This window comes from Neobacillus sp. MER 74, assembly GCF_023714155.1.
This window is the reverse complement of sequence record NZ_JAMAUV010000006.1, coordinates 115,343-277,951: the sequence shown is the minus strand read 5'-3', so window position 1 is coordinate 277,951 and position 162,609 is coordinate 115,343. Positions and strand designations below refer to the sequence as shown.

General features: G+C 41.7%; 166 protein-coding genes and 2 pseudogenes. 124 read left to right on the top strand and 44 right to left on the bottom strand.

Features of this window, described 5'->3' with window-relative positions; all coding sequences use genetic code 11:
• Positions 1-127 precede the first annotated feature (127 nt).
• The 6 genes and pseudogenes from M3610_RS13530 to M3610_RS13505 all read left to right on the top strand — a co-directional run.
• Positions 128-331: pseudogene (locus tag M3610_RS13530) on the top strand (JAB domain-containing protein); the annotation flags it as partial.
• A 14-nt stretch (positions 332-345) separates the two neighbouring features.
• The gene (locus tag M3610_RS13525; protein WP_251459725.1) at positions 346-852 is read left to right on the top strand and encodes a DUF1643 domain-containing protein; all 507 of its coding nucleotides are present in this window, start codon (positions 346-348) and stop codon (positions 850-852) included.
• Between the two features lie 38 nt (positions 853-890).
• The gene (locus tag M3610_RS13520) at positions 891-1,181 is read left to right on the top strand and encodes a hypothetical protein (RefSeq protein ID WP_251459723.1); all 291 of its coding nucleotides are present in this window, start codon (positions 891-893) and stop codon (positions 1,179-1,181) included.
• A gap of 315 nt (positions 1,182-1,496) precedes the next feature.
• Positions 1,497-1,862 (top strand): hypothetical protein, encoded by a 366-nt coding sequence (locus M3610_RS13515; RefSeq protein ID WP_251459721.1) that lies wholly within the window; start codon positions 1,497-1,499, stop codon positions 1,860-1,862.
• A 15-nt stretch (positions 1,863-1,877) separates the two neighbouring features.
• On the top strand, positions 1,878-2,177 hold the full coding sequence (locus M3610_RS13510) for a DUF960 family protein (RefSeq protein ID WP_251459719.1): 300 nt from the start codon (positions 1,878-1,880) through the stop codon (positions 2,175-2,177).
• 324 nt (positions 2,178-2,501) lie between these two features.
• Positions 2,502-2,948 (top strand): hypothetical protein, encoded by a 447-nt coding sequence (locus M3610_RS13505; RefSeq protein WP_251459717.1) that lies wholly within the window; start codon positions 2,502-2,504, stop codon positions 2,946-2,948.
• Between the two features lie 54 nt (positions 2,949-3,002).
• Here the strand turns inward: M3610_RS13505 and M3610_RS13500 are convergent, their stop codons facing one another.
• A complete protein-coding gene (locus tag M3610_RS13500; protein WP_251459715.1) occupies positions 3,003-3,479 on the bottom strand; it encodes an arginine repressor in 477 nt (158 codons plus the stop codon).
• A 307-nt stretch (positions 3,480-3,786) separates the two neighbouring features.
• On the opposite strand from M3610_RS13500, the gene M3610_RS13495 reads away from it, so the two are divergent.
• The 12 genes from M3610_RS13495 (at position 3,787) to M3610_RS13440 (ending at position 14,351) form a co-directional block, all read left to right on the top strand.
• Positions 3,787-4,227 (top strand): hypothetical protein, encoded by a 441-nt coding sequence (locus M3610_RS13495; protein WP_251459713.1) that lies wholly within the window; start codon positions 3,787-3,789, stop codon positions 4,225-4,227.
• Positions 4,228-4,306: 79 nt separating this feature from the next.
• On the top strand, positions 4,307-4,729 hold the full coding sequence (locus M3610_RS13490) for a hypothetical protein (protein WP_251459711.1): 423 nt from the start codon (positions 4,307-4,309) through the stop codon (positions 4,727-4,729).
• A gap of 95 nt (positions 4,730-4,824) precedes the next feature.
• Positions 4,825-6,744 (top strand): DUF927 domain-containing protein, encoded by a 1,920-nt coding sequence (locus M3610_RS13485; protein WP_251459709.1) that lies wholly within the window; start codon positions 4,825-4,827, stop codon positions 6,742-6,744.
• 20 nt (positions 6,745-6,764) lie between these two features.
• A complete protein-coding gene (locus M3610_RS13480) occupies positions 6,765-7,628 on the top strand; it encodes a tyrosine-type recombinase/integrase (protein ID WP_251459707.1) in 864 nt (287 codons plus the stop codon).
• Between the two features lie 234 nt (positions 7,629-7,862).
• Positions 7,863-8,021, top strand: coding sequence for a hypothetical protein (locus M3610_RS13475; RefSeq protein ID WP_251459705.1), 159 nt, complete (start codon positions 7,863-7,865; stop codon positions 8,019-8,021).
• Position 8,022: 1 nt separating this feature from the next.
• Complete coding sequence (locus M3610_RS13470; protein ID WP_251459704.1) at positions 8,023-8,196, top strand: hypothetical protein; 174 nt, start codon at positions 8,023-8,025, stop codon at positions 8,194-8,196.
• Position 8,197: 1 nt separating this feature from the next.
• Complete coding sequence (locus tag M3610_RS13465; protein ID WP_251459702.1) at positions 8,198-9,856, top strand: recombinase family protein; 1,659 nt, start codon at positions 8,198-8,200, stop codon at positions 9,854-9,856.
• 103 nt (positions 9,857-9,959) lie between these two features.
• Positions 9,960-10,445, top strand: coding sequence for a hypothetical protein (locus M3610_RS13460; RefSeq protein ID WP_251459700.1), 486 nt, complete (start codon positions 9,960-9,962; stop codon positions 10,443-10,445).
• A gap of 231 nt (positions 10,446-10,676) precedes the next feature.
• The gene (locus M3610_RS13455) at positions 10,677-11,159 is read left to right on the top strand and encodes a hypothetical protein (RefSeq protein ID WP_251459698.1); all 483 of its coding nucleotides are present in this window, start codon (positions 10,677-10,679) and stop codon (positions 11,157-11,159) included.
• Positions 11,160-11,323: 164 nt separating this feature from the next.
• The gene (locus tag M3610_RS13450) at positions 11,324-12,289 is read left to right on the top strand and encodes a hypothetical protein (RefSeq protein WP_251459696.1); all 966 of its coding nucleotides are present in this window, start codon (positions 11,324-11,326) and stop codon (positions 12,287-12,289) included.
• 212 nt (positions 12,290-12,501) lie between these two features.
• Positions 12,502-13,395 (top strand): hypothetical protein, encoded by an 894-nt coding sequence (locus M3610_RS13445; protein WP_251459694.1) that lies wholly within the window; start codon positions 12,502-12,504, stop codon positions 13,393-13,395.
• A gap of 113 nt (positions 13,396-13,508) precedes the next feature.
• A complete protein-coding gene (locus M3610_RS13440; RefSeq protein WP_251459692.1) occupies positions 13,509-14,351 on the top strand; it encodes a hypothetical protein in 843 nt (280 codons plus the stop codon).
• A 43-nt stretch (positions 14,352-14,394) separates the two neighbouring features.
• On the opposite strand, the gene M3610_RS13435 is transcribed toward M3610_RS13440, so the two are convergent.
• Both M3610_RS13435 and M3610_RS13430 read right to left on the bottom strand, forming a co-directional pair.
• Positions 14,395-14,886, bottom strand: coding sequence for a hypothetical protein (locus tag M3610_RS13435; RefSeq protein WP_251459690.1), 492 nt, complete (start codon positions 14,884-14,886; stop codon positions 14,395-14,397).
• A gap of 265 nt (positions 14,887-15,151) precedes the next feature.
• Complete coding sequence (locus M3610_RS13430; protein ID WP_098576975.1) at positions 15,152-15,364, bottom strand: hypothetical protein; 213 nt, start codon at positions 15,362-15,364, stop codon at positions 15,152-15,154.
• Between the two features lie 618 nt (positions 15,365-15,982).
• Between M3610_RS13430 and M3610_RS13425 the strand changes: the two genes are divergently transcribed.
• The 8 genes and pseudogenes from M3610_RS13425 (at position 15,983) to M3610_RS13390 (ending at position 24,212) form a co-directional block, all read left to right on the top strand.
• Positions 15,983-17,296, top strand: a complete 1,314-nt coding sequence (locus M3610_RS13425) for an MFS transporter (protein ID WP_098576972.1) — start codon at positions 15,983-15,985, stop codon at positions 17,294-17,296.
• A gap of 259 nt (positions 17,297-17,555) precedes the next feature.
• Positions 17,556-18,755 (top strand): CaiB/BaiF CoA transferase family protein, encoded by a 1,200-nt coding sequence (locus M3610_RS13420; protein ID WP_251459688.1) that lies wholly within the window; start codon positions 17,556-17,558, stop codon positions 18,753-18,755.
• Between the two features lie 18 nt (positions 18,756-18,773).
• Complete coding sequence (locus M3610_RS13415; RefSeq protein ID WP_098576967.1) at positions 18,774-20,048, top strand: 3-isopropylmalate dehydratase large subunit; 1,275 nt, start codon at positions 18,774-18,776, stop codon at positions 20,046-20,048.
• A complete protein-coding gene (locus tag M3610_RS13410; RefSeq protein WP_098576964.1) occupies positions 20,049-20,546 on the top strand; it encodes a LeuD/DmdB family oxidoreductase small subunit in 498 nt (165 codons plus the stop codon). It begins immediately after the preceding gene.
• Positions 20,547-20,573: 27 nt separating this feature from the next.
• Positions 20,574-21,461, top strand: a complete 888-nt coding sequence (locus M3610_RS13405) for a hydroxymethylglutaryl-CoA lyase (protein ID WP_251459686.1) — start codon at positions 20,574-20,576, stop codon at positions 21,459-21,461.
• Positions 21,462-21,500: 39 nt separating this feature from the next.
• Positions 21,501-22,256 carry a maleate cis-trans isomerase family protein gene (locus M3610_RS13400; RefSeq protein WP_098576958.1) on the top strand — a complete coding sequence of 252 codons (756 nt, stop codon included), beginning with the start codon at positions 21,501-21,503 and terminating at the stop codon, positions 22,254-22,256.
• A gap of 61 nt (positions 22,257-22,317) precedes the next feature.
• Positions 22,318-23,351: pseudogene (locus tag M3610_RS13395) on the top strand (isocitrate/isopropylmalate dehydrogenase family protein); the annotation flags it as partial.
• 207 nt (positions 23,352-23,558) lie between these two features.
• The gene (locus M3610_RS13390; protein ID WP_098576953.1) at positions 23,559-24,212 is read left to right on the top strand and encodes a GntR family transcriptional regulator; all 654 of its coding nucleotides are present in this window, start codon (positions 23,559-23,561) and stop codon (positions 24,210-24,212) included.
• Between the two features lie 760 nt (positions 24,213-24,972).
• Here M3610_RS13390 and M3610_RS13385 read toward each other — a convergent pair.
• A complete protein-coding gene (locus M3610_RS13385) occupies positions 24,973-25,728 on the bottom strand; it encodes an MBL fold metallo-hydrolase (RefSeq protein WP_251459685.1) in 756 nt (251 codons plus the stop codon).
• Between the two features lie 156 nt (positions 25,729-25,884).
• Between M3610_RS13385 and M3610_RS13380 the strand changes: the two genes are divergently transcribed.
• Complete coding sequence (locus M3610_RS13380) at positions 25,885-26,301, top strand: Lrp/AsnC family transcriptional regulator (protein WP_251459684.1); 417 nt, start codon at positions 25,885-25,887, stop codon at positions 26,299-26,301.
• Between the two features lie 238 nt (positions 26,302-26,539).
• Here M3610_RS13380 and M3610_RS13375 read toward each other — a convergent pair whose 3' ends face one another.
• The 3 genes from M3610_RS13375 to M3610_RS13365 all read right to left on the bottom strand — a co-directional run bounded on the left by M3610_RS13375 (position 26,540) and on the right by M3610_RS13365 (position 28,462).
• Positions 26,540-27,019, bottom strand: a complete 480-nt coding sequence (locus M3610_RS13375; RefSeq protein WP_098571637.1) for a PAS domain-containing protein — start codon at positions 27,017-27,019, stop codon at positions 26,540-26,542.
• A 252-nt stretch (positions 27,020-27,271) separates the two neighbouring features.
• Positions 27,272-27,889 (bottom strand): NAD(P)-dependent oxidoreductase, encoded by a 618-nt coding sequence (locus M3610_RS13370; protein ID WP_251459682.1) that lies wholly within the window; start codon positions 27,887-27,889, stop codon positions 27,272-27,274.
• 126 nt (positions 27,890-28,015) lie between these two features.
• A complete protein-coding gene (locus tag M3610_RS13365) occupies positions 28,016-28,462 on the bottom strand; it encodes a hypothetical protein (protein WP_251459680.1) in 447 nt (148 codons plus the stop codon).
• Here M3610_RS13365 and M3610_RS13360 point away from each other — a divergent pair.
• Positions 28,437-28,676: a TetR-like C-terminal domain-containing protein gene (locus tag M3610_RS13360; RefSeq protein ID WP_251459678.1), complete on the top strand. Its 240-nt coding sequence runs from the start codon at positions 28,437-28,439 to the stop codon at positions 28,674-28,676. The two genes, M3610_RS13365 and M3610_RS13360, sit on opposite strands and share 26 nt — an antisense overlap.
• Before the next feature lie 110 nt (positions 28,677-28,786).
• On the opposite strand, the gene M3610_RS13355 is transcribed toward M3610_RS13360, so the two are convergent.
• The 6 genes from M3610_RS13355 to M3610_RS13330 all read right to left on the bottom strand — a co-directional run bounded on the left by M3610_RS13355 (position 28,787) and on the right by M3610_RS13330 (position 34,614).
• Positions 28,787-29,098 (bottom strand): heme oxygenase, encoded by a 312-nt coding sequence (locus tag M3610_RS13355; RefSeq protein ID WP_251459676.1) that lies wholly within the window; start codon positions 29,096-29,098, stop codon positions 28,787-28,789.
• 12 nt (positions 29,099-29,110) lie between these two features.
• On the bottom strand, positions 29,111-29,815 hold the full coding sequence (locus M3610_RS13350; protein ID WP_251459674.1) for an ABC transporter ATP-binding protein: 705 nt from the start codon (positions 29,813-29,815) through the stop codon (positions 29,111-29,113).
• Entirely contained in the window at positions 29,815-30,936 is a 1,122-nt protein-coding gene (locus M3610_RS13345; protein ID WP_251459672.1) for an ABC transporter permease, read from the bottom strand. The genes M3610_RS13350 and M3610_RS13345 overlap by 1 nt, the downstream gene beginning before the upstream one ends.
• A 197-nt stretch (positions 30,937-31,133) precedes the next feature.
• Positions 31,134-31,655: a PadR family transcriptional regulator gene (locus tag M3610_RS13340; protein ID WP_098571631.1), complete on the bottom strand. Its 522-nt coding sequence runs from the start codon at positions 31,653-31,655 to the stop codon at positions 31,134-31,136.
• Positions 31,656-31,783: 128 nt separating this feature from the next.
• On the bottom strand, positions 31,784-33,199 hold the full coding sequence (locus M3610_RS13335) for an FMN-binding glutamate synthase family protein (RefSeq protein WP_251459670.1): 1,416 nt from the start codon (positions 33,197-33,199) through the stop codon (positions 31,784-31,786).
• Between the two features lie 2 nt (positions 33,200-33,201).
• Positions 33,202-34,614 carry an FMN-binding glutamate synthase family protein gene (locus tag M3610_RS13330; RefSeq protein WP_098571629.1) on the bottom strand — a complete coding sequence of 471 codons (1,413 nt, stop codon included), beginning with the start codon at positions 34,612-34,614 and terminating at the stop codon, positions 33,202-33,204.
• Positions 34,615-34,775: 161 nt separating this feature from the next.
• On the opposite strand from M3610_RS13330, the gene M3610_RS13325 reads away from it, so the two are divergent.
• Both M3610_RS13325 and M3610_RS13320 read left to right on the top strand, forming a co-directional pair.
• Positions 34,776-35,522, top strand: a complete 747-nt coding sequence (locus tag M3610_RS13325) for a YqjF family protein (protein ID WP_251459668.1) — start codon at positions 34,776-34,778, stop codon at positions 35,520-35,522.
• 114 nt (positions 35,523-35,636) lie between these two features.
• Positions 35,637-36,146: a hypothetical protein gene (locus tag M3610_RS13320; RefSeq protein ID WP_098571627.1), complete on the top strand. Its 510-nt coding sequence runs from the start codon at positions 35,637-35,639 to the stop codon at positions 36,144-36,146.
• A 61-nt stretch (positions 36,147-36,207) separates the two neighbouring features.
• Here the strand turns inward: M3610_RS13320 and M3610_RS13315 are convergent, their stop codons facing one another.
• Positions 36,208-36,366 carry a hypothetical protein gene (locus M3610_RS13315; protein ID WP_251459666.1) on the bottom strand — a complete coding sequence of 53 codons (159 nt, stop codon included), beginning with the start codon at positions 36,364-36,366 and terminating at the stop codon, positions 36,208-36,210.
• 374 nt (positions 36,367-36,740) lie between these two features.
• Between M3610_RS13315 and M3610_RS13310 the strand changes: the two genes are divergently transcribed.
• From M3610_RS13310 to M3610_RS13300, 3 genes are all read left to right on the top strand, one after another.
• Positions 36,741-37,928: an amidohydrolase gene (locus tag M3610_RS13310; RefSeq protein ID WP_251459664.1), complete on the top strand. Its 1,188-nt coding sequence runs from the start codon at positions 36,741-36,743 to the stop codon at positions 37,926-37,928.
• 122 nt (positions 37,929-38,050) lie between these two features.
• A complete protein-coding gene (gene hprK / locus M3610_RS13305; protein WP_098571625.1) occupies positions 38,051-38,986 on the top strand; it encodes an HPr(Ser) kinase/phosphatase in 936 nt (311 codons plus the stop codon).
• Positions 38,987-39,096: 110 nt separating this feature from the next.
• Positions 39,097-40,239, top strand: coding sequence for a glycerate kinase (locus M3610_RS13300; protein ID WP_251459662.1), 1,143 nt, complete (start codon positions 39,097-39,099; stop codon positions 40,237-40,239).
• Between the two features lie 130 nt (positions 40,240-40,369).
• On the opposite strand, the gene M3610_RS13295 is transcribed toward M3610_RS13300, so the two are convergent.
• From M3610_RS13295 to M3610_RS13285, 3 genes are all read right to left on the bottom strand, one after another.
• On the bottom strand, positions 40,370-41,161 hold the full coding sequence (locus tag M3610_RS13295; RefSeq protein WP_251459661.1) for a 3D domain-containing protein: 792 nt from the start codon (positions 41,159-41,161) through the stop codon (positions 40,370-40,372).
• Positions 41,162-41,377: 216 nt separating this feature from the next.
• Positions 41,378-41,968 carry a 3D domain-containing protein gene (locus tag M3610_RS13290; protein ID WP_251459659.1) on the bottom strand — a complete coding sequence of 197 codons (591 nt, stop codon included), beginning with the start codon at positions 41,966-41,968 and terminating at the stop codon, positions 41,378-41,380.
• A gap of 363 nt (positions 41,969-42,331) precedes the next feature.
• Positions 42,332-43,249, bottom strand: coding sequence for an aldo/keto reductase (locus tag M3610_RS13285; protein ID WP_251459743.1), 918 nt, complete (start codon positions 43,247-43,249; stop codon positions 42,332-42,334).
• A 323-nt stretch (positions 43,250-43,572) separates the two neighbouring features.
• Between M3610_RS13285 and M3610_RS13280 the strand changes: the two genes are divergently transcribed.
• Positions 43,573-45,117: a flavin monoamine oxidase family protein gene (locus M3610_RS13280; RefSeq protein WP_251459657.1), complete on the top strand. Its 1,545-nt coding sequence runs from the start codon at positions 43,573-43,575 to the stop codon at positions 45,115-45,117.
• Between the two features lie 81 nt (positions 45,118-45,198).
• Here the strand turns inward: M3610_RS13280 and M3610_RS13275 are convergent, their stop codons facing one another.
• A complete protein-coding gene (locus M3610_RS13275) occupies positions 45,199-45,738 on the bottom strand; it encodes a helix-turn-helix domain-containing protein (protein WP_251459655.1) in 540 nt (179 codons plus the stop codon).
• 32 nt (positions 45,739-45,770) lie between these two features.
• Positions 45,771-46,478, bottom strand: a complete 708-nt coding sequence (gene rluF / locus M3610_RS13270; protein ID WP_285851128.1) for a 23S rRNA pseudouridine(2604) synthase RluF — start codon at positions 46,476-46,478, stop codon at positions 45,771-45,773.
• A 264-nt stretch (positions 46,479-46,742) separates the two neighbouring features.
• Here rluF and M3610_RS13265 point away from each other — a divergent pair, with 264 nt between their 5' ends.
• The 4 genes from M3610_RS13265 (at position 46,743) to M3610_RS13250 (ending at position 51,148) form a co-directional block, all read left to right on the top strand.
• Positions 46,743-47,930, top strand: coding sequence for a L,D-transpeptidase family protein (locus tag M3610_RS13265; protein ID WP_251459651.1), 1,188 nt, complete (start codon positions 46,743-46,745; stop codon positions 47,928-47,930).
• 668 nt (positions 47,931-48,598) lie between these two features.
• Entirely contained in the window at positions 48,599-48,814 is a 216-nt protein-coding gene (locus M3610_RS13260; RefSeq protein ID WP_251459649.1) for a hypothetical protein, read from the top strand.
• A 535-nt stretch (positions 48,815-49,349) separates the two neighbouring features.
• A complete protein-coding gene (locus M3610_RS13255; RefSeq protein ID WP_251459647.1) occupies positions 49,350-50,531 on the top strand; it encodes a ParM/StbA family protein in 1,182 nt (393 codons plus the stop codon).
• Between the two features lie 11 nt (positions 50,532-50,542).
• Positions 50,543-51,148: a hypothetical protein gene (locus tag M3610_RS13250; protein WP_098571614.1), complete on the top strand. Its 606-nt coding sequence runs from the start codon at positions 50,543-50,545 to the stop codon at positions 51,146-51,148.
• 238 nt (positions 51,149-51,386) lie between these two features.
• On the opposite strand, the gene M3610_RS13245 is transcribed toward M3610_RS13250, so the two are convergent.
• Positions 51,387-51,512: a DUF4023 domain-containing protein gene (locus tag M3610_RS13245; protein WP_098571613.1), complete on the bottom strand. Its 126-nt coding sequence runs from the start codon at positions 51,510-51,512 to the stop codon at positions 51,387-51,389.
• Positions 51,513-51,670: 158 nt separating this feature from the next.
• Between M3610_RS13245 and M3610_RS13240 the strand changes: the two genes are divergently transcribed.
• Positions 51,671-52,612 (top strand): phosphotransferase, encoded by a 942-nt coding sequence (locus tag M3610_RS13240; RefSeq protein ID WP_251459645.1) that lies wholly within the window; start codon positions 51,671-51,673, stop codon positions 52,610-52,612.
• Positions 52,613-52,653: 41 nt separating this feature from the next.
• Here the strand turns inward: M3610_RS13240 and pepT are convergent, their stop codons facing one another.
• Both pepT and M3610_RS13230 read right to left on the bottom strand, forming a co-directional pair.
• Entirely contained in the window at positions 52,654-53,886 is a 1,233-nt protein-coding gene (gene pepT, locus M3610_RS13235; RefSeq protein WP_251459643.1) for a peptidase T, read from the bottom strand.
• Between the two features lie 270 nt (positions 53,887-54,156).
• A complete protein-coding gene (locus tag M3610_RS13230) occupies positions 54,157-55,143 on the bottom strand; it encodes a nuclease-related domain-containing protein (protein WP_251459641.1) in 987 nt (328 codons plus the stop codon).
• Positions 55,144-55,338: 195 nt separating this feature from the next.
• Here M3610_RS13230 and M3610_RS13225 point away from each other — a divergent pair, with 195 nt between their 5' ends.
• From M3610_RS13225 to M3610_RS13205, 5 genes are all read left to right on the top strand, one after another.
• Positions 55,339-55,965, top strand: coding sequence for a TetR/AcrR family transcriptional regulator (locus M3610_RS13225; RefSeq protein WP_251459639.1), 627 nt, complete (start codon positions 55,339-55,341; stop codon positions 55,963-55,965).
• A 12-nt stretch (positions 55,966-55,977) separates the two neighbouring features.
• Positions 55,978-56,853 (top strand): ABC transporter ATP-binding protein, encoded by an 876-nt coding sequence (locus M3610_RS13220; RefSeq protein WP_251459638.1) that lies wholly within the window; start codon positions 55,978-55,980, stop codon positions 56,851-56,853.
• Positions 56,854-56,868: 15 nt separating this feature from the next.
• Positions 56,869-57,666: an ABC transporter permease subunit gene (locus tag M3610_RS13215; protein ID WP_098571608.1), complete on the top strand. Its 798-nt coding sequence runs from the start codon at positions 56,869-56,871 to the stop codon at positions 57,664-57,666.
• 22 nt (positions 57,667-57,688) lie between these two features.
• Positions 57,689-58,489, top strand: coding sequence for an ABC transporter permease subunit (locus M3610_RS13210; protein ID WP_251459636.1), 801 nt, complete (start codon positions 57,689-57,691; stop codon positions 58,487-58,489).
• A 248-nt stretch (positions 58,490-58,737) separates the two neighbouring features.
• The gene (locus M3610_RS13205; protein ID WP_251459634.1) at positions 58,738-63,315 is read left to right on the top strand and encodes a S8 family serine peptidase; all 4,578 of its coding nucleotides are present in this window, start codon (positions 58,738-58,740) and stop codon (positions 63,313-63,315) included.
• Between the two features lie 55 nt (positions 63,316-63,370).
• On the opposite strand, the gene M3610_RS13200 is transcribed toward M3610_RS13205, so the two are convergent.
• The gene (locus M3610_RS13200) at positions 63,371-64,081 is read right to left on the bottom strand and encodes a hypothetical protein (protein WP_251459632.1); all 711 of its coding nucleotides are present in this window, start codon (positions 64,079-64,081) and stop codon (positions 63,371-63,373) included.
• Between the two features lie 125 nt (positions 64,082-64,206).
• Here M3610_RS13200 and M3610_RS13195 point away from each other — a divergent pair, with 125 nt between their 5' ends.
• From M3610_RS13195 to M3610_RS13175, 5 genes are all read left to right on the top strand, one after another.
• Positions 64,207-64,947, top strand: a complete 741-nt coding sequence (locus M3610_RS13195) for a gluconate 2-dehydrogenase subunit 3 family protein (RefSeq protein WP_251459630.1) — start codon at positions 64,207-64,209, stop codon at positions 64,945-64,947.
• Positions 64,948-65,022: 75 nt separating this feature from the next.
• Positions 65,023-66,738: a GMC family oxidoreductase gene (locus M3610_RS13190; protein WP_251459628.1), complete on the top strand. Its 1,716-nt coding sequence runs from the start codon at positions 65,023-65,025 to the stop codon at positions 66,736-66,738.
• Between the two features lie 76 nt (positions 66,739-66,814).
• A complete protein-coding gene (locus tag M3610_RS13185; protein ID WP_026568122.1) occupies positions 66,815-67,165 on the top strand; it encodes an ASCH domain-containing protein in 351 nt (116 codons plus the stop codon).
• A gap of 146 nt (positions 67,166-67,311) precedes the next feature.
• Positions 67,312-69,042, top strand: coding sequence for an ABC transporter ATP-binding protein (locus M3610_RS13180; protein WP_251459625.1), 1,731 nt, complete (start codon positions 67,312-67,314; stop codon positions 69,040-69,042).
• Positions 69,042-70,901 (top strand): ABC transporter ATP-binding protein, encoded by a 1,860-nt coding sequence (locus M3610_RS13175; RefSeq protein WP_251459623.1) that lies wholly within the window; start codon positions 69,042-69,044, stop codon positions 70,899-70,901. Before M3610_RS13180 ends, M3610_RS13175 begins: the two co-directional genes overlap by 1 nt.
• A 35-nt stretch (positions 70,902-70,936) precedes the next feature.
• Here M3610_RS13175 and M3610_RS13170 read toward each other — a convergent pair whose 3' ends face one another.
• Positions 70,937-71,419, bottom strand: coding sequence for a hypothetical protein (locus tag M3610_RS13170; RefSeq protein WP_251459621.1), 483 nt, complete (start codon positions 71,417-71,419; stop codon positions 70,937-70,939).
• 169 nt (positions 71,420-71,588) lie between these two features.
• On the opposite strand from M3610_RS13170, the gene M3610_RS13165 reads away from it, so the two are divergent.
• The 6 genes from M3610_RS13165 to M3610_RS13140 all read left to right on the top strand — a co-directional run bounded on the left by M3610_RS13165 (position 71,589) and on the right by M3610_RS13140 (position 77,817).
• Complete coding sequence (locus M3610_RS13165; protein WP_251459619.1) at positions 71,589-72,794, top strand: MFS transporter; 1,206 nt, start codon at positions 71,589-71,591, stop codon at positions 72,792-72,794.
• 317 nt (positions 72,795-73,111) lie between these two features.
• Positions 73,112-74,284 (top strand): ABC transporter substrate-binding protein, encoded by a 1,173-nt coding sequence (locus tag M3610_RS13160; protein WP_098571598.1) that lies wholly within the window; start codon positions 73,112-73,114, stop codon positions 74,282-74,284.
• A 203-nt stretch (positions 74,285-74,487) separates the two neighbouring features.
• Entirely contained in the window at positions 74,488-75,366 is an 879-nt protein-coding gene (locus M3610_RS13155; RefSeq protein ID WP_098571597.1) for a branched-chain amino acid ABC transporter permease, read from the top strand.
• A gap of 15 nt (positions 75,367-75,381) precedes the next feature.
• A complete protein-coding gene (locus M3610_RS13150) occupies positions 75,382-76,356 on the top strand; it encodes a branched-chain amino acid ABC transporter permease (RefSeq protein ID WP_098571596.1) in 975 nt (324 codons plus the stop codon).
• On the top strand, positions 76,331-77,110 hold the full coding sequence (locus M3610_RS13145) for an ABC transporter ATP-binding protein (RefSeq protein WP_098571595.1): 780 nt from the start codon (positions 76,331-76,333) through the stop codon (positions 77,108-77,110). The genes M3610_RS13150 and M3610_RS13145 overlap by 26 nt, the downstream gene beginning before the upstream one ends.
• On the top strand, positions 77,110-77,817 hold the full coding sequence (locus M3610_RS13140; RefSeq protein WP_098571594.1) for an ABC transporter ATP-binding protein: 708 nt from the start codon (positions 77,110-77,112) through the stop codon (positions 77,815-77,817). Before M3610_RS13145 ends, M3610_RS13140 begins: the two co-directional genes overlap by 1 nt.
• 45 nt (positions 77,818-77,862) lie before the next feature.
• Here M3610_RS13140 and M3610_RS13135 read toward each other — a convergent pair whose 3' ends face one another.
• Positions 77,863-79,671: a TIGR04190 family B12-binding domain/radical SAM domain protein gene (locus tag M3610_RS13135; protein ID WP_251459617.1), complete on the bottom strand. Its 1,809-nt coding sequence runs from the start codon at positions 79,669-79,671 to the stop codon at positions 77,863-77,865.
• A 273-nt stretch (positions 79,672-79,944) separates the two neighbouring features.
• Here M3610_RS13135 and ybaK point away from each other — a divergent pair, with 273 nt between their 5' ends.
• The 3 genes from ybaK to M3610_RS13120 all read left to right on the top strand — a co-directional run bounded on the left by ybaK (position 79,945) and on the right by M3610_RS13120 (position 82,358).
• Positions 79,945-80,421: a Cys-tRNA(Pro) deacylase gene (gene ybaK / locus M3610_RS13130; RefSeq protein WP_218936493.1), complete on the top strand. Its 477-nt coding sequence runs from the start codon at positions 79,945-79,947 to the stop codon at positions 80,419-80,421.
• A 94-nt stretch (positions 80,422-80,515) separates the two neighbouring features.
• A complete protein-coding gene (locus tag M3610_RS13125; RefSeq protein ID WP_251459615.1) occupies positions 80,516-81,619 on the top strand; it encodes a PRK06851 family protein in 1,104 nt (367 codons plus the stop codon).
• Between the two features lie 82 nt (positions 81,620-81,701).
• Entirely contained in the window at positions 81,702-82,358 is a 657-nt protein-coding gene (locus M3610_RS13120) for a proline-rich domain-containing protein (protein ID WP_251459613.1), read from the top strand.
• A gap of 75 nt (positions 82,359-82,433) precedes the next feature.
• On the opposite strand, the gene M3610_RS27990 is transcribed toward M3610_RS13120, so the two are convergent.
• A complete protein-coding gene (locus M3610_RS27990) occupies positions 82,434-82,562 on the bottom strand; it encodes a hypothetical protein (protein ID WP_285851160.1) in 129 nt (42 codons plus the stop codon).
• 119 nt (positions 82,563-82,681) lie between these two features.
• Between M3610_RS27990 and M3610_RS13115 the strand changes: the two genes are divergently transcribed.
• Both M3610_RS13115 and M3610_RS13110 read left to right on the top strand, forming a co-directional pair.
• On the top strand, positions 82,682-83,350 hold the full coding sequence (locus M3610_RS13115) for a DNA alkylation repair protein (protein WP_098571590.1): 669 nt from the start codon (positions 82,682-82,684) through the stop codon (positions 83,348-83,350).
• A gap of 71 nt (positions 83,351-83,421) precedes the next feature.
• Positions 83,422-84,276, top strand: a complete 855-nt coding sequence (locus tag M3610_RS13110; protein ID WP_098571589.1) for a Cof-type HAD-IIB family hydrolase — start codon at positions 83,422-83,424, stop codon at positions 84,274-84,276.
• A gap of 77 nt (positions 84,277-84,353) precedes the next feature.
• Here the strand turns inward: M3610_RS13110 and M3610_RS13105 are convergent, their stop codons facing one another.
• The 7 genes from M3610_RS13105 to M3610_RS13075 all read right to left on the bottom strand — a co-directional run bounded on the left by M3610_RS13105 (position 84,354) and on the right by M3610_RS13075 (position 91,027).
• Positions 84,354-85,256 carry a FixH family protein gene (locus tag M3610_RS13105; protein WP_098571588.1) on the bottom strand — a complete coding sequence of 301 codons (903 nt, stop codon included), beginning with the start codon at positions 85,254-85,256 and terminating at the stop codon, positions 84,354-84,356.
• Entirely contained in the window at positions 85,253-85,930 is a 678-nt protein-coding gene (locus M3610_RS13100; protein WP_251459611.1) for an ABC transporter ATP-binding protein, read from the bottom strand. Before M3610_RS13100 ends, M3610_RS13105 begins: the two co-directional genes overlap by 4 nt.
• Positions 85,927-86,724 carry an ABC transporter permease gene (locus tag M3610_RS13095; RefSeq protein WP_251459609.1) on the bottom strand — a complete coding sequence of 266 codons (798 nt, stop codon included), beginning with the start codon at positions 86,722-86,724 and terminating at the stop codon, positions 85,927-85,929. The genes M3610_RS13100 and M3610_RS13095 overlap by 4 nt, the downstream gene beginning before the upstream one ends.
• On the bottom strand, positions 86,688-88,028 hold the full coding sequence (nosD, locus tag M3610_RS13090) for a nitrous oxide reductase family maturation protein NosD (protein WP_098571585.1): 1,341 nt from the start codon (positions 88,026-88,028) through the stop codon (positions 86,688-86,690). Before nosD ends, M3610_RS13095 begins: the two co-directional genes overlap by 37 nt.
• Positions 88,029-88,598 carry a hypothetical protein gene (locus M3610_RS13085; protein WP_251459607.1) on the bottom strand — a complete coding sequence of 190 codons (570 nt, stop codon included), beginning with the start codon at positions 88,596-88,598 and terminating at the stop codon, positions 88,029-88,031.
• Between the two features lie 90 nt (positions 88,599-88,688).
• Positions 88,689-90,554 carry a Sec-dependent nitrous-oxide reductase gene (gene nosZ / locus M3610_RS13080; protein WP_251459606.1) on the bottom strand — a complete coding sequence of 622 codons (1,866 nt, stop codon included), beginning with the start codon at positions 90,552-90,554 and terminating at the stop codon, positions 88,689-88,691.
• 17 nt (positions 90,555-90,571) lie between these two features.
• Positions 90,572-91,027 (bottom strand): cytochrome C, encoded by a 456-nt coding sequence (locus M3610_RS13075; RefSeq protein WP_098571582.1) that lies wholly within the window; start codon positions 91,025-91,027, stop codon positions 90,572-90,574.
• A 240-nt stretch (positions 91,028-91,267) separates the two neighbouring features.
• Between M3610_RS13075 and M3610_RS13070 the strand changes: the two genes are divergently transcribed.
• Positions 91,268-92,011, top strand: coding sequence for a Crp/Fnr family transcriptional regulator (locus M3610_RS13070; RefSeq protein WP_251459605.1), 744 nt, complete (start codon positions 91,268-91,270; stop codon positions 92,009-92,011).
• 37 nt (positions 92,012-92,048) lie between these two features.
• On the opposite strand, the gene bshB2 is transcribed toward M3610_RS13070, so the two are convergent.
• The 3 genes from bshB2 to pdxK form a co-directional block, all read right to left on the bottom strand.
• Entirely contained in the window at positions 92,049-92,720 is a 672-nt protein-coding gene (gene bshB2 / locus M3610_RS13065) for a bacillithiol biosynthesis deacetylase BshB2 (RefSeq protein ID WP_098571659.1), read from the bottom strand.
• 29 nt (positions 92,721-92,749) lie between these two features.
• Positions 92,750-93,097 carry a YojF family protein gene (locus M3610_RS13060; protein ID WP_251459603.1) on the bottom strand — a complete coding sequence of 116 codons (348 nt, stop codon included), beginning with the start codon at positions 93,095-93,097 and terminating at the stop codon, positions 92,750-92,752.
• 174 nt (positions 93,098-93,271) lie between these two features.
• Complete coding sequence (pdxK, locus tag M3610_RS13055) at positions 93,272-94,117, bottom strand: pyridoxine/pyridoxal/pyridoxamine kinase (RefSeq protein WP_251459601.1); 846 nt, start codon at positions 94,115-94,117, stop codon at positions 93,272-93,274.
• A gap of 75 nt (positions 94,118-94,192) precedes the next feature.
• Between pdxK and M3610_RS27985 the strand changes: the two genes are divergently transcribed.
• The 7 genes from M3610_RS27985 to M3610_RS13025 all read left to right on the top strand — a co-directional run bounded on the left by M3610_RS27985 (position 94,193) and on the right by M3610_RS13025 (position 97,709).
• A complete protein-coding gene (locus tag M3610_RS27985) occupies positions 94,193-94,324 on the top strand; it encodes a hypothetical protein (RefSeq protein WP_285851125.1) in 132 nt (43 codons plus the stop codon).
• A gap of 6 nt (positions 94,325-94,330) precedes the next feature.
• Positions 94,331-94,996: a molybdenum cofactor guanylyltransferase gene (gene mobA, locus M3610_RS13050; protein ID WP_251459599.1), complete on the top strand. Its 666-nt coding sequence runs from the start codon at positions 94,331-94,333 to the stop codon at positions 94,994-94,996.
• A gap of 109 nt (positions 94,997-95,105) precedes the next feature.
• A complete protein-coding gene (locus M3610_RS13045; RefSeq protein ID WP_098571579.1) occupies positions 95,106-95,570 on the top strand; it encodes a molybdenum cofactor biosynthesis protein MoaE in 465 nt (154 codons plus the stop codon).
• The gene (moaD, locus tag M3610_RS13040; protein WP_098571578.1) at positions 95,563-95,799 is read left to right on the top strand and encodes a molybdopterin converting factor subunit 1; all 237 of its coding nucleotides are present in this window, start codon (positions 95,563-95,565) and stop codon (positions 95,797-95,799) included. Before M3610_RS13045 ends, moaD begins: the two co-directional genes overlap by 8 nt.
• Positions 95,800-95,804: 5 nt before the next feature.
• The gene (locus tag M3610_RS13035) at positions 95,805-96,824 is read left to right on the top strand and encodes a thiazole biosynthesis adenylyltransferase ThiF (RefSeq protein ID WP_098571577.1); all 1,020 of its coding nucleotides are present in this window, start codon (positions 95,805-95,807) and stop codon (positions 96,822-96,824) included.
• A gap of 172 nt (positions 96,825-96,996) precedes the next feature.
• Positions 96,997-97,317, top strand: coding sequence for a YwdI family protein (locus tag M3610_RS13030; RefSeq protein WP_251459597.1), 321 nt, complete (start codon positions 96,997-96,999; stop codon positions 97,315-97,317).
• A gap of 17 nt (positions 97,318-97,334) precedes the next feature.
• Complete coding sequence (locus M3610_RS13025; RefSeq protein WP_098571575.1) at positions 97,335-97,709, top strand: DUF423 domain-containing protein; 375 nt, start codon at positions 97,335-97,337, stop codon at positions 97,707-97,709.
• A 182-nt stretch (positions 97,710-97,891) separates the two neighbouring features.
• On the opposite strand, the gene gerQ is transcribed toward M3610_RS13025, so the two are convergent.
• Complete coding sequence (gene gerQ / locus M3610_RS13020; RefSeq protein ID WP_251459595.1) at positions 97,892-98,368, bottom strand: spore coat protein GerQ; 477 nt, start codon at positions 98,366-98,368, stop codon at positions 97,892-97,894.
• Between the two features lie 224 nt (positions 98,369-98,592).
• Positions 98,593-99,336, bottom strand: coding sequence for a hydrogen peroxide-dependent heme synthase (hemQ, locus tag M3610_RS13015; RefSeq protein ID WP_098571574.1), 744 nt, complete (start codon positions 99,334-99,336; stop codon positions 98,593-98,595).
• A gap of 259 nt (positions 99,337-99,595) precedes the next feature.
• Between hemQ and pta the strand changes: the two genes are divergently transcribed.
• Complete coding sequence (pta, locus tag M3610_RS13010) at positions 99,596-100,567, top strand: phosphate acetyltransferase (RefSeq protein ID WP_098571573.1); 972 nt, start codon at positions 99,596-99,598, stop codon at positions 100,565-100,567.
• Positions 100,568-100,772: 205 nt separating this feature from the next.
• Positions 100,773-101,603, top strand: coding sequence for an octanoyl-[GcvH]:protein N-octanoyltransferase (lipL, locus tag M3610_RS13005; protein ID WP_098571572.1), 831 nt, complete (start codon positions 100,773-100,775; stop codon positions 101,601-101,603).
• A gap of 81 nt (positions 101,604-101,684) precedes the next feature.
• Here lipL and M3610_RS13000 read toward each other — a convergent pair whose 3' ends face one another.
• Positions 101,685-102,476: an RsfA family transcriptional regulator gene (locus M3610_RS13000; protein WP_251459593.1), complete on the bottom strand. Its 792-nt coding sequence runs from the start codon at positions 102,474-102,476 to the stop codon at positions 101,685-101,687.
• Between the two features lie 282 nt (positions 102,477-102,758).
• On the opposite strand from M3610_RS13000, the gene M3610_RS12995 reads away from it, so the two are divergent.
• The 4 genes from M3610_RS12995 to M3610_RS12980 all read left to right on the top strand — a co-directional run bounded on the left by M3610_RS12995 (position 102,759) and on the right by M3610_RS12980 (position 105,435).
• Positions 102,759-102,980, top strand: coding sequence for a YuzB family protein (locus M3610_RS12995; RefSeq protein ID WP_144551753.1), 222 nt, complete (start codon positions 102,759-102,761; stop codon positions 102,978-102,980).
• A 170-nt stretch (positions 102,981-103,150) separates the two neighbouring features.
• A complete protein-coding gene (locus M3610_RS12990) occupies positions 103,151-104,449 on the top strand; it encodes an HD domain-containing protein (RefSeq protein WP_098571569.1) in 1,299 nt (432 codons plus the stop codon).
• Between the two features lie 73 nt (positions 104,450-104,522).
• Positions 104,523-105,026 (top strand): YwgA family protein, encoded by a 504-nt coding sequence (locus tag M3610_RS12985; RefSeq protein ID WP_251459591.1) that lies wholly within the window; start codon positions 104,523-104,525, stop codon positions 105,024-105,026.
• A 184-nt stretch (positions 105,027-105,210) separates the two neighbouring features.
• Complete coding sequence (locus M3610_RS12980; protein WP_251459590.1) at positions 105,211-105,435, top strand: hypothetical protein; 225 nt, start codon at positions 105,211-105,213, stop codon at positions 105,433-105,435.
• A gap of 71 nt (positions 105,436-105,506) precedes the next feature.
• Here the strand turns inward: M3610_RS12980 and M3610_RS12975 are convergent, their stop codons facing one another.
• Entirely contained in the window at positions 105,507-105,692 is a 186-nt protein-coding gene (locus tag M3610_RS12975; protein WP_026568172.1) for a 2-hydroxymuconate tautomerase, read from the bottom strand.
• Between the two features lie 266 nt (positions 105,693-105,958).
• Here M3610_RS12975 and M3610_RS12970 point away from each other — a divergent pair, with 266 nt between their 5' ends.
• Together M3610_RS12970 and M3610_RS12965 are read left to right on the top strand one after the other, a co-directional pair.
• Complete coding sequence (locus M3610_RS12970; protein WP_251459741.1) at positions 105,959-106,579, top strand: site-2 protease family protein; 621 nt, start codon at positions 105,959-105,961, stop codon at positions 106,577-106,579.
• Positions 106,580-106,595: 16 nt separating this feature from the next.
• On the top strand, positions 106,596-107,105 hold the full coding sequence (locus M3610_RS12965; RefSeq protein ID WP_251459588.1) for a YwhD family protein: 510 nt from the start codon (positions 106,596-106,598) through the stop codon (positions 107,103-107,105).
• A 124-nt stretch (positions 107,106-107,229) separates the two neighbouring features.
• Here the strand turns inward: M3610_RS12965 and M3610_RS12960 are convergent, their stop codons facing one another.
• On the bottom strand, positions 107,230-109,296 hold the full coding sequence (locus tag M3610_RS12960; RefSeq protein WP_251459739.1) for a transglycosylase domain-containing protein: 2,067 nt from the start codon (positions 109,294-109,296) through the stop codon (positions 107,230-107,232).
• Positions 109,297-109,539: 243 nt separating this feature from the next.
• Between M3610_RS12960 and speE the strand changes: the two genes are divergently transcribed.
• The 5 genes from speE to M3610_RS12935 all read left to right on the top strand — a co-directional run bounded on the left by speE (position 109,540) and on the right by M3610_RS12935 (position 114,126).
• Positions 109,540-110,367: a spermidine synthase gene (speE, locus tag M3610_RS12955; RefSeq protein ID WP_098571562.1), complete on the top strand. Its 828-nt coding sequence runs from the start codon at positions 109,540-109,542 to the stop codon at positions 110,365-110,367.
• Between the two features lie 157 nt (positions 110,368-110,524).
• Positions 110,525-111,397, top strand: coding sequence for an agmatinase (gene speB / locus M3610_RS12950; RefSeq protein WP_098571561.1), 873 nt, complete (start codon positions 110,525-110,527; stop codon positions 111,395-111,397).
• Positions 111,398-111,739: 342 nt separating this feature from the next.
• A complete protein-coding gene (locus M3610_RS12945) occupies positions 111,740-112,165 on the top strand; it encodes a YwiB family protein (protein ID WP_251459586.1) in 426 nt (141 codons plus the stop codon).
• Complete coding sequence (gene argS, locus M3610_RS12940; protein WP_251459585.1) at positions 112,152-113,822, top strand: arginine--tRNA ligase; 1,671 nt, start codon at positions 112,152-112,154, stop codon at positions 113,820-113,822. The genes M3610_RS12945 and argS overlap by 14 nt, the downstream gene beginning before the upstream one ends.
• A 124-nt stretch (positions 113,823-113,946) precedes the next feature.
• Positions 113,947-114,126: an H-type small acid-soluble spore protein gene (locus M3610_RS12935; RefSeq protein ID WP_251459583.1), complete on the top strand. Its 180-nt coding sequence runs from the start codon at positions 113,947-113,949 to the stop codon at positions 114,124-114,126.
• 47 nt (positions 114,127-114,173) lie between these two features.
• On the opposite strand, the gene uvsE is transcribed toward M3610_RS12935, so the two are convergent.
• Both uvsE and cls read right to left on the bottom strand, forming a co-directional pair.
• Positions 114,174-115,139, bottom strand: a complete 966-nt coding sequence (uvsE, locus tag M3610_RS12930; RefSeq protein WP_251459581.1) for a UV DNA damage repair endonuclease UvsE — start codon at positions 115,137-115,139, stop codon at positions 114,174-114,176.
• 77 nt (positions 115,140-115,216) lie between these two features.
• The gene (gene cls, locus M3610_RS12925) at positions 115,217-116,419 is read right to left on the bottom strand and encodes a cardiolipin synthase (RefSeq protein ID WP_251459579.1); all 1,203 of its coding nucleotides are present in this window, start codon (positions 116,417-116,419) and stop codon (positions 115,217-115,219) included.
• Between the two features lie 187 nt (positions 116,420-116,606).
• Between cls and M3610_RS12920 the strand changes: the two genes are divergently transcribed.
• From M3610_RS12920 to M3610_RS12875, 10 genes are all read left to right on the top strand, one after another.
• Positions 116,607-118,709: a 4Fe-4S dicluster domain-containing protein gene (locus M3610_RS12920; RefSeq protein WP_251459577.1), complete on the top strand. Its 2,103-nt coding sequence runs from the start codon at positions 116,607-116,609 to the stop codon at positions 118,707-118,709.
• Between the two features lie 247 nt (positions 118,710-118,956).
• Positions 118,957-120,144 (top strand): acetyl-CoA C-acetyltransferase, encoded by a 1,188-nt coding sequence (locus M3610_RS12915; protein WP_251459575.1) that lies wholly within the window; start codon positions 118,957-118,959, stop codon positions 120,142-120,144.
• Between the two features lie 81 nt (positions 120,145-120,225).
• Complete coding sequence (locus M3610_RS12910; protein ID WP_251459573.1) at positions 120,226-121,077, top strand: 3-hydroxybutyryl-CoA dehydrogenase; 852 nt, start codon at positions 120,226-120,228, stop codon at positions 121,075-121,077.
• Between the two features lie 78 nt (positions 121,078-121,155).
• Entirely contained in the window at positions 121,156-122,286 is a 1,131-nt protein-coding gene (locus M3610_RS12905) for an acyl-CoA dehydrogenase (protein WP_251459571.1), read from the top strand.
• Positions 122,287-122,340: 54 nt separating this feature from the next.
• On the top strand, positions 122,341-123,480 hold the full coding sequence (locus M3610_RS12900) for an acyl-CoA dehydrogenase (protein WP_251459569.1): 1,140 nt from the start codon (positions 122,341-122,343) through the stop codon (positions 123,478-123,480).
• A 16-nt stretch (positions 123,481-123,496) separates the two neighbouring features.
• The gene (locus M3610_RS12895) at positions 123,497-124,135 is read left to right on the top strand and encodes a TetR/AcrR family transcriptional regulator (protein ID WP_251459737.1); all 639 of its coding nucleotides are present in this window, start codon (positions 123,497-123,499) and stop codon (positions 124,133-124,135) included.
• Positions 124,136-124,214: 79 nt separating this feature from the next.
• Positions 124,215-127,460 (top strand): fused isobutyryl-CoA mutase/GTPase IcmF, encoded by a 3,246-nt coding sequence (icmF, locus tag M3610_RS12890; RefSeq protein WP_251459567.1) that lies wholly within the window; start codon positions 124,215-124,217, stop codon positions 127,458-127,460.
• Between the two features lie 195 nt (positions 127,461-127,655).
• A complete protein-coding gene (locus M3610_RS12885) occupies positions 127,656-127,841 on the top strand; it encodes a hypothetical protein (RefSeq protein WP_251459565.1) in 186 nt (61 codons plus the stop codon).
• 313 nt (positions 127,842-128,154) lie between these two features.
• Complete coding sequence (gene rpoE, locus M3610_RS12880; protein ID WP_251459563.1) at positions 128,155-128,730, top strand: DNA-directed RNA polymerase subunit delta; 576 nt, start codon at positions 128,155-128,157, stop codon at positions 128,728-128,730.
• 241 nt (positions 128,731-128,971) lie between these two features.
• Positions 128,972-130,567, top strand: coding sequence for a CTP synthase (locus M3610_RS12875; protein WP_251459561.1), 1,596 nt, complete (start codon positions 128,972-128,974; stop codon positions 130,565-130,567).
• A 267-nt stretch (positions 130,568-130,834) separates the two neighbouring features.
• Here M3610_RS12875 and M3610_RS12870 read toward each other — a convergent pair whose 3' ends face one another.
• Positions 130,835-131,356 (bottom strand): DUF2529 domain-containing protein, encoded by a 522-nt coding sequence (locus M3610_RS12870; protein ID WP_251459559.1) that lies wholly within the window; start codon positions 131,354-131,356, stop codon positions 130,835-130,837.
• A gap of 170 nt (positions 131,357-131,526) precedes the next feature.
• Between M3610_RS12870 and M3610_RS12865 the strand changes: the two genes are divergently transcribed.
• The 33 genes from M3610_RS12865 (at position 131,527) to M3610_RS12705 (ending at position 162,530) form a co-directional block, all read left to right on the top strand.
• Positions 131,527-131,898, top strand: coding sequence for a response regulator (locus tag M3610_RS12865; protein WP_026568193.1), 372 nt, complete (start codon positions 131,527-131,529; stop codon positions 131,896-131,898).
• A 247-nt stretch (positions 131,899-132,145) separates the two neighbouring features.
• Positions 132,146-133,003, top strand: coding sequence for a class II fructose-bisphosphate aldolase (locus M3610_RS12860; protein ID WP_098571546.1), 858 nt, complete (start codon positions 132,146-132,148; stop codon positions 133,001-133,003).
• Between the two features lie 143 nt (positions 133,004-133,146).
• Positions 133,147-133,797, top strand: coding sequence for a fructose-6-phosphate aldolase (fsa, locus tag M3610_RS12855; protein WP_251459557.1), 651 nt, complete (start codon positions 133,147-133,149; stop codon positions 133,795-133,797).
• 182 nt (positions 133,798-133,979) lie between these two features.
• Positions 133,980-135,266, top strand: a complete 1,287-nt coding sequence (locus M3610_RS12850; RefSeq protein WP_251459555.1) for a UDP-N-acetylglucosamine 1-carboxyvinyltransferase — start codon at positions 133,980-133,982, stop codon at positions 135,264-135,266.
• A gap of 88 nt (positions 135,267-135,354) precedes the next feature.
• Complete coding sequence (gene glpX, locus M3610_RS12845) at positions 135,355-136,317, top strand: class II fructose-bisphosphatase (RefSeq protein ID WP_251459553.1); 963 nt, start codon at positions 135,355-135,357, stop codon at positions 136,315-136,317.
• Between the two features lie 364 nt (positions 136,318-136,681).
• Complete coding sequence (rho, locus tag M3610_RS12840; RefSeq protein ID WP_251459551.1) at positions 136,682-137,947, top strand: transcription termination factor Rho; 1,266 nt, start codon at positions 136,682-136,684, stop codon at positions 137,945-137,947.
• 240 nt (positions 137,948-138,187) lie between these two features.
• Positions 138,188-138,403: a 50S ribosomal protein L31 gene (gene rpmE, locus M3610_RS12835; RefSeq protein WP_026568199.1), complete on the top strand. Its 216-nt coding sequence runs from the start codon at positions 138,188-138,190 to the stop codon at positions 138,401-138,403.
• 110 nt (positions 138,404-138,513) lie between these two features.
• The gene (locus M3610_RS12830; RefSeq protein ID WP_251459549.1) at positions 138,514-139,131 is read left to right on the top strand and encodes a thymidine kinase; all 618 of its coding nucleotides are present in this window, start codon (positions 138,514-138,516) and stop codon (positions 139,129-139,131) included.
• A gap of 366 nt (positions 139,132-139,497) precedes the next feature.
• The gene (locus M3610_RS12825; protein WP_251459547.1) at positions 139,498-140,007 is read left to right on the top strand and encodes a hypothetical protein; all 510 of its coding nucleotides are present in this window, start codon (positions 139,498-139,500) and stop codon (positions 140,005-140,007) included.
• A 129-nt stretch (positions 140,008-140,136) separates the two neighbouring features.
• Entirely contained in the window at positions 140,137-140,760 is a 624-nt protein-coding gene (locus M3610_RS12820) for a TetR/AcrR family transcriptional regulator (protein ID WP_251459545.1), read from the top strand.
• A gap of 20 nt (positions 140,761-140,780) precedes the next feature.
• Positions 140,781-142,295, top strand: coding sequence for a DHA2 family efflux MFS transporter permease subunit (locus tag M3610_RS12815; protein WP_251459543.1), 1,515 nt, complete (start codon positions 140,781-140,783; stop codon positions 142,293-142,295).
• Between the two features lie 165 nt (positions 142,296-142,460).
• Positions 142,461-143,534: a peptide chain release factor 1 gene (prfA, locus tag M3610_RS12810; RefSeq protein WP_098571537.1), complete on the top strand. Its 1,074-nt coding sequence runs from the start codon at positions 142,461-142,463 to the stop codon at positions 143,532-143,534.
• Entirely contained in the window at positions 143,527-144,492 is a 966-nt protein-coding gene (gene prmC, locus M3610_RS12805; RefSeq protein WP_251459541.1) for a peptide chain release factor N(5)-glutamine methyltransferase, read from the top strand. The genes prfA and prmC overlap by 8 nt, the downstream gene beginning before the upstream one ends.
• Before the next feature lie 119 nt (positions 144,493-144,611).
• Positions 144,612-145,580, top strand: a complete 969-nt coding sequence (gene spoIIR, locus M3610_RS12800; protein WP_311315824.1) for a stage II sporulation protein R — start codon at positions 144,612-144,614, stop codon at positions 145,578-145,580.
• A 131-nt stretch (positions 145,581-145,711) separates the two neighbouring features.
• On the top strand, positions 145,712-146,158 hold the full coding sequence (locus M3610_RS12795) for a GNAT family N-acetyltransferase (RefSeq protein ID WP_098571535.1): 447 nt from the start codon (positions 145,712-145,714) through the stop codon (positions 146,156-146,158).
• A gap of 184 nt (positions 146,159-146,342) precedes the next feature.
• Positions 146,343-147,386: an L-threonylcarbamoyladenylate synthase gene (locus M3610_RS12790; RefSeq protein WP_098571534.1), complete on the top strand. Its 1,044-nt coding sequence runs from the start codon at positions 146,343-146,345 to the stop codon at positions 147,384-147,386.
• A gap of 217 nt (positions 147,387-147,603) precedes the next feature.
• A complete protein-coding gene (locus tag M3610_RS12785) occupies positions 147,604-148,161 on the top strand; it encodes a manganese efflux pump MntP (RefSeq protein WP_098571533.1) in 558 nt (185 codons plus the stop codon).
• Between the two features lie 69 nt (positions 148,162-148,230).
• Positions 148,231-148,668: a low molecular weight protein arginine phosphatase gene (locus tag M3610_RS12780; protein WP_251459537.1), complete on the top strand. Its 438-nt coding sequence runs from the start codon at positions 148,231-148,233 to the stop codon at positions 148,666-148,668.
• A gap of 172 nt (positions 148,669-148,840) precedes the next feature.
• Positions 148,841-149,287, top strand: a complete 447-nt coding sequence (gene rpiB / locus M3610_RS12775; protein WP_098571531.1) for a ribose 5-phosphate isomerase B — start codon at positions 148,841-148,843, stop codon at positions 149,285-149,287.
• 49 nt (positions 149,288-149,336) lie between these two features.
• On the top strand, positions 149,337-149,903 hold the full coding sequence (locus M3610_RS12770) for a TIGR01440 family protein (protein WP_251459535.1): 567 nt from the start codon (positions 149,337-149,339) through the stop codon (positions 149,901-149,903).
• A gap of 283 nt (positions 149,904-150,186) precedes the next feature.
• Positions 150,187-151,428 carry a serine hydroxymethyltransferase gene (gene glyA, locus M3610_RS12765; RefSeq protein ID WP_251459533.1) on the top strand — a complete coding sequence of 414 codons (1,242 nt, stop codon included), beginning with the start codon at positions 150,187-150,189 and terminating at the stop codon, positions 151,426-151,428.
• 262 nt (positions 151,429-151,690) lie between these two features.
• Positions 151,691-152,320 (top strand): uracil phosphoribosyltransferase, encoded by a 630-nt coding sequence (gene upp / locus M3610_RS12760; protein WP_098571528.1) that lies wholly within the window; start codon positions 151,691-151,693, stop codon positions 152,318-152,320.
• A gap of 293 nt (positions 152,321-152,613) precedes the next feature.
• Positions 152,614-154,830, top strand: coding sequence for a S8 family serine peptidase (locus M3610_RS12755; protein ID WP_251459531.1), 2,217 nt, complete (start codon positions 152,614-152,616; stop codon positions 154,828-154,830).
• A 360-nt stretch (positions 154,831-155,190) separates the two neighbouring features.
• Complete coding sequence (locus tag M3610_RS12750; protein ID WP_251459529.1) at positions 155,191-155,415, top strand: AtpZ/AtpI family protein; 225 nt, start codon at positions 155,191-155,193, stop codon at positions 155,413-155,415.
• A 2-nt stretch (positions 155,416-155,417) separates the two neighbouring features.
• Complete coding sequence (locus tag M3610_RS12745; protein ID WP_098571525.1) at positions 155,418-155,792, top strand: ATP synthase subunit I; 375 nt, start codon at positions 155,418-155,420, stop codon at positions 155,790-155,792.
• 22 nt (positions 155,793-155,814) lie between these two features.
• A complete protein-coding gene (atpB, locus tag M3610_RS12740; RefSeq protein WP_098571524.1) occupies positions 155,815-156,528 on the top strand; it encodes a F0F1 ATP synthase subunit A in 714 nt (237 codons plus the stop codon).
• 74 nt (positions 156,529-156,602) lie between these two features.
• Positions 156,603-156,827 carry a F0F1 ATP synthase subunit C gene (gene atpE, locus M3610_RS12735; RefSeq protein WP_026568218.1) on the top strand — a complete coding sequence of 75 codons (225 nt, stop codon included), beginning with the start codon at positions 156,603-156,605 and terminating at the stop codon, positions 156,825-156,827.
• A gap of 99 nt (positions 156,828-156,926) precedes the next feature.
• Complete coding sequence (locus tag M3610_RS12730) at positions 156,927-157,457, top strand: F0F1 ATP synthase subunit B (protein WP_098571523.1); 531 nt, start codon at positions 156,927-156,929, stop codon at positions 157,455-157,457.
• Positions 157,454-157,990 (top strand): F0F1 ATP synthase subunit delta, encoded by a 537-nt coding sequence (locus M3610_RS12725; RefSeq protein WP_098571522.1) that lies wholly within the window; start codon positions 157,454-157,456, stop codon positions 157,988-157,990. Before M3610_RS12730 ends, M3610_RS12725 begins: the two co-directional genes overlap by 4 nt.
• Before the next feature lie 25 nt (positions 157,991-158,015).
• Positions 158,016-159,527 (top strand): F0F1 ATP synthase subunit alpha, encoded by a 1,512-nt coding sequence (atpA, locus tag M3610_RS12720; RefSeq protein ID WP_251459528.1) that lies wholly within the window; start codon positions 158,016-158,018, stop codon positions 159,525-159,527.
• Between the two features lie 101 nt (positions 159,528-159,628).
• Positions 159,629-160,486 carry an ATP synthase F1 subunit gamma gene (gene atpG, locus M3610_RS12715; RefSeq protein WP_098571520.1) on the top strand — a complete coding sequence of 286 codons (858 nt, stop codon included), beginning with the start codon at positions 159,629-159,631 and terminating at the stop codon, positions 160,484-160,486.
• A 196-nt stretch (positions 160,487-160,682) separates the two neighbouring features.
• Entirely contained in the window at positions 160,683-162,104 is a 1,422-nt protein-coding gene (atpD, locus tag M3610_RS12710; protein ID WP_098571519.1) for a F0F1 ATP synthase subunit beta, read from the top strand.
• Between the two features lie 21 nt (positions 162,105-162,125).
• Positions 162,126-162,530 (top strand): F0F1 ATP synthase subunit epsilon, encoded by a 405-nt coding sequence (locus M3610_RS12705; RefSeq protein ID WP_251459522.1) that lies wholly within the window; start codon positions 162,126-162,128, stop codon positions 162,528-162,530.
• The last annotated feature ends 79 nt before the right edge of the window (positions 162,531-162,609 follow it).

Sequence of the window (162,609 nt, the reverse complement as noted above, 5' to 3'; positions counted from 1 at the left end):
TTGCATAATGGGAAGTTAGATTGATAAATGGAAAGCCGTATACTCTGAGAGGAGTACGTACGGTTTGGGGGGGAGTTCTTGGAAACCTACTTAGGAAACTAAGCAAGGCGCCGGGTTCTTACCCTACATGAAATCTGCTATCCTATCAAATGCCGCTTCAATAATAGTAGGCCATAATCATCCATCGGGGAAAGTGGAGCCAAGTAAAGAAGACATTGAAGTGACTAAAAGATTAGTAGAAGCGGGAAAAATCATTGGCATAGACGTATTAGACCATATTATTGTCGGTGATGATACTTTCACGTCATTGAAAGAAAAAGGCTATATCTGAAAGGAGTAAAAATAGTGAAAACAACTGAAAGCTTGATAAAAACAGAAGTCACTTATGATGATGAAATGAAAAATAAGTATCTTATAAGGAAAGAGTGGGACAAGAACAAGAAAAAAGCACTTGTTATCATGAAAAACGCAGGTCAGGCAGATGAAATTGTGCAAGACCAAACGACGATGTATGTCATTAATAACCTTTCTAAATTGGAATACGGTGTTGTAAATATTGTAAATTTATTTCCATCTATAGAAGGAGAAGAAACTAAAGGATCTGTTATTGGTAATTTGAAATGTATTCAAGAAGTTATCGCAAGAGTAGATGATGTCATTATTGCGGTTGGAAAAGGAGTAGAGACAAACAAGAAAGCAGTTGAAAGGCTTAATATGATTTTAGCCATATTGCTAGATAAGAAAGCAAACATTCTACAAATAGAAGCGAATTTTGGTCGGAAAGGTTTCCATCCTCTTTATCCTGCTCTCAAACATCAGTGGAAATTAGTACCGTTTGACGCTGCCATGTAATGTGAACCAATAATCTTATACTTGAAAGGAGTCACGCCATGTTCGGTATCGAGCTATTGAAAGATTTTATGAAGGAGCAATTTGGTGTAGCAATTGACACAGTGAGATTAGCAGAAGAATCGGTCCAGCTTTATTTGGAAGAACTGGATAAGGAAATCGTTCCCCCTACTGTTCATGATTACCTACCCGACCTAGTTGTTTTTCAGACGTATTCATATTTTGATGATTCAGAGTGGATTATAGGTATTGTCTTAGAAGCAGAAACCAATAATCCACTCTTTTTAGTTTGCTTGAAAGATGGCCGCAGAATCTATCAACAATTACTCTAGTAAACTACTACACTATGCTACCGCCCTATAATGAAAGGAGGTGATGTATTGTGTGGGAAAAAATAATAATACCAGTAATAGTAACGGTTGCTACTGAAATAGTAAAGGAAGTAACAAAGAAAGATTAATAGAGGAGTGAGTTTTACTGAAAATTTATCCATGCCCATGTAATTGCCAATGTCCAAGCTGCACAATAAAAAAAGTCATTGAAATAATCAAAAATTAAGCCATTGGTGCGGTTAATGCATCAATGGCTTTTTTCATGTTAAGGAAAGGCAATAAGAAGCTTACTGATTTTAACTAGGAGATGGGATTGTGAAAATAATCAAAACAATAAACGACATTATTGAAATAAATTCAGATTATCCTTTTCATTTTATGGAGCACTTGAAAGAAGAATTCATGCTATTGTATGAAGCTCTTGGTGATGAGGAAAATCTTTTTGACTTTACTTTACCAGAAGATTTAGCATTTTGTGTGTTCCAGGAAGGTGACGGAGTAAAGAGCGTATGTATACGCCAGTTTGATTTAGAATTTGCAGAAAAGTTTCACGTGGAACAGGTCACATTTTATCGAATTGGAATCAGGTCTAATGATGAGGTGACTATTTACTATTCATTAAAAGGGATGGCTCCTGATGAAGATGAGAATTGGTTGGAAGAACAAGCGGAATTTCGTTAGGAGGACAATACTTTTATGTTTGGGAGAAACAAAAGAATTTTTATGACTCGTGCAGTTGCTAATGAAATGAGTCAAGGTCATCTGCAATTTATTATAGGTTTTATTTATGAACACCAAGAGCAACTGACTGACTACTTTCAGATTTTTGAATTTTACACTGAGAATGACCAACAATGGTTAATTCAACGTCAAGAGAAACCAGATCGAGAGACAACAATTTTTGTAAATTTGAATGACAGTAAGCCCATTACTAGGAAAGTATGGGTAATAGATCAAGTGGATCATATGAGGGTGCTGTTTCCGGAAGATTACTAAAGTTAAGCTCATTTGGGGGATGCAGCGACTCCTAAATGAGCTTTAACTGTAACAATAAATCGCCTTTTTTTCATGACTAAGTCCCCCAGCTCCCCCAACATTTTTTTTGAATGAGCACAGAAAGAAGGAAAATAGACTAATTCAAAACAAAAAAATTTTTTGTTCAAAGTTAAATTGTTTTCCAATGTCCAAAAAGGATCTCTTATTAATAAATTTCTGGGGGAACAGGGGGAAACGAAAATTCCCTTTTTTGACTACATATACGTAAACAAATAAATAAACGTTTACGTATATGTAAATGCAAACAGGAATGGAGTGGAAATTATGAAAAGTCCTAGGGAGCAACTTAAAGAAGCTATTAGAAGAAATGAACTAAAGCTTAAAGAAATGGAATTAAATCAAAAAGAGTCAGACCGAATGGTTAATCAAACTAATGACCAAAAGGTAAGTACCAGGAGAAAAATTATAATAAAAGAGGATTCTAATCTTACTAAAGCTATAATTAAGCAGCCTCTTCCCATACAGGAATCTAATGAACAGTTAATACTATCTGAGGATTTTTTGAGCAGTGCTAGAAAGCCGCCACAAAAGTCTCTTCGATTTGATGAGACCCACAAAAGATTTACAAATTACTTACAGAAAGATTTGTATTCAGCTATACAAAATTTACGAAAAAGCGGTGAAATTGACAGCTTAACTTCCCTAATCAATGATGCCATTTTTGAGTATTTAGCAAATTATTTCTCAAATGAACTGAATAAGAAACAATAATTTTAGCCTATTCTCAATTTCGAGAATAGGCTATTCTACTGACTTGATTTTTTCTTATTTATTGGTTAGTGGAATTTTCTTGATATGTTCCTCAACCCTCTTCAGATATTTAATAGGTGTTAAGATTTGTATCACTCCATTTATGCCAGGGAAAGCATAAATAGGAATTTCAATTAGGTTAAAATATTCTACAATTTCATTTGCTACCAAGTGGACGTACTTTTCATTAACCTTAATTAATATAGGGCTAAATTCATTTCCTATAACTTGCAATTCTGATCTTTCCAGTAAGGAAATAACTTTTTCTTTAGCGTTTTTTATAATAATGTCACTTTCAAATACTATTTTACCAGTACGTCTATCACTCCTTGCCCCTATCTCCTTTAAATCTTTGGAGATTGTGCTTTGCTTTACACTAATGCCATATTTTTTTTCAAGAACGTAAATCAGGTAATCCTGTGAGTCCACGTTTGGGTCCTCTGAAATAATTTCCCTAATAATTTCTTGCCTCTTACTCTTTTTTGTATCCATTTTCTTATCCACCTTTGATTTTTTTATTCCATTGTTTTTAATTGAAAATGATATTCCAAATCGGTTTTAGCTCCGATTTCCATGGGTTAAACGGTGGAATAAAGTTATTCCAATGAAGTTCCACTTTTAAAACCCTTAATGATATTTATTATATCTAACAAGAATTAAATTTGGAATTTATTGTGGAATTTATCACTTTGATTAGGAATATAAACCGTATTTATTTGGAATATAGTTATGGATTATTATGAATGTACAGCAACGAATTAATGCTAAACCATAATTCAAACTTAAGGAGGAAATAAAAATGGTAAATGACCTTACCGAACAAGAACCAATCACTTTAGAAGAGAACGTAATTGATCTTAATAGCTTTAGCTCCTCAAAAAGTAATGGAATTAATTCCAGATATGTTGGGGCAGGTGTTATTACAATTATCAATTCTGAAAGGAATGGAAAAAGAATTATCCTTTCCAAGGAATTGATGGAAGAACTTCTTGAACCAGAGCTCGTGCAAATAGCTTTTAGTAGTAATGAGATTGCTATTGGAGAAGAAATACCTAACAATGATCACCATTTTAATGTGAGAAAAAATGGTGCAAAAGGTGTTATCTATTCGGCTGGTCTTATTCAAGAGATAACAGGTTTGTTCAATTTAGATTTCAGCAATAAAGTATCCGTTACTTTCTATCAGGTAAGGTACTTTACCCAAGGAACGAGTAAAGTAGCAATTATTACCGTTCCTTAAAGCTTGGTTAGCAAATAGGACCTGAAAGTTATGGTCTATTGTAAAAAGATAGAATAATAAATTCTTAGGGGGAAATGAAATGGTTAAACCAACTAAAAGTAAAGAAATTCTTTCAACGACATTTGATCTTGGCTTTGTCTATGCGAACATGGCGGAAGGTGAAGAGCCTGGGGAAATTGTAGAATCTGGTTTTTCAAGAGAAATGAGGGAGAGTAAGAAAACAGGAAAGAGAGCAGAACTTGACATTTTTAATGTCAAAGTAAAGTTCTCTGACGGGAAAGCTAAATCAACGTACCTCATCCATAAGACTATTGTTTCAAGAGCGGAAAATAGCAGATTTATTCAGCTCTTGAAGGAGTTTGATGTTTCCTTTGAAGATGGAAAAATTGATGTTACCGGTATGGTAGGGGAAAAAGTTGTTGCTGTGATTAGAAACAATGAGGATGAGCAGGGATTAACCTACAGCAATATAGAGTCTATTAAGAAGGTAGTAGTTTTGTAGTAATCATTTTATTGTTGAGTTGAAAAATAAATTATATGTAATGAATAGTCCTATATCAAAGCGACTATTCATTACAAAATGGAGGGGAAAAGCTATTGGACCAATATGGTATTGATCAGTTATCTGAGGAACTTTTTGATGAAGATGAATTTGTTGAATTAACACTTAAATCAACTGCTACTCCCCAAGGCATCCAAAATGGAAATTACATTAAGTTGTATCCTTACACTGTTAGAGATAAAAAGATTTTTAGAGAAGTAAAAAATAAGGAAGGAAAAGTAAGTGAAGTTGAAGTTGGGGATGCTACATTAGTAGATTCTGTTGAGAGAGGCCTTGAAAATAGGTTCGTAAGCTTGGTGCTTAAGTTTTACTCATTTGACCGATGGGAATTCGCCACGATTGAAAGAGAAAAGTTCGTAAAATCCGAGCTGAAGTCATTCCTAAAATTAGGAATGGATATAATCGGGAAAAAGGCTGATGATGTTTTTGCCTTCATTGATAAACATGAAAAAGTAGCACCAGTAAGTTACAGCCATAATAAATTGGGATGGTTTATCCATGATGGGGAATTAATATTCCGTCTAAATCAAGCATATCGGAAAGATATCATCCCCATTTCAAAATATAAAGGTCCCCTTCTTATAGAACCTAAGGGGTCAATTACTGTATGGCTTGACGCAGTAAAAAATCATATTATTGGTCATACACCAATGGAGTTTATATTAGCTGCAAGTTTTGCTGCTCCAATTGTAGGACTATTAAATGTTACCGAAATATCAGAAGTTGATTCATTAATGATCAATATGGTGGGTAACACAACAACAGGTAAAACAACTGCAGCCGTAGTTGCAGCATCTCTTTATGGTAGTCCAAGTATTACGAATAACGGATTGATTCAATCCTTTAATGCTACACCAAACGCTTTGCAAAATATTATTTCAGGAAATATGGGAGTTGTTCTTATCTTTGATGAAACTTCAATGAACCCATTAGATAAAAAATCTTCTACATCTTTTATCTATAAGTTAGCACAGAATAAGGATAAAGCTCGCTTAAATCAGGAGGCTGAGTTAAAGAGTACGGCAAGATGGGCAACGGTCATTATGTTTACAGGTGAAGCATCCCTCCTCGAAAATGCCAATGCTAATGAAGGTTTATATGTTCGTCTCTTTGAGTTTAAGAAAGTTCAATGGACAAAAAGTGCGGAACATTCCGATTCATTAAAGGATATTATGTTGAACAACTATGGACACGCTGGAAATAAGTATGTTCAACACTTACTAACAAAAGAACCTGAAGAAATAAAAGGAATTTGGCAGGGCTTTAAAAAGGACCTTGAAAGGCAATTACCAGATTCAAATGTTGTAAGTAGAGTGGGAGGCAAATTTGCTCTTATTCTAACGGGGGCCTATCTAGCTAATGAAGCATTTGGAATTAATCTCTCCCTTGAAAATATTACTGAATTTTTAATTGCACAAGAAGAGGCTTCGATGGGTAAGCGAGGACTTGGAATCAAATTCTACCAGGCTCTATTAGAGTACATTATCCAGAATAAAAGAAACTTTAAATATAAGAATGAAGAGGCTAATCCTAATCAAAAGATATATGGGAAAATTGAAGTTAAAAACGGGAAGTCTCTTTGCTATATATTAAAGGATTCTCTTAAGGAAATTGCCAAGGAACTTGGATTTCCAGATCTTGAAGTATTGTTAGAAGAATTGAAGAAAGAAGGCTTCTTAAAACATGATAAAGACAAAAATCAGACTAAGAAGCAGGTCTTTAGTAAAAATGAAATGGACCTTCGTGAAAAGATACTTCCAAATAAAAAGCCTCCATTAAGAGGCGACTATACTAATTGTATTGTTTACGATGGTGACATTTTTGAGGGTTTTTACACAAGTGAGGAAGATAGAGATAGAAATCTAAAGGAATTTGATCCTAACAATGTTCCTAAGAATCGTAAGGTAAAGCCTAATACCCATAGCGGTAGTAGTATGTTATTTGATGAAGATTGATAGAAATGGAGGATGATACCATGAACTTGGAAATTGCAGTTCAGCATTTCCTTCAGGATCTTAGAAATAAAAATAAAAGCATGGGTACAGTAAATGAGTACCAGAAGGATTTGAATATGTTTTTGTCCTATCTTCAAAAAGAAGGTGTAAACCAAGTAAAAGAGGTTAAGGGAAGCCACATGGCTTCCTACCTTGAAAACTTAATCAAGGTAAGAAACTATAAGCCTTCAAGCCGAAATAGGCAAATGAATACTCTTCGTTCCTTTTTCAAGTTCTGCAAAAAGGCGGGAATTGTAGATGTCAACTATGCTGAGTACCTTGAAAGACTAGAGGAAGGAAAAGTGGACCGAGTGTTTCTAACATCTGAGGAGGTTAAAACCTTGATACAGGCCATTGAACATCCCCTCATAAAATTGGTCATTATTACTCTCTTTTTTACTGGGTCACGAATTAGTGAATGTCTCAATTTGGAATTGGGGGACATAGATTTTGAGCAAAAAATCCTTTTGATTAGGAAGGGTAAGGGTAACAAATCGAGGACACTCCCCTTGCACCCTGATTTAGAGTCTGCTTTAAAGGATTACATTAACCGCTGGAGAGTGGACTGTAATACAAACAAGTTGTTTTTGACAGAAAGATCGGGAAAGCTTTCTGACGTTTACGTCAATCGAGTCCTAAAGGAAACTGTTAAGAAATTGAAGTGGGACAAAAAAATAACCTGCCATGTTCTAAGGCATTCCTTTGCCTCCGCATTGGTTCAAAGAAGCGTTCACATAGTAGCGGTAAAGGAATTGCTTGGTCATGCAAGTTTAAAAACTACAAGCGGCTACGCACACATTCAAAGGGAAAGTGTTGAAGAAGCCATTCAAAGATTGGCACTCTAATTTGTCCCCCAGCTCCCCCACCATTCTGACGGTGAGGGACAGCTTTTTAAATAAATGGATGAAAAACAAACTGATTCTGAACAAGAAAATTTTTGGTTGAAAGTCAGGATGTTTTCCAACTCAAAATATTTCTTACTTCAAAAAAATATTGGGGGAACAGGGGGATTAATAAGAATTTGATTTATATATTATTATTTTGAAAATAAAGAACTTCATAGAGAGGGGAACTTTAAAGTGAATGCAAGTACAACATACAACAAGGACTATGATCTGTTAGTCAGTATCCTAGCAGAAATGGTCGTTTCATATTTTGCTAAAGCTTCTAATGAAGTTGTTGAAAGTGAGAGTAACAACAATGTTAAAGAACCATCAGCTTCAAAGGAGGAAAAGTAAAATGAAAAAAGAAGAACCACAACCAGTAGGAGCTTTGAAAGTCAAAAGATATATTAGGATATCTACAGCTGACGCAGCAAATGACGGTTACAGTATTGATGAACAATTAAAGCTATTAAATGAGTGGTATAAAGCAACCCCTTCTCAAAAGACGAATTCGAAGGGGGTTAATTAAAATGTCAGCTGAACCAATACATCCTTTGATGACTAAAAAAGTTGGTATATATGCTAGGGTGTCTACAACAGAACAAGCCGAAGAAGGTTACAGTATAGATGAACAGTTGAGATTATTGTATGAATGGTGTGAACGGCAGGGTTACGTAGTTCACAAAGAGTATGCCGACCGAGGTATTAGTGGTAAAAATATTGAAAGTCGTCCAGCTTTAAAGCAACTAATTTATGATGCAAAACAAAAAGAGTTTGATATTGTCCTAGTTTGGAAGATGAATAGGCTAGCTCGTGATATTCTTGATTTGTTAAATGTCGTTAAGATCTTTGAGCAAAAGGATATTGCGTTCCGTTCGTATTCTGAACAGTATGAAACAGAGACACCATCAGGGAAGCTACAATTTCACATGATGGCGGCAATAGCTGAATTTGAAAGAGCAAATATTGCTGAAAATGTAAAAATGGGAATGTTGGCTAGAGCTAGGGAAGGTTCCTGGAATGGCGGACAAGTATTAGGTTACGATGTCGTTGAAGTGCCAAACGAAAATAAAAAGCGTAAACCAACTAAGCTTGTAATTAATGAAAAAGAAGCTCAAACGGTTAGACGAATCTTTCACCTTTATTTAGAGGGAAATGGTTACAAATCTATTGCCAATAAACTTAATAAAGAAGGCCATCGAAGTAAAAAGAATAATTTATTTTCAATTAATGCTATAAAAACAATCCTTACCAACCCTGTTTATGCAGGGTATATCCGATACAATGTTCGACGGGATTGGACAGAAAAAAGGAGAAATAACATTAATCCTAATCCAGTAATGCAAAAAGGGCTGCATAAGCCCATTATTACAGAGGATACTTGGAACAAAGCAAAATCAATTTTAGAAAAAAGGAGTGGAAAACCAAATCGAGTGCATAGTGGCGAGTACCCATTAACTGGTCTTTTAAAATGTCCTTCATGTGGGGCGGGTATGGTTCTAGGAAGGACTACTAACCGCAACAAGGATGGCAGTAAAAGAGTTCTGGAATACTATGTTTGTGGTGCTTGGAAAAACAAAGGAACATCTGCCTGTAATTCTAATGGTATTAGAACAGAATATGCTGATTCATATGTATTGGGGCAAATCTCAAAATTTACATCATCTGATACTCTCATAAAGGATGTCGTAAAGAAAATTAATAATAGATATAAAAGCAATTTGGGGCCAATTCAAAAGGAATACCAAGCTCTTAAGAAATCAATTGCTGCTGTAGAAAATAAAAGGGATAGGGTTTTGAGCTTGTTTGAGGAAGGAGTATTGAATAAGGCTGAATTGGTTGACCGCTTATCCAAATTGAACGAAGAAAGGCAAGTTTTAGAAGATCGGATAACTCCATTAGAGAAGCAGCTAGACCAAGGAGGTCATAAAGAAATTTCTTTTAATATGGTAAAAGAAGTTATGACCAACTTTGAAATGAGTTATAAAGCAACAATAACAACGGAACAAAGAAAGCATTTATTGCAATTGCTAATTAGCAAAATCACCATTTCAGATAGGAGGAAAATTGATACAATCGAAATTCAGTTGAATAATCAAGTTGTAGAGCGGTTCACTAACAAAGGAGAAGAGAAATTGTCTGATGATGATTTCTCTTCTCCTTTTTGTATTTTTATTAATGTCAATTGAAAGGACAAAGGAAAACACCTTAAGTCCATAGAATTAATTAATCAATTAAAATAGAAAGTCCGTATAATAAGGCTTAAAATAAGCAATTTTTGGGGGAGAAATAATGTTATTTGGGGGATTAAGAAGAAGTTATTATACCTATAAAAATATAACTGAAACTAATCCTATTTTAAAGAAGGGTGCAGTTGTTTGGTGTGACCTTGGGTTTGGGGTCTGTGAACATACAGGAGTTTATTTAGGAAATGGATTGATTATGGAGTTTGCTGGATACAAAAAAGGTCTAATAAGACCAGTTGATTTTAAGGGTTTTACTAGGTATGGGCATTTCAGATCAGGTACGGCAATATATGCAATTACTGACAGCAAGGGTAATGTTCTAGCTGATGAGACATTTGCAGATAGGGCATGGAGAGAGTTATTATATCCCAGTAAAAATAGAAGGTACAATTTGTTAACAGAGAATTGCCATATGTTTACTGCTGGATGTATTACAGGAGATTTTGATAATGGATGCATAGGATTTACATTGGTAGAAATGGAAATGCAAACTTACTTTTCTACCCTCACCTCTTCAAGAAGAGTTTGGTAATGAGAGCAGGTTTATAATTACTCCCCTTAAACACTGATTAAAAGCAGCATGGTTTTCAAATTTTTAAGAATAAGAGAAGTCATTACTATTAGGTGATTTCTCTTATTCTTTTTTCATTTAATCAAAAGGTGTGAAAATTATGTAAAAAGTTGTAGGTAAAAAGAAGGAACTATTTGGTTTTTTGTCGAAATTTTGTAATTAACAAGAATTTACAACAGAGGAGAAAATAACATGATACCGAAGACAATTAGTGAGTTAGACCGTATTAGGGAAGAGTGTAAATCCATGGTCAATAAAAGAGCATCGGCATCTGCAGCTGCAGCGGTAGTACCTGTTCCTGGGGTTGATGTAGGGGCAGACGTAGCAATAATGATGGAGCTACTACCTGCAATAAATAGAAAATTTGGATTGTCTCCCGAACAAATCGATCAATTAGATTCAGCAATTAAGGGGCAAATTCTAGTGATTATTTCATCACTAGGTAGCAAGTTAGTAGGAAAATTTATTACAAAAGAGACGGTTGTACTTCTTTTAAAAAAGGTTGGTACTCGTGTAGCTGTTAAATCAGTAACAAAATTTATACCATTTGTTGGACAAGCGGTTTCAGCAGGTATTAGTTTTGGTGCTATGAAATATCTTGGAAATTCACACATAGATGAGTGTTATGAAGTATGCAAACGTATAATTCAAAGGAACCAACATGAATCAGCTTAAAAAGCCCTTAAATAATTCAAACTCTTAGGTTTGTTGGCTTAAGAGTTTTTTATATTAGTATTGTCTAATTGGTAAAATATCAAATCCCAAATTCTGATACTGGTATGATAATTATTCCAAGGAAGGCCTTTAATATTATATTGATGTAAAGAGGAGAAAAAGTAATGAAGAAATCGTATTTAACGTTAATCTTGATTTTATTAATAGGTATTTTAACAGCGTGTGGTAGTGATGAAACAGCAAAAGGATCAACTGCAAAGGATGCATCTAAAGCTCCTAAAAGTTTAGGGTTAGATCATGAAGAAAAATTAGTTGTCCAATATTATGAAGTTACATCATCTAAGGATGAAAAAAAGGTAGAAAACTTCCTTAATGAAAATATATTTAGTTCTTTCGCTCCTATTACCTTTAAGGCATGGAAGCAAAAGCTTAATTCTAATGAGATTAAAAAGCAAGATTCTGAAATTATAAAGAGTGCACAAATAGATGATTATAACGACGAATTCAAACAAGCAAAAGGTGTTATGGCTAATCTGAAATATGATAATGGACAATCGAAAGAGGTCATAATAGTTTTTGTTAAAGAAGATGATAAATATAAAATTTTACATGAACTTGAGGAAGGTAATGAGGATTTTAATAATTTATTACCTGCTTTTGGAGAAGAAAAAAGAGCTGTAAAAAATGAAGAAACAGGACAGCAGGATGCTTCAGGGTTAGCAGATGAATCTGGACAGAATGAAGCTAGCATGGATAAAGTATCTGACCAAGTAAAGTCAGGAGGTAATTCAAACACTTCTCAGCCGCCAGTATTCGTGGAGCAGGATCTAAGAGGAGCTTGGCACTGGCAGGATGGTGACGACTTCTACATGATAATCAGGGATGACCTCACCTACTCCTACATTGAGAAGGGATCGTCGTTTGTCTCTGAGGGAATGTACAGGGTAGAGAAACAAGGTGACAAATTTGAGGTTAGAGTCACCTATACAACTGGGGAGAATGACAGCATAATGATGCTCCAGCTAACTGACCAAAATCAATTGGTTGGTGAAGAGGACGGATACAGCTGGAGGGCTGAAAGAATGAGTCTTTCCGAAGCAGAAAGAGTTTTAGCTGGATTGATGGACTAAACTAATACCTTATAAAGGGGGAGACTTATCTCTCCCTTTATAAATGAAACTAAAAACCGCATTTACATGGGTACGTTTGAGCAGACCTAGAAATGATGGCTCACCCTCTTACATTTAGCTTAACCAAAGCAGAACCCTATAATTAATTAACATATTTCATAAGGTTCTTTATTACACTCTTTTTGAATGTATTAATTTAAAGGAGCAAATACATGATTAATTTGATAGAGCCTCTACCCCCTTTAAAGGTGGCTCGGGCAAAGTTTCTTTTAAAGAGAGCAATTCGTTATCAAGCAGAGTTATCTCAAACACCACTTGCACATGAAGTAATAGATAGAGCTACCCCTATTGTGTGGTTTGGAAATATTACACCTAATAATTGGGTTACAATTGCAACAAATCCCTCATCAAAGGAATTTCTTGATACAGATGGAACATTGTTATTAGGTAATAAATCACGCTTTTATGTGAGAGAAAAGGGAGTATCGTTAGAAGATTATGCAAAAGACGATAAACAATTAGAATCAACAATAGAAATGTATAATTCTTATTTTGAAAGAGATACAGCTTATCGTAGCTGGTTTGGTAAAAAAAATGGAGCTAAATTGGAAGGCTTTCTAAATGGAATGGGGGGTTCTTTATATTTAACTCATACCAGGAAAAGAGTTGTACATACGGATTTTTTCCCTATTCCTACTAGAAGTCAAATGAGTAGGTTAAGCTCAAAAAATAACCTTCTTGAATCGCAATTTGCAAATGATTTCATTCGAGAAACATTAGATTTTCTAAGTCCCTCATTGATTATTGTGTTAGGAAAAGAGCACTGTTCTAGGCTCTCATTAGAAAAGGAATATAGCTTTGAGAAGATAAAATCAATAAAAGACTATCCAGATGCTCAATATCAAATTGGTTTTTATCATAAAATAGGAGTCCCTGTTGTTGGTCTACACTTTAAACCATCGGAGCAATTTATTGGTCTAGGGGGAAACAAGGTTGATTCCAATGGAAAAGGTCATGGGGAGTATGCAAAAAGGCAATCATTAGTCCATATGGGTGAAGAAATTATGAAAGATTTAATAAAGCTATTTCCTTCTTCTTCATTTTAGTTGTTGAAATGTGATGTGTATAAATTCTCATCAAATTAGTGTTGCGGCAGTAAATTATATCAGCATTATATTACTGAAGTAACAATAAAACTACTATCTTAGGAGTGAAAGAATTGAACATCTTTCAGTATCAGGGCCAAGAGGAAGACCATTACACACACATTTTAATGTGCATCTTAGATTATAAAAGCCAATTAATTTTACCTCAGTTTATTGAGGGATTAATACCGCAGGAATCAAATGATTTCCAATACTCTTCATTGTCAATACACACAAGAGCGAAATTTTGTCCTCAATCACCTAAAAAATATGAATATGTTATTGGCATTGCCCCGTATAAAAGTGGTTTAACCCATTCGGAATTAGAGGATAATTCCGGCTCAATACCAGATGCATGGATTTGTGGGAAAAATTTCAATTTGCTTTTTGAGTTCAAAATAAGAGGAGTTTTGGATGAAGGACAGATTTCAGCACATAAAAGATTGGTAAATAAGGAAGATGTTCAAGTTATTCGCCTTACTTGGGATATTGTTATGGCTAGTTTAGCGGAAATTGAAACAGATGATGACGTTCTTAATTATTTATTACACAACTTTTTAATATTAAAAGATAAATTTAAGTCTAAGAGGCGTTCATCAGGAATGCCTAAAGAAATAATTAGTCATATAAATAAGAGTGATGAACTTCATTTTGTTATAACAGGTAGTAAAACAAATAAACCTTATAAAGTTGAGAAAATCTATGGAGATGAAATTGAGTTATTAAAAGATGGCTTAACGGGTATAACTGTTGCAAGGGAATTTATTGCTCAATATGTAAATCAAAATAAAGAAGCACTTCCTTTTGATTATATAGGTGATGCAACGGTGATAAATGATTTTTGTGTTGCTCCTGGTAGAGCTGAGAAAAAGAATATGTGGAATCAATGGAGATTGGGTTCCTTTTTAAATAAATAGTATTAGATGGGCGAAATGATTTCAAATATGCTACATAGCAGAATTAACGCCTTGGTCTCCTTCTTGAGTGACTTTTAACAGGGCGTCCATTACGAAAATGTCCTCTCACATGAACTGGACCACTATTTGTTGGACCTATGATAACTGCAAAAATTCCTGTAAAGATACAACCAATTAATAATAAAAGTAACAATATAAATAATATATCGTAAAGACATATGATGATATTTGTAAATAATAAAGTGACAAAAAGCATCAGGACAATCTGTGCAAAAATTGTATTTTGTTCAGGTAATATGTTGATTATCTTAATGGAAATAATTATTGAGGAGAATAGCCCAAAAAGAGTAACTACAATGGTGATTATTAAAAAATAAGATTCACTAGAACCAGTTGTTAAGATATCATAGGCATTTTTTAAAGTAGGCTCAATGTCAGAAAAATGTCTTATTTTAAATGGTGAAAGTAATTTTGTGCCAATATATGTACAAACTGTACTAAGAGTATACCAGAAAAAAAGATTTACAAAATTCAATTTTATCCCCCCTGCATTCAATATATTCAGGATTATGATAAAATTGTCCTACCTTTAAAATTAAACTAAAGAACCGAAAACCTCATTTAGATGCGTAACGGTGAACCGTATCATAAGTAAATGAGGTTTTGGTAAATTGGCAAAAAATAATCCAAGGATTCTATACCATTTCTTCTTTTTCCAACAGGGTTGGGTCATCGACAATCGCCCTTGATGACCTTTTCTTGTTTTTTTAATTGGTGCGAGAACTGTCACTGTGGTTTTTCTAAAGAAACAAGTTTGCATTAAATCGATCTTTTCGGTATGGGTCATAAAAACCATCTGTTAGGACCCAATCAGAAAAGTCGTCTTTTTTATACAAGTTATTTTCTGGCCTGTGTGAACGCATAGGGAGATCACCAATGAAGATAGCTTTTTTTGCTACGCGTTTTAATTCGCTGATTGCTTGTTGGGCGTATTCATCCGAATCAAAGTACATAAATACACCATAATAAATTATTTTATCAAAGCTTTTATCCTTGAAAATTATATAAATTAGTTTGAGGGTAACTTATGAAACGTTGGTAGAAAAGAGGAAAGTTCAAATAAAGCACAAGAATGAATAGTTTCGAAGAGGAAATCTAATATCTTAAAAAATTTAGAAAATACTCTATTTTTATTATGATGACTGTTGACCGTCGACAAAAAATGTATTATATTAAATTCAGTTAATTGAAATCGGTTTCAAATTGATTTTATAGAAAGGAGTCGTTTTGTGGTTATAATAGAACAAAATCCTGGATGCAACAAACGAAGCTAGGAGGTAAAAGGAGATTTGAAACAAAGAGTTTAATTGAACATTGATTTCGATGAGAGAGTACTTGATGCTTCCAACAATAGTCAACGAATCTCCTTAACTGGCATAATTAGCAGCGGGAAAGTTACTTACCTAAGGAATTGCGGATTTAAGGGGAATGTTCGAAAAGTAATTCTTATAAAAGAACCTCAACTATCTTTGATGCTTTAGCAGGGAAAAGGCAGAAAGAGAAACGCAAAATCATATTGAAAATGATTTACAAACACTCAAATCATTATTCAACACAGGGGGCAACATTTTATGGCAAAACCTTTACTGGCACAGTCCAATTCACAACCGGCTATTCAGCCACAAAAACCGCAGGGTGCATATAAAACATTATTTGGATCCTGGTTGGGATGGCTTTTTGATGCACTTGACGCAGGTATTTTTGGATTTGTTATTTTGGCAATTTCTGCATCATTTAAAGTAGATATTAGTGCTGTCGTTGGTACTGTTGCCTGGTTCCTTTTAGCGACAGGGATTGGCGGATACTTCCTAGGTAATATCTCTGACCATATTGGAAGAAAGAAAACGCTTTTGATTTCGGTTTTGGCTTACGGAATTGGAACATTCCTTTGTGGTTTAGCTGATAGCGTTGTACAGTTAAATATTTATCGTTTTATCGTTGGTATTGCTGTCGGTGGACTTTGGTCCGCAGCTGCAGCGCTGATTTCGGAGGTTTGGGCGCCTGAGAAACGTGCAAAGGCAATCTCCTTCATGCAAACGGGCTGGGCAGGTGGAAACCTTTTAGCCGCCATTTTCGCTTGGTCCATTTTAAATCCAACAGATCCTGAATCATGGAGAAATCTTTTCATGATTGCCAGTTTTCCGGCCTTTGCTACGGTATTGTATATTGCTTTCTTTGTAAAAGAATCTCCAGTTTGGATTGCAAACCGCGACTTTATCAAGAACAATGCAAATAAAGCCAGTCTCGGAACAATTTTTAAACCTGAATTCTTAAAAATTACTTTACTTGCACTTGCTGTTTCTGTTCTTGGAATGTTGGGATATTGGATTATTTTCACATTTGTCCCTACATATCTTCAAAAAGTGCTGGGTATTCGTATCGATATGGCTCCTGTTTTCCTGATTTGGACTGGTGTCGGGGCAATGATTGGGTATATTGTATACGGTTACATGGCTGATAAAATCGGCCGCAGGAAATCGTTTATGTTCTTTTTCCTGGGAATGACAGTAATCGTGCCAGTCTTCACGTATGTATCAAGCCACATGCCGTTAACTGATGGAAAGTTGATTTTAACTGGTTCAAACGTTATGATTCTGGGATTTATCTCAGCATTGCTTGGTTTCTTTACAGGCTACTTCAGCGGCTTTGGGGCTTGGTATTCTGAGTTATTCCCAACAAGTATTCGCTCAACCGCAGCAGGCTTCTGTTTTAACTTTGGACGAGTGGGAGCTATTGCGGGAATTGTGATTATTCCTAAGCTCCTTGCGGGGGGACTCTCCTATCCTGTTGTTATTACAACCGCAGCACTTTCTTACTTTGCCGCTGCCTTCCTTGTTTTGGCTATACCGGAAACAAAAGGTGTACAGCTGACAAGCGGAAATTAATAAAATTTGCAGTTGACAATACTTCTCTTCCTGAGCGAAAATGTACGAGGAGAAGTATTGTAAATTTAACCTCTTAAATGAGCTTAAAGATCTGCCTGTGGCAGTCAAAAAATCGGATGCACTGACATTTGTTGTGGGAATGTATCCGAAATTTTATTATCGTCGACGGTCGACAGTCAACGATGTACAACGGAAATTTGTTATGAAAGATGCTTTTGCATCTCTAATTTAAATACAACGAGTTTAGGAGATGACTGTGATGGGAAGAAGAGCACTTGAAGGATTAAAAGTGTTGGAAATGGGTCAGTTGATTGCGGGGCCATTTGCTTCTCGTTTATTAGCCGAGTTCGGCGCAGATGTAGTCAAGGTGGAGGCACCGGCAAAAGGAGATCCAATCCGTACATGGCGTGTCGTTGAAAACGGCACAAGCCTATGGTGGTATGTCCAATCCAGAAATAAAAAATCCATTACAATTGATCTTAGACAAGAGGAAGGGCAAGCACTTATTCGTAGCTTAGTAAAAGAGATTGATATTTTAATAGAAAACTTCCGTCCCGGAACAATGGAAAAATGGGGCCTGAGCTACGAGGAGTTAAAGGAAATTAATCCACGATTAATTATGATCCGGGTTTCCGGATATGGCCAGGATGGACCATATCGTGATAATCCGGGATTTGGTTCCATTGGGGAAGCGATGGGTGGACTCCGCTACATAACAGGTTATCCTGACCGCCCGCCAACCCGTGTTGGAATAAGTATTGGAGATTCATTATCTGCCCTTTACGCTGTAATCGGAGCATTAATGGCTGTTTATCACCGCGATGTAAATAGAACTAATGAAGGACAGGTGATTGATGTTGCCCTTTATGAATCTGTTTTCAGTTTAATGGAAAGTACCATTCCAGAATTTGATCGTGCAGGAGTCATTAGAGAAAGAACAGGAAGTACATTGCCTGGAATTACTCCATCCAACACCTATAAGTGTGCAGATGGAAAGTATGTGGTAATCGGCGCCAATGGTGATGCAATTTTTAAAAGATTGATGAATGCTTTGGGACGCGAAGATATTGCGGAAGATCCACGCTACGAAAATAATGCCAAGCGTTCGGAGCACGCGGAATACCTTGATGGAATTATTGAAGATTGGACAAAGTCCTTGCCATTTGAGGAAGTTTTCAAATTCCTGGATAACGCGAAGGTGCCGGCCGGATCAATTTACTCTGTTGAGGATATTTTGAATGACCCACACTACCAAGCTCGGCAAATGATTCAGGAAGTAGCCGTTGAGGGCCTGGGAAAATTAAAAATGCCAGGGATTGTTCCAAAAATGAGTGCTACCCCTGGGGAAATCGAATGGGCGGGTCCTAAGCTTGGGCAGCATACGGAGGATGTATTGAGAGGGAAACTCGGCTTAACAAAGGAGCAGATTCAAGGTCTAAAAGACAACGGGATTATTTAAAGAAAGGGCTGAATTGGGATGGGGATGACGATAGCTGAAAAAATACTTGCCAAAGCTTCTGGTCAGTCTGGTGTTAAGGCGGGGGATATTGTATGGGCACAGGTTGATATTGCCCTTATGCATGATTTATTGGGACCATGGCTCGTAGACGGCGGATTTAAGCGTTTGGGTGGAAAATTGCATGATAAAGAAAAGGTAGTCGTTGTATCCGATCATTGCACACCGCCGGCAACCGTCCAGCAGGCAAATATTTTAAAATACACCCGTGATTGGGCTCGGGAGCATGATCTTTCGTATTATTATGAGTTCGAAGGGCCATGTCATCAGGTTATTGCAGAACACGGACATGTCCGTCCCGGCAGAGTGATTTTAGGTACGGATTCCCATACTTGCATGGCTGGAGGTCTTGGAGCATTTGCAACTGGGATTGGTTCAACCGAAATGATCGGAGTTTTATTAACCGGGGAAACATGGTTAAAAGTTCCTGAAACCATCAAGATTGTATGGGACGGTGAGCTGCCTGAAGGTGTCTATGCCAAAGATATGGTTTTAAAAACAATAAAGGACCTTGGCCATGCGGGTGCTACCTATCAGGCTATTGAGTTTTCAGGTACCGCTATTCGAAATCTTTCCATTGATGAGCGTCTTGTATTATCCAATATGGCAGTGGAAGCTGGTGCAAAAGCAGGTTTAATTGAACCGGATGAAAAAGTGATCGAATACCTGAAATTAAAAGGTGTAACGGATGATATTGAACTGATTGCAAGTGACGAAGATGCGGAATATGTTCGTACGATCCATTACAATGCGTCAGAGTTGGAGCCGCAAGTTGCTTGCCCTCATGAAGTGGATAATGTTCATCCTATTAGCGCGGTTGAAGGAATTAAGGTTGACCAAGTCTATCTTGGTTCATGCACAAATGGAAGATTAAGTGATTTAAGAATTGCTGCTCAAATATTAAAAGGAAAAAAAATCGCTAAAGGGATCCGCTGTTTGGTTGTGCCGGCATCCCAATATATTTGGTCGCAGGCAAGCAAAGAGGGACTGTTGAATATTTTTTCCGAAGCGGGTTGTGTGGTTAATATGCCTTCATGTGGTGCATGTGGTGGATTTACCAGTGGTGTTATTGGAGATGGTGAAGTCGTCATGTCATCATCGAATCGAAACTTCAGGGGAAGAATGGGCAGTCCAAAAGGCGAGGTTTACCTGGGCTCTCCTGCATCCGTTGCAGCAACAGCGCTGGAGGGAAAAATAACAGATCCAAAAAAATATTTATTGAAGGGAGTCATGTAAATGTCTTTCATCATCAGAGGACGTGTATGGAAGTATGGTGACAATATTAACACAGACATCATCTCTCCTGGACAATATATGAGCCTGTCGGTCGAAAAGCAGGCTGAGCATGCCATGGAAGCGATCGACCCGACTTTCCATGAAAAGGTTCAGCCAGGTGATATTATAGTAGCGGGAAATAACTTTGGTTCCGGATCAAGCCGTGAAACCGCGCAAATGGTGTTAAAGCACCATCAGATCGGGGCCATTGTCGCGAACTCCTTTGCACGGATTTTTTACCGCAACTCCATTAATGTAGGTCTGCCTGTAGTGGAGATGTCCGATACCTCCATCATTCAGGAGGGTGACGAAATTGAGATTGATTTGCTTGCTGGCAAAATTATTAATTATACGCAGCAAGCTGAATATAAAGGAACAAAGCTGCCTGAGCATTTAATTGAGATGGTAAAGATTGGTGGATTGGAACCCTATTTAGCAAAGAAACTGGGAATCTCTTAATTTTTTAAATAAAGGAGGGCTATAAAAGTGAATCTTCCCAACAAAGTTGAAATAATCGAAGTAGGGCCAAGGGATGGAATTCAAAACGAATCCACTTTTATCTCTACTGAAAATAAGATTGAACTGATCAATGCCTTGAATAAAACAGGGATTAAAAGAATGGAAGCCACTTCTTTTGTTCATCCGAAATATGTTCCGCAAATGAAGGATGCAAAGGAAGTACTTGAGGGGATCGACCGGGACCCTTCCATTCAATATATGGCCCTGATTCCGAATGAAAAAGGTTGCGACCGGGCTATGGAAAGTGGAATCAAAGCACTTTCGCTTGTGGTAGGCGCCAGTGACAGCTTTAATTTAAAAAATGTAAAAATGACGAGAGAACAGTCAATCCAAAGTTTTGAAACTGTAATCAAAAAGGCAAAAGAACAAGATATCTTTATTCGATATAATATCGCCACCTCTTTTTGGTGTCCATTTGAAGGAAAAGTAGATTCAGATTTGGTCCTTGATCTTGTGGAAAAGGCAGAGAACCTCGGGGTGGATGAAATTGTTCTCTGTGATACGATTGGTCGAGCAAATCCGGCGCAGGTTTTTGATTTATTTGAAAAAGTTATGTCTTTACAAACAACAGCAATGATTACGGCTCATTTCCATGATACATATGGCATGGCCTTATCCAATGTAGTTGCTGCATTGCAAACGGGAGTAACCCGCTTTGACGCTTCAATCGGCGGTCTTGGGGGCTGTCCATTTGCACCTGGTGCAGCTGGAAATTCGTCGACTGAGGATATTGTTTTTATGCTTCATGAAATGGGAATTGAAACCGGAATTGATCTAAAACAGCTTCTGGCTTGTGTCGAAATGGTCAAGCCGTTAACCAATCGGAATTTAACAGGTCATCTTCATAAGGTTTAGGGATGCAAACTTTAATTTAACTACTAGGGGGAAACAACAATGTCAACAAATTATCGTGTAGGTTTAATCGTACCAAGTTCAAATACAACAATGGAAACTGAAATTCCAGCCATGCTTCAAGCAAGACAGCAGCTAAACCCTGAAGAAACATTTACTTTCCATTCTTCAAGAATGCGGATGATGCATGTGAACCCTGAAGAATTGAAAAAGATGGATGTGGATAGTGTACGTTGTGCCGTAGAGCTATCCGATGCTCGTTGTGATGTACTTGCTTACGCATGTTTAATTGCGATCATGTGTCAGGGCCCGGGCTACCACCAAATTTCAGAAGAAAAGCTTGGTAATGCAACGGACGAAAATGGAGCACGTACTCCAATTGTCAGCAGCGCAGGGGCTCTTATTGAAGGAATCCAAACAATAGGCGCAAAGAAGGTTTCCATTATTACGCCATACATGAAGCCTTTAACCAATATGGTGATTGAGTATTTGAATACAGCTGGCATTGAAGTCATTGATTCTATCAGTCTTGAAGTTCCGGATAACTTAGAGGTAGGAAGATTGAATCCAATGAACCTTATTGAGCATGCTGACCGCCTCAACATTGAAGGAGCAGATGCGGTTGTATTATCGGCATGTGTTCAAATGCCTTCACTTCCTGCCATTCAAAAGGTACAGGACCGCCTGGGGCTTCCAGTTCTATCGGCTGCCACTTCGACTGTTTATAAAATTTTGAAGGGATTAAACTTAAAAACAGAGGTGCCTAATGCTGGTCACTTACTGTCCGGTAAGTTTTAAGTCCAAGAATCGATCTGAAAAAAGGCGGCATAATCGAAGCCGCCTTTTTAATCTAAAAGATTTAACGGAAGGAATCAAGGTCCTGAACAAAGTGGCAGAATTAGATGGAGGCTTTGAGTTTGAATTTACCCATTTTCCATGGGGATGTGGGTATTATACCCAGTATGGGAAAATGATGGATGAGGACGGACTCGAGCAGTTAAAAGACTTTGATGCCATATACTTGGGAGCCGTAGGTTATCCTGGTGTACCGGACCATATCTCGTTATGGGATCTTTTATTAAAAATTCGCAAAGGCTTCGATCAGTATGTGAATCTTCGTCCAATTAAGCTGTTGAATGGTGCGCCTTGCCCACTCAAGGATGTTTCCCGTGATCAGATCGACATGCTGGTTATCAGGGAAAACAGCGAAGGTGAATATGCAGGTCAGGTGATTGGCTTTTTAAAGGGAAGCCCCATGAAGTGGTGTTGCAAACAGGTATTTTTTCCAGAAACGGTGTGGAGAGAATCATCCGTTATGCCTATGAAGAAGCGCGAAAGCAAGGCAAATCACTTACCAGTATCAGCAAAGGGAATGCGCTGAATTACTCCATGGTTTTTTGGGATCAGGTATTTGAAGAAGTGGGAGAAGAATATCCGGATGTTAAAACCTATTCTTACTTAGTGGACGCAGCGGCTATGTTTTTTGTTAAACAGCCATGGCGTTTTGAAATTGTGGTTACTTCCAATTTATTCGGGGATATTATTACCGACTTGGGAGCTGCTATTGCCGGAGGTCTAGGCCTGGCTGCCGGGGCAAATATTAATCCAACTTTGGAGTTTCCATCGATGTTTGAGCCCATTCACGGATCTGCACCTGATATTGCCGGAAAAAATATTGCAAATCCTTTGGCATCTATTTGGTCTGCAAGCCAAATACTGGATTTCTTTGGCCATGATGATTGGGGGAAAGAGGTTCTTAACTCGATTGAACAGGTTATGACAGAAGGCAAAGTCCTTACCCCCGATATGGGCGGTAATTCAACAACACAGGATGTAGGACAAGCAGTTGCAGGAAGTTTACGAAATCCGCAAGCTTTGAAAATCAACGAATAGAAGGGAATATCCGAACACTTTTTGGGATAAGGGAAATGATAAATTCTTAACCGGTTTTCGGAACAGGGAGTATCGAATGGCACTCCCTTTCGTTATTTTTAATGTTTAAAACGACCGTTTAAAAGTCGGTTGACTGTCTACATTGACTATGATACATTAAACTCAATTCGGGGATAAATTACGATAAGCTGGGAGGTGTGTGATACGATGATGCAGGTAATAAAAAGTGATCCGCTTCATCTCCAACTATATGCTGCTATTAAAAAGCGTTTGGTGCAAGGGGAATATGAACCAGGTGAGCGGATAGTGGAAACCAGGTTGGCAGAGAGCTTCCAAATCAGCCGTGCTCCAGTAAGGGAAGCGATTCGAATGCTGATACAAGATGGTTTATTAGAGCAAAGAGGAAAGAGTATCCGGGTTTATCAGCCAAACTATCAAGAAATTTTGAACTTGTTTCTCTGCAGACAAAATTTAGAGTCTTTAGCTGCACGTTTAGCCGCAGAGAGAGCAAGCGAAGAACAGAAAGAAGCTTTATTAGAAACCATTCGTCTTACACGCGATGCTTGGGCTAAACAAGATGAGGATGCTGTATTTGAGTTGAATACCAGGTTCCATCATATTATTGCCAAAGCAGCTGTAAATGATCCTTTGTTACATTTAATCAATACGATAGACGCAAAAGTGATGTATGCCAGAAATGTCATTTTTAAAGATTTAATTCAAAATATCCGTTTTATTGATCAGCATGAAAGCATTGTCAGGGCCATTATTCAACAGAATCCAAATCTGGCCGAAGCAGAAATGAAAAATCATCTGCAACATGATATCGAAGTGTATAAAAAAGCACATCCTCATATTTAAAAGAAAACCACGTCAGCGAATAATGGAAAAATAGGCCATGTACACTTTTTTATAAAAGGCTCTGTTGTAACTGAATGTTGATTTCACTGTATTTGTGAAAAATAAACAGTAAAATTCCGTTTAAATTGGGAAATATCCATATTTACTTAAAAATAAAGGAAGTTTTTCCGTTTATATTACCAATCTTTGGATTTTATCTTATTTAGAGCAGTTAATCGGAATATCTACGCGTATTCCTGCTTCTTAAGATTCCTCTTTATACATTAGCCGGAAATTCTCCGCCTATGAATTCTCATACCAACACGAAAATCAACAATGAATAATAACAGGACTTCTTATTTAAATGACGTGTCTTTTAAAGCATACTTTTTGTTATCTAACCTCATTCTGATGCATTACAGGGAACCTTATCATAAGTAAATGAGGTTTTTTGTTTTTTAAATTTTTGGTTGTTATTAAGATAAAGTTTCAACGTTATGGATAGCCTTTTGTAACAATAGAGGTGTTATCCTTAATTGAGTTACTAATGATTGTTAAAATAAGCGGAGGTTTTCCGGTTAAATGCAAAATAGAGCTCGTTCTTGAGCAAAATAAGCGGAAACTTTCCGGCTAAGCAAATCAAAATGACCGATTTTCACGTTTTTTGAGTCAATAAGCGGAATTTCTCCGTCTATTTTAGCCACTTTTAGCGCTATTTCATAATTAAGAGGAATTTCTCCGCTTATTTTTTAAACCATGCTGATTCCCTCATCTTTTACTATCAATTCCCTATTATTTCCCCATTTTCAGGTACTAAAATTTTATCCTCTAAGTGGTTCTGTCGTATATAGTCCCTTACCTCTTCTCGCTTTAATAAGCAATGATTCCAAGATTCCATATGGGAAATGATTAGACGAGTATGTGGTGATGCTTTTGTTATTTTTTCAATATCGGCAAGTCCCATTGTGATTGGCTGTCCTTCCAAGAAACGGGCTTCTCCCGCAAAAACAATTGCGGAATGAGGAGAAAAATGTTTAAAGTAGTGTTCAATATCCGAATTCCATACACTGTCTCCAATAATATATAAAGTTGGCTCATCCTTTGCCCTTAAAATAAATCCAGAAACGGGCCCCATTGCATCCGCAAGTTGATCATGGCCGTGTCTTCCTTCTGTTCGAATTAGCTCAATCCCCTGCCAAATCAATTCCTTACTTATTGCTATTGTCTGTTCAAATCCTTTTTCTTTCATTAATAGCTCATCTGCCGGCTGACAAAATAACGGTAAATTCTTAGGTAAATATGAAATAGCCCGGTCATCCAAATGATCACGGTGCGAGTGTGTAACAATAATAGCATCAATATCTACTAGTCTCTCGAGGTCAACTGGCAGTGAAGATAAAGGGTTGTTTAGATGCTGGTTAGGGGCATTAGGAACAGGTGCAAGTGTTCCTTGCTCGCTAAACATAGGGTCTAAAAGGAATTTTAGACCTTTATATGAAATAAGATGTGTTGCATGGCGTATTAATTGAATTTGCATAGATTTTTCCTCCTCGTAAGTTTGTTCTCTAAATTATTGTATTCCTTCCACAATCTTACTAACAGTATTTGGTGAAAGGGATAACTGAACTTTTATTTCAGCATGAAAAAGATTTAGCTATAATAAAATTGGGAATAAATACTCTTTTGAGGGGGAATGGGTATGGATGAAATCGACCTTCAAATTCTCAAATTATTAAAAGAAAACTCTCGTAGACAATGGAAGGAAATTGGAGAGTTGATACATATGACAGGCCAGGCGGTAGGCAATAGAATTCGCAGGATGGAAGAGGAAAGAATTATTGAGCAGTACACCATTTCAGTTAATGAATTAAAGATTGGAAAGAGTATTCAGGCATTTATAATGGTCTTTTTAAAATCCAACCGTCATCTTGAATTTCAAAATTACCTAAAGGAAAATTCAGATATAACAGAAGTCCACCGTATAAGTGGTGAAGGCTGCTATATGATTAAAGCAAGCATTTCAGATCAAGTGGCTTTAAATAAGACACTGGATGATATACTCAAATATGCTAACTACAGAATTAATATTTCTATTGGAAAAATAAAATAAAAGACGAATAGAGGAGTCTTTAATTCGCTCTGTATTTAAACAGTGGTTTAGGCCTATAGGTAAAAAACTGCCCCTTAAACAGGTGTGATGAACGGTATTAAATTGAGGAAAAAGTTGGAGGGGAATAATTGTTCTATTGTTTTACATAGGTAACACCCAAAACTTCTATCATAAAGAAAAACACATTGAATGGGGGATTCAATGTGTTTTTCAACAGCTTCTTAAATGAAAAAGTTTTTTACTCAGGCTTAACAGCTATAAATTCCTCAATAGTTTCAGGGGTGTTTTTCCCTTCTTTTCCTTGGAAAAGGTCGATATTAACGGTCACATCCATACAGCCAAGGTATGTTCCATCTTTATCACGTACCGCCATAAATTTTTGGTAAATTTGGCCCTTTTCTTCACCAGAGCGTTTTGGAAACCAAAATTCCCATTCGTCGCGTGCTCCTGAGCGAAAATCATTCAACAATTTTTCAACGTGATGATCCACTTTTGGGTGAAGCTCAAGCACAGGGCGACCAATTGCTTCTTTACGACGACCATGGACACGGTTTGGATTATTTGAATACCAGCGGAAAATATCGTTAGCATCGCAAAAACCCATTTCAAATGGTAAAAGGTTGATAATTGAATCCAGAGTGCTTGCTTTAATTGCACCAGTTTCAAAATTAATAACAGCTTCAGGACTAATTAATTCAGACAATTTATTTTCAGACATATAAAACCCTCCTATATACAATCTCCTGTTATGAGAAGAATAAAATAGTACAAATATTAGCGAGGGCAAGATCGGCTACTTCTAGGTGATTATTATCTAACCCCATTAATAATGATAGCATTATTAATGGGAGACAAATGTGATTTATTACACAGTGCCTGTCAACAACTGCAATTGTTCAATTAATTGACAATAATTGTGGGAACTTCGGACAAGGGAATTGATTAGCAAACAACTAGTGGAAGCTACACTTTATTTTGCTATACCGATAGATAAGTTTTCGTATTGTTTATCGCTTAATGCTTTCACAATAAAATGTGCTACATCAGCGCGTGGAATCGTTCTTGATTTAGCTGGTACGCCCGTTTCTGATTCCCTGTACTTTCCTGTTAAGGCATCATTCGTTAATCCCATTGGTCTAACGATTGTGAAATTCAATCCATGTGTTTTAATATAATCAACGGCATTGCGATGATCCGCCAGAGGATTTTTTAACATTTTCATAACTATTTTCCCGCTAATCCCTGGAATTTCTTTGTTAATTCCTGCAGAAGCTGTATAGACGATTCGTTTGATATTATGTGCCTGCATTCCAGCTACAATATTTTTCGTCATCTCTTCAAGCTCTGTTGATTTTTTCATCGCTTGATTTGAGCCTAAACATGACACGACGGCATCATGCCCTGCAATCGCTGCAGCGACTTCTTCTTTATTGAAGGCATCGCCCTGCACAATATGTAACTGCTCATGTGCCAATTCTATCTTTGATGGGGTGCGTACAAATGCAGTTACCTCACCCCCTTTTTCTAACGCTTGCTTCACGACATATTGGCCCACTCCGCCAGTTGCACCAAATACAATAATTTTCATAACGCTCCTCCTTTTTTCTACTTACAGTAAAACATCCACAAGGGGAAATTCTCTTTAGACCGTTACTCTTTATCTAACCAAAAGGTTACTTTGCAACTAAGGCAAAATAACCCTTTGTTTTTTTATTTAGCTTTCCTGCCCACGTACTGGTTTGAAAGTAGATAGCAGGTAAATAATTAAGCCTGCAATACCAATTCCTAAAATCGTGTTGAATGAACCACCAGTATAAAAGCCGCTGCCGAAGTAGAAAATTTCCCGTAACCCTTCAGATGCAAAGCGAAGGGGGACCCATGGACGAATAAAGTTTACGAAGAAGCTTGGAAGCATTTCTTGCGGTGTCATAAGAACACCCATACCTAATAGCATCACCACCATGAATAACGTAATGGCTGGTTTACCAATCCACGCTGTAATGGCTGATACCAATAAGAAGAAACAGAATGCAGCGAACGATACGAAGAAAGCCACTAGTAAATAACTTGGCATATTAATCCCAGCTAGTGAAGCAAGTGTTGCAACAGTAAAGCCTGAGAATAGTGCAATAATAATGCCGAATAATACTTGGCCGCCCATTAGAGATGCATTTACAGAAAAGGTGCGTGTTAATTTAGAGAAAAATGAGAACTTCGATGGAAAGTTAAAAGCCCCAATGGAATACTTTTTGTCCTTTATTACGTCTGCTTTTTTAGGATTAATTGAACAATGGATTCAAAATGGTTTAGATAAAACTCCTCAAGAAATGACCAGCCTATATATTGAAATTATTTCCTTTATTCAAAAGAGATAAAGTCGTAGAGGCTAAACAAGATATCTTTATAATAATCTTGTTTAGCCTGCTGATTTTATTTAGAGTTCAAGGTATTTGACTAGATAGTTACAAAAAATATGGTCAAGTAGTTATTCTAAAGTGGAGGCAACCTCAGAGGTAATGATGTCACTTCCCAAGATAGGCGAATCTTCAACAGCGTTAGAGGGACTTTTATGGGCTTCTTTGAAGGCATCGCTATTTTTCCATTGGGTAAAGTCTTCCATCGTGTTCCAATACATATTTACATTCAGCTCATCATATTCTGAAAGATTTTTAGTAATTAATACTTCGACTTTGACAAAACCCGGCATGGTTTGTAAGGCTCCTGGTCTTGTGAACATTGGAGCCATTTTTGCAGCAAAACCTAATTTTGTTTTAATTCTGTTTGTTACGATGATCATTTTTTATGCCTCCTATTTATCATTTGCAACTTTTTTTTGAAATTCGGACGGCATCAGTTTACCATCTTCCATTCGATACACTTTGTCACAGTATTCCAACATTCGTTCGTCATGAGTTACCATAATGGCGGCCTTATTTCTAGATTTGACCTCTCTTGAGATAAGCTGCACGACCTCATGGGCTCTTTGAGTATCAAGACTTGCTGTTGGTTCATCTGCCAAGATAATCGAAGGATCATTCATCAAGGCACGAGCAATAGCCGTTCGCTGACGTTCTCCACCGGATAAATGTTCTGGAAATTTCTTGATTTTCGATTCTAACCCCAGATGTTGAAGTAACTCTTTGGCATTTTCCTTATCTTTATTTGTCACTTTACCCGCCATTTTTTTTACAACCAGTAATTGGTCGAGAACATTTAAGTAGGGCACAAGATTGCTAGTTTGTAAGATGAATCCTATTTCTTCTAGGCGTACTTTTGATAAATCTTTCGCTTTTAAATCCCCGATTACTTTTCCATTTAGGGTTACCTCTCCTTCAGAGGCTTGCAGTAAGGCCCCTGCGATAGAGAGAAAGGTACTTTTCCCAGAGCCTGAGGGACCAACGACGGCAATAAATTCTCCTTGGCTGACGGAAAGGGAAACATCACTAAGCGCAACCACTTGATTTTCCCCTCGCTGATAAACCTTAGATACATGATTAAACGTTATTCCTGACATTACTCTATCCTCCCAATCGCTTGAAGTGGATCTATTTTTGTAATTTTACGGATGGAAATCAATGAACTTAATATGGATATCACGAGCAATAAAATAGCATAAATGACAACAAGCTTAATATCTAGTGTAAACGGCATTCCCTCTGGGAGAATGAGTGCGGTTCCATAGCTTAAGAGTATTCCAACAACGATACTAGTAAGTGAAAGTAAAAATACTTGTGACACGATCGCTTTTCCTAAGAATCCGTTACTTGCGCCAATTGCTTTTAAAATGCCAAATTGATTGGACTTCTGCAAGGTAAGTACATAAAAGAAGACAGCTAGTACAAAGGCAGAGATGGCTAAAAGGAAAGCGAGCATCATCATAATTGTCCCGTTTTCCTCTTTGTATCCAGGCATTCCTTGGATGGCGTCAGCCTTTGTGACGATTTCCGTGTTATCTAAATTATCATTTAGTTTCTGCGGATTAATATTTTCTCCCTGAAGCATAATCCCATTTACTGGATTCTTAATGCCATTATCAGCACCAGGTGCTGCAAATTGAATCGAGCGCCATTTATCTAGTGTGGTAAAAATAGCAGGTAAATGATTATACGTTTCATTTTCTACGAATCCGATAATTTCCATTTCCTCTAATGACCCTTCGATGGTGAGCGTATCCCCAATTTTAAATCCTTTGTCCTTTAGGGTGTCGTTAGCGATAACACCTAGGGATTTATCCTTATTAAGAGGATTTCCTTCAATTATAGTTGGTTCTAAAAAACTCCCAGGAGTGATGCCTAGTATCGTAATATCTACTTTTTCACTTTCATTGGAAGGAGTTGTTTTTAAAACGGTAGCCATTGTGGCCCCCATCGGCGCTGCTGATGTAACATGATCTTGCTTTTCTAGTTCGTCCACAAGGGATTCAGGTATTAGTGAACGGCTCATAGAGGATCTGGAACCTTCTTCAAAAGTAACGTAGTCAGCTTTCATATTTTTAAATGTGGCAGCACTAATTGTGGATAGTCCGTTTCCTAGACCTGAAAGAATAAAGACTAGCCAAGCGATAAGGACAGTAATGATTCCAATCATAAGAAAACGAAATTTTCCATGTTTTAATTCCTTTAAAGCAAGAAACAATGTAAGTCCTCCTTTAGATATATATGATTAGTCATATATGACTAATTTAATAGCATTATATTATTATATCGGTGATTAGTCAACTGTGACTAATAAGTCTGAAAGGAACCAATAAGTTGATTTGATCATGCATAAATAGGAAAAGGAAACCCCATAACAAGGTTTCCTTGGATGTAGCATTACTTATAGAGGGAGAATTATTCCAAATGAGTGGCAAGCTTTCCTATCGACTTTTCAAGGAAGGCAACCTCTGCTTCTAACATTGCCATTTTGTGTTCTACCGCAAGATTGACTCCCGATCTTTCTCCGTGAGATGGGGTTTGTTTGATGAGTTCTAATAACTTCTTATTATTGTTTAATCGTTCCTCCAACGCAGGTATTGTTTTTTCTAAAGGGAGAAAATCAATAAACATTAACCCAATATCTCCATGATAATTCACACTTTCGGCTGAAGATAAATTATTCAATAATAATTCGTAAAAATATTCTTTGCCACTATCATTGATAGAGTACACTTTTCGCGTCGGTCTGTTTCCTTCTTGCTCCAACTGAATGTCAATATATCCGTTATGACTGAGTTTATCTAAAGTGGCGTAAGCAGTAGGTTTTTTCATATCTGTAACTGCACTTAAGTTTCTCTCTATAAATTCATTGATTTGGTATCCATGTTGACTTTGGCTCATGAGCAATCCAAGCAAAATAAGCGTGCGTTGTTCCATTGAGATACCCCTTTCTGCTGTCATCTCTTGGAATATATTTTCTCGTATATTTTATTTATAGTCAATTGAGTGCTTACCAAAACTGTCCTCTTGAAACAAAACGATTTGCGCCTAGTCTTATTTCTCGTCTATTGCTCAAGTTGTGTGTCTTCCCATGGCCTAAAGGAAAAGGGAATTCCAACCATTCTGGCTGTTAATTCATCATAGGATACTAAGTCTTTTTTGGATAACTCTTTTAAGGATCGTTTTCCTATTGCTCTTAATGCCATTTTCATTTCTTCTACACTCGCGGTTAAGAATTTTTCCGCTGTTTTTTCCCCTTCCTCGGTTTTAAATTGATCCTTGAATTTGCCATCATACCATATAGCTTGTGTAGGGGGTTCAAATGGGAGGGCATTCAATACTTGATCATGAGCAAGAGCAAACAACATGGCAGAGCCTAAATATACAGCGTCAGCTCCGAGTGCAAGCACTTTTAAGAAATGACCGGGTACTAAAAGTCCTCCTGAAACGATTAAACTAATCTTTCCCTTCATTTTTCTTTTTTCTAGATGATTCACAGCTCTAACTACCGCATGTAAGGTCGGGATTCCAAAGTCATCAAATAATATAGGCGGTGCCCCATGCATGGCTGCTTGGCCGCCGTCAATGGCTATAAAATCAATTCCCATTAAGATTAAATGATCAATGTCTTCTTCGATTTTTCCACCTGCGCCAATTTTGACCCCTATCGGAACACCGCCTGATCTTACACGAAGCTCCTCCACAAGTAGCTTTATGTCTATTAACGTTTGATTTTCATAAAAGTTTTCATAAATGACCGCTTCCTCATTTTCCTTAAGTCCCATTACTTTGCGGGCACGACCTGTTAAATTTTGCGGAGCGATTTTCTTCCCCATTCCCGCTATTGCGCCTTGGCCTAATTTAATTTCTATCATGTCTGCCCGGTTAAATAAATGTTCTTCCTTTGCCCAGTCTGTTTTAGAAAATTGTAAAATATACTTTCCGGCAGCGTCTAATTCTTCGGGTAAGATTCCACCTTGCCCTGAATTGATCGCCGTTCCGGTCTTTTTAGCTGCCTTTGCTAAAGACAGCCTTGCCTGTTCAGTAAGTGAAACCCCGTAACCCATGCCACTAATCATAAGCGGAATTTTTATATCCATTGGCTTTTTTGCCTTTGGACCAATGGTAACAGATATATCTACATCTTCCTCACCATCAACCGGAAATGGTGAGGTCTGTGCAGGGATAAACGTAATAGGATCCAAATTTGGCCATTTCTTAGAAGAGCCGCCAAGAGGACGATCCAGGACAGTCCCTGTTTCTGCCCGCAGGCTATTTTCTATCATATTTTGAACGCCCATATGCCGAAGACCTGGCATCAACTCCATCACATTTTCTTGATAACTGTCAGATAAAATAATTTTTCCGGCCTTTTTCACCATGAGTTTCATGATCCAGCGCCAGCAGATGAGCATGAATATCAACACGACAAATAAAAGAGTAACCATTATAAAAGTCAGATAAAATAATAGGTTCGGCATAGTCATTTCTCCAATTGTTTGTCTTCCCATGGTTCAAAGGAAAATGGAATTCCAGCCATCTTGGCAGTCAATTCATCGTAAGAAACCAAATCCCTTCTCGATAACTCTTTTAATGAGCGTTTTCCCATTGCCCTTAATGCCATTTTTATTTCTTCAATACTTGCAGTTAGAAATTTCTCCGCCGACTTTACTCCTTCTTCAATCTTAAATTGATCCTTGAATTTCCCTTGATTCCAAACCACTTGTGTAGGCGGTTCAAACGGAAGTGCCTTTAATGATTGAGGGTGCGAGACGGTAAACAACATAGCTGATCCTACATAGACTGCATCGGCTCCGAGGGCGAGCACTTTTAAAAAATGGCCGGGTACTAGCAGCCCGCCAGAGGCAATTAAACTAATTTTTCCCTTCATGCCTCGCTTTTCTAAATGATTAGCAGCCCTGACAATTGCATGAAGTGTTGGAATTCCGACGTCATCAGATAAAATAGGAGCGGCGCCGAGTGTTGCTGCTTGTCCTCCATCAACCGCAATATAGTCAACACCAATGTAGATTAAATGATCAATATCTTCTTCAATTTTTCCGCCGGCCCCAATTTTTGCCCCAATGGGAACACCACCTGTAATGCTCCGAAGCTCATCAGCAAGTTCTTTCAAATCATCCAGCGTTTGGTCTTCAACAAAATTATCATAAATGACGGCATCTTCATTTTCCTTTAACCCCATCAGTTCACGGGCACGACCCGTTAAATTTTTCGGAGATATTTTCCCGCCTGTCCCCAATAGTGCCCCTTGTCCCAGCTTAATCTCAATCATATCGGCCCGCTTAAGTAGATCTTCTTCCTTTGCCCAATTTGTTTTGGAGAACTGTAAAACATATTTTCCGCCTATATTTATTTCCTCAGGCAGGACGGCCCCTTCACCGGAATTAATGGCGGTTCCAACATTATTCGCAGCATTAGCTAAGGAGAGTCTCACCTCTTCACTAAGTGCGATTCCATAGGCCATTCCGCTGATCATTAACGGGATTTTTATTTTCATTGGCTTTTTAGCCTGTGGCCCAATGGTTACTTGCACATCTACATCATCTTCACCGTCAATTGGAAATGGTGATGTTTGGGCAGGGATAAATGTAATTGGATCTAAATGCGGCCACTTTTTTGAGGACCCCATCGGGCGATGGAGGATATCGCCTGTTTCTGCCCGCAGACTATTTTCAAGCATATTTTGAATGCCCATATGTCTGAGTCCCGGCATCAACTCCATCACATTTTCTTGATAACTGTCAGATAAAATAATTTTTCCCATATGCTTCACCATCAGCTTCATGAACCAACGCCATCCAAAAAGCATGAATATAAAGGTGATAAAAATAATCGCTACCATTCCAAAAGTTAAGTAATAAAGGATAATCTCCATAGTTATTGCTCCATATTCCACAAAAGTTAATAATAAAACCAATTATTCTTAGTATAGTCAAAAAAAGGAAAATATTATAAATCAAGATAGTATTTTTAAAATCGTATGAAATTATCAAATTACTCCAAACTATATACATATAAAAACAGGGGGATTATTGGATGAATATAATGAATGATATTGGTCACCGAGCTTGGCCATTACCATCAAAAAACTGGATTATGCGACAAACTTGGAGAAATCTATTGTTTTTACATTGGCCAATTCCACTTCATTTACTACGGCCGCATATTCCTTCTTCTCTACAAATTGATACTTTTAATGGCTCCGCATGGATAGGTGTGATTGTATTTGTATTGGAGGGGATCTTTCCTCGTGGATTATCTTCTATTTCTCTTACGCCCAAATTTCCAGAAGTTAATGTAAGGACCTATGTTACATGCGATGGAAAACCTGGTATTTATTTTTTATCTATTGATGTTGAGAACTGGGCTTCATTAAAGATTGCAAAAAGGTGGTATCATTTACCTTATTATTCCGCACGAATTTCTCTTCGAAAAGAAGGACAATCCTTTCATTTTCATACCAGTCGGAATGGTAACGTTGATACTCCTATTTCATTTAAGGGGAAGTATGAACCGGTATCGGAGATTTATTCTCCAATGGAAGGAACGCTGGACCATTGGCTCACTGAGCGGTATTGTCTCTATAGTTCGAATAATGGAGTCAACGTTTATTGTGGTGAAATACACCATCTGCCTTGGCCTTTGCAAAAAGCAGAAATAGAGATAGTTGAGAATAGCCTTTTTTCTCCATTTCAGTTTGAACTTTCTCAAGTTCATCCGATCGCTCATTTCTCCACAGGGGTTGATTCGTTAGTGTGGAATATTAAGAAAAAACGAATCTAGTAAAACAAAACGCAAAAGGAAAAAATATTTAATTATGTATATTTTGGCCAATTGGGATAAATTATATATTTGTGGTAATTATTACTGAAAAGTATCAATTTGAGGGGGAACCCAATGGTTAAGCATAAAACAAAAGTTGCATTCTCTTTAGCCACATTAATACTTCCGTGGCTCACCGTTCCGTTTATGGGGAAAAGAAGTTTTTTTAGATTTTTACCTGTGGCAAGTTTTGTCAATTTAGTTATAAGTGCATTTAGTCTAATTTGTTATAGAAAAAAATGGTGGGTCACGAAAAATCCTATCTCTCCTGGTCCGATCGATTTCACCTATATATTGGGTCCTTATTTTGTAGCTACATTGTGGATTTTTAAATTAACATTCGGAAATTTCCCCAAGTACTTACTTACAAATATGGTATTGGATGTCATTAATGCTTTTCCTTTACCTTACATAGGGGGAAAGTTTGGAATTATCAAATTCATTAAGATGAAACATACTGCCTGGTATTTTATTTGTGTTTTCTTAGCGATCATTATTTATGGCTTTCAGTATATGGTAGAACAATCAATTAAGAAGGCGGGCATTTTTTCTGGAAGAAGGCATAGCGGTCTAGACAATAGATAAAAAAAGGACAAGTCGTTAGCAGGTCAATTGACAACTAACGGCTTGTCCATTTTTACATATGTTAAGCTACTCCCTGCTGGAAACAAGGATCATTGTAGTAAATTACTTCAGATAGAATTTTACTACCCTTCATATATTTGAGAGCCTCTCTTGCTGCCTCTTCCGTTTCATATTCAAACATGGAAATATTCGAGTCTAAGTAATGAGTGATGATCCACATAGTAATTCCTCCTATTTAATAAATAATTTCTGTCCAACAGACAGTTGTCTAAAACCTGGCTAAAGATATATAAGATATGTTTAACCTCAAGGATGATTTAGCATGATGAAATTAGCACTCTAAAATTTAATGAAGTAACTATTCCTTTCCTCACACCAATAATAAAGCAAAAGTATAAAAAAATAAAATGCTATAAAATTATAATAACAAATAAAAAAAACTTATATGGAAAAATATAGAAAATTGGTGCCTGGCACCTAATTGCAAACAAAGAGCCCTTCCATTTGTTGTATAAATTTCCTGAGTGAATCTTACCATAAAGAGAGGTAGTTTTACTTTGGTAGATAGGTCATAAGATGAGAAGGGAATATTTCATGAAGAAACAATTAATGGAGATGCTAGAAGCACGGAAAGATGAAATGATTCAAATTCGCCGTTATCTGCATGAAAATCCTGAAGTTTCATTTAAAGAAGAAAAAACGGCGCAATATATTTTAGACTTTTATAAGGGAAAGAATGTTGAATTTCAGTCCAATGTTGGGAATGGTCATGGGATTATCATCACAATTAAGGGTGTGAAGCCAGGGAAAACGATTGCCCTTCGTGCTGATTTTGATGCCCTTCCGATTCTAGAGGAAACAGGGCTGCCCTTCAAATCTAAGAATGAAGGTGTCATGCATGCCTGCGCACATGATGGGCATACCGCCTATTTAATGATTCTTGCGGATTGCCTTATTCAATTAAAAGATAAAATACCAGGCACCATCAAAATTATTCACCAGCACGCTGAGGAAGTGCCGCCGGGCGGTGCCAAAAGTATCGTTGATTCCGGAGGGCTTGCTGATGTTGAAAACATTTTTGGGATCCACTTACTTCCCATGGCTCCTGCTGGTCATGTAGGCTATCACAGTGGTTTTTCTATGGCGGGAAGATCCTATTTTAAACTGAAGATTCAAGGAGTTGGCGGCCACGGCTCTTCCCCACACGCAGCAAATGATGCTATCGTCGCTGGCGCTTATTTTGTTACGGCGGTGCAAACGATTATCAGCCGCCGCCTAAATCCATTTGATATGGGAGTTATTACCATTGGTTCCTTTGATGGAAAGGGTACCTTCAATGTCATAAGGGATTGTGTTGAATTAGAAGGTGATATCCGCTACATGACTGGGGAAACAAAGGAAATCATTGAGAAGGAATTACGCAGGATTGTTAAAGGAATTGAAACCGAATTTGGTGTACAATGCGAGTTAACCTATACCTCTGATTATCCGCCCCTTTATAATAGCCCAGAGGTAACTTCAGCAGTGAAAGAAAGCTTGGAAAATGCGAATGATCCCGATATTAAGCAAGTTGCCCCATTCCCTATGATGTCACCATCTGATGACTTCGCTTATTATTTAGAAAAAATCCCTGGATGTTATTTTTATATCGGATGTACGCCAAAAGGTGTGGAAAAGCCATATTTCAATCATAATCCAAAATTTGATATTGATGAAGATGCACTGATCGTAGCTGCTAAATCCGTAGGCTATGTAGTTTGCGGGTACTATGGGTTAGAATGATTTCCCTAGTGGAAGGTGTTGGATTTAATCCTGACTTTCAGGAATTCATTCATAAATGGATGACTGTTCTATTATTCTTCAGTATAATTCAACTATAGGAAGATATTAGGACGGTGAATAGGGTGAAAAAAATAACAGTTGAAAACTTGGTTCGGAAGTTTTCATTGAAAGTACTGGCCGGTGAAGATCAACTGCAAAAAATGATAACGCAATCACGGGTTCATCGCCCAGGCTTGGAATTTGTTGGCCATTTTGATTTTTTTCCAACAGAACGAGTTCAAATTTTAGGGAAAAAGGAAATTACTTATTTACATAAGTTAAGTAAAGAGGAACGTAGAATACGAATTGGAAATATTGTTCATTATCATCCACCATGTTTTATCGTTACAGCTGGCGAAGAAGGACTTACCTATTTAACCCATCATTGTGTTGAACAAGGTATTCCTTTGTTATTGACGAATAAACCAGAGATAACATCAGAATTTATTACCAAATTAGATGCATTTTTAGTAAAGGAATTAGCACCAGAAATCTCTGTGCATGGAGTTTGTATGAATGTGTCTGGTATTGGAATCTTACTTCGCGGAAATTCAGGGGTAGGAAAAAGTGAGACGGCCCACACGTTAATTCGCCGGGGACATCGGCTTGTTTCGGATGATATTATTGTCCTAAAGAAGCTTAGTCCGCAAACGATTCTGGGCACTCATGATGGGAAAACCAAGGAGTTTTTGGCTCTTCGAAGTATTGGCTTGTTAAATGTGGTTCGCCTATACGGCCGTAAGGCTTTTCAAGATGAAACCCGTATTGCTCTTGATATTCATTTAACTAAATGGGAAAAGGATGCCTTATATAATGATCTGGATCAGGAGTTCCACTTTACAGACTATATGGGTGTTAAGATTCCCTCAATGGAAATTCAGCTCCAGCCTGGACGTGATGTGGCGGGGTTAATTGAAGCAGCAGCAAATAACTGGTATTTGAAGCAGCAAGGTTACAGTGCAGCTGAAGAGTTCATGAGCAGGATTGAGGCCGATATTGTAAACTCTGGTATGGAATAACGATTGAAATATTAGTTTGATAGAGAACCGTTGTGTAAGAGAGTTGGTCATCATCGCCATGATGATGGCCAACTCTCTTACATCATATAAAACGTAAAGGACAGATTATTATGAAGTTTGTGTTAGCGCCCGATTCATTTAAAGAAAGCATGACGGCGAAAAAGGCTGCCCTTGCAATGGAAAAAGGAGTGAAAGCTGTTTTCCCTAACGCGGAATGCGTCATTGTACCCATGGCCGATGGCGGGGAAGGAACAGTAGAGGCCCTCGTAAGTATGACCAACGGAGAAATGATAAAGACAGAAGTCATTGGTCCATTAGGAGAAAAAGTGATTGCGGAATATGGCCTTTTAGGTGAAGGACAAACGGCCGTGATTGAGATGGCCAGTGCAAGTGGTCTTGAATTAATCAAACCAAAAGAAAGAAACCCGTTACTGACAACAACTTATGGAACAGGTCAATTAATCAAACATGCCTTAGACAAAGGTGTAAGGCGCTTCTTGATTGGAATTGGCGGGAGTGCCACCAATGATGGCGGAGCAGGAATGCTGCAAGCGCTGGGAGTTTCATTAAAGGATCAGGCTGGAAATGAACTGCCTTTTGGAGGGGGAGCATTACAGCAACTGCATTCCATTGATATGAGTGGATTAGATGAACGGATTAAAATGGTTCAAATCGATGTCGCTTGTGATGTCACCAATCCGCTAATTGGTGACAATGGCGCCTCAGCTATTTTTGGTCCTCAAAAAGGAGCAACTCCGGAAATGGTAAGAGTTCTTGACCAAAATTTAGCACATTTTGCTGACGTGATTAAAAAACAATTAGGTGAAGATATTGCCCATTTGGATGGTGCTGGAGCTGCAGGCGGACTTGGTGCGGGGCTATTGGCTTTTTTAAATGCCCAGCTAAAAAAAGGAATTGATCTGGTCATTGAATATACAGGCCTCGAGGAGCAAGTCAAGGGAGCAGACTATGTTTTTACAGGGGAAGGCAGCATTGATGGCCAGACCTTGTTTGGTAAAACACCTTATGGCGTGGCTGCAATCGCTGAAAAATATTCTGTTCCGGTGATTGCGTTTGCCGGCCGAATTGGCGATGGAGTAGAGTCCCTGTACGACAACGGGTTTACTGCCATTATTGGAATCTTAAAGGGTGTGACTACATTAGAGAAAGCACTCGAATGTGGGGAAGAAAACTTAGCTTTTGCGGCAGAAAATGTATGCAGGGTATTGAATACGTTCGGCATAAGGTTTTAAAAGAATATCCTGGTTTTAACAAAAGGAATAATAGGTGGATTTTAAATCATGGGGCTGGGCATCAAAAATTTGAAAATAAAAAAGTTGAACCGTTTTGATTAGGTTCAACTTTTTTTATTTTTTAGACAGATTAGTCTATAATAGTTACCTTTAATTGTTTTACACCAAACTCAACGGCATCTTGATGGGAAGGAATAAAGACATCAATTCTGTTTCCTTTAATTGCTCCGCCAGTATCTCCAGCGATTGCTTCACCATAGCCTTCTACATACACTTTACTGCCAAGTGGTATAACAGATGGGTCAACGGCAATCACTTTCTTATCTGGGTTTGCCTTTAGGTTAATTCCAGTAGCGGTAGTGCCAGAACATCCCTCACATGAAGCTGTGTAAGCTGTAGCTCTCACAGTTATTTCCTTTAAACTCTTATTTTCTGTTGACGCAGCTTCCACCTTAGGTTCACTTTCCTTTGGTGCCTGTGCAGTCGGCTTTGCAGATTCTTTTTGTACTGCTTCCTTGATTGGTTTTTCTGTTACAACCTTAGAAGAAGTTGTTGTAGTAGTATTTAAACCCTCATAGATTAATAGATTTAATCCAGGATGGATGAGATCGGTAGTTAATTTGTTCCATTCTTTAAGTTGCGGAACAGTTACTTGATAATCCATGGCGATGTCCCATAATGCATCACCTTTTTTAACAGTATAATGTTTTTCTGGAGCAATTGTTAATTGATCACCAGGGAAAATTAGGTCTGAGGTTAGATTATTCACCGTTTGGATATTTTCTAAAGATATATTATTTTCGCGTGAAAGATCCCAAAGGGTATCCCCTTTTTGTACAGTAATCGTTGCAGCTTGTACATTAGCACTTACAGTTACTGAGAGTACAGCAACTGCTAAAATTGATAGTATTCTTTTAAGCATTTCTTTTACCCTCCATGTTCTTTGGTTGCTAAGTTTTCTAAATAGTAACATAGAATTTTCTGAAACAAAGAACAGGGAGATGTTAAATCGTTTACATACATGGCATTTATATTGCAATAATATTTCTAAGGGCAAATAAAAAACACTGCTACACTATAGGAAAAAGTAGTGTCTGCAGTGTTTTGTCTGGATATTTGGACGGTTCTCTCTTTGGTGTTAATTTAAGATAGTCACCTTTAATTTTTTTACACCAAAATCAATCGCATCCTGTTCAGATGGAATAAACACGTCAATTCGATTTCCTTTGATTGCGCTGCCTGTATCTGCGGCAATCGCTTCACCAAAGCCTTCTACATAAACCTTACTGCCCAGAGGAATGACAGATGGGTCAACAGCGATGACCTTTTCATCTGGGTTATCTTTGATATTAATACCGGTCTTGGTAATTCCTGAACATCCTTCACATGAAGCTGTATAGGCAGTGGCCTTCACGGTAATTTCCTTTGCACTTTTACTTTTACTTTTACTGCTAGTTACTTTTATGACAGGTGTACTTTTCTTTTTTGCATGTGCAATAACGGGCTTTGCAGATACCGGGAATGGTTCAGTAACGGCTGGTGCCGCAGGATTCACAGGTATATCTGTTTCAAGCATATCCGCATCCTTTTGGATATTTTCTAAGGTTTGATTATATTGATCCCATCGGGTATTGTCTTGTTTTACAGTTATCGTTGCGGCTTTTACATTAGCACTGACAGTTACTGAGAGTACAGCAACGGCTATCAATGTTTTAAATGTTTTTAGCATTGTTTACCCTCCCTGTTCTTTTGGCAGCTAATTTTTCCTAATCGTAACATGGATGTTGCTGAAACAAAGAACAGGGAAATGTTAAAAGCTTTACATCTATGGCAATTATATTGCAATAATATTTCGCAGTTTACCTAATAATCTGAAAATAGGACTATTTTACTGCCTTTAAATGATAAAGGCCCAGTAGTGACAACCACTGAGCTTAATTTCCGTTTATTACAATTATGTTACAAATTACATAAGAATCATCATCTAACAACGGATAATGGGTATATTTACCTACGGAGTTTAGTCCGATTTCATTTCTCCGATGTTCTAATCAGCACATTAACGTCTCATGGTATTCGACAAAGCGTTACTTTACGGAAGAATATTGCCGGCGGCGCGATAAATACGATACCATTCCTCACGAGTTAATTGTATGTCACTTGCTTTGCAGCAGTCCTTTAATCGGTCGATATTCATTGTCCCGATGACTGGCTGCATATGGGCTGGATGGCGTAGTAGCCAGGCGATTGCGATGGTAGTGCTGCTGACTCCATATGTAGCGGCAATTTCATCAATCTGCTGATTCAATTCCGGAAACTTTTCGCTTCCAAGGAAAACGCCTTCAAAGAATCCATATTGGAATGGGGACCAGGGTTGGATGGTGATATCGTTCAAGCGGCAATAATCGAGAACGCTTCCATCCCGGTTTATCGCAGATTCATTCTCCATGTTGACATTAATTCCATTTGAGATCATTGTAGCGTTCGTAATACTTAATTGCAGCTGGTTAGCTACGAGTGGCTGCTTCACAAACTTTTTAAGCAATTTGATCTGCATTGGATTTTGGTTGGAAACGCCAAAATGACGGACCTTTCCAGAAGTTTCAAGGATATCGAAGGCCTCAGCCACTTCCTCAGGCTCGACAAGTGCATCCGGGCGATGCAAAAGTAGGACATCGAGATATTCAGTCCTCAATCGTTTTAATATCCCATCCACAGATTCCAAAATATATTCTTTAGAAAAATCAAACATGCCCTTACGGATCCCGCATTTAGATTGCAAAATAATGTTCTCGCGAATATCTGCATTCATGTGGATCGCATCTGCAAAAATTTCCTCACATACGCCGCCGCCATAAATGTCGGCATGATCAAAGAAGTTTGCCCCTTCTTCTAAGGCAGATTGAATAAAATGCTCTGACTCTTTCTTCTCTAGCGAGTTAATACGCATACACCCAACAGCTACGACGGGCACTTCTAAAGAACTGCTTCCGAGTTTCATGGTTCTCATCAACTATTTCCCTCCAATATGTGATTTTTGGTGAATGATGCCGATATGTAAATGGATTATTTAATTTTTGCTTCCGGCAACATTACCAGACCCATTCCCTCCTTATTTTGTCACACACGATGAATGTATAGCAATTTTTAACACAATAGGAGTTTCTATTTCTGTAGAAGCAACAGTTTTTTTCGGGAATAAAATTATTAAGGAACCGGCTACTTGTCTCAGGCAGATTAAAACGCCGTGCATATTTTATTGATAAGTACTATCCGGCGATAGTTAATCAATCATTTAGCAAGGCTTATTTTTGCAAAAGGGGCTGGTTTTTCTTGGCACGAACACCATTAGCAAGTATACTGCAGAAATCATTTGCGATGGCAGGTACTGAAATGGACAAACAATCTGGTACTGGACAAGCTTTTACACTAAAACATAATAATTCACAAGATACTTTTCTTACACACGATATGGTGCATAACGGTGTGCAATTGAATCAAAGGATTGTCATTGTGGGAGCAGGTTTGGCGGGTCTTACATGCGCGTACCGTCTAAAACAGGCGGGGATCATAGCAACAATTTATGAAGCGTCTGAACGTGTTGGCGGACGTTGTTGGACAAGGAGGAATTATTTCAAAGACAATCAAATGGTCGAGCGCGGGGGGGAATTGATAGATACGTGCCATACGGAGATCCAGGACCTTGCGAAAGAATTAGGCTTAAAATTAGACCATTTAATCATGTCAGAGGCCATTGGTACCAAGCCATTTTATTTTTTTGATCAACGTCCGTATTCCTTTCAGGAAGTAACCAATGATTTTATCAAAATCCTCCCCCAACTACAAAGGGATCTGAAAGAAGCGGGTGAAACGACTCTTTATAATTGTTATACGGAACGAGGATATGAGCTGGATCATCTGTCGATTGTTGACTATATCAATGAAACGGTACCTGGAGGCATCAGTTCTCGTTTTGGTAAGCTATTAGCCTTGGCCTATTCCGTTGAATTTGGAGCAGACGCCAGTGAGCAGAGCGCACTAAATCTTCTTTATATGTTAGGGGCTGTAGAAAAAGTGGACTTTCGTATGTACGGCGATTCAGACGAATGTTTTCATATTTGCGGTGGCAATGATCAAATTCCCTCCTTATTAGCAAAAAAGCTTCATGAACAAATCCATTTTAAAGCTGAACTAATCAAAATAGATCAACACAGTCATCATAATATAAAGCTCGTTTTTAAAAATAATGAAAAAGAATGGGAGGTCTTAGCGGATAAAGTAATTCTTGCTATCCCATTTAGTATTTTAAAAACGGTAGATTATCAGAATGCAAGATTTTGCCCATTAAAGGCGATGGCGATTGAAGAGCTTGGAATGGGCATCAATACAAAGCATCATGTTCAATTTACCAATCGATTTTGGAACGAACTTGGAAATAATGGCGAAACATTTGCGGATACAGGCTATCAGCAAACGTTTGAATCATCACGGGCTCAACCAGGTCAATCGGGGGTTCTTGTTAACTATACAGGAGGTGAAAATGCGGCTCAGCAATTTGCGGTCACAGATGAAAAGTTAACAGAGACGACGCGTAACTTTTTGGACAAACTAGAACCTGTATTGCCAGGCAGCGTTAATAATTGGAACGGGCTAGCAACCATCGACCATTGGCTTAGTAATCAATGGAGCAAAGGGGCCTATTCATATTGGAGGGTAGGGCAGTATACGAAATTTGCTGGTATTTTAGGGGAACGGGAAGGGAATATCCTTTTTGCCGGTGAGCACACATCAATCAAGTATCCAGGGTATTTGAATGGTGCAGTCGAGACGGGTGAGAGGGCTGCCCATGAGGTCATCCAAGATTTGAAAATACAGTAGGAATATAAATAAAAGGCTAACATATATGGAAGCTGCTTGTTCCTATTTGTCAGCCTTTTTCTGAATAGGGAGAGGGTGACATTAAAAAATGTCTCTTAGTTCACTATCAGAATAAATTGAAATGAGGACAACTGCTTTTCCATCACCAATATTTTTAACAAAATGGGGTACACTAGCGTTCCAGCTAAAGGAATCCCCTTCTTCAATGATCATGGAGTCCTCGCCTTGTTCTGCTAGGACTTTTCCCTCTAACACCAAATGACACTCTTCTCCTTCATGAGCATTTAATTCACCCATAGAAGCGCCCGGAGGAAATTCGACAAGCATCATTCTTAAGCCGCCTTTAGAGGTTAAATGTTCAATCTTTAAGTGGTTAAAAGTGGAGTGAGTCCGTTCATTTTTTCTAACAACCCGCATATGCTCTTTTTTTTCTAATAATAAATACGGTAAAGGAACCCCAAGAAAGGTTGCGATTGTTTGCAGCGTGCTAATAGATGGAGAGGTATTATTGTTTTCAACATTGCTGATAAATCCTTTAGACAGCCCTGTTCCTTCACACATTTGTGCAATGGTGATTCTCTTTCGATTTCGTATCGCACGAATTTTTGCTCCGATTTCCAAATGATTCACCTCTGGTGATCGTATATTCTAGCTTACCATTCTTTCGGCTGGTAATTTAAGTCAGAAAATAATTGATTCTTTTCTTTTTTCGATAAGTCACGCCATTGTCCAATTGGCAGGTTGCCTAAATGGATGTTCATGATCCTTGTCCGCTGTAAGCGGACAACCCCGTAGCCGAGCGCTGAGCACATCCGGCGGATTTGGCGATTTAACCCTTGTGTTAAGATGATTTGAAATACATATTTAGATAGTTGGGTTACTTTACATGGAAGTGTTTTTGTATCGAGAATTTCAACACCAGCTGCCATCTTCTTTAAAAATTCAGGAGTAATCGGTTTGTCGACGGTAACGATATATTCCTTTTCATGCCTATTTTCGGCACGTAAAATTTCATTAACAATATCACCATCGTTCGTTAGAAGGATGAGTCCGTCAGAATCCTTATCCAATCGTCCAATATGGAATATTCGTAAGGGATGGTTGACTAAATCAATGATATTTCCCTTGATATGCCTTTCCGTCGTACTCGTAATGCCGACAGGTTTATTTAAGGCGATATAGACATAATTATGGGCAACTTTAATCTGGCTCCCGTTGATTCGAACATCATCCCCCGGTTCCACTTGGCTGCCCATTACCGCCACTTGCCCATTAATCGTAACCTTTCCTTCACTAACTAACTTATCGGCCCCTCTTCTAGATGCCTTCCCAGACTCGCTAATAAACTTATTAATACGCATGATACACACCCTAAACGGAGAATTGTATTTTTACCATACCCAACTGCCATCGTTTTTTCAAGTCCTTCTGGTGCCTGACACCAGGTAGAGGAGATATTTATCTTTTAATGTAGAGAGAAGATTGTCGAATAGAGAGAGAATTTCCGATTAAATTTCTTAAAAAACAGGTAAGTAGGATTACTTTTCCTTTGATTTTTTGACAAAATATTCTGATTACGTATGTTACTTTTATTAGTAATAATGACATAAATTGGGGAGATTACGATGAAAAAACTTTCTATTATTTTTGTTTTGTTATTTAGTTTATTCCTATTTACGAGTCAAGCAGATGCTAGTGGCGGTTCACAGCTAATTATTATTAATAAGAAGACCAACACTCTTGCCTTTTATGATAGTGGAAAACTAGTTAAAACATTTAGAGTGGCTACAGGTCGAACCAGATCACTTACTCCGGAAGGCAAATTTCGAATTGTTACGAAAATCGTTAATCGGCCCTATTATAAATTGAAAATCCCAGGAGGAGATCCACGGAACCCTTTAGGTAACCGCTGGATGGGATTGGAGGCAAGAGGTACCTATGGGACAACCTATGCAATTCATGGGAACGCAAATGAAAATTCAATCGGTACCTATGCCAGCTCAGGCTGCATTCGGATGCACAATTCAGAAGTACGCTGGCTCTATAGTCACGTTAGTAAATTTACATCAGTTATCATCACCCATACTGATAGCAGCTTTGATTCTATTGCCAAAGCGAACGGATACGGGAACGGCTGGGCTGAACTAAGCGGGAACAAGTATTATTATGTTGATGGTGAAGTAAAAACCGGCTGGCAATCGATCAGTGGGGAAAGCTATTACTTTAATGATAAAGGGGTTATGCAGACTGGCTGGCTTACCCAGAATGGACAGAAATATTATCTCAATAAAAAAGGTGTCATGAAAACCGGCTGGCTCGAAAAAGACGGTAAGAAGTACTATCTCGACCAAACGGGTGTGATGAGAAAGGGCTGGATTGCTGACAACGGAAAGAATTATTATCTCGACAATAAAGGGGAGCTGCAAACCGGATGGTTATCGCTGGATGCGAATCGGTATTATCTTGATCAAAGCGGTGCAATGAAAACAGGCTGGCTTGCTGATAGGGGAGAATGGTACTATTTCGATGATTCAGGGCTAATGAAAACAGGTTGGATCAACTCTGAAGGCAGATGGTATTTCCTTAATGATCATGGTGTAATGAAAAATACACAGGAACTTGTTAACAATAGTCAGTGGGATTATCTCGACAAAAGTGAGAATACCGAATTGGAGGGGGCAAACGTTTTAGCAGAAAGGTACAAATTAACTAGCAATGAATCCGTCGTGACTGGCTGGTTGAATTACAAGGAGAAATGGTATTACCTTTATGTAAGTGAAGATATGGTTGCCAGTGCGATTAGTGAAGGGTGAATAGAGTTGATAGGATAAATTACCTTATAGATTAATAGACCTCTTAAAGCGCCTCCATGAGGTGCTTTTTTTTGTAATTTAGACCTAAAAAAGAAAGATAAATCGCTGGTTTACATTTTTGTCTACATGTTTACATTATGTATACTTCTCGTTTACAAAAGCGTAAACATGTAGACAAACTCGTACACATCAAGTAATAGCGCTGTGTATACAGATTTGCAATCTTTGTTTACAAATATCTTAATAACATTGGGACAATAAAATAACGTTAGTTTACTGATTACAAGGGGAAATGGTATTACCTCTATGTTCGTGGGAATTTGGATGCTGGCACTGTGAATGAAGGGTAGAGGACTATCCCCTTTTCCATCATCTAATGATTATGTTCAACTTCAAAGGAGTGTGTTTGTGTGAAGGAGTATGGATTAAATATCAAAAACTTGTGGTTTTTTAAGAAGTTATATGACTTGTATGCAAATTTGTAGACGTGTTTACCAATTTGCATACCTGTTTACGTTTTGTATACTTCGTGTTTACAAAAATGTTTTCAAGTAGACAAATTGGTATACACCGTATAACCAAACCATGTATATTTGGTTGTTATTATTGAATAGAGAAGTTTGATAACGTTATTGTGTGAATTCAAGTTGGATAGCGAGGTTAGAGGAATGTTATTCTTCCAATCCTACTATCATGAAAACGCTCAGGGCGGCTCTGAAGACAAATGGGAAAGTTGCTGCCTTCTACGTGTGAAAGAGGTAGAAAGAACATTCAGGCTCTCCTCAGCAAAAATCAGTGGGGATCATCTCAATAAAGACGACGGAAATGAATTCAAATGGGTCAGATTTATTAAGGAAAAGTACAAGGATGTTTTTGCGGGTTAAAGGTCGCTTTGTCACGATGTTGGTTGGAACGGTAATCCTTATATAAGGTTAATACAGCTTATAACTTAGTATGGATAGTTTGGTCTGCTTGGTCGATGAACTTAGGTCAGTACACTATGCCTCCTTTTCGTCCTCATTATCCTAGATCGGTAAGGCTCAACTTTGATGGTATGATTTTTTGTCTAGAACTATAATTAGTGAAATAGTGAATCAACCATGAGGAATTATGGTAAGTTTACATTATTGTCTACTTGTTTACAAAGTTGTATACTTAATGTTTACAATTATGTGCACATGTAAACAAACCAGTACACATATAGGTTTTGAGCTTTGTATACAGATTTGTCATTGGTGTTTACAAAAATGTATACAACGCACTAAAGTTTACATATTGTTTACATCATTACAGTTATATTTTTTTTTGCTAAGAAATCTTGAAGAATCTATTAATCTTCTATAACCTAAGAGAAGGAACTAGAATTACATACCCAGTATAAAAAATAATAAATCTATAAATTGAAAAGGAATGATATTAATGACTAAATCCAGAGTTGCAGCTATTGATGTAGGGAATGACTCTATTAAGGCTATTTTCGGAGAACTTGAATATGAATTAAATATTCCTAACATTATTGCTAGAGATACAGAAGATCGACCTGTTATTGGGATTGAAGAACTTGATAATAAAAATCCATTAGATGGCATTCACATCAAAGTCCACTCCCCTGCTTTAAAAGAGAACAACGGAATTTTCCGTATTGGTAATCTAGCTACTAAAAGTATTAATGCTACTGAATTAGACCCTGGCAGCAGCAAGTCAGAAGAAGATCAAACATTAATCATGCTATTTGCAACATTAGCTTTAGACGCAGTAAGGGAAAATAACTCAAATGCTTTCCCGCGCACTAAAAATATAATTGATGCCAATTATACGTTAGGAACAGGTCTTCCCCTTCGCGAAGTAAAAGAAGGAAAAGATGCAGGCTACCGCTCTAAACTAGTAGGTTCAGTCCATCAAGTTGAATTCCTTGTCACTCCAAAGTACCAAGGGTTAAAAGTTAATATTAAATTTGATGAAGTAAAAGTATATCCTGAAGGTTTCGCCGCATTTATCAATCTTGTTTTGGATAATAGCGGGAAAATCATCAATAAGGATCTAATTGATAAGCGCATCTTAATTCAAGATATCGGTGGATTATCAACAGATATCGCTGTCATCAAGAATCGTAATGTTGATGATGATAAAGCCCAAGGGTTTAATCTAGGGGTTTCAGAATCATTAGAAGCAATTCGCGAAGAGATTAGAACAAAGCATGGCGTTGAGCTCGATAGCCGCCGTGATGTAGTTGAGATTATTACGAAGAAAAGTGATCGCAATCATATTATGGTAAAAGGAAGCCGGACAAGCGTGCATGATATTACCGATCGCATCCTGCTTGATCTAGCTAAAAAGCAATATCGTTTGTTACGTAATGTTTGGCAGAGAAACTCCCAAACAGAAATTTGCTACTTTGTTGGCGGCGGAGCTAATGTCTTAAAGGAATATCTTAAAACGTTAAATAACAATTTAGACGGTTACAATATTGATTTCTTTGAAGATGAGAAAGAAAGTATTTGGATGATGGCTAACGCTTATTATAAACTCATCATCGACTTTGTTCGAAAGTCAGAAAGACAACAACCAGCGCCTAGAGTTGAACCTGTAAAAGCTAAATAAGGTGATTATATATGAAAAAGCCAGCCTCAAATGAGGTTCAGAGGGGTCAAGCCATATCCTTTCGCATCCCCTCTGATACACCTGACCATATCTTAAAGCATTTACAAAAGTTAAAGGATACAGAGCGAAGGAATTTTTCTAGTAAAATTGCCGAGTTTGTGATGCAAGGTGTGAGTGGTTCTGTTTCGCGGGAAAAGGAGACCATTACGATCCCCCTCCCCCATAAGTTAACGAAAGCCCAGCGGAATTGGTTGAAGCATGAGCATTCAGAAGCCTTGCTGGGAAGTATTCTTTATCAGCTGATTTCTGATCCAGTTCGTTCGACTGCACTGCTGGCATCATTAAACAGTCATTCAATCGATATCGATGAAGCTTTGTATCTTCAGGAAGAAGTATTTCCCGAGAAACTCCAAAAAGATGACAGTTATCTTCAGATTGCTGCCGGTAAGGAGGATCCGCCATCCCCTATCGACTTAAGTGATATGGATGATGACCTCAGCGATTTTGACTGGGAAGATGCAAAAGAAAAGCAGCCTTCACCTGAAGAAGAGGAAACTGAAGTCGAGCTGGATATTGACGACCTACTTGGTGGTTTTCTTGCAAATATGAATAAGTAATTTAAAAGGGCCAGCCTCACCGTATCTCGTGAGGCCGGCCCTTTTCTTATTATGAGAAAAGTATAAGTTTTTGAACTTAGATTACTGTCTAGCTCCAGCGCCCTAGCGGCTAGTGTCCTTCGCTCTCCGCCCTACGATAAGTCAACATCGAATCGCCTCCGGCTCTTCGTGTTTCCTTTATCTCAGTTGGAGCGCTCCAGGCCATACGCCGCTGACCAGGGCGCTTGCGCTTTTCCCATTAATGCTGTTTATTCGGCATTCTCTGGCTTTTTTGACTCGTTGCTTGACGTTGTTTATTTTTTTGATCTTTTGCCTGCTTTTCATGCAGCTGTTCTACAAACTCATGTGTGCTACGGTTATCCATTCTGCCTAACCTCCTTGAAAAAATCGAACCAGTGTTATTTTGACCAAGCTGTTTGAAAATATTCAGTAATGCATTTCACTTGTTTTGCATAAAGATTACCAATATATTTTTAGTAAAAATAACTCTATTAAACTATTAATAGATTTGGTGGTGTGTTAATGGAGCTGCCTAACAATATTGTTGAGGCCAACGGGGGTTTAAATGAGAAGTTAATTTTGAAAAAGGAAATCCTTTATAAAGGAATGAATGGGAGATTTGTCGAAAGATTTTATCTGACCCAGGATTCAAGCTATATTTTTAAACCACTAACAAATAATGGTCAATTAGGCAAAGAGGTCTGGGTTTATGAACATATCCTTCCCCATTTCCCAGCCATTTTTCCAAGAATTATTTCTTACTCCATAAATGACTGCACCGAACTGAACTGGATGATTCTTGAGGACCTCGGCCAGCTCTCGCATGAATTTAATGAGGAGATAGTATTAGATGTTATAAAGTGGACTGCATGGTGGCATTCTCTCCCGGTTGAACAATTGGGGAATGTACCACTTAATGGACTGAAGCCAAGAATAGAGGAAATTATAGCTGAGGTCTTTGGTAAGAAGAATGAAGTATATCGTTTAATGTCTGATTTGACCATGAAGCAGGAACTCGTCGATGCTATTTTTGAGAAACTAAGTGATTGGCAGTTGTCAAAGCTTCAAGTGTTGACCCACGGCGATTTACATACCGGAAATTTTGCGGTTGCTGGTACCGAATTGAAGATCTTAGACTGGGAGCACGCCCATCTTAATTCTCCACACTGGGACCTGTACCACCTGATTGATATGTCCCATCCTCTTTTTCCGAAAAGAGTAATAAGTCCATTGCGGGAAAGAATCTTGAGAACGTATCTTGATCTGGTTACATATGAGCATGACCGGGAATGTTTTTTTACGGAGTATTATTTAGTGGCAACTGTGTTTTCGATTTGGATGCTGTTATTGATACAAAAGGATCTAAAGGGAAATGGCGGGAAATGGTCTGTTGAGCAGCTAAATAATCAGTTTGAAGAAACGGTGTCAAGTCTTCGACAATGTGCCGCAGCACTGCTTTTATGAAAGAAAGCTCACTTTGAGTTAGTCAAAGCGAGCTTTTTTAGTTATGCTTTTTGTTCCGTTAATTTGATGATTTCAATGACAGTGTTAGTCGCTTTAATCATATTATCCACGGAAATGAATTCAAATTTACCGTGGAAATTTTCCCCGCCAGTGAAAATATTCGGTGTCGGCAGACCCATATAGGAAAGCTGTGAGCCATCGGTGCCGCCGCGGATTGGTTTAACAATTGGCGTAATGCCAAGGCTCACCATCGCTTCATGAGCAATATCAACAATTTCCATCACCGGTTTAATTTTTTCACCCATGTTGTAATATTGATCATTGAGTTCGAGTTGAATGGAGTCGCTGCCGTATTTGGACTTTAGTTCACTCACGATGCTTTCCATTAATGTCTTACGAGCCTTGAAGCTGTCCATATCATGGTCTCTGATAATGTAGTGGAGCTTGGTCAGTTCTACATCACCATTGAATGCTAATAGATGGAAGAAGCCCTCGTATCCTTCGGTATGTTCTGGTACTTCCTGGGTTGGGAGCTTGCTATGTAATTCCATCGCAATTTTCATCGAGTTGACCATTTTGTCTTTTGCGGATCCTGGGTGAATGTTGTTTCCTTTGATCGTTACTTTTGCCGCCGCTGCGTTGAAACTCTCGTATTCTAATTCTCCGAGCGGGCCGCCATCAACGGTATAAGCATGCTTGGCATTGAACGCCGCAACGTCAAACTTATGTGGTCCCCTGCCGATTTCTTCATCTGGGGTGAACGCAACGCGGACCTTACCGTGTTTAATTTCTGGATGATTCAACAGATAAGCCATGGCGGTCATGATTTCAGTGATGCCGGCTTTGTTGTCTGCCCCTAGCAACGTTGTGCCGTCTGTTGTGATCAGGGTGTGACCTTTATAGTCAGGAAGACTTGGGAAATCCTTCGGTGACATCACGACTTTAAGGGCCTCGTTTAAGACGATTTCGTTCCCATCATAGTTTTCAACGATTTGCGGGTTCACGTTTTTCCCAGTAAAATCTGTTGCTGTATCAACATGGGCGAGGAAGCCAATCGTTGGGACTTCTTTATCTGTGTTCGACGGTAAGGTCGCCATCACATAAGCATTTTCATCAATTGTGACTTCTTGCATCCCAATCGCTTGTAATTCTTCAACAAGCATGCGCGCCAGTGTCCACTGACCTTCGGTGGATGGACAAGTTTCGTTGTTTTCATTGGACTGGGTGTCAACTTTAACATAGGAAGTAAATCTTTCAATCAGTTCGTTCTTCAATTCCACTACACTCCTCTAAATTGAGTTGAATTCATGACTATCATATCACTATGGGAGAGCGGTTACACGTTTTATAGTGAGTGGCGGGCGGGTTAGTGGCGGATGACGGGACTTTACTGGCTGATAGCGGTAACTTACTGGCGGATAAGCTCTATTTACTGGCGGATAAGCCCACATTACTGGCGAGAGCGCAAATAACTGGCGGATAGGCACCAAATACTGGCGGATAAGCCTCTGTAACTGGCGCATAGAAATCATTTACTGGCGACATTACGGAACAATAATCGTCTCCCGATCATTGGTTTGGTTAGTAGATCTTAAATCCATAAAATAGTACCGATCTCGATAGGTTCCCTCACTTTGCATATCCATACTCAGCAAAATACGCTTGGCTGCATGAATATCATCCACCCCCAAAAACTCCCGGCACTCTCGATTTGTGATTGTTCGCTTAAATATCAAAAACCACTCGCGTAATGTCCTTTGGTGGGCAATGTGGTCGACCGCACCGCAATGCGGACAGCACCATGTCCGGGGCTGCTTAATCATGCCAAATCTCCCGCAGGTCACACACCTTACACCAGGCTGAAAATCACCGAAAGGAATACCATAAGTTTCACATATTGGTTTAGGAATAAAAGGTCGATGACTTTTCAAAAGTTCTGCAGATAGCCAGTTAAAGGTTTCGTGGTCCAACTTATTTCCATGTTGTGGGATACTTTTCAAAAAAGAGGGAATCAAACTGGGGAATAGGATGTTTGTATTCTTAGGGGGAGCGGCCACAATTTGTTTAGGATAGGCCAATACAACGGCACCGAATATCGGGATATCAATGTTTCGACCCCATAGCCAATCACTAATTAGTTCGCGATTGCGCTCCAATTGGACAACCGGGCTCTCATACCCATCCTGGTGTCCATCCTCCTTTGTGCGGATCAATTGGGGCGGTTTATCCTTGAATTCCAGAACCCCGCCAATATTCTTCACTTCTAAAACTGTACCAAACCAAGGAGTCAGCACAAAGGAATCCATTTGGAAATGCTCGCGCCATGCAGGAGATAAATCATGGAAAATATGGTGTTCATCAGAAAACGGGTGCTTCCGGAAGACATCAGCAACCCTCTCCTCTCCGCCAATCCCCGCCTCGACAGAGCCTCGCTTTGCCGCCAAAACCGACTGTAGCGAATGGTCAACGGCTAACCGCTGCTGCGCGGCAATTAATCCTTCCAACGTCAATGATGCATCTCGGTCTTTCATTAAATTGTCCATCACCTCACAAAACAGTACCTTCACCCTGCATCGTAGCACATCCCCACAGGCCATACTATACATCAACTGACCATTTCATAATTTTGTAAAAAATATAGCTTGACCACTATTGACCAGTTGAGTCAACGGGAGTACAATGTGATTGACTGATGTGGTCAATGCAAAAAAAGGAGGGCCGCAACCATGTTTTCGAAGTTTCTCAACTTAGATAAAGAAAAACAAGATCGAATAATAAATGCAGCCATTAAGGAATTTGCCGGGAAAGGATATGACCGGGCATCGACGAATGAAATTGTCAAAGAAGCAGGTATTTCCAAGGGATTGCTGTTTCATTATTTTCAAAACAAGAAGCAATTGTTCCTTTATGTCTTTGATTACTGCTACGAACTGATCATCGACGAATTTTACAAAAAAATTAATCTTCAAGAGACGGATTTCTTTATCCGAATGCGTCAAGCCATCATCGTTAAAATGGAAATGCTCTCAACTTATCCAGATATCTTGAAGTTCATGCAAGAGGTATTTATGGACGAATCGGCTGAAATAAAGGCTGAGTTTGATAAAAAAAAGTCAGAACTGACGCATATCAATATTGAAAAGGCGTATGAGGGGATTGATTATTCGAAATTTAGGGAGGATGTCGATCTCAAGAAAATCATAAAAATGATCAGTTGGACATTTGAAAAAATGAGTGATGAAGCGATAGAAAAAGCAAAGTTAACCCCCGGCCACGAGATCGATTATCACAAAATCCAAGCCGAAGCAGAAGAGTATTTTGAGGTCATGATTAAATGTTTTTATAAACAGTAGGAGGCTGTCACAATGAATGTTATTGAAATTAACCATCTTACCAAGACCTATGGGAAATCAAGAGGGATTACTGACATTAGCTTTCATGTGGAAGAAGGCGAGATTTTTGGATTCATTGGCCCAAACGGTGCAGGTAAATCAACCACCATTCGGACCCTCCTGTCGCTGATTTACCCAACCAGCGGCAGTGCTGCCATCTTTGGTAAAGACACCGTTCAATTTGCGCCTGAAATTAAAAAAGAAATTGGTTATTTGCCTTCTGAAGTTTTTTACTATGACAATATGAAGGTTAAGGACCTATTAAAATATTCAGCTAGTTTTTATAAAAAAGATTGCAGTAAAAGAATCAAAGAATTAGCTGCGATTATGGACTTGGATCTTAATAAGAAAATTGATGATCTTTCCTTAGGAAATAAAAAGAAGGTTGGCATTGTTCAAGGGCTGCTCCATGAGCCAAAGTTGATTATTCTCGACGAACCAACTAGCGGCCTTGACCCGCTTATGCAGCAGAAATTCTTTGAGCTCTTAGAAGAAGAAAATAAAAAAGGGGCTACCATTCTTTTTTCATCACACATCCTCAGCGAAGTGCAGCGTTTATGTAACCGGGTGGCGATCATTAAAGAAGGTAAGATTGTAACCGTTGAAAAGATTAGTACCTTACAAGAAAACAATTATAAGAAGTTTAAAGTGGAAACGAAAGTGCCGCTCGATATGGACCCTTTCAATATCAGTGGCGTCAACAATTTAGAAGTCAAAGGCAACATCATCAGCTTTTTATTTAAAGGGAATATTAATGCCATCATGAAAAAACTTGCCGATATTGAACTCGTGAATTTATGGATAGAAGAGCCAGACCTTGAGGAGATCTTTATGCATTATTATGAGTAGGAGGCCTAGAAAACTATGAATATATTTTTTCATGAGTTGAAGGCGTACCGGAAATCAACGATCATCTGGACTGCTTCCTTAGTGCTGATCATTGCTCTGTTTATGTCATTTTATCCTGCCTTTGCAAAGGATGCAGATGATTTTAAAAAGATCATGGAAGGATATCCTGAGGCGATTAGAAATGCGATCGGTTTTAACCTCGGCAATTTCTTTACGATTTTAGGCTTCTATTGTTTTCCATTATCGTTCATTACCTTGTGCGGGGCGATTCAGGGGATGAACCTGGGCACAAGCATTGTCAGCAAGGAAGTCCGCGAGAAAACGGCTGATTTTCTATTAACCAAGCCGGTTACGAGGACAGCGGTATTGACATCGAAACTGCTTGCAGCTTTTTCCTCAATTGTCATCACAAATGTCATTTACCTGGTGGTTACAATTATTGTGACATTTCAAGTCAAGACAGACGCTTTCAGTGTAAAAATATTAATCATGCTTTCACTTACCATGTTTTTTATTCAGTTGATGTTCCTTGCGTTAGGAATAATGATTTCAGTCATTGTTCCAAAGATTAAATCTGTCCTTTCCGTTTCACTTACAACCGTATTCGCGTTTTACTTTTTGGGGATGTTTAGCAGCACGAATGGTGAGGAATCGAAACGCTATATTTCGCCATTTAAATACTTTGACACCGCCTATATCATCAAACATTCTGGCTATGAAGTGTCCTTTTTAGCGGCTGGTGCCGTGGTTATCATTTTGGCAGTCGCTGTGAGTTATTTCGTTTATTTAAAAAAGGATATCCATGCTGTATAGCTGTGAAAAGGAGGATTAGGTTATGAATATATTTGTAAAGGAACTGAAATCGTACCGAAAATCGCTGATTTTTTGGAGCATTGGTGTCTTGCTTATGGTAGCTTCAGGAATGGCTAAATACGCTGCCTATTCCTCATCGGGCCAATCCATCAATGATCTTATTGCTGATTTGCCTAAATCGCTAAAGGCGGTCATGGGGTTTGGTGTGGTCGATTTATCGAAGATTAGCGGGTATTATTCATTACTGTATATATATTTGTTATTAATGGCGACCATTCATGCGGCGATGCTTGGGGCTTCGATTATTGCGAAAGAAGAGCGTGACAAAACAGCGGAGTTTTTATTCGTGAAACCCGTTTCTAGAACGAAGATTATTACGGCAAAACTATTAGCTGCGTTCACGAATATCGTTATTTTTAATCTGGTTACCTTGATCTCAGCCATAACCCTTATTGAAAAATACAACAGCGCGGGTGAAGCCGTTAATGGTGAAATTGTCCTCACCCAGGTGGGCATGTTTATTTTACAAGTCTTGTTCTTGGTTATTGGCAGTTCGCTGGCAGCCGTAAAAAAGAAACCGAAAACATCCCCATCGCTGGCAACGGGAATCTTGCTGCTAACGTACATGTTATCGATTGTGATTGATTTGAACGAGAACATGGAAGGCATGAAATATTTTACCCCGTTTAAATATTTCGAAGCTAAGAATCTAATGTTAGGCAGTGGGCTTGAACCTTTATATATTGTTATATCAGTAATCGTAGCTGCCCTATTATTAGCGGTTACCTTCACTTTTTATAAAAAGAGAGATTTGAATGCATAGCGAATAGACCGATTTTCGGTCTTTTTTTAATATGAAAAGCGAGTAAAAAAACAATATGTAAAAAGACTCACCATATTCCAAAAAATAGGTGAATAAATATTTGAAATTTATTGACTATTTTATTAATTATAAATAAACTTAATTATGCAAGAGAATAGGACAAATAGGGGGGATAAGGTTATTTTGCTTATCACTTTATTCTAGTAGAGTGATAAATTACTAGAAAAATAATAAAGGGGGAAAAGTGGTTGAAAATCAGAAGAGTTTTACCGTTACTTTTGGTCTTTTTAATGGTCTTTTCGAGCTTTGCATCGGCAGCAGCACCTTCACTGCCAAAGACTAGCAAGGCAAGTAAGACAACAGCAGCAGCTAAAGTTAGTACCTCGAAAAAACTTCCAAAATCAGTAAAAGTAAAAGAGACAGGAAAAAATTACCGAAAATCAGATAAAGTTCGTGTAATTGTTGAAGTTGATGGTGACCCTGCGATTACATATGCAACAAAGCAAGGGAAAAAATATAGCGAGCTATCAAAATCAGTCAAAGCACAACTCCAAAATAAATTACTAGATGCCCAGCAGGCTGTAAAAGGCCAGTTTGCCAAAAAGGCGATCAAAATGCAGTTCAAACAAAACTTTACGACTACATTTAATGGATTCAGTGGTGTGGTCGAATATGGTCAAATCGCTGCCATTAAAACAGTAGATGGGGTTGCAAATGTGTCGATTGCAACTGAATATCAACGTCCCGAAATTGAGCCAAACATGTTATATAGTAAAGAAATTGTAGAGGCTCAAAAAGCTTGGGAAGACTTCGGTAAAAAAGGTGAAGGAATGGTCGTTGGTATTATCGATACCGGGATTGACCCGAGCCACAAAGATTTTATTTTAACAGATGGTTCCAAAGCGGCACTTACCAAAGGAGAAGTGGATGCTGCGGTTGCCGAAAAGGGCTTGCAAGGTAAGTTTTACACTGAAAAAGTTCCTTACGGTTATAACTATTATGATGAAAATGCACAAATTCTTGATCTAGGTCCTGATGCTTCCATGCATGGTATGCACGTTGCTGGAACGGTTGCAGCAAACGGGGATGAAAGCAAAGGTGGCATTAAAGGGGTTGCACCAGAAGCTCAAGTGCTTGCCCTGAAAATTTTCGGTAATGATCCAGAAATGCCTTCTACATGGGGCGATATTGAAATCAAAGCGATCGACGATGCGATTAAGTTAGGCGCAGATGTCATCAACATGAGCTTAGGTTCGACAGCTGGTTTCGTTCAGCCGAATGCACCAGAGCAAGAAGCTGTCCAAAGAGCAGTGGATAATGGTGTGTTAATGTCCATTTCCGCTGGTAACTCTAACCACTTGGGAGATGGCTATAGCAATCCGTTAGCTGAAAATCCTGATTATGGTGTAGTTGGTACACCTGGTAGTTCAAACAGCTCATTACAGGTTGCGTCCCTCGAGAATAACTATCTCGATCTTTATGCTGCTACTTATTCATTTGACGGTACGGAAGCTGGGAAGGCTCCATATCTTTCTTCAAGCAGCGTAGATCCAAATAAATTAGAGCAAAAGAAATTTGATATTCTTGATGCGGGAATTGGACAGCCCTCTGATTTTGCAGGTAAAGATTTCACTGGGAAATACGCATTAGTTAAACGTGGAACCCTTACATTTGTTGAAAAAACGATGAATGCCCAAACGGCAGGTGCGGCAGGAATTATTGTTTATAACAACACAAGTGGTTTACTCAGCATGGCTACATCTCCAGAAATCAAGATCCCACAGCTATTTGCTTTAAAATCTGATGGGGATGCAATGAAGGCAGCATTAGATGCGGGCAAGAAAGTATCGATTGAATTCCAAGGAGATAAGAAAATAACACAAAATCCATCTGCTGGACAAATGTCTACGTTCACTTCTTGGGGCGTGACATCTAATTTAGATTTCAAACCTGAAATCACTGCTCCAGGTGGAAATATCTATTCCACGCTTAATAACAACTCTTATGGTGTGATGAGTGGGACATCGATGGCGGCCCCGCACGTTTCTGGTGGATCTGCACTTGTTCTTGAACGGGTGAAGGAGGACTTTGCTGATCTTTCAGGTGCAGCAAAAGTGGGCATGGCCAAAAACATTTTAATGAACACAAGCAAGGTAATTGATGATAAGGGCACATATAATGCGGCGTATACGCAAAATCCTTATTCACCACGTCGTCAAGGTGCGGGTGTGATGCAATTACATGCTGCATTAAGTACACCAATCGTGGTAACCAACGCTGCCACAAATGAAGCAAAAGTTGCACTAAAAGAAATCAAAGGGAACAAAGCAACATTTACCCTTAAAGCACAAAACTTCTCCGACAAAGCTGTTACGTATAAAGTGGACGGAAGTGTGTTAACAGATTTAGTGCTAGAGGATGATAATGGCTACCTTGTAGATCAATTGGAGTCTCAAGGAATTTATAAAAACGGAACAGTAGCAGAAGCAGCGCCATGGAAGGGTGAATTCCCTATTTCGTTCAGCCAAGATGAGCTGACGATCCCTGCGAAAGACAGTGTGACATTAGATGTAACTGTTGATTTAACAGATACTGTTGACTGGGCTTATAACGTCCCGTTAGATGTCCTTTTTGCTAATGGTTATTTCGTGGAAGGATATGTTACGTTAACAGATGTTAACGATATAAATCCGACGGTTTCTGTACCATATGTAGGATTCAATGGTGATTGGAATAAGTCACCAATTATTGATTCAATGATTTACGATGATAAATTTGCTGATTCCTTCTATGGCTGGACTGGTATGCTGACAGCAACTGGCACGGACGAAGATGGTAATCAGAACTATAACTATTTAGGTGTCAATCCTGCAGATGATTCAGCAAAGGCTGATAAAATTGCTATTTCGCCAAATGGTGATGGCCAGAATGATAATGCCATTCCAATCCTGTCTTTCTTGCGTAATGCTAAATCAGTAGAATACAAGATTGTTGATAAAGATGGTAATGTTCTTCGCAAACTTAAATCTGATAATCTTGTCTCTAAAAACTTTAACGATGGCGGAAGAGGAGCTCAATACTACTTAAATCCTGCCAATGCTTGGGACGGAAAAATAAAGAACAAGCTAGTTGCAGATGGTGAATATTTCTACGAAGTAGATGCAACTATTGATTATGCTGGTAAAGATGCACAAAAAGTGACATTCCCTGTCCTAGTTGACACAGTTGCACCTACTGTAACAGCAAGCGTAAATGGCAACCAACTAACCGTTGCGTCGACAGACAAAACTGGTTCGGGTGTGGCTTATTACGATATTACGGTAAATGGTAAATCTGTATATGGTAATGACGAACTCCCATTAGCGGGCAATAAAACAGAGTATACATTAAAAGAAACTCCAGCAGCTGGTGCGTTAGTAGAAGTCGCTGCCTATGACTTTGCAGGTAACTCTAGTATGGCCGAAGCTACCGTAACAAATGGTGCAAATGATGGTACAATTCCATTTATTCATGTTACCTCCATTGGTGCAACAGGAGTCTACAATTCTCATAAATTGCCTGTTGAGGGATATCTAACAGATGATTCAAAAATTCGTGAATTAACTGTTGAAGGGAAGCCTGTAAAGTTAACATTTAATGCTGAGGAAGCACGTTATGAATTCAGCACAACTGTCACTGTTGCATCAGATGGTGTTCATAATATTAAAATTTCTGGTACAGATGTGGCCGGAAATAAGATTTCCTACCTAGTCCGAGATCTGATTGTTGATACAACAGCACCAAAAATCAGCGTGGATGTTCCGTCAAAAGTAAAACCAAATGTAAGCTCTGTTGACCTTAAAGCAACGATTTCTGATAACTTTGACAAGATTCGCTACTTTGTTGATGGAAGCGAAGAATTCTTTAATGATACTAATCCAGATCATTTTGAGATGAAGGGTATTAGCAAAGAAGTCTCTACCAAGCTTGATCTAGCCCCTGGTAAAAATACCTTTACTCTTGAACTTGTTGATATTGCAGGCAATAAGACAATCAAAGAGGTAAATATCTTCCAAGGCTATCAAGTAAAATTCTACAACGGAAGCACTCTTGTTAAGCAAACGGACGTAGTTAAGAATTCAAAGGCAGCAGCTCCAGCAGCTCCAACTAAATCAGGTTATACCTTCTTCGGCTGGTATAAAGATGCAAGCTTTAAAACCAAGTTTGACTTTAACGCGCCGATTGTGGCAGACACTAACGTATATGCACGTTTTGTTAAAAATCCTTCTACACCAACATCTGTAAAAGCTGCTTCTTCTGACTACAATAAATTAACCGTCAGCTGGGCAAAGGTAACTGGTGTAAGTGGTTATGAAGTATACCGTGCCACATCTAAAACCGGTTCCTATAGCAAAGTAGCAACCGTCAGCGGAAGCACAGCTAGCTATGCTAATAGCAGCTTGACTACAGGTAAAACCTATTACTATAAGGTTGTTGCATATACAACTATTGAAGGTAAAAAACTGGTAAGTCCAAGCTCAAGCATTGTAAGTGCGAAGCCAAGCCTTAAAACACCTACAAGTGTGAAGGCTGCGAAAGCAAGCAGTACGTCTATTAAAGTTTCTTGGGCTAAAGTAAGTGGTGCAAGCGGTTATGAACTGTACCGAGCCACTTCAAAATCAGGCAGCTACAAAAAAGTAAAATCGACCACTTCTTCAAGCTACAAGAATACGAAATTAACCAAGGGCAAGACTTACTACTATAAAGTAAGAGCTTATCGTACGGTAAATGGTTCTAAGGTTTACAGTTCCTATTCTAGTGTGGTATCCAAAGGGTTAAGTAAATAATAAGAACAAAAAGGAACGCTCGGATCACTTTTGATTCGAGCGTTCCTTTTTGTGTTTACTTTTCACTAGACATTTTCACAAGGGTAATAATATCACTTGAAAGCTTGCTGTAGGATGGATTTTTCGCCTTGATATTGGCTTTGATTCCATCAATCAGCGTCAATGCTTTAGGGTTTGTAATCGTTAAAACCTGAACATTACCGTTAAAAGCCTTATCAATCACTTCTTTTGCTCGATCCAGATTATCGTCATTATTTAACTTATCTGGGTCCACTCCGTCAAGATTCCCCTTTCCTGAGGAGCCGGAGGTGCTTTTTAACACCTTATTTTGAAGTTCATCATAACGAGTTGAAGTGGTTTCATGTTTGGCACGAGCCAAAATAACAGTATCATCTAGGACAAATACTTTGATCCCAGGGATGCCCTCCCCAGATAGGCGTGATTCCAAATGAGAGGATATCCCGCCGTCATGAAGGCTGGAACTGCCAATCAAACTATAAACATTTGTGCCTACCCCTTCGGTTGTTTGGCTGTTCCGATTGGTTGTACTTTTCTTGGCTCTGTCGACACTTGGAATCACATTAACACTATTTGGGTTTTGGACATGTCCATTTCCTTTGTTGTTCACTGACTGATCATGATAATTGATATTTTCTGCAGCCCCTACTTCATTTTCCTTTATTCCGTTTTGACTTGCACAAGCTGTTAGCATCATTACCGCACCAAAGAACGGGAAGCCCCAGATTTTCCATTTTCGTTTCAACATAAAAATGCCTCCTTTTTTTAAAATTATTCTCTCCGCTGCTATTTCTAAGTATTAGTGGATTATTTTGGGAACATATTAAAATTAGTTGATTGAGAATAATGTCGAAAAATCATGGAGGTTTAAAAATGGCTGAAGAACACAAACAGAATCCTGAAACTTTATCAAGAAGGAAGTTTTTACGTAATACAGGCTTCACTGTTGGCGGTCTAGCTGTTGGTGGTGTATTGGGCAGTCTCATCCCTCGAAATAATGATAAACAACAGAAAGCACCACCGCCTGAGGCAGAAAATTTCAATCAGGCACTGATGTATTTTACACCTGAACAATATCAACTAACCGAGGCTGCAACGGAACGGATTTTTCCTGAGGATGAGTCCGGACCGGGTGCGAAAGCCCTTGGGGTAGCTTTTTTCATTGACCACCAGTTAGCTGGTGATTGGGGCTTTAATGCTCGGGAATATATGCAGGCTCCTTTTTATAAAGGAGAAAAAGTCCAAGGATATCAAGGCCGCTTAAGGCGCAGGGATATTTTTGATATTGGACTAAGAGAACTTCAAAATCACAGTATGGTAGTCCATAAGAAAAAATTCACGGAACTAAAAGGGGAAGAACAGGACGCCATTCTGAGTGATTTTGAACAAGATAAGGTGAATTTGACCACTATTTCTCCAAGTGGATTCTTCCAATTACTTAGGAGCGCAACACTTGAAGGAGCCTATAGTGACCCGCTCTATGGAGGAAATAAAAATATGAATGGCTGGAAAATGCGAAACTATCCAGGCAGCCAAATGGCTTACACAGATATTATTGAAAAAGACTTCAAAAAAATAAATCCACAAAGCTTAAAAAATCATTTAAATCACTAAGAAAAGCGGAAGCGCACGTTTAGAGCTAGACACTAAGAAAAGCAGAAGCGAACTAAGAAGAGGCAGGTGGCAGCGATGGCAAGGAAATTACCGAAAGTGGATGTAGTGATTGTTGGTGTAGGTTGGGCAGGTGGGATCATTGCTTCTGAACTGACCAAAAAGGGACTGAAAGTCGTTGGTTTGGAAAGAGGTAAGGAACGCAAAACAGAAGATTACTTTATGGTTCATGACGAACTTCGTTATGCATTACGATATGGAATGATGCAAGATCTATCGAAAGAAACGATTACTTTCCGAGGAAATGAAAGAATTCGTGCCTTGCCGATGCGGCAGTACGGTTCGTTTTTGCTTGGCGATGGTCTAGGAGGTTCGGGAGTCCACTGGAACGGACAGACTTTCCGCTTCTTGCCCTACGATTTTGAAATCTATAGCAAAACAATCGAAAGGTATGGGAAAAATAAAATTCCAGCCGGGATGACCATCCAGGATTGGGGCATTACCTATGATGAACTAGAACCCTATTATGATAAATTTGAAAAACTGACTGGTATTTCCGGGGAAGAGAATCCGCTTGCTGGTAAACGGTCGGATAAGTATCCTACGCCGCCAATGAAAAAGTCGCCGCCGCTGAAGATGTTTGAGGAAGCGGCGAAAAAGTTGAAGTTGCACCCGTATATGATGCCGTCTGCGAATCTTTCAGAATCCTACAAAAATCCAGATGGAGTGTCTCGGGCAGCCTGTCAATATTGCGGGTACTGCGAGCGCTTTGGATGCGAATATGGAGCAAAGGCAGATCCGGTGGTGACCGTTATTCCGGTCGCCCACAAAACAGGCAATTTTGAAATAAGAACCCATTCCAATGTCAGAAGAATCCTAAAAAAGGGCGATAAAGTAACCGGGGTTTTGTACACGGATGTGACCACCGGTGAGGAAATTGAGCAGCCGGCTGATATTGTCGTCATGACTAGTTATGTGTTTAATAATATCCGTCTATTATTAATGTCGGATGTAGGTAAAGCTTATGATCCACAAACGGGCAAAGGTGTCATTGGGAAAAATTATGCGTATCAAGTTATCAAAGGAAATGCGGTTGGCTTTTTTGATGATAAGGAGTTTAATACCTTTGCAGGGGCAGGATCGCTTGGCATGGTTTTGGATGACTATAATGGGGATAATTTTGACCACTCTAAGGTTAATTTTATCCATGGCGGAATGGTATCACTCAGCCAAACGGGCATGAGACCGATTCAAAATAACCCGGTTCCTGGCGGCAAACCAACCTGGGGAAAAGAATTCAAGGAGAAGTCGGTCAAATATGCGAACCGCTTTTTATCCGTAGGTGCCCAAGGTTCCTCCATGCCTTTTCAACACCATTACCTGGACCTTGACCCAACCTATAAAGATGCTTATGGAGATCCATTAATTCGCATCACCTTTGATTTTGAAGATCAAGATCGAAATCTGGCCAAGTTCCTTGCCTCGAAATGTGCAGATGTCCTCAAAGAAATGGGAGCAGATCATATTGATACAATGAAGGATTTAGGTCCATATGATATCACGACCTATCAATCCACTCACAATACTGGCGGGGTCATCATGGGGGCTGATCCTGCAACCTCGGCAGTAAATAAGTATTTGCAAATGTGGGATTATGATAACTTGTTTGTTGTAGGGGCAACTGCGTTTCCGCACAATTCCGGTTATAATCCTACCGATACAGTCGGAGCATTAGCCTACCGTGCGGCTGAAGGCATTCTTAAATATCGTGATAAAGGCGGGCAAGTGGTTTAAATTCTTTTCAAAATTGGATTTAATCATCTCAATAGTGTTAATATAGAAAAATGAATTGGAAATAGGAGGAGAAAAAATGACAACTGTAAACGATAACAATACCCTGCCGCCAAAAACTTGCTCGGTCGATCGCTTAGTAACGATGGAAGCCGATGTGAAGAAAGTTCTTGCGGGTGAAAAAACAGCGACACGCCGTAATGGCCGCTATGCAGACCCTGGTGAAATCATGACACTAGAAGGCCGTGATTTTGTGGTCGATCGCGTTTATTCCCAAGCATTAGGTGAACTAACAGATGACGATGCCCGCCGCGAGGGCTTTGAGACGGTTGAAGAGTATAAACAGTCGATCCTAAGCTATCACCCTGGCATGCCTTGGCTGCCGCAAATGCGAGTTTGGGTGCATGAGTTCAGCCCTGTTCAAAAGTAGATAAATCAGACAAGTGGTCCATTCATCAATGGACCGCTTTTTTTATGGGCATACCAAGAAAATAGCAGGTCAATTAGTTGGTTAATCATGGGAAAAAAATTTATAATATTTCTAGAGAGGGATTTCCGACAGGCTGGAGTGATAGGATGGGATTTTTATCAAAATACATAAAGACATACTGGAAATCTTTTAGCATAGCGGTTCTATTTCTTACGTTGGAGGCCCTAAGTGATTTATTGCAGCCCACCATTATGGCGAAAATTATTGATGAAGGGGTAACTAACAGGGATATTCATTATGTGTTGAAAATGGGTGGTGTGATGCTGCTCATTACAGCCGGCGGCGCTGTGGCTGCTTCGACTAGAAGCGTGGTGGCTAGTATTGTTTCTCAAAACTTTGGGACCCAGTTAAGATCGGACCTATTTAAAAAAATTCAAATGCTTTCATTTAAAAATATTGATAAATTTGACCGCGCCTCATTGGTGACAAGGCTGACCAATGATGTAACTCAGGTTCAGGTGTTTGTCAACGGGTTAATGAGAATTTTCGTGAAAGCTCCGTTACTCGCAATCGGCGGGTTGATTATGGCGACGCGGTTAAACTTGCAGCTCTCGGTTGTTCTGGCTGTAGTGGTCCCGATTGTTGCCTTGTTAATTATTTTTAACCTGCGATTAGGCTTTCCCCGCTTTTCTCGCGTCCAAAAAGCGCTGGACCGGGTGAACAGTGTGATGCGAGAGTACTTATCCGGTGTCAGGGTGGTGAAAGCCTTCAATCGGTTTGATGTCGAGGTTGACAAGTTTAAAGTGGTGAATGACGACTATAAATGGCAATCAATCGCAGCAAACCGCTTGATGGCCACCTTTAGTCCGCTGATTATGTTAACGGTCAATCTTGGTATTGTTGCTGTCCTTTGGATCGGCGGAAACGGCGTAGATACTGGTGAGATTCAAGTCGGACATATTATTGCCTTTATCAACTATATGACACAAATCTTATTTTCACTGATGATGATTTCCATGGTTTTTAATATGTTTGTTAGAGCCAAAGCCTCCGCTGGGAGAATCAATGAAATATTTTTGCAAGAGGAGCACTCAACTTGGAAGGAATGGGCAGACGAACCTTTTACGGAAAAGGGACGAATCGAATTTGAGGATGTTTCTTTTTCTTATGAAGGCGGTGTGGGCGATCCTGTCTTAAAAAATATTAATCTCACTATTCTTCCCGGAGAAACGGTTGGCATCATTGGTTCAACCGGATCGGGGAAAAGTACGCTCGTCGGACTGATCCCCCGCTTTTATGATATTGTGAGCGGTACGATTAAGGTCAATGGTGTGGATAGTAAACGGGTGGACCCAAAGATTTTACGAGAGAAAATTGCAATGGTGCCGCAAAAGAATATTTTATTTACGGGCAGTGTCGCAGAAAATATTCGCTGGGGGAAAGAAGACGCAACCGATGCGGAAGTGATAGCTGCCGCGACCATCGCAGGGGCCCATGATTTTATCGAGGAATCTCCGGAAGGTTACCAAACGAGAATTGGTCAAGGCGGCGTTAATTTTTCAGGCGGACAAAAGCAGCGGATTTCGATTGCCCGGGCGTTAGTGAAAAAACCAGAAATATTGATACTTGATGATAGTACAAGTGCGGTGGACGTCGCGACAGAAGCAAAAATCAAGGAAGCCCTGAAGAAATATGCGAAGGGGCTCACATGCTTGTTGATTGCGCAGCGGATCACTTCGATTATCGATGCCGATAAAATCGTTGTCCTCGACCATGGCAAGCTAGTTGGCGTGGGAACCCATCAGGATCTATTGAAGGATTGCCGCGTCTACAAGGAAATCTATCAATCACAAGTCGGCAAGGAGGTGTCGCCTTAATGTCAAAGGAAAACGTACAGGCCGCCTCCACCCCGCCGCCGATAAGACCAGGAGGATTTGGCGGTGCCCATCGCCGTGGACCCGGCCCTGTTGTGAAGCCGAAGAACTTCAAAGGCACACTTAAAAGGCTGTGGGAATATTTCGGTGAAGAACGAAAAATGCTTTCGGTCATTTTTATTTTTATCGTGGTCGATTCCGCATTGATGCTGCTCGCCCCCTTCCTGATTGGAAAAGCAATTGATGCAATGAGCAGTCAGGGCGGCAAAGTTGATTTTAGCTTTCTTGAGGTGATGATTGTCATTTTGATCGCTGTCTATGTGATCGACAGTCTGCTTACTTTTTTACAAGGCTGGCTGATGGCAGGTGTATCGCAGCGGATTGTCAAACGCTTAAGAGATGCTCTTTTTAAAAAGTTACAAAGATTGCCGGTATCATTTTTCGATGCTCGTTCACACGGAGAGTTAATGAGTAGGCTTTCCAACGATGTGGATAATGTGAGTAACACCATCTCTCAATCGACGACGCAATTAATGTCAGGATTGGTCATCATTACTGGGTCATTAATATTGATGCTCTTTATTAGTCCGTTATTAACGCTGGCCAGCTTAATCACTGTACCACTTGTCTTTTTATTGACCAGGACAATTGCGAAACGGACCAGTGTCTTTTTTAAAGATCAGCAGGTCCAGCTGGGAAAATTAAATGGACATATTGAGGAAACCATTTCTGGAATTGAAATTGTTAAAGCTTTTAATCATGAGGGAAAAGTCATCGAAGAGTTTGAGTTGGTCAATACGAAACTGCGTGAGGTCGGCCTTAAGGCGCAAATCTGGTCTGGGTTTTTGATGCCAATTATGAACGTAATTAATAACCTAGGCTTTGCCGTTGTCGCTGTGGTAGGCGGAATCCTAGCGGTAAAAAGCATCATCACGATTGGGGCGATTGCCAGCTTCATAACCTACTCGAGGCAATTTGTCCGACCGTTAAATGATTTGGCGAATATTTTCAACATCCTTCAGTCCGGTGTTGCCGGGGCAGAGCGTGTCTTTGAAATCATTGATGAACAAGAGGAACCGCTCGACCATCCACAGGCCATTCGTTTGGAAAATCCAAGAGGCCATGTTGTTTTTGAAAATGTTAGTTTTGGGTATCGGCCGGATGTTCCCATTTTAAAAAATGTCAGCTTTGAAGCGGATATCGGCAGCAGTACCGCCCTCGTTGGTCCAACTGGTGCGGGAAAAACAACGATCGTAAACCTGCTGACGAGATTTTATGATGTGACCGGCGGCCGCATTCTGCTTGATGGTCATGATATTCGTGAGTACACTCGTGATAGTTTACGGAGATGCTTTGGATTTGTTCTCCAGGATACGTATTTATTCTCAGGAACTATCAAGGAAAACATCAAATATGGAAATGCCCAGGCCACTGACGATGAGGTCGAGCGTGCGGCGATGATGGCCAATGCTGACACGTTTATTAAGCGGCTGCCCAATCAATATGAAACGGTCTTAACCGAAAATGGCGGTAATTTAAGTCAAGGGCAGCGGCAGCTGTTAGCGATAGCAAGAGTAATCCTGGCGAAGCCTGCTTTGCTTATCTTGGATGAGGCAACGAGCAGCATTGATACGCGAACCGAGTTACATATTCAAGAGGCCTTGCTATCCTTGATGGAGAACCGGACCAGTTTCATCATTGCCCACCGCCTCAACACGATTCAAGGTGCTGATACCATCATGGTCATCGACCACGGGGAAATCATCGAGAACGGTAATCACGAGGAATTAATAAGCCAAAAAGGTAAATATTATAGTATGTTTTATAATCAATTCAAAAATGTGGAAGCGGATTTAGAATGAGGTGGAGACTGGGGAACCAGTCTCTTTTTTGTACTCTATATAGCTTTCATTGCCGAAGTGTGCGTATTTTTGGTTGATGCGGTAAATGAAGCTGCCCTTGATTGCCCATAGAGGTGATTTTTTGCTGGCAGCGGTAAATGAAGCTGCCCTTGATTGCCCATGGAGGTGATTTTTGACTTGCAGCGGTAAATGAAGCTGCCCTTGATTGCCCATGGAGGTAATCTTTTGCTTGATGCGGTAAATGAAGCAGCCTTTGATTGCCCATGGAGGTAATTTTTTGCTTGATGCGGTAAATGAAGCAGCCTTTGATTGCCCATGGAGGTGATTTTTGACTTGCAGCGGTAAATGAAGCTGCCCTTGATTGCCCATTGAGGTGATTTTTGACTTGCAGCGGTAAATGAAGCTACCCTTGATTGCCCAATGAGGCGATTTTTGACTTGTAACGGTAAATGAACCATCCTTTCATTGCCTGTAGAGACTGTTTTTTCAAAAAAATGGTCAATGCCCCCCCATTTCATGTCCCTTCCTAATAAAATCCCAAAACCCTCTATCAAAAAACGACACTAAATAATGACAACTGTAAAGACACCTGATAGAATACTAATGATTAATAGAATTATTCTGTACCTAATCTTAAGAAATATAGGGAATAATGTTAAAAATAGCTACGAATTTAGGGGGATCGACATGAACAACAAAAAGGAAATATCGGGCCGGAAATTGCTAGGTATCGCCGGGATGGGCTGGATGTTCGATGCCATGGACGTCGGCATGCTTTCATTCATCATCGCAGCCTTAAAAGTAGAATGGAATCTAACGCCTGGACAGATGGGCTGGATTGGAAGTATCAATTCAATCGGGATGGCCGTTGGTGCCCTTGTTTTTGGCCTAATGGCAGATAAAATTGGCCGAAAAAATGTATTTATCATCACCTTATTATTATTTTCAATCGGGAGCGGTCTTTCCGCCCTTACAACCACACTAGGAGCCTTTTTAGCACTAAGATTTTTCATTGGCGCAGGTCTTGGGGGGGAACTACCGGTTGCCTCGACCTTGGTATCAGAAAGTGTCCCTGCTGAAAAACGCGGCAGAGTGGTTGTCCTGCTGGAGAGTTTTTGGGCAGGAGGATGGTTAGTATCCGCCCTTATTTCCTACTTTATCATCCCCAAATATGGATGGCAGATTGCTTTAATTATCAGTGCTATCCCTGCTTTGTATGCCTTATATTTACGAATGGGATTACCTGACTCGCCACGCTTTACGGCATTAAAGAAGAGCGAAAGAATCTCAGCATTTCAAAGCTTTGCAAAATTATGGTCGAAGGAGTATCGCCGTCAGACTGCGATGCTGTGGATTGTCTGGTTTTGCGTCGTCTTTTCCTATTATGGGATGTTCCTATGGCTCCCAAGTGTGATGGGGATGAAGGGCTTTAGCTTAGTAAAAAGCTTTGAATATGTGTTAATAATGACCTTGGCACAGCTGCCAGGTTACTTCACGGCCGCATGGTTTATCGAAAAATTGGGGCGGAAATTTGTCTTAGTCGTTTATTTACTCGGAACAGCAGTCAGCGCCTATTTTTTTGGAACGGCAGATTCCACCACCCAATTGCTGACAGCAGGAATCCTGTTATCATTCTTTAATCTTGGAGCCTGGGGCGGACTTTATGCCTATTCACCAGAACAGTACCCAACGATCATTCGTGGAACGGGTACAGGGATGGCTGCTTCGTTTGGTCGGATTGGCGGGGTTCTAGGGCCATTATTGGTTGGGTCGCTGGTGACAAAAAACGTGTCGATATCAACCATCTTCACGATTTTCTGTATCGCCGTCCTTATTGGTGCTCTTTCGGTCCTCTTTTTGGGAAAAGAAACGAAAAGAAAAGAATTAGTATAATAATTTTAGCTATAGAGATTCCTTAATTTGGAGTCTCTTTCTTTTATTGTAAATAGGGAAACGTATTCAACTAAAATATTTGAAAAACAGTACTTTTCCACTGAATAAAAGCAAATCCTTTTCGACTTTAGTGAAATAAAGAGTTTGTTCAGATAAAACAGTATTTTTACCATATTGCAAATTATTTTAAAATAATGTACAATACCACTAGACGAACCCCTAAATATTTTGTACAATGTTTTCAGAATATTATCTTTTTTTAAAACAGTTAGACAAAAGTAGTTGGGAAAATTTCCAAGAGAATTAGGGGGAAAGTCATGAGGAAGAGAAAATTAGCTGGTGTATTTATGTCTTTTATGGTAGCAGCAGGGGTGTTGGCAGGATGTAACTCAAGTACTAGTGGTGATGGGGAAAAAGGCGGAGATATTAAAATTGGTGCCAACCTCGAACTATCTGGCGGAGTAGCTTCGTATGGTCAGTCAGCAAAAGAAGGTATTGAATTAGCCATCGAAGAAATCAACAAAGAAGGTATTAATGGCAAAAAGTTAAAATTAGTGACAGTCGACAATAAGTCGGATGCTGCTGAGGCAACAAATGGTGCACTAAAACTTGCCACCCAAGATAAAGTAGTGGCAATGATTGGTGCAGCAACAAGTACAAACACACTTGCTCAAGTACAGATTGCTCAAGATAACAAAATTCCATTAATCACACCAACTGCAACAAACGCTACGATCACAAGTAAAGACGGAAAGCTAAATGACTTTGTCTTCCGTACATGCTTTATCGACCCATTCCAAGGGACAGTTGCCGCGAACTTTGCAACCAATGATTTAAAGGTTAAAAGTGCAGCTGTTTTAATTGACAGCTCAAGTGACTACTCTAAAGGTCTTGCAGCTTCTTTCAAAAAGAATTTTGAAGCCAATGGCGGGAAAATTGTTAAAGAAGAAGCATATGTGGCAAAAGATACAGATTTCCGTGCTACTTTAACAAATATTAAAGCGGCAAATCCAGAATATATCTTTGTTCCTGGTTTCTATGAAGAAGTTGGGTTAATTATCAAACAAGCTCGTGAGCTTGGCTTAAATGTACCAATCATGGGTGGTGACGGCTGGGATTCTCCTAAACTAGTAGAAATCGCTGGGGCACCAACACTTAATAACACATTTATTACCAACCACTACTCTTCAGGTGATAGTGATAAGAAGGTTCAAGAATTCGTTGCTGCATTCAAAGCAAAATACGATGGTAAATCACCGGATGCCTTTACAGCTCTAGGTTATGACACAGTATACTTCCTTGCCGATGCGATTAAGCGTGCTGGAAGCAGTGAATCTAGTAAAATTCAAAAGGCACTTGAAGAAACTGATGGATTAGAGCTTGTATCAGGGAAAGTGAAGCTTGATAAAAACCATGACCCAATCAAAGCCGCTGTTATCCTTGAGTATAAGAACGGTGAACAACAATTTAAGACAAAGATCAACCCTTAATAGAAAAGCGGAAGCGCCTTAGAGCTGACGCTAGCTCAATTGTATCTGCTAGACAAATTTTCATAGTTTGCCAAAGGGATAGGGAGCGTAACGTCTCCCTATTCCACTTTCTAAAAGAAATGTAAGTTTCCCACTATGCAAACGTTGTTTAATTGTATTTAAAAAAAGATTCGTTGAAGTCGGTCCAGAGGAGTGTAAGACATATGGAATTAATACAGCAGCTTGTCAATGGAATTTCCTTGGGCAGTATTTATGCACTAATCGCCCTAGGGTACACAATGGTATACGGTATTGTAAAACTAATTAACTTTGCCCATGGGGATGTCTTCATGGTTGGTGCATTTATAGGTTTTTATTCCATTACTATTCTTGATTTAGGATTTTTCCCAGCATTACTTATTTCAATGGTTGCCTGTGCAATCTTCGGTGTATTAATTGAGAGGATCGCCTATAAACCTCTCCGAAATGCAACCAGAATCGCTGCCCTTATTACAGCGATTGGGGTTTCGTTGTTTATCGAGTACGGAACCATTTATATTCGCGGTGCTCAGCCGGAAGCTTATCCAGATGGAATCGTTCCACTAAAAACCCTTGAGATTTTAGGGGTAAAAATCAGCGGTCAGTCCATCCTTATTTTAGGAACATCCGTCATCTTAATGATTTTGCTTCAATTTATCGTGCATAAAACAAAAATTGGTAAAGCCATGCGTGCTGTATCACATGATATGGATGCCGCAAGACTAATGGGAATCAATGTAAATAACACGATTTCAGCAACTTTTGCAATCGGATCTGCCCTAGCAGGAGCGGCGGGCGTCGTCTTTGGGGTATACTATACAAAAATTGAGCCGTTAATGGGAATTATCCCTGGCCTTAAAGCGTTTGTTGCCGCTGTTTTAGGCGGAATTGGAATTATTCCTGGCGCGATGACCGGTGGTTTATTGTTAGGTGTCATTGAGTCACTTGTAAGTGCTGCTGGTTACTCCCTATGGCGTGATGGTGTAGCATTTGTTGTGCTAATCTTAATTTTAATTTTCAAACCAGCTGGTTTATTTGGTAAAAATATCAGGGAAAAGGTGTAAGGAGGTCTTTTAGCAATGGCAATTTTAAAACAAGCAAAATTTTTCTGGACCTCGATCGTTTTAGCCGTTATATTTTCGGTCGTCATGCAATTTTTAATTAATGGTGGTTCATTGAATCAGTTTTATGTAAATACGCTATTTTTTATTGGTATTAATATTATTCTTGCAGTAAGTCTTCATTTAATTATTGGTATTACCGGTCAGTTTTCGATTGGACATGCCGGGTTCCTTGCCGTTGGTGCCTATGCCTCAGCTATTATGACAATGAAATTAAGTCTCCCATTTCCAGTGGCCCTTCTTGTTGGTGGTGTAGCTGCAGCAGTAGCCGGTCTCATTATTGGGATTCCCTCCCTTCGATTAAAAGGTGATTATCTAGCGATTGCTACACTTGGATTCGGAGAGATTGTAAGAATTGTCTTCTTAAATATTGATTATGTCGGTGGAGCAAGTGGAATGACAGTCTCCCACTTTACCACATGGCCATGGTTGATCGGTTGTGTTATTTTAACAATTGTAGTGATTGCGAACTTTACAAATTCGACTCATGGTCGAGCATGTATATCGATCAGAGAAAATGAAATTGCTGCCGATGCGATGGGGATTAATACAACCTATTATAAGGTAACAGCTTTTGCCATCGGTGCGTTTTTTGCCGGAATTGCCGGTGCATTATATGCGCATAACTTTTATATTATCCAGCCAACAAACTTTGGCTTTTTGAAATCATTTGATATTTTAATATTCGTTGTTCTAGGCGGGCTAGGTAGTATGTCAGGAGCAGTGATTGCTGCGATCCTGTTAACGATCATTTCAACTTACCTATCTAGCTATCCAGAGGTTCGGATGGTTATATACAGTCTTGTCCTAATCGTGATGATGCTTTTCCGTCCGCAAGGCCTGCTCGGCACAAAAGAAATTACCTCATTCTTTAAAGTTGGTAAGGCAGCTAAAGGAGGAGTACAGCATGACAACAAAAAAACAGTTGCTTAAAGTTGAAAATGTCGGGATCCGTTTCGGCGGTTTAAAAGCTGTATCAGATGTAAACGTGGTATTAAATCAGGGTGAACTCGTCGGTTTAATTGGCCCCAATGGTGCAGGGAAAACCACATTTTTTAACTTGCTGACAGGTGTCTATGTTCCAACGGAGGGAACCATCTCGTTAACAGGCGATAAACTTAATGGCTTAGCACCGTATAAAATCACCAAAAAGGGAATCAGCCGGACATTCCAAAACATCCGCTTGTTTAGTGATCTGTCTGTTCTCGATAATGTAAAAGTTGCTTATCATTCGCTGGCAAAGCATTCGATGGTAAGCTCGATCTTCCGCTTTCCAACTCACTTTGCTGGTGAGAGGGAAATGGAAGAAAAGGCCATTGAGTTCTTGAAAATCTTTAAGTTGGAAAATGTGATGCATGAAAAGGCGAAGAACTTACCGTACGGCCAGCAGCGCCGCCTTGAAATTGCCCGGGCATTGGCAGCCGGCCCCAAATTATTGCTGCTTGATGAACCTGCTGCCGGAATGAATCCACAGGAAACAGAAGAACTAATGAACTTAATTGCGTTAATTCGTGAGAAGTTTTCATTAACAATCCTCTTAATTGAGCATGATATGGGCCTTGTAATGGGTGTGTGTGAGCGCATATATGTGCTTGATCATGGTCAATTAATTGCGGATGGGACACCAGAACAAATCAGAAATAATCCAAAAGTCATCGAAGCCTATCTTGGAGAGGAGGTCTCCTAATGCTAAAAGTGAATGATATAAATGTTTATTATGGTAATATCCACGCGTTGAAGGGTGTTTCCCTCGAGATCAATCAAGGAGAAATTGTTACATTGATTGGTGCCAATGGTGCGGGGAAAAGTACGCTTTTACAAACCATATCCGGACTATTGAAGCCAAAAAGTGGTGAAGTATTGTTTGAGAGTGAACATGTAGCCGGTAAGGTCCCGCAATCAATTGTAAAACGGGGAATTTCACAAGTACCGGAAGGCCGCCGCGTGTTCGCGAACATGTCAGTGGAGGAGAACCTTGAATTAGGTGCGTACTTAAGGAAAGATAAAAAGGGAATTCAAGAAGATTTTGAAAAAGTTTATCAGCTGTTCCCACGGTTATTAGAGCGTAAAAAGCAGCAATCTGGGACCCTTTCAGGCGGGGAGCAGCAAATGCTAGCGATGGGACGAGCATTAATGGCTAGGCCGCGTTTATTATTGTTAGATGAGCCGTCCATGGGTCTTGCGCCGCTATTAGTAAAAACGATTTTCAAGATTATTGAGGAAATCAATAAAACGGGCACAACAATTCTATTAGTAGAGCAAAACGCCAATATGGCCCTCTCGATTGCCGACCGTGCTTATGTTATTGAAACAGGAAAAATTGTCGCTTCTGGTACAGCTGCAGAGCTTAACTCAAGCGACCAAATTAGAAACGCTTATCTTGGCGGACACTAGTTCGATCAAAAAGGAGTTGAGGATTCCCCTCAACTCCTTTTGTGATTAAATCTTTATTTTCCGTTGTTCAGGATCTAGCCGGAATTGCTGACGCCGTTTCGGCTGCAGTAAATGTCTAATCTTGTTCGCATAATCCTCATATAGCTGTTCAAGGCCAACTAATGTTAGTGAAAAGAAGTTAGCATAATTCTTTTGGACTTCCCACTTTAACTCGTTCTTTCCACAAATACTATATTTATTTAGCTCTTCTATTTCTACCCGAATCTTCGCCAATTCAATTCCTTGCTGCTCTTTAGGAAGCGAGAGAACATGGTCTATCTTTTCAATATAATGAATCGATTTCTCAATCTTCCAATTAATTTCACGATACCCTTCTACATCAATCAGCCCATATTTTAATTTAAATTCATTTAGTAGTTTAGCAGATTCATAGGTCGAATTCACAATATCATCACGGGTCATATCCTTCGTTTCATAGCTGAGCATATGCTTCCAAGAAGGTTGAATGATCGCCTTGCGGTGGTCCTCAAGGGTATGGCAGAACTTTTTATAGCCGTGCAGTTCTGGATGTTCAAAGGCTGGGCTGGCAGGGTCAAGGAACGGTGCAAGCGGTGCGACAAAATAGAAAATCCGTTTGTCCTGATGACAGGCAAGATGAATCTTTTCACAGAAATCAATGTTTTCTAAGGCGCTGTCATACGTTTGTCCTGGAATTCCAACCATGAAGAATAAATCGATTTTTTTGCAGCCGTGCTTTAAGGCAAACAGGAGCGTATCGATGACTTTGGAGTTGGTACAATTAAATTTCCCATTATAGTGTCTAATCTTTTCATCATGGGTTTCAAGCGTGATCTCAATACTATATTTTGGAACACTTTCATTCATTTGCTTAAAGAACTCTTCATCCGCATACTGGAATAATTCAAACACGACTTCATTTTTAAGATTGAGTTCTTTCAGGCGGCTAAAGAACTCTTTGACATATTCACGTCCACCCTGGCGCAAATCATGGAGGATAAAAATGGGTGCCCGGCTAAACCGGGAGATGAATTTAATATCTTCAATGAGCTTTTCAGGTGACCGTAAGGCGAGCGCACCACGGTTGCAGTTCTGATTATAAGCATCCTTCGAACCACCGCATATCAGGCAGTTTTGTGAGCAGCCCCGCGCCGTCAATAAGGCGGTATTCGGGTACTGCAGCCAGCCATTGTAGGGCAGCGGGTCAAGGAAGTTCCGATATTTAAAGACCGAGCGTATCGCATAGCGATATCCTGGCACATCCAGATCATCTAAATCCTTTGGTACATAGGTAAGCGGATTGCAGCCAATATCGCGGCCCTTTTTCCACGTTAAATTGGGGATGTCAGCATAGTGGGTATTTCCTTGTTCGATTTTATTCATCAATAGCAACATCAGTTTTTCGGTGGAATCGCCGCGCATTACAAAATCGATACAGGGATATTCTATCAATTCCTTATGATAATAGGTCGAAGACAGGCCGCCAAAGATCACGGGGATATCAGGATGCAGCCTTTTAACCACTTTGGCTAATTCGATACTGCCGTGTGCATGTGGAAGCCAGTGTAGGTCAATCCCGAAGGCCCTTGTTTGGACGTTCTTTAACTTTGCCTCGACATCAAATTTGTCACTCATGAGCATTCGATTGGCAATATTAATGATTTTTACTCGAAGACCGTACCTTTCCAGGTATTCCGCGATACTGGTAATACCAATTGGGTACATCTCAAATACGGGTGATGAGGGAACTACATCACTGATGGGGCCGGCAAGCAGGGAGTTTTTTCGAAAATCATAAACGCTTGGTGCATGCAAAAGGACTAAATCGTATTTCATTTATTTCACCTCATGGAAAATAGGATAGAAACATCATCTTTCATAGGCTTAAAAAGATCGTATGTGAAGTATGGAATATACGATTTTTTTAAAGAAGATATTATCTATTTTGGAAATGAAAGTAATTTATTATTGTTGATTTTAGTGTACTATAATAATTGTTTATTAGAGTGACAAATGGGTGACAGATTTTGGGTGATTTTGTGTAAATCCTGCTAAACCTGTATGCTTGAAACTAGTTTAGAGTCTTCAAAGTCAGGGAGGAATGATAACGTGGCACAAGCAAAAACGAATGCGATGCGCATTTTAGATGCAAAAAAGGTCAGCTATGACATGCTTACCTATGATCATAAAGACGGAAAAATTGACGGTGTCTCTGTTGCCGAAAAAGTAGGCAGGGATCCTAAGGAAGTCTATAAGACGCTCGTGGCACAGGGCGCCAGCAAGAATATTTATGTCTTTGTTATTCCGGTTGCTGAAGAATTGGATTTAAAAAGGGCGGCAAAGGCAGCTGGTGAAAAGAATATAGAAATGCTCCCCGTCAAGGATATTCAGAAATGGACAGGATATATCCGCGGCGGCTGTTCACCAATTGGTATGAAAAAGGAGTATAAGACATTTATAGATGAACAAGCAAGGGATCTGGATACCATCATTGTCAGTGCCGGGAAAATTGGTGTCCAAATTGCGTTAGCCCCTGCCCGCTTGCAAGAGGTCACAAAAGCTGACATTGTCCCAATCATTAAGTAAGATTTTTTTCCTAGGCACTCACCTATAGGTGGCAATCGCATAAGATAGGGTGAAATTATCTTACGAGTGTCACGATAAAAGGGAGTGTTGCTCAGTGACAGGAAAAATTAAAAATTACTTTGCTGGCGGTAATACAGCTAGAGGTTTCCATAATTTATATGATTCCAATCTTCAAGATCTAGACCGGTTATTTATTCTAAAAGGCGGACCAGGAACAGGTAAATCCTCACTCATGAAAAAGATCGGCAATGAGTGGCTTGAAAAGGGCTATGATGTTGAATTCTTACATTGTTCTTCTGATAATAATTCCATTGATGGCGTGTTAATCCCGGCGTTAAAGGTGGGAATTGTCGATGGAACTGCCCCGCATGTGATTGAACCCAAAGCACCAGGTGCAGTGGATGAGTATATTAACCTCGGCACAGCTTGGAATGCTCGTGCCTTAGCGACCCATAAAAGTACCATCTTGAAGTTAACCAATCAAATCAGCCAGTCCTTTCATAAGGCATATGATACGTTTAAGGAAGCATTGGATATACATGATGATTGGGAAAAGATCTATATTAACAGCATGGATTTTAAGAAAGCTGATCAATTAACGACCAAATTAATTGATTCCTTTTTTGGAAAAATGAAGCTTAGTAAGAAATCAGATATTCGTCATCGCTTTTTAGGAGCAGCAACGCCTAAGGGAGCGGTCGATTATGTTCCGAATTTAACCGAAGAGATTCCAAAACGTTATTTCATTAAAGGGCGCCCGGGCTCTGGTAAATCCACGATGCTGAAGAAGCTTGCGGCAGCGGCTGAAGTCAGAGGGGTGGATGTTGAAGTTTACCATTGCGGCTTTGACCCGCACAGCCTTGATATGGTTATTTTCAGGGAGCTTGGAATTGCGATTTTTGATAGTACGGCACCACATGAGTACTTCCCAAGCCGAGACGGCGATGAAATCATCGATATGTATGAATTACTAATCGCTCCAGGGACAGATGAAATTTTTGAAGAGATCATTACTAAAATCTCAACCAATTATAAAAATAAGATGAACGAGGCAATCTCTTATTTAGCGCGGGCAAAGGAACTTCATGATGAGCTGGAGGAAATCTATATTGCGGCGATGGACTTTTCCGTTGTTGAAGGAATCCAGAACAAAATAGCCGAGGAAATCAGGGAGTTAGCGGCGAGTAAAGTAGAGTAACAAAACTTTCAATGATACTTCTCACCAAATTAGGCACGGCGCATACCTTAAAGGGAAAATTAAATAAAAGGGGCTAATAACCTTGGATCATTTCAATTACCCTCAGGGTCATGGAAGAATGCCTAATTCTCCTTATGAACACACCCTCCGGCAACAAACACAAGCGCCGCCGCATGGAGGAGGTCACCAACCGCCGCCGCATGGAGGAGGCCATCAGCCGCCGCCGCATGGAGGAGGCCATCAGCCGCCGCCACATGGGGGAGGTCATCAGCCGCCGCCGCATGGAGGAGGTCATCAGCCGCCGCCACATGGGGGAGGCCACCAGCCGCCGCCGCACGGGGGAGGTCATCAGCCGCCGCCGCACGGAGGAGGTCATCAGCCGCCGCCGCACGGAGGAGGCCATCAGCCGCCGCCACATGGGGGAGGTCATCAGCCGCCGCCGCATGGAGGAGGATATCAACCGCCATATGGAGGCGGTCCACATTATGGCAGTGCCCCGACTGCACCACCGCCAGCCTTTATTCCACAAGAATCAGTTGGCTTATATGCGGTTGACCCAGGAGGAATTAGGCACTGCCTGTACCGTTATACCTATATTTGGTTAAGAAATGGAAGTAGCTTCTGGTATTATCCAACCTACGTGGGCAGAAACTCAATCGGCGGGTATCGCTGGAGTGGAAACCACTGGGTATATTATGGAACGGACTTAAATAGAATCCGTTCATTTAGTTGCCACTAATAAATAGGAACTGCCCTGAAAAAATGGGCAGTTCTTATTTTCATTCTAAGAATGTGGATTTGTTTTGCTGCTTTGTCACTTGTTGCGTTTATTACCTTTGCTGTTATCACCGCTGACAAATTCGCTGGAAAATTCAGCTTCCGACTGTCCTGCTTGCGGGGAGTTTTGATTCTTGCTGCCTTTGTTGTATTTCTTCGTCATCATTGATCCCTCCTTTTCACTATGGTTTAGTTTGCTTTCGAGTATGTTGTTTATTCAGGTAAAATAAAGGTAATAGTTGAATGATGAGATAGCTGGTGGGAATTTTTTGAAAGGGTGATTGAATGCAGTCAAAGATCGATTTGTTAACACAACTATTTGAAAAGAATCGCAACGAAGCCAATGCTGGACCGATGAAGAAATACATGAAAGACCACTTTCCTTTCCTTGGCATCAAGAAGCCGGATCGGAGTGTGCTGGAGAAGCAATTTTTTCAAGAAACAGGATTATTAAAGGAGCCGTTTAACCAAGCATTTATTCGCGAACTTTGGGCGAAGGATGAACGTGAGTACCAATATACAGGATTGGTTTATATGGAAAAATCGCTGAAAAAGCTAGAGAAGAGTGATTTACCCTTTATGGAGGAATTGATTCAAACGAAATCGTGGTGGGATACGGTTGATGCAATTGCTCCCAAACCGGTTGGGGAAATTGCCAAAAGGTTTCCTGAGGTCGTGGCAGAAACGATTGATAGCTGGGCGACCCATGATTACCTTTGGCTGCGCAGGGCGGCACTTCTTTTTCAATTAAAGTATAAAGAGAACACGAATGAAGAGCTTCTTTATCAATACATACGTCTGAATGCAGACAGTAAGGAATTTTTTATCCAAAAGGCCATTGGCTGGGCATTACGGGAATATTCAAAGTCCAATCCTGCTTCCGTGAAAAAATTTATCGAAGCGACGAAGCTAGCACCGTTAAGTGTTCGGGAAGGAAGTAAGTATTTAGGTTGAGCATCTGGGAGATAATGTATTAGATTATCTGTTAAAATAGCAATAATGAAAAGGGATAGAGGGTGAACAGCATGATTAAATGTATTGCAACAGATATGGATGGGACATTATTGAATTCAGTTCAACAAATCAGCTCAGCAAATAAAGATGCTATCTTAAAAGCGCAGTCACAAGGCGTTGAAGTGGTGGTCGCGACAGGCCGGTCGTATCAAGAGGCTACTTACGTACTTTCTGAGGCGGGCTTAACCTGCCCGGTTATTTGTGTGAATGGCGCGGAAGTACGTTCCGAAGAGGGGGATATCCTTTCAGCGACGCCGATTGGGAAACAATTAGCTCGAGAGGTTGCTGCAAGACTTGCAGAAAAGGACGTGTATTTCGAAGTTTACACAAATCAGGGTGCCTTCACGATTGATCCCGACAAGGCCGTTTCCATTCTTGTTGATATCGTGATGAGTGCGAACCCAGAAGCCAATCAAGCTGAGATCACTGAAGCAGCAGGGGCAAGAATCCGTGATGGCTTAGTCCAAACAATTGAAGATTATGAACAGCTGTTTGCGAATGATCAGTATCAAATCTATAAATTTCTTGTCTTCTCGTTTGATGGGGAAAAATTAGAAGCGGCAAATCAAGCATTAGCAGACTTAGAAGAACTTGCTATCGCTTCTTCCGGTCATGAAAACCTCGAAATCACGAATCGTGAGGCTCAAAAGGGAATTGCACTTGAATCGTTTGTAAAAGCAAGAGGAATTGATTTAGCGGAAACGATGGCGATTGGTGATAATTATAATGACGTATCGATGTTTGAAAAAGCAGGCAGATCTGTGGCGATGGGAAATGCCAATTACGAAATCAAATCTCTTTGTGATGTAATTACAGACACCAATGTTGAAAGCGGCGTAGCAAAGGCGATACATGAAGTAATATAAGTTGTAAGTTGTAAGTAAGGGTGTCAGGCACCATGTGAATATTTCACATGGTGCCTGACACCCTTTAGGTTTTGTTTTTACATAATCTCAATTTTTAATGAATTCACCTGTGAAACTAGGAGTTCTTCGTAATCTTTTTGGGCTTGGTAGTAGATTTCTTGTTCGCCGGCTTTAGGGTTTTCTTTTTTGGCCTTGGTAATTAAGTCTTTTTGGATCTTCTGGGACATGACAATCATTTGATACTGCTGCTTTTCTGTTGCCCAAAATTTTTCTTCTCCGTACTCGTTGATCAGCTTTTTAGCGGACTCAAATTGATTATATTGTCCGCGTGCTTTGCTAAGGGCTGCATCTACTTCCGTCTCCGTTGCTTTATGACCCTTTTCATCCGCGAGTAGAGCCATCGCCCGGAGGCGGATGATTTGTGTTAATAGCTGATTTTTATCTTCAAGTGTTTTTTCCTGTGCCTCTAAATAAGTTAGTTCTTCCTCTAACTGCTCGCCCTTATATTGTTTCTGTGCGCTCTCACGGTTGATGGCCAGCTGCAATTGATTAATGAACTTATAAAAGCTGACATCCTCATCAGTGATCCACTCGCCATTCACCTTGGCAACCCCTTTTGGCTTGGTTACGTTCATTTCAATGACTTTCTCGGTCTTTTTCCCATCCTTTTTAAGCGTAAATACGGCCTCATATTTACCGCCCATCGGCAAATTCACTTTGCCAGTATAGGTGCCATTTTTCCCTTCCTCCAGCTTGACATCATAACTGCCATGATCCATTTCCGTCATTGCTAGGTGGGCAGATACATCTAGCCCTTTTACGGCTTTCTTATTTTCGGTTACTTTTACTTCAAACGGCATGGCTGTATCCTTAACGAAATAAAGATCCTTCGTGACGTCCACTTTATAGTCAGGGTCTGAACTGCATCCTGCTATCACGGCAACCAGAAGAAGGATGGCGAATATTATCCGTATCTTCATGAGCTGATTCCTCCTAAATTATGAGTTTGTAAAAACTCGTCTACTTTATATTTCCTCATTTTTCCATTTTCCAAATATGCTACATGGGTACAAATCTGTTTGATTTCGTCCAGATGGTGCGAAGACAGCAGAATCGTCTTATCCTGAAGGGAATGGAGTACATCTAAAATTTCTTTTCTTCCGAGCGGGTCTATTCCGCTCGTCGGTTCATCAAGAATCAGCAGGCTGGAATCTTGATAAAGGGTGATCGCTAAACCAAGACGCTGCAGCATTCCTTTCGAGTACTTCTTGACTTGTTCATGGCGGTCGTCCCACAGGCTGACCGAGCGAAGTACCTGCTCAATTCGTTCCCGGTTGGCGGTCTTCGTTACCGCCTCGGCAAAGAACGTCATATTTTCCAATCCGGTCAGCATCGGATAAAGCATAAATTTTTCCGGCAGATAGGCGATTGCTCGTTTCCACTCCTCATTTTTCTTGTTCACGGCAATCCCATTTATTAAAATTTCTCCTTGTTTGACTGGCAGTAATCCAAGCAAACTATTGATAAATGTCGATTTCCCGGCACCGTTTCGGCCAACCAGGGCACAAATTTCATTCCGGTGAATGTCTAGATTGATTGAATCCAAGACTGTTTTTTTTCCGAATGATTGGTTTAAATTCTTGACGTTGATCATTCGTATCCCTCCTTACGATTGAATACAATCGCTGTGGAAAATGAAGCGATGAGCCAGAACAATAGATTTCCAAGCAGGAAGAAGGCCGGCTTCGTCCACATAAACGCTTGTAAGAGTCTCGACATATGGCCGAAGGAATATACCCCCGTGCCTGTTTCTAAAAACATTCGAACAGCCTGAAGCGGATTTAAAAAGTAGACGGAAGAAAATAGTTTTACATTTTCATGGGTCACATTCGGTAAGAACGACAGCAAGATAAAATCGTGCAAGAAGAAAAAGTAGAACCAGACGAAGATCGTAAACCCTAATATCTGCATCCTCGAGCGACTGATACTGCCGATGGCGGCACCCATTTGCAAGAACACAAGGCCCATGCAAACAATCGCTGCCACAAAGATGAAATAACTTTTCATATCAAGTTGAAAGTTAAATTTTAATAGTAACAAATAGACGAAAAACCAAGTGATCAGCGGGACAAGGACAACGGTATAGAGTCCCAGGCTTTTTTTGATTAGGAAGCTTCCGAAATGGTCTGTCTTTGTCAGCAGCATAATCAAAGTCTTTTGTTCTTTTTCTTGAAAGATCGAGAATGCCCCGATAAATAAGCATAGAATTGGAATAAAATAGATAATCGTATCAAACAGGTTGATTAAGAGCACATAAAAGCCTTTATCAAATGAAAGGGCTGAGGAACGAAATAAAATTGCAATTGAAATCAGAACAATAATACTTAAACTTAGCCAAAGTCCTTTTCCTCTTATATTTTCCTTCCATTCCTTCCAAATGTAATGCATAGTAGGTGTCTCCCCTTTAGTAAAATCCCCACGATAAGCAAGGTGGCAATAAGGATAATTGCTTTCGAATGTGTTCCTTTTGACGCTGATAGCGGGTGTGGGTCATGGAACATGATGGCTTCCTTTGACAGAGTCGCGTTCATTTTTTCATAAATCTTCAATGCAGGACTTTTTAAAAATAAATAGGATAATTCTTGGTCTTCAATTAATTGGTATAAAGAAGAACGATAGGTTATTGGAAAATCCCCAATGTGGTCTTGGTCTAAATCGGTTATTGGGAACGCGCTGCCCCAGTCATTCCCTTTGCCATCCTTGCTCCAGGAATTATTCTCACTATTGCCGCCAAGAGTTACAGCAGGAATCGTATTTTCGGTAATTTGGTTTAAGGTAAATACTTGTTCGTTGGAACTCGACCACAGTTCAATTCCGATTTGGTTTTGAACGATTTTGTTGTGGCGAAATTCATTTCTGGTTGCTTGATCAATATACATACCGCGTTGGTTCATATAAAAGGTATTATCGGCAATATCATTGTCATTGGCTTGGAGTAATAGTAATCCAAAGGATTGATTGCCGTAGTTCACGAGAAATTGATTATCCTCGAGTTTCAAATGGTTTGAGTTCATAATCGCGGCCCCGCCGGTATTCATCGTGAATATATTTTTCTTGAAAATGTTCTCGTCGGAATACATGTAATGCAAGCCATATCTTGTGTGGCTAATATTATTTTCATAGCTTTTATTGTTGTTGGCATATTCAAAGAACATCCCGTCCCGGGTGCCTTCAATCGTATTTTTTTCAAGCAGATTATCATTGGCATAATAAACGTGAATCCCATTTCCCTGGGCTGCAATTTCGCCTTTGCCCAGGCCCTTAATCTGGTTGGAACGAATGGTATTATGGTGCGCCTGGCTTAAATAGATGCCGTGAAAGGAGTCGCGGATGCTGATGTGTTCAACGACATTGTTGTTTGTGTAAATCTTAATGGCCGCGTACTCCTCAGCAGAGTTCCGGTTCATCCCTCCATGCATGACGGTTAGATGGCTCAGTTTCACATCAGGGGCTTTTATGGAAATGACATTGCCCGATCCGTCTCCTTTAATCACCGTCTTTTTTGAGCCAATGATCGTTATCGGTTTGTTGATGACAATATTGCCCTGGTACGTTTTATTTTCAAGCTGGAGGACCGCCCCTTCTTTCAGGCTGTCGATAGTTGCTTGTAATGGTTCGGCTGCCAGCTTTTTCTCAGGGCTCATGACTAGCAATAGAGAAAAAATGAAAGATACGAGCGCAAGTTTTTTCATTTACTTTCGATCCTTCCATAACGGAATGAGTAAGAGAATAAACGCAGAGATCACCAAATATGTTCCGAGGCCAAGCAGGCTGTTGGTTTGGAAATTCGCCACCGTATTATGACCTAAAATAGGCGGAACAAACGGATCCATTTTGATCGGAGCTTCAGGACTTAGATTGGTGCCAAACTTTTTCAATGCATGGTGAAGATCATATACACCGAGTCCGCCGCCAATCACAAATAGGCCAATCAATCCGTAAAGAACGGATTTTTTTCGGAGCAGGGCGGTTAAAAGCGTAAGAGCCGCTAATCCTCCAACTAAATAAGGTAAATACGCTAATTCAGGGAAGTTTTTTTCACTGAAGTTGGCCATCCCAATATAGTGGTTAAGCCCATTCACGATATCAATTTCCCCTGCGAGCTTATTCGGATACACAATGATATTTAACCCTTCTGGATATTGCGGAGCAACAAAGACCATTTTCCACCATGGGAAAAATAGTGAGATGACTATTAAAATAGTTGAAGTAACAAGTAATAATGAAGAAACTACTGATAATTTTTTGGTTTTACCCTTCATGTTAACATCGCCTTTTTAATGAAATCGGTAGTAAACGGAGAAGGGTATCAATCTTTTTCATTGATACCCATCACCAACATATTGCTTAAATTACTGTTTTGGTTTGACAAGGAAGTAACCGGTCATTTCTTGGTGCAGCGCAGAACAGAAGTTTGTGCAATAAAGTGGGTAGGTTCCTGCTTTATTCGCGACAAATTCCATTGTGTTGGTTTGTCCCGGCTGGACTTCCATGTTTAAGTTATAGCTGTTGATGGCAAATCCGTGGGTAATATCTTCATCGAAATCAATATTTGTCAGATGAATCGTCACATGATCTCCTTCATTTACTTCGATCACATCAGGACGTTTTGCTTTGGCATCAAAGATAAATTTCGAACGCATCGCGATACCATATACATCGACTTTGTTACCATTACGAACGATTTTTGTATCGCTCTGCTTGTAAACAGCTTCCTTATTCTTTGTGTCCTTCGGATAGACTTCAATGGTTTTGATTTTATCCGCTTTAATCATTTGGGCATAGTGTGGTTCTGGGTTAACGGGTGCTGATTGGATGATCTTCATCTTGCCGCTGATATCAATTAACTGCATCGATTCAGGATGAGAAGGTCCAACGGATAAATAGCTGTCTTTCGCAATCTTATTTAAGGCAATGATATATTTTCCGTCAGGTGCAACCGTGTCACCTTCTGCGGCAACAGAGTGTCCTGGAGAATATTGGACAGGGACACGATCTAATGTTTCACCTGTTTTTGGATCCCATTTCACAATTTCCGAAGAAATAAACATCGTTGTGTAGGCCATGCCTTTGTCATCAAATTGCGTGTGCAGTGGTCCTAAGGCATTTTCAGGGTTAACTTCTCTTTCCATCACGGATTTGTAATTAAGGACTGGAATACCATTGCGTTCACCAGCGAAGTCTTTGTTTGCGACAGCTTTAAAAGCTTTTTCAAAAGAGAAGACGGTCATGGTTGGTGCTAATTTTCCAGAGGCAATGAAGTGTTTGCCATCTGGTGTTACGTCGACACCATGTGGTGATTTTGCGACTGGAATTAAATAAATGCCGCCTTTTTGCTTCTCAGGGAAGATCATTTTCTGACCGCCCACATTTTCGTACTTGCCTTCCTTGACCATTTTCTCAAGCTCTTTCCAGTTGAAAAGAACAATATAGTCACGGTCAGCTTGTGAAGCGTTAATTTCAAGGTTTGTTGTTGATTCTTCGGTATTATAAGTCGTCATAACCGCCCAATCCGCTGATTCTTTTTTACCTGCATCAGAAAGGTCATAGGACCATGGTGGAAGGGCGACTTGGTAACCAATATTTAGCTTTTGTTTGTTTTGATCAAATGTGACAGCAGACATCACGCCGCGATATTTTGTACTGTAATCATCTAGTGATTCGTATTTGTGCTGCAGCGGCACGGCGAAGCGAGTCGGCAGGAACATATACTCGGTATTTTCCGTAACGAAGGCCGCACAGTGTGGTCCGCTTGTATTTGGAACGTTAATGATGTCTTTCACGGTGAATGTTTTTAAGTCCATCGCGGCTGCACGGCTGTTACCAACATCGGTCGCGAACATGTATTTCCCGTCATAGTCACCTTTTGTTTCAGAGAAGGCCGGGTGATGTAGGTCTCCCCATGTATAACCGCCCATTAATTTCTTCGAGTGTTCATCGAATCCGTACCCTGTAGCCGAATCCTGCGAGAAGACCGGAACCGTTCGAATATGACGCATGGATGGCACACCATAAATAAACATTTGACCGGAGTGGCCGCCGGAAGCAAATAGATAGTAATCATCTTTTTGGCCGAATGGGACATATACCTTTTCGGCATCGCTCTTTGTGCTTGACGCTGCTTGCGTGTCTGTCTTAGCTGAGAAATCTGCAAACGTAATCGTTGCTGCGACAAACCCGGCTAAGAGACCCGATGCAATCGGAATCCATTTTTTCATTATGTACACCACCTTTTTTATTTTTCAGAGGCTTGTTTCAGTAGGTCTAATACTTGCTTACGTTCCTCGTCAGATAATGGATTTTTCCCAATCACACCTGACATGACAGCAGAAGTAGGCGCTTTTAAAAATTCTTCAATCGGCTTGCCATGCTTGCCTTCTACGTTTACAAACGCTTGGGAAAGATCTGGGCCAACTGCTCCACCCGTAATTTTTAGAGATTCAACACTGTGGCAGCCGAGGCAGCCTTTCTTGTTAAGGATGTTATCCTCATTGGCAGAAACCGTTGTTGCTTCTTTTGAGTCGGTCGTTGTTTCTTCTTTAGCAGCAGAAGTTTCTGTCGTCTCTTTCGTTTCTGTTTGTGCCACTTGAGGCTGTTTTGCGGAATCCCCCATGATCACGCCAAACACTAAGTAACCTAATCCAAAGCCGAGTAATGTACAAATAACAAAACTGATAATGGCTTTATTCATCTTTTTCCCTCCTTTTTTCTCAAATGAACATCTTCATCCTAAACACTTCCATGTCAGAAAAATGTGACCTACCGCACACCTTTGTTATAGTTTTTGAACGTTTTGTGAAAGGGCTTAATATCACGTGATTTGAAAAGATGAACGTTTTGTGAAATTCGTCACTACATCAAGTGACGCAGTTCTTTACAATAAAAGTAAGTGATCATCAAAAGGGGATTTTTAATAAGGGTGGTGAAAAGGATGATTCAAGTCGATTGTTTAAAAGAGCCGAATCTAGCAATCTATCAACAGGTTGCCCAAATGGATTTACTTCGGAAAATTGTTATCTTTAAGGATTTATCGGAGAAGTCGCTAGCGATTATTGAAAAAAGGATTCAAACACTCGAGTTGAAAAAAGGGGAAAGGATCATTTCGGAAGCGGAAGTGGCCAAGGGGATTTATTTTGTTCATACCGGTGCAGTGAAGTTAACGAAGCAGGATGAACAGGGAAATGAAATTATTGTCTGTGTGAAGCAACAAGGGGATGTGTTTGCAGAAGCCTGTTTGTTTACAAAAAGGACAGAGTACTACCCGGCAACTGCGACCATGCTTCAGGACGGGAAAGTCTTATTTTTAGATAAATTGGAACTTGAACGGGATTTGTTCAACCATCCGGAATTATCGATTCAAATGATTAGTTATATGAGTGATGTGCTCCGGGAAATGACCTCGCAATTACGAGACGTGGCTTTGCTCGATGTGTATGCGAAGACTGTTAAGACATTAGAGCGCCTCGGTAATAAATTTAATAATGGCCTGAACAGATGGGAAATAGAGATTCCCTTGACCATTCAGGAATTTGCCACCGTGGTCGGAACAACCCGGGAAAGTGTCAGCCGCGTCTTCTCCAAGTTAAAAAAAGATGGCATCATCGAAATGAAATCACGGAAGATTATTATTCGCGATTGGTGTACGCTGTGCACGTTGCTGCATCGGGAATATTGACATAGAAAAAAGCCCTTCACTATGAGGGGCTTTCCGTTTACTTAGTAAATTTATACGTCCAAAACCGTTCATTATTAATCCACTTCATCACTTGCGGGTCTTGTTTTTTTAATTTCTCTTCCATTCCGATAAACATTTGCTCGGTTTGCGAACGGTGCGCCTGGATGGCTGCCATTTTTGTTTTGGCAACAGGGCTGATGTCATTGAGAATATCTGGTTCCCCGAGCTCATCAACACAATTGTTTGAGAAGGCAACACAGTGTAAGGTTGGCCGTGCGGCTGGGCTCATTTTTTCAACCGCGCGAACGACCGCCGCACCAGTGGCATCATGGTCCGGGTGGACAGAGTAGCCTGGATAAAACGTAATAATAAGAGAAGGATTAACTTCCTCAATCAAGGCTAACATTTGATTGGCAAGTTTCTCTTCATCTTCAAATTCAATCGTTTTATCGCGGAATCCGAGCATGCGCAAGTCTTGAATGCCCAGTACCCGTGCCGCTTCCTTCAATTCTTCTCTTCTAATCTTCGGCAAGTTTTCACGATTGGTAAACAGAGGATTTCCCATGTTGCGTCCCATTTCACCTAACGTTAAACAGGCATAGGTAACAGGGGTTCCGTTCTGCACATGGGTGGCAATGGTGCCTGACACCCCAAATGCCTCATCATCAGGGTGAGGGAAAACAACCAATACTTGGCGTTCTTTTTCCATAAATTCTTCTCCTTTCGGGCCTTGCATTCTTATTCAAAAGGGGTGCTGGAAATCTCCAAGGCAACCGCTAGTTTTCCATCATGGTCGTGACCGGCTAATAAGAGACGATTGTCCTCATCAATTTCGTAATGAGTGATCCCTTCTGCGTAAATCCAGCCAAGCTGAATCTTTAACCCAACCCGAAACGGGCCATTCCCTGTTATTTTCCCTAATTCATAACGGACAAGGGCATTGCGGATGAATGCACCGGCTGAAAAGAAGCTTTGATCGTTATGTGAAGCATAGGCACCGTTGGTCGTTTCAAGGTGAATGTAGACATCTTTATTAGCAAAGCTGTTAATAGCATCTTGTGCACCTTTTACATCAATAAGTTCCAAAATGAAGCCTCCTTTCCCATCATTAATTTTGAGATTATGTCTAATGTCTATTTTAGTTAATAATGTAACTATCATACTAAAATCAGGTAAAAAATGCGAAACTGGTGCCTGACACCAACAAATGACCTCAAAAAAGAAGAGTCGATCAAGCGATCGGCTCTTCTTGACTCTTTCTTATTCCACACAATCTTCGCAGTACTCGGTAACAGCTTTCGCTCCACTGCGGTAAGCCCCATGCCAGGTTGGTCCAACGTATTCGTTGAGACGGAAACCTTGCTGGATGGCTGCTGTGATAAATTCCTTTGCGACATCGACCGCATCATAAACGGATTTTCCTTTTGCTAATTCCGCTGTAATTGCTGATGAGTAGGTGCAGCCCGCCCCATGAGTGTAGGTCGTTTCAAATTTTTCCGACTCATAAAGCATAAATTCTTTTCCATCATAAAGCAGGTCAACGGCTTTTTCTTCTGATTCAAGCTTGCTGCCGCCCTTAATCAGCACGAATTTGGCCCCTTGTTCGTGGATTTTTTCAGCTGCTTCCTTCATTTCCGCCACAGTACGCGGGGTTTTCATGCCAGCCAGCTGTCCTGCTTCAAATAAATTAGGAGTCACGACTAAGGCGCGTGGTAATAGAAACTCACGCATTGCATCGGTAGTTTCTGGATTTAGGACCTCATCTTCACCTTTACAAACCATAACAGGGTCAATCACGACACGTTCAAGTTTGTTTTCATCGATTTTCCGAGCCGCTAATTCAATAATCTCTACAGTCCCAAGCATGCCGGTTTTCATCGCATCGATCCCAACGGAAAGAATGGTTTCAAGCTGAGTCTCAAGCGTATCAACAGCAATGGGGAAAACATTGTGGTGCCAATGGTTTTTGGGGTCCATTGTCACGATGGATGTCACTGCAGTCATTCCATAAACGCCAAGTTCCTGAAAAGTCTTTAAGTCCGCTTGTAGGCCAGCGCCGCCGCTTGTATCAGAACCAGCGATTGTCATCACTTTGTTGATGGTCATATGTATGTACTCCTCCTTAAATTTTTACTCTTAATTATTATAGAACATTTTTCAAAAATTAACAGGAGTCACAAAATGCTCGATCTATATGGTCAGTTTGAAATTCAAGTTTGCGAAGGTTGTAATGGCTATATTAAAATTATTGTTACACGCCAATATATTGAAAAGCCATCAGCTGCCTTACTGGATTTAAACTCGATTCATTAGGATTATGTGGCACAGGATAATGGCTATCAAGCTGTGGGCGTGGATATTGATGTAAATGAAGAGGGTGCAGGGTTGATGAAGGCTGGGGCAATTATTTTATCAGGTGGAAAATCAAGCAGGATGGGCACCAATAAGGCCCTTCTAAAAATAAACGAGAAAACGAACATTGAGAGAATGGCAGATGCACTAAACCTATCGTTTATTGATATAATTCTTGTAACCAATCATCCTGAAGACTACCAATTTTTAGAAGTGAAGATGGTCTCAGATCTGTATCCTGGTCAGGGCCCCCTTGCAGGAGTACATGCAGGACTGCTGGCATCTCCATTTGAAACGAATTTTGTCGTAGCTTGTGATATGCCGTTTGCTTCCGCGGAACTTGCCGAACTGCTTGTCAAAAAAAGCAGCGGTTTTGATGCCGTCATCCCAATCATTAATGGAGTCCAGCACCCATTGTTTGCCGTCTTTCAAAAAAGGGCAGCGGACGTGGCAGCACAAATGATTGAAGCGGGACAACTTCGGATGAAACATTTGCTTGAACGCTTAAATGTCCTGTATGTAACAGAAAAAGACCTTCAGGCATACAGCAGCATCGATTTAGAGCGGGTCTTTTTTAATATGAATCACCCAAGTGAGTACGAAGATGCTAAAAAGTGGGCGGAAGATAGATAAGGTGGAAAAAGGGGACCGACTACACGGTTCACATAATTGGTGAAATTGGTGGATACCAAGTGATCAAAAAATGCAGAGCCTAAGTGCTTAGGGGTAGGGGTGTAAACCGATGATGTACGAAATTTCAAAAGAACCAATCGATATTCAAGCGGTCATAGATAAGGTTGTCCAGCGTAATGCCGGTGCGATTACCACGTTTATCGGCACGGTTCGGGAATTAACCAAAGGTAAAAAAACATTATTTTTAATTTATGAAGCGTACGAAGCGATGGCGGTTAAGAAGTTGGCGCAAATCGGCAAGGAAATTGAACAACGCTGGGAAGGTGCGTGCGTGGCTATCACCCACCGCGTCGGCCGTTTAGATATTACCGATGTGGCAGTGGTTATTGCCGTCTCGACGCCGCACCGTGCTGATGCCTATGAGGCGAACCGCTATGCGATTGAACGGATTAAAGAAATTGTTCCAATTTGGAAGAAAGAACACTGGGAGGAAGGCGAAGCATGGATGGGAAATCAGCTCGAAACAGTTGCCTATCCGAGCGGTAAGCCAGAGGAGAGTGACTTAAATGAATAAGGTGTTATTTTTTGCTCATTTACGTGATGCGGTCGGCGGTGCAGAGTTCCTATCTGTCGATGCCGGTGGTAAAACGGTGGCGGAGTTAAAGGCAGAGTTAGCGGCTAAGTATGATCTGCCAAAGATGGATACGGTGATGACGGCCATCAATGAAGAGTTTGCCGCAAACGATGAAGTGATTCAAGCGGGGGATGAAATTGCCTTTATTCCGCCTGTAAGCGGGGGCTGACCAGCATGGACGAACGGTATTCACGGCAGGTCCTCTTTGCGGGGATCGGCAAAGAAGGACAAGCAAAGATCCGCAGCAAGCATGTGCTGATTATCGGGGCAGGGGCCTTAGGATCCGGAAGTGCGGAGGTGCTGACGCGGGCAGGTGTCGGCAAGATTACGATTATTGATCGCGATTATGTGGAAGCCAGCAACCTGCAGCGCCAACAGCTTTATACGGAAGAAGATGTCGCTGAGAAACTTCCCAAGGCTGCCGCGGCGGAGAAACGTCTGCGTGCGATTAACTCAGATGTGGAAGTGGTCTCGATGATCGGTGATGCTACCCCTGAGTTATTAGAAGAGCTTGTTGTGGACGTTGATGTGATGATGGATGCGACTGATAATTTCGAAACGCGAATGGCGATGAATGATGTCTCGCAAAAATACAAGGTTCCATGGATTTACGGGGCCTGTGTCGGCAGCTTTGGGATGACATTTTCGATGATTCCTGGGAAAACCCCGTGTTTGAATTGTTTGTTGCGCTCTATTCCGCTCCAGGGGATGACCTGTGATACAGGAGGAATCATTTCTCCAGCTGTCCAAATGGTCATTGCTCATCAGACTGCGGAAGCGCTGAAGATGTTGGTGGAGGATTGGGACGCGGTCCGGACTTCCTTTGTCAGCTTTGATTTATGGAGAAATCAGTATACAAGCTTGAAGATGTCGAAGGCGAAGTTTGCCGGCTGCTTATCTTGCGGCGAGGAGCGGACCTATCCCTATCTCGATCAGGAAAATATGACGAAGACGACGGTACTGTGCGGACGTGATACCGTGCAAATCCGCCCATCGTCGGCAGGTGAAATCTCGTTAGAACGCCTCGCCGGTCAGCTTGGTTCACTAGGATATGTGGTGAAGGGCAACCCTTATTTGGTTTCGGTTGAAATGGGCGTAGAGCGGATGGTTATTTTTCAAGATGGCCGCGCCCTCATTCACGGCACCAAGGATTTGACACATGCCAAATCAGTTTACCAGCGGATTTTAGGATAATTTGAACCCGTGCCGTCATTGGTGCGGGTTATTTTTTCAGCGTTCGACTTGTTTCACGTGAAACATTGAAGATCATGTCGAAGTGTGATATCACTTTGCGGGCTAATTTTTCGAAAAAAAGGCGATACTCATGTAGAATAGAATCGAGACTGAAATTAGAGGTGCTAGACAAGTGAATATATCTGTCCAAAAACTATTAGCGAAAATAGAAGCGGAATTGAAACTAGCGAAGAGCAGTACAAAAGAAGAAAGCATGCGTGAAAAAGTCTACTCTATTAAAACATTATGTGAGTTATTGCTAGATGAAACACCAGCGCGGAAGAGTGAGGCTCCAGCCGCTCCAGTACAAGCAGTTCAGCCGGCTGTCTCGTTCCAGGCCTACCAACAGCCTGTGATGAATCAGCCCATCATACAACAAGCACCAACAATACAGCAGCCCAAAAAACTGGATATGGAAGACGAAGCAAACGGAGATTCATTGTTTGATTTTTAAAAGGGGGAAATATTATCATGAAAGCTTTTATCATAGTCGGTGCCATCAATGCTTTTATCGCAGTTGCGCTTGGCGCCTTTGGAGCCCATGGATTAAAGGATAAACTCGATGCATATTATTTGGATATTTGGAAAACAGGGGTCACGTATCAAATGTTCCACGCAATCGGGATGTTAATTGTAGGTTTGTTAATTGGAAAAATAGCCACCGCCAGCCCGCAATTCACTTGGTCAGGATGGTTAATGCTGGCGGGAATTATTTTTTTCAGCGGAAGTTTGTATGTGCTGAGTTTAACAAAAATCGGCATCCTAGGAGCAATCACACCAATTGGCGGGGTCTGTTTCTTAGCCGCATGGATCCTAATCGTTGTTGGAGCAGTGAAACATTTATAATTGAAAGACAGGCATTGGGGGCGCCCGATGTCTTTTTTTGTCTCTCAAAAAAATCGGCTATGATGATTTTGGCACCATGTTGATTGGAGCGAAACGCCTGAAGCGGAAATCAACATGCCAATATAACATAACCAAAAAAATAAACACCAATTGATGGTCAATTGGTGTTGGCTTCATAGGATTTACCTTGGCGGGAAAGTCGCTGGAGCGGAACTGCCATATGGATATTCATACTCAATTTCCTCTGGAAATTGAATATAATCGACAGCAACCATTGGGATAAGCCAACGGGTCCCGGCTTGTGGGTCACTTAAAACCACATGGTCTCTTCCTGCCGCTTCAATAATCCCCGTAAATTCTTTTGCATTCCATTTGTTATTGCCCTCAAAGGTGGCAAACACAGTGCACAATTTTCCTTTATTCAAGCGTAAAATATTTTCGATGTATGACTGTTCAAGTGGCAGTTGGCCTGGAGCCATCCCTGCAGGTGCGCCAGCCCCCCCGCCCCCGGCACCGGCTGGCGGAAATTGTGGGAATCCTTGTGCACCTGGTGCTGGATAAAAACTTTGCCCGCCCCCCGGCATCCCTTGAGCTCTCTGTTGTTGCTCTGCTGCTCCAGTATAAGGCTGAAAGCCCTGTGGATTGTAGAATTGATTCATCCTTTTCCCTCCTAAAAAGTGAATAAAACGAGTGGAACAACTTCCTATTAATACTCCTTTATCCCAAATTGGTTACAAATAGGAAAAATAATAGCTCTGAGATTAATGGAGTTCTTTCTAAGACTCGCTGTTTAAATAGTATGAGCACATGGAGAGAAATATGACTAGCTAGCAGGGGAGGAACAGCAAAAAAAGTCCCCAGCCGCAGCTGAGAACTTTTAAAATTAAACATGTAAGAAATTTGCTACACGTTCTTCCTCTAAGATGTTACCCACAAAGAAAGAGCCAAATTCTCCATATCTAGCACTTACTTCATCAAAACGCATTTCGTAGACAAGCTTTTTAAACTGAAGGACGTCATCTGCAAACAAGGTTACGCCCCACTCATAATCGTCAAAACCAACGGAACCGGTGATGATTTGCTTCACTTTTCCAGCGTATGTACGACCAATCATTCCGTGGCTGCGCATTAAATTCTTACGCTCTTCCATCGGCAGCATGTACCAGTTATCGTTACCCTCACGTTTTTTATCCATTGGATAGAAGCAAACATGCTTTGTTTTAGGAAGCGCTGGGTAAAGCCGCGCTAAGATTTGTGGATTTTGGTATGGATCCTCCCCAGCGGGCAAATAGTTACTAAGCTCGACAACCGACACATAAGAATGGGCAGGAATCGTAAATTCAGCCAATTTTGTTTTATTGAATTCGGTTTCAATTTGGTTTAGTTCTTCCATCGTTGGACGAAGAATCATCATCATGAAATCGGCTTTTTGACCAACAATTGTATATAAAGCATGACTGCCTTCTTTACGTTCCTGTGTGGCATTCCACTTCTCAACTAGACTTAAAAACTCGTGGATGGCGGCCTGGCGTTCATCACTAGGGAGCATTTTCCAAGTTGTCCAATCAACCGTCCGGAAATCATGGAGGCAATACCAGCCATCTAGCGTTACTGCTGCTTCACTCATTATAATCACTCCTAAATAATCATTCTTCTTATTAACAATCTTTACTATAACATAGTTTGACCCAGTGGCGCGCGAATAAACCTATCTAAGCAAATCAATGGATATTTTTCATGGGAAAAGTAAATCATAAAAACTAGCGCGTATTTTTTTGAAAACATAAACTTTTTAGATGAAAACGCTATCTTTGAGTCTTATCATTGAAATTTTAAAAGGGTAAAGTATGCTAATTTATGTAGGTTGATTAAGGGAGGATTTAGTAGTGAGTGATTTATTTGAAGGATTAAAGCAAAAAATTTCAGGCCGTGATTTGAGAATTGTTTTTCCAGAAGGATTAGATGAGCGGATTGTCAGAGCGGCAAGCCGTTTAGCAGAGGAAAAACTGATCACACCGATTTTAATTGGCAATATCGAAAAGGTTCAGGCGAAAGCAGCAGAGCTTGGCGTTTCTTTAGATGAGGCAGAAATTTATGACCCAGCAAGCTATGCGGGCATGGACGAGCTGGTTTCAGCTTTTGTTGACCGCCGAAAAGGGAAGGCAACCGAAGAGGATGCACGCAAAATTTTACTTGATGAAAACTACTTTGGCACTATGCTTGTTTATTTAAATAAAGCACACGGTCTTGTCAGCGGTGCGGCCCACTCCACGGCTGATACAGTGCGCCCAGCATTACAGATCATTAAGACAAAAGAAGGCGTCAAGAAAACGTCCGGCGTATTTATCATGGTTCGTGAGGATGAAAAGTATGTGTTCGCTGATTGTGCAATTAATATCGCTCCAGACAGCAATGATTTAGCAGAAATTGCGATTGAAAGTGCGAAAACCGCTCACATGTTTGATATGGAACCGCGCATTGCGATGCTCAGCTTTTCAACGAAGGGTTCAGCGAAATCTCCTGAAACCGAGCGAGTGGCTGAGGCAGTCGCGGAGGCAAAGCGTCGTGACCCATCGCTTGTTTTAGACGGGGAATTCCAGTTTGATGCAGCATTTGTTCCATCGGTGGCAAAAAGCAAGGCACCCGATTCTCCGCTGCAAGGAGATGCGAATGTGTTCATCTTCCCGAGCCTTGAAGCTGGAAACATCGGCTACAAAATTGCACAGCGCTTAGGCGGATTTGAAGCAGTTGGACCGATTCTGCAAGGCTTAAACGCTCCAGTAAACGATTTATCACGTGGATGTAATGAAGAAGATGTCTACAAGCTGGCGTTAATTACAGCAGCACAAGGGGTATAAGAGTTAGTTTGCAAGGAAGGGCTGGTCCATTGTTAAGGTGGATTGGCCTTTTTGGGTTTGTTTTACCAATTTTTGTATAAATGTGCTGAGGCTTTGTAAAATTATCATGATTTTCGTAAATAAAGTATAATACTTTGTATAATAACTATCGGATTTTGTATAAATCCTATTAAAAACTATTAATTCAACTCAAGGAGCCACCGAAATGGAAGGATTACTGCGTCAGCCGCAATGGCGGATTATCGATCAATCAGCGGCGGGCATTCATTTTCAAGCATTGCAATCATTCGGGACCGATGATACCCTGTGTGCCTCCGTTGGTTCGGGTCAGGCACCAGCCACAGCCAGGACGTGGGTTCACCACAATACGATCGTTCTCGGCATTCAGGATACTAAGTTGCCATTTTTACCAGCAGGTATTCAGTTTTTACAGGAGCAGGGCTATCATGTGATTGTCCGAAACTCCGGCGGCCTCGCGGTTGTTCTCGATGAAGGCGTCCTCAATATCTCGTTGATTTTTCCAGAGGCGGAAAAAGGGATTGATATTAATCGCGGCTATGATGCGATGTGGCAGCTCATTCAACATATGTTTGCTGATTTCCCGCATCAGATTGAGGCTCGGGAAATTGTCGGTTCTTATTGCCCGGGAAGTTATGATTTGAGCATTGCGGGGAAAAAGTTTGCCGGTATCTCGCAGCGCCGTCTTAAAAAAGGGGTCGCTGTCCAGATATATCTCTGTGTGAACGGCAGCGGCGCTAGGCGAGCCGAACTGGTGAGGGAATTTTATAAACTAGCAAAACAAGATGCAGAAACGAAATTTGCATACCCAGAAATTGTTCCAGAGGTTATGGCGTCGCTTGCGGAATTGCTCGGAACCGATCTTACCGTTGCCGACGTGATGCTCCGTCTACTAAACCAGTTAAAGGATCACAGCGGGCTCTTGTATGCGGGTCCATTAAATGAGTATGAGCTGGGGTTATTTCCAGGTTATTATCAACGGGTCATTGACCGAAATGAAAAAATTAACGCCATGTAAAAAGCCGTAAATCCCGAATAGTCGGATTTACGGCTTTTTTTCAAAGAGATGTTGCGCTTTTGCTCTTCTCCCTAATGCTCTTTATTCAGCTACCTTTTCTAAATTTCCGTTTCGGTCCATTTTAAATTTCGTAGCCGGTCTTTCTTCTTCTTCAAATAATACAAGCTTGCGGGCGCGGTTCATGATCTTCATTAAGGTCTCGTAATCTTCTTGAATTGTTTCTGTATTTTGCTCAAGACCCTCAATTTTAGCGGCCATTTCTTCATTTTGGCGTCTTACTTCTGCCAACTCTCTTTTTAATCTTTCATTCTCACTTTTTAATGCTTCATTTTGCAGATTGGAATGATGAAAGTTTTGCAAGTAAGTAATAACGGAATCAAGCGAAAGCTCTGTGTTATTTACCTGACGATAGGTTTGAGCTGGTGTTTGAACCTGTGCTTGGGTATAAACAGGTGCTTGTGATGGTGTCGAAGCAGAAGGGTTTACATACGTTTCCTCTGCCATCTCTGCTGTCATATCTGGCATGTCAAAGCTAGTTTCCAGCGGCATGTCCATTTGAGCTGGGATTGCATCAAACTCCGGTGCTCCAGTGAGCGGCGGGCTATATAGCAGCTTTTTCTTGCCGCCTTGCTCTTTCCCTAACACTCTTTGTCTTTGTTTTCGCTGCTTTTTCGCTAATTGTAGTGCTTTTTCGTAACGATGACGAACAACAGCATTCCATCTGAATCCACAAGCCGCTGATGTACGATTCAGTTTATCGCCTACTTCTTCAAAAGCGTTTAGCTGCGTACTTCCTTCTCTTACATGCCTAAGGACAGTTTCGGCTAAAAGCAAATCATTCTCATCTGTCCATGCGTCTTGACGAACTTTCATATGTTCAACTCCCTTTTCTAGTTTTTGGATGAACCCGCCCATGCTTCTTGACGAGTTTTTAAAAGTTCTAGTCTTAGGATGGACAAGTTTTTGAACCTTTATACCAAAATGGTTGCAAGGATAGTAGATTTTTTTAACGAGTTTAGTAAAGATTGCAACTTGCATTCGAAAACAAGAAAATGTAAAATACCAGAGGAGTTAATCGGTTGTTTTAAGCTATCCAAGCTGGATAAACTATAGATATAGATTGCAATGACAGTTATTAAGAAAGGGGTGTCTTACATGTCCAATGAATTTCGCGTATGCGACGATTGTCAGGCCGTGAATTTAAAGACATTGATCCCTCGGTTAAAAGAACTAGATCCAGAGGCTGAAGTCAAAATTGGCTGCCAATCCTACTGCGGACCTGGCCGGAAAAAGACCTTTGCCTTCGTCAATAACCGCCCCGTTGCTGCATTAACGGAAGAGGAATTAATGGAGAAAGTGAATAAAAAGATAAAATGATCACCTCAGTCGTAGAAACTCAGGTGATTTTTTTCCCTCATCCATGTCGAAAAATCGTGTAGAATTTTGCTGAAAATAGGGTGGTTTTTGGGATATAATAGAAAATAATAAAGTAAAGGGCATGAGGCTCTTTAACGCCAGGAGCAAGTTTACGAGGGAGAGGGAAGTCTATGGCCTATTCGGCGGAAAAACTTAGTGAAGAAAAAGTCTTTAAAGACCCCGTCCATCGCTACGTCCACGTACGTGACCTGGCCATCTGGGATTTAATCGGAACGAAGGAATTTCAGCGCTTACGGCGCATCAAACAGCTCGGAACAACATTTTTAACCTTCCATGGCGCTGAGCACAGCCGCTTCAACCATTCTCTAGGTGTCTATGAAATTGTCCGCCGCATTATTGATGATGTGTTTGCGGGGAGACCGGAATGGAATGATGATGACCGCCTGTTGACCCTATGTGCCGCGTTGCTCCATGACCTTGGCCATGGTCCGTTCTCCCATTCATTTGAAAAAGTATTTGATTTTGACCATGAGGAGTTCACCCGGCAAATTATTTTAGGGAATACCGAAGTCAATAACGTGCTGCTGCGTGTGGGGCCAGATTTTCCTAAAAAAGTAGCTGAAGTGATTGCGAAAACATCGGAGAAAAAGCTGGTGGTCAGTATGATTTCCAGTCAAATTGATGCCGACCGGATGGATTATTTACAGCGGGATGCCTATTTTACCGGCGTCAGCTATGGTCAATTTGATATGGAACGTATTTTGAGGGTGATGCGGCCGCGCGAAGATCAAGTAGTCATTAAGAAGAGCGGCATGCACGCAGTCGAAGATTATATTATGAGCCGCTACCAGATGTATTGGCAGGTGTATTTCCACCCGGTATCACGCAGTGCGGAGGTTATTTTGACAAAAATTCTCCACCGCGCTAAGCAATTGTTTGAAGAAAACTATACTTTTAAATACGAACCCATCCATTTTACGTCGATTTTCAATGAAAAGGTAACCTTAGAAGACTATGTAAAATTAGATGAATCGGTGATTTTATATTATTTTCAAATTTGGCAGGAAGAGTCAGATCCTGTTTTAAGCGACCTCTGTCGTCGGTTTGTTAACCGCAATCTCTTCAAGTTTGTTGAATTTGACCCAGCAAAGGAATACAAAAAGCTCGCTGAACTAGGTTCCTTATTCAAAAAGGCAGGGTTGGACCCTGAATACTATTTAGTGGTCGATTCCTCGTCGGATTTGCCGTATGATTTCTACCGTCCCGGTGAGGAGGAAGAGCGGCTCCCGATTCATTTGTTGATGCAAAATGGGGAATTGAGGGAGCTTTCTCGCGAATCGGAGATTGTTGATGCGATTTCGGGAAAAAGAAGAACCGACCATAAGCTCTATTACCCGGCTGATTTTGTTCTTGATGATTCGACTAAAAAGAATGTGAAAAAGCAAATCCGTGCCCTTTTAGAGTTATAGATCGATTGGTAATAGGTGATTGGTGATTGTTGTTTGGTGCCTGACACCCAAATGGAGTAGGAGATGACGAACGTTGTTAAATGATCATGCGAAACTGATGCAGGCGGTTATGGTTTCCGGTGAGATTATCGGGCGTAAGAAGCTGCAAAAGATGATATATATTGCGAAAAAGGTGGCATTTCCTTTTCAAGAACGGTTCCAGTTTCACTTTTATGGCCCCTACTCAGAGGAGTTGACGTTACGGGTTGAGGAGCTTTGCAATATGGGCTTTCTCAATGAGGTGAAGGAGAAAAAGGGCGGCTATTTTCAATATCGCTATACCTTGACGGAGCCGGGGAAAGAGTTTTTAAGTTTGAATGAGGTGGACATGCCGTTTTTGCAGGATTGTCTCATTGATATGAATGAACAGAATGCTAGATTCTTGGAATTGGTATCAACGGTTTTATATTTTGATAATCTTTCAAAAGAAGAAGTGGCGGACAAGGTGTTTACATTAAAGGCAAGCCAGCGCTATACTGAGGCGGAAATTGATGAGGCCTATCAGTATATCGAATCGTTAAAGAGAAAAATTCAATAATAAGCTATATAAACACTGCTTGAACCGTGTGCGTACGTGAGGGTTCAGGTGGTGTTTTTTGTTTTTTTTAATGGTAAGTTTTATTTTGATTTAATTTTCTGATAAATAATTATTCTTTTGAATGGAGATTTGTTATGATTTGGATAATGAGGTAAAAAATATAACATTTGAGGGGGTTCCCGCAATGACAGGAACGATTGCAGTCATTATGGTATTTGGCATACCCATTACAGCCATTATTACTACTCATTTTCAGAAACAGTCAAAAATCAAGGCAGGTATGCTGAAGGATGAACTCGAGCTAGAAAAACTTAAACACGTAAATTACTTAGCCGAAACCGAAAAAATGAAACTTGAACTAGAGAAACTGAAGCTAGAAAGCCCAAAAGACGAGATAAAGTTTTTGTAGGAACTAAAAAGGTGTCAGGCACCATGTGAAATTTTCACATGGTGCCTGACACCCAATCTTCGCTTTTCTATTTATTGATCGCTTTTTCGTACGCCAGCGATTCCAAGGTTGCTTTTGCTCATTTCTTCGATCATTACATGGATGGCTTCTTTTGGTGCGCCTGTTGTTTCGCTGACTGCATCCGTTACTTTTGTAACTAGGGCACGCTTTTGATCGTCGGTACGTCCTTCAAGCATTTTTACTGTTACATATGGCATGTTTTTTTCCTCCTCCATTATTATGTATTTAGTGATTAAGCCGCGAAACGATCGCTGCAGCTATTCTATGTTAGTGTTCCATAATTCGACGAAAAGTGCAATAATCGATGATACTTTTGATTTTCTTTTTCTAAACGGTTTCATGTATACTAAAAGGAATATAGATAGATAGAAAACGGAGTCTGCACACGTAAGCGGGGCCTCCGTTTGAGATGGAAGGAGATATGGTGTTGGAAAATTTCAATTTTCTTGCCTATCCGTTAAGCATGATTCCTTATTTGGCAATTACCCTGATGATTGCCTTTACGTTTCATGAATTTGCCCATGCGTTCGTTGCCTATAAATTCGGTGACATGACCGCACAAAAACAAGGCCGGTTGACGTTAAATCCGCTCAAACACCTTGATCCGATCGGCACGATCTTAATATTTATTGCCGGCTTCGGCTGGGCCCGTCCGGTACCGGTGAATCGCTTTTTCTTTAAAAAGCCTCGTCTAGCTGGAATACTCGTTTCTGTTGCCGGGCCGCTCAGCAATCTGATTTTAGCTTCACTCGGATTTGTTGTCGCATTCGGGTTAAGCCGTTTCGGTGCAGCCCCGTCTGAAAGTTTTTATGATTTTCTGGAAATCTTTATCCGGCTTAATATTGTTCTGTTTATCTTTAACTTGCTGCCATTCCCGCCGCTCGATGGGTACCGGATCATTGAGGACTTAGCGCCGAACCATGTGCGCGCGAAAATGACGCAATATGAACAGTATGGCGGGTTGATTTTTCTAATTTTAGTGTTTACCCCGCTTGATCGCTATACGATCGAACCTATATTTGCGGTTGTCATTCCGTGGGTATGGGATGGGTTAAGTCAATTCTTCAGGATGTTGTTTTTTTAGGAGGTTTTGAATTTTAATGGAAGAAAATAAAAAGAAGCTTGGTTTTAATATCATCAAGAGTGATCCGACCGATGGTCATAAAGGCTTTGGAAAAGGTGCTTTGAGTCTTGATAATGTGTCACCTGTCATCATTGATGTCGATGCTGGCGAAGCGGAGATTGATGTCGGTGCCATGCATGCCCGCAGCGTAGTGGAAAAGGGCATTAAATTTTTGAAAAATCAAGAAGAGGTGCCGAACGGAAAACCGTATTGGCTTGTGTGGGTATCGATTGACCGCAACGAAGAAGGCCCATACTACGCGGGTGTGACAGCCTGCTTCATGACCGTTGACCGAGAAATCCGGCGCGGCTACAAATCCTTGCCAGAGCACGTCAACCGCATGGATAAGTCGCTGAAGCGTCACATCATTGTCGACGATATGGATGCGAATTCGAAAAGGGTATTAGCGGAATTCTTACGTAATCATAATCAAGTTTTGTGGGACAACTCAACGGATGAACTCAAACAGGGTTTATTGGCAGAATAGGAAATTAATGCTTGTAATTTTTTTGAAAATTATAGTATCATATTGAGTGTAAAAACAATGTATTACTAGGACAAGAAAAGCTCCGGAATTTTCCGGAGCTTTTCTATTTAAATAAAGTGTTCTTCTAAGTCCACGGCATAATTTTCTTATACCAAGGAACTTTCTTCGTGCTTTTATGTTTCTCTGGCAGTGCCTCGTGATTGCCTAGATGTTCGGTGCAATATTCGGTTGGTTCAGTACCGCTGACGAAATAGGTGAAGCGGCGCACCGGGCAATCCTTGGTCGCCAATTTGCCATTCTCGGGGTTGACATATACCCCTTTGACCCCTTCCTTCGGTGCCTTAAACGCCTTGACGGGCTTGCCTTTGAGTGCCTCTTCCATAAAATTGGCCCAAATATTTTTCGCATACGTTTTTTCCGCCACCAGCTCAATCGGTTTTCCCATATCATAGCCTGCCCAAACCGCTGTCACGAGCTGCGGGGAGTAGCCAATCATCCAGCTGTCGGTTTCAGTTGAGCCCGATTTTCCTGCATAAGGCCGGGTAATATCATTGATGACCGTGCTGCCTGTAACTTTTGCATATCCGTTAAGTTTTGGATCAAAAATCCCCGTCAGCATTTGCGTCATCACATACGCCTTAGCAGGGTCTAACACCTTTTCTGTTTCTTCTTCTTTTTCGTAAATCACGTTGCCATTGTAGTCTTCCACTTTCGTAATCAAGGTTGGATGAACCTTTTTTCCACCATTAGCAAACAGACTATAAGCATTCGCCATTTCGATGACGCGGACACCAGAAGTCCCCAATGCCAAGGACGGTACATGTGCCATTTTTGAAGAAAGCCCGAATTTCTTCGCTGTCTCGATTAAAGTCTCTTCTCCTAAAAATAAATGCGTTTTGACGGCAAAAATATTATCGGAGACAGCGAGAGCCTGAGCGAGGGTGATTTCCCCGTTGGCATATTTATTGTTAAAGTTATGCGGCGTATAGTCAGGCTGGCCATCATCAAAATGGAAGGTCGTAAACTCACTGCGCATCGTCGATGATGGTGTAAAGCCTTGCTCAAGGGCCGCGTAGTAAAGAAGCGGTTTGATCGTTGAACCAGGCTGCCTGATGGCTTGAACGGCACGGTTAAAGGGACTTTTTTCATAGTCCCGGCCGCCGACCATCGCTTTGACATAGCCGTTTTTGGGATCCATCGCAACAAGACCGACTTGAATTTCTGATAGATTCGCTACATATTTATGAACTTGATTTTCGGCTGCTTCCTGCTGCTTGCGGTTCAGCGTGGTATAGACCTTTAATCCGCCAAGGGCAATCGTGCGGTCATCTAAATGCAATTGATTTTTCAAGGCATTTCTGACGGCATCCTGAAAATATGGGGCAACCTTCACTTTTTGCGTATTGTGAGTACCCTCGATGGTCAAAGGCTGCATCGCCGCATCGAGGGCGTCCTTTTTATTGATGTAATGATTGGATACCATACTTTTTAAAATAATCGCTTGACGGCTTTTCGCATGTTCCATTGAGGCCAGCGGAGAGTAAATGCCCGGACCTTTTGGAATCCCCGCCAGCATGCTTGCTTCGGCAAGCGTCAAGTCAGCTGCCTTTTTTCCAAAATAATATTGGCTGGCTGCCTCTACCCCATAGGCACCGTTGCCATAGTAAATCGTATTTAAATAGCCTTCAAGAATTTCTTTTTTGGAATAATTCATCTCGATGCGGATGGTATAAAAAGCTTCGTGCAGCTTCCGCGTCCACGTCTTATCATGTTCGAGGAATAGATTTCGCGCATACTGCTGAGTGATTGTGCTTGCACCCTGTACCTTTGAAAGGGCTTGGACATCGGCTAGCAGCGCACCAGCGATTCTCTTAAAATCAAAGCCATGGTGCTCGTAGAAATTTTTATCTTCAATGGAGATGGTCGCATCAACCAAATCCGGTGAAATATCCTTCAAATTGGTCCAATACCGTTTTTGTCCGCTGTTGCTCTCGCCAATCAATGTCCCGTCATCTGCAAAGAGTAAGGTGGATTGCGGAACGGCGAGCGGTGGTGCCCCTAGAATTTTTGCATAGGCAAGAATTCCGAGGAAGAGAATAAGCATACAAACCATGCCTATCAAACTGATGATAATAACTGCCCGTAAATATTTAATGGTCTTTCGAAACCCTTGATCCGTCATGATTTCCATGATGTTCACCACCCCTTTTTGAAATGCGGAGGCGCTTTTGCCAGCCTCGTTTTTTCCAGTTTTTAAAAAATTAGATAGTAATAGTATTGAAAAAATAGAGTCTTTTTAAACATTTATTGGTTTATTTATTTAAATTTTGCTAGACTTTTTCTTGTGTTTGTAATTCAATGGTTTGGGTACTATAAAATTGAATGATTACTTGGTATGTATAAAACTGAAATCAGTTGAAAGGAAGCGGTAAGCATGTCAATTTGGTTTACAGAAAAGCAAACTGAACATTTTGGAATCACGATGAGAGTAAATAAAACCTTACATACAGAACAAACTGAGTTTCAAAAGCTGGATATGATTGAAACTGAAGAGTGGGGAAATATGCTTCTTTTAGATGACATGGTGATGACATCGGTCCGTGATGAGTTTGTATACCATGAAATGGTGGCACATGTTCCGTTATTTACACACCCAAATCCGGAGAATGTCCTAGTGGTCGGCGGCGGCGATGGCGGTGTCATTCGTGAAGTGTTAAAGCACCCGAGCGTGAAAAAAGCGACGCTTGTTGATATTGATGGCAAAGTTATTGAGTACTCCAAGAAATTTTTGCCGGAGATTGCTGGCATGCTCGATGACCCGCGTGTTGATGTTCAGGTGGATGACGGCTTTATGCACATTGCGAACAGTGATAATCAGTATGATGTGATTATGGTCGATTCTACTGAGCCAGTCGGTCCAGCTGTGAACCTATTTACTAAAGGTTTCTATGCAGGAATCTCGAAGGCGTTGAAGGAGGACGGCATCTTTGTGGCGCAGTCGGATAATCCGTGGTTCAAAGCGGATTTGATTCGTAATGTCCAACGCGATGTGCGCGAAATCTTCCCGATTACACGTTTGTATGTCGCGAATATTCCAACGTATCCAAGCGGCTTGTGGGCATTCACGATCGGTTCAAAGAAATATGACCCATTAGAAGTAAGCGAAGACCGCTTCCATGAGATTGAAACCAAGTACTATACCAAAGAACTGCACAAAGCCGCCTTCGTGCTGCCGAAATTTGTTGGGGATTTGGTGAAGTAATAGATGGTCTTGACGACCGAAGATGGGAAAAAAGAGGCTTTAAGGTAGCCAATGGGGCTTCTTGACGACCGAACTTGAGAAAAAAGAGGTCATAGGGTCGTCAAAAATCATTTAAGGAACCGTAATAGGTACTAGATAGAGAGTGAGGGATACATAGATGCGTTTTGATGAGGCGTATTCAGGAAATGTGTTTATTAAGAGTCATCCGAATTTTGAGGAGAGTCAGGTTGTATTGTACGGGATGCCGATGGATTGGACGGTTAGTTACCGCCCGGGTTCACGGTTTGGTCCGGCCCGCATCCGCGAGGTGTCGATCGGTTTAGAGGAGTACAGTGCCTATCTTGACCGCGAGTTAGAAGAGGTAAAATACTATGATGCAGGCGATATTCCGCTTCCATTCGGAAATCCGCAAAAGAGCATCGACATGATTGAAGACTTTGTTGACCAAGTCCTTGCTGCAGGCAAGTTCCCGCTTGGTATGGGCGGAGAGCATCTAGTTTCATGGCCGGTTATGAAAGCTATGTATAAAAAATATCCAGATTTAGCGATTATCCATTTTGATGCACATACAGATTTGCGTGAGGAATATGAAGGTGAACCGTTATCGCACTCGACCCCAATCCGCAAGATTGCGGAACACATTGGACCGAGCAACGTCTATTCGTTCGGGATTCGTTCCGGGATGAAGGAAGAGTTCGTGTGGGCGAAGGAAAACGGAATGCATATTTCTAAATTTGAAGTGCTCGAGCCGTTAAAGGAAATCCTTCCAACACTTGCTGGCCGTCCGGTCTATGTGACAATCGATATCGATGTCCTTGATCCAGCGCACGCACCAGGCACAGGAACGGTGGATTGCGGCGGTATTACCTCGAAAGAGCTGCTTGCTTCTATTCATGCGATTGCTCGTTCCGAGGTGAACGTCGTCGGCGGTGACCTTGTCGAAGTGGCACCGATTTATGATCCATCCGAGCAAACCGCGAATACTGCTAGTAAGTTAATCCGTGAAATGCTCCTTGGCTGGGTGAAATAAACAGAAAAGCGGGTTTTTGGTGCCTGACACTTTTGATGTCAGGCATTTTTTGATTTGTTCACCAGCAATGTTTATAATAGAAAAAGTATGCATTAGAGCAGATACGTCAATTATGAGGACTAGAACCATTCCAAAGAATGAATCTGAGATCCTTTTTAAAAAAGAAAAGCGCAAGCGCCCTGGTCAGCGGCATATGGCCTGGAGCGCTCCAACCGAGATAAAGGAAACACGAAGAGCGCCAGCGATTCGATGTTGACTTATCGTAGGGCGGAGAGCGAAGGACACTAGCCGCTAGGGCGCTGGAGCTAGATTATCAAAGAAAAAAGGGAAGTGCCATTAGGTTTGTCTACGACTGAAATTCCGATGAAAATTAATGTGAAAACGACGATTCATCAGCAGGGGGGCAAGGAAGTGTATGAGCTGGCGGTGTTTGGCCGCTATCTTGAAAAAGACGGTGCTTCGTTTCTTAAGTATGAAGAAGTGCAGGATGAGGGCACTGTCCGGACAATTGTGAAGGTGGCTGATGATGAGGCACTGATTTTGCGCGGTGGTGCCGTGAAGATGCGCTTGCCGTTTCGCTTGCATAAGAAGCTGCGCGGCAGTTATGAAATGCCGTTTGGGTCCTTTGAGACGATCACGCTGGCTAAACGGATTGAGCATGCTGATGGTTTGATTGACATTCTTTATGATTTTTCGATGCAGGGGAAGCCTGCTGGTACATACCATTTGGAAATTACCTTTCAGGAGGATAACAATGAACATAGTTGAACAAGTACAAAGTAAATTAAAAGAAGAGATTCGGGCGGCAGTGCTGAAGGCGGAACTGGCGTCTGAGGAACAAATTCCGGATGTGATTCTGGAAACACCAAAGGAGAAGGCGCACGGCGATTATTCAACGAATATGGCGATGCAGCTGGCTCGTGTTGCAAAGAAAGCACCGCGTGTGATTGCGGAGGCCCTGCTTGCGAATATCGATCACTCGAAGGCATCGATTGAAAAAATCGAGATTGCTGGTCCAGGATTTATTAATTTTTATATGAATAATAGTTATTTAACTGAACTGATTCCGACGGTGCTGAATGCTGGGGAGAAGTACGGGGAAACAACAGTTGGCGGCGGCCAGAAGATTCAGGTCGAGTTTGTGTCAGCGAATCCAACGGGTGATTTGCACCTTGGACATGCCCGCGGTGCGGCGGTGGGTGACTCGCTTTGTAATATTCTAGACAAGGCGGGCTTTGATGTTTCGCGTGAATATTATATTAATGATGCAGGAAATCAGATTAATAATCTTGCATTGTCGGTGGAGGCGCGTTATTTCCAAGCTCTAGGTTTGGAAAAAGAGATGCCGGAGGGCGGCTACCACGGTGCGGACATTATTGGCATTGGGAAAACGATGGCCGAGGAGTTTGGGGACAAGTATGTGCATGTGTCCGAAGACGAGCGCCAAGAGTTTTTCCGTGAGTACGGTCTGAAATATGAAATGGCGAAGCTGAAGCAGGATCTTGAGGATTTCCGTGTTGGATTTGATGTTTGGTATTCAGAGACTTCGCTTTATAAGAATGGGAAAATTGATGAGGCTTTGGCGGCGCTGCGTGCGAGTGGGTATGTGTACGAGGAAGACGGTGCGACGTGGCTCCGTTCGACGGAATTCGGTGATGACAAAGACCGGGTGCTGATTAAGCAGGACGGTTCATATACGTATTTGACACCGGATATCGCCTATCACAAGGACAAGCTGGACCGCGGGTTTGAAAAGTTGATTAACATTTGGGGTGCGGATCACCACGGCTATATCCCGCGGATGAAAGCGGCGCTTCAGGCGTTAGGTTATGACCGTGAAACCCTTGAGGTGGAAATCATTCAGCTCGTTCACCTTTACAAGAATGGCGAGAAGATGAAGATGAGTAAGCGGACCGGTAAAGCGGTGACGATGCGTGATTTGGTCGATGAGGTCGGCCTCGATGCGACACGTTATTTCTTTGCAATGCGCAGCTCGGATACGCATATGGATTTTGATTTGGATTTAGCGGTATCGGAGTCGAATGAAAATCCGGTTTATTATGCTCACTATGCCCATGCGCGGATTTCTAGTATCTTGCGTTCTGGGGAGGAGCAGGGTGTTCAAGTGACGGCGGATGCTGATTTTTCATTGGTAACGTCGGAGAAGGAAATGGATTTATTGAAGAAGATTGGGGAATTCCCAGCAGCTGTAGGTGAGGCCGCAATAAAGCGTGTCCCACACCGGATTACGAACTATATCGTAGAATTGGCGTCGACGTTCCACAGTTTTTATAATGCAGAAAAGGTGCTTGACCTTGAACATGTCGAGCGCACTAAGGCCCGCCTCGGGTTGGTGCGGTCCGTGCAAATTACGCTCCGCAATGCGCTGGCGTTGATTGGGGTTTCAGCTCCGGAAAAAATGTAATGGCTGATGGCTCTCTTACTTCGGTAAGGGGGCTTTTTTCATGGGTTTGTCCATAAAAATGAATAGTACCTAATGGTTGTCAAATACTAGTAGGGATATGAAAACTAGGGAGTGGATGAGACCAATGAATGTGGGACGAGCCAAGGAAATTGCTGAATCGGCCGATATGATTCATGTTACCTATGAGGGAACGCCAGTGATTATTCAACATGTGGATGAGTCGGCAAAAGTAGCGAGAATTTATTCACGGAATGATCCGGACAATGAGCGTGACGTTCCTGTTATGAACTTAATTGAGGAATAAAAGGAGAGTCTTCGAACGTGTTCGAAGACTCTTTCTATATGGCCTTTTTATTTGACCTCGACCGCACCGCCGCTTATCCGCTTAAACCCGCGTAGCTTACTCAGATCTTCGATTAATTTCAGTGCCGCCTGATCCTTTGCTTTGGCCTCGATCATGAAATCAACATCAGCCCCGATTTCGCGGACCATGTTCAAAAACGGCATGATAAATTCCGGATCCACGAAATCAGCATGGGAACGGAATTCCTTCTCGTTTTTGGGGGAGGAAATATGGACCTTCGGGATGCCGTGCGGTCCATGCCCATGCTCCCAAGTTCGGAAAATCCGCGGCAGCAGCTCCTCGAGTGATGTCTTGGACAAGTTGGCCATATGGTGGTGATAGTCGAACACAAACCGGATGGCTTCCTTTTCACAGGCAGCTAACGTTTCTTCGGCATTGTACGTTTTATCGTCATTTTCTAATGTCATGACCTGTTTAATAGGCGCGGGCAGTGTCGTTAAATTTTGATGAAAGCGCGGTAGAGTTTTTTGTTTATCACCATAGGCACCACCAATATGGATATTAATCAGCCCTTCCTGCTCAAGGCCCATTGCTTCAAACATACGATAATGGTAACGCATATCAACCACTGCGTTTTCGGTAATCTTCGTTTGCGGTGAGGTGAACAAGGTGAACTGGTTCGGATGGAAACTGACCCTTAATTTCTTTTTTTTCACCAACTCGCCAATCTCTAGCCATTCCGTGCGAAAAGGAGTCACAAAGTCCCAGTTCACCTCCGGATGGGTCGCGAGCGGGACGATCGAACTCGACATCCGATACAGTTCAAGTTCATGAGCAAGATTGTAGTAGAGCATGCGCAGGGTATGATTCAAGTTTTGCCTCGTTACCTCAAGCAGCTTTTCTATGCGCTCCTCAGGGCTTAGCTGCTGATACCGAGTAAACGTCAGCGTCTTCGCCGGCGAAGCATCCCACAAACTAATCGCATGAGAAACATAACCAAACCGAATCTTCATAAAAATAACTCCTTTAATAAAAGGCATTGTAAAAGGTAATTTGGAACCATGTTGATTGGAGCGGAAATCAACAGACCTTATAAAAAATAGGATACGATCGCTGCAATGCCTTCTTTGATTGTACGGACCGGATTTGGTTTGTTAAGGACCGCTAAAGTCAGCGGAACAGAGTCCTCAATATCCTTTTCTAAAATCTCCATCAAACGTCGAATAAAAGCCGGGTCATAAATATAACAATTGATTTCCTTGTTTAAATACATACTTCTTTTATCAAAGTTAGCCGTGCCGATATCGCAAATTTTGTCATCAATCACAAGTGTCTTCGCATGGTAAAAACCCTTTTTATATTGAAAAACATCAGCACCTGCTCGAATCAGCTTACGTAAATAGCGGAACGAGCCTTCTTGGACCAACGGATGGTCAGCTGCATAAGGAACGATCACCTTAAGATGAACGCCGCGCTTTAAGGCAGTGAGTAACGCCGCTAAGATTTTTTGACAGGGGATAAAATAGGGCGAACCAATGATGATCGAATCGTTTGCCTGATGGATGAGCGTGAGATAATTTTGTTCTAACTGCTGGGCTTCTGTCGGAACAAATCGATGGCGAACCTGACCGTCAGTCAAGACAGGAAAATAAGCTGAATCCTTCATAAGATCCTCACCCGCATATTCGCGCCAATCGATTAAAAACTCCGTCTGCAAAAAATTAACGCTCTGTCCGGTAATTTTCAAATGGTAATCGCGCCAAATCCCCAAGGAAGGATCTTCATCGATATATTCCTTGCCGACATTATAGCCGCCGAGGTAGCCAATTTCCCCGTCAATAATCGTAATCTTGCGGTGATTCCTGACCTGAGAAGAATAAAACAGAAAGGGAAGTCTAATAGGATTGCTAAAAGCGAAGCGAATGCCTTCCTCACGCAGTGACTGGATCACCGCCTTTTTAACCTTCCAGCTGCCAAGGCGGTCAATGAGAAGCCGAACTTCCACCCCCGCACGGGCTCTGTCTTTTAAAATCGAGAAAAATTCCTGACTGATTGCATCATCTTTAACAATATAAAAGAGCACATGAATATGCTTGTCTGCATTCCGCAGTTCATGAAAATAGTCGGCAAACAACTTTTTTCCATGCGTAAAAATATCAATGTCACCATGAATAATGGTCGTTTCCCTTCTACTGACAATGGAAAGATGCTTCTTTCGACCTAAATGAAAATCCAAAACGATCCAAATAATGATGAGAAAAAGGAGTAAGCTCAACATGAGTACCACATTCATCTGGGTTCTTTCCTCCAATCAGTTTCGTTAGTTTTACCGAAAGTATCCTTTTCTATAAGTTAACGCAACTTAACAAAAAATCATTTGACTGAATGCTCATTCATAATATAATAGAGTTAAGTATAGATTCTGAAAATTAATTATTTTCAAAGTCGTTCTAGTGGATAACAAGGAAAGGGGCATAACTATGAATGGATTACTTTGGGTTAACTTGATTGCGTTTCTTTTTGTAACCGCTTACGCAATCAGTCTGTTCGTGTATGTAGTCAAGACCCGGATTGAATTTATTAAGCTTGGGAAAAAGGTTGAGTTCGATGACAATGTCAAAGAGCGGCTTCGCAAAATTTGGGTCAATGTGTTCGGCCAAAAGAAATTGCTCAAGGATAAAAAAAGCGGGATTATGCACGTCATGTTCTTTTACGGATTTATTCTCGTCCAATTTGGCGCCATTGACTTTATTATCAAAGGGATTAAACCGGGGGCACATCTTCCACTTGGACCTCTTTATGCCGGGTTTACTTTTTTCCAAGAGCTCGTCACACTGATGATTTTAGTGGCCGTTATCTGGGCTTTTTACCGCCGGTATGTCGAAAAGTTAGTCCGCTTGAAACGAAACTTTAAATCGGGTCTGGTTCTTATTTTCATCGGCGGCTTGATGCTTTCTGTGTTACTAGGCAATGGAATGAGCCTTATTTGGCATGGTGAAGGGACGTCTTGGACTGAACCTATTGCTTCGCTGATTTCAGTTATTTTTTCAGGGATTGGTGAGACCGCCTCTATTGTAATTTTCTACATTGCCTGGTGGGCGCACTTATTATTCTTGTTAACCTTCTTAGTGTACGTACCACAATCCAAGCATGCCCACTTAATTGCGGGACCTGCGAATGTGTATTTTAACCGTTTAGATAAACCAGGAAAATTGAAAAAGATTGATTTTGAAGATGAAACCCAGGAATCGTTTGGGGTTGGAAAATTAGAGGACTTCACGCAGCACCAAATGATCGATTTTTATGCCTGTGTGGAATGCGGCCGCTGTACAAATATGTGTCCGGCTACGGGGACAGGGAAAATGCTGTCACCAATGGATTTAATCGTAAAAATGCGTGATCATTTAACCAATCATGGTGCCTCTGTTACCTCTAAGCAGCCGTGGGTGCCAACCTTTGCGTTTGGGAATACAACGGGGAATCAGCTGGCCCTAGCGTCAGCGGGCCAAGGCGCCCAAGAATCCGCAGCTGCTTTAGCCTACAGCCCAAGCTTGATTGGCGATGTAATTACGGAGGAAGAAATTTGGGCTTGTACGACCTGCCGAAATTGTGAGGATCAATGTCCTGTCATGAACGAGCACGTTGATAAAATTATTGATTTGCGCCGTTATTTAGTGTTAACCGAGGGGAAACTGGACGCCGATGCGCAGCGTGCGATGACCAATATCGAACGCCAAGGCAATCCATGGGGCTTGAATAGAAAAGAACGTGAAACATGGCGGGAAGCCCGCGAGGATGTTCATGTACCAACCGTTAAGGAAATGAACAAAACAGGTGAGGAATTTGAATACCTCTTCTGGGTTGGTGCTATGGGTTCATACGATAACCGCAGCCAAAAGATTGCTTTATCATTTGCAAAACTGCTCAATGAAGCTGGCATCAAATTTGCCATCCTCGGAAACAAAGAGAAGAACTCTGGCGATACACCGCGCCGACTCGGCAATGAATTCTTGTTCCAAGAGCTGGCAACGAAAAATATTGAGGAGTTTGAAAAAGCAGAGGTCAAGAAAATCGTTACGATTGACCCGCATGCTTATAATATTTTCAAAAATGAATACCCTGATTTTGGTTTAACCGATGTTGAGGTGTTCCATCACACCGAGGTTCTTTACGAGCTGGTTCGCGATGGGAAGCTCGTACCGAAACACGCGGTAAATGAGACGATTACATTCCATGATTCTTGTTATTTAGGGCGTTACAATGATGTCTATGATGCACCGCGTGAGATTCTAAAATCGATTCCAGGCGTGAAACTTCTTGAAATGGAGCGGAACAGAGAGAAGGCGATGTGCTGTGGTGCAGGCGGCGGCTTGATGTGGATGGAAGAAGAAACCGGACAGCGCATTAACGTGGCTCGAACCGAGCAGGCACTTGCTGTGAATCCGTCGGTCATCAGCTCCGGCTGTCCGTACTGCTTAACGATGCTCTCGGATGGAACGAAGGCGAAAGAGGTCGAAGAAAAGGTATCAACATACGATGTAGCAGAGTTGCTGGAAAAAGCGGTTTGTGGTGAAGTCGCATAGGTCTTGATGGAGTGTAGAAGTTGATTTGTTTATTCAATTCGTAAAATTTTTAAAATTTTGTGTAAAACATTTCAACTTCTACGCTTTTTTATGTAAAATATAATTGTAAATAAAACGCTTACATTACCATTAAAAAAAGCAGAGAACTGCGTTTCTTTTTTGTTTGTGTCCGAGCGAGCGTTCAGTCACCGGAAATATTTTTTATAAAAGTTTATCTGAATATTATGATTAGGGGAGTGTGTGAACGATGGGAAGAACGGTTATTTTAAGCGGAGTTAGAACGCCTTTTGGAAAATTAGGAGGTGGTTTGATCAGCTTTACTGCTTCACAGTTAGGAGGAATCGCGGTAAAAGAGGCATTAGTTCGTGCGGGCGTGAAGCCAGAAGAGGTTGAGGAAATCATTCTTGGAACAGTCTTACAAGGGGGACAGGGGCAGATTCCATCGCGTCAGGCGGCGAAGCATGCGGGACTGCCATGGGAAGTGAAAACAGAAACCATTAATAAGGTTTGTGCATCCGGAATGCGCAGTGTCACGTTGGCTGATCAAATCATCCGCGCCGGCGATGAGGAAGTGATTGTGGCAGGAGGGATGGAATCGATGAGCAATGCTCCATATGTACTTCCAAAAGCACGCTGGGGCTTCCGCATGGGAGACGCACAGGTGAAGGATTTAATGATTCAGGACGGTTTAACCTGCAGCTTTACTGGCGTCCATATGGGGACTTATGGCAACGAAGCGGCTCAAGATATGGAAATCAGCCGTGAGGCACAGGATGAGTGGGCACTTAGAAGTCATCTGCGCGCGATTGAAGCGATAGAGAGTGGGAAGTTGGCGGAGGAAATCGTTGCAGTAGAGGTTCCACAGCGCAAAGGAGCTCCAGTGGTGGTGGCGACAGATGAAGCACCGCGAAAAGATACGTCTTTAGAGCGTTTGGCTAAATTAGCACCGGTATTTAATTCAACGGGAACGATTACGGCTGGGAATGCGCCAGGTGTCAATGACGGTGCGGCCGCCCTCGTGTTAATGAGTGAAGAACGTGCGATTCGCGAAGGCCGTGCTGCTGAAGCAGTGATTGTCGGTCATGCGGCGATTGCGGTGGAAGCAAAGGATTTCCCAAAAACTCCGGGACTTGTCATTAATGAGCTGTTACGAAAAACAGGCAAAACAGTAGATGAAGTTGATTTATTTGAAATTAATGAAGCCTTTGCGGCAGTAGCTTTAGTCAGTGGAAAAATTGCCGGCTTGGATCCAGAAAAGATCAATGTTAATGGCGGTGCGGTCGCTTATGGTCACCCGATTGGGGCAAGCGGGGCACGCATTATTCTCACATTAATGCATGAATTAAAACGCCGCGGCGGCGGACTTGGAATTGCCGCAATTTGCAGCGGGGGCGGCCAGGGCGATGCGGTGATGATCGAGGTTCCACGCGGATAATAGTTTTTAAGATTAGTAGATACCAAATAAAAGATGCTAGGCCGGACTCATTTCCGGCCTTCTTGGAGGGAATAGAATCGAATGAAGATTTCAAAGCTGATGGTCATTGGTGCCGGACAAATGGGATCCGGAATTGCTCAAGTTTGTGCCCAGGCAGGGTACATGGTTGTACTTAATGATTTAAAACAGGAGTTTGTGGAACGCGGCCTAGCCGGAATCAATAAACTACTTACACGAAACGTTGACAAAGGACGCCTCACAGAAGAGCAAAAACAAGAAATTCTCAGCAACATTACTCTGTCCACCGATCTAAACGATGCCCGTGACGTTGACCTCGTCATCGAAGCTGCCGTGGAAAACATGAGCATCAAAACCAGCATCTTTGCCCAGCTGGATGAAATTACCCCAGCACACGCGATCCTTGCGAGCAATACCTCATCATTGCCGATCACGGAAATTGCGGCGGCCACTAAGCGTCCAGAAAAGGTAATTGGTATGCACTTTATGAACCCCGTTCCGGTTATGAAGCTTGTTGAAATCATTCGCGGTCTTGCCACATCCGATGAAGTCTACCAAGTGATTGAAGATATGACCAAAACCTTGAGTAAGGTACCCGTTGAAGTCAATGACTTCCCAGGATTTGTTTCCAATCGTATTCTGATGCCAATGATTAACGAAGCGATTTATACACTTTATGAGGGTGTGGCTACAAAGGAAGCGATCGATGAAGTCATGAAACTCGGCATGAACCACCCGATGGGGCCGTTAACCTTGGCTGACTTTATTGGTTTGGATACGTGTCTTTATATCATGGAAACACTTCACCAAGGCTTTGGCGATGACAAATACCGTCCTTGTCCGCTCCTGCGCAAATATGTGAAAGCAGGCTGGCTTGGAAAGAAATCAGGGCGTGGTTTTTATACGTACGAATAGACACAGCATTTCTTCGAAAAAGGGGTCGTGATAATGATGAGCACCACGATAGTACATTCCTCCAAAGGGGAGACCACCATGAATCTTACATTCACCGAAGAACAAGAAATGATGCGAAAAATGGTCCGCGATTTTGCGAACAGCGAAATTGCCCCATTCATTGAGAATATGGAAGGAGGAGAATTTCCGCGCGAAATTCTCCGCAAAATGGGGGAGCTTGGGTTAATGGGGATTCCTGTCCCTGAGAAATATGGCGGTGCGGCAATGGACTTCACCTCCTATATCCTAGCAATCCATGAACTTTCTAAAGTAAGCGCTACCATCGGGGTAATCCTTTCTGTGCATACCTCGGTCTGCACAAACCCAATCCTTTATTTTGGAACAGAGCAACAGAAAAAGAAATACGTGCCGAAATTGGCTTCAGGGGAGTATCTCGGTGCATTTTGCTTAACCGAACCTTGTTCCGGATCGGATGCGGCCAGCTTAAAGTCCCGTGCCGTTAGGAAAGGCGATCATTACGTCATCAACGGATCGAAGGTGTTCATTACGAACGGCGGCGAGGCCGATGTTTATATCGTTTTTGCGAAAACAAATCCGGAACTAGGCAGCAAGGGGATATCAGCGTTTATTGTTGAAAAAAATACTCCTGGCTTTATCGTCGGCAAAGATGAGAAGAAAATGGGCTTGCATGGCTCGAGAACGGTCCAACTTACGTTCGAAGATATGCATGTTCCGGCTGAAAACCTGCTGGGTGCTGAGGGCGAAGGCTTTAAGATTGCAATGGCCAACCTTGATGTCGGCCGCATCGGGATTGCGACCCAGGCGCTTGGGATTGCGGAGGCCGCACTGTCGGCCGCAACCACCTATGCTAAGGACCGCCGCCAATTTGGTAAGCCGATTGCCGCTCAACAAGGGATTGGTTTTAAATTAGCGGACATGGCGACCAGCGTGGAAGCAGCGAAACTATTAGTCTATCGTGCGGCGTATTTACGGACCCATGGAAAAAAATGTACGGTGGAAGCGTCAATGGCGAAATTGTTCGCGACGAAAACGGCGGTGGAAGTCACCACCGAAGCGATTCAAGTTTTCGGCGGCTACGGATACACCGAAGATTATCCGGTCGAGCGCTATTTCCGTGATGCAAAAATCACGGAAATTTATGAAGGAACAAGTGAAATTCAACGGATTGTTATTAGTAAGCATCTATAAATATGGCTCTTAATGCGAAAACAGCCTTAAACATATCCACTAGGAGGACTTGAAATGAACTTTAAACTCTCTGAAGAACATGAAATGATTCGGAAAATGGTTCGTGATTTTGCCCGGAATGAAGTGGCTCCGACGGCAGCCGAGCGCGATGAGGAAGAACGCTTTGATCGCGAGATTTTTGACAAAATGGCGGAGCTGGGTTTAACCGGGATTCCGTGGCCGGAAGAGTACGGCGGCATTGGCAGTGATTATCTGGCGTACTGTATCGCAGTAGAAGAGCTTTCCCGCGTTGACGCATCAACGGGCGTTATGCTCTCAGCCCATACTTCTCTAGCGGGCTGGCCGATTTATAAATTTGGCAGTGAGGAGCAAAAACAAACCTACCTGCGCCCAATGGCAGAAGGGACAAAAATTGGCGCCTACGGCTTAACAGAGCCTGGCAGCGGTTCGGATGCCGGCGGAATGAGAACGACTGCCCGCCTAGAAGGCGATCATTATGTTCTCAATGGCTCGAAGATTTTCATTACGAATGGTGGGGTAGCGGACATTTATGTGGTGTTTGCATTAACCGACCCTTCAAGCAAACAAAAAGGAACCACCGCATTTATTATCGAGAGCGACTTCCCAGGCTTTTCAGTTGGGAAAAAAGAAAAGAAACTCGGAATTCGTTCTTCACCGACCACTGAAATTATTTTTGAAGATTGTAAGGTTCCAATTGCTAACAGACTCGGAGAAGAAGGCGAAGGCTTTAAAATTGCCATGATGACTCTTGATGGCGGCCGCAACGGTATTGCCGCTCAAGCAGTGGGGATTGCTCAAGGGGCGCTTGACGCAGCTGCAGACTATGCCAAGGAACGTCATCAATTCGGCAAACCAATCGTCGCAAATCAAGGGATTGCCTTTAAACTCGCAGATATGGCCACGGGGATTGAGGCCTCACGTCTATTAACGTATCAAGCCGCATGGCTCGAGTCGCAAGGTCTGCCGTACGGCAAGGAGTCGGCGATGTCGAAGTTATTTGCAGGCGATACGGCGATGAAGGTAACAACCGAGGCTGTTCAGATTTTTGGCGGCTATGGCTATACAAAGGATTATCCAGTGGAGCGCTTCATGCGCGATGCGAAAATTACGCAAATTTATGAAGGCACACAAGAAATTCAACGACTTGTGATCTCGCGGATGATCACGAAGTAAGGCGGGTTAGAACATGATAAAAAAACGAGAAGTACTGGCTTCTGTAAAGGATGAACGTCTTGTTCAGAAACGGCGGGACCAAATGATTAAAGGGGCCGTCAGCCTTTTTAAAGAAAAAGGCTTTCACCGGACGACAACGAGGGAAATCGCCAAAGCCGCAGGATTCAGTATTGGGACCCTTTACGAATACATCCGCTCGAAGGAAGATGTCCTGTACCTCGTCTGTGACAGCATTTATGAACATGTGAGTGAACGCCTTGAGCAGGATTTGGAGCAGAAAAAGGGCACCCTTTCAAGTCTGAAGCTTGGGGTGGGGCATTATTTCCGGGTTATGGATGAGATGCAGGATGAAGTGCTGGTCATGTATCAAGAAGCCAAATCGCTGACGAAGGACGCCCTTCCATATGTGCTGAAAAAAGAAATTGAAATGGCGGCGATGTTTGAGAGCCTAATGGTCCGCTGTGTCGAAAATGGAGAACTAGAGTTATCGGAAAAACAGATCGCACTGATTTCCCATAACATTATTGTTGAGGGACAAATGTGGGCGTTCCGGCGCTGGGCCCTTCAAAAATTATATACACTAGATGAATATATTGAACTGCAAACAGAGCAATTGTTTCACGGGATTCATACGTCAACACAGGCTAAGTCGTAACGTTGACCAGGTGACGATGCTGATTGGAGCGGAAATCAACATCCAAGTTTAATACAGCCTATAAAAAAGGGGGAGAACGATGGGGAATTATCAACCGAAACATCATATTCGCTTTGTCACAGCTTCGAGTTTGTTTGACGGGCATGATGCTTCCATCAATATTATGAGGCGGATTCTGCAGGCGAGCGGGGCGGAGGTCATCCATCTTGGCCATAATCGCTCAGTAGAGGAAGTCGTGAACGCGGCGATCCAGGAGGATGTGCAGGGAATTGCAATCTCTTCATATCAAGGCGGGCATGTCGAGTATTTCAAATATATGTACGATTTGTTGAAAGAAAAAGGTGCGCCGAATATTCGTATTTTTGGCGGCGGCGGCGGGGTAATTATCCCGCGCGAAATCGATGAGCTCCATGAGTATGGGATTTCGTGGATCTTCTCCCCTGAGGATGGCCGCAGGATGGGGCTGCAGGGCATGATAGACCGGATGATTGAGGAGTGTGATTTTGCGACGGTCCCGCACGATGTAGCCAATCAAATCGAGAAGCTGCCGAGTGGGGATGTCAATGCGGTGGCAAAGCTGATCACGATTGCGGAGCTTCATGTCGATGGGACGAATGAAGCAGCGGCAACGGCTGAGCGAGTGCTCGATCAAGTGAAATCACTCGAGAAAGAGATTCCTGTCGTTGGGATTACGGGAACGGGCGGTGCCGGGAAAAGTTCATTAACCGATGAATTAATCCGCCGCTTTATTAATGAACTGCCTGATAAAAAGGTAGCGATTCTGTCAGTTGACCCGACGAAACAAAAGACGGGAGGAGCCCTGCTTGGGGACCGAATCCGCATGAATGCGATTTTTTCCCCGAACGTGTATATGCGCTCGCTGGCCACAAGGAGTTCCAAAAGTGAACTTTCTCTGGCCATTAAGGATGCGGTTGCCGTTACGAAGGCAGCTGGCTTTGATCTCGTCATTGTCGAGACGAGTGGAATTGGCCAGGGAGATGCGGGAATTACGGAGATTTGCGATGTTTCTTTGTATGTGATGACGAGTGAGTTTGGGGCGCCGTCCCAGCTCGAGAAGATTGATATGATTGATTTTGCGGACTTGATTGTCATCAATAAGTTTGAGCGCAAGGGCTCGGAGGATGCGAAGCGCCAGGTGCAAAAGCAATACCAGCGCAGCCATATGCTGTTTGAAAAAGACATTGATGACATGCCGGTATATGGAACGATTGCGAGTCAGTTTAATGACCCGGGGACAAATGGATTGTTTGCAGCACTGATTGAAAAAATTAACGATAAAATGGGCACGGGCTGGGAGACTAATTTTACTAAAGATGCCTTAGTGGAAAAACAGAACGTGATTATCCCAACCGACCGCCGTTATTATTTACGGGAAATTTCCGAAACGGTACGCGGCTATCACCGGAAAGCGGAACAACAAGCGGGGATTGCCCGGAAGTTATTTCAGTTAGAAGGGGCGATGGAAGCGGTCAGCGATGCGGGAGTGATTGCAGCGTTAGAGGCGGTTAAGCAAGAGACGGAAGCGAAACTGACACCTGAATCTCGAAAAATTCTTGAGGGCTGGGCAAAAACGCGGGAGGCGTATTCCGGAGACAAGTTCGTGACGAGAATCCGTGATAAAGAGATTATTACCGTGTTGAGATCGAAAAGCTTATCAGGGCTCGATATTCCGAAAGTAGTGCTGCCAAAGTATAAGGATTACGGGGAAATTCTCCGCTGGGTTTACCAGGAAAACGTCCCGGGTTCGTTCCCATATACGGCTGGGGTATTTCCGTTTAAGCGCGAAGGCGAGGATCCGAAACGCCAGTTTGCTGGGGAAGGAACACCGGAGCGTACGAATCGCCGTTTCCACTATTTATCGAAGGATGATGAGGCGAAACGCTTAAGTACGGCGTTTGACTCGGTGACACTGTATGGTGAAGACCCGGATCACCGCCCGGATATTTTCGGGAAGGTCGGCGAAAGCGGTGTTAGTGTTTGTACATTAGATGATATGAAAAAGTTGTATGACGGCTTTGATTTATGTCATCCGTCAACATCGGTATCCATGACTATTAACGGCCCCGCACCGATTATTCTAGCGATGTTTATGAATACGGCGATTGATCAGCAGGTGCAGCGTAAGGAAGCCGAGCTTGGCCGGGTGTTAACGGTGGAGGAATTTGCGGAAGTTCGTGCCTATACACTCCGTACGGTGCGCGGTACGGTGCAGGCTGATATTTTAAAAGAAGACCAAGGTCAAAATACATGTATCTTCTCCACGGAATTTGCACTGCGGATGATGGGCGATATTCAGCAATATTTCATTGACCATCAAGTGCGCAACTATTATTCCGTCTCGATTTCGGGGTATCATATTGCCGAAGCGGGTGCGAATCCGATTTCACAGCTAGCGTTTACGTTGTCGAATGGGTTTACGTATGTCGAGTACTATTTGAGCCGCGGCATGAAGATTGATGATTTTGCACCGAACTTGTCCTTCTTCTTCTCAAATGGCCTGGATCCGGAGTATACCGTAATTGGCCGGGTGGCCCGCCGTATTTGGGCGACAGTGATGCGCGATAAATATGGGGCCAACGAACGAAGTCAAAAATTAAAATACCATGTTCAGACGTCGGGGCGTTCGCTGCATGCACAGGAAATTGACTTTAATGATATTCGGACGACACTGCAGGCGTTAATGGCGTTGCAAGATAATTGTAATTCCCTTCATACGAATGCTTATGATGAGGCGATTACCACACCAACTGAGGAATCAGTACGCCGCGCGATGGCGATTCAGATGATTATTACGAAAGAGCATGGTTTATCCAAAAATGAAAATCCGCTCCAAGGATCATTTATTGTGGAGGAGTTAACGGATCTAGTGGAGGAAGCGGTATTACAGGAATTTGAACGCTTGAATGATCGCGGCGGTGTGCTTGGGTCCATGGAAACCCAGTATCAGCGCGGCAAAATTCAGGATGAATCGATGTATTATGAAATGAAAAAACACACAGGTGAATTACCGATTATCGGTGTGAATACGTATTTGAATCCAAATCCTCCGTCAGAAGAAGATGTTAATAATATGGAATTAGCGCGCGCGTCTTACGAGGAGAAAGAATTGCAAATTCAAAATCTGCGTGCCTTCCAGGAAAGTCATGCAGCGTCGGCGGGAGAAGCATTGCAACGTTTGAAAGAAGCTGCCGTCAAAAATGGCAATATCTTCGCCGAGTTAATGGAAACCGTCCAAGTCGCCAGCCTCGGCCAAATCACCAGAGCCCTTTACGAAGTAGGCGGGCAATATCGCAGGAATATGTAAGAAAAGCGCGAGGGCACTGGAGCTGGACAATTTTTAAAGTCGAAAATTATTTCTTATCATTTAGGGTGTCAGGCACACATGGTGCCTGACACCAATTTTTGTAATAAAACTCCTTTTATGAGATATTATTATTTGCGGTAATCTTATATAATGATTTAGCGTACATACTTCGAGGGATTTGGGCAGGTGGAGCAAATGAGGTTTAGTTATATTTTAATCATTTTAGTTGTGTTTGCCTGGCCGCTAAATTATCTCTATCAACGTCAGTTGGGAGCAGTCTCGTTCTTCTTGCTAGCAATCTTCTTTCTAGTGATAGCGCTGAAAGAGATGAAAAAGCAGAAGCAGGCAAAGAAAAAAGATGGAAAAAAACCTCGTCCATAAAAATTCAGATGAAACAACTCACTAGCACTAGCATAAACCGGAAGAATTTGTTTATAATGAAGAATATGCAAATTTTACGAGAAAAGCGGAAGCGACCGTTTTGCGACGTATGGACTGGAGCACTCCGAACGAGATAAAGGAAACACGAAGAGCGTAAGCGATTCGATGTTGACTTATCGTAGGAGGAGGGCGAAGTACACTAGTCGCAGGGAGCTGGAGCTAGACAGTTCTCCATTTCTATCATATATCAATTTATTGATAGTCCGTTATTCACTCATTTAAGAGTGTTAAATAGAGAAAGGAAGTGCCGATATTGAGTTTAGCACAATACTCAAAAGAGGAATTAAAAGAATTTTCCCTAATGGAAATGGCTTATGAATACTTGAAAAATAGTAAACAGCCGATTGCCTTTAATGAACTAGTAGAAGAAATTAAACAAGCTTCAGGGATTTCTGATGATGAAGTTCGTTCCCGACTTGCTCAATTTTACACCGACATCAATGTGGATGGCCGTTTCCTTTCATTAGGAAGTAACCGCTGGGGACTTCGTGTCTGGTATCCAGTCGATACAGCTGAAGAAGAAGTGGTTGCCGTTGTGAAACCGAAGAAGAAGAAGGCGAAGAAGGTTGTCGATGAAGACGATCTCGAAGATTTCGATGAAGTTGATGAGATTGAAGATGACTTTGATGACTTTGACGATGAAGATGATCTACTTGATGATGAAGAAGATCTTGATATCGATGAAGATGATGATCTTGATCTTGACGACGATGATGATGCCATTGAGGATGATCTTGACATTGAATTGGATGAAGAAGATGATCTAGACGATGACCTTGAGGATGAAGAAGAAGAATTTGATGATGAGGAAGAAGTCGAAAAAGATTAATCCACTTGACTTTTTTTTCACGCCCTTGTATTATCTTTTTTGGGCTCCTTAAAAAGAGGACGATACATTATTTACTCATAATACGCTCCCTACCACAAGTAGGCGAGCGTTTTTTATTGTTCAAAAAACTCATGTTTCACGGAGTTTTTTCATTTTTTACGGGCGTAAGGAAAATATTTTTTTACAAAAACCCTTAAACAAACTGAATAATGTACAAACTGTATAAGAGGGGGAAATATTTATGACAAAATATATTTTTGTAACTGGTGGTGTGGTGTCATCACTAGGAAAAGGAATTACGGCAGCATCATTAGGCCGTTTATTGAAAAATCGGGGCGTGAATGTAACCATTCAAAAATTCGACCCATACATTAACGTCGACCCGGGAACGATGAGTCCTTATCAGCACGGTGAAGTGTTCGTAACAGGTGATGGCGCTGAAACCGATTTGGACTTAGGCCACTATGAGCGTTTTATCGACATCAACTTAAACAAGTATTCAAACGTAACAACCGGGAAAATTTATTCAACGGTTTTACGGAAAGAGCGCCGTGGTGATTATTTAGGGGCAACGGTTCAGGTTATTCCGCATATCACCAATGAAATTAAGGAACGCTGCTTCCGTGCCGGGAAAGAAACAAATGCTGATGTCGTGATCACAGAAATCGGCGGAACGGTAGGGGACATTGAATCTCTTCCATTCCTTGAAGCGATTCGCCAAATCAAGAGCGATATCGGTTCCGAAAATGTAATGTACATTCACTGTACATTAATTCCGTACATTAAGGCAGCGGGCGAAATGAAAACAAAGCCGACCCAGCATAGCGTGAAAGAACTGCGCAGTCTTGGTATTCAGCCAAATATTATTGTTGTGCGTACAGAAATGCCGGTTTCACAGGACATGAAGGATAAAATTGCCTTGTTCTGTGACATTGATTCAAAAGCCGTGATTGAATGTATGGACGCAGACACGCTGTATTCGATCCCACTTGCCCTTCAAGAGCAAAACATGGATCAAATCGTGTGTGACCATTTGAAATTATCCGTAAAAGAAGCGGATATGACCGAGTGGAAAGTACTCGTAGACCGCGTAACTCATCTTTCCAGCAAGACACGCATTGGTCTAGTCGGAAAATATGTGGAACTTCAAGATGCTTATATTTCTGTGGTTGAAGCAATGAAACATGCAGGCTATGCGTTTGATGCCGATGTGGAAATCAAATGGATTAATTCAGAAGATGTGACCCGTGAAAATGTAGCGGAACTTTTGGATGATGTGGATGGAGTTCTTGTTCCAGGCGGCTTTGGTGACCGCGGGATTGAAGGGAAAATTGAAGCAACTCGTTATGCTCGTGAGCAGAAGAAGCCGTTCCTTGGTATTTGTTTAGGAATGCAGCTGGCAACCATTGAATTTGCCCGTAATGTGCTTGGATTGGAAGGGGCGCATTCCGCAGAATTTGTACCGGAAACAGCTTATCCAATCATTGATTTACTCCCTGAACAGAAAGATGTGGAGGATTTGGGCGGAACATTGCGTCTAGGTCTATATCCAGCTCGTATTGTTGAGGGTACGAAGGCGTTTGAAGCGTATGACGAAGAGGTTGTTTATGAGCGTCACCGTCATCGCTATGAATTTAACAATCATTTCCGTAAAGACATGGAAGCAGCAGGCTTCATTTTCTCAGGCACGAGCCCAGACGGCCGCTTAGTGGAAATTGTTGAGTTGAAGGACCATCCGTGGTTTGTGGCCTCACAATTCCATCCGGAGTTTGTCTCAAGACCAAATCGTCCACAGCCGTTATTCCGTGACTTTATTAAAGCATCATTGCAAAAATAAGGAAGTATTCAGGACCAGTTATCTGGTCCTTATTTTTTTGGTATCCTTTTTTGGTGTCAGGCACCAGTGGTGGATTTCCAAAAATTGTCTATTTGTACAAAACACCTCAATATTGGTACAAAGGTATGGAAAACTTGTACATAACCTTGCAAAAAATCAATTAAAGGGTCCCGAAATGGTACAAAATTCCTTAAAAGTCGAACAACCCCAAGTTTACCCCCCGGGAAATAATCGAGGGCAATAAAAAAACGGGTCCAAAACCCGCTTTTACTCTTCATATTCTGCCAAAATCTCTTCAATCGTAAATTTCAAGCCGTAATAAACGAACAAAGCTGCCATCGAAGAGGGATATCCGTACCGACTTCCTTCATCATCCGGGAGCAAGGCTTTGGTCAGCCGCAAATCAATCAGGAGATCCGCTGATTCCTGCAAGAGTTCACCACCCGGAACGGAGGTCGCCACCGCAACAAATGGAATTCCTTTTTCGCGAAGCTGTTCGGCAAGCTTAAGTCCAGACTCATCATTAGAATAACGCGTGAACATCAACACACGATCGGATTCAGTTAATTCCTCAACGCTGTCAAAAATCTTGGCACCCGAAAACGGTTCTGCCCCTTCCAAAGCCTCGAACTCGACCGCTTTCATTTCCTTTGTAGTAAAAATATATATAGACCCATCGCCAACCGGTGCCTGGGCAAGCAAGCGGGCTCCGTCCTCAAACGAATATTCTTCTTTTTCTTCAAGCCGTTTAAACAAACCGGTTAATTGGGTAGTAAACATTTTTAACATAAAAACCCTCCTTTTCACCCTTTTATTATAAGCGTTTTTTCGATATTGCAAAAATATTAACAAAATCCGAGAAATTTTGCAGGAGATTATTTTCCAAATAGAGAAATATAACAAGTGATAAATAGTGGGATAATAAAAATGCATCAAGTAAACAAGGAAGAGGTGGAGTTATGAAAGAGAAAATTTTAATTGTTGATGATCAGTTTGGCATTAGAATTTTACTAAATGAAGTGTTTCAAAAAGAGGGGTATCAAACATATCAGGCAGCCAATGGCATTCAGGCCCTTGAAATTGTGACAAAACATGACCCCGACCTTGTCCTATTGGATATGAAAATCCCTGGAATGGATGGAATTGAAATTTTAAAACGAATGAAGGTAATTGACCCGGATATCCGCGTCATTATTATGACAGCTTATGGTGAACTGGATATGATTCAAGAGGCCAAGGATCTTGGTGCGATTACCCATTTTGCTAAGCCGTTTGATATTGATGATATACGCGCAGCTGTTAGGAAACACATTCCCCAAAAAATGAATTAAATTTCGTTTTTTGGCCTTGAAATATAAAGAAAGTGCTTACATAGAAAATGGGCGCGCTTTCATTATGACAGTTTACAAAACTGCATTTAAATAATGGCATTTCGCCCCCTGGTTTGATATGATACATATGAACTTTTTACTGGTTGTTTATCTTTTTAAGGAATACATAATCCGTAAAATTGAGGGAAAACCTTAATATGGAAGACCGAATTGAAAAGATATCTGCCTAATTTAAGGAGGAATAGAAATGCCATTAGTTTCCATGAAAGAAATGCTCATTAAAGCCAAAGCTGAAGGCTATGCGGTTGGGCAATTTAACTTAAATAACTTAGAATTTACTCAAGCGATTCTTCAAGCTGCACAAGCTGAGAATTCACCTGTAATTCTTGGTGTTTCTGAAGGGGCAGCTCGTTATATGTCCGGCTTCAAAACAGTTGTAAAAATGGTTGAAGGCTTAATGGAAGATTTGAAAATTACCGTTCCTGTAGCAATTCACCTTGACCACGGTTCAAGCTTTGATAAGTGTAAAGAAGCGATTGATGCAGGTTTCACATCTGTTATGATCGATGCTTCCCACCATCCATTTGAAGAAAATATTGAAATTACTTCAAAAGTAGTTGAATATGCACATTCAAAAGGTGTGTCTGTTGAAGCGGAATTAGGAACTGTTGGCGGCCAGGAAGACGACGTTGTTGCTGATGGCGTTATCTACGCAGATCCTAAAGAATGTGAAGAGTTAGTAAAACGCACAGGTATCGACTGTCTTGCACCTGCTTTAGGTTCTGTTCATGGTCCTTACAAGGGTGAACCAAACCTTGGTTTTGCTGAAATGGAAGAAATCGGAAACATTACTGGTCTTCCATTAGTCCTTCACGGCGGAACTGGTATCCCATTAAAAGATATCCAAAAATCTGTTTCTCTTGGAACAGCGAAAATCAACGTGAACACTGAAAACCAAATCGCATCTGCAAAAGCAGTACGTGAAACATTAGCTGCGAAGCCAGAAGAGTACGATCCACGTAAATATTTAGGACCAGCTCGCGATGCAATCAAAGAAACAGTTATCGGCAAAATCCGCGAATTCGGTTCTGCAGGTAAAGCTTAATCGAACAATGGCAAATGTCTAACCACATTTCATATTTGTTCTAGAATATGATAAAATGTAAACCGTCCTGGTAGTACTATTAGGACGGTTTCATTCTGTAAAAAGAAATTTGAATATTTAGTCGGAAAATGGAGGGATTAATTATGAAATTTTTTATTGATACAGCTAATTTAGACGAGATCCGCGAAGCCCATGACCTTGGATTACTTGCAGGTGTAACTACTAATCCATCATTAGTCGCTAGAGAAAAAGGTGTTTCTTTTCACGACCGCTTAAGAGAAATTACGGCACTTGTACCTGGTTCTGTTAGTGCAGAAGTTATTGCGCTTGATGCAGAAGGCATGATTCGAGAAGGCAGAGAGCTTGCAGCAATCGCTCCGAATATTACCGTAAAAGTTCCAATGACTCCAGATGGGTTAAAAGCGACTCATGCTTTTGCACAAGAAGGAATCAAAACAAACGTAACCCTCATTTTTAGTCCGAACCAGGCCTTACTTGCGGCAAGAGCTGGAGCCACCTATGTTTCTCCATTTCTAGGCAGATTAGATGATATCGGCCAAAACGGTTTAGATCTAATTTCAACGATTTCAGACATCTTCAACGTGCATGGCATTGAATCAGAAATCATTGCAGCCTCCATTCGTAATCCAATTCACGTCACAGAAGCAGCGTTACGAGGCGCTCATATTGCAACCATTCCATACAAAGTATTAATGGGATTATTCCATCATCCATTAACAGATAAAGGGATTGAGGGCTTCTTAAAAGATTGGAATTCCCGAACAGAAGCATAATTATTCCCATTTCGTGTAAATTTTTTTAATTGCCATACATGAAAATAAAAATTTGGTGTAAACTAAAGGATAGACAAGTTGTCGGATTTTGACTTTTAATGCAGGAAAAATATACCTAGAGCCTCATTTCGTAATAAGCGGATTGTACCGTTTGACTTACAGGGCTTAGAAGGGAGTCGAATATGGAAAAACTTAAAATTGCGGGTGGCTATCCGTTAAAGGGAACGGTTCGGATCAGCGGGGCGAAAAATAGTGCCGTTGCGTTAATCCCTGCAACCATTTTAGCGGAATCACCAGTGACAATTGAGGGATTGCCGGATATTTCAGACGTTGAAATCTTGAAGGATCTCCTTGAAGAAATCGGCGGTAACGTTCAGCTTTCTGATAACGAGATGACGGTTGACCCATCGACCATGATTTCCATGCCCCTGCCAAACGGGAAAGTAAAAAAGCTCCGTGCTTCTTATTACTTAATGGGTGCTATGCTTGGCCGTTTTAAAAAGGCAGTCATTGGCCTTCCTGGCGGATGCTATTTAGGTCCAAGACCGATTGATCAGCATATTAAAGGTTTCGAAGCACTCGGGGCTCAAATTACCAATGAGCAAGGTGCGATTTATTTACGTGCGGACGAGCTTCTCGGTGCCCGTATTTACCTTGATGTGGTCAGTGTGGGTGCGACCATTAATATCATGCTGGCAGCGGTTCGCGCCAAAGGGCGGACGGTCATTGAAAATGCGGCGAAAGAACCGGAAATCATTGATGTCGCGACATTGTTAACGAGCATGGGTGCGAAGATTAAAGGGGCTGGAACGGACGTCATTCGTATCGATGGTGTGGAAGCGCTTCATGGCTGCCGTCACACGATTATTCCAGACCGGATTGAAGCTGGCACGTATATGATTTTGGGTGCTGCCGTGGGCGAGGGTGTCCTCATCGACAACGTTATCCCGCAGCATTTAGAATCATTGATTGCCAAATTGCGAGAAATGGGTGTCCATGTGGAGTCTGGCGATGACCAAGTGTTTGTGGACGGGTCTTCGAAATTGAAGGCCGTCGATATCAAGACGCTCGTCTATCCTGGATTTCCAACCGATCTCCAGCAGCCATTTACCACCCTTTTGACAAGAGCAACCGGCTCAAGTGTCGTAACTGACACGATTTACGGTGCCCGTTTCAAGCATATTGATGAACTGCGTAGAATGAACGGCAACATTAAAGTTGAAGGTCGTTCTGCCATCATCAATGGTCCAGTTCAATTGCAGGGGGCGAAAGTGAAGGCAAGTGATCTCAGGGCAGGAGCAGCACTGTTCATTGCCGGCCTGATGGCAGAGGGAATTACCGAAGTAACCGGGCTTGAGCACATTGACCGTGGCTACAGCGACCTCGTTGGAAAACTAAATGGCCTCGGTGCCACAGTTTGGCGGGAAGCGTTAACGAAGGAAGAAGTAGAACAGATGAAAAATAATTGATTTTTACCATATGGATAAAGCTTAGGCGTTGACTATAAGCTACTGAAATTGAAGAGACATCTAAAGAGACTTAAGGGAGATGGAGACGATGGAAAGAAGTTTAACGATGGAGCTTGTCCGTGTCACAGAAGCCGCAGCACTTGCTTCAGCCCGCTGGATGGGCCGTGGGAAGAAAGATGAGGCAGACGGTGCAGCTACTTCGGCCATGCGTGATGTGTTTGACACCGTGCCAATGAAGGGAACTGTCGTAATCGGTGAAGGGGAAATGGATGAAGCACCGATGCTTTATATTGGCGAGAAACTAGGGACCGGCTATGGTCCGCGTGTTGACGTTGCGGTTGATCCGCTCGAAGGCACCAATATTTTAGCATCAGGCGGCTGGAATGCCTTAGCGGTTCTAGCGGTCGCAGACCATGGAAATCTTCTTCATGCTCCTGATATGTATATGGAAAAAATTGCGGTTGGCCCTGAAGCAGTCGGACATATTGATATCAATGCGTCTGTTCTTGATAACTTAAAAGCTGTGGCCAAAGCGAAGAATAAAGATATTGAGGATGTTGTGGCGACTGTCTTAAATCGTCCGCGTCATGAGCATATCATTGCCAAGCTTCGTGAGGCTGGCGCACGGATCAAATTGATTAACGATGGTGACGTGGCAGGTGCGATTAATACTGCCTTTGACAATACCGGCGTCGATATTCTCTTTGGCTCTGGCGGTGCTCCTGAAGGCGTTCTTTCAGCGGTGGCGTTAAAATGTCTTGGCGGTGAAATCATCGGAAAATTACTGCCGCAAAGTGATGCGGAACTCGAGCGCTGCATCAAAATGGGACTCGATGTTAATCGTGTCCTCCGGATGGAAGACCTGGTAAAAGGAGATGACGCTATTTTTGCTGCAACCGGGGTCACAGACGGCGAATTACTGCGCGGTGTTCAATTCAAAGGCTCATACGGCTCAACACACTCCATCGTCATGCGTGCCAAATCAGGCACCGTCCGCTTCGTCGAAGGCCGTCACAGCTTAAAGAAAAAACCAAACCTAGTGATTAAATAAATGGTGCCAAAAGTAAGGGTGCCTGACACCAATTGGGTGTCAGGCACCCTTCATGGCATCGTCACTTAAATTACAGGCTGTGTTAAAACGCCCGCGAACCGCTTGCGCTTGGAACGGAAATCAACAAGTTTAACACTGCCAATAACTCCTATTACACTCCATTAGGGATTATCCTACAAGAAGAAATTCCCAATGAACGAAAATAGAAAAATAAGTTGATTAATTTTTTGCATAGAGGGTAAAATAGTAATTGTTTTATTATGCATTATATCTGCAATTCTATTCATTTCATTTCTACTTCTATCATTATTCCTCAACTCTCTTAATAACATCGGATTGAAAAAAATAAAAGTGTGGTGCACAAATGGAATTAACAATTTCAAGTTTAGAAAATATGAAGCTGAAGGAACTTTATGAGCTGGCACGCGAATACAAAGTGACCTACTACAGCAAATTAACAAAAAAAGAATTAATTTTTGCCATCCTGAAATCCCGCGCGGAACAGCAGGGATACTTTTTCATGGAAGGCGTCTTAGAAATTATCCAGTCAGAAGGATTTGGATTCCTACGACCAATCAATTACTCGCCAAGCTCAGAAGATATCTACATTTCTGCATCGCAAATCCGCCGCTTCGACCTTCGTAATGGGGATAAAGTTTCCGGTAAGGTACGACCTCCGAAAGAAAATGAGCGTTATTATGGACTATTGCACGTAGAAGCCGTGAACGGGGAAGATCCGGAATCGGCGAAGGAACGGGTATACTTCCCAGGCCTGACACCGCTTTATCCTAACCGCCAGATGAAATTGGAGACTAATCCAAAATATCTTTCGACAAGGATTATGGATGTCATCGCACCGGTTGGTTTTGGGCAGCGTGGATTGATCGTTGCACCTCCAAAGGCTGGTAAAACGATGCTGTTAAAAGAAATTGCCAACAGCATTACCACGAATCATCCGGAAGTCGAATTAATCATGCTATTGATTGACGAACGTCCAGAGGAAGTAACCGATATTGAGCGTTCGGTTGCTGGGGATGTGGTTAGTTCGACATTTGATGAAGTGCCGGAAAACCATATTAAAGTGGCGGAACTTGTACTCGACCGTGCGATGCGTTTGGTCGAACATAAGCGTGATGTGGTCATCCTGATGGATAGTATTACGCGTCTTGCGCGTGCCTATAACTTAGTGATTCCGCCAAGCGGCCGGACACTTTCCGGGGGGATTGACCCGGCAGCATTCCATCGTCCGAAGCGTTTCTTCGGGGCTGCCCGTAATATTGAAGAAGGCGGCAGCTTAACGATTCTAGCGACTGCGCTGGTCGATACCGGCTCACGGATGGATGACGTCATTTATGAGGAATTTAAAGGGACAGGTAATATGGAACTGCATCTCGATCGTTCGCTTGCAGAGCGCCGTATTTTCCCTGCGCTTGATATCCGCCGCTCTGGTACTCGTAAGGAAGAGCTTCTTATTCCGAAGGATCATTTGGACAAATTATGGGCCATCCGTAAATCGATGTCCGATTCACCAGATTTTGCGGAGCGTTTCTTGAAAAAATTACGCCAGACCAAGTCGAATGAGGAGTTCTTTGCCCAATTAGGGGAAGAGCTGAAAGCGAGACGGTCGTAGCCTGATTGAGGGAGCGCTGAAAACAAGCCGGACCTGGTTAACTTAGTTCGGGACAAGCCTGGTAGAGGGGCTTGGATAGGTTCCTTTTTCAAAAAAGAACCAACAAATCCCAACTTGCAAAAATAGGATGCCCTTGTTATAATGGGTGCAGTGTGTTTTTAGTATTTCAGTGCATGTCTTCGGACAGGTGCTTTATATAACTCTGTTTCGAATGATTCAGGGCGGAAGGAGATGAAAAGAATGAAAGCAGGAATTCATCCAAATTATAAAACAGTAACGGTGTCATGTGCATGTGGTAATACATTTGAAACTGGTTCTGTTAAAAACGAAATTCGTGTTGAGACTTGTTCAGAATGTCATCCATTCTACACTGGTCGTCAAAAATTCGCTGAAGCTGGCGGACGTGTTGACCGTTTCAACAAGAAATATGGCATCAAAACTCAACAGCAACAATAATTGTAAAACAGTACAGGCAAGAAGCAACACTTACTTGCCTGTTTTTTATTTAAATAAATTCACTTTTTGAAATAGATTTTATGGTTTTGTTAGGAAGGAGACGCCGTTTTATGTATTTAATGAAGCAAAGCGGATGGGTTGAGGTTATCTGTGGCAGTATGTTTTCTGGAAAATCGGAGGAATTGATCCGCCGTGTGAGACGGGCTCAGTTCGCTAAACAAAAGATTGCTGTGTTTAAGCCGAAAATTGATAATCGCTATCACGATCAACAGGTTGTGTCCCATAATGGTTCTTCTTTTCATGCGAAGCCAATTGCTCATTCGATGGAGATTATCCACCATGTGGAAGCCGATATCGATATTATTGCGATTGATGAGGTTCAGTTTTTTGATGAAGGAATTGTGCGGATTGTGCAGCAGCTGGCTGACAGCGGCCATCGAGTGGTTTGTGCCGGTTTGGATATGGATTTCCGTGGCGAGCCGTTTGGTCAGATGCCAGCGTTGATGGCCATTGCTGAATCAGTGACGAAGCTGCAGGCAGTCTGTTCGGTGTGCGGTTCACCATCAAGCCGAACGCAGCGCTTGATTGATGGACATCCAGCTTCTTACCATGACCCAGTCATCTTAGTGGGCGCCTCTGAAGCATACGAGCCACGCTGCCGCCATCACCACGAAGTCCCAAAGACTGCAGTATCCCGGACAAGCATCGAGCAAGAAGCAACAAATTAATATCAGGGTGTCGTCAGTTTACATAATTAGTGCCTGACACCGTAAATGAGCTAAACACTATGATTAACTACAACTGTCTGAGAAGGGGATTCTCGGGCAGTTTTTTTGTTTGGTTAGGGATTGTGGTTTTTGGTTTTTAAGTGTGATTTTTGGGCGTTGGCGGAATTGTTGGATGGTTTGGCGAAAATGTTTTTGAGTTGGGCGAAATCTCGGGTGTGTTCGGCGAGATTCCGATGGAGGTTGGCGAAATTCAGCACAGGTTCGGCGAAATCCCATTCTAAGCAGCAACCGAATTTTACTGCTTGGAAAGATTTCACTCGTCCAGTTGCAGCAAACTCCGGGCATGATAGTAATGGGAGGTGTAAGATGCAAAAGTTTTTGTTGTTTCTCTCATTATGTATGATGTTTTTAGTCAGCGGCTGTAATGGGAATGAAGGTGGGAATCATGGCAATGAAGCGGCATATGACCTTAAGAATGACCGGTCTGCACCAAATTATACGTCCAACCGTGACGGCAAAACGCCAGCAAATATGTCCAACCGCGGTGAAAATAAGCAGCGGATGGTGGAAGATGATATTACCAACCAAAATCCTAATTTCCTCAACTTGAATCGAACGGGGAGCGGCTCTGAAACGGGCGGCGGAAAAGACACAGGCGAAGATATCAATAAGGCAAAACAAGTGATTGCTAATTCAAAGGAATTTACGGCCGATTCGGTCTGGGTCAATGGTGACCGGATGTGGGTATCTGTTTATAAAAAGGGAATACAGTCTGAGCAGGGAAAAGTGAAGGCGGAGGCCCGGCTTCATCACAAACTAATTCAGGCTTTGCCACGCTATAAAATAGAGGTACGCGTAAAGGAAGATCGTAGGTAGCATGCTCTGAATTTCAGGGCATGTTTTTTTTAGTAGTATGACAAACTGTCACTTTTTTGTTGACACATGACACGGTGTCATATATAATCGGTTTATGACAAGATGTCACATACGTATAGGAGCGAAGCAATGCCAAAACAAACCTACTTTCACTTACCGAAAGATAAGCAGGACAAATTAATTGAAGCTGCTAAAGAGGAATTCTCCAGAGTCCCATTACATGAAGCATCAATTGCAAATATCATCAAAAGTGCGGGAATTCCAAGAGGGAGCTTTTACCAATATTTTGAGGATAAAGAGGATATTTATTATTTCTTGTTGAACCAACTTGCGCAAAAAAATAGTGATCGATTTATTGGGATCCTTAAAGAAAAGAAGGGGGATCTATTTGAGACCTATATGGAATCATTTCAATTTCTAATAACATTCCATAAAAATCAAGAACACCAAAACTTTTTTAAATATGCGTTTTTAAATATGAATTATAAAGTAGAGAAAACTTTCGCCAATCATGTTTATGAGCAAAATCAAAAAACTCAGTTCTTAAATACAGTCAGCCTCATCAATAGAGAAAATTTAAACGTCGAAAGTGATGAAGAACTACACCATATTTTAAAAATGATGGGTGCTGTAACCTTTCAGAATTTGATCCAAATGATTGTAAAGGAATGGACGGATGAAGAAGCGCTGAGGAATTATAGAGAGCAAATGGACTTACTAAAAAGAGGATTTTATAAAAAAGAATCTAAATAAAGGACAAGGGGATAGGATAGATGGGTACAACATTACAACAAAGAAAACCACCATATTTAATGATCGCAATCTTATTTATTGGGGCAATGGTTTCCTTTCTCAATAACTCACTTTTAAATGTAGCGCTGCCATCGATTATGGTGGACTTAAAAATAAAAGATTATTCAACGGTTCAGTGGTTATCGACAGGATATATGCTGGTCAGTGGGATATTAATTCCTGCATCAGCCTTTTTATTAACACGGTTTTCAAATCGTCGCTTATTTATTACATCGATGGCAATTTTTACCCTAGGGACTGCAGTGGCGGCCTTTGCGCCAAACTTTGGACTGCTGCTTACAGGGCGAATGATTCAAGCAGCGGGTTCTTCGGTCATGGGACCTTTATTAATGAATATTATGTTAGTAAGTTTTCCACGTGAACAGCGTGGGACGGCAATGGGTATTTTTGGATTAGTTATGATTACAGCCCCGGCAATTGGCCCTACATTATCAGGTTACATTGTCGAGTACTATGACTGGCGCGTCCTTTTCGAAATGATTTTACCGTTAGCGGTTATTAGTTTATTATTAGCTGTCTGGAAACTTGAAAATGTAATGGAACAAAACAAAAGTGCAAAACTTGATTATACTTCTGTGGTATTATCTAGTATTGGATTTGGTGGCTTGCTATACGGCTTTAGTTCGGCGAGTTCAGATGGATGGACTGATACAATTGTCTTAACTACATTAATCGTGGGTGGGATCGCGCTCCTAGCCTTCATTGTTCGTCAATTAAAAATGAAAGAGCCATTATTAGATTTGCGTGTATACAAGTACCCAATGTTTGCGCTTGGTTCAGTTATTGCGATTGTGAACGCAGTGGCCATGTTCTCTGGTATGATTTTAACACCGGCTTATGTTCAAAATGTACGGGGGATTTCACCACTTGATTCAGGTTTAATGATGCTGCCTGGTGCGATTGTGATGGGGATTATGATGCCCATTACAGGGAAACTGTTTGATAAATTTGGTCCTCGTATTCTAGCGGTAGTCGGACTTGTGGTTACAGCGATTTCAACTTACATGCTAGCAAACTTGCAAATTGATTCTAGTTACACCTATATTGTTCTTGTTTACACATTAAGGATGTTCGGTATGTCAATGGTGATGATGCCAATCATGACAAACGGGCTAAATCAATTACCAACTCGCCTAAATCCACACGGTACAGCGATCAACAATACAGCGCAGCAAGTGTCTGGTTCGATTGGTACCGCTATTCTGATTACGATCATGAATTCAGTGACAAAAACAGAAGCTACCAGCTTAATGGCCGGGGTCGATCCGACAACGCTGACAGAAGCGTCTACTGCTCTATTAACTAAGCAAGCATTATTAGCTGGTATTCAATATTCATTTTATGTTACTCTTGCCATTAATATTGTCGCGCTTGTATTAGCCTTATTCGTTAAACGTGTGGATACAAGTGAAGCAGTGGTCAAACAGTTAGACCAGCAAGAAAACAACCAAATGAAGCCTGCAGCCCTTCAATAGTGACTTTTTTAGGCTGGCTTATCATAATGACGGTAAGCCAGCCTTTTATATTTTGATGCAAAAATCTCTTTTTTAAAAATATCTCCCTAGAATTTGGTTTTGACGGTTGTTTTCACCTATACTATAATTAGAATGTTATGGACAAAAAATTGAGGTGAATTGACTGTGTTTGATCGTCTTCAATCGGTGGAAGATCGCTATGATAAGTTGAATGAACTTTTGAGCGACCCAGAGATTATTAATGATTCAAAAAAACTACGTGATTATTCAAAAGAACAATCTGATATACAAGAAACAGTACAAACGTATCGTGAATATAAAGAGGCGCGCTCACAGCTTCAGGATGCGAAAGCGATGCTGGATGAAAAGCTGGATGCTGAGATGCGTGAAATGGTGAAGGAAGAAGTTAACGAACTGGAAGCGCAAATCGTGGATTTGGAAGCGAAGATGAAGATCTTGTTGATTCCGAAGGATCCGAACGATGACAAAAACGTTATCTTTGAAATCCGCGGTGCAGCGGGCGGAGACGAGGCGGCTTTGTTTGCTGGAAATTTATATCGCATGTACAGCCGTTTTGCGGAAGCGCAAGGCTGGAAGATTGATGTACTTGATGCGAGCCCGACTGGTCTTGGCGGATACAAGGAAATCAGCTTTATGATTAACGGCCAGGGTGCTTATTCGAAATTGAAGTTTGAAAACGGCGCACACCGTGTGCAGCGTGTACCGGAGACGGAATCAAGCGGCCGGATTCATACGTCAACGGCGACAGTGGTTTGTTTGCCTGAAGCAGAAGAGGTAGACGTAGAAATCAATGATAAAGATATCCGTTTTGATGCATTTGCATCGAGCGGCGCCGGCGGACAGTCCGTTAATACGACGATGTCAGCGGTTCGTTTAACGCATATTCCGACGGGGATTGTTGTTTCAATTCAAGATGAGAAATCGCAGCATAAGAATAAGGATAAAGCGATGAAGGTACTACGTGCCCGCATTTATGATAAGTACCAGCAGGAAGCACAAGCGGAGTATGATTCTGTGCGGAAATCAGCGGTTGGTACAGGTGATCGTTCAGAACGGATTCGCACGTACAACTTCCCGCAAAACCGGGTGACGGACCACCGCATCGGCTTAACGATTCAAAAGCTTGATCAAATTTTGGAAGGCAAGCTCGATGATATCATCGATGCGCTGATTATGGATGATCAAGCGCGCAGGCTGGAAGATTCCTCAAATGAGTAAAAAAGTATTCGAAGCTCTTCAATGGGCTTCTTCTTTTTTAGGTCCAGCGGGTCGTGATGCCAATGCGGGAGAGCTTTTGCTGCGCCATTTCACTGGGATGAGCCGGGCACAGTTGTTTGCGAATATGCGTGACGAGTTAGCGCCGGGTGTGTGGGAGGACTTTGAACAAGCGGTTTTTGACCATGCGAAGGGTGTGCCGGTCCAGTATATTATCGGGACAGAGGAGTTTTACGGACGGCCGTTTCTCGTCAATGAAGAGGTACTGATTCCGAGACCGGAAACAGAAGAACTCGTCTACGGCGCCCTCCAACGCATCAAGCGGCTGTTTGGCGGCACGAAACAAGTCATCAAGCTGGCCGACATCGGAACCGGCAGCGGCGCCATCGCCATCACCATGAAACTGGAAGAAGCAGAACTAAGGGCGGTGTCAGGCACCAATAGAACTACGGAAGTAGGGTTAATGGTGTCAGGCACCAATAATGGCACCGATAGTACTGCGGAGCCAGTGTTAATGGTGTCAGGCACCGATATTGCGGAAGCGTCTTTGGCTGTGGCGCGGGAGAATGCGGAGCGGCTTGGGGCTGAGGTGGAGTTTTTGCAGGGGGATTTGCTGGGGCCGTTTTTGGAGAGTGGGACCCGGTTTGATGTGGTTCTCTCGAATCCGCCTTATATTCCGCTCGGGGATATCACGACGATGTCGGAGGTTGTGACGGAGCATGAGCCGCACCGGGCATTGTTTGCGGGGACGGATGGCTTGGATTTTTACCGCCGCTTTATGGTCGAGCTGCCGCAGGTGTTAGAAGCGCGTGCGCTGGTTGGTTTCGAGATTGGGGCCGGTCAGGGCGAAGCGGTAGCGGAGCTTTTGCGAAAGGCCTTTGAAGGCTCCAAAGTGGAGATCGTGAATGATATTAATGGCAGGGACCGGATGGTGTTTGCAGAGATTGGCTTCGGGGCTTAGGCTCCGAGGCTTTTTTGAATTAACGGAAAAATTCCCACACCATAACTCTCTGAAATATATTAAAATTTAATAGTTTAAGATTCTGGCATTTTGTCCAAAATGAAGATATCGAAGGGACGGTGCTAGAATTGAAAAGTAAAATGATTGTTTGGGGATATCTTATCGTTTTATCATTAGGAACGATGTTGAATTTATATATGCCAAAGACGGAAGCAGCACAGAAGGAATCCATTGTGATTCCTGGGGAAGCAATTCGGCTCAGAATTCTAGCGAATAGTGATTTTGAAAAGGATCAAGCGATTAAGCGGAAGGTACGCGATGCAGTGAATGCGCAGATTACACTGTGGGTACAGGATTTAACGTCGATGGAAGAGGCAAGAAAGGTCATTAATGCGAAGCTTCCTGAGATTCAAACAATTTCGGAAAAGGTGGTTCGTGACCAAGGGTCGACGCAGTCGGTGAAAGTCGAATTTGGTAAGGTTCAGTTTCCAACGAAATTATATGGTCAATTTTTATACCCAGCAGGAGAATATCAAGCGATTTTAATTACATTAGGTGAAGGTGAAGGTGCGAACTGGTGGTGCGTGCTTTATCCTCCATTATGCTTCCTTGACTTTTCAAATGGTGTAGCTGTAAGTGATGGGTTTGAAGAGAAGAAGGCAAAAGCAAAAACAGTGAAGGCAAAAACAGCGAAAGCGGAAAAGCCGCTGGCGAAGGTGGAAAAGGGGAAAGAAAAGGCAAACGAGACGGATAATGAAGAAAAAGTGGCCGTGGTTAAGGATGAGTCGGAGAGTAAAGTAGCTAAGGTGAACGAGGAAACCGTGGTAAAGGAAGAAAAAGCGGCTGTGCAACACGAACCTGTTGCAGAGAAGAAAGAAAAAGTTGTTGAGAAAAAAGATCAAGTCGTGAAAAAGCCGGAAAGGCTGATTGAAAAAGAGAAGCCTGTGTTCAATGAGATTATGATTGAGGACGAGGGAGAGTCTGTGGAAGTGGCTAAGAAGGAAGCGCCTGTGTATACTTCCGAAGATGAAAAGCCGGTAGAAGTGAAGTTTTTCGTAGTAGAGATGTGGGAGAAGATGTTTAACTAGACCAGTTCCAATCGAGGAGCTGGTTTTTTGTGTTATGAATAAATTTACTAGATTCCTGAATCTAGCGGTTCTATTTGTTCTAGTTCATCCATATTCATAGAGTAGAATCTTAAAAAGAGGTGGATGATTGGATGCAGGCATTGATTCGCAGGGCTAAAAAAGAGGACTTGGGCAATTTACAGGCGTTCTTATCGAGGGCGGGGCTGGGGACGGATGGATTAAATGACGATTCGATTGACTATTTTCTGCTGTTAGAGAGTGAAGATGGAACATTAAAGGGGACGCTTGGGATGGAGGCGTACACGGAATTTGGACTATTGCGTTCCCTTGTGGTGGCACCTGGACAAGCGGAGAAGGAAATCTTCGTCCTATTTGATCAAATGGTCCAATTGGCGAATGAAAAGGGGATGAAAGATTTGTTTTTGGCAACAAATAAGAGTGTGGCTTTACCGTTTTTTGAGTTAATGGGCTTTCAGAGAGTTGAACGGGAGGAATTACCTAGCGAATTTTATCAGTCAGAACATATTCGACACGTTTTAAATGTGGATAACTCATTATTTTTAAAATTTTCATTGTAATTGTGGATATATCCACAAAGTTATCCACTTTTTCACGGAAGTTGTGCACAATTTGTGGATAAGGCTTGTATTTATACACAGCTTCTTTTATACTTTCAAACGTATTAAGTGAAAAATATGAGTCTAGGTGACTAAATTCGCCAAATTTCGCTAGTAGACTCGCTTGAGATAAAGGTGGATAACTATGAACACGAAAGTTTGGAAAGTGGATAAATATGTGGATAAACTTGAAAATAATCCACAAGTTGTGGATGCAGCGAATTTTTTAAGGGATAACGAAGTGGTCGCTTTGCCGACGGAGACAGTCTATGGCCTGGGCGGGAATGCGAAAAGTGATGCGGCAGTGGAAAAGATTTTTGCCGCGAAAGGCAGACCGAGTGATAATCCACTGATTATCCACATTGCTGAAAAAAATCAGTTGAGTGAGTTTGTGGCTGAGGTACCGGAGAAAGCGGAGCGATTAATAGAAGGTTTTTGGCCGGGCCCGTTGACGATTATTTTTAAAAAGAAAGAGGGCGTCCTTTCGGAAATAGCAACAGCAGGCTTAGCGACGGTTGCGGTCAGGATGCCGGACCACCCTGTTGCGCTGGCGCTGTTGAAAAGTTGTGGATTGCCGATTGCGGCGCCGAGTGCGAACAGTTCGGGCAAGCCGAGTCCAACGACAGCCGATCATGTTTTGGACGACTTAAATGGAAAAATTGCTGGTGTGATTGACGGCGGTGCCACAGGAATTGGCGTGGAATCAACAGTGGTTGATTGTACGGAGTCCATACCGGTGATTTTGCGGCCAGGCGGGGTAACGAAAGAACAACTCGAATCCGTTGTGGGTGTGGTTCATGTCGATGCTGCGTTAACCGATGAAGCGGCACGGCCGAAGGCACCAGGTATGAAATACCGCCACTACGCCCCGAATGCCCCACTTTTTATGGTGTCAGGCACCACGGAATTTCTTCAAGGTTTAGTAGAAGAAAAGCGGCAGGAAGGGTTGCGGGTCGGAGTGCTGACGACGGAAGAGAATGCCCGGTTGTTCGAGGCTGATGTGGTGCTTGCGTGCGGGAAGCGGGCAGAGCTGGAAACAGTGGCCGCCGCACTTTATGACACGTTACGAAGATTTAATCAGGAAAAGGTCGACGTTATTTTTAGTGAAATCTTTCCGAACGCAGGTGTCGGACATGCCATCATGAACCGCCTTCAAAAAGCTGCGGGAAATAAATTGATTACAGAATAACACAGCCACCAGGTTCTCTCTTAATAGGGGACTGGTGGTTTTTTGGTGTCTTTTTTGGGGTGTCATTTTTGGTGTCAGGCACCATTAATCATATGAAGACGATGGAAAGGGTGTCAGGCACCATATGTGACGAAGGTTCCGCTTTCCCAGCTTGACTTCTAAATTTGTTTGGACGTGCATATGCTTAGTTTAGTTAGTCCAAGGGGGCGGGGTCCGAATGTCTGAGATGATTAGTGAATTGATAACTTTGATGTTAATGGCGTTTGCGCTAGGGATGGATGCATTTTCAGTCGGGCTTGGCATGGGAATGTACAAACTTCGGCTTAAGAAAATATTCAATATCGGCCTAACAATAGGCTTGTTCCACGTTTGGATGCCGCTTTTAGGGTTGCTTGCTGGGAAATTTTTATCGGATAAGTTTGGTACGTTTGCAACCTTTATCGGCGGTTTTCTGTTGATTTTGCTCGGTATACAAATGGTCTGGTCAACCCTTAAAAAGGGGGACGAGAAGGTCATTTCCCCTGTTGGCTTTGGCTTGTTGATCTTTGCCTTGAGTGTAAGTCTGGATAGTTTTTCTGTTGGTCTTACTTTAGGTATTTATGGTGCGAAGACAATCATGGTGATTATCTGTTTTGGCATCATGGCAACCGTGCAAACGTGGTTAGGATTACTGCTCGGCCGGAAGATGCAGGGCTGGGTGGGGGCCTATAGTGAAGCGCTTGGCGGCGCGATTCTCCTTGCATTTGGGATAAAGCTGCTTGCTCCGTTCTTGTAAGGAGGAAATCCTTTGCGTACCTATGGTAAAATCATTACATAAGAATCATGCAAAAAGGAGGCACACACATTGCAGCGCATTTTATTTGTATGCACAGGAAATACCTGTAGAAGTCCAATGGCAGAAGCGATTTTGAAAAATAAACAAATGGACGAGATTGAAGTGAGGTCCGCAGGAATCTATGCAGCGAACGGTAGTGAGGCATCCACACATGCGAAAAAGGTGCTCGAGGACAATGGGATCGCGCATAATCACCGTTCCAGCTTGTTAACCGGTGTCGATGTCAATTGGGCCGACCTCATCCTCACTATGACGTCTTCACACAAGATGGCGATTCTCCAGCAATACCCAGAGGTGAGCCATAAGGTCTTTACCTTAAAGGAATACAGCGGGGAAGGCTTCAATTCAGATGTGGTCGATCCTTATGGCGGCTCCCTGGCGATGTATGAGCAAACCTTTCGTGAACTAGATGAATTAATTGACAAGGCCATTGGAAAACTAAAGTAATACTTGATGGAATGCTCTCTTTCTTTAGAAGAGGGCTTTTATTTTTGAACAGGGAACTTTCTATTTCAGCGAGGGTATGTCAAAATAAATCAGGAGAGCGGAAGTGTCCATTTGTTGTTGGGCCTGCGCTGGGACATACATAATAGCAAAAGGAAAACAGGAGGGATTTTTCATGAAAGTAGCTTTAGCATCAGACCATGGCGGGGTTAATCTTCGCAAAGAAATTGCCAGCCTACTCGTAGAGCTTGGCATTGAATACCAAGATTTTGGCTGTGAGTGCGAAACTTCGGTCGATTATCCAGATTATGCACTGCCGGTCGCTGAAAAAGTGGCGAAGGGTGAATTTGACCGCGGCATCCTGATTTGTGGGACGGGGATTGGCATGAGCATTGCGGCCAACAAAGTAAAAGGAATTCGCTGTGCATTGGTTCATGATACCTTTAGTGCGAAAGCAACGCGCGCCCATAATGATTCCAATATCTTAGCGATGGGCGAACGCGTCATTGGTCCTGGCTTGGCCCGTGATATTGCCCAAGTTTGGCTGACCGGTGAATTCGAAGGCGGCCGCCATGCTGGCCGGGTCGGTAAAATTGGCGAATACGAGGATAAGCACCTTTAATTCACTTAGATCAAGAGTCGAATGCGAAATCTGTTAGGGGGTAAGGCTTATGATTCAAGAAAGTGAAAAAGAGCTGGAAGCAGTTTTAGCAGAATTCAAAGAACAGGCCAATTTGAGACCGGGACAGCTGCTTGTGGTCGGCTGCAGTACCAGTGAAGTGATTGGGGAGCGAATTGGAACCTCTGGGACAGTCGAAGTCGCGGAAATGATTTTTCGCGGCTTGAAAAAACTTCAAGTGGACACAGGGATTGATCTGGCGTTCCAGTGCTGTGAGCATTTAAATCGAGCCTTGGTTGTTGAACGGACGGTGGCAGCTGCAAAACACTTTGACGAGGTTTCGGTTGTCCCTGTCCGAAAAGCAGGCGGGGCAATGGCAACCTATGCCTTTGGGGAGCTGGAGGATGCAGTCGTGGTGGAGTTCGTGAAGGCAGATGCCGGAATCGACATTGGCAATACCTTGATTGGTATGCACCTAAAACATGTAGCCGTTCCTGTCCGGGTGACCCAAAAAAAGATTGGACAAGCCCATGTAACGCTCGCCAAAGTGCGTCCGAAACTAATTGGCGGGGCGCGCGCTGTCTATGAGCGCAATCAAGAAAACTCAAGCTGTTCATAAAAGACATGGGTGTCAGGCACCATCATTCAGGCTTGTATATATGATGGCAAATTATGATAGAATAATTAGTTTAATACCGAAAACACGAACATTACTGTCAGAAAAAATATTTTTATTCGTGAAATAAGGTTGGAGTGCATAGAAACGCTCGCTTTGGGTTAAAAAAATAATTAAAATACGAAAAATGTTTCTCTTTTAATTTATGAGTGTTTCATGCTAAAATAAAAAAGAATTTTTGAAATTGTAAATAGTAGTCACTCACATACAAGGGGGATTTTTTGTCATGAAGCATTTGCCTCAAGCGGATGAACAGGTTTTTCAAGCGATTCAAAAAGAATTAGGTCGTCAACGCTCTAAGATTGAATTAATTGCCTCAGAAAACTTTGTTAGCGAAGCAGTCATGGAAGCACAAGGCTCTGTGTTAACGAACAAATATGCAGAAGGCTATCCTAACCGTCGTTATTATGGCGGCTGTGAATATGTCGATATTGTTGAAGACTTGGCCCGCAACCGTGCGAAGGAAATTTTCGGTGCGGAATATGTGAACGTGCAGCCGCACTCAGGTGCCCAAGCCAATATGGCAGTATACTTCACGGTGCTTGAGCAAGGCGACACGGTTCTTGGAATGAACTTATCCCACGGCGGCCACTTAACACACGGCAGTCCGGTTAACTTCAGTGGTGTTCAGTATAACTTTGTTGAGTATGGCGTAGATGAAACAACTCAACGCATCAACTATGATGATGTTCGTGCAAAAGCACTTGAACACAAGCCAAAGATGATTGTTGCTGGGGCAAGTGCCTACCCGCGTGCGATCGATTTCGCGAAGTTCCGCGAGATTGCTGATGAAGTCGGCGCATACTTAATGGTTGATATGGCGCACATCGCCGGCCTTGTTGCGGCAGGTTTGCACCAAAACCCAGTTCCATATGCAGATTTCGTGACTACAACAACGCATAAAACATTGCGCGGTCCACGCGGCGGGATGATCCTTTGCAAAGAGGAATTTGGCAAGAAGATTGATAAATCTATCTTCCCTGGAATCCAAGGCGGTCCATTGATGCATGTCATCGCAGCTAAAGCCGTTGCGTTTGGCGAAGCACTTCAAGACAGCTTTAAAGATTATGCAGGCCAAATTATTGCCAACGCTCAGCGCCTGGCTGAGAGTCTTCAAAAGGAAGGCTTGCAGTTAGTTTCCGGCGGTACGGACAACCACCTTTTATTAGTGGACGTAACGACGCTTGGATTAACTGGCAAGGTTGCTGAAAAAGTCCTTGATGAAGTTGGTATCACAGTGAATAAAAACACGATTCCATTTGATCAACAAAGCCCGTTCGTAACAAGCGGTATCCGTATCGGAACGGCGGCAGTTACAAGCCGTGGCTTTGCTGAAGCAGAAATGGACGAAATTGCTTCAATTATCGCGTTTACTTTGAAAAATCATGAAGATGAAGCGAAGCTTGAGGAAGCAGCGGGACGTGTCGAAGCTTTAACAGGCAAATTTACCCTATATCCGGAATATTAATAAGAAAAGCGCAAGCGCCTTGTTCAGGGGCGACAGGCATAAGACGAGCCGGCTTGAAGGTTGCTTTTTAACCTTCAGGACGGATTGGCTTATGACCCCGAGCCCCTAGGCGCTGGAGCTAGACAGTTTCATCTAAGAATCGGCCTCCTAGCAGGCCGATTTTTTTTGAAAAATCTAACTAGTTATTCTGATTTGCTCATTGGATTGTTTTTCTGTAAAATGAGACGAAGTGTTTGTTAATTTAATAAAAGGGGCGATTATTGTGGCCAAGGTATTCGTTTTCGACCATCCATTAATTCAGCATAAGCTAACTTACATACGTGATAAAAACACAGGAACAAAGGAATTCCGCGAGCTTGTCGATGAAGTTGCCACACTGATGGCATTTGAAATCACAAGAGACATGTCGCTTGAAGATATTGATATCGAAACACCTGTCTGTTCGACGAAATCCAAGGTATTATCGGGTAAAAAAATGGGCGTTGTGCCGATTTTACGTGCAGGAATCGGTATGGTCGATGGTATTTTAAAATTAATCCCAGCTGCAAAAGTGGGCCATATCGGTTTATACCGTGACCCGGAAACTTTGATGCCGGTTGAATATTACATTAAGCTGCCAAGCGATGTCGAAGAGAGAGATTTCATTGTGGTTGATCCAATGCTGGCAACTGGCGGTTCAGCGGTTGAAGCGATTCGCTCTTTGAAAAAGCGCGGCGCAAAACATATTAAGTTTATGTGTCTAATTGCAGCACCAGAAGGCGTAGAGGCAGTCAAGGAAGCCCACCCTGATGTCGATATCTATATTGCGGCATTAGATGAGAAATTGAATGACCACGGCTACATTGTCCCAGGTTTAGGTGACGCTGGGGACCGGTTGTTTGGTACGAAATAGGATCCTTCCTGAAAAAAGTCGAGAAATTACTCGGCTTTTTTTGTTTTTCGCTAAAAATTTGATATCTATATAAAATTGCAGCTTATAATAATAGGTCATCGTTGGATTATGAACGACTTCACTCTTTATTGGCGAAGGCTTGATACCTTTTGAGCGAATTCTAGAGTGTAATGAGCGAATCTTAGGAAGTAATGGGCGAATTTAGTGCGTCAATGAGCGAATTTAAAAAATATCCATTTTTGCATACTTTCCCCCCTCAATGAAAACGATATGGAAAAAGGGGAAATCTGCTGATGAAACTTCTACTGGCATTACTGCTAGCTTTTCAAACTCCTAAAATACTCATTCATCCTTCCATTACCGATAGCACGCAGGAAACCACTGCGATTATTATCCTGGACAAACCGCACACCGACCAGGAAATCCGTCAGCTCCTACAACCTTACAAAGGCGTGAAGCTGCGCCGAATATATCACGAGGCACTGGATGGTTTCTCTGTCCAAGGCAGCGCCGCCTCCCTCGCAAAACTCGCAGCGACGAGCCAGAAACAAATCACCAATGTCTCACCGGTCATCCAGTATCAGGCTGAGACCGAGGAAAGTGTGGAGATTATTGGCGGGGAGGAAGTCCGCAAATTTTTCGATCATAAAAATCAACGACTTACCGGAAAAGGAGTCACGGTGGGGGTGATTGATACTGGCGTCGACTATACGCATCCGGACCTCAAGCGAAACTATGCCGGCGGCCGCGATTTGGTCGACAATGACCGTGATCCGATGGAGACGCTTGCCCTCGGTAAGGCGACCATCCACGGGACCCATGTCGCAGGGATCATTGCGGCCAATGGAAAAATCAAGGGCGTCGCCCCGGAGGCAAGAATTGTCGCGTACCGGGCGCTTGGACCGGGCGGGGGAGGGACAACAGAGCAGGTACTGGCCGCGATTGACCAAGCCATCAAGGATAAAGTCGATATTGTTAATCTTTCCCTCGGAAATGATATTAATGGGCCAGACCTGCCGATCAGCCTTGCCCTTAACCGTGCGGTCGACCGCGGCATCGTGGCGGTGGCGGCCTCGGGGAATTCTGGGCCCAATGTGTGGAGCGTCGGCTCACCAGGAACGGCCTCGAAAGCAATCTCGGTGGGGGCATCAACGCCTACCCTCGAGACTCCATATATATCTATAGTAGGAAGTCGGGAACAATTCCAAATTGAGCCGATGGAAGGCTCGGCCACGTGGAATCTTGACCGTTCCGTAGACGTAGCGGATGGAGGGCTCGGACGGCCTGATGAACTGAAACATGTCGATGGGAAAATTGCCCTCATCGAACGAGGCGTCCTAACGTTCACACAAAAAGCAGAAAATGCCCAAAAAGCGGGGGCAAAAGCGGTGCTGATCTACAATAATGTCAGCGGGGGCCGCTTCATGGGAAACCTGGACTCTCAGCTGACCATCCCTGTTGGAGCACTCGCGAAGGGTGACGGAGTAATTTTACAAAGAGAAATAAAAAAACAAACGACCGCGGCAAGGGTAGTGGTTAGCGAAGAGCGGGATCAGCTCGCCGACTTCAGCTCGCGCGGCCCTGTGACAGGCTCATGGGAAATTAAGCCGGATATTGTTGCACCAGGGGTCGCCATTAATTCGACGATTCCGGGCGGCTACCTGTCTTTGCAGGGGACGAGTATGGCTGCACCGCATGTCGCGGGGGCCTGTGCGCTAATCAAGCAGGCCCATCCGGATTGGTCCCCGGAGCAGATCAAAGCAGCGCTGATGAATACGGCAATACCACTGGCTAAATCAAGCACGGCAACGAATCCTAGACAGAGTTATTACCGCACCTTTGAACAGGGAGCCGGCCGAATTCAAGTGGATCAAGCAATCAAAACGAGCACACTCGTATCGCCTAGCAGTATGCACTTTGGGAAATTTACCGAGCAGAGTGATGTCCAGAAAGTCTCCCTCACTGTGGAAAATACGGGTTCGCATACCCAGACTTATTCGTTCGATATCCCGCCGCACGTCGATGGGCTCCACTGGCGGCTCCCGTTATCGTTTACGCTCGAACCGAAACAAACAAAGGACATCACTGTGGAGTTAACGGTTGACCCGAACGTGTTTATGGGAAAAATACAAGACGGCTTCCTCAAGCTCCATGCAGGGACCGCAACCGTTCGAATTCCGTATCTCTATGTCCTGGAGGAGCCGAACTACCCGCGCGTGATGGGCTTTGATTTTACAAATGGCGACAGACCTGGGCAGTATCGGTATGAGGTGTATTTGCCGGGTGGGGCAGAGGAATTTGGAATAGCGTTGTTTAACCCAGAGGATTATCGCTTTGTCGGCTTTTTAGATACGATTACCAATGTGAAAAAAGGACTAATTCATAGGGACATACCGAAGGAAAAACTTCCACGGGAAGGATCGTATCTGGTGAAAGTTTTTGCGAAAAAAGCAAATAAAGAGGATTTTCTCGAACGGATGATTACAATTGAGAAAACACCAGATGAATAATCATGCCCATTATAGGGGAAATGCCTTCTATATTTATGTACCATAATAAAAGTTCATAAAATTGTACCATTAGTATAATTCTAAACGTTCACAAAATAGACACAAAATAGGCAAATATCCTTCACAATTTACAATACAATAGGGATGTTGGATAAAGTTCTGGAATGGAAAATAATTCAGCGAATACTTTGTGGTATAATTCACGTAAATTCATTGACATTGACAGGGTGCTATTGTATGCTAACAAAGGGTGTAAATGATAGGGTTTTCATGTAAAAATATCTATCTGAAGATAGTATTTTGGCTGTGAATTTTACCATTGCCCGCTTGACTCTCTCTCCAGAGTGAGGATGTGTTTATATGCGTAAAAACAACCGCAATCCATTTCAAGCTATGGCTTTAATGTCCGCAATTGTCTCCCAATTAGTAGGTTCCATTCTAATAGGTATTTTCTCAGGCAGATGGCTGGATCGTCAGTGGGGCACCGAGCCAATTTTCTTAATAATCGGACTGCTCATCGGTCTTGCAGCGGGCACCTATTCTATGCTTTTATCCATCCGCTATTTCTATTCAGGAGAAAAATAACTATGCCAGATTTCAGAGTTATGTACAACAGGCAGCGCAAATGGATTTTTTACTTGTTGTCCATTTATGTTCTAGGCTGGGGCTTCACATCTTATCAAACCGTATTTTTAGGACTGATTCTTGGGACATGCTTCAGTTATCTGAACCTTTGGTTCTTGGTTAGAAAGACGGAGAGTTTTGATAAAAAAGTAACTGAGGGCAAAAAGCCTAAATCCTTAGGGTCGCTCTCGAGAATGGCGATGGCTGGAATTGCCGCGTTAATCGCCTTGAGATATCCAGAGCAATTCAATATGATTTCCTTAGTGGTAGGATTGATGACATCCTATATTGTCATTATGATAGATTATTTTTACCATGCTTTGCATGTACATAAATGAAGCGGAAGCGAGGTGAGTTTACATGCATCATGAGGCTCCAGAGTTTGAATTTATGGGTCTTTGGTTTAATGGCGCAAATATGCTGATGATTACGATAGCTAGTTTAATCGTTTTCTTAATAGCTGTCCTTTCTACACGAAAGTTAGCAATGAAACCCACAGGGATGCAAAACTTCTTTGAATGGGTGATGGACTTTGTAAAAGGGATCATTAACAGCACGATGGACTGGAAAGAAGGCGGAAGATTCCACATCCTTGGAATTACATTAATTATGTATATTTTTGTATCCAATATGTTAGGCCTTCCATTTTCAATCGTGGTTGATGATAAGCTTTGGTGGAAATCACCAACAGCCGACCCAATCATTACTTTGACATTGGCCGTTATGGTATTGGGACTATCCCACTATTATGGCGTCAAGTTAAAAGGTGCAAAGGGTTATGGAGAAGGGTTCTTCGCTCCGATGAAATTCTTATTCCCTTTGAAAATTATTGAGGAATTTGCCAATACGCTGACTCTTGGTCTGCGTCTATATGGTAACATTTACGCTGGCGAGTTGCTTTTATCACTATTAGCAGCAGGATTAGCGCATCAAGGTATTGCCGGTACGATCGCAGCGATTCCGCTGACAATGGTATGGCAAGGGTTCTCTATTTTCGTTGGTACGATCCAAGCTTATATTTTCACAATGTTAACAATGGTTTACTTGGCTCATAAAGTGAGTCACGACCATTAATAATACACCGTTCATTTTTATGAACACTATAAAAAAATAATTTATGTTTCATACATTTAAGGAGGAAAAAAGTAATGACAGGATCAATTGGTGTTTTAGCAGCAGCAATCGCAATCGGTTTAGCAGCAGTAGGAGCAGGTATTGGTAACGGTCTTATCGTAGGACGTACAGTAGAAGGTATCGCTCGTCAACCAGAACATCGTGGTTTACTACAAACAACAATGTTTATCGGGGTTGCGTTAGTTGAAGCATTACCGATTATTGGGGTAGTTATCGCGTTCATGGTATTAAATAAATAATTTTAGGCAAATTTACATTGGCGATGATCAACAAATCTTCGCCATTCATTTATGCGTTTTTTCTATCGTTAAGCAACTCTTGAAAGGAGTGAACCGAGGGTGTTAACAAACAGTTTTGTATTAGCGACTGCTGCGGAAGGCGGCGGCCACATTAATACTGGAGATATCTTCTTCCAGCTCATCGTTTTTATTGTTTTGTTAGCCTTGCTCAAAAAGTTTGCTTGGGGTCCATTAATGGGCATCATGAAACAGCGTGAAGAGCATATTGGTAACGAAATTAGTGCGGCGGAAAACAGCCGTTTAGAAGCACAAAAGATTTTACAAGAGCAGCGCGATCTTTTAAAAGAAGCTCGTAATGATGCTCAAAACCTAATTGAAGGTGCGAAGAAGCAAGGCGATATCCAGCGTGAAGAGATTATCGCAGCGGCCCGCACAGAAGCTGATCGTATGAAAGAATCAGCGAAGCTTGAAATTGAGCAGCAAAAAGAAAAAGCAGTTGCCGCGATTCGTGAGCAAGTTGCGTCCCTGTCTGTATTGATTGCTTCTAAAGTAATTGAAAAACAAATCACTGCAGCAGACCAAGACCAACTGATTAGCGAATATATTAAAGAGGCAGGAGAAGAGCGATGAGCAACTCTATGGTAGCTAAGCGCTATGCGTTGGCTCTTCTAAATATTGCAAAAGAGACGAATTCGCTCGGAGTTATTGAAGAAGAACTTCGTGTAGTGAAGGAAGTTGTACAATACAATCCTGAATTAAAAGCCATCTTAAATTCTTCTAAGCTTTCACTTGAAAAGAAAAAAGAAATTATTAAGACTGCTTTCGCATCAGTTAATGTAAATGTACTCAATACACTGTTGATCTTAATCGACCGCCACCGTGAAGACCAAATCATTGATTTGGCGAATGAATTTTTAGAGCTGGCAAATGAAGAAATGGGCATTGCCGAAGCTGAAGTTTACAGCACACGTGCGTTAACGGATGCAGAACGCGAGGCGATTTCATCTGTATTTGCTGCTAAAATTGGCAAAAAGTCACTAAAAATCGAAAATATCGTAGATTCCAACCTGCTTGGCGGCATCCGCCTCCGCATTGGAAATCGTATATATGACGGGTCATTAAGAGGTAAACTTGATCGTTTAGAACGTAAATTGTTAAGCTAGATTCGAAAGATTAGGGGTGAAACTCATGAGCATCAAAGCTGAAGAAATTAGTTCCCTGATAAAAAAGCAAATTGAAAACTATCAGGCGGAAATTCAAGTAACGGATGTTGGTACAGTTATCTCAATCGGTGACGGTATCGCACGTGTTCATGGCCTAGACAATGTCATGGCTGGAGAACTTGTTGAATTTTCAAATGGCGTTATGGGTATGGCACAAAACCTAGAAGCTAATAACGTCGGTATTATCATTCTTGGACCTTTCACTGAAATCAAAGAAGGTGACGAGGTTCGCCGTACAGGACGCATCATGGAGGTTCCGGTTGGTGAGGAACTTATTGGACGCGTGGTTAACTCCCTTGGACAACCAGTTGATGGTATGGGTCCAATCAACACTACAAAAACACGCCCAGTGGAAGCGGTGGCTCCAGGCGTTATGGCTCGTAAATCCGTTCATGAGCCATTACAAACAGGTATCAAAGCGATTGACGCCCTTGTGCCAATCGGACGTGGTCAACGTGAATTAGTAATCGGTGACCGTCAAACAGGTAAAACATCTGTTGCTATCGATACAATCTTGAACCAAAAAGGTCAAAACATGATCTGTATCTATGTTGCGATCGGTCAGAAAGAATCTACAGTTCGTAACGCCGTTGAAACACTACGTAAATACGGCGCATTAGAATACTCAATCGTTGTTACTGCATCTGCATCACAACCTGCTCCATTGCTTTACTTAGCTCCATATACAGGAGTTTCAATGGCAGAAGAGTTTATGTATGCTGGCAAACACGTATTGATCGTATATGATGATCTTTCTAAACAAGCAGCTGCATACCGTGAGCTTTCCTTGCTGCTTCGTCGTCCTCCAGGTCGTGAAGCATATCCAGGGGATGTATTCTACTTGCACAGCCGTTTACTTGAGCGTGCAGCGAAAATTAACGATACACTTGGTGCTGGTTCAATCACTGCGCTTCCGTTCATTGAAACACAAGCGGGTGACGTTTCAGCGTATATCCCAACAAACGTTATTTCAATCACTGATGGACAAATTTTCTTACAATCTGACTTATTCTTCTCCGGTGTACGTCCGGCGATCAACGCTGGTCTATCCGTATCACGTGTAGGTGGATCTGCACAAATCAAGGCGATGAAAAAGGTATCTGGTACACTAAGACTTGACCTTGCATCATACCGTGAATTAGAAGCATTTGCTCAGTTTGGATCAGACTTAGATAAAGCAACGCAAGCGAAATTGAATCGTGGGGCGCGTACGGTTGAAGTTCTTAAACAAGACCTGCACAAGCCGCTTTCAGTTGAAAAGCAAGTTGCAATCCTTTACGCATTAACACGCGGCTTCCTTGATGATATTCCATTAGAGGATGTACGTCGCTTTGAATCAGAATTCCTTAATTGGTTAGACCACAACCGCAAAGAGTTGTTAGACCATATTACAAAAACGAAGGATCTTCCTTCTGATGACGATATGGCTTCTGCAATCAACGCCTTCAAAAAGACGTTTGCAGTTTCCGAACAATAGGGTCTGACATTTAGTACGGTGAGGTGAGCGGCACTGTGTGAAGATTTCACATGATGCCGCGCGCTTTCCAGACATTCTTTGAAAAAGGGTGGTGAGAACCTATGGCTTCATTACGTGAGATAAAAACTCGTATTAATTCAACGAAAAAGACGAGTCAAATTACGAAAGCAATGGAAATGACCTCTGCTGCGAAGTGGAATCGTGCCGTCGTGAATGCAAAGCAATTTGTTCCTTATATGGAAAAAATCCAAGAGGTAACGGCGTCAATCGCGCTTGGCTCAGGCGGAGTAAATCATCCCATGCTGACAAGTCGACCTGTTAAGAAAACCGGTTATGTTGTAATGACTTCTGACTCAGGACTTGCTGGTGCATTTAACAGCAACGTGCTCCGTCGTGTGAGTCAAACAATTAAAGAACGTCATAAATCGAATGATGAATTCGCGATTATTGCAATCGGACGTGTAGCTCGAGACTTTTTTGTCAAGCGCGGCATGAATGTGGTCCTTGAGACAATCGGGATCCCGGCCCAGCCAAACTTTGCTGACATTCAAGACATTACCCGTGCAACCGTTGGAATGTTTGCCGATGGCACATTCGATGAACTATATATTTATTACAGTCATTATCTAAGTGCAATTTCACAGGAAGTCCTTGAGAAGAAGCTTCTTCCACTTACGGATTTAACGACTACTCAAAAGACGATTTCCTATACATTCGAGCCATCTGCAGAAGAAATATTAGAAGTTCTCCTGCCTCAATATGCTGAGAGCTTAATTTTTGGCGCTCTCCTAGACAGCAAAGCGAGTGAGCACGCCGCTCGGATGACAGCAATGAGAAATGCAACAGATAACGCAAAAGAACTAATCAATCACTACACACTAGTCTTCAACCGTGCCCGTCAAGCGTCGATCACTCAAGAAATCACAGAAATCGTCGGCGGTGCGGCAGCGCTAGAGTAGGAAATTTGACTATTTAGAATGATTCTAATCTGGTGCCTGACACCAGTATAACCATTTAGATTCGAGCAGGGAACGATCATACCGTTCCCGACTCATTTTGTTCAGTTTAGAACAATGCGCGCGGGCCACACTGAGGTCATTTTTCAAAAATGCTTAGGGGTGGTTTTCGCGTAAGAGTAAGTTAGGAGGGAAAACGATGAGCAAAGGACGCGTTCTTCAGATTATGGGTCCGGTAGTTGACGTTAAGTTCGAAAGCGGTCATCTGCCTGCGATTTATAATGCGTTGAGAATTTCAAGTAAAGCGAGTAATGCTTCCGAAGTTGATATCAACATTACCCTTGAAGTAGCTCTTCATTTAGGTGATGATACAGTTCGTACAATTGCGATGTCAACAACTGACGGTTTAACTCGTGGAATAGAAGTTGAAGATACTGGTGCACCAATTTCGGTACCAGTTGGTGATGTGACTCTTGGTCGTGTATTTAACGTATTAGGAGAAACAATTGACCTTGATCCTGCAATTCCAGCAAACGAGCGCCGTGATTCCATTCACCGCGAAGCACCAACATTTGAAAACCTTTCTACTCAGGTAGAAATTCTTGAAACTGGTATTAAAGTAGTAGACTTACTTGCTCCTTATATTAAGGGTGGTAAGATCGGTCTATTCGGTGGTGCCGGTGTAGGTAAAACGGTATTAATCCAGGAATTAATCAACAACATCGCACAAGAGCACGGTGGTATTTCCGTATTTGCTGGTGTTGGTGAGCGTACACGTGAAGGTAATGACCTTTACCACGAAATGACGGATTCTGGCGTTATCAAGAAAACTGCGATGGTATTCGGACAAATGAACGAGCCGCCTGGCGCACGTATGCGTGTTGCTTTAACTGGTTTGACCATGTCTGAGTATTTCCGTGATGAGCAAGGACAAGACGTGTTGTTCTTCATGGATAACATCTTCCGTTTCACGCAAGCAGGTTCTGAGGTTTCCGCGCTACTTGGCCGTATGCCATCAGCGGTAGGTTACCAGCCAACTCTTGCAACTGAGATGGGTAAATTACAAGAACGTATCACATCTACAAACTTAGGATCAGTTACATCGATCCAAGCGATTTATGTACCAGCCGATGACTATACGGATCCGGCTCCGGCTACAACATTCGCTCACTTAGATGCAACAACAAACCTTGAGCGTAAGCTTTCTGAGATGGGTATATACCCAGCGGTGGATCCTTTGGCTTCAACATCTCGTGCTTTGTCACCTGATATTGTTGGCGAAGAGCACTACAATGTAGCCCGCCAAGTTCAATCAACATTACAACGTTATAAAGAATTACAAGATATCATCGCGATCCTTGGTATGGATGAACTTAGTGATGATGATAAGTTAACGGTACAACGTGCGCGTCGTATCCAAGTATTCTTATCTCAAAACTTCCACGTTGCTGAGCAGTTTACTGGCCAACCAGGTTCTTATGTACCTGTAAAAGAAACGGTACGTGGTTTCAAAGAGATTCTTGAAGGTAAGTATGACCACCTTCCAGAAGACGCGTTCCGTTTGGTTGGACGTATTGAAGATGTGCTTGAGAATGCAAAACGCATGGGCGTTGAGGTCTAAACTGAGCCTGGAGGGTAAAAAATGAAGACGATTAAAGTCAGTATTGTTACTCCCGATGGCCCGGTGTATGAATCAGATGTAGAAATGGTAAGTACCAAGGCAACAAGTGGTGATTTAGGGATTTCCCCTGGTCACATGCCGTTGGTTGCCCCGCTGGAGATTACGTCTGTTCGTCTTAAAAAAGACGGTAAAACGGATTATGTTGCGATCAGTGGTGGATTTTTAGAGGTCCGTCCTGATCAAGTGACGATTTTGGCTCAATCAGCGGAACTTGCTTCTGAAATTGATGTGGAACGTGCCGTAAAAGCGAAGGAACGTGCAGAACAGCGTATGAGAGATCATCAAGCTGAGCATACCGATTTCAGACGTGCGGAGCTTGCTTTACAGCGTGCCATCAATCGCCTCGCCGTATCGGAAAGAAGATAATAGTATAGTTAAAACCCCTTTGGCGGCAATTTTTTCGAAATTGTTGCTGGAGGGGTTTTTTTGGTTGTGATGTATTCTG

Bases quoted from the DNA above. Each gene is read 5' to 3' on its own strand.
- M3610_RS13390 (WP_098576953.1), top strand. From the start codon at position 23,559: ATGATGCAGGTAATAAAAAGTGATCCGCTTCATCTCCAACTATATGCT.
- M3610_RS13025 (WP_098571575.1), top strand. From the start codon at position 97,335: ATGAAAGCTTTTATCATAGTCGGTGCCATCAATGCTTTTATCGCAGTT.
- M3610_RS12875 (WP_251459561.1), top strand. From the start codon at position 128,972: ATGACAAAATATATTTTTGTAACTGGTGGTGTGGTGTCATCACTAGGA.
- argS (WP_251459585.1), top strand. From the start codon at position 112,152: ATGAACATAGTTGAACAAGTACAAAGTAAATTAAAAGAAGAGATTCGG.
- M3610_RS13215 (WP_098571608.1), top strand. From the start codon at position 56,869: ATGAATATATTTTTTCATGAGTTGAAGGCGTACCGGAAATCAACGATC.
- M3610_RS13245 (WP_098571613.1), bottom strand. From the start codon at position 51,512: ATGGATAACCGTAGCACACATGAGTTTGTAGAACAGCTGCATGAAAAG.
- M3610_RS12705 (WP_251459522.1), top strand. From the start codon at position 162,126: ATGAAGACGATTAAAGTCAGTATTGTTACTCCCGATGGCCCGGTGTAT.
- M3610_RS12965 (WP_251459588.1), top strand. From the start codon at position 106,596: ATGGAAGAAAATAAAAAGAAGCTTGGTTTTAATATCATCAAGAGTGAT.
- M3610_RS13455 (WP_251459698.1), top strand. From the start codon at position 10,677: ATGATACCGAAGACAATTAGTGAGTTAGACCGTATTAGGGAAGAGTGT.
- M3610_RS13140 (WP_098571594.1), top strand. From the start codon at position 77,110: ATGCTAAAAGTGAATGATATAAATGTTTATTATGGTAATATCCACGCG.
- M3610_RS12725 (WP_098571522.1), top strand. From the start codon at position 157,454: ATGAGCAACTCTATGGTAGCTAAGCGCTATGCGTTGGCTCTTCTAAAT.
- M3610_RS12915 (WP_251459575.1), top strand. From the start codon at position 118,957: ATGGGAAGAACGGTTATTTTAAGCGGAGTTAGAACGCCTTTTGGAAAA.
- M3610_RS12750 (WP_251459529.1), top strand. From the start codon at position 155,191: ATGCGTAAAAACAACCGCAATCCATTTCAAGCTATGGCTTTAATGTCC.
- M3610_RS13230 (WP_251459641.1), bottom strand. From the start codon at position 55,143: ATGAAAGACCGAGATGCATCATTGACGTTGGAAGGATTAATTGCCGCG.
- atpD (WP_098571519.1), top strand. From the start codon at position 160,683: ATGAGCAAAGGACGCGTTCTTCAGATTATGGGTCCGGTAGTTGACGTT.
- M3610_RS13495 (WP_251459713.1), top strand. From the start codon at position 3,787: ATGGTAAATGACCTTACCGAACAAGAACCAATCACTTTAGAAGAGAAC.
- M3610_RS13335 (WP_251459670.1), bottom strand. From the start codon at position 33,199: ATGCCGAACCTATTATTTTATCTGACTTTTATAATGGTTACTCTTTTA.
- atpE (WP_026568218.1), top strand. From the start codon at position 156,603: ATGACAGGATCAATTGGTGTTTTAGCAGCAGCAATCGCAATCGGTTTA.
- M3610_RS13385 (WP_251459685.1), bottom strand. From the start codon at position 25,728: ATGCAAATTCAATTAATACGCCATGCAACACATCTTATTTCATATAAA.
- M3610_RS12970 (WP_251459741.1), top strand. From the start codon at position 105,959: ATGATTCCTTATTTGGCAATTACCCTGATGATTGCCTTTACGTTTCAT.
- M3610_RS13410 (WP_098576964.1), top strand. From the start codon at position 20,049: ATGTCTTTCATCATCAGAGGACGTGTATGGAAGTATGGTGACAATATT.
- atpB (WP_098571524.1), top strand. From the start codon at position 155,815: ATGCATCATGAGGCTCCAGAGTTTGAATTTATGGGTCTTTGGTTTAAT.
- M3610_RS13300 (WP_251459662.1), top strand. From the start codon at position 39,097: ATGAAGTTTGTGTTAGCGCCCGATTCATTTAAAGAAAGCATGACGGCG.
- M3610_RS13310 (WP_251459664.1), top strand. From the start codon at position 36,741: ATGAAGAAACAATTAATGGAGATGCTAGAAGCACGGAAAGATGAAATG.
- M3610_RS13365 (WP_251459680.1), bottom strand. From the start codon at position 28,462: ATGGGCGGCCAAGTATTATTCGGCATTATTATTGCACTATTCTCAGGC.
- M3610_RS12870 (WP_251459559.1), bottom strand. From the start codon at position 131,356: ATGTTAAAAATGTTTACTACCCAATTAACCGGTTTGTTTAAACGGCTT.
- M3610_RS12995 (WP_144551753.1), top strand. From the start codon at position 102,759: ATGTCCAATGAATTTCGCGTATGCGACGATTGTCAGGCCGTGAATTTA.
- M3610_RS13145 (WP_098571595.1), top strand. From the start codon at position 76,331: ATGACAACAAAAAAACAGTTGCTTAAAGTTGAAAATGTCGGGATCCGT.
- M3610_RS12830 (WP_251459549.1), top strand. From the start codon at position 138,514: ATGTATTTAATGAAGCAAAGCGGATGGGTTGAGGTTATCTGTGGCAGT.
- M3610_RS13470 (WP_251459704.1), top strand. From the start codon at position 8,023: ATGAAAAAAGAAGAACCACAACCAGTAGGAGCTTTGAAAGTCAAAAGA.
- M3610_RS12935 (WP_251459583.1), top strand. From the start codon at position 113,947: ATGAATGTGGGACGAGCCAAGGAAATTGCTGAATCGGCCGATATGATT.
- M3610_RS13070 (WP_251459605.1), top strand. From the start codon at position 91,268: ATGATTCAAGTCGATTGTTTAAAAGAGCCGAATCTAGCAATCTATCAA.
- M3610_RS12975 (WP_026568172.1), bottom strand. From the start codon at position 105,692: ATGCCATATGTAACAGTAAAAATGCTTGAAGGACGTACCGACGATCAA.
- M3610_RS13180 (WP_251459625.1), top strand. From the start codon at position 67,312: ATGGGATTTTTATCAAAATACATAAAGACATACTGGAAATCTTTTAGC.
- M3610_RS13220 (WP_251459638.1), top strand. From the start codon at position 55,978: ATGAATGTTATTGAAATTAACCATCTTACCAAGACCTATGGGAAATCA.
- M3610_RS13510 (WP_251459719.1), top strand. From the start codon at position 1,878: ATGTTTGGGAGAAACAAAAGAATTTTTATGACTCGTGCAGTTGCTAAT.
- icmF (WP_251459567.1), top strand. From the start codon at position 124,215: ATGGGGAATTATCAACCGAAACATCATATTCGCTTTGTCACAGCTTCG.
- M3610_RS13445 (WP_251459694.1), top strand. From the start codon at position 12,502: ATGATTAATTTGATAGAGCCTCTACCCCCTTTAAAGGTGGCTCGGGCA.
- M3610_RS27990 (WP_285851160.1), bottom strand. From the start codon at position 82,562: ATGATGACGAAGAAATACAACAAAGGCAGCAAGAATCAAAACTCCCCG.
- rho (WP_251459551.1), top strand. From the start codon at position 136,682: ATGGAATTAACAATTTCAAGTTTAGAAAATATGAAGCTGAAGGAACTT.
- M3610_RS13350 (WP_251459674.1), bottom strand. From the start codon at position 29,815: ATGTCAGGAATAACGTTTAATCATGTATCTAAGGTTTATCAGCGAGGG.
- M3610_RS12745 (WP_098571525.1), top strand. From the start codon at position 155,418: ATGCCAGATTTCAGAGTTATGTACAACAGGCAGCGCAAATGGATTTTT.
- M3610_RS27985 (WP_285851125.1), top strand. From the start codon at position 94,193: ATGCTCGATCTATATGGTCAGTTTGAAATTCAAGTTTGCGAAGGTTGT.
- M3610_RS12910 (WP_251459573.1), top strand. From the start codon at position 120,226: ATGAAGATTTCAAAGCTGATGGTCATTGGTGCCGGACAAATGGGATCC.
- glpX (WP_251459553.1), top strand. From the start codon at position 135,355: ATGGAAAGAAGTTTAACGATGGAGCTTGTCCGTGTCACAGAAGCCGCA.
- M3610_RS12820 (WP_251459545.1), top strand. From the start codon at position 140,137: ATGCCAAAACAAACCTACTTTCACTTACCGAAAGATAAGCAGGACAAA.
- nosZ (WP_251459606.1), bottom strand. From the start codon at position 90,554: ATGAAAAAATGGATTCCGATTGCATCGGGTCTCTTAGCCGGGTTTGTC.
- M3610_RS13520 (WP_251459723.1), top strand. From the start codon at position 891: ATGTTCGGTATCGAGCTATTGAAAGATTTTATGAAGGAGCAATTTGGT.
- M3610_RS13250 (WP_098571614.1), top strand. From the start codon at position 50,543: ATGAAAAAGCCAGCCTCAAATGAGGTTCAGAGGGGTCAAGCCATATCC.
- M3610_RS13430 (WP_098576975.1), bottom strand. From the start codon at position 15,364: ATGTACTTTGATTCGGATGAATACGCCCAACAAGCAATCAGCGAATTA.
- atpA (WP_251459528.1), top strand. From the start codon at position 158,016: ATGAGCATCAAAGCTGAAGAAATTAGTTCCCTGATAAAAAAGCAAATT.
- M3610_RS13045 (WP_098571579.1), top strand. From the start codon at position 95,106: ATGATGTACGAAATTTCAAAAGAACCAATCGATATTCAAGCGGTCATA.
- M3610_RS13095 (WP_251459609.1), bottom strand. From the start codon at position 86,724: ATGCATTACATTTGGAAGGAATGGAAGGAAAATATAAGAGGAAAAGGA.
- cls (WP_251459579.1), bottom strand. From the start codon at position 116,419: ATGAATGTGGTACTCATGTTGAGCTTACTCCTTTTTCTCATCATTATT.
- rpmE (WP_026568199.1), top strand. From the start codon at position 138,188: ATGAAAGCAGGAATTCATCCAAATTATAAAACAGTAACGGTGTCATGT.
- M3610_RS12920 (WP_251459577.1), top strand. From the start codon at position 116,607: ATGAATGGATTACTTTGGGTTAACTTGATTGCGTTTCTTTTTGTAACC.
- M3610_RS13295 (WP_251459661.1), bottom strand. From the start codon at position 41,161: ATGCTTAAAAGAATACTATCAATTTTAGCAGTTGCTGTACTCTCAGTA.
- M3610_RS13290 (WP_251459659.1), bottom strand. From the start codon at position 41,968: ATGCTAAAAACATTTAAAACATTGATAGCCGTTGCTGTACTCTCAGTA.
- M3610_RS12770 (WP_251459535.1), top strand. From the start codon at position 149,337: ATGATTCAAGAAAGTGAAAAAGAGCTGGAAGCAGTTTTAGCAGAATTC.
- rluF (WP_285851128.1), bottom strand. From the start codon at position 46,478: ATGCGTATTAATAAGTTTATTAGCGAGTCTGGGAAGGCATCTAGAAGA.
- M3610_RS13285 (WP_251459743.1), bottom strand. From the start codon at position 43,249: ATGAGAACCATGAAACTCGGAAGCAGTTCTTTAGAAGTGCCCGTCGTA.
- M3610_RS13415 (WP_098576967.1), top strand. From the start codon at position 18,774: ATGGGGATGACGATAGCTGAAAAAATACTTGCCAAAGCTTCTGGTCAG.
- M3610_RS12905 (WP_251459571.1), top strand. From the start codon at position 121,156: ATGAATCTTACATTCACCGAAGAACAAGAAATGATGCGAAAAATGGTC.
- M3610_RS13135 (WP_251459617.1), bottom strand. From the start codon at position 79,671: ATGAAATACGATTTAGTCCTTTTGCATGCACCAAGCGTTTATGATTTT.
- M3610_RS13450 (WP_251459696.1), top strand. From the start codon at position 11,324: ATGAAGAAATCGTATTTAACGTTAATCTTGATTTTATTAATAGGTATT.
- M3610_RS12990 (WP_098571569.1), top strand. From the start codon at position 103,151: ATGGCCTATTCGGCGGAAAAACTTAGTGAAGAAAAAGTCTTTAAAGAC.
- M3610_RS13480 (WP_251459707.1), top strand. From the start codon at position 6,765: ATGAACTTGGAAATTGCAGTTCAGCATTTCCTTCAGGATCTTAGAAAT.
- M3610_RS13160 (WP_098571598.1), top strand. From the start codon at position 73,112: ATGAGGAAGAGAAAATTAGCTGGTGTATTTATGTCTTTTATGGTAGCA.
- M3610_RS13210 (WP_251459636.1), top strand. From the start codon at position 57,689: ATGAATATATTTGTAAAGGAACTGAAATCGTACCGAAAATCGCTGATT.
- M3610_RS13460 (WP_251459700.1), top strand. From the start codon at position 9,960: ATGTTATTTGGGGGATTAAGAAGAAGTTATTATACCTATAAAAATATA.
- moaD (WP_098571578.1), top strand. From the start codon at position 95,563: ATGAATAAGGTGTTATTTTTTGCTCATTTACGTGATGCGGTCGGCGGT.
- bshB2 (WP_098571659.1), bottom strand. From the start codon at position 92,720: ATGGAAAAAGAACGCCAAGTATTGGTTGTTTTCCCTCACCCTGATGAT.
- M3610_RS13175 (WP_251459623.1), top strand. From the start codon at position 69,042: ATGTCAAAGGAAAACGTACAGGCCGCCTCCACCCCGCCGCCGATAAGA.
- nosD (WP_098571585.1), bottom strand. From the start codon at position 88,028: ATGAAAAAACTTGCGCTCGTATCTTTCATTTTTTCTCTATTGCTAGTC.
- M3610_RS13035 (WP_098571577.1), top strand. From the start codon at position 95,805: ATGGACGAACGGTATTCACGGCAGGTCCTCTTTGCGGGGATCGGCAAA.
- M3610_RS13325 (WP_251459668.1), top strand. From the start codon at position 34,776: ATGAATATAATGAATGATATTGGTCACCGAGCTTGGCCATTACCATCA.
- M3610_RS13360 (WP_251459678.1), top strand. From the start codon at position 28,437: ATGCCGAATAATACTTGGCCGCCCATTAGAGATGCATTTACAGAAAAG.
- M3610_RS13110 (WP_098571589.1), top strand. From the start codon at position 83,422: ATGATTAAATGTATTGCAACAGATATGGATGGGACATTATTGAATTCA.
- M3610_RS12795 (WP_098571535.1), top strand. From the start codon at position 145,712: ATGCAGGCATTGATTCGCAGGGCTAAAAAAGAGGACTTGGGCAATTTA.
- M3610_RS13420 (WP_251459688.1), top strand. From the start codon at position 17,556: ATGGGAAGAAGAGCACTTGAAGGATTAAAAGTGTTGGAAATGGGTCAG.
- prmC (WP_251459541.1), top strand. From the start codon at position 143,527: ATGAGTAAAAAAGTATTCGAAGCTCTTCAATGGGCTTCTTCTTTTTTA.
- atpG (WP_098571520.1), top strand. From the start codon at position 159,629: ATGGCTTCATTACGTGAGATAAAAACTCGTATTAATTCAACGAAAAAG.
- M3610_RS13465 (WP_251459702.1), top strand. From the start codon at position 8,198: ATGTCAGCTGAACCAATACATCCTTTGATGACTAAAAAAGTTGGTATA.
- M3610_RS13400 (WP_098576958.1), top strand. From the start codon at position 21,501: ATGTCAACAAATTATCGTGTAGGTTTAATCGTACCAAGTTCAAATACA.
- M3610_RS13195 (WP_251459630.1), top strand. From the start codon at position 64,207: ATGGCTGAAGAACACAAACAGAATCCTGAAACTTTATCAAGAAGGAAG.
- M3610_RS13370 (WP_251459682.1), bottom strand. From the start codon at position 27,889: ATGAAAATTATTGTATTTGGTGCAACTGGCGGAGTGGGCCAATATGTC.
- M3610_RS13425 (WP_098576972.1), top strand. From the start codon at position 15,983: ATGGCAAAACCTTTACTGGCACAGTCCAATTCACAACCGGCTATTCAG.
- M3610_RS12860 (WP_098571546.1), top strand. From the start codon at position 132,146: ATGCCATTAGTTTCCATGAAAGAAATGCTCATTAAAGCCAAAGCTGAA.
- M3610_RS13190 (WP_251459628.1), top strand. From the start codon at position 65,023: ATGGCAAGGAAATTACCGAAAGTGGATGTAGTGATTGTTGGTGTAGGT.
- lipL (WP_098571572.1), top strand. From the start codon at position 100,773: ATGGAAGGATTACTGCGTCAGCCGCAATGGCGGATTATCGATCAATCA.
- M3610_RS13115 (WP_098571590.1), top strand. From the start codon at position 82,682: ATGCAGTCAAAGATCGATTTGTTAACACAACTATTTGAAAAGAATCGC.
- M3610_RS13085 (WP_251459607.1), bottom strand. From the start codon at position 88,598: ATGAAGGGTAAAACCAAAAAATTATCAGTAGTTTCTTCATTATTACTT.
- M3610_RS13490 (WP_251459711.1), top strand. From the start codon at position 4,307: ATGGTTAAACCAACTAAAAGTAAAGAAATTCTTTCAACGACATTTGAT.
- pdxK (WP_251459601.1), bottom strand. From the start codon at position 94,117: ATGACCATCAACAAAGTGATGACAATCGCTGGTTCTGATACAAGCGGC.
- M3610_RS13380 (WP_251459684.1), top strand. From the start codon at position 25,885: ATGGGTATGGATGAAATCGACCTTCAAATTCTCAAATTATTAAAAGAA.
- M3610_RS12980 (WP_251459590.1), top strand. From the start codon at position 105,211: ATGACAGGAACGATTGCAGTCATTATGGTATTTGGCATACCCATTACA.
- M3610_RS12900 (WP_251459569.1), top strand. From the start codon at position 122,341: ATGAACTTTAAACTCTCTGAAGAACATGAAATGATTCGGAAAATGGTT.
- speB (WP_098571561.1), top strand. From the start codon at position 110,525: ATGCGTTTTGATGAGGCGTATTCAGGAAATGTGTTTATTAAGAGTCAT.
- M3610_RS13240 (WP_251459645.1), top strand. From the start codon at position 51,671: ATGGAGCTGCCTAACAATATTGTTGAGGCCAACGGGGGTTTAAATGAG.
- M3610_RS12885 (WP_251459565.1), top strand. From the start codon at position 127,656: ATGAGGTTTAGTTATATTTTAATCATTTTAGTTGTGTTTGCCTGGCCG.
- M3610_RS13355 (WP_251459676.1), bottom strand. From the start codon at position 29,098: ATGATCATCGTAACAAACAGAATTAAAACAAAATTAGGTTTTGCTGCA.
- M3610_RS13340 (WP_098571631.1), bottom strand. From the start codon at position 31,655: ATGGAACAACGCACGCTTATTTTGCTTGGATTGCTCATGAGCCAAAGT.
- M3610_RS12790 (WP_098571534.1), top strand. From the start codon at position 146,343: ATGAACACGAAAGTTTGGAAAGTGGATAAATATGTGGATAAACTTGAA.
- M3610_RS13155 (WP_098571597.1), top strand. From the start codon at position 74,488: ATGGAATTAATACAGCAGCTTGTCAATGGAATTTCCTTGGGCAGTATT.
- M3610_RS13170 (WP_251459621.1), bottom strand. From the start codon at position 71,419: ATGAAATGGGGGGGCATTGACCATTTTTTTGAAAAAACAGTCTCTACA.
- M3610_RS12825 (WP_251459547.1), top strand. From the start codon at position 139,498: ATGCAAAAGTTTTTGTTGTTTCTCTCATTATGTATGATGTTTTTAGTC.
- M3610_RS13320 (WP_098571627.1), top strand. From the start codon at position 35,637: ATGGTTAAGCATAAAACAAAAGTTGCATTCTCTTTAGCCACATTAATA.
- M3610_RS13225 (WP_251459639.1), top strand. From the start codon at position 55,339: ATGTTTTCGAAGTTTCTCAACTTAGATAAAGAAAAACAAGATCGAATA.
- M3610_RS13505 (WP_251459717.1), top strand. From the start codon at position 2,502: ATGAAAAGTCCTAGGGAGCAACTTAAAGAAGCTATTAGAAGAAATGAA.
- M3610_RS13150 (WP_098571596.1), top strand. From the start codon at position 75,382: ATGGCAATTTTAAAACAAGCAAAATTTTTCTGGACCTCGATCGTTTTA.
- M3610_RS13200 (WP_251459632.1), bottom strand. From the start codon at position 64,081: ATGTTGAAACGAAAATGGAAAATCTGGGGCTTCCCGTTCTTTGGTGCG.
- M3610_RS12785 (WP_098571533.1), top strand. From the start codon at position 147,604: ATGTCTGAGATGATTAGTGAATTGATAACTTTGATGTTAATGGCGTTT.
- M3610_RS13260 (WP_251459649.1), top strand. From the start codon at position 48,599: ATGTTATTCTTCCAATCCTACTATCATGAAAACGCTCAGGGCGGCTCT.
- M3610_RS13330 (WP_098571629.1), bottom strand. From the start codon at position 34,614: ATGGAGATTATCCTTTATTACTTAACTTTTGGAATGGTAGCGATTATT.
- fsa (WP_251459557.1), top strand. From the start codon at position 133,147: ATGAAATTTTTTATTGATACAGCTAATTTAGACGAGATCCGCGAAGCC.
- M3610_RS12865 (WP_026568193.1), top strand. From the start codon at position 131,527: ATGAAAGAGAAAATTTTAATTGTTGATGATCAGTTTGGCATTAGAATT.
- M3610_RS12755 (WP_251459531.1), top strand. From the start codon at position 152,614: ATGAAACTTCTACTGGCATTACTGCTAGCTTTTCAAACTCCTAAAATA.
- hemQ (WP_098571574.1), bottom strand. From the start codon at position 99,336: ATGAGTGAAGCAGCAGTAACGCTAGATGGCTGGTATTGCCTCCATGAT.
- rpiB (WP_098571531.1), top strand. From the start codon at position 148,841: ATGAAAGTAGCTTTAGCATCAGACCATGGCGGGGTTAATCTTCGCAAA.
- M3610_RS13375 (WP_098571637.1), bottom strand. From the start codon at position 27,019: ATGTCTGAAAATAAATTGTCTGAATTAATTAGTCCTGAAGCTGTTATT.
- M3610_RS13255 (WP_251459647.1), top strand. From the start codon at position 49,350: ATGACTAAATCCAGAGTTGCAGCTATTGATGTAGGGAATGACTCTATT.
- M3610_RS13075 (WP_098571582.1), bottom strand. From the start codon at position 91,027: ATGAATAAAGCCATTATCAGTTTTGTTATTTGTACATTACTCGGCTTT.
- M3610_RS13185 (WP_026568122.1), top strand. From the start codon at position 66,815: ATGACAACTGTAAACGATAACAATACCCTGCCGCCAAAAACTTGCTCG.
- M3610_RS13315 (WP_251459666.1), bottom strand. From the start codon at position 36,366: ATGTGGATCATCACTCATTACTTAGACTCGAATATTTCCATGTTTGAA.
- gerQ (WP_251459595.1), bottom strand. From the start codon at position 98,368: ATGAATCAATTCTACAATCCACAGGGCTTTCAGCCTTATACTGGAGCA.
- M3610_RS13000 (WP_251459593.1), bottom strand. From the start codon at position 102,476: ATGAAAGTTCGTCAAGACGCATGGACAGATGAGAATGATTTGCTTTTA.
- M3610_RS13265 (WP_251459651.1), top strand. From the start codon at position 46,743: ATGAAAAAACTTTCTATTATTTTTGTTTTGTTATTTAGTTTATTCCTA.
- speE (WP_098571562.1), top strand. From the start codon at position 109,540: ATGTCAATTTGGTTTACAGAAAAGCAAACTGAACATTTTGGAATCACG.
- uvsE (WP_251459581.1), bottom strand. From the start codon at position 115,139: ATGAAGATTCGGTTTGGTTATGTTTCTCATGCGATTAGTTTGTGGGAT.
- M3610_RS12850 (WP_251459555.1), top strand. From the start codon at position 133,980: ATGGAAAAACTTAAAATTGCGGGTGGCTATCCGTTAAAGGGAACGGTT.
- M3610_RS13500 (WP_251459715.1), bottom strand. From the start codon at position 3,479: ATGGATACAAAAAAGAGTAAGAGGCAAGAAATTATTAGGGAAATTATT.
- M3610_RS12815 (WP_251459543.1), top strand. From the start codon at position 140,781: ATGGGTACAACATTACAACAAAGAAAACCACCATATTTAATGATCGCA.
- M3610_RS13105 (WP_098571588.1), bottom strand. From the start codon at position 85,256: ATGAAGATACGGATAATATTCGCCATCCTTCTTCTGGTTGCCGTGATA.
- M3610_RS13100 (WP_251459611.1), bottom strand. From the start codon at position 85,930: ATGATCAACGTCAAGAATTTAAACCAATCATTCGGAAAAAAAACAGTC.
- M3610_RS12960 (WP_251459739.1), bottom strand. From the start codon at position 109,296: ATGGAAATCATGACGGATCAAGGGTTTCGAAAGACCATTAAATATTTA.
- M3610_RS13165 (WP_251459619.1), top strand. From the start codon at position 71,589: ATGAACAACAAAAAGGAAATATCGGGCCGGAAATTGCTAGGTATCGCC.
- glyA (WP_251459533.1), top strand. From the start codon at position 150,187: ATGAAGCATTTGCCTCAAGCGGATGAACAGGTTTTTCAAGCGATTCAA.